Source organism: Arthrobacter sp. BG3, from assembly GCF_056680185.1.
On record NZ_CM155270.1, the window covers coordinates 1,491,839 to 1,718,558 of the forward strand.

Consider the following 226,720-nt stretch of genomic DNA (forward strand, 5'->3'; position numbering starts at 1 on the left):
TGCAACCGATGACGCGCGGATCCTGCTCTGCGGCTCCGGCGCCCGGCGCGGGGGTGCCGTCAGCGCCATCGGCGGGCACAACGCGGCCATGGCAGTGCTGGAGTCCGGCCGGCTTGAATCCGGCCATGCCTCCTAGCGCCGCGCCTGCCGGGGCTGAGCCTAGCGCCGGGGAGGTCCCCGCATGAGTGAGCCCTCGCCCCCTCCGCCGCGTGCCGGCACCACCGCGGACCACTGGAGCCCGCGGCTGGCCCTGCTCGTCGCCGCCACGTTCTTTATGGAGTTCCTGGACGGCACCGTCCTGACCACCGCGATCCCCAGCATCGCGGCGGACTTCTCCGTCCCGTCAGCGGACGTCAACATCACCATGACGGCCTACCTCATGACCGTGGCGATGGGGATCCCGCTCAGCGGCTGGCTGGCCGAACGCCTCGGGGCGCGGCGGGTGTTCTGCCTGGCCATTGCGACGTTCACGGTGGCCTCGCTGCTGTGCGCGCTCAGCCAGGACCTGACCATGCTGACCCTGAGCCGGGTGCTGCAGGGTGCGGGAGGCGCCATGATGGTCCCCGTCGGGACCCTCGTGGTGCTTCGCGGAACAGTGAAGAAGGACCTGCTCCGCGCCACCGCCTACCTGGTGTGGCCCGGCCTGCTGGCACCTGTCCTGGCGCCGCTGGTCGGCGGCGCGCTCACGACGTTCCTGTCCTGGCACTGGATCTTCCTGATCAATCTCCCGCTCGGACTTGCGGCGTTCCTCGCGGCGCTGCGGCTGGTCCCGGGCACCGCGGGTGACCGCGCCCGGCGCCTGGACTGGCTGGGGCTTGCCCTCACCACCCTGGGTGTGGGGTCCGTCGTCGTGGGCCTGGAGCTGGCGGGCGGCCGCGGGTCCGGCGCCCCGGCGGCCCTCAGCATCAGCGCCGGGCTGCTGTTCCTCGTGACGGCGGTCTGGTGGATGCGGCGGGCCCGCTCCCCGCTGTTCGACCTGGACGTCTTCTCCGCCCGGACGTTCCGCGCCACGGCGACCGGTGGGTTCATCTACCGCCTGACCATCAGTGCCGTGCCCTTCCTGCTGCCGCTGATGTTCCAGAACGGCTTCGGCTGGGATCCGCTGCATGCCGGGGTCCTCGTTGCGGCGGTTTTCATTGGCAATATCGGGATCAAACCGGCCACGACCCCGCTCATCCGGCGCTTCGGCTTCAGGCCCGTGCTGGTCTTCGCGTCGCTGGCCTCGGCGGCCACTTTTGCGTTGTGCGCCCTGCTCGACGCCGGCACCCCGGAACCGCTGATCTTCGCACTGCTCGTCGCCAGCGGAGCCTTCCGGTCCATCGGTTTCTCCGCCTACGCCTCGGTGCAGTACGCCGACGTCGTTCCCGCCCAGCTGCCGTCCGCCAACGCCGTTTCCGCGACGCTTGTGCAACTCGCGACGGCGGCCGGGATCGCCATCGGGGCCCTGCTGATCCGGGTCTACGAGGCCGACGGCCCGCTGCTGGGCGGGGCGGGTGCGGCCGGAGGGGATCCGGCCGCGCCGTACCGCGCGGCGTTCCTGGCGATTGCGGTGGTCATGCTGCTGAGCACCCTGGACAGCCTGACGCTGCCCCGCCACGCGGGAGCCGAGGTCAGCCGGCCTGGCCAAGCACCAGCGGCAGCACCGCCCCGGCGCCCGCGAGCCTGAGGGCGCGGCCTGCGACAGTCACGGTCCAGCGGCTGTCGACCAGATCGTCAATCAGCATCACGCTCTGGCCCTGGATCCCGGCCAGGGCTGCCTCCAGTTCCGGACCCACCACCAGGCGTTCCCAGACCCCGGCAAGACGGTACGCGCTGTTGCCGCCCCGCCCGCCGGTCGGTCCGCCGTGCTCGAGCTGGAGCTGGCCCAGGTACGGGATCCGGCCGATATCCGAGATGCCCCGGGCAAGCGAGTCCACCAGGGCCGGCTTGCCGCGGGACGGGACGCTGATGATGGCGGCGGGCCGGCCGGCCCCGCTCCAGCCGGGGGTGCGGGTGTCGCCGGCGCCCCACTCGCGCAGCACCTGGACGCACGCCTGCAGCATGCCCGGGTCCACCGTGCGGTCAGGGGCGCCCGCGGCGAAGGCTTCGCGCAGGGCTCCGCCCCAGCCCAGGTCCGTGAGCCGGGCCAGCGCCCGGCCCGCAGCGACGTTTTCCTCGGGCTTGATCTTGCCCTTCACGGCTACTCCCAGCCGGTCCATGCCGCTGGGCCACTGCAACCGGGGCTCCAGCAGGACACCGGCGCGGCTCAGCGTCTGTCCTGCGGCTTCGGTGGCCGAGGCGGCGATGTCCGCCGGGAACCACTGCCCGGCGCAGTTGTCACAGCGGCCGCAGGCGTGGGCGGTCTCGTCGTCGAGGACCGAGGTGATGTACTCCATCCGGCAGCCTGCGGTGTCCTGGTAGATCACCATGGAGTCCTGTTCGTCCACCCGGGCCTCCGCGATCCGGCTGTAGCGCTCGGCGTCGTAGTTCCAGGGTTGGCCGGTGGACCGCCAGCCTCCGCCGACGCGCTCGACGGCGCCGTCGACGGCCAGGACCTTCAGCAGCAGCTCCAGCGGCGTCCTGCGCAGGTCAACCCGCGCTTCCAGCGCCACCGTGGATACGGCGGTCCCCGCTTCGGCGAGGGCGGTCAGCACCGCGCCGGCCTTCTGCTCCGAGGGCATCGACGCGGTGGCGAAGTACTGCCAGATGTCGCGGTCCTCGGAGCCGGGCAGGAGCAGCACGTCGGCGTTGGCGGCGCCACGGCCGGCACGGCCGACCTGCTGGTAATAGGCCACCGGGGAGGACGGCGCCCCCAGGTGCACCACGAACCCGAGGTCCGGTTTGTCGAAGCCCATGCCCAGCGCCGACGTGGCGACGAGGGCCTTGACCTGGTTGTCCTTAAGGAGCTGCTCGGCGCGTTCGCGGTCCGCGGGGTCGGTGCGTCCGGTGTAGGCCAGCACCTCGTGCCCGGCCTCGGCCAGGAGCCGGGCGGTGTCTTCGGCCGCGGAGACCGTCAGGGTGTAAATGATGCCGCTGCCGGGGAGGTCTTTCAGGTGCGTAAGCAGCCAGCCGAGCCGGTCGCGGGAGTCCGGCAGCCTCAGCACTCCCAGCCGGAGCGATTCGCGCCCCAAGGCCCCGCGGATGGTCAGCACGCCGGCGCCCAGCTGCTCCTCGATGTCGTGGACCACCCGGGAGTTGGCGGTGGCCGTGGTGGCCAGGACCGGAACGGTATCCGGCAGCTGGGTGATCAGGTCCGCGATGCGCCGGTAGTCGGGACGGAAATCGTGGCCCCAGTCCGAGATGCAGTGCGCCTCATCAATGACCAGGAGCCCGGTGCGGCGGATCAGCTCGGGGAGCTGGTTTTCACGGAACGAGGGGTTCGTGAGGCGCTCCGGGGAGACCAGCAGGACATCGACCTCATCCGCTGCGAGCTGTTCGCGGACGGTGTCCCAGTCCAGCTGGTTGGCGGAGTTGATGGCGACCGCCCGGACCCCGGCCCGCGCCGCCGCGGCCACCTGGTCACGCATGAGGGCCAGCAGCGGGGACACGATCAGGGTGGGCCCGGCGCCGCGGCGCCGGAGCAGCAGGGACGAGACGAAGTACACGGCCGACTTCCCCCAGCCGGTCCGCTGCACAACGAGGGCCCGCCGGCCGCCGTCGACGAGGGCCTCAATGGCTTCAAACTGGCCGTCATGGAACTCCGCCGCCGGGTGCCCGACCAGCTCGCGCAGCACTTCCTGGGCCTGTTCCCGCGTCCCGGGAACCCCGGCCGAACCGGCGGACCCGGCCGAACCGGCACCTCCAGCGGGATCGGCGGACACGGAGAGGACTGCAGCGTTCTGGGTATTGGCCATTGCCTCAGTATCCCAGCCCGCTCCGGGAGCCACGAAGCCAGTGGCTCCGCTATGTGGACAATCACAGTTGATCCGCCGGGGGCCCGGCTGCGTGATGACACTGCCGGTGTCCCTCCACAGCACCGTTCGGGCGTCCACGTAAGATAAGACGCGTGACTATGGACCAGACAAAGACTTTTGACCTCTCGGCCTCCTTCAAGGCCTACGACGTGCGCGGCATTGTCGGCGAATCGATCACCGCTGAGATCGTCGAGGCTGTGGGTGCGGCATTCGTCGACGTCCTGCAGCTGGAGGGCAAGACGGTGCTGGTCGGCGGCGACATGCGCCCCTCCTCCCCCGAGTTCAGCAAGGCCTTCGCCGGCGGCGCCGCCCGCCGCGGGGCCAACGTCCAGCTCCTTGACCTGATCTCCACCGATGAGCTGTACTACGCCTGCGGTGCGCTCAACGCGGCCGGTGCCACCTTCACCGCCAGCCACAACCCCGCAGAGTACAACGGCATCAAGATGGCCAAGGCCGGCGCCGAGCCGATCTCCTCCGAATCCGGGCTCAAGGAAATCCAGGCCCGCGCCGAGGAGTACCTCAACTCCGGTTCCATCCCCGCTGCCCCCGTCCGCGGCCTGATCGGCGTCCACGATGTCCTGAAGGGCTACTCCGAGTACCTCCGCAGCCTCGTGGACCTCCGCGGCTCCCGCCCGCTCAAGGTCGTGGTGGATGCCGGCAACGGCATGGCCGGCCTCACGACGCCGGCGGTGCTCGGCGACGCACTGCTGCCCAAGCTCCCCCTGGAGATCATTCCGCTGTACTTCGAGCTCGACGGATCCTTCCCGAACCACCCCGCCAATCCGCTGGAGCCGGAGAACCTGCGTGACCTGCAGGCCGCCGTCGTCGAGCACGGGGCCGACATCGGGCTGGCGTTCGACGGCGACGCCGACCGCTGCTTCGTCATCGACGAGAAGGGCGAGCCCGTCTCGCCGTCTGCGATCACCGGAATGGTGGCCCGCCGCGAGATTGCCCGTGCGCAGGCGCTCGGCGAGGCCAACCCGACCGTCATCCATAACCTGCTGACCTCCCGAGCCGTCCCCGAACTGGTGGAACGCGACGGCGGCCGGGCAGTGCGCACCCGTGTGGGCCACTCCTTCATCAAGGCCGTCATGGCCGCTGAGGGCGCCATCTTCGGCGGCGAACACTCCGCCCACTTCTACTTCCGTGACTTCTGGAACGCTGACACCGGCATGCTGGCCGCCATGCACGTGCTGGCCGCCCTCGGCGAGCAGGACGGCCCGCTCTCGGACCTCGGCCGCGAATACGAGCCGTACATGTCCTCCGGCGAGATCAACTCCGAAATCGAAGACAAGGCCGGCGCCGTGGAACGCGTCCGGCACGATTTCCGCGACGAGGACGTCGAAGTGGATTACCTCGACGGCAGCACGTTCATCGCCACGGACGGCAGCTACTGGTTCAACCTGCGCCCCTCCAACACCGAGCCGTTCCTCCGCCTGAACGTCGAGGCCACGGACAAAGACACCATGGAGCGTGTCCGCGACCGCGTCCTGGCACTGGTCCGGGGCTAGGCCCGTGACGGAACTGCCGGCGGAAACCGCAACAGGGAGCGCAGCCGAGCCCGCCGCCGAGACTGCTGAGGCGGCCTGGCGGGACAGCGTTCCGGAGGCCAGCGCCACCGACCTGGAAAACCTGCTGGGGACCGGCGTCGGCGCGGCCCAGGAGCAGCTTGAGCGCAACGGCGGGTTCCTGCCGTTCGCCCTCGTGGTCGAGAACGACGGCGAGGTGCGGCTGGTTGCCGTCACCCCCGCCGACGCGGCCGAGGGGACGGACGCGGACTTCGACGCAGACTCGATGATCGGCGACCTCACGGAACTCCTGCGGCAGCACCGGGACGAGTTCCGCGCAGCCGCCATCGTGTGTGACATCACGTTGCTGGAGGAAGCCTCGGACGCCATCCACGTCGCCGCAGAACACCGGGACGGATCGCTGTTCGCCGCGGTGCTGCCCTACGCCGCGAATCCCGCAACGCGCGAACTGGAATTCGGCGAGCTTTCCGCCGATACCAACGAGCCCGGCGTCTGGGTGGACTAGACCGCCGGTAAACTGGTGTTATGAAGATCAACGCCTTCGCGGATGTCAGCCTGCGCGCCATGATGGTGCTGGCGGCTGCTCCCGCCGGCGGGCTCCTCACCACCCAGAGCATCGCGGACGCCGTCGCGACACCGTACAACCATGTCAGCAAGGCGATGGCGAAGCTGCGTGAGCTGGGAATGATCGACGTCGAGCGCGGCCGGCACGGCGGCTCCCGGCTCAGCAGCGCCGGCCGGGCTGCCACCGTGGGCCAACTTTTGCGCCAGCTGGACAACCGCATGGACCCTGCCGACTGCATCGCCGCCGACGGGCCCTGTCCGCTGATCAACGAGTGCCGCCTCCGCGGGGCCCTCTCCCGCGCCCGCGAGGCCTTCTACCGCGAACTGGACGACATCGTCGTCGCCTCCCTGCCGACATCCCGGCAGATGGCGCCGGTGTTCCAGGCGATCGGCATGCGCCCCGGCCTCTGAGCCGGACCCCCACGCGCCGTGGCCGCCGTGCCGCCGTGGCCCGCCCGCCACGCCCGGGAACCCGTCGATTTGTGAATGTTTTCTACGCCATGTAGAACTGAGGTACAAATACTTGCATTTCAAATACAGGTATTTCCATCGGTCCGGCTGAAGACCCCCGGGCCACTATCTCAGGAGACAACATGCTCTCGGACAAGTCCTTCCCCGTCATCGAGGCCACCCTCCCGCTGGTCGGTTCCCGGATCGGTGAAATCACCCCCAAGTTTTACGCCCGCCTCTTCGCAGCCCACCCGGAACTGCTGGACGGGCTCTTCAGCCGCTCCAACCAGCGCAACGGCAACCAGCAGCAGGCCCTGGCCGGAAGCATCGCCGCTTTCGCCACCCACCTGGTGAACAACCCCGGCACCCTGCCGGAGACCGTGCTCGCCCGCATCGCCCACCGCCACACGTCCCTCGGCATCACCGAACCGCAGTACCAGGTGGTCTACGAGCACCTCTTCGCCGCCATCGCCGAGGACCTGGCCGAGGTCATCACCCCGGAAATCGCCGAAGCCTGGACTGAGGTCTACTGGCTCATGGCGGACGCCCTGATCAAGCTCGAAAAGGGCCTCTACGCCGCACAGGCCAACAGCGTGATGTGGAGCCCGTGGCGGGTGGCCGCCAAGACCGCTGCCGGCACCGGTTCCATGACCTTCACCCTGGAACCGGCCGACGACACCCCCATCACCCCCGCCCTCGCGGGCCAGTACGTGAGCGTCAAGGTCACCGTCCCGGACGGACTGCGCCAGGTCCGCCAGTACTCGCTCTCCGGCGACGCGGGCACGAGCCGCACCTTCACCACCAAGATGGACGACGGCGGCGAGGTCTCCCCCGTCCTGCACAACAACGTCCAGGTGGGCGACATCCTCGAGATCTCCAACCCCTACGGTGAGATCACCCTCAAGGAAGGCGACGGCCCCGTTATCCTGGCCTCCGCCGGCATCGGCTGCACACCGACCGCGTCCATCCTGCGCTCCCTTGCAGACTCCGGCTCGGACCGCCAGGTCCTGGTCCTGCACGCGGAAAGCGATCTGGACAGCTGGGCGCTGCGCAGCCAGATGACTGACGACGTCGAACGCCTCGACGGCGCCGACCTCCAGCTCTGGCTCGAGCAGCCGGTCGCCGGAACCAAGGAGGGCTTCATGTCACTGCGCGAAGTCGACCTCCCGGCCAACGCCTCGCTCTACCTCTGCGGTCCGCTGCCGTTCATGAAGAGCATCCGCAACGAGGCCATCAACGCCGGCATCCCGGCCACCAAGATCCACTACGAGGTCTTCGGCCCGGACATCTGGCTCGCCAGCTAGTTCCCACCGCCCGCCTGGTGGGCAGATCAGGGCGCATGCAGGCCCGCCATCCGCCCTGAACTGCCCGCGGGGCGCTCCCTGGAGGACTGCGAAGACACCGACGGCGGCCCCGCACCTTTGCAGCAAGGGTGCGGGGCCGCCGTCGTCGTGATGTGTGGTGAGCTGCGCAGCCCCGCACGGAGGTTCAGGTCGCGGACGGCACTCCGGTGATCGCGTGGCCGAAGCGCAGGAGGTTGCCCGGGTCGTAGCTGGACTTTGCGGCCCTCATCCGCTCGTAGACGGCGGGCGACCAGGCCCTCGCCCGGTCAGTTTCATCGCCGGGCTCGCCGTGGAAATTGACCAGCGTGTATCCCGTGGAGTGCGGAGCCATCTCAGCCAGGACCCCGCGGATTGAGGCGGCGACAGCCCCGGCGAACGGTGGCATCTTGAACCCGAGGAGGAACAGCAGGAACGCCGCGTCACGCCCGGACACGGCGTCCGGCAGTGCCCCGGCACGGGCCAGGGCCCCGCCGAGCGGCCGGATCTCGACGAGGAGCAGCGGGCAGTCCGAGCCCTCGCCGGTGAGCTTCAGCAGGTCCGCGGCGGCCTCCTCGCCGAGGTCCTTCAGGAGCGCTCCGCCGGCCGTGAACGGGAGCGGATCCGCCGGGTCCATGTGGATCTGGTCAACGTCGAGGTAGCTCATGGGACCGGCCGTGTCCATCAACGGACTCGAGACGGCCCGCATCGGGGCAAGCAGTGCGTCGCCGTCCTCTCGGGTCCCCAGGAAGGCGAAGCGCAGGTGCACCACGAACTGGCCCCGCAGCGGGGCGGGGACGAAGTCCATTTCCGGGAGCCGGAGCAGGGAGATTGAGGGCGAGGCGTCGTCCGGCAGCGTGGGGAGCCACTCCCGGAAAGCGGCCAGGATGTGGGCCGCATCCGCCCCGGGATACATGATCCCGCCGCCGTAGAACTCTCCCAGTGGAAAGAGGCTGAACTCAAGTTCGGTCACGATCCCGAAGTTGCCCTTGCCCCCGCGCATCAGTGCGAACAGCTCCGCCTCGGCCTCGGCGTCGATCCGGCGCAGCGCGCCGTCGGCGGTCACAACCTCCATGCTGCGGACATGGTCCGCCGCAAACCCATGGGCGCGCCCCAGTACGGGCAGGCCGCCGCCGAGGGTGTAGCCAACGACGCCGACGTCGGTGCTGGAACCGTGCAGTCCGATCAGCCCGAGCGGCACACTGGCCTCGAGGACGCTGCGCCACTTCACCCCCGCGCCGACGCGTGCGGTGCGCTCGACCGGGTCGATCTGCAGTTCCTGCAGGCGGCGCGTGTTGATGAGCAGGCCACCCTCCACCACCGAGTCAGCGCCGTGCCCGGTGGACTGGACCGCCACCGGGAGCCTGCGTGCTGCCGCCCATTTCACCCCGGCTGCGACGTCCTGTGCATTCGCGGCCCCCAGGACGACGTCGGGCCGGTGGATTGTGGCGGCGTTGAAGGCGCGCGTCTCGGCCTCGAATTCGGGGCTGTCCGGCAACGCGACCGGGCCGCTGACAGCCGTGTACAAGGCCTGGATGTCGTCGGTGACAAGCACGGTGGGCTCCTGGGCGCCCGCATGCTGCGGGCAGGTCGGGGGCACGGCGGCGCACGCGTGGAATGACCCCAGCACCTCTCCAGTCGGCGGACGGCCCGGCTGATGAATGCCTTGAGCCTAGGGTCCCCCTCCGGCCGCGGTCTAGGGACCTAAGTCCCGGGGCCGTTTGTCTGCCGGCAGTGCCCCGGCACGGAGTGGCGTGATCCAACGGCGGCGGCCCCGCACCTTGGCAAAGGTGCGGGGCCGCCGTCGTTGTTAGGGCTGAGGACGCTAGTGGTGCGCCATGCGTTCTTTCAGGCCTTCGAGCTCGGAGCGCAGGGCCGACGGGAGCGAATCGCCGAACTTGGCGTACCACTCCTCGATCGAGGCGAGCTCGGCGTCCCACTCCTCGCGGTCCACGCGGACGGCGTCTTCCACGTGGGCGTGCGTCAGGTCCAGGCCGGTAAGGTCCAGCGAATGCCCGGCCGGCACGAAGCCGATGGGGGTCTCGACGGCGTCCGCCTTGCCTTCGATGCGCTCGATGGCCCACTTGAGGACGCGTGCGTTGTCGCCGAAGCCGGGCCAGGCGAAGTCGCCGTCGGCCGTGCGCCGGAACCAGTTGACCAGGAAGATGTGGGGCAGGCGTTCCGGATTGGCCTTGCCGGAGACGCTGATCCAGTGGTTCAGGTAGTCGCCCGCGTCGTAGCCGATGAACGGCAGCATGGCCATCGGGTCGCGCCGCAGCACGCCGACCTGGCCTGCGGCAGCAGCAGTCGTCTCGGAGGAGAGTGTGGAGCCCATGAAGATGCCGTTGGTCCAGCTGCGGGCCTGGGTGACCAGAGGAACGGTGGTCTTGCGGCGGCCGCCGAAGAGGATCGCGGAGAGCTCCACGCCGTCGGGGCTGTAGTACTCCTCGGCCAGCATGTCGACCTGCGAGATCGGGGTGCAGAAGCGGGAGTTCGGGTGGGCGGCGGGCTTGTCCGAATCGGGAGTCCAGGAGTTGCCCTGCCAGTCGGTCAGGTGCGCCGGAACCTCGTCGGTCATGCCCTCCCACCAGACGCCGCCGTCGTCCGTGAGGGCCACATTGGTGAAGATGCTGTGGCCTTTGGCGATGGCGCGCATGGCGTTGGGGTTGGTGCCCCAGCCGGTACCCGGGGCGACGCCGAACAGGCCGGCCTCCGGGTTGGTGGCGCGCAGTTCGCCTTCCTTGCCGATCCGCATCCAGGTGATGTCGTCACCGAGGGTTTCGACCTCCCAGCCCTCGATGGCCGGATCCAGCAGCGCGAGGTTGGTCTTGCCGCAGGCAGACGGGAAGGCGGCGGAGATGTAGTAGTTCCTCTTCTCCGGTGAGGTCAGCTTGAGGATGAGCATGTGCTCCGCCAGCCAGCCCTCGTCCCGGGCCATCACCGAGGCGATGCGCAGGGCGTAGCACTTCTTGCCCAGCAGGGCGTTGCCGCCGTAGCCTGAGCCGAAGGACCAGATGGAGCGCTCTTCGGGGAAGTGCACGATCCACTTGTCCGGGTTGCAGGGCCAGGCGACGTCGGCCTGGCCGGGGGCCAGCGGCGCGCCCAGGGAATGCAGCGCCGGAACGAAGAATGCGTTCGTGGCGGTGATCTTGTCCAGGACCTCGGTGCCGATGGTGGCCATGATGCGCATGGAGGCGACAACGTAGGCGCTGTCCGTGATCTCCACGCCGAACTTGGGATCCTCGGCGTCAAGGTGGCCCATGACGAACGGGATGACGTACATGGTGCGGCCGCGCATGCAGCCGCTGAAGAGGCCGCGCAGCTTCTCCTTCATCTCCGCCGGAGCCATCCAGTTATTGGTGAAGCCTGCATCGCGTTCGTTCTCGGAGCAGATGAAGGTCTGCTCCTCGACGCGGGCCACATCGGCGGGGTCAGAGAATGCCGCGAAGGACTTGGGGAACAGCTTCTCGTTCAGGCGGGTCAGTGTGCCCGCGGCAACGAGCTCGTCCGTGAGCCGGGTGTTCTCTTCCTCGGAGCCGTCAACCCAGTGGATCCGGTCCGGCCGGGTTAGACCAGCTACCTCTTCGACCCATGCCAGCAGGCCGGCATGTGTGGTGGGTGCTTTTTCAAGCAACGGCAGTCGCGCCAGATCTCCCATTACGGTTCCCTTCCTCGGGTTCAGTCGTGTGTCCTAAATGTAGGGCTAGATCACACCGCAAAATTGAGACAAGATGTGGGATGTCCGGGGGCGCAGAAATCAAAAACCCCGGAAATGCAAGGAATCAACGGTACGACAAGGCCCCATTTTGTGACTAAGGTCACGTAGACCGGTCTAGTCGGCTAGATTACACCTGTTTCGATTTGTAACTATGGCCCCCCTCGCGTAAAGTAATTCGAGGTTCGGGGAGCGAGAAGTTCCAGGAGCCGAAGATGCGCCCATAGCTCAGCTGGATAGAGCGTCTGTCTACGGAACAGAAGGTCAGGGGTTCGAATCCCTTTGGGCGCACAGAGAAAAGATCCGCACCGGTCCGCCGGTGCGGATCTTTTTCATTTAACTCCCGGCCCTTGTCTTGCCTCGGCGCCGGTCCTTAGTTCAACGCCCGACGGCGGCGCCCGGCTTCCCGGCGCTACGCCTGACGCGGGGACCGGAAGCGTGCGGCTACGGCGAGATGGCATGGCTGATCCGGAGACGGATGCCGTCGAAGTGGGCGTTGAGCCGTTGGGCCGCGAGAACCCTGTCGCCGGTCGAGACGGCATCGTAGATCCCCCGGTGCATGGCCGCTGCCGCCAGGAGGTCGACCCCTTCCGCTCCGCCCAGCTCGACGTAGAGCCTCCGGTAAACCTGCCAGAAAACGTCCAGCAAACTGAGAAGCAGCTCGTTGTTGAGCGGCTCGAACAGCCGGCGGTGGAACTGGGCGTCCGCTTCGACGAAGGTTTCCCCCGCGCCGGCCAGGGCCTCCATCCGGACGACGGCTTCCTCGATCGCCATCAGGTGCTCCGGGGTCATCAGGTCCATGGCCCCCGCAATCAGCCCGGCCTCCAACGACTGACGGACATCCACGAGCTGCAGGGCCTCCTGCCCGAGGTGACGCAGGGACAACCGGCCGCGGAACGTGAGTCCATCGGTGAGGGCATCGAAATTGCTGGGCGCCACGAACATGCCGAAGCCATGACGGATTTCAATCACGCCCAGGGCCTGGAGCACTTTCAGGGATTCCCGCAGGGTGTTACGGCCAACGCCCAGCACGGCCGACAGCTCATGCTCGGTCGGCAGTGGGTCCCCGGCCTCCAGCTCCCGCTCGAGGATCAGGTCCATGATGTCCGCCTGAAGAGCCCTCAGCCTTGCCTGCGCACTGAACCTCGCGTGCGGCAAGGCCCCGCCCGTACCCACGCCGCCCGCACCAATGCTGTCTGCCGTCATCGCCATGCCCTCCCCCAAGTATGTTCCCCACAGTAGCTGTGGTCCCACGTCCTGCAAAGGGCTCCCGCGAGGCTCACCGGCGCGGCTCCGGGCGTAGGATCTTGCCATGACGGCACAGCTTGTACGGGAATTCGATGTCATCGTGATCGGCGCCGGCGCCGTCGGCGAAAATGTGGCGGACCGCGCGGTGCGCGGCGGGCTGACCGCAGTACTGGTCGAGGCCGAACTGGTGGGCGGCGAGTGCTCCTACTGGGCCTGCATGCCCTCCAAGGCGCTGCTGCGCCCGGGCACCGCCCTCCACGGGGCGCAGGCCGTGCCCGGCGCCGCAGAAGCCGTCACCCGGACCCTGGACGCAGCGGCGGTGCTTAAACGCCGCGACTACTTCACGTCCAACTGGCAGGACGACGGCCAGGCGAAGTGGGTCGCGGACACCGGGATAGAGCTGATCCGCGGCCACGGCTGGATCACGGACATCCGGAAAGTCGAGGTCGCGGGACTGGACGGCAACAGCTACGCGCTCTCGGCGCGGCACGCCGTCGTGGTGGCCACCGGGTCCTCTCCCACGGCACCGCCCATCGACGGACTGGCCGACGTGGAGTACTGGACCACGAGGGAGGCGACCTCCGCGCGGGAGATCCCGGACCGGCTGGCGGTCCTGGGCGGCGGGGTGGCCGGCACCGAACTCGCCCAGGCCTTCGCCCGGCTGGGCGCCACGGTGACCCTGGTGGCGCGCCGCGGCCTGCTGGGTGCCTTCCCGGAGGAGGCGGCGAAGCTGGTCGCCGCCGGGCTGCGTGCGGACGGCGTGGGTCTCCATCTCCACACCGGAACCAAGAGCGTCCGCGAGAATGACGACGGCGCCCTCAGCCTCGAGCTGGAGGGCGGCATTACGGTGACGGCGGACAAACTCCTGGTCACCACCGGCCGGCATCCCGCACTCGAAGGCATCGGGCTGGAGTCCGTCGGCCTCGCTCCAGAGGAGGGGAAGGAACTGCGGCTCAGCACCGACACCACGGGCCTGGTTGCGGGCGGTACCGGGAACGACGTCGACCCGTGGCTGTACGCCGCCGGCGACGCCGCCGGGAATGTCATGCTGACCCACCAGGGCAAGTACGAGGCGCGCGCCACGGGCGATGCCATTGCCGCCCGGGCCAAGGGCGCGCTCAGCGGCGCGGCCGCCCCCTGGAGCCGCTACGCCCGGACCGCCAACGACCACGCCGTTCCCAACGTCGTGTTCACCGACCCGGAACTCGCCAACGTGGGCCGGACCGTGCGGCAGGCGGAACAGGACGGACTCAGGGCGTCCTCCGTGGAACTGCCCATCCAGGTGGCCGGATCCTCCCTGCACGCCGAACGGTACGAGGGCTGGGCCCAGCTCGTGGTCGACGAGGACCGGCAGGTGCTGCTGGGCGCCACTTTCGCCGGTCCCGATGTGGCCGAACTGCTGCACGCGGCCACCATCGCGATCGTCGGCGAAGTGCCGCTGGACCGGCTGTGGCACGCAGTGCCGTCCTACCCCACGATCAGCGAGGTATGGCTCCGGCTGCTGGAGGAGTACGGCCTCTGACCCCCGAGGTGACATTTCGCGCCCATGTTCTTCAGGAACACGGGCGCCAAGACTCACCTCGGCGGGGAGCTCGCGCGGGCGGGGAGTTGGCGCGGGCGGGAGGGGGCCCGCGGCGGGGACAGGACGGGCTGCAGGTCGCTCTCCAGGATCTATTTGAACTGACCGGTCAGTTCAGTTAGCCTTGTCGTAGACATTCATCTGCGAAAGGCCCCCCTTGCTCCGCGTGCAACAGCTCTCCGTGAACGGCAGACGGGACGAGTTGCTGCCGGCCACCTCCCTGCAGGTCCGGCGCGGCGAACTCCTGCTGGTCTCCGACAAACGCCAGACCCAGCGCACCGCCCTGGCCCTGGCCCTGAGCGGGCGCCTCAAGCCCTCCGCCGGCCACTTCGAATGGGACGGCGAAGAGTGGGACGGAAGCGCCCGGATCAAGACCCTGCGGCAGGCGAGCGCCGTGGTGGACTCCCCCGGGGTGAACGAGCCCGAGCAGCACCTCAGCGTCCGCGACCTCGTCACCGAGGACCTGGCCCTGATCCCGCGCCGCTACCGGGGTTCGCTGCTCAGCAAGCCCTGGCTCAAGGTCAACCGCTTCGAGGACATCGCCGGGCTGTGGACCGAGCAGCTTCCGGCCGCCCGGCGGCTCGAACTGCTCACGGCGCTTGCCCTGACCAACCCGCACACGGACCTGCTCGTGGTGGACTCCCCGGACCGCCACGGCGATCCGGACGACTGGCTGCCGAGGCTTCAGGAACTGGCTTACGACGCCGGGCGGCCGCTCGCCGTTCTCGCCACCGTCATGAGCGTCCCGGCCGGCTGGACCGGGCCGACCGCGGCGATCGGCAACGCGGAGTCCGCGGCCCCCGGCGATCCTGCCCCCGAACGACTTCACGCATCCCACACACTCGAAACTGAGGAAATAAAGTGACTGTGCTGCGGCTGGCCCGCTCCGAACTCAAGCGCATGACCGGCGGCCTGCTGCCCAAGCTCACCATTCTGGCGCTGACCATGGTGCCGCTGCTCTATGGCGCCGTGTACCTCTACGCCAACTGGGACCCCTACGGCAAGCTGAACCAGATCGACGCGGCACTCGTCGTCGAGGACACCGGCGCCACGTCCGCCGACGGCACCCGGCTCGAGGCCGGCCGGAAAGTCGCGGAGAGCCTCACGGATGGCCATGTCTTCAACTGGCAGACAGTCTCCGGGACGGAGGAAGCGGACCAGGGCGTGAGCACGGGCAAATACGCCTTCGCCCTGAAGATCCCCACGGATTTCTCGGCGAACCTCGTCTCCCCCGGCAGCTTCGACGCCGCCAACCAGGCCATGCTCAACGTCACCACCAATGACGCGAACAATTACCTGCTGAGCACCATCGTCGACAAACTCACCACCGCCGTGCACACCACGGTGGCCACGGAGGTCGGCGAGGAAACCGCCAACCAGCTCCTCACCGGGTTCGGGACCATCCACTCCCAGATGCTCAAAGCTTCGGACGGCGCCGGCAAACTCGCCGACGGCGTCGCCAGCGTCCACGACGGAACGGTCACCCTCCACCAGGGCACGGGCGATCTCAAGAACGGCGCCGCCGAGCTCTATAACGGCCAGCTCAAGCTCCGGGACGGCGCCAACTCCCTGAGCACCGGGGCAGCCCAGCTCAGCAGCGGCCTGACCCAGCTCAAGGACAAGACCGCCACACTGCCTGCCGATACCCGGGCACTCGCGGACGGCGCCGCGCAGGTGGCGGCAGGGAACGCCGCGCTCAATTCCAAGGTGCAGGGCCTCGCCGGACAGCTGGCCGCCTCCGAACAGGCAGCCGCCCAGGCACAGCGCAGCAGGGTCGTCGCCGCCAACAGCCGGCTCGTCGCGGCCGGCACCCTCACCCCGGCCCAGGCGGAGGCAATCCTGGCCGACTTCGACGCCCACCCGGCCGCGCCGGCATCCACCGGCGCTGCCGCCTCCCTCACGACCGCGGCAGCGCAGATCCAGCAACTGGCGGACGGCTCCGCCGGCGTCAGCTCGGGGGCGGCCAAGCTGGCGGGAGCGACCCCTGCCCTCGCCGGTGCCATTGGCCAGGCGTCCACCGGGGCGGACCAGCTGGCAGGCGGCGCCGCCAGCCTCGCCGCCGGGCAGCAGAGCGCCCTCGACGGCGCCGCGAAACTCTCCGAGGGCGCGCAGAAACTCGACGACGGTGCAGCCCAGCTGGAAAGCGGCGCGGCTACCGCCTCCGACGGCGCCGGAACGCTCGCAGCTGAACTCGCCAAGGGTGCCGGGCAGGTCCCCAACCCCGACGACACCCAGAAGGACCGCCTCGCCAAGGTGATGGCGGACCCGGTGGCCGTCAGCAACATCTCGCAGGCCAAGGCGGGCTCCTACGGCGCAGGCCTGGCACCGTTCTTCCTCACCCTTGCCCTGTGGATCGGCGTCTTTATGCTGATCCAGGCGATGCGGCCCGTTACCCAGCGGGCGCTGGCGTCGAACGCCCCTGCGTGGAAGATCGCCGTCGGCGGCTGGCTTCCGTTCCTGGCCGTCTCGGCCGTCCAGGCGAGCCTGCTCACCCTGGTGGTCGACGTGGGGCTGGGGCTCAATCCCGCCCATCCCTGGCTGATGTGGTTCCTCATGCTGGCCGCCGCCATGGCGTTCAGTGCGATTATCCAGGGCGTCGTCGCGTTGCTGGGATCCCCCGGCAAGCTCGTGGTGCTGATCCTGCTGGTCCTGCAGCTGGTTTCCTCGGGGGGCACCTTCCCCTGGCAGACAACGCCCCAGCCCCTCCACGTGGTGCACCAGCTCCTGCCGATGGGGTACGTGGTCAACGGCATGCGGCACCTGATCTACGGCGCGGACCTTGCCGTCATCCTGCCCACGATGCTGGGGCTGCTTGGCTACACTGTGCTGGGAACGGCCATGTCCACCCTGGCCGTCCGGAAGCACAAATACTGGACCCTGAAGACCCTGAAACCGGAGATCACCGTATGACCAGCCGCACGGACAGCAGCACGGCCTCTCCCGGCGACGCGGACACCCCGGCCGCAGCGGAGAAGCGGCTCCGGCCGGCCCGCACCAACGCGACCAAACAGAGGCTGTTCGAGGCCTCGATGGAACTGATCGGCGAGCGCGGGGTGGCCGGGGTGACGGTCGATGAGATCGCTGCGGCCGCCGGGGTGTCCAAAGGCACGGTCTATTACAACTTCGGCAGCAAGTCGGACCTGATCGCCCAGCTGCTGCGCCACGGGGTGGACATCCTGCTGGCACGGCTGCTGAGCGTCCGGGACGACTCGGCCGACCCGCTCGCGGCGATGGACGAAATGATCGGCCAGGCCATGGATTTCATGGACGAGTACCCCTCCTTTGCCCGGCTCTGGGTCAGCGAGAACTGGCGGACCCCCAGCGAGTGGCAGGACACCTTCACCGAGCTCCGCGGCCTCCTGCTCGCCGTGGTCGGTGCGGCGATCGACGCGGTGGCCGCCGTCTACCCGGTGGATCCGGCCGTGTCGCGGGGCAGCCTGGAGACAGCCATCTTCGGGGCGTGCTTCGTGGTGGGCCTGGACCGGCAGACCTACAACCCGGAGCGGACCCGGGAGCAAAGTGTCACGGCGATTATGGCGTCCATGCGCGGCTACGTCGTGAAGTAGCCCCCGCTCGGGGATGATTATTCACATGGGCCACATGGGTAACAGCGGCAGGATTGCCATCGGAGCGTTCCTTGCCGCGCTGGCGCTGTTGGCGCTGGCCGGCATCACCCTGCATGAAACAGTGTTCCTGTGGTTCCTGGCGGCCGCCGCGGCAGCCTACGTGGCGTGCGTCTCCGAGGTGGTCATCCGACGGCGGCACCGCACCCTGGCCGCCAGCGGGATCGGGAGCATCCTGTTCATCGCTTTCAGCATCGCGTTCCTGCGGCAGTGGGGCCTGGCTTTTAACGCTGATCCGGACGCGTTGTCGGCCCCGGTGGACGCCGAACATCCGGACCTGTATTTCTACCTCGCCGCAGCATCCGGCGCCGCCACGCTGCTGCTGCTGGTTGCCGGCACAGTCCTGCCGGGCCGGGGCAGGCGTCCGCGCGCCGGCCGCGCACTGCAGCCACGTCCGGCGGCCGGCCGGCGCCCAGCACCCCGGGCGGCGGCCACCCGGCGCGCGCCGTCACGGACCGCGGCTCCGCGCCCGGTACCGAGGACCACTACAGGCAGGCCGGCAACGGCCCAGCCGGCCAGGACCCAGCCGGCCAGGTCCCAGCCAGCGCAGTCTCAGTCGGCGCGCGGTTCCGCCCCGCGGGCGGGTTCCTCCGGGCTCAAACGGCCGGCGTCCTCCGGCGGGGCTCCGTCCGCTGCCAAATCCGCGGCGAAGTCCCCGACACGTCCCGACGCTCGTACCTCCACCCGCCGCTGAGCCTGCGGCCGCGGTAGCCGATGCCGAACACCCGGCCGCCGGGCAACCGGCTGCAGGTCCCGCCGCGGGTCCGGCCGCCGAACATCCGGCCGCCGGACGTCCCGACGCCGAAGATTCCAGGGGCGCAGCACGGCCGTCGCCACCCCGGCGAGCAGCAGGAGTCCGCCGGCCACCTCGGCGGGGGTGGGCACCTCACCGAGGACGAGCCACGCCGCAGACATCCCCACCACAGGTACCAGCAGGGTAAACGGCACCACGGCGGAGGACGGGTACAGCCCGAGCAGCCGGTTCCAGATCCCGTAGCCCACCAGTGAACCGAAAACGGCAGTGTAGAGGGCGCTCAACAGGGTCACCGGCTGGACGTCCAGCAGTGCCTGCCCCACCGCCGGCGGCCCGTCGACCAGCAGCGACAGTCCCAGCAGGGGCAGCGGAACCACCGCCCCGGACCACACCACGAGTCCCAGCCCGGACGCAGCCTTCGCCTTACGGGCCACAATGTTGCCGGCGGCCCAGGACAGCGCCGCGGCGAGCACGATCATGAGCGGCAGCACCGGGGCGACCAGGCTGCGGCCGACCGCCACAACAGCGAGACCGGCCACGCCCAGCACAACTCCCGCGAACTGCCGCCGGTCCGGCCGCTCGCCGAGCAAGCCCGCGGCCAGGAGCACCGTCAGCAGCACCTGCGCCTGCAGCACCAGCGACGCCAGGCCTGCGGGCATGCCAAGGGCCATGGCCAGATACAGGAGGCCGAACTGCCCGGCGCTCATCAGGAGCCCGACGCCGATGATCGACTTCCAGCCCACGTCCGGCTTCCGGATGAAGAAGATGCAGGGAACCACTACGAGGGTGAACCGCATCGCCACGAACAAAAGCGGCGGCATCTCCGCCCCGACCGGGTGCAGGCCGAGGTCGATCGCGACGAAGTTGACGCCCCAGAGCACAGCGACGAGCAGGGCAAGGGCGGAGTGGCGGGGGTTCACCCTGCCACTATGCCTGTCCCCGACGTTCCCGGCAGCCAGATACGTCCTGCGCGCCGGAGATTAGTGGAGGGCCAACGATCAGAGGTTGCGGGGATTGTCAGTGCGGGGCTCGTCTCCGCGGACCGGCTCCTGGGGAACCTGGCTGTTGGGAACCTCATTGTTGGGAACCTCATTGTTGGGCTCCCGGCCGCTCGCCGGGTTGGGCGCCTGGTTGGGCGCCTGGTTGGGCGCCTGGTCCGCGGGGGCAGCGTTCCGCGCGCTGCGGTCGCGGCGCAGCTCTTCATGGCCTGCGGTTTCGCCGGGCATCTGCTCCCCGGCGGGGGCCTTACGTTCGGTGGTGACGACGTCGGGGTCCAGTTCGTCCGCCTTCCGCAGCTGGTCCTGCGCGCCGGCACGAACCTGCTCCGCTTCACGCTGGCGATCGCGGGCTTCCTCCCGCAGGCGCTCGGCCTCGACTTCTGCCTGCTTCGCATCAGCCTCGGCCCGGGCAGCCTGCGCCTCGCGCTCCCTCGCACCGATCTCCTCGGTCCGGGCCTGTTCACGCATTTCAACGGCCTTGTTGCGGTTCGCTTCGACCTTGCGCCTCCGGCTGAGCATGATTGCCACGACGACGATCGCGAGCACGACAACGATGCCGACAATGATCCCTATGAGCTGTCCTGAATCCACGATGATTCCGCCTTTTCTCCCGATCGCCAGTAGTCCACGAGTAAACAGCATCAGTAAACCGCAGAATCGCCTGCATGACTATGCATCCAGGACGCGGGCAGCCTGCACCGCCGGGCGCTATTTGGCCCGGGGAACCTTGAAATGCGTGAGCCGGGCGTCCTGGCCGTCCAGTTCGGCCCAGGACTTCTCCGTCTCCATGACAGTCAGCGCGCTCGTGGGGTACCGGTTGGCGGCGTCCATATAGGCATCATGGTTGGAATCGCGGGAGGCGAGGTGCATGGCGAGGTCCTGCACGCCCGGCATGTGCGAGATCACCATCAGGGTGTTCACGGTATCCGGGACGTGGTTGATGACCTTCAGCATCCGCGCCGCCGAGGCGGCGTAGAGCCCGTCCTCAAGTTTCGGCGTCGGAGCTTTGTCGCCGAGTTCGCTGCAGACCCAGGTGCAGGTCTGCCGGGTGCGCAGCGCGCTGGAGCAAAGGATGAAATCGGGGACCACACCGTGCTTCAACAGCCATTTTCCGGCCTGCGGGGCATCGCGGTGGCCGCGCTCTTCAAGCGGGCGGTCGTGATCCGCGACCCCGCCCGGCCAGTCCGACTTGGCATGGCGCATAATCACCAGCCGTTTGATGTGATGCGCGCTCATGGACCAATCCTAGTGCGGCGGCTGATCCAGGGCGCGCATCCCACCAGCGTTTGCTCAGTCGTCAAGGACGAAAGTCACTTCCAGTACAACGTGCCAGCCCGCGATGGCGCCGTCGCTGATTTCAACCTTCTGTTCCTTCACCCACGCCCCGGTGACATTGCGCAGGGTTTTGTTGGCCCGGTCGACGCCCTCCTTGATGGCGGCATCGAACGAGGTCTTGGAGTTCGCGCTCAGGGTAGTAATCCTTGCAACAGACATATCTTCCTCCCAATAGTCGGTTCAACGGTCCGAGACTACGCCGCACCCCCGAAGCGCAACAGGGCCCAACAACGCGACCGAAGGAGGTGTCAAAGGCACGGCGGAGAGCCGCTTCGCTTCCGGAGACAGCAAAAGCGCCCGCCCCAGTTCAGGGACGGACGCTTTGCGTGGGCTGGAACCTAGATCGAGTATTCCGGAGCGGCCCAGACAACAACTTCGGGGTGCTCATAGAAGCGGTAGCCCTGGCCGCGGACCGTACGCACGGTGTTGGCGAGACGGCCCAGCTTGGAGCGCAGGCGGCGGATGTGGACGTCGATGGTGCGCTCGTTGGGCACCTCTTCGGCGTTCCGCCACAGGCCCTCAAGCAGCTCGTCACGGCCCACGGTGCGGGTGCCGTTCTCGACGAGGTAGTTGAGGAGCTCGAACTCCTTGAACGTAAGGTTCAGGGATTCGCCGTCCAGCGCCACCTCGCGGCGGGCAAGGTCAATCAGCACGCCGGCCGGGCGCGGGTCCTGCGGCTGCTGCAGGCGGGCCGTCTCGGAACGCTGACGGGCGCCGACCGTGGGGTCACCCAAGGTGGAACGGACGACGTCGAGCGCGGAGCCCGGGGCGCTGGCCGGGGCGACGGCGACAGCGGCGTAGCTTTCGGCGCCGGAAACCAGGGACTGGGCGTAGGCCCGGATGTCCTGGGCCAGCTTGGCAATGGACGTGCCGGCGGCCGCCGCTGTTTCCTCGTCGATGCCCATGTAGAGCACAAATCCGCGGGCAACGTTGTCGCTCGGGACGGGACGGACGGGGCTGCCGCTGCCCGGCGCAATCACGGGAGTCGGGGCCGTGGCCGGCGCCGGCGGAACAGCGCGGAGCTGTCCGTAGGAGTTCGGGTTGTAGCCCTGCGGCGCATAGCCCGGAGCGGGGAAGCTGTTACCGGATCCGGCGGGGGCGAAGGAGGCGCGGCTGCCGAAACCCTGGCGGATACCGGAGGCCTGGCCGGCCTTGCTGGCGTTACGGACGGAGATGTGGACGTATCCGGATGCAACTGACATGGATTGCTTACCTCAATGTGAATGGCCGTCATCGCGGCTCGAATGCTACTTTTCCCCGCAATGAAAACTGGGGAGGGGCGCCCGACGCTGGGCTGGGGGCGAATGCCTAGAAACCTTTGGGGTGTAAAAGTTAGGCGTGCATTCGACAACAGCGCTTCTCGGTATCAGCGGGTGGGCTGATCCAAAAAACTGCGGCTGCAGGTGCTGTTGAGTTCTTGTTCACAATTGAAGTGTGCAACGTAACAATGAAAACTTGCAAGTAACAATGGACCCTAAAGTCCACGATGTGAGATGAACTGAGGAATTGTAGTGCAGATCACAATTCTGGCGCGGCAACAGAACAACCACTGTTCCGGTCAACCGGGGCAGCATTGAGCACTTAAGTCGAAGAATGTTCGCCCCAAACCACCATATTCCCGAAATTATTCACTGTAACGGGAATCAACAAAACCGTTCGCCTACTTACCTTTGGATGTCCAGCGTTCCACAGAGTGGTCACCCGGTTTTCGGGAAAACATGTCCTCACCAACGGATTTAAGGATGCCCAGCTCGCTAGGCTGGGATTCACAGGTGTCGCACAGGATCCCCTAAGCCGCACCTAACCGTCAGATCGGAGAGTTGTCCCATGGCCACCTCGCACTCCATGACCAACAATCTCCCCCAGCTCACCCACCCGGATGGCTCCCCCATCCGCGCCCTGGTCGTGGACGACGAACCCAGCCTCTCCGAGCTGATGAGCATGGGCCTGCGAATGGCGGGCTGGTCGGTCGCAGTCGCCGCCGACGGCCCCGAAGCAGTGAAGCTTGCCAAGGATTTCCGCCCCGACGTGCTAGTGCTCGACGTGATGCTTCCCGGGTTCGACGGCGTTGAGCTGCTGGGCAGGATCCGCGCCTTCGCTCCGGAGGTGCCGGCGCTGTTCCTGACCGCCAAGGACGCCGTCCAGGACCGGATCACCGGGCTGGCCGCGGGCGGCGACGACTACGTGACCAAACCGTTCAGCATGGAGGAAGTGCTACTGCGGCTGCACCGGCTGGTCCAGCGTTCCGGCGTGGCAGCCATGGATACAGCCGAACTCGTCGTCGGCGATCTCGTACTCAACGTCGACACGCGGGAAGTGCGGCGCGCGGGCGAGGAACTCCACCTCACGGCGACCCAGTTCGAGCTGCTGCGCTACCTCATGGAGAACCCGAAACGGGTTGTCAGCAAAGCCCAGATCCTGGACCGGGTCTGGGACTACGACTTCGGCGGCCAGGCCAACATCGTGGAGCTCTACATCTCCTACCTGCGCAAGAAGGTCGACGCCAACTACCCGCCCATGATCCATACGGTGCGGGGCGCCGGCTACGTCCTGAAGCCGGCGGACTGATCAGTGCCTGAACGCCCCGCCAGCAGCCGTGCCTCCGGGCTCAATTGGCGCAACCCGTCCACCTGGCACCTGCGCACCCGGCTGGTCCTCGTCACCATGGCCCTGCTCGTGGCAATCTGCGGTGCGGTCGGCCTCGTCAGCTATGCCTCGATGGACTCGTTCCTGAGTAAGCAGCTCGACACCCAACTGGTGCAGGCCGCGGCCCGTGCCCGCGAATTTGGCCGCACCGGCGGCCGCGCCGATCCCCTTGACGCGCGGGGCCAGGGGACCGGCACCCTGAACGCGAGGATCGTGGATGATTCGGTCCGCAGCGCCGGCTTCCTCGCCGATGACGCCACCCGCAGGTCCCTCACCGACGACGACGACGAAATTCTCCTTAAGCTGACCCCCCGGAACGGTTCCGTGGACCGGACCCTGTCCGCGGGAGCCTACCGGCTTGTTGCCGCCGAGACCCCGGACGGCGACGTGATTGTGACCGGGCTGCCGCTCGCCGAGAAGCAGAACACCCTTGCCTCCCTGGTCTGGACCATGACGCTGGTCTCCGCCGGCGGACTCGTTGTGATCGGCCTGGCCGGGACGGCACTGATCCGCAGGACCATGAAGCCCCTCGACCAGCTCTCCGAAGTGGCGACGCAGGTCTCCCGCCTCCCGCTCGACGCCGGCGAAGTGGGACTTGCCATGCGGGTGCCGGACTCCGCAGCCCATCCGGGAACCGAGGTCGGCAGCGTCGGGCATGCCCTGAACCTGATGCTGGACAACGTCTCCAACGCGCTCGAAGCCCGGCAGAAGAGTGAGACGAAGGTCCGACAGTTCGTGGCGGATGCCTCCCACGAGCTGCGCACCCCCCTCACTGCCATCCGCGGATACACCGAGCTGATGCGGATGACCGAACACTTCACCCCCGACGGCCAGAGGTCCCTCGCCCGCGTGCAGAGCCAGTCCGAACGGATGACCACCCTGGTGGAGGACCTGCTCCTGCTTGCCCGGCTGGATGAGGGCCAGCCCCTCAAGCTCAGCGAGGTGGACCTCACCCAACTGGCCATCGAGACGGTGAGCGATGAGAAAGTCATCGCCCCGGACCGGGTCTGGCATCTGGAGCTTCCGGAGGAGCCTGTGGTGGTCCGCGGCGACGCGACCCAGCTCCACCAGGTGCTGGCAAACCTGCTCTCCAACGCGCGAAAGCACACCGGACCGGGCACCATGGTGGTGACCGGGGTGAAGCGCGCCCCGGACGGGAGTGCCGTGATGACCGTAACGGACAACGGCCCAGGGATCGCCCCCGGGTTCGTGGACCGCGTCTTTGCGCGTTTCACGCGCGCGGACGCGTCCCGGAAGAATCCGGTGGCCAACACGACGTCGGGACCCGGCCACACGCACCTTCCCCGCCTTCCGGTCCACCCGCCCCGGACGCTTCCGGGGTCCCCGGCGGCCGCTGCCTCCGCCGCCACCATCACCAGCGCGTCCGCCGAGGGAACCAGCGGGTTGGGCTTGTCCATCGTGCAGTCAATTGTTGAGGCCCATGGCGGGACTGTCAGCGTCACGTCGGTCCCGGGACGGACAGAGTTCACCGTGCGGTTGCCGGATGCTCCCCCTGCGGCTGAAGCTCCGGGTGCGGCCAACCCCCCGGGTGCGGCTAAAGGACCTGCTGCGGCTAAGCCTCCGGTTGCGGCCAAAGACCGCCGGCTGCTGAGCACGGCGCAAGACGCCACACCGCTGCCGTGATCCCTGTTACCAAAATGTGACTTAGCCGCCTACGTCCTGTACGGTCTTTAGGGTGCGGCCATCACTAGGGCCGCATGTCCGGATGCACGCCAAACTCTGCCGCCTCCCGGATTCCGCTCGACCAGGCAGAGGCGGGGGACCCAGAGTTCCCGGGCATTTTGCATCTTTGCGCCCTTGGGGTGAAGCCGACACGTGAATTTCCGTGCGGCCGGATGACCTCATCCGAACCCGACAGCTAACTCCGCAGGCGTTGAGAGGCACTCATGACTGAATTCCAGGCACAATCACGCCCTGACGACGCTGCAAAGACAACCCGCTCCACCCTGTCGCGCCACCGCGCTGAACCCGCCAAGCCCGCTTCGGCCCTGGCCCGGTTTGGCAACGGCCTCGGCGCAACCGGGCGCCGCGTGGCCGTCGTTGCCGCCGCGTGTGCGGTCATCGTGGGGGTCGGCGCAGCCGGCCAGGCATCCGAGACCGCCGCCCGCAATGCCAGTGCAGGCAGTTCCACGCAGGCAGCCACCACCGCGGATCCGCTGACGCACCTCGATTTTGAACGCGTCCGGGCCGATAACCAGGCCGTCATCCCCGCCGGTGTCGTCGCGGCCCAGCCAGCCGAGGTGAAGCCCGCCGAAGCACCCGCCCCTGCCCCCGCTCCGGCGCCCGCACCGGCCCCTGCACCCGCACCGGCCCCCGCACCGGCCCCGGCCCCGGCTCCTGCTCCGGCTCCTGCCCCCGTTGCCGTCAATGACCCTGCCGGCGCGCAGGCTTATGCGGCGGGGCAACTGGGCTCCTACGGCTGGGCGCCCGGCGAGATGCAGTGCCTGATGAAGCTCTGGACCAAGGAATCGGACTGGGAGACGACTGCCACCAACCCGAGCAGCGGCGCCTACGGCGTGGTCCAGTCCCTGCCGGCCGAGAAAATGGCCAGCGCGGGCGCGGACTACCGGACCAACTACCGCACCCAGATCAACTGGGGCCTGAAGTACGTCAAGGACCGCTACGGCTCACCGTGCGGCGCCCTGAACTTCCACCTGGCCCACCACTGGTACTAAACAGCCGGCGCGGCCTTCCTGAAGGCCCCCGCGCCTAGCCAGCGGACCGGTTGGGGATGTACTGCACCGCCCACTTATTGCCGTCCGGGTCGGCGAAATAGACAAAATGCCCCCAGTCCTGGACGTCGACGTCGCTGACATCCACGCCGTTGTCCTTGAGCTGCTTGTGGGCCGCCTGGATGTCGCTGACCACAAGCTGCAGGCCGGGGGCGGTGCCCGGCGGGGCATCATTGAGGCCCTCGCCAATGGCGATCGAGCAGCCGGAGCCCGGCGGTGTCAGCTGGACGAAACGGATACCCTCCCTGGGCCGCTCGTCGTAGTCGGCATTGAAGCCCACCTGGTTGACGTAGAAGTCCTTGGCGCGGTCCACGCAGGGCGGCTGGTTTAGCCGGCCACGCCGTAGAGCCGGTCGCCGGCGTCGCCCAGGCCCGGAACGATGTAGGACTTTTCGTTGAGCTTCTCGTCAATCGAGGCGAGCACGATCGTCACGTTGGCGTCGGCCAGCTCTTCCTCCAGCTTGGCCAGGCCTTCCGGGGCGGCGAGCAGGCAGATGCAGGTGACGTCGGAGGCGCCCCGCTTGAAGAGGAACTTGATGGCCTCGCGCAGCGTGCCGCCGGTGGCGAGCATGGGGTCCAGGACGAAGATCTGACGGTCGGTGAGGTCCTCGGGGAGCCGCTCGGCGTACGTGATGATGTCCAGGGTCTCTTCATCGCGGGCCATGCCCAGGAAGCCGACCTCTGCCGTGGGGACGAGCTTGGTCATGCCCTCGAGCATGCCGAGTCCGGCGCGCAGGATGGGAACCACCAGCGGGGTGGGTTTGGTGAAGGCGGTGCCAATGGTGGTGCTGACCGGAGTCTCGATGGTCACCGGTTCGGTGCGTACTTCGCGGGTGGCCTCATACGCCAGGAGCGTGACGAGTTCCTCGGTGAGCTGGCGGAAGACCGGGGACGGGGTGTTCTTGTCCCGCAGAACGGTGAGCTTATGGGCGACCAGCGGGTGGTCCACAACGAGAGTGCGCATGGGTCAAAACTATCACCCGGCGGCCGGGGGCCCGCCCGCGGGGCCGCGGGCCCCGACGTCGTCCGTGTCCCCGTCAGCGCTGCTGCCGGTGGAGCCGTCGCGCAGGTGGGCCGGGTGGTCAAATGTCGGGGCGGGTCCGGCGTGTTCGCGGTGCCGCAGGACATGGAAGAGCCGGTGGGCCAGTATGACGATCCCGACCCAGGCCAGCCCCAGCACCCAGCCGATGATCACATCGGTCATCCAGTGGTGGCCCAGGTACACCCGGCTCATGCCCATTGCGAAGATGAAGATCGCCCCTGCCGCGATCAGGCTGATCCGGGCCATGGTGCGTTTGATCTGCAGGCAGGCGAGGTAGACCACGAGTCCGATCACCACCGTGGTGTTCAGCGTGTGGCCGCTGGGGAAGGAGGGCGAGTTTTCGTAGGGCGGCACGGCGTCGGCGTGGTCCGGCCGGGACCGGCCGATCAGTTTCTTGCCCACGGCCGTCGCGGTGACCGACACGGCGGCAGCGCCCCCGACGAGGATCAGCGGGCGCCAGGTCCGGCCGGCCCAGATGAGCCAGGCCGTGAGGATGCTGCCCAGGATGGGCATCCCAATCCCGCCCCCGATGTTGGTGAACCCCGTCACGAACGCGTCGAGGCCGGGGTTGCGGAGCTCTTCCATCATCCCGAGGGTGGGCTTGTCCAGGTTGGCCAGGCCGGCGTCGTCCACGACGTTGTCGTAGACCTCGGCACTGACGAGCGCCAGAACCAGGACCATCGCGCCGCCGATGAGCATGGTGACCCACAGCGCGGCGTACGGCACCACCCATTTGCCCCAGCGCTGTGTCAGCCAGCTCTCTATCCCGGTGTTCACGGTATCTCCCGAATGTTGGTGCCGGCAGCCGTGCTGCACAGCGTGCTTAGTACCGAAACTATCATTGAGCCATGACTTCCCCTGAGCCGCGCCATGCCGAATGGATGGGCCTTGCCCTCACCGAGGCGCGTGCCGCGCTGGACACGGCCGACGTGCCGATCGGCGCGGTCGTCATCGGTCCCGACGGCACCGTGCTCGGCAGCGGGCGCAACGAGCGGGAGGCCCTTGGGGACCCGACGGCGCACGCGGAGATGGTGGCCATCCGCGCCGCGGCCGCGCGGCTGCAGGAGCCGGGCGGCGGGGGCGGGCGCGCCGGCGACGGCTGGCGCCTGGCGGACTGCACGCTCGTGGTGACGCTGGAGCCCTGCGCCATGTGCGCGGGGGCCGTGGTGCTGGCCCGGATCCCGCGCGTGGTCTTCGGCGCCTGGGACGAGAAGGCCGGGGCCGCCGGCTCCGTGTTCGATGTCCTCCGCGAGCGCCGGCTCAACCACTGGGTGGAGGTGTACGGCGGGGTCCGGGAGCAGGAATGCGCGGCCTTGCTGCGCGACTTTTTTGCCGCGCACCGCGGCGCCTGAACCCTGGCCCACGCGATTCGCTGCGCCCTTCCCCGTGCCTGCCCCCGTACCTGAGGCGGACCGGAAGCGCTAGCTGCCGGCTGCCGGGTCCGCTGCGGCCGCCGCCAGGCCGTCGATCCGTTTTTGCCGGGTGGCCGGTGAGTCGAGGCCGAAGGCGCGGAAGTCGCCCAGGTCCTCGCGGATCCATTCCTCGACTTCGGCAATCCTCCGGGTCACGGCGGGCGTGGCTGCGTGGAACACCCAGGGCACGATCCCCTCCCTGCCGGGATCGTACTGCCACAGCCCGATGATCCGGCCCCGGTCGAAGATGGGATGGTCCGGGAGGTCTGCCTGCAGCGCCAGCGAACCCAGGGCCTTCATGTGCAGGTCCTCCTCGGCCAGCAGGTCGGCGGCGTTGCGCCGCAGCAGCGCGAGCGAGTCCGTTCCGGCGAGCAGTTGGATCTGCTCGCCGGCCGGCTCCTGGAACGCGGCGAGCTGCTCGACGTCGTCGGGCAGCATCCAGAGCGTCTCCCCGCCGGCGGTGGGAACCTCCACGGCGCCGGCTGCGGCCAGCGATGCCTTGCTCTGGGCCACGGTGAAGGCCGTGAACCACTGGGACTGTTTGAAGGTGGCGCCTCCGGTCCAGCCAAGATAACGGCGGACCAGCTCGGCGCGGGCTTCGTCGTCGTCGAGCGGGCTCGGCGGCAGGTCCCACAATTCGTAGGCGTAGCGCTGCTGGTCGAGGCGGCCGTTGGCCGGGACCCGGCGGATCCTGCCCTGGGACTGCAGGATGCCGAGGGCCGTGGGCAGTGTCGTGGTGGCGCCTTTTTTCTTCCCTTCCTCACCGAGGTTCCGCACGGATTCGCCGAGTTCCTCCTTGAGCTGCCGCGGGTCCATCGGGACCGTGGCTTCGGCGAGCGTGTGCAGCACCTGCTCCTCGAGCAGGGTGATTTCGCCGCGGTCCACGCCGAGCCGGCCGACCACCTTGACGGCCGCCTCGGCGGCGTCCCGCCCGAGCTGCAGCGCCCACGCGAAGTCGTCCCGGCCCAGGACGTAGGTGCATCCCCGCGCGGTCGGGAGTTCGAGGATCCGGCGCGCCCCGACGTCGGCGTCCACCTCGGCGCGGCGGATTCCGGCGCGGGCGAAGAGCGTGAGGTAGGGGTTGGCGCCGCCCACGGAGCGCGCCCAGCCCGCCCGGGCGAACACCTGTTCCGCGGTGCAGCCGGCCAGCGAGCCGTCCAGGCCCTGTTGGTGCCAGGCCCAGGCGCGGAGCCGCTCCCGGGTGAGGGTCCGGGCCGGCGGCGCGTTCGCCGTCAGGGGCTGCGTGGTCAGGGGCTCGGGCGTCATGGGGTCATTGTCCACCAGCCGGCGCGGCAGGGGAATCTTCCGCAGCAGCCAATTCCTGCGCATCAGCCGGCTGCTGCGCAGCGGGAAGCCCCGGGTCCAGGGCTGCCAGCACGGTCCGGGCCGTGGCGTCCCAGCCGGGCAGACGCTCCCGGGCGTCAACCGCGGCGGCCCGCCAGCGGGCGCGGACCCAGGGGTCGCTCAGCCAGCGCCGCAGCACCTTCGTCAGGGGTGCCGGGTCCGGGCCAAGGGCGACGGCGGCACCCGGCAGGTCGGCGGTGCGTTCCGTCGCCGACGTTGGTGCGGGGTTCGCTGCAGGGGTTAACGCATCAGGTAAGTCGGGCGCCCGCGCGTGGGCGCCGGCTGCGAGTGCTTCGACGGCGCCGGTGCCGGCCCGGACGACCACGGGCACGCCCCGCGCAATCGATTCCGTGACCACAAGCCCGTATGTCTCGGCCTGCGAGATGAGCAGGCTGAGATTTGCCGCGGCCCATTCCGCCTCGAGTGCGGGCCCCCGCAGTTCCCCCCGGATCCGGATGCGGTCCTGCAGCCCCAGCCGCTTCACCGTGTCCCGGAGGATCGCGGCGTAGCCCGGATCGGCGGTGTCGGAGCCAACCAGGGAGGCGGTCCAAGGTATGTCCGGCAGGGCCGACAGCGCGGCGATCAGCAGGGTCTGGTCCTTGTTCGGCAGCAGGGCGGCCACGGCCAGGAAATGCGGAGGCTCCGACCCGGACGCCAGTGCGGCGCTGTCCGTACCGGGCAGGGCAACCCGGACGCCGTCCAGCCCGTGCCGGGCCCGGATCCCGGCTGCGGCCGAGCCGCTGGTGCAGATCACCCCGGCTGCCGCCCGCAGTGCCCGGCGTTCCAGCCCGGCCTCGTCATGGCCGGCGTCGTCGAGCGGCATGTGCAGCAGGATCCAGGCGGCCCGGCCGGCTGCCGCGGCGGCTGCCAGTTCATCGGGTGCCCCGCACGCGAGGAGCCCGTCGACGAGGGTGACCGTTCGCCCGGCGCGGGCGCCGTTGCCGCCGGCGCCGATGAGGTCGATGCCGGCATCGAGGCCGCCGGGGCCGTCCCGCTCATAGCCGTCGCACAGGAGGGCGGCCAGCCGCTGCCGGTCCGCTGCGCTGCCCACCGGCCAGCCGCCGTCGAGCGGGCAGATGTCCACTTCAACTCCAAGCGCGGCAAGCTCCCGGGCGAGGGCCGCGTTGTAGACGTTGCCGCCCGAGTTGTGGCGCACGTTGCCGGGCACCACGAGGCGGACCCGGAGGCCGTCGTGCCGCACCCTGTTTCCGGCCGGCACCGAACCCCTAGCTGGCCTCAAAGTCGAGCGAGTAGCTGGCCCAGGCGTCGGGGGTTTCGCGCAGGGTGACCTCCAGTCCGGCCAGCTCACGCCCGTCCGCGCCGGGACGGATCTGGGCTGCCACGGCGTCGGCGACGTACTGGGCCAGGGCCTCGGTGGTGCTGAGCCTGCCGGCAAAGTCCGGGTGCTCGTCCAGGTTCTTGTAGTTCAGGCCTTCGAGGATTGCATCCAGCACCTCGCCGGCCTCGCCGATGTCCAGCACGATCGAGTCCTCGTTCAGGCTCCGGCGCCGGAAAGTCACCTCCGTGACGAACGTGGCGCCGTGCATGCCCTGGGCTGGGCCGAAAGCAGGGCGCGGGAGGCTGTGGGCGATCATGAAGTTGCGGCGGACGGTCAGGCTGAACACGGATTTACCTCGTGGCTTCTGTGTGGGTTGATGCGGTGGCGGGGTCTTCACGGTCCGGTACTTTGCCGACCGAGTGGTCACGGACCGAGCCGACACCGGCCGGATATTCAATCACGTGGCAGAGCGCGTCCAGTGCGCCGTCGGAGAGCCGCTGGACGACGTCGGGCAGCTCGGTGAGGGCGGACGATCCGGTGAGGAACGCGTCGAAGCCGGGATCGCTCAGCAGCGAGACGGCGAGCCGGAGCCGGTCGGCGTTGGTGCGGCGGTGGCGGCGGGCGCGGGCCACGACGCCGACCTGGCTGGCGCGGATGGACAGCCGGCGGGCGTGGAAGTCCTCGCCGAGCGGCACGGTGACTCTGCGGTCGGCGTACCAGGACATTTCGATGACGTCGCCGTCGTCGCCCGCGAGCTGCAGTGCGCGCGCCAGGCCTGCCTCCGACGCGGAGCAGTGGATCACGATGTCGCAGTCCCCCAGGGCGTCATCGGGGTGGCTGAACTCGACGCCGAGCGTTTCGGCGAAGGCCCGCTTGGCCGGGTCGACGTCGACCAGCTGCAGCCGTCCGAGCGGGAAGGTGCTCAGCAGCTTGGCCACCATGCCGCCGACGAGGCCGCCGCCGATCACGGCGACGCGGTCGCCGAGGCGGGGCCCGGCCTCCCAGATCCCGTTGATCGCGGTCTCGACGGTGCCGGTCAGGACGGCGCGGCGGGCGGGGACATCATCCGGAACCACGGTGAGTGAATCCACCGGGACGACGTAGCGGTCCTGGTGCGGGTACAGGCAAAAGACCGTCTTCCCCAGCCAGTCCGCCGGGCCGTCCTCGACCACGCCGACGGAGAGGTAGCCGAATTTCACCGGGGACGGGAAGGAGCCCTCCTGGTTCGGGGCGGCCATCTCCTCCGCCACGCATTCGGGCACGCGGGCGTTGTGCACCACCAGTTCGGTGCCTTTGCTGATGCCGGAAAACAGGGTGCGGACCAGCGCTTCGCCGGGGCCAGGGGTGGGCAGGTCCTCGCGCCGGAGCTCCCCCTTCTCGGGGCCGACGGTCCAGTACGCGGTGGCTGTGGTGCGGTGTGCTGGCTGTTTGGCTGCGTTTGTCATCTTGCTGACGAATCTAGTCCCCCGGCCCATTCGCGGGGAAGTATGGCCGGTCCGGGCGCGCCGCCGGTGGGCGGTGGTGGGCGGTCTCTTGGGGAGCCGTTTGCCGGTTCAGGCGGCGGCGCCCGGCGCGTCTTGCGGCCCCGTTTTGTGGATGAGCGCTGTGCTCCGGTAACCTATTCAGGTTGGTGACGTGTCCGAGCGGCCGAAGGTGCAACACTCGAAATGTTGTTTGGTGAAAGCCAACGTGGGTTCAAATCCCACCGTCACCGCCAAGTGGCAAAACCCCTGCTTCCCTAATAAACAAAGGGAAGTGGGGGTTTTGTTTTGCCACGTACGACAACTGGCGACCACCCCGTCGTCGGGGCGGCCGCCAGTTTCAGTGCGCAGCGGGTGTTAGTGCTCCGCTTCTGCAGCAGCCTTCTTGGCGTTCTTCTCGGCGTCCTTCTCGGCGCGCAGAGCCTCCGTATCGTGCTGTTCCTCGGCCTTTTCCTGGTGGATGACCTCCGCGAAGAGCTTCTCCATCTCCTTGGCCACGCCGGCGGCTGAGGCCGGGTTCTGGCCGGTCACCAGGCGCTCGTCAACGACGACCTTCTCCTCAAAGACATCAGCGAAGACGTGGGTGGCGCCCTGTTCCTCAAGCCGGTCTGCCAGGAAGAACGGGATGACCTTGTCCTTCCCTGCCGCAACTTCCTCGTCGTTGGTGAAGGCGGCCACCTTCCGGCCCTCGACGAGGCGGAATCCGTTGTCCAATTCCACGTTCAGCAGGCCGGCCGGTCCGTGGCAGACCGCGCCCACGAGACCGCCGGCGTTGTAGACGCTGGCTACGAGGTTCTGCAAGCCCTTGCTGTCCGGGAAGTCCCACATGGTGCCGTGGCCGCCCACGAGATAGACGGCGTCGTACTGTTCGGGATCAACGACGTCGACGCGGGCCGTGTTGTAGAGACCGGCGCGCGTGGTCTCGTCCTCCGTGAAGGCGACCTGGATGGGATCTTCCGTGTCCACCACATCGCGCGGGGGCTGGCCGCCCTTGATGGACGCAAAGTCGACGAAGTGCCCGGAATCCCTGAAGACCTTCCAGGGATGTGCAGCCTCGGCCACGTTGTAGCCGGTCTTCTCACCGGTATCGCCAATCTCGGAAACGCTGGTCAGAACCATGAGGATTTTCTTCATGAAGTATTCCTTTCGTCTAACTTCCACCCTACGCCAGCCCTATTCGGCCCTTCCGTCCCGGGCATGGCGCCCCTAAGCTTTCAACCCGGGGCAGCTGCCTCTACTCAAACGGGGGAAACAATGCCAGATTCATGGACGTGCGACCACTGCGGTGCCAGGACATTCAACCGAGAGGTGGAATCCACTTCGTTGGGTGATCGGGCGAAGCAATTTATTACAGTCCCGGCCAGGTGCAGCGACCCCCGGTGTCCCAACAGCGATCCTCAACAGCGCGGCTTGGAGTGGTGCAGTCCGGCTTAGGCGTCGGCCCTTCGCCAGGCGCCCGGGCGGAGCCAGGAGAGTCCGGCAAGCTGGCTCCATCGTTTTGAGACCATGGAGCCAGCCTTTGCGGAATCCGACTCGATCGGAACACCGATGTGGTCTCTCCCCAGAAAGATGCCCGGGCCAGATCCCAACGTCAGGCTAAACGGCTTAGCGTTGGCTAGCAATAGGCTGCAATTTGACTTGAAAATCCGGCGTCATTGTGAGCAGTGCGCCTGCAGACTCCCTGTGCGCATTTCAGAGGTTTCCTAGCCGGCGGGATGCACCACATCCTCCAGCGCTGACCTGTCAAAGAAGCGGATTTCTCCGGTTTCCGGAAAGAACACCGGAACCACAGACGTGCTCGGGTCTTTCGAGGTTTCGTAGATTTCCGGCGCACCCCCGTGCCGGCGGGCAATTGTTCCGATCAGGTCCGTACCGCGGACCTTGACGGTCCGGTATTTGTAGCTCATTCGGGCTCCTTTAGTGACGTGGGACACAGCATACTCCCCGCGGCCCAGCCCATCCCGGGCGGGTGGCAACTGCGTCATGGAAGAACGAAGGGCCTGCGCTGGTGCACAATGCGTTCATGACCAATGACGCTCCCCGCCCGGTCTACTTCCTTTCGGACAGTACGGGCATCACTGCAGAAACGCTCGGCAACACCCTGCTGACGCAGTTCCCCGCGAACGAATTTGACCGCATCACGGTCCCCTTCATCACCACCGTCAACCAGGCACGGGCGGTCGTCAAGGTGATCGACAATCTAGCGGCCACCGGCCCGCAGCCGATCGTCTTTTCCACGGCTGTCGGCAGCGACATCCGCCAGACGCTGGGCACCTGCAAGGGCATCATTGTGGACCTCATCGGGACCCACGTCGGGGTGCTGGAGAGCGCCCTGGGGACGCCGGCCAGCGGGGAACCGGGGCGGGCACACGGCCTGGGCAACGCCGCCCGCTACCAGTCCCGGATGGCCGCCGTCGAATACGCGATGGAGCACGACGACGGCCAGAGCCTGCGCGCGCTCGAAAAAGCCCAGGTGATCCTGGTGGCCCCGTCCCGCTGCGGCAAGACGCCCACCACCATGTACCTGGCCCTGCAGCACGGCATCTTCGCCGCCAACTTCCCGCTTGTCGACGAGGACTTTGAACGGGAAGGACTCCCCAAACCGCTGCGGCCGTTCGTTTCGAAGTGTTTCGGCCTCACCACCAATCCCCTGCGCCTGAGCCAGGTCCGCACCGAACGCCGGCGCGGCTCGCCCTACGCGTCGCTGCGGCAGTGCGGCTTCGAACTGCGCAGCGCCGAGCGGCTCTACGTGTCCCACGGGATCCCCTACCTCAACTCCGCCAGCGTCTCCGTGGAGGAAATGGCCGCCACGATCCTGCAACAGATGAACCTCAAGCACTAAGTGCCGCCGTTCACAAGTGTTGCGTGGACCACATCATGTGGAAACACCGGCGCAGACCTGTCACTGTGGACAAGACTCGCGCCCATTAACCGGCGAACGCCCCGCGCGGGGCGGACATACTGCATGCCACCATCTGCGAAGGAGCAGCAAACATGACGACAGACATCCTGTGGTTCTCAGAACTCGGCCTCAAGGATCTGGATCGGGTGGGCGGTAAGAACGCCTCCCTCGGCGAGATGGTGCAGAATTTGACGTCTGCCGGCGTCCAGGTTCCGGACGGCTTCGCCACAACAGCAGACGCCTACCGCGGCTTCCTGGCCGACTCCGGCCTGGACCAGAGAATTGCCGACCGACTGGTCGGGCTGGACACCGATGACGTGACCGCCCTGGCCGCTGCGGGTCAGGAAATCCGCAAGCTGATGCGCGAGACGCCCTTCCTGCCGGACTTCGAGGCGCAGATCCGCGACGCCTACAAGAAGCTGGTCGAAAAGCACGGGGGCTCCGAGGACCTCTCCTGGGCCGTCCGCTCCAGCGCGACCGCGGAAGACCTTCCCGACGCTTCCTTCGCCGGGCAGCAGGAGACCTTCCTGAACGTCCGCGGCATCGAGAACATCCTCGTGGCCATCAAGGATGTCTTCGCGTCCCTCTACAACGACCGCGCCATCGCCTACCGTGTGCACCACAAGTTCGAGCACGCCGAGGTCGCACTCTCTGCGGGCGTCCAGCGCATGGTCCGATCCGACGTCGGCGCCTCCGGCGTGATGTTCACGATGGACACCGAATCCGGGTTCCAGGACGCCGTATTCGTCACTTCCTCCTACGGCCTCGGCGAGGCCGTCGTCCAGGGAGCCGTCAACCCGGACGAGTTCTACGTCTACAAGCCGGCGCTCGAGGCCGGCCGTCCGGCCATCCTCAAGCGCGGACTGGGCGAGAAGGCCCTCCAGATGACGTACACGAGCAACCGCGAAATCGGCCACACCATTGACTTCGTCCCGGTGGAGGCCTCGCTGCGGAACCGCTTCAGCCTCACCGACGACGACGTCGAGCAGCTCGCCCGCCACGCCGTCGCCATCGAAAACCACTACGGACGCCCGATGGACATCGAATGGGGCAAGGACGGGATCGACGGCGGCCTGTACATTCTGCAGGCACGCCCCGAGACCGTGCAGTCCCGCCGGACCTCCGGCAGCCTGAGCCGCTTCCGCCTGAACGGCACCAGCCGCGTGCTCGTCGAGGGCCGCGCGATCGGCCAGCGCATCGGTGCCGGCAACGTCCGCATCCTCACCTCGATTGACCAGATGGCCGCCTTCAAGACCGGCGACGTCCTCGTCGCGGACATGACCGACCCGGACTGGGAACCGATCATGAAGCGCGCCTCCGCGATCGTGACCAACCGCGGCGGACGCACCTGCCACGCGGCGATCATCGCCCGCGAACTGGGGATTCCCGCCGTCGTCGGCACCGGGAGCGCCACGGATGTCCTCTCCGACGGCCTTGAGGTGACCGTGTCCTGCGCCGACGGCGAGACCGGCCTCATCTACGAGGGGCTCATCGACTTCAGCGTCGAGGAAACCGAAATCACCCAGCTGCCCGAGGCCCCGGTCAAGGTCATGATGAACGTCGGCACCCCCGAGCAGGCCTTCACGTTCGCCCAGCTGCCCAACCACGGTGTGGGACTGGCCCGGCTGGAATTCATCATCAACCGCCAGATCGGCATCCACCCCAAGGCGCTGCTGAACCTGGACGACCAGCCGGCTGAGGTCATCGCGGAAATCCGCGAGCGGATCGCCGCGTATGACAGCCCCCGCGACTACTACATCAAGCGCCTGGCCGAAGGAGTGGCGACCATCGCCGCCGCGTTCGCGCCGGAACCGGTGATCGTGCGGATGTCCGACTTCAAGTCCAACGAGTACGCCAACCTCATCGGCGGACCGGCCTACGAGCCGCATGAAGAGAACCCGATGATCGGCTTCCGCGGCGCCTCGCGGTACCTGGAGCCGTCCTTCCGTGACTGCTTCGACCTGGAGTGCGAGGCCCTGTCTTTCGTCCGCAACGAGATGGGCCTGACCAACGTCAAGCTCATGATCCCGTTCGTGCGCACCGTGGACGAGGCCAGCGGCGTCATCGACCTGCTCGCCGAGAACGGCCTGCGCCGCGGCGAAAACGGCCTCGAGGTCATCATGATGTGCGAGCTGCCGTCCAACGCGCTGCTGGCCGACGAGTTCCTGGACTACTTCGACGGATTCTCCATCGGCTCCAACGACATGACCCAGCTGACCCTGGGCCTGGACCGCGACTCCGCGATCGTCGCCGGCAGCTTCGACGAGCGAAACCTCGCCGTCAAGAAGCTCCTGAGCATGGCGATCAAGGCCTGCAAGGCGCGCGGCAAGTACGTGGGCATCTGCGGCCAGGGTCCCAGCGACCACCCGGACTTCGCCGAGTGGCTGGTCAACGAAGGCATCGATTCCGTCTCGCTGAACCCCGACACCGTGGTGGACACCTGGCTCCGGCTTGCCGGCGCGGCGGCCGCCACGGCTGCCGCCGCCGGCGTCGCGGCGGGCTAAGGCTCCTGTGCCGTAGCCGCGGGACAGGTTCGCGCCTGTCCCGCGGCTACCCTGAGTCATGACCGACCAACAGAAGACCTGGCACGAAGAACACACCGCTTCCCTCAGCACCGGCCAGCGCGCCGCCGACATCATGCGGAACGGAATGGGAAGCTGGCCCTTCGTGGGAGGCTTCATCGGTTTCATGTTGATCTGGGCCGCCATCAACACACTGGCCTTGGCGACCAATTCATGGGATCCCTACCCGTACATCCTGCTGAACCTGCTGCTGTCGATGCTGGCCGGGCTGCAGGGCGCCATCCTTCTCATCGCCGCCAAACGGCAGGACGCCATCGCCGCGGCGATGGCGCAGCACGATTACGACACGAATGTGAAGGCGAAGGAAGAGATCGAGCTCCTGATGGCCATCAACAGCCAGCAGCTCGAAATCCTCCAGGAACTCAAAGAGCTGGCAACGTCGAAAGCCTTGAACTAGGGCGGCCGCGTCGCGGCACTGGACTGCTGCACAACACGGGGCCGATGTTGCCGTCGGATGGTCCATTGAGCCGGGTCACCGGCACGCGGTTAGCTAAGTTCCATCAGCGTTCCGCACCAATGACGTTCAGGACACATCGTGACTTTGCAGCAAGATCGGGCCAATGGAGCCCCCGGCCTTTGGACCGACGCACGGACCGTCGGCCACCCCCAGGACACACCTGCCGAGGCCCCGTGCCCGGAGGACTGCCACTTCTGTTCGGGTCCTGAAACCGACTGACGCCAGGCCGCCCGGCGCCGGCTTCCCGCGCCCGGAACGCTTTTCGCAGCCCGGTAGAAATCGCCGGTAGAATCAGGGGAGTCCCCGCAGCCGGAAACGGCCGCGGGCAGCCATGGCCGCCGCTGGTGAAGGGAGTGTTCCGTGCGCACAGCCGCGGGATCACCTTTCCACGCCCTGCGCGCGGCCATGGTGGCAATCACCGCCCTGTCCCTGGCAGTCGGCGCCCACACCCTGGCCGGCGGACAGCTGCCCACCCCCGGCATCCTGCTGGCACTGCTGGCACTGACCGGGCTGGGCTCCACCACCGCGACCCGGCTGAGGCTCAACCTCCCCGCCATGGCGGGGCTGCTGGGCACCGGGCAACTGGTGCTGCACGAGGCCTTCACCGCCTTCAGCGGCCCGGCCACGCCCGGCTCCGCCTCCGGACCGCAGGGCGGACTCGGGCACCACCTCACGGCGGTTCCCCTCCCCGCCAACGTTGACAGCCGCCTCACGGATGCGGGGCTGGACACCCAACTTTCCCTGCTGATGCTGGCTGGCCACACCCTCGCAACGCTCCTCTGCGCCCTGCTCCTCGCCAAGGGCGAGGCGGCCCTGTGGTCCCTCGCGGCCTGGCTACGCCCCCTGTTCCGGCTCCCCGCTCCGGTGACGCCCGACGCCGTCGTGTCGCCGCCAGCCGCCGGCTGGCGCACCGAGTCCGCGCCGCTGCCGTGGCGGAACCTCCGGCGCGATTGCCGCCGCGGGCCGCCCGCCGCCGTCGTCTATTCCTGACTTTTTCCCGGCCGCGGCCGCGCCTGTTTCATCCTTCCCGGAACATCGGCATCCCGGCCGGGCCCCTCACCCATTTGTGCTCCTGCCCGCTGCGCAGCAGCACGCCTGAAAGGCAACCCCTGTGAAGACTTCACCCCTCCCCGTCCTGCGCCGCACCCTCACCGCCACGGCGGTGGCCGGCGGAACCGCTGCGCTGATGCTCGCCGGCATTTCCGGCGCCTCGGCGCACGTCGGCGTCACCCCGGATAAGACCACCGCGAACTCCTACGCCCTGCTGACTTTCGGAATCCCGCACGGCTGCGAGGAGTCCGGGACCACCAAGGTAACCATCACCCTGCCCGCCGAACTCAACGATGCGCAGCCCACGGTCAACCCGAACTGGACAGCCGCAAAGGTCACTCAACAGCTGGCCGAGCCGAAGAAACTCCCCGACGGCACCTCCATCACCAAGCGGACGAGCCAGATCGTCTACACCGCCAAGGCACCGCTGGAACCCGCCCTGAGGGATGCCCTGGTGCTCTCGGTGAAGCTGCCCGACGTTGCGGGCAAGACCCTGTACTTCCCGACGCTGCAGAACTGCGAGGTCGGCCAGACCGACTGGTCGCAGCTCCCCGCCGAAGGCCAGGATCCGCACTCGCTCAAGGCTCCGGCCCCGTCCGTCACGGTCACCGCCGCCGTGGCCGACGCTGCCGCTGACGGGCACAGTGCCCACGCGGCCAGCGCTTCGGACCCGGCAGCTGAGACGGTCCAGGCCGCCGCGGTGAACGACGCCGGCGCCCAGGCGCGCAGCTGGGCCGGACTGGTGGCTGGGGTCGGCGGCCTGGCGCTCGGCGGCCTCGCACTGGCCCGCAACCGGGGCAGCCAGCCGCGGCCGGTCCGCGTGCCGGCACCCGGCTCCGCGCCCAAGGAGTAGCTGACCTCGATTGATGCCCGGAAATCACAATCCGGGCATCAATCGGGCGCCGCCGTCGTGGCGTCGTTGACTCAGGCCGCGCCGGGCATGAAGGTGGTGCCATGACGGCTCAGCGAACCAAGTACAGACTGCTACTCACGACGACGACGGCCGCGGCAGCGCTCCTCCTCGCCGGCTGCGGCGCCAGCACGCCCCAGTCCCAGACGTCCAGCGCCCCGACGTCCTCCCCCGCAAGCTCCGCGAGCCAGCCCGCCGCCTCCGGCGCGGCGACGGCTACGGCCGCCAGCTCCCCGGCCGCCGCTCCGGCGGTGTCCACGCCGGCCGGCCCCGGACTGTGCAAGGCCTCCGGCCTGACGGGCACGATCGATTCCACCGGCGGCGGCGCGGCCGGCAGCGTCTACATGACGCTGATCCTGACGAACTCCGGCGCCGAGCCGTGCCTGTTGAAGGGCTTCCCCGGCGTCTCCCTCACCGCCGATGCCAACGGCGACCCGATCGGCGCCGCGGCGGTCCGCGACGAATCCACCCCGGTTGCCGACGTCCTGCTCGCCCCCGGCCAGGCCGGTGCCGCGACGCTGCGCTACAGCCAGGCAGCCAACCATCCGGACTGCATCATGGCCCCGGCCGCCGGCTTCCGCGTCTACCCTCCCGAGGACACCGCCTCGCTGTTCATCGCCCAGCCCAGGGATGCCTGCAGCGACACCGCCACGCAGCTGCTCACCATTGGTGCATTCCAGGCCAAGTAACACCCGGCAGGCGCCGAGGTGAGACTTCGCGCCCATGCCCATCCGAAACATGGGCGCGAATTGATCCCTCGCGGGGGTGATACCGCTTGGATTAGCGCCCGCCATTTCCTGTCGGCGGCTTAAGGCATGATGGAGGAATGAAGGGGCAGGAGCTCGCCGGCGGGACACTCGGGGCCGACGCCATGGACCGGTTCAGCCGGCCGACCCGGGACTGGTTCCTGGGTGCATTCGCTGCGCCCACCCCGGCCCAGAACGGCGCATGGAACGCGATCTCTTCCGGCGCGCACGCGCTCGTCGTCGCCCCCACCGGATCCGGCAAAACGCTCGCGGCCTTCCTCTGGGCGCTGGACCGGCTGCTCGTCTCCGCCCCCGCCGAACCCGAGGGGCTCCCCGGCCTGGCCGCCGTGAAAGGCGCCCGGCGGAAGGCGCCCAAGCGCAAGACCCGGGTGCTCTATATTTCCCCGCTCAAGGCACTGGGCGTCGACGTCGAACGCAACCTCCGCGCCCCGCTGATCGGGATCACCCAGACTGCCAAACGCCTCGGCCTGCCGGCCCCGTTAATCACCGTGGGTGTCCGCTCCGGTGACACCCCGGCGTCGGACCGCCGCTCGCTGCTAAGCAGCCCGCCGGACATCCTGATCACCACACCCGAATCCCTCTTCCTCATGCTCACGTCCAAGGCGCGGGAGACGCTGAGCGAGGTTGACACCATCATCGTGGACGAGGTCCACGCCGTCGCGGGCACCAAACGCGGCGCCCACCTGGCCGTGTCCCTGGAACGCCTCGACGCCTTGCTCCCGAAACCCGCCCAGCGGATCGGGCTCTCGGCCACCGTCGAGCCGAAGGAACTGGTGGCGCAGTTCCTCGCCGGCTCCGCACCGGTGGAAATTGTCGCCCCGCCCTCGAAGAAAACCTGGGACCTGACGGTCTCTGTCCCGGTGGAGGACATGTCCGACCTGCAGGGCGCCGCCGGCGCGTTCGACTCCGGACCCGCCTCCGGGCTGCAGCCGCAGGCGTCGATCTGGCCGCATGTGGAGGAGAAGATCGTGGACCTGGTGCTGGCCAACCAGTCCACGATTGTGTTCGCCAATTCCCGCCGGCTCGCCGAACGCCTGACCGCCCGGCTCAATGAGATCTATGCCGAACGGCAGCTGATGGCCGAGGGCGGCGGCTGGGGAGAGTTTGGCACCGGGGCCCCGGACTTCGAGCCGGCGGCGACTGCGGGGGCCCCAGCGGGCGGCGCCCGGGCGCTGCCCACCTCCACTGCGACCCCGGCGCACATGATGGCCCAGGCCGGCAGCACCGCCGGCGCCGACCCGGTCCTGGCCCGCGCCCACCACGGCTCGGTCTCCAAGGACCAGCGCGCACTGATTGAGGATGACCTGAAATCCGGACGGCTGCGCTGCGTCGTGGCCACGTCCTCGCTGGAACTCGGCATCGACATGGGCGCCGTGGACCTCGTGGTGCAGGTGGAATCCCCGCCCTCCGTGGCCAGCGGGCTGCAGCGGGTGGGCCGTGCCGGGCACCAGGTCGGCGAGATCTCCCAGGGTGTGCTGTTCCCGAAGCACCGCGCGGATCTGGTGCACACCGCCATCACCGTGGAACGGATGCTCGCCGGCAAAATCGAGCGCCTCTACGTGCCCGCGAACCCGCTGGACATCCTTGCGCAGCAGACCGTTGCGGCCACGGCGCTGGGCGCCATCGATGTGGAGGAATGGTTCTCGACCGTGCGGCGGTCTGCGCCGTTCGCTTCGCTCCCCCGTTCCGCCTTCGAGGCCACCCTGGACCTGCTGGCCGGTCGCTACCCCTCGGACGAGTTCGCCGAACTGCGGCCCCGGATCATCTGGGACCGGAACGCCGGCACCATCGAGGGGCGCCCCGGCGCGCAGCGGCTGGCCGTCACCTCCGGCGGCACCATCCCGGACCGCGGACTGTTTGGCGTCTACATCATCGGCACCGAAACGGAAGGCTCAGGATCCCCGGGCTCCGCCAGCGCCGACGGCAGGGCGGCCAGCCCGGCCGCGGCCGCGGCGAAGGGCGGCCGCCGGGTCGGCGAACTCGACGAGGAAATGGTCTACGAATCCCGGGTCGGCGACGTGTTCGCCCTGGGCGCCACCAGCTGGAAGATCGAGGACATCACCCACGACCGGGTCCTGGTCACCCCCGCCTTCGGCCAGCCGGGCAAGCTCCCGTTCTGGAAGGGCGACTCCCTGGGCCGCCCGGTGGACCTGGGGCGCGCCTTGGGCGCGTTCGTGCGCGAACTCTCCGCGTCCGACGTCGGGCCGGCGATGGACCGCTGCAAAGCGAGCGGCCTGGACGATTTCGCCGCCAACAACCTCGTCCAGTACCTCGCCGAGCAGAAGCTGGCCACCGAGGTGGTCCCCAGCGACACGACCCTGGTGGTGGAGCGCTTCCACGACGAACTCGGCGACTGGCGGGTGGTGCTGCACAGCCCCTTCGGCATGCCGGTGCACGCGCCATGGGCCCTGGCCGTCGGGCAGCGGCTGCATCAGCGCTTTGGGCTGGACGGCTCCGCGATGGCCGCCGACGACGGCATCGTGCTGCGCGTGCCCATGATGGAGGACGAGCCGCCCGGGGCCGAGCTGTTCCTGTTCGACCCGGAGGAACTCGAACAGATCGTGACGGCGGAGGTCGGCGGCAGCGCACTGTTCGCCTCCCGTTTCCGTGAGTGCGCCGCCCGGGCCCTGCTGCTGCCGCGGCAGAACCCCGGCAAACGGCAGCCGCTCTGGCAGCAGCGCCAGCGCTCGGCCCAGCTGCTGGACGTCGCCCGGAAGTACCCCACGTTCCCGATCGTGCTCGAGACCGTCCGCGAATGCCTGCAGGACGTCTACGATCTCCCCGCGCTCAAAGACATCGCCGCATCCATCGAGCGCCGCGAGCTGCGGATTCTGCAGACCACCACCCAGCAGCCCTCGCCCTTCGCCAAGTCGCTGCTCTTTGGCTACGTCGCGCAGTTCCTCTACGAGGGCGATTCCCCGCTGGCCGAGCGCCGGGCCGCCGCGCTGGCGCTGGATTCGACCCTGCTCAACGAGCTCCTGGGCCGGGTCGAGCTGCGCGAACTGCTCGATGCGAAGGTCATTGACGCCACCGAGCGGGAGCTGCAGCGGCTCGCACCGGACCGGAGGGTGCGCGGGCTCGAGGGGGTCGCGGACCTGCTCCGCCTGCTCGGCCCGCTGACCCCGGAGGAAGTAGCCGCCCGGCTGGAATTTGCGGCCGAGACTGCGCCGCCGGCAGGGACTGCCGCGGCCGGGCTCCTCCCGGCTGGGACCGGCCCGGTGCCGAGAGCTGCCGAGGCTTCGGCTGGGCTTGCGGATTTCCCGGCCGCCGAACCGGCGGACCGGAGCGCGGCCCCCGTCGCCGATGCGGCCGCGCATCTGGTGGCCCTCCAGCGTGCCAACCGCGCCATCAAGGTCAACGTCGGCGGAGCCGAGCGTTACGCCGCGGTGGAGGATGCCGCCCGCCTGCGCGATGCCATCGGTGTCCCGTTGCCGATGGGGGTGCCTCTGGCTTTCATCGAGCCGGTCGCCGACCCGCTGGGCGATCTCGTCTCCCGCTATGCCCGCACCCACGGGCCCTTCACCTCCGCCGAGGCGGCCGCACGGCTGGGACTCGGCGTCGCCGTCGTCGGCACCGCGCTGAAGCGGCTCGCCGCGGACGGCCGCGTGGTGGAGGGTGAGTTCCGCCCGCACGCCGCGCCACCGCCGCCACCGGTTCCGGGAGCTGACGACGGCGAAGCCGTCCCGGGTGCCGCGGAAGCGGTCCCCGGTGCGGGTGAGGCGCAGGCCACCGCCGCACGCACAGCCCCATCGCTGGCCGGGGTCAGTGAATGGTGCGATGCAGAAGTCCTGCGCAAGCTCCGCCGCCGCTCACTCGCCGCGCTGCGGGCCGAAGTCGAGCCCGTGGATGCCGCCGCCTACGGCCGCTTCCTGCCGGCCTGGCAGAACGTCCGTGTCCCGGGCAAGCGCGGGCAGTCGGCGCTGCGCGGGCTGGACGGGATCATTACCGCCGTCGACCAGCTGTCCGGGGTGCCCGTTCCGGCCTCCGCCTGGGAACCGCTGGTCCTCGCCAGCAGGGTGTCCGACTACCAGCCGGCCATGCTCGACGAACTCATGGCTGCCGGCGAAGTGCTCTGGTCCGGTGCGGGGGCGCTGCCCGGCAACGACGGCTGGGTCAGCCTGCATCTGGCCGACTCGGCCGAGCTGACCCTCAATCCGGCGATCGACTTCGAGCCCGGTGACGCGCAGCAGCGGCTGCTGGACCACCTGCGCAACAACGGCGGCGGCTACTTCTTCCGGCAACTGACAGAGGTCGCCGGCGGCATGGACTCGGTGCTCAGCGACCAGGACGTCGTCTCAGCGCTCTGGGACCTCGCCTGGGCGGGCCGGATCACGGGCGACACGTTCGCCCCGGTCCGCGCCATGATTGCCGGCGGCCACACTGCGCACCGGCAGGTCGCCCGCGCGCCGCGGGCCCGGGCCCCCAGGCTGAGCCGGCTGGGCCGCGCCCACGGGACCGGTCTGCTCGGATCCCCCGGCCTGACCGGAGGCCGGTACGGCTCCGTCACCGGGACTGCGCCCACTCCCCCGCTGGCCGCCGGCCGCTGGTCCGCCCTCCCCGCCCCCGAGCTGGATGCCACCATCCATGCCCGGGCCACCGCGGAACTCCTGCTGGACCGGTACGGCGTGGTCACCCGCGGTTCGGTCATGGCCGAGAACATCCTGGGCGGCTTCGGCCTGATGTACAAGGTCCTGGCCCGGCTGGAGGAAGCTGGCCGGTGCCGGCGAGGCTACTTCATCGAGCACCTTGGTGCGGCCCAGTTCGCCGTTCCCGCGACGGTGGACCGGCTGCGCTCCTACGCCGAGGACACCCAGCTCCACAAGCCTGAACCGGTGGCCCTGGCCCTCGCCGCGACGGATCCCGCCAACCCCTACGGCGCCGCCCTGCCGTGGCCCGCACTGAACGTCGAAGCGGGAACAGGCCACCGTCCGGGCCGGAAGGCCGGCGCCCTGGTGGTGCTGGTCGACGGATCACTCGTGCTTTACGTGGAACGCGGCGGCAAGACCCTGCTGGCTTTCAGCGAGGACACGGAGGTCCTGGCTGCGGCCGGCGCGGCCCTGGTCGGTGTGGTCACCCGCGGCGCGGTGGACAAACTGATCATGGAAAAGGTCAACGGCCACGGCATCCTCGACACCCCCATCGCTGCCGCCCTGGCCCAGGCCGGGGCCTACTCCACGCCGAAGGGACTGAGGATCCGTGCCTGAAGGCGATTCGGTCTTCCGCGCGGCCGCCCAGCTTCATGCCGCGCTGGCGGGCCAGCAGCTCATCTCCTCCGACTTCCGGGTGCCGCGGTTCGCCACGCTCAAGCTGGCCGGCTGGACGGTGACCGAGGTGGTCCCGCGGGGCAAACACCTGCTGATGCGGCTGGAGGGCCCGGCACGGCCGGGCGACGGCGGCCCGGCGGAACCCGACCGGCTGACGATTCATTCGCACCTCAAGATGGAAGGCACCTGGCAGGTTTACCCGCCGGGTGGCCGCTGGCGGAAGCCGGGCTTCACCGCCCGCTGCGTGCTGCGCACCGCCGCGGCAGACGCCGTCGGGTTCTCGCTGGGGATCCTCGAAGTGGTCCGCACCTCGGAGGAGGACTCCGTCGTCGGGCACCTCGGTCCGGATCTGCTGGGTCCGGACTGGGACCTGGCCGAGGCGGAGCGCCGGATCCGTGCCGCGCCAGAGGTCCCGATCGGCGTCGCCCTGCTGGACCAGCGGAACCTCGCGGGGATCGGCAACATCTACCGCTGCGAGGCCTGCTTCCTCTCCGGGGTGCACCCGGCGGCACCCGTCTCGGCCGTACCTGACGTGGCGGCCCTGATTAACGATGCCAAGGTGCTGCTGGAGGCCAACCTGGGAGCCGGCCGCCGCACCACAGTCCTAAACCCTCGTGGCGTCGCGGTGGGCCGGACCTCGGGGCTGCCCGGCTACTGGGTCTACCGGCGCGAACACCTGCCGTGCCTGAAGTGCGGAACTCCGGTGCGGCGCGGCGTCCTCGCCCGGGCCGCCGGCACCGAAGAGCGGGACATTTACTACTGCCCGGCGTGCCAGCCGGAGCCGGGCACGCCCACCGATGCGGGCACTGGTGCGGGCTCGGGCTTGGGAACTTTCGCGGACTCGGGCACCGTCCCGGCCAAGGCCTCGGGCACGGGCGCGGGCGCGGGCTTCGAGCCGGCGCGGGGCAGCCGTTCAGGGCGCGGCGACGGCTGGATCAACTGACGACACCGGGACGGGCTTCTTCAGCTCCGCGCTGGGCTAGTCACGCCCGGTGTCAAGATCAGATCCACGACACGGCAAAAACCCTGCGTCACGATGATTACCGGAGGATGCCGAATTCCGGCGTCGAAAGGCAACCGATGCGTCGCCTGCAAGTTCCCGCGTCGCTAGGGTGCAGCGGTTCAGGGCGCGGCGACGGCTGGATCAACTGACGACACCGGGACGGGCTTGTTCAGCTCCGGCACGGTGAACCGCGGCAGCAGCAGCTGCACCAGCGGGCCGATCGCGAGTGCGTAGAGCACGGTGCCGAGACCGACGGAACCTCCGAGCAGCCAGCCCGCGCCCAGCACCACGATTTCAATGCCGGTCCGCGACGTCCGGACGGACCAGCCCGTCCGGCGGGCAAGCCCGGTCATCAGCCCGTCCCGGGCACCGGGTCCCAGCCGCGCCCCGATGTAACAGGCGGAGGCGATTCCGTTGAGCAGGATGGCCCCCGCGAGCATGCCGGCCTGCCCGCCGAGATGGGAGAACTCAGGGATCAGTGCCAGCCCGACGTCGGCGAAGACGCCCACCAGCACCGCATTGCACAGCGTGCCGACGCCCGGCCACTGCCGCAGCGGGATCCACAGGAGCAGCACGAGGAAGCTGACGATCACCACGACCGTGCCGATGCTCAGTCCGGTCTTGACCGCGAGCCCCTGGTGGAACACGTCCCACGGGTCCAGGCCAAGACCGGCGCGGATGAACATGGCCAGGGATATGCCGTACATGGCGAGGCCAATAAGGAGCTGAAGGAGCCTGCGGGTCATCATGGTCCCCATCCTTCCGAAAAACTGGCCTTGCATTCCATAGCCAGTTTGAAATACTGGCCCCATGCCCGGATCCCTGAACCCCAGTTCGCTCGCCCGGTTGCTTGGCGAGTGGAACCTTGGTGCCGCCCCCGCGTACCGGGAGCTCGCCGACGTCGTCCGCCTCCTGGTGCTCGACGGCCGCGTCCCTCTTGAGGTCGCGCTGCCCAGCGAACGGGCCCTGGCCGCGACGCTCGGCATCAGCCGGACCACCGTCACCGCCGCCTACTCGCTGCTGCGCGAGCAGGGCTTCCTCAGCAGCGGCCAGGGCAGCCGCGGACGGACGGGCATCCCGCAGGCGAGCTCGCGGGGCGGCAGCGGCGGGGCGGACCTGAGCGGCGCCCCGGGTCTGGCCGTCCCGGACGGGGTCCTCGACCTGGCCTATGCCTCGTTGCCGGCCAGCGGCGAGGTGGTGCACCGGGCGTTCGCGTCCGCCCTGACCGAGCTGCCGGCGCTGCTGCCCGGATTCGGCTATGACGCGCTCGGTGTGACCGCCCTGAGGGAGGCCATCGCAGAGCACTATGCGGCGGCCGGGGTACCCACCACTGCCCGGCAGATTCTTGTGACCTCCGGCGCGCAGCACGCGCTGAACATTGTGCTGCGTACCCTGGCCGGCAGGTCCGACAAGGTCATGGTGGAGCATCCGAGCTATCCGAATGCGATCGACGCCATCCGCGCCGCGGGCTGCCGGCTGGTCCCGGTGGCCATGCCCGCCGCCCGCCCGGACGCCCGGTCCGGTGCGCATCCGGGCTGGGATCTGGAGGCGATCGAGACCGCGCTGATGCAGCAGCGTCCCGTAATGGCCTACGTGGTCCCGGACTTCCACAATCCCACCGGGCGGCTGATGCCGGATTCCCAGCGGCGTCGGCTGGTCCGCGCCGCCGCCGCAGCCGGCACGGTTCTCGTCGTCGACGAGACGCTCCGGGAGCTGAACCTCGACGGCGTCGCGTCCTCGCCACTGGCAGCCTTCAGCCCCGCCGTCGTCTCCATCGGCTCCCTCAGCAAGTCCCACTGGGCCGGACTGCGGACCGGCTGGATCCGCGCCGACGAATCACTGATCCAGCGCTTCGCCGCCGCGCGCACCACCCTGGACCTCGGCGGCCCGGTGGTGGAACAGCTCGCGGCGGCGCACCTGGTCGGCGCACTCAACGAACCGCTGCCGGCGCGGCTGGCCTCCCTGCGGGACAACCGCGACGCACTGCTGGACCTTATCGCCAGGAGATTGCCGGGATGGGAGAGCGAACGGCCTGTCGGCGGCCTCTCCGTATGGTGCCGGCTTCCGGCGCCGATCAGCACCGCACTTGCCGTGGTGGCTCCGGACTTCGGCATCCGGCTCGCGGCCGGGCCCCGCTTCGGCATAGGCGGCGCCTTCGAACACCACCTCCGGGTGCCGTTCACCCTGCCCCCGGAGCAGCTCGAAACCGCGGTTGCGGCGCTGCGTTCTGCCCAGGACAGGCTGGAGGCGTCCCCGCAGCTGCGGCGTAACCTCGGAGCCCCGCCCGCCGCGGCGATCGCCTGATCCGGCGACGCGGACAGTTCCCCGCGAGGCGCGAAACTCCGGGCGCGACCGAATTCCGGCGTCGCCAGCTTCCCCGGGTGTCGCCAGCCATTTTGGGTGTCGGACGGCAGGCTGCGCCTCGCAGTCCAGCGCGCCGGGAGACCGCGGCGCCCATCACCGGACCGGACAACGCCTCCGGCGCGCGGTAAAACCGCGGCGGGCCCATCACCGGACCGGACAACGCCCGCGGCGCGCGGTAAAACCGCGGCGCCCATCACCGGACCGGCCAACGCCCCCGGCGCGCGGGGAGCGGCTATTGCGTTCTCCCATACCGGCTATTGCGTTCTCCCAAACAGCTCGGCTACGCGTACACCTTTTCGAGGAAGCCGGCCCAGGCCTTCGCCGTGGTTTCGGAGTCCCCGCTGCGGGTGAAGTCGTGGACCGTCATGCCGACCGTGGTGCCGAAGGCATTGCGGCCGAAGAACCGGTACAGCATGTCGGCCGTGCGCAGGCCGAGGAAGTTCTCGTTGGCAAAGTCCACCTCACCCGAGAGGCCCCCCACGCCGTCGAGCTCCAGCTCCACGGCACCGCCCGGCGCTGTGCCCTCTACGCCGAGCGCCTTCTTGAGCCTTACAAAGCCGTCGGGCGCCGCCGAGGCCGGAGGGGCCTGGACATCGGTGAAGACGACCGGCCGGCCGTCAAAGTACTTCAGGTACTGGCCGAGCGTGTGCAGGTAGAACTCGGTGTGCTTGCTGGCGCCGTCATACTGCTGGTCCCAGTTTTCGGCGAAGATGCCGCTGTGGACGTAGTGCAGCCGGGCGCGGCCGCCGTCGAGCGGTTCCAGCACGTGCTCCAGCTGGTTGAACCATCCGTCCGGACCCTCCATCCGGGACACCAGGTGGGCCGGATACTCCTCCACGGTCCGCACCGCCGGCCACTCGTTAGTGGGGAACATCCACGCCGCGGTGCCCGCGGTGACCGCCTCCCAGACGCGCTCCGGGGCCGCGGGCAGTTCGGTGTCGACAGTAATTTCGAAATCCCGCTTGTCAGTCATTGTCTTGCTCCTTAGCCGACGGGTTTGTGGGTTGTACTTTAGGTGCTGCCTTGAGCGAAGGGTGAAGCGCGACGACGAGCCGGTGCTTGCGCCCGCGGCCCGCGGTGGCGCCGGGCCCGGGGCCTGCCGGGCCGCCGTCGTGGTACTTGTCCACGAGCCGGGTGACAGCGACGCCGAGTTCTTCGGCGAAGCCGGCCCGGTCCGCGGCGGCGCGGAAGGTAATCTCGCCGTCGATCGCGAAAGTGGCGAGTTTCTGTTGGGCCGCCGCCGCGCCAGCGATCAGCTGCCCCATTTCCTGGACCATCCGGCTGGCGAGCGCCAGCAGCCAGAAGGCCGAAAAGTGGTCCGAGAACTTGTGCGGATCCGGGGCGACCGAGGCCAGTGCTGCCGGGGAAATCAGGTAGGAGGCCGCGCTTGCCCGCAGGATCCGCTCCGTGACATTGCCCTTGCGGCGTTCCGCCACGAGTTCCACCAGCCCGTGCCGTTCCAGGGCCTTGAGGTGGTAGTTCACCTTCTGCCGGGGCAGGCCCACCTTCGCGGCGAGCTGGGTGGCGGACCCGGGCTCGGCCAGTTCCATCAGGATGCGGGTCCGGATGGGGTCCAGCGATGCCTCCGCGGCGGCCGGGTCTTCGATCACTTCGATGTCCAACATGCTTCCAGTGTGGCCACCGACAGATTTAGTTGTCAAGAACTTTTTTATCGTCGGTCAGGGGTCAAACCGCCGAGGTCGCCGGACGCCTGCGGGGTCGCCGAAAGCCAACGGCGACCCCGCACGTTTCCGGCGACCCCGCGGCTGGCCCGAGGCGAAGCCGCACGTTTCCGGCGACCCCGCGGCTGGCCCGAGCTGACCCCGCAGGCTTTCGGCTAACTCGCGGCCGGCCCGAACACGCTGCCGCAGGCTTCCGGCTAACTCGCGGCCGGCCCGAACACGCTGCCGCCCGGAACCCCCGCAGGCTGGCCCGACCCGGGGGCGCCCACCCGCGCGGCCAGCAACCCTCTCAGCGCAAGAAACGGCGCGGCGAACCGGCAAAGTAGAATGGACCGGTGATGCAATCCCCCCTCCCAGTGCGCGACGGCGTCAACGCGACCCGTCTCCGCCTCCCGGACGAGGGCCCGTGGGACACAGCGATGGACTACATGATGCACCGCTGGGGCCACATCGACCCGCAGGGCATCGAGGACCGCTTCGACGCCGGCGAGATCGTGGGCGAGGCCGGGATCCCACTGGACCGGGCCACCCCGCTGCGGAACCACACGTTCATCTGGTACTACCGCACGCTGCCGCCGGAGATCCGGATTCCGGTGGAACTGAACATCCTGCACCAGGACGAGCACCTCCTCGTCGTGGACAAACCGCACTTCCTGCCAACCACGCCTGGCGGCACCTACATCCAGGAGTCCGCGCTGGTCCGGCTCCGGAACCAGCTGGACCTGCCGGACCTCATCCCCATGCACCGGCTGGACCGCATGACCGCCGGAATCCTGCTGCTCTCCACAAACCCCGAGACCCGGGGCAAGTACCAGGTACTGTTCGAGAAGCGCCAGGTCCAGAAGGAATACGAGTGTGTGGCCGCGGCCGAGCCCGCTCCCGGGCACCCCGCCGTGGGTTTCCCCGCGGTGGTCCGGAACCGGATGACCAAGTCCCGCAGCTACCTGCTCGCCGAGGTGATCGACGGCGAGCCCAACGCCGAGACCCGGATCGAGCGGCTGCGGACCTTTGACGGCCCCGACGCCGCGGCCGGCGGCGGTGCCGGGGCAACTCCCCGCGTCGATGCCTCCCGCAACGCGGCCGACGGCGCCGCGCGGCGCCGCGCGCTGTACCGGCTGGAGCCGCACTCGGGCAAGACCCACCAGCTTCGGGTGCACATGGCCTCGCTGGGGCTGGGGATCGTCAATGACGCCTTCTACCCTGACCTGCTGGACAAGGCGCCGGACGATTACTCGAAGCCGCTCCAGCTCCTGGCCCGCGGGATCCGTTTCGTGGACCCCATTTCCGGGGTTCCGGTGGAGTTCCGCAGCGGGCTGGAGCTCAGCGAGGCCCGCTAGGCTCCCACGCCGGCGGGGCCTCCGGACCGCAAGCCGCCAACCCGACTGCCCCCCAGGGGACAGTCTCGCAGCCGGGCCGGCTCGACCCCCCGTCACGGAACGGCGCCCGGCCGGAAGTGCGATACCTTGTGCCCATGGACTTCGGCAACGCGCAAAGCTGGGGGGACGCGATCTATTTCTGGATCATCCCGGTAGTCATGGGCGACGCCATTTTCCCGCCCATCCCCTCCGAAATGGTCGTCATCTCAGGCGGTGCCCTGTCCGCCGTCGGGCGCGCCAACGCCCTCCTTGTGGTGCTTCTCGCCACGGCGGCATCCTGGCTCAGCGACCTCCTGGTGTTCCAGCTCTTCAAACGACGCCTGAGCCATGCCCTGGACCGCTGGCGGTGGGGCCGTACGTTCCACGAGGTCGTGCACACGGCAATCGGGAAGGCCGGCCGGTCCACCACCTACGGAGCGATCATCGGGGTCCGTTTCATCCCCGGCGGCCGCCTGGCGACGACTGCCGCGGCCGGCATCGCCAACGTCTCGACCCGCGGATTCAGCCTCTGCGCCGCACTCGGCGGCTTCCTCTGGGCCGTCTGGTCCGTCGGTTTGGGCTATGTCACCGGCGCCGCCACCGGGCTTCCGTTCTGGGCGAGCTCCCTGATCGGGGGCGCCCTCGGAATCGTGATCGGCGCCGTCGTCGGCCTCGTTGTCACGCGACGGCGCGGCCGCTCCCCTGTTGTGGACGGTCCCGAGGAGGAACTGGACTTCTGAGCCAGCCGGGCCGGAACCTAGACTGGCGCCCAGCGGCCACGGTTGCGGCGGAGCACCATCAGGTGCCCGGTCACCGCAACGCGTTCGACGGCGTCGCGCATCATCGCCGCCGATTCCAGCGCCTGGCTGTTCTCGCCGCTGTAGGAGGTGGGCTCAACGAGGAAGCGCAGGTTCAGCTGCGGAACCCCGCCGGCAAGGTCAAGCTGGTTCGCCTCGACGTGGTGCCGCGTCTCCAGCGCCTCCACGGCCGCAGCCATCACGGCCTCCGGCGGGTTGCCCGGCTTGAGCCCGGTGATCTTCAGTCTGGTCTGGAACGACGGCATGCAACCACCCTATCGGGACGGGCCGGCGGACCCGGGCCCACGTCAGCCGGTATTGCGCAGGCCCGCCGCCACGCCGTTGACGGTGATGAGCATGGCACGCTGGAGGCGTTCGTCGATCTCGGCGTTGGGCATGCTCTCCCCGGCCGCGGCCTCGGAACGAACCCGGCGCAGCAGTTCCACCTGGAGGTAGCTGATCGGGTCGAGGTACTGGTCCCGGATCTCCAGGGAGCGCTTCAAGGTGGGCTGCGCGTCGAGCAGCAGGTCCTCGCCGGTCAGCTTCTGGATTTCGGTGACGGTCAGCTCGTATTCGGCCCTGATGGCACGGAACAGGTGGTGCAGTTCCTCCGGGACCAGTGTGGAGACGTAGTAGCCGGCAATGTCCATGTCCGTCTTCGCCAGCGTCATTTCCACGTTGGAGAGCACGGAGCGGAAGAAGTGCCAGCCGTCCATCATCTCCACCAGCTGGGCCGAGTGGCCGGCTTCCCGGGCGGCTTTGAGCCCGGAACCGACACCGAACCAGCCCGGGACGATCTGCCGCGACTGCGTCCAGCCGAACACCCACGGGATCGCACGCAGTCCCTCGAGCCCCGCGCCGGAATCGGGCCGCTTCGACGGCCGGGAGCCGATATTAAGGGACCCCAGCTGTTCCACCGGGGTGGAGGCCATGAAGTAGGCCGGCAGGTCCGGATCATCGATCAGGGTCCGGTACCGGGCGAAGGCGGCGTCGGAAATGGTCTCCATGACGTGGCCGTAGCGTTCGCGCTGGTCCTCCGAGGTGCGCGGGGTGCGGTGCAGCGCGGAGCCCTGCATGACCGCCGCGAGTGAGAGTTCGAGGTTCTCGCGGGCGAGCTCGGGCAGCGAGTACTTGTCCGAAATGACCTCGCCCTGTTCGGTGAACTTGATTTCGCCTTCGAGCACCCCGTTCGGCTGGGCCATGATGGCGTCGTAGGTCGGGCCGCCGCCGCGCCCCACAGAACCGCCGCGGCCGTGGAACAGGCGTACCCGCACCCCGTGCTTGGCCGCGATGTCCCGGAGTTTTCGCTGGGTCTTGTGGATTTCCCACTGGCTGGTCATGACGCCGGATTCCTTGTTGGAGTCCGAGTAGCCGAGCATAATTTCCTGCACGTCCCCGCGCAGCCGGACCAGCTCGCGGTAGGAGGAATCCGAGAGCAGCTGGTCCACGATTTCGGCCGAGGCCCGCAGCTCCTCCACGGTTTCCAGCAGCGGCGCGAAGCCGATCCTGGCACAGGGGGCCTCGCCGAACAGGTTGACCAGCCCCGCCTCGCGGGCCAGCACCGCCGCGGCCAGGACATCGTCCGCGCCGCGGGTCATCGAAATTATGTACGTCTCGATGACGTCCGGTCCGTAGGTGCGCAGGGCACGCCGGATCTCGCGGAAGACGTCATAGGTGCCGTCGGCGACGCCGTCGAGCTTGATCGGGTGGCCGGACAGCGGGCGGCGCGAGGCGAGCTCCGACCCCAGCACCTCGAGCCGCTCGGAACGGTTGAGTTCCGCGTACCGGAGGCCGGGGCCCCCGAGTCGATCCATCAACTGCCCGACGGCGTCATGGTGGTGGTCGGCGTGTTCCCGGATGTCGAGGGTGGCCAGGTGCAGGCCGAAGGAGGCGATGGCGCGGCGGACCCGGGCCAGGGAACCGTCGGCGGCGAGCGCGGCATGGTGGTTGCGCAGCGACCGCTCCAGCAGGCCCAGCTCCTCGATCAGCTCCGCGGTGGCCGTGTAGTCGCGGCCCGGCTCGTGCGCCGATCCGGCCGAGACCCGCCGGGCGGTGTTCAGCAGCTTGGCCTTGATACAGGTGAGCTTGAGCCGGTAGGGCTCCTGGGCGTTCAGTTCCAGGACCCGGCGGTCCAGGCCCGGCAGGTTCCCGAGGTCGACGTCGATCGAGTCCAGCAGCTCCTGGTCCGCCCCGGCGAGCGCGGTCGAGTTGGACAGGATGGAGATCAGCCCGTCGATCAGGCCAATGCTGATCCGGACGGCGTGCTGGTTCTGGATCTGCAGGATTTCGCGGGTGACGGCCGCGGTGACGTTGGGGTTGCCGTCCCGGTCCCCGCCGATCCAGGAGCCGAAACGGATGGGGGCCTTCTCCGCCGGGAGGGTGACGCCGTGCTCGGCGAGCAGTTCCGAGAGGTCCGAGAGCATCTCCGGCATGGTGTCGCCCAGGATGCCGGTCAGGTAGTAGATGGCGTTCCGGGCCTCGTCCACCGGGGTGGGCCGGACCTGGCGGAGTTCATCCGTCTGCCACATCTGGTCGATCACCTCGGCGAGCTGGCGGTCCTGGCGGCGGCGTGCGGACGTGCCCTCCGCCGTGCTCTGGGCCAGGATGTCGGAGAGCCGGCGGACCTTGTCCAGCACGGAGCGGCGGGAGGCCTCCGTGGGGTGCGCGGTGAAGATGGGACGGACGTCGAGTTCATTGACGACCTCCTGCAGCACCGAGGGACCGGCCTGGGCGGCGATGTCGGTGACGGCCTTGGCCAGCCAGCCGTCCTTTTCCTGCCGGGTGCGCAGCCCGCGGACCCGGTGCACCTGTTCGGCGGCGTTGGCCAGGTGGAAGTAGAAGGCGAAGGCACGGACCAGATCGGTCGCCTGCTCAAGGGGCAGGGAGCCGAGCAGTTCGCGGACCTGGGCGACGACGTCGTGCGAGCTCCACGGCCCGGTGGCATCCGCACCGCCACGGGCGGCCTCCTTGGATTCCTTGGTCAGCAGGCGCACCTGCTCCACCAGGTCCAGGAGTTCGGGCCCCTGCTGGCGGACCAGGGATTCGCCGAGGAGGGTGGACACCCGGCGGACGTCCGCGCGCAGTTCGGAGGCGAGATCGGTGCCGGGATTCGTTGCAGTGTCAGCCATGGAAACTATCTCTCGAGGGGGACTTGGCTCGTACACTGCGCTGGATACTGTGAGCCGGGTTACTTTCTTCCTACAGGATGCTACCCGGAGCCCGGGCGGCAGGGGAATCCGTCTCAGATAGTGTCCGGGCCCTTGACGTGGCACTCCGGGGGTGACCCGGCCCCCGGGTTCCCGGCTGGCCCGCAGGTGGGCGGCCTTACCGGGCGATTTTGAAGTTGAACGCCCCGGTGCCCAGCGCTCCCCAGATCCGCAGCCAGATGGGCATGATCATTTCGGCGCCGCGCGCTGTGGTGATGTCGCCCAGATCGATGATGTCCCGGTGCCCGAGGCCCTTGAGCAGGCCGGTCACGGTTTCCTTGGCGGCCGCGTCGTTTCCGGAAACGAAGACCGAGTGGTCTCCCCCGGCGACACTCAGCGGATCCACCATCACGCTGGCGGTCATCGTGTTGAGGGTCTTGACCACACGGGCTTCCGGGAAGGTCCGCTGGATCTGCTCCCCGAGGCTGTCGGTGTTCACCGGGTCCAACGACGGAGGAAACCCGTGGGAAAAGTCCAGCGGGTTCGCGATGTCCATCAACACCTTGCCGGCCAGGTTGCCTGCTCCCGCAGCGGTCAGCGCCTCGAGTGAGCCCGTGCCGTTGGTGGCGTTGACGACGATGTCCGCACCGGCAGCGGCGTCCGCGAAAGTGGCGACGCCGATCCGGCTGTGCGCCGCGTGCCACACGGCAAAGGGTGGACCGCCCATCGCCCCGGGCCCGGTCCGGGCCAGCGTCACCCTGGGATCGCGCGTTCCGATCACCACGTCATGCCCCAGCTCCGACAGCGCCCCGGCGATCGTGGGGCCAACGGTCCCGGTTCCCAATACTGCAATCCTCACGGTGTCCTCACTTCTCAACGGGCGGGGGTAGACAGGTTCGTCTATGCGTGGTCCTGAAGCTATCAGGCAGACTTGTCTACGGCAAGGACGGAACGGGGCGCCCGGCGTCCGGACATAGACAGACTTGTCTGTGTACCATGGAGCCATGACGCCGCCTGCAGCCACAGCGACCCCGGCCGTGCGCACCCCCGCCGGGCAGGCCAGGGAGAAGATTCTCGCCACGGCCTTCCGGCTGTTCTACGCCCAGGGGCTCCGGGCCGCCGGCATCGATACGATCATCGCCGAATCCGGCGTCGCCAAGGCGACGTTCTACAAGTATTTTCCGGCCAAGGACGACCTGATCCTGGCGTACCTGGAGAAAGTCGACGGCGCCTGGACCGGGCAGCTCCACGCCGCGGCGGAAGCCGCCGGCCCTGACCCCGCGGCCCGGCTCGTGGGGTTGTTTGATGCCCTGTCCAGTGCCTGCCGCCGCGACGGCTACCGTGGCTGCGCGTTCATCAACGCCGCGGCCGAGTCGGCTTCCGGAACCCGTATCCACGAGCGGACGGTGGCGCACAAGGACCACGTCAGGGCCTGGATCCGCAGCCTGGCCGCCCAGGCCGGTGTCCCGGACCCGGACCATCTCGCCCGCAGCCTGACCCTCGTGCTCGACGGCGGCCTGGCCAGCGGCGTGCTCGACGCCGACCCCGCGGCGGCCACCGCCGCCCGGAACACCGCAGCACAGCTGGTGTCCGCAAGCCTCGGGAGGAACCCGTGACCATGCCGCAAGCTGACCCTCAGGCCCAGCTCGCCCGCTGGCATCGCTTCCGGACGAGCCGCAACGCGGCCCTGGCCAGCAAGTACGGCTGGCTGACCCTGACTTCCTTCCAGTGGCTGGACGGCCGGCCGGCCGCGGTCGAACTCTCCCCCGGACTCTGGTCCACGGACGGCACGACGGCGTTCCTCACCGCCGCAGCTTCCGACGGGCTGACCCTCGTGGAGACCGGCGAGCCCGTGGACGGCACCGTCAGCGCGGCGCTGGCCAACGAGGAGTCGCTGCTGTGGGTCCAGTACGGCGGGGCGGACGGCCGGCAGGTTGTCGTGGAACTCGCCATGCGTGCCAACAAGTACGCCGTCCGGACCCGCGATTCGAAGTCGCCCGTGTTCACCGAGTTCGGCGGGGTTCCCACCTTCGACTACCGGCCGGACCTTGTGGTCGAGGCCAGCTTCCACCCGTACCCGGAGCCCGTCGACGTGCCGATCGGCACCGCCAACCCCCTGGTCGACGGAATCCACCGGTCCGTCGGCGAGCTCGTGTTCCGGCTCCCCGGCAAGGACCACGACTTCCACCTGCAGGCCGAGGAGGAAAAGCTCGGCGCCCTGACCGTCACGTTCCATGACGAGACCAACGGAGCAGCAAATCCGGAACTGGCAACAGCCGAGTGGCGCAAGGTCTCCACCGCCCGGCCCCGCGTCGATGCCGAGGGAAACCGGACGGTTACTTTGGATTTCAACCGGGCGATGAATTACCCCAGCGCCTTCACCCCGTACGGCACCTGCCCGATGCCGGTGAAGAACAACAGCCTGGACTACCGGATCGAGGCCGGGGAGAAAGAGCCGGCCCTGTTCTAGACGACCGCGTTCTAGACGATCGCGGACACCCCGGTCACGGCCCGGCCCACAATCAGCGTGTTGATCTCGAACGAGCCCTCATAGGTGTAGATCGCCTCGGCATCGGCGAAAATCTTGGCCATCCGGTAGTCAGTGACGATCCCGTTGCCGCCGAGCAGGGACCGGCCCATCGCCACGGTTTCACGCATCCTGGCGCTGACGTAGGACTTCGCCAGCGCCACCTGCGGCATGTCCGCGGCGCCGCGCTCCTGCAGCTGCGCGATCCGGACCATCATCCCCATGCTGGCCACGGCGTTGCCGAGCATCGTCACCAGCTGCTGCTGGACCAGCTGGAATTTCGCCAGCGGCCGGCCGAACTGCTGGCGTTCGACGGCGTACTGCCGGGCGACGTCGAAGGCGGCCAGCTGCTGGCCAACACCTTGCCAGGCCACCATGATCCGCGAGCCGCGCAGCAGCTCGTTGGTGTCCTCGAAGCTGTTGATCCCGGCGAAGCGGTCCGACTCGGCCACCTGCACGTCCGTGAAGACAATGTCCGCGTTCTGCACGGTGCGCAGCGCGATCTTGTTCTCGATCCGGCTCCGGCTCACGCCCGGAAGGGACGCGTCGACAATGAAGCCGCGGATGCCGCCGCCGGCCTCGTCCCGGGCCCAGACAAGCAGGTAGTCACAGAACGTCCCGTTGCCGATCCAGCGCTTGGCGCCGTTGAGCACCCAGGTGTCCCCGCCGTCGGGCGCCCCGCCGGAAACGCGCCGGGCGACGGTCTCCATCCCGCCGGCCACGTCGGAGCCGTGCTCCGGCTCGGTCAGTGCGAACGCGCCGGTGGTCCGGAGGTTCGCGGCGTCCTCGAGCAGGCGCGCCTTCTGTTCCTCGGAGCCGAAGCCGTAGAGCGATTCGACGAAGAGGTCGTGGTGGACCAGGAAGAAGGTCGCCAGCGAGGTGTCCACCCGGGTCATCTCGGCGATGACCAGCCCGGCGAACAGATGGCTGTAGCCGCGCTGGGCCGGCGCGCTGAGTTCCAGGGCCGCCAGCTTGGGCAGGATGTGTGCGGGGAACTCGGCCTTGTTCCACCATTCGCCGGCGAAGGGTGCCACCTCGCGGGCCAGGAACTCCCGGAGTTCGGCCAGCCTTGCCTGTTCCGCGTCGTTGAGCATCGACTCGAAGTCGAAGAAATCGGCGGCCGGCAGTCCCGCGACGGAGCCGGCCGGCGCCGAGGAAGCGGCGAGCCCGGCACACGTCATTTCGGCCCCATCCGGATGGCGCCGTCGAGGCGGATGGTCTCGCCGTTGAGCATGGCGTTCTCCACGATGTGCGCGGCCAGGTTGGCGTACTCGGCGGGGCGGCCCAGCCGGGACGGATGCGGCACCTGGTGCCCGAGGGAGTCCTGCGCTTCCTGCGGCAGCCCGGCCATCATGGGTGTCTCGAAGATGCCCGGCGCGATGGTGACCACCCGGATCAGCGACCGGGCGAGCTCGCGCGCGATCGGCAGGGTCATCGCGTGCACCGCGCCCTTGGAGGCGGCGTAGGCCGGCTGGCCGATCTGGCCGTCGAAGGCGGCGACGGAGGCGGTGTTGATGATGACGCCGCGCTCCGGGCCGCCCAGCTCGGTCACGGCCGGCCCGGTCGCCGCCATCGCGGCCGCGGCGAGGCGGATGACGTTGAAGGTGCCCACGAGGTTGATCTGGATGACGCGGCTGAAGTTCTCCAGCGGCAGCACGCCGTCGCGGCCCAGGACCTTGCCGGGGGTGGCGATCCCGGCGCAGTTGACCACGATCCGCAGCGGGCCGAGGGCGACGGCGGCGTCGACGGCAGCCTGCACCTCGGCCTCGCTGGTGACGTCGGCGGCGGCGAAGACCGCTTTGTTGGCCGGCTCCGCCGGGTGTCCGGCGCCGGACTCCCCGGCCCCGACCCCGACCCGGCCAGCGTTCAGCTCGGCAGCGAAGGCCTCGCCGGCGGAGCCCGGCAGGTCCACCAGGACCACGGTGGCTCCGGCGTCGAACAGACGGCGCGCCGTGGCAGCACCCAACCCCGAGGCCCCGCCCGTGATCAGCGCAACTGTACCTTTGATGTCCATGCATCCTCCTTGATGTGGAACCGGAACCCGCCACGACACTGTGTGCAGCGTCACGGACTTGTAGGGAACGTTAGTTAGTGAATGTTAACTGGAATACGGGCATTCCGCACCTTTCACCCCACGGCACCGCAACGATCCGGCCCCAAGGCTGCCGCCATTAGGCTGGATCCATGAGCCCAGCAGAGATTTCCGCCGTCCTCGACTGGTCCCTCCGCGCGGACGAAGCGGCACGCTCGGTGACCCGGGTGTTCGGGCAGCGGCTGTTCTTCCTGCCGGGAACCCACATCGCCGCGATCGTGCGCCCCTCGGGCCGGTTCAGGAACCTGGCCCGGCCCTGGCACTACTGGTGGCAGGCGCACTATGTGGACTGCCTGGTGGACACCGGCCGCCGCGAACTCGGAGGCCGGCCCGGGAAACGGTTCGACGGCGCGAACCGTCCCAGCGCCGGCCGGCTCGCCTCCCGGCTGGTCACCGGGATCCGGCTGCGGAACTTCCTCACCATCGTCAACAACTACTACGACGACATGGCCTGGCTGGCGCTCTCGACACTGCGGCTGGAGAACCTCGCCGAGCAAAGCCGGCACACGGCCGGGCGGCGCCGCAACGCCCGGGTCCTTAGGAGCCTCACCCTGCAGTTCGATTCCGCCTCCACGGACGACCTCGGCGGCGGCACGTTCTGGAGCAAGAAACGCGATTTCAAGAACACTCCGGCCACTGCCCCGGTGGCGCTCTACTACGCCCGCACCGGCCAGACGGCCAAGGCCCAGGCCCTGCTGGACTGGCTGGATGCCCGGCTGTTCGACCCGGAACAGGGGATGTACCGGGACGGTCTCCGGATTGGACCCGGCGGCGAGGTGGTCCTGGAAGACGCCATCTACTCCTACAACCAGGGCCCCGTCCTGGGCGCCCTGCTGGAGCTCGGCGGCGGGGCGAACCTGGCCCGCGCAGCCGCGCTTGTGGCGGCCGTGGCACGGAACCTCACCCTCCCTGCCCCGCCGACGGGCGGCAGCGCCTGGGTGCTGCGCTGCGAGGGAAGCGGCGACGGCGGCCTCTTCACCGGGATCCTGGCCCGCTACCTCGCGCTGGCCGCCGTCGACGCGCGGCTGCCGGCCGGGACCCGGGCGACGGCCGCCGCACTGGTGCTCAACACTGCCGGGGCGTTCTGGGAAGGCCGCCGGACCGTGTCCGCCGGAGAGCAGCTTCCCGGCAAGGGCGGCCGGATCATCTTCTCCGCCCGACCCGAACAGCTGGCGGACCACAGCTACCCGGCGGGCGCCGCCGTCGAACTTTCCACCCAGCTGCAGGCCTGGATGGTGCTGGAAGCCGCGGCGGCGGTCACCGGCGGGGCCGGCCCCCGGACGGCCGCCGCGCCATCCACCGAGTCACGCGCCGATAATTAAGTCACGCAATAGTTTCGTAATTGATGTGATCCTCATCACTTAAGGGGCTCTCGGCTTGGTTGCTTAGGTTTGGCTAACCTACAGTTTTTCCTAGTGAGCATGCCCTAACTTCCCCGCTCACAGGGGGGCTAGGGGCCCAAGACCTTCCTTGCAGAAAGCAGCCCCATGAAGATCCGCAACAACGCGCTGGCAGGTATCGCACTTGCCGCCACCGCCGCGCTCGGCCTCACCGCCTGTGGCTCCGGCAACTCGACCTCCCCCGGCGGCAGCGCCGCCGCTGACGGCAAGATCTCCGGAGAGATCACGGTCTACAACGCCCAGCACGAATCACTGACCAAGGAATGGGTGGACGCGTTCACCGCGGAAACCGGCGTCAAGGTCACCCTCCGCCAGGGCTCGGACACCGAGATGTCCAACCAGATCATCCAGGAGGGCCAGGCCTCCCCGGCCGACGTCTTCCTTACCGAAAACTCCCCGGCCATGGCCCAGGTGGAAAACGCCGGACTCTTCGCCGACGTCGACAAGGCCACCATCGACCAGGTGCCCGCCGAATACCGGCCCTCCACCAACAAGTGGACCGGCATCGCAGCCCGCTCCACCGTGCTGGTCTACGACAAGGCCAAGCTCACCGCAGACCAGTTGCCCAAGTCCATGCTGGACCTGGCCAAGCCGGAGTGGAAGGGCAAGTGGGCGGCCTCGCCGTCCGGTGCCGACTTCCAGGCGATCGTCTCGGCCCTGCTGGAACTCAAGGGCGAAGCCGCCACCGAGGAATGGCTCCAGGGCATGAAGGAAAACTCCAAGGCCTACAAGGGCAACAGCACCGCGATGAAGGCAGTGAACGCCGGCGAAATCGACGCCGCCCTGATCTACCACTACTACTACTACGGCGACCAGGCCAAGACCGGCGAGAACTCCAATAACGTCACCCCGTACTACTTCAAGAACCAGGATCCGGGCGCCTTCGTGTCCGTCTCCGGCGGCGGCGTGCTGAAGTCCTCGAAGAACGCGGCGGCGGCCCAGGCCTTCGTCAAGTTCATCACCGGCAAGAAGGGCCAGGAAGTCCTGCAGAAGGGCACCTCCTTCGAGTACGCCATCGCCTCCGGCGTCCCGTCCAACGACAAGCTCGTTCCGCTGCCGGAGCTGCAGGCGCCCACAGTGGACCCGGCCAAGCTCAACTCCGCCAAGGTCACCGAGCTGATGACCAAGGCGGGACTGCTCTAACCACGTGACAACCAAGCTGGCGGCTCCCGAAACATCCGGGAACACGACGACGGCGGGCAGGGGCAAGCGCCCCCGCCCGCCTTTCGGCGTATCTGTAATTGCGGTCCTGGCGGTCCTGATCGCGCTCTTCGCGCTGATTCCGCTGGGCTACGTCATCGTCATGACGGTGACCACCGGCTGGGACACCGCCGTGGAGCTGATCTTCCGGGCGCGTGTCGGCGAGCTGCTGCTGAACACGGTGCTGCTGATGCTGGTCACCGTGCCGCTGTGCCTCATCCTCGGGGTGGGCGGCGCGTGGCTGGTGGAACGCACCCAGCTCAAGGGGCACAAATGGTGGGCCGTGCTGCTCGCGGCCCCGCTCGCCATCCCCGCATTCGTCAACAGCTACGCCTGGGTCTCCGCGGTGCCCTCGCTTGAGGGCCTGTGGTCCGGGGTGCTGATCGCCACGCTGTCCTACTTCCCGCTCGTCTACATCCCGGCCGCCGCCACGCTCAGCCGGCTGGACCCGGCCATCGAACAATCCGCCGCGTCCCTGGGCCTCGGCGCCTGGCGCGCCTTCTTCCGCGTGGTGCTCCCGCAGCTGCGGATCGCGATGACCGGCGGCGCGCTGCTCGTGTCCCTGCACCTGCTGGCCGAATACGGCGCCTTCGCGATGATCCGTTTCGACACCTTCACCACCGCGATCATGGTGCAGTACCAGTCCACCTTCAACGGCACTGCAGGGAACATGCTGGCCAGCGTGCTGGTGTTCCTGTGCCTGATCCTGCTGCTGGCGGAAGTGCGGAGCCGCGGCAGTGCCCGGTACGCCAGGATCGGCTCCGGCGCCCAGGCCCGTGCACTGCGCCTGCCGCTGCACGCCTACCAGCTGCCGGCCCAGCTGTTCCTGATTGCGCTCACCGCGCTGGCCTTCGGGCTGCCGCTGACCTTCGTGCTGCGCTGGATCTATGCCGGCGGACCGGACATCTGGGCAGCGGAGGAGTTCCTGCCGGCCCTGCTGCTGACGCTGACCTACGGCCTCGCCGGCGCCCTGGCCACCACGGTCGTCGCGTTCCCGATGGCGTACCTGGCCGTGCGGCATCCCAGCTGGTTCAGCAAGGCCCTGGAGCTGTCCAACTACATCACGAGCTCCATGCCGGGGATCGTGGTGGGGCTGGCCTTCGTGACGGTCAGCATCAAGGCGGCCCCCGACCTCTACCAGACCTCCGCACTGCTGATCGCGGCCTACGTGCTGTTGTTCCTGCCGCGTGCGCTGGTCAACATCCGCTCCGGCCTGGCCCAGGCGCCGAAGGAACTCGACGAGGCAGCCCAGGCGCTCGGCAAGCCGCCGCTGCTGGCCTTCCTTCGGGTCACACTGCGGCTCACCGCCCCGGCCGCCGCGGGCGGCGCCGCGCTGGTGTTCCTGGCGATCGTGAACGAACTGACGGCAACCCTGCTGCTCTCGCCCAACGGCACCCGCACGCTCGCGACCGAATTCTGGAGCAAGAGCAGCGAGATCGACTACGCCGGCGCCGCTCCGTATGCCCTGCTGATGATCGTGATTTCGGCACCGATGACCTACCTCCTCTTCCAGCAGTCCAAGAAAGCAGCGGGACAGTGACCCAACACAGCCCTTCCCGGCTCCCGGAACCGCGGGTCGCCGCGTCCGTGGCCACCAGCACCAACAGCCACCTGGAGATCGACGCCGTCACCAAGAACTTCGGTTCCCAGGCGGTCCTCAAGGGGGTCAACCTCTCGGTGGCGAAGGGCGGCACGACGGCGATCGTGGGCCCTTCCGGCTCCGGCAAGACCACGCTGCTGCGGCTGATCGCCGGTTTTGAGCATCCGGATACCGGCACCATTTCGCTCGACGGCGCGAAGGTGGCCGGCGACGGCGTCTGGGTCCCGGCGCACAAGCGCCACGTCGGCTACGTGGCGCAGGACGGCGCCCTCTTCCCGCACCTGAGCGTCGGGCAGAACATCTCCTTCGGGCTCGACGCCGGCAAGCTCACCGGCGGCCACCGCGGCGTGAAGGCCCGGGTGGCCGAGCTGCTGGAAATGGTGTCGCTGGACCCTGCCATGGCCAAACGCCGCCCGCACGAACTCTCCGGCGGGCAGCAGCAGCGGGTCGCCCTGGCCCGGGCCCTCGCCCGCGAGCCGGAACTGATGCTCCTGGACGAGCCGTTCTCGGCCCTGGACGCCGGACTGCGGGTGGCCACCCGCCGCGCCGTGGGCAAGGTGCTGCACGACGCCGGCGTCACTACCATCCTGGTCACCCACGACCAGGGCGAGGCGCTGTCCTTCGCGGACCAGGTGGCGGTGATGCGCGGCGGACGGCTGGCGCAGATCGGAAACCCGTTCATCGTCTACACCCGCCCCGCCGACCGTGCCACCGCGGAATTCCTGGGCGACGCCGTCATCCTCGACGCCTGGATGGAAGGCTCCCTCGCCACCTGCTCCCTGGGCGGCATCCCCGTGCGCCGGCCCCCGGCGCAGGGCCGGGTCCAGCTCATGCTGCGCCCGGAGCAGATCCGGATCGCCGAGGACGGCCCGATCCGCGGCGTTGTGGTGGACACCGATTACTTCGGGCCCGAAACCACCGTTCGGCTCAAACTCGCCGTCCCGCCCGTCCTCGCGGAAGGCGCCGTGGCCGATCACCGGTACCCCGGCGGCGGCGAAATCATCACCATCCGGCACTGGAATGCCTCAATCGCCCGCCCCGGCACCGAACTCTGCCTCCGCGTCGTCGGCGAGGCAGTGGCCTTCCCGATGGACGACCTCCCGCCGGCTTAGCTGCCGCCACGGCAGCCCCTCCTGCATCACGGGTATCTCGGCCGTGCCCTGCGGGGCGCGTTGAGTGGGCCCCGCTCCCCGGCATAGGGTGGGGCGCATGACTGTCCAGCCAGCGCTCCACCGCCAGCACTGTTCCGTTGCCGCCCCCACCCAGTTGTGGCTCGACGACGACGGGCGGCTCGCCAGCGGCCCCGGCACGGATGCCCCGGGCTCCCCTGGCGCCGCCGGCTCCCCTGGCGCCGCCGGCGGCGGCTGGTTCACCGGCCTGCTGCACGGGGACACCCGGATGCTGTGCCGGGCCGAGGTGCGGGTGAACGGCCTCGAACCGGAGCCCGCCACGGTCGAGGCGGAGGCCGGCGGCGTGCTGCGCGTGCGCGGCCTGGTCCGCGGCATCCCCGGACCCACGGAGGATCCGGCCGTCGAACTGCTCCAGACCTGGACGGTCACACCCGGCGTTGTCCGGCACTCCCTGCAGCTGGGCACCTCCCTCGAATCGGTCGAGGTGGAAATCGAAATCCAGCTCGCCGCGGACTTCACCGACATGGCCGCCATCCGGCTGAGCCGGTTCCGGGACCCCTCCGAGCCGTTCTCCGCCGACGATTCCACCCTGCGCTGGCGGGACGGAGGACGGACCCTGACCGTCGCCGCCCCCGGCAGCGTCGCCGCCGGACAGCGGCTCCTCTGGCGCGGCACGGCCGGGCGGGGACGCCCCTTCGAGGCGGAATGGCAGGCCGTGCTGGCCGACAGCGAGGATGCTGTGGTCGCGGCCCGGCCGCCCGCAGCGCGGCGGGTCCGGGCCGAGCCGTCCGGCGTCCTGGGCCTGCTGCTGGACAACGCACTCGATGATCTCGCCGGTCTCCGCCTGGCTACCCGGAAGCTGCCCGACGCGCCGTTCCTCGCCGCCGGGGCGCCCTGGTATTTCACCCTGTTCGGCCGCGACTCGCTCTGGGCCGCACGGCTGCTCCTGCCGCTCGACGCCGGCCTCGCCGCCGGAACGCTGCGCTCCCTGGCAGCTTTCCAGGGCACGAAGAACGACCCGGCCGCCGCCGAGGACCCCGGCAAGATCCTGCACGAGCTCCGGTCCAAGGAACTGGTGCTGGAGAGCCAGGGCCTGCGCCTGCCCCCGGTGTACTACGGCGCCGTGGATTCCACCCCGCTCTGGCTGTGCCTGCTGGCCGAGCTCGGCCAGGCCGGACTGGACGACGCCGCCGTCCGCTCGCTCCTGCCCAACGCGGCCCGGGCGGTGGAATGGCTGCTGGCCGCCGCGGGCGCACCCGGCAGCGCCAACAGCGGGTTCCTCAGCTATCAGGACGCCACCGGCCACGGCCTCAGCAACCAGGGCTGGAAGGATTCCCGCGACGCCATGCAGTTCCGCGACGGCCGCCAGGCGGACGGCCCGATCGCGCTCTCCGAGGTGCAGGGCTACGCGTACCAGGCCGCCGTGGACACTGCCGACCTCTTCGACGCCTACGGCGAACCCGGAGGCCAGGCGTTGCGGGACTTCGCCGAGGCGCTGCAGCAGAACTTCCGCGAACGCTTCTGGGTCGAGGACGACGGCGGGCCGTTCCCTGCCATGGCCCTCGACGGGCACGGCGATCCTCTGGACATCCCGGGCTCCAATATGGGACATCTGCTCGGCACCGGAATCCTGGACGCGTCGGAGGCCCGGCTTGTGGCGGACCGGCTGCTGGGCCCCGAGCTGTTCTCCGGCTACGGCGTGCACACGATTTCCCGCCGCGCGGCGGGTTTCTGGCCGTACAGCTACCACTGCGGTTCGGTCTGGAGCCACGACACCGCGATTGCGGTGCGGGGGCTGCTCGCCGAGGGTTTCCTCGCCGAAGCCCGCACCATCGCCGAGGGCCTGCTGGCCGCGTCCGGGTCCTTCGGGCACCGCCTGCCCGAACTGTTCGCCGGCATCACAGCCGGGGAGGCGGGCCACGCGGTGCCATATCCGGCGTCGTGCCATCCGCAGGCCTGGTCCTCAGCGTCTGCCGTGGTCATTGCCCAGGCCATGGGCGTCGGGTTTTAGGCGGGCCGGTCAGGAGGCCGGGGGACGTGGCCTCCCGGGAAACCCCTAGGCGTCAGGGGCCGGCGGACGCTTGGCCTGCGGGTACGGCGTCTCGAACCGGGCCAGCATCTCGACGAATCCCGCGATCTTTTTCTCCCGGGTGGCGGCCTGCTTGACCCCGTTGGTGCGGTAGATCAGGGCATACCGGTTCACCGAGGTCAGGACGTCGAACATCGCCTGCGCGCGGGGCTCGGCCGCGATGGCCGCCGCGAGGTCCCCGGGCAGCTCCGCCGTGGCCGCGCCCGAGTAAGCCGCTTCCCACCGGCCGTCGGCTTTGGCGCTCTCGACGGCGGCCCGGCCGGCGGGAGCCATCCTGCCCGCTGCCTCGAGGCGCCCGATCCGCTCTAAGTTCCGGACGGACCACACACTCTTCGGTCCCCGGCGGGTCATCCGCTGGAAGGAACTTTCCTCGTCGCGGCGCTTACCCTGGCCGTCGATCCAGCCGAAGCACAGCGCTTCCTGCAGGGCGGTCTCGTAGTCCAGTTCCGTGACCGTGCCGCCCTTTTTGTACAGCACCAGCCACACGCCGGGACTCTCCGCGTGGTGCTCTTCCAGCCAGGTGCGCCACTCGGCGGCGTCCTTCACCAGCAGTTCCTGAAGTTCAACGGCCATGGCACTATTGTGCCGCGCACTGCCCACTTGCAGTGCTTTGGTGGCACGATATCCCTGAGAGCTGGAATCCGTCACACCCCGAGGAGTAACGATGCTGCGTGTCCGCCCGATCCACTTCACCTCCCGCATTGACGCATGGGAGCGGCTGCTCACCGACCTGGGCATGATCAAGACCGTTGACGAGCCCACCTGGCGGGAGTTCGACGCCGGCTCCGGCCGCCTTGCCCTCCACATCGCCGAGGTGGGCTCAGCGGAGGACGGCACCAGCTCCTTCGGCGTCGAGGTGGGCGATCTGAAGGAATTCGCCAGGCGGACCAAGGAGGCCGGCGCGGCAGAGGGCGGCACCACTGCGGAGCTCGTCGACGCGGACCATGGCCAGTCCTGCCGCATCACCGCCGCGGACGGGTTCAGTTTCCTGGCCGACCAGGCCGCGCGCGCCACGGACGGCAGCTGGGCCGGGTCAGCGGAAGCGGACCCGGACCTCGCCGTCGTCGCCGTCTGGTTCTCCGAGGACGCGGTGGCCGCGGCGAGAACCCTGCGGGACATCGGTGCCCGGCCCCGCCCGATTCCGGGCAGCAGCGCCGTCGGCAACGCCGACACAAACACCGACGCCGACACCGTCGAATCCGAAGCGTTCACCGCGAAGAACGGCGGGATCCTGATGGTCGGCACGGCCACCGGCGCCGGACGCGCCGGGCTGGGCTTTGAATACGCCGGGGACCTGGGCGCCTTGCGTGAGCGTCTTGGCGAGGCCGGACACGAGGCTGCGGTCATCGAGGAATCAGCCGTCCCCACCCTGCATGTGGCCAACCCGGATGCAGACGGTTTAGCCGCCCACCCGCCCCTCTGGATTTCCGCGGCGCCGGCACACGGGTGAGGGGGACCACGCCCTGACGGCAGTGATGGGGTAGAACTTAACCATGAACGTTCGCACTCCTGACCCGAACCCCGGCTGGCTCTCCGAAGATGATTTGTTCGAGGCGCGCGGCCGTTTGCCCATGGTCTACGTCGAGGCCGTCCCGGTCCGGCTGGATCCGCTCGGGTTTGTGAACGAGGTTGGCACGCTCCTGCAGGCGGACGAGGACGGAAACATGATCCGCTCGCTGGTTTCCGGACGGGTGCTCTACCGGGAGACCATCCGGGCGGCCCTGCTGCGCCACATGGAGAAGGACCTCGGACCGCTGGCGTTTCCCCAGCTGCCCATTAGTCCGGTGCCGTTCACGGTGGCCGAATACTTCCCGGCCCCGTCCCACACCGGTTTCACTGACGACCGCCAGCACGCCGTCGCCCTGGCCTACGTCATCCCGGTCACCGGCGAATGCTCACCCCGCCAGGACGCCTTGGAGCTGACCTGGATGACGCCGCAGGAAGTGATGAGCTCCGATGTCCAGCTGGAGTTCAGCGGCGGCCGCGGCGCCCTGATCCGGCAGGCCCTGGCCTTCGCCGGGGTCGGGAACTGACCCGCGCCGGGACAGCCGGAAAGATGCCCCGGGACGCCCGGGGTTTGCACTGCGTCCCCGACTTCCGCCGCGCGCCTTTGTAGACTGTAGGGCGGACCGCAAAAGAATTTAAGGACTCCAGATGACCCACCCGCCAGCCGCCCCGAACTACATCGAACAGCAGGCTGGAACTCTGCAGAGCGGCGATCGCCTGCTCCTGCCCGATGGCAACCGTTCCGCCGAAATCCAGCGCGTCGACGTCGAAACTGACGATTTCGGCACTCCCGCCATGGTTCTGGCCACCCTCACCGGCGGCGGCGGACTCCGGATCGCAGCCGCCTCCACCGTCCTGATTCTGGCTGCCGGGGCCGAGGCTGAAGACAGCTCGTTCGTTGACGCCGGCGCATCGCCGCAGCCCGTCGAACCTGCCCGGAATGATGGCAACATCCAGGGCGGGGCCGGCGGGCCGGACAGTGCCAAGGAGCCCGGGAACGGTGCGGCAGCCCCCGCCGCCGTCGTCCCCCCGCTGCCGCCCGCGCCGCCTGCGGTGAGCGGCCCCAGCGAAGAGGACCTGGCGCTCATCCCCGCCCTCGAAGGTACGCCCGAGTCCGTGGTGCAGTCGGTTGCGCAGGCCCACCCCAGCTCGACGGGGGTGCTCCTGCTCAGCGAACGGCTGGCCAAGGGCATCAACACGAAGTCCGGCAGTTGCCTTAAGGACCTCAGCGATCTCGCGCAGGAACTGTTCATCATCCTCAAGGACGCCGAAAACGCCCTCGCCGTCGCCGACCTTCTCAACGTGCTTCCTTTCGACGGCAACCGCGGCCGCTGGGCATCGGTTGAGGCCTCCCTCGCCCTGTCCAGCTACATCTGCCGCCAGCTCGGGCAGGAGGAACGGGCGGCCGTCTACGAAAAGTTCCTGCGGACCCCCGACGGCATGGAAACAGACCCATTCAAGGCCCGTATCAACGCCAAGGTCCGCCAGCGTTCGCTGAACGAACCGAACCTGTACGACAAGGAAATCTTCCGCGCGATGGACAACTCGAATCCGGATGCGGAACGCGAGTGGCGGATGCTGCGGCTGGAGGCGCTGCTCTTCCTGCGCGCCCACGGCGGATCGGAGACCATCGGCGCCCCGGAGCTGGACCGCCGGATCGGCAACGAACTCGAGTCCGTCCGATCCTGAGGCGTTTGGCCCCTACCCCCTCGCGGCCGCGCGTTGTAGATTCACCCCATGACGAACAATCTGAGCGTTGTGATCAACTCCGACGCGCAGCAGGTTTGGACAATGCTGCGCGAGCCCGCCAAAGTTGCCCAGTGGCACGGCTGGGAAGCCGACGACCAGGCGGCCGAGATCGACGAGATCTACTTCAGCCCCAAGGTGGTTGAAGGCGCCGACCATACTTCCCTGGTGGTCGATGGCGGGGACGTATTCACCCTGAAACCGGTCCCGACCGGCACGGAAGTCAGTGTCACGCGGGCCGCCGTGGACCACAATTCCGAGTGGGCCGCCTGGGACGAGGACATCACCCAGGGCTGGCTGACGTTCCTCCAGCAGCTCCGTTTCGCCCTCGAACGGCATCCGCACGGCAAGCGCAAGACGTTCTTCTTTTCCGTGCCGGGAAATGAGGGTTCCGCCATCGAACAGCTGGGTCTCAGCGAGATCCCCAAGCCCGGCGAACCGTACTCGCTCACTCTGGCCACGGGCGAGGAACTCTCCGGCAAGGTGTGGTTCCGCAGCAACCACCAGGTGGGCCTGACGGTCCACCACTACGCGGAGCACGGCGACGGCCTGGTGATTGTGGCGGACCAGCCGGTCATCAAGGAGATCAGGCCCCAGGGCGGGTCCCTTGTGATCGTGTCCACCTATGACCTCGGGGCGCACCAGCTGGAGTCCATCCGCAACTACTGGGACAAGTGGCGGGCTGAGAACTACCCCACATCCGATCCGGTGCACTAAGGGTTGGGGGTTGTTAGCTGGCACACTTGAACGGTGCCAGCCAATCCTGAATCACCCGTGTCATCGCTCCTGCCGGCCCAGCAGTCCGAGTTTTCCTTCCGCGTGGGCAAACGCTTGAGTGAGAGCTGCTCACCGACCTCAGCCCAGCGCAGCGGGAACGGCGGGGAGTTCCTGGGCCGCACCGGCACCATCACCACACCGCACGGCGAGATCCAGACGCCGGCGTTCATCGCCGTCGGCACCAAGGCCACGGTCAAGTCGGTGCTCCCGGAGTCTGTCGCCGAGCTGGGCGCGCAGGCCGTGCTGGCCAACGCCTACCACCTGTACCTGCAGCCCGGCGCGGACATCCTCGATGAAGCGGGCGGGCTGGGCGCCTTCATGAACTGGCGCGGCCCCACCTTCACCGACTCCGGCGGGTTCCAGGTGATGAGCCTGGGCTCGGGGTTCAAAAAAGTCATCGACATGAAATCCGTGGACCAGTCCGGACCCGACGACGCCGTCGCCCCCGGCAAGGAACGCCTGGCCCACGTGGACGAGGAAGGCGTGTGGTTCAAGAGCCACCTCAACGGGGACCGGCACCGCTTCAGCCCCGAAATCTCCATGAACGTCCAGCACCAGATCGGCGCGGACATCATGTTCGCCTTCGACGAGCTGACCACCCTGCAGAACTCCCGCGGTTACCAGGAGGAATCCCTGGAACGCACCCGGCGCTGGGCCGAGCGCTGCATCACCGAGCACTTCCGGCTGACGTCCGAGCGCCCGGGCAAGCCGTACCAGGCGCTCTTCGGGGTCATCCAGGGCGCCCAGTACGAGGACCTGCGCCGCAAGGCCTGCCGGGACCTCGGCGCCATGAACTTTGACGGCTTCGGCATCGGCGGCGCCCTGGAGAAGGAGAACCTGGGGACGATCGTGCGCTGGTGCAACGAGGAGCTGCCGGAGAACAAGCCCCGGCACCTGCTCGGCATCTCCGAGCCGGACGACATCTTCACTGCGATCGAGAACGGCGCGGACACCTTCGACTGTGTGTCACCGACCCGGGTGGCGCGGAATTCGGCGTTCTATCACCCCACCGGCCGCTATAACCTCTCCGGTGCCATGTACAAGCGCGACTTCGGCCCGCTGCAGGAGGGCTGCGACTGCTACGCCTGCCTGAACTATTCGCGGGCCTACATCCACCACCTGTTCAAGGCCAAGGAGATGGTCTCGGCAACGCTGATCTCAATCCATAACGAGCGCTTCGTGGTGAAGATGGTCGACGACGCCCGGCTCGCCATCGAGGGCGGCAACTTCTTCGAGTTCAAGGCCGAGACCCTGGGCCGGTACTACTCCTAGGTACCGCCGGGGTCGCCGGGGGCGGCGTCGCTCCGAGTGCGCTCCGGCGTCGCTCGTCGTCGAGGTCGCCGGAAGCATGCGGGGTCGCCGGCTCCGGCGTCGCTCGTCGTCGAGGTCGCCGGAAGCGTGCGGGGTCGCCGGAACTTTCCGGCGACCCCGCAGCGATCCGGCGACTCGGCGTAGAAGTGGGCGACAGTCCGCCGGTTCGTGAGGTGCAGCGACGCCGAGAGGGCCGCGTCAGCATCCCGCGGGACCTTGGCCGCCACCTGGAGGCCCTCGATCCGGCCCAGGGAGACGTCCTCGTGCTCCATGTTGACGAGCATGTTCGGGTCTGCCACGACCATCACCCCGGCACGACGGCCCTGTTCGCGGCCAACGACACCATGGCCCTGGGCGCCCTCGCCGCGGCCAAGGCACGCGACCTCTCCGTCCCGGCAGACCTCTCCGTGATCGGCTACGACAACTCCCAGTTGGCCAAGTCGCGGCACCTGGACATGTCCTCCGTCGACAACCGCAGCGACATCGTCGGCGTCGATGTCGCCGACACCCTGCTGGCACGAAGCCAGGACCCCACCCTTGACCCTGAGCGCCGGCTGATCGAACCCGCCCTGTTGTCCGCGGCACCACGGCCCGGGTTGCCGGCTGACGGAGACCGCGCCGGGGGCCGCTGACGCCCCGCCCAGGGCCACCCGCGGGCGGCCCTGGGCGGACGGACCCTGCACCCGACCGCTGGCGCGGCACCCTACCTCCGCCGCCTCGGCCCTGCCCTTTCGAATTCGCCGGAACGGGCCGGGATCGCCGGGAATTCGGCGACGCCGGGCCGGTCCGGCGACACCGCGTTTTCCACATAGCGACGGCGGAGCCTGCCGCCAGCTCCCGTCGCAGCGGAAGCTGGTGGCATGACGCAGAACCATCCACCGCAGCTGCCGCACAAGGGAAATCTCTGGCGCACTGAACAACTCCTCGACCTCGGTTACGGCCAGCGGACAATCCGCCAGCTCCTGGAAGCGGGTGTCCTCGTCCGGCTCCGGCACGGCTGCTACATTCGCGCCAGCCTCTGGAATGTCCAGTCCCCGCCAGCACGGAGCAGGCAGCTCATCTACGCCCATGCCCACGGAACGCGGACGACGTCGACCGGCAATTTCCTGTACAGCCACACCTCGGCAGCGCGGCTCCGCCAACTCTTTCTCTGGGACGTGGATGACACCATTCACATCCTCCAGAAGGTGCGGCCGTCTAATGAACGCCTTGGCAGGGATGTTCGCTGCCACACCCGTCCCTTCGCAGAACACGAGTCCGCGGTCGTGGCTGGCCTTCGAACGACGTCCCTGGAGCGCACGGTTGCCGACTGCGCCATGATGCTGCGCTACAGGCAGGCTTTGATCCTCGCCGACCATGCACTTCGACTTGGCGCGGACCGAACCGCTCTGCAAGCCATGGCAGATGCCTTGGACGGCAGGCGGGGGATCCGGACATTCCGTCGCGTCCTTGCAACGGCCGATCCACGGTCCGAATCTCCCGGTGAAACCCTGACCCGCGAGCTGATCTGGCGTCTGAAGATCCGGCCGCCCGAGTCCCAGCTTGAGGTTTCGAGCCGGGTAGGGCGCCATCGCATGGACTTCGCGTGGAAGGTGGAAAAGGTCGCCCTCGAATTCGACGGCAAGTCCAAGTACTTCGACTACAGACCCACAGCCGAGGTGCTCTTCGAGGAACGGCGTCGGGAGAAAGCCTTGACGGAGGACGGGTGGCTCTTCGTCCGCGTCGATTGGAAGGACCTGTTCCGCGAGCAGGAGTTCAAGAACCGGCTGCTTCGCGCGTTGGCCGGTCGGCCCAGATCCTGAGCCCCAGGGTCGCTGCCCCGAGTTCGCCGGAAAGCCACGAACTCGCCGGAACGTTACGGCGAACTCGCACCTTTGCAGCGAGTTCGCCGCGGCGCCCGGGTTGGCCGAGGGGCGGCGGGAGGGGGTAGGCGACTTCGGGCGATGGAGGGTGGCCGGGCGGGGGGAGAGCGGGGCCCCGGGTTGGCTGACGGAGACCGCGTCGGCGGCCGTCTACGCCCCGTAGCTCGGTTCGCGCTTCTTGATCCAGCCGATCGCGCCCGCGGTTACCGGCACGAAGAGGAATTCCACGAGGGTCTTGTAGAGGAAGCCCACGACGACGTAGTTCACGAACATTCCGGCGTCGGTGATCCCGATCACGGAGGCCGCGATGCTGCAGAAGATCAGGGTGTCCACGAACTCGCCGGCAACCGAGGAGCCCATGATCCGCGCCCACAAAGACTTCTCCCCCGTGCGCGCCTTCATCTTCACGAGGATCCAGGCGTTGATGGTCTGACCGGCCAGGAATGCCAGCAGCGAGGCGAGCACGATCTGCGGAACCGGGCCCAGCGCGCCTTCCAGGGCAGCCTGTTTGGCGAGGCCGAAGTCGTCGGCAAAGCCTGGCAGGGCAATGATGACCCAGTAGCAAAGGGACGCGAAAACCGAGAGCGCGAAGCTGGTGACAATGGCTTTTCGAGCCACCTTGAAGCCGTAGACCTCGCTGATGACGTCGCCGAGAATGTACGCCAGCGGAAAGAGGAAGAAGCCACCGTCGGTGATGATCGGGCCGATGGCCACGCCCTTGGACGCCCCGATGTTGGAGAGGATCAGCACCACGGCCATAACGGCCAGCAGAATGCCGAAGTGCGGGGAACCGATCGAGGCGAACTTCGGCGGCGCGGCGGCCGGGAATGTCTTGGCGGAAGTCATGGGTGTTCCATTCGTAGTGGTTCGCCTGGTACCCGGATCTCAAGTGAGGTCGCGGGCAGCCTGCTGTATTAGCACTGGATTGCTCCTGGCGGGCTGGCCGCCGGAACCGCCCTCCATTCTCTCACCCGCGGCGGCAGGGACGACGGGTGCCGCTGCCGTCCGGACTGTTCATCCCCGCATCATCCCCGCACTGTCAGCGGTTCGGGCCAGGTGGCAGGATGGGGACATGGAGCAGGAAAGTGCCTGACACCGCCATTTCCACACGTGCCCTCGTCAAGCGGTACCGCGGCATCACCGCCGTCGACGCGCTGGACCTCAACGTCCGCCGGGGAGAGATCTACGGGTTCCTCGGCAGGAACGGTGCGGGCAAAACGACGACCATCCGCATGCTGCTCGGCCTCATCCGTCCGAGCCGCGGGGAGATCACCGTCCTCGGCCGGCGCATCCGGCCCGGCGAGACGACCGTGTCTTCGCGCATCGGCTTCCTCGTCGAGACCGCCACCTCCTACCCCAACCTCACCGTGCGCGAGAACCTCGACATCCAGCGCCGCCTCACCGGTTCCGCGCCGCGAACGGTGGCCGACTCGATCGCGCTGCTGCGCCTCGATCCCTACGCGGACCGGCGCGCCGGCCGGCTTTCGCTCGGGAACAAGCAGCGCCTTGCGCTCGCCCGCGCGTTGCTGCACTCCCCCGACCTCCTCATGCTCGACGAGCCCGCCAATGGGCTCGATCCGGCCGGGATCGTCGAGATCCGCGAACTGCTCCGCTCGCTCGCCGACGAGCGCGGCGTCACCGTCTTCATGTCGAGCCACATCCTCGCCGAGGTCGCCCACCTGGCCGACCGCATCGGCATCGTCCATGACGGCCGCCTCATCGAGGAGTCGTCGCGTGACGAACTCGCCGGTAAAGCCCGGGCCTTCGCGGCCGGCGCCTACACCCCGGAAGAGCGCGAGCAGGCGCTGCTCACGCTGGACCTGGAACGCTACTTCCTCGCGCGCACGGGCGAGGGCCCGAAGAGTGGCGCTGCATGATGTTCGGTCAGGTTCTCGCCACCGAGTTCATGAAGCTCCACCGTTCGAAGGCGCCGTGGGCCACCCTGGCAGTGCTCGCCATGATGCCGCTCGGCATCGCACTTTTCATGTGGATCGTGCGCGAACCGGGGCGGGCGGCCCAGCTGGGGCTTCTGGGCACGAAAGCGAACCTCGCCGGACTTGAGGCGACGTGGCCCGAATACTTCTACATGCTCACGCTCATCTTTGGCATCGGCGGAATGTTGCTGCTGGCGTTCATAGTCGCCTACCTGTTTGGCAGGGAGTACAGCGACGCCACGGCCAAGAACATGCTGGCGCTGCCGGTGGGCCGGCACTGGTTCGCCGTCGCCAAGCTGCTCGTCGCCGCGGCCTGGTGGATGGCGCTCGTGATTATCGTCATCGTCGAGGCCATGGCAGTCGGGCTGGCGCTGGAGCTGCCGGGGTTCTCTGTGGGCCTGGCAGCGGCCGGAATCGTGCACGTGCTGCTGGCCGCGGGGATCTCGTTCCTGCTCGCACCCGTCGTCGCCTGGATCGCTGTGTGGAGCCGGGGCGAGGTGGCCCCCATCGCGTTCTCGCTCGTGATGCTGGCCCTCGGCAACCTGTTCGGCAAGACCGGCTGGGCGGAGTGGTTTCCCTACTCGATCGTCCCGCTGCTGGTCGGCATGGTGGCCGACCCGGTCGACTCGCTGCCGGCGGGCAGCTACGCGGTGCTCGCGGGCACTTTCGCTGTGGGTGTCGCCGCCACGATCCTTCAACTGCGGTTCGCGGACAATGCCCAGTAGCCCCGGGGTGAACGACGACGGCGGGCCGCCGGCTGCGGCGACCGAAGTCCAGCAGCCGGCAACCCGCCGTCGTACGCGCTGTGGTTCCTAGCGCTGTGGTTCTAGCGGCGCAAGGCGTCGACCAGGTCCTTGTCGTCGTCCTTGGGGCCGTCGCCAGGCAGAGCCGGGGAAGCAGCAGACTCCCAGGCGTGTGCCTGTTCGTGGTCCAGGTGCGTGGACTTCTTGTTCTTCAGCGCGAAGATGTAGACCACCAGTGAGATGGCGATGGCCACGGTGACGTAGGTGAAGAACAGGTCCACCCGCTCAGCCTTCTGGAACGCCGCACCGATCAGCGGGACGGTGCCGCCAAAGAGCGAGTTGGCAATCGCATAGCCAAGGCCGACGCCGAGGGCCCGGATGGAGGCCGGGAACAGCTCGGCCTTCACGAGGGCGTTGATCGAGGTGTAGCCGCCGACGATCAGCAGCCCGCCCATCATCAGCAGGAATGCGGTGAACGGATCCTTGGTGCCGGCCAGGGCGGAGAGCAGCGGCCAGGTGAACAGGACACCGGTGATGCCGAACCAAAGCAGCAGCGGCTTGCGGCCGACCTTGTCGGAGATGATGCCGTAGACCGGCTGCAGCAGCATGAAGATGAACAGCGCCCAGAAGTTGATTACCGAGGTGTCGGTCTTGGCGATGCCGGACGTATCGTTCATGAACTTCAGGATGAAGTTGGTGTACGTGTAGAAGGCAACCGTGCCGCCGAGGGTGACGCCGATGCAGATCAGCAGCGGCTTCCAGTACTGGGTGAACAGCAGCTTCATGGTGCCCGGCTGGGCAACGCCTGCCACCGCCGGGACCTTGGCAGCCTCGACCTGCTCCGCAGAGACGGTTTCCTCCATCGAGCGTCGCAGCCACAGGACCACGAGCGCCGCGACGCCGCCGATCGCGAACGGGATACGCCAGCCCCACTCCGTCAGGGTGGACTTGTCCATGGTGTTCTGCAGGATGACGAGGACCAGCAAGGCCAGCATCTGCCCGCCGATCAGCGTCACGTACTGGAAGCTGGAGAAGAAACCGCGGCGCTTGGACGTGGCGGCCTCGGACATGTAGGTGGCGCTGGTGCCGTATTCGCCGCCGACGGAGAAGCCCTGGATCAGCCGCACGAGAACCAGCAGGAGCAGGGCCCACACGCCGATCTGCTGGGTCGTGGGCAGGACAGCGATCGCGAAGGACCCGGCGGACATCATCGTCACGCTCAGGGTCAGCGCTGCCTTGCGTCCCTTGCGGTCGGCGTAGCGGCCGAAGAACCAGGCGCCGACCGGCCGCATCAGGAACGACGTCGAGAAGACGGCCATCGCCTCGAGGCCCGCCTGGAGCTCGTCCTTGGAATTGAAGAAGTGCGACTGGAAATACGCCGCGAAGACTGTGTAGACGTAGAGGTCGTACCACTCCACGAGGTTGCCGGCAGATCCTTTGAGGATGTTGCTTACGGCTTTTCTCGTCTGTGCCGATTCGGACAGTTGGGTGCTCATCAATGAACCTTCCTGGATCCGGCGCCGCAAGAAAGCAACACCGTCCGCCACCGTAGCCCTGGTGATCCGGAACACGCGGGTTTTGTTCATATTGGTCATACGCACAATGCGGGCGGTTTCCGGCGGGTGGCAGGATGGGACCATGACTTCCACCGCCTTTGACCCCGCCGCCCTGGCGGCTTCCGACGCCGCCACTCCCGCCGTCGCCCTGACCATCGCCGGATCCGAAGCGACCGGCGGAGCCGGTGCGCAGGCTGACCTGAAGACCTTCCAGGAACTGGGCGTCTTCGGCATCGCCAACCTGACGTGCATCGTGTCCTTCGATCCGCAGGACAACTGGAACCACCGCTTCGTCCCGATCGACCAGCAGGTCATCGCGGACCAGCTTGAGGCCACGACGGCGGCCTACGGCGCCGCGTCCGGCGCACCGTCCGTGCTGGACACCGTGAAGGTCGGGATGCTGGGCAGCCCGGCCACGATTTCGACGGTCGCCACGGCGCTGGCCGCCGCGGCCTTCACCCACGTGGTGCTCGATCCGGTGCTGATCTGCAAGGGCCAGGAACCGGGACACGCTCTCGACACGGACCAGGCCCTCAAGGCGCAGATCCTGGCGCTGGCCACGTTTGTCACGCCGAACCATTTCGAGGCCGAGTCCCTCTCCGGCCTGGAAATCACCGACCTCGCCTCGCTCAAGGCCGCGGCCGTCCGCATCCACGAACTTAGCGGCGCCGCGGTGCTCGCCAAGGGCGGAGTGAGCCTGTCAGGGCCCGACGCCGTTGACGTCTACTACGACGGCGAGACGCTGGAAGTCCTGTCCGCCCCGAAGGTGGGCGAAGTGGCCGTCTCCGGCGCTGGCTGCTCGCTGGCCGCCGCCGTCACGGCCGAACTGGCCAAGGGCGCAACACCGCTGGAGGCCGCACGCACCGCCAAGGCGTTTGTGACCGCAGGAATCCGGAACCGCGTGGCCTCGGGAGCGCCCTTCGATGCGCTCTGGCAGGGCGGCCCGCGCTAACCCGCTTTCGGCAACCGGAGGACGGCAGAATGGCGCAGCACTTTGACACCGTGGACGGGTACATAGCCTCCCACCCGGCTGAAGTGCAGGAGATCCTTCAGGAAATCCGGCGACGCTGCTATGCCGCGGTCCCTGATTCCGGCGAGATGATCAGCTACGGCATCCCGACGATTACGCTCGGCGGCAAATTCGTCGTGTTCTTCGCCGGCTGGACGCACCACGTGTCGGTGTACCCCGTGCCGTCCGGGGACGCGGACTTCAACGAGTCCATCGCCCCTTACCGCGCGGCCAAAGGGACGTTGAAATTCCCGCTGGGTAAACCGGTGCCTTACGAGCTCATCGGGCAGGCGGCGGCGCTACTGGCGGTTGAGCGCCGGAGCGGAACGGCGTAGCGCTCAAGTCGCCGGAAACTCCCCAGTTCGCGGGAAGTTTACGGCGAACTGGGGAGTTTCCGGCGACTTGGATCCGGTTGCGCCGCTGTGGATCCCGTTCAGCGCCGCGGGATGTTGCGGAGGTTGCTGCGCGCCATGCTGACGGCCTCGCCGGCTCCCCGGTTGAGGACCACCTTGGACATCGCCGTGGCGAACCCCAGGACCTGGGCGCCCTTGATCTTCGGCGGGAGGGAGAGCGCCTTGGGGTCGGTGATCAGTTCAACCAGGGAGGGTCCCGGGTGGGCAAAGGCCTCCCGGTACGCGGCCTCGATGCGGGACGGGTCGGTGACACGGACGGCGTGGAATCCCAGGGCCCGGGCCACCGCGGCATAGTTGGCATCGGGCACGTCGACGCCGAAGTCCTGGAGCCCGTCCACCAGCATTTCCAGCTTGACCATGCCCAGTGTGGAGTTGTTGAACACCACCACGTTGACCGGGAGCCGGTGCGCGGCCACGGTGATCAGCTCCCCCAGCAGCATCGAGAGTCCGCCGTCGCCCGATACGGACACCACCTGGCGCCCGGGGAAGGCCAGCTGGGCGCCGATCGCATGCGGCAGCGCGTTCGCCATCGAGCCGTGCAGATACGAGCCGATCAGCCGTCGGGTACCCAGCGGGTTGATGTACCGGGCGGTCCAGACATTGCACATGCCGGTATCGGCGGTGAAGATCGCGTCCTTCGCCGCAACCTGGTCAAGCAAGGATGCCGCGTACTCGGGGTGGATCGGCTCTTTGGTTTCCACCTTTCGGGTGTAGGCACCGACGGCTTTGTTCATCAGCCGGTCGTGCTTCTTGAGCATCGCGTCGAGGAAACGGCGGCTCTTCTTCGGCTGGAGCAAGGGCATCAGCGCCGCCAGGGTCGGCAGCACGTCACCGTGGACCGCGACGTCGACGTCGGTCCGCCGGCCCAGTTTCTGCGCGGCCCGGTCCACCTGCGCCGTGCGGGTTCCGGGGAGGAACTGGTCGTAGGGGAAATCGGTGCCGAGCAGGATCAGCAGATCCGCGTCCTCGATCCCCTCGGCCGCGGCGCCGTAGCCGAGCAGCCCGGTCATGCCGATGTCGTACGGGTTGTCGTACTGCATGAAGTCCTTGCCGCGGAGCGAATGCCCGATCGGCGCCTTGACGGCTTCCGCCAGGGCAATCACCTCGTCGTGGGCGCCCTGGACACCGGCGCCGGCGAAGATCGCCACTTTGTCCGCCGCGTTGATCGCCTCGGCCAGCGCCCGGACGCTTTCCGGTGCCGGCGTCAGGGTGGCGGGTACGAACGTTGCCGGCAAGGGAGCTTCCGCGGTTGCTTCCAGTCCGGCAATGTCACCGGGAAGGGTGACGACGGCGACGCCCCGGAGGGCGACGGCGTGCTGAATGGCGCTGTGCATGACCCGCGGCGCCTGTTCGGCGGTGCTGACCAGCTCGGAATATACCGAGCATTCGTTGAACAGCCGGTCCGGGTGGGTTTCCTGGAAGAAGCTGCTGCCAATCTGTTTGCTGGGGATGTGCGAGGCGATGGCCAGCACCGGGGCTCCGGAGCGGTTGGCGTCATAGAGCCCGTTGATCAGGTGCAGGTTTCCCGGCCCGCAGGAGCCGGCGCAGACCGCCAGGCGGCCGGTCAGCTGGGCCTCCGCGGCCGCCGCGAACGCGGCCGCCTCTTCATGCCGGACGTGGATCCAATCGATGCCACCCTTTGCGGCGCCGCCCATCTTCCGGACGGCGTCGACAATCGGGTTGAGGCTGTCTCCGACAATCCCGTAGATGCGCTGCACGCCGGCAGCTTGGAGTTGTTCAACGAGCTGGGTGGCGAGTTCCTTGGCCATGAGTGCACACTCCCGGGATCAGGTTGATGGGCTGACAGGGCCAATATAGTCCGGGTACCTTGGAACGCTTCCCGGTGGGCCCGGACCGCGCAGTCCGCCCGGCCGGACTGGCCTGCCGCCCTTACCGGCTGCGCGCCCCCGGATCAGCTCCCGGAGTGCGCCTGCAGGAAGCTGTAGACCTCGGTCTCGTCCACACCGGGGAACGCGCCCGGCGGCATCGCGGCGAGCAGGTGCGAGTGCGCCCGCGCCGACGGCCAGGCGTTGCCGGCCCACTCCGAGGTCAGGGCCGCCGGCGGGCGCCGGCAGCAGCTTTCGTCCGGGCACGTGGACTTGGACCGCTCCGTGGTGTCGCGGCCGCGGAACCATTTCACCTGCGCGTAGGGAACCCCCACGGACAAGGAGAATTCGCCGTTGGCGGAGCGCTCGGTCCGCGCCGTGCACCAGAAGGTCCCGGCCGGGGTGTCGGTGTACTGGTTGTACGCGCTGAACTTGTCGGGCACGTCGAACACCACCCGGGAGGTCCAGTTCTTGCAGGACGGCTGGCCCTCGATGGCGCCGGTGTGGTCCTGCGGGAACGTCACGCCGTCGTTCTCGTAGGCCTTGTAGATGATGCCGCTCTTGTGGGTCTTCTGGAAGTGGGTCCGCAGGTCCAGGTGCTGGGTGGCGAGGTTGGTGAAGCGGTGCGCGGCGGTCTCGTACGACACGGCGAAGGCGTCCCGGATGTCCTCCACCGCGATCTCCCTGGCCTGCTTGGCCTTCTGCAGGAACTCCACGGTGGCCTGTTCCGGCAGCAGGAGCGCGGCGGCAAAGTAGTTCGTGGCCACCCGCTGCATCAGGAAGTCACCGTAGTTGGTGGGGGTCTGATGGCCCAGCACGTAGTGGCCCAGCGCCTGCAGCAGGACTGAACGCGGGTCGTGGTCACTGCGCGCGTTCTGGGTGAGGTAAATCCGGCGGTTCTTAAGGTCGGTCACCGAGCGGGTGGAATGCGGCAGGTCGCCCACGTGGTGGAGACTGAACCCGAGGTGCCCGGCGATGTCCGCGATCACGTGATGGGACAGCGGGCCGCTGGTGTGCCCCACCGAGGCGAGGACCTTCTGCGCCTCGGCCTCGTACTCCGGGAAGTAGTTGTTCCGTTCGCGCATCATGGCGCGCAGCTCCCCGTTCGCACGGCGGGCCTCTTCCGGCGTCGCGACCTGCTCGTTGAGCCGGCGTTCCAGCTCATGCTGCAGCCCCACCATGGACTCCAGCACGTCCATCGGGAGCCGCGAACTGATGCGGATCTTGGGCAGTTTCAGGGACTCGTAGATGGGGCTGCGCTGATAGCGTTCCAGCTCGATCTCCAGGGCGGCGCGGCGGTTGGGCGGTTCCGCGCCGAGCAGCTCGTCGATACTGACGCCGAGGGCCGCGGCGAGCTGCTGGAGCAGCCCGAGTTTGGGTTCGCGCTTGCCGTTCTCGATCAGGCTCAGCTGGCTGGGGGCCGTTCCCACTGTGGCGCTCAGGTCATCGAGCGTGAGTCCGGCGGCCTTGCGGAGGTGGCGGACACGGCGGCCCATGCTGATGACGTCCACCTCCGGGACGGCGGGGGAGGCGACGGAGGCGGGGCGATTCCAACTGGCGGGGTGCATTTCTTGAGAATACGCGAAGAAGTGCATTTCTTTCCACTCAATTGGTCTAGAAAGCTCCTTGAAAGTACAGAAAAGTAGGTCTTACGGAAAAGTTACACCGCACCGGATCCGCCAGTCGCACTGCGAGGAAGCAGTACAGCCGGCCCGGGGCCCCACTAAGGAGACAAAGATGACTGCAGCATTTGAGCCCACCCAGACGCCCGAAGAGCAGGCCGCCGCACTGGAGCTTGAGTGGGCTGCCAACCCGCGCTGGGAAGGTGTCACTCGGGATTACAAAGCCTCCGACGTCGTCCGCCTCCGCGGCCGCGTCTCCGAGGAGCACACCCTGGCCCGCCGCGGCTCGGAGAAGCTGTGGAAGCAGCTCACCGGGGAGCACAAGGAAGGCAAGTACACCAACGCCCTGGGCGCCCTGACCGGCAACCAGGCCGTGCAGCAGGTCAAGGCCGGCCTCCGCGCCATCTACCTCTCCGGCTGGCAGGTCGCCGCGGATGCCAACAACTCCGGCCACACCTACCCGGACCAGTCCCTGTACCCGGCCAACTCGGTGCCCACCGTGGTCCGCCGCATCAACAACGCCCTGCTCCGCGCCGACCAGATCGAGTTCTCCGAAGGCATCCAGACCGTCGAGGACTGGATGGTCCCGATCGTCGCCGACGCCGAGGCCGGCTTCGGCGGCCCGCTCAACGCCTACGAGCTGATGAAGTCCATGATCCAGGCCGGCGCCTCGGGCGTGCACTGGGAAGACCAGCTCGCCTCGGAGAAGAAGTGCGGCCACCTCGGCGGCAAGGTCCTGATCCCCAGCCAGCAGCACGTCCGCACCCTGAACGCCGCCCGCCTGGCCGCCGACGTCGCGGGCACCCCGTCCGTCATCATCGCCCGCACCGATGCCGAGGCAGCCACCCTGATCACCTCCGACGTCGACGACCGCGACAAGGAATTCGTCACCGGCGAGCGCACCGCTGAGGGGTTCTACAAGGTCCGCAACGGGATCGAACCCTGCATCGCCCGTGCCAAGGCCTACGCCCCGTACTCCGACCTCATCTGGATGGAAACGGGTACCCCGGACCTGGAGCTGGCCCGCAAGTTCGCGGAAGCCGTCAAGGCCGACTTCCCGGACCAAATGCTCTCCTACAACTGCTCCCCGTCGTTCAACTGGAAGAAGCACCTCGACGACGCCACGATCGCCAAGTTCCAGCGCGAACTCGGCGCCATGGGCTTCACCTTCCAGTTCATCACCCTGGCCGGCTTCCACGCCCTGAACTACTCGATGTTCGATCTCGCCCACGGCTACGCCCGTGAAGGCATGAGCGCCTACGTCGAGCTGCAGGAGAAGGAATTCGCCTCCGAATCCCGCGGCTACACCGCGACCAAGCACCAGCGCGAAGTCGGCACCGGCTACTTCGACGACATCGCAACCGCGCTCAACCCGAACGCATCCACCCTGGCTCTGGTGGGATCCACCGAAGAAGGCCAGTTCCACTAATCCCCAGCTTTTCCCGCCTGTTGCCCTATCACTTTTGGTCCCCATCGACCTTCTTTGGAGACCAAAAGTGATAGGGCAACGGCGGACATTCAAGGAGCAACTCCCATGAACAGCTTCACTGACAACTTCACCATCAACGGGGTTACGTTGACCGCACAGCCGATTTGCCGGCAGAGCGAGGTCCTGACTCCTGATGCCTTGGCATTTGTCGCCAAGCTGCACAAGGCGACCAAGGGACGGCGGATGGAGCTGTTGCAGGCCCGCCGGGACCGCCGCCAGCAGATCGGCAAGGGCCAGGACCCGCGGTTCCTCCGCGAGACCGAGTCTGTCCGGAATGATCCGTCCTGGCGCGTTGCTCCCCCGGCTCCCGGCCTGGAGGACCGCCGCGTCGAGATCACCGGCCCGGTGGACAAGAAGATGACCATCAACGCGCTGAACTCCGGCGCCAAGGTGTGGCTCGCGGACATGGAGGACTCCTCCACCCCCTCGTGGCGCAACGTCATCCAGGGCCAGCTCAACCTCACCGACGCGCTGGAGCGCCGGATCGACTTCACCTCCCCCGAGGGCAAGGAGTACAAGCTCCGCCCCGCCGGCGATTTGCCCACGATCGTGGTCCGGCCGCGCGGCTGGCACCTGCCGGAAAAGCACATGCTCATTGACGGCACCCCGATTGCCGGCGGCATCGTGGACTTCGGCCTGTACTTCTTCCACAACGCCCGCCGCCTGATCGCCCAGGGCAAGGGCCCGTACTTCTACCTGCCGAAGATCGAAAACCACCTCGAAGCCCGCCTGTGGAACGACATCTTCATCCTCGCCCAGGACCTCCTCGGCATCCCGCAGGGCACCATCCGCGCCACTGTGCTGATCGAAACCATTACGGCCGCCTTCGAAATGGAGGAGATCCTCTACGAACTGCGCGACCACGCCGCGGGCCTGAACGCCGGCCGCTGGGACTACATCTTCTCGCTGATCAAGAACTTCCGCACCCGCGGCCCGCGCTTCGTCCTGCCGGACCGCAGCCAGGTCACCATGACCCAGCCGTTCATGCGCGCCTACACCGAACAGCTGGTCCAGGCCTGCCACAAGCGCGGCGCCATGGCCATCGGCGGGATGGCCGCAGCCGTCCCCAACCGCAAGGACGCGGCAGCCAACGCGATCGCCATCGAGAAGGTCCGCGCGGACAAGACCCGCGAGGCCGCCGACGGCTTCGACGGCTCCTGGGTGGCCCACCCGGACCTGGTTCCGGTCTGCCGCGAGGTGTTCGACGGCGTCCTCGGCGACCGCCCGAACCAGCTGGACCGCCTCCGCGAGGATGTCATCCCGGACGACCGCGCACTGCTCGACATCGCCTCCACCACCGGCACCATCACCGAGCAGGGCATCCGGAACAACATCGAGGTCGGCATCCGCTACATCGAGTCCTGGCTGCGCGGCAATGGCGCCGTCGCCATCCACAACCTGATGGAGGACGCCGCCACCGCGGAGATCTCCCGCTCGCAGCTGTGGCAGTGGATCTTCTCCCGCGCCATCACCGACCACGGCGACGTCGTCACCCGCGAATGGGTCGAGGACATGCTGGACGAGGAGTTCGCCAGGCTGGAACGCTTCGAAGGCGACCGCTTCGCCGATGCGAGGGACATCTTCGAGGAAGTCACCCTCACCCCGTCGTTCCCGGCCTTCCTGACCCTTCCCGCGTACGACCGGTTCCTGCATGAAGCGCGCGACGGCGGCGACGTCCCCAGCGACGACCCCTCCCTCGTCCCCGCCTAAGGCCGGTACAGGAGCACCAAGGAAGGTATAGATTTCCGTCTGCTGGGCTGCCATGCCCTTCGCAACAGGCATCCCCGAGATCCGGGGCGGTGGCCCAGCGACGGAAGACTCCTCAGCAACTCGACAACGGCGTCGAGGTGACAGTTAAGGCCCATGTTCCTCGTGAACATGGGCCTTAGCTGTCACCTCGGCGCGGGGCTGGGCGGGGGTGGGCGGCGGCGGGCGGCGGCGGGCGGCGGCGGGCGGCGGCAGGGCGGTGGCAGGGCGGTGGCGGGCGGGGCTTAGTGCGGCTTGGGGACGTGCCGGAGGGAAAGCGCGGTCCCGAGGATGAACATCGACACTGAGCCGAGCACCATCAGCAGCGGCCCGGTCCACGATCCCGAGACGCCGTGCACGAAGCCCAGCAAGGTGGGGGCCGCCGCACCGAAGGCGTAGCCCGCGCCCTGCACCACGGCGGACATCCTGCCGGCCGAGGCCTGGTCCCGGGCCAGCCGGATGATGGCGATGAAGATCAGCGTGATGCCGCCGCCCTGGGCGACGCCGCCCAACGAGGACCAGAGCCACCACAGCTCCGGCGCCAGCAGCAGGCCCAGCGGAACTGTCAGCCACAACAGCCCCAGGGTGAGTCCGACCGTCGTCGTGCTGGCGAAACGGGCCGCGAGCGGAACACCCAGGCCGCCCACGATGGCGAAAATCTGGAACAGCGAGGACCCGGCGCCGGCCCCCGCGGCCGTCATGCCGAGTTCGTCCGCGAGGATGCTGGGGAGCCAGGCAGTCACGCCGTAATAGGAGAACGCCTGCCCGGCGAAGCCTGCGGTGAGCCCGACGGTGATCCAGCGCGACGCATGCTTGATCCCGGCGCGTGCGGGAGTCGGGGCGGGAACCGGTTCGGGCCGGAACGCCTGCCGGCCAAAGGCGAGCACCCAGGCCAGGAACGCCGCGACGGCGAAGAGCCCGCTGGCGGCCAGGGCCATCCGCCAGCCCAGCAGTTCGGCCAGCGGCGCCGTCACCATGGCGGTGATAAAGGACCCGATGTTCAGGGCCGCGGTGTAGATGCCCATGGCCGTGGCCTGCCGGGCCGGAGCGAAGTCGCGCCGGATGATCAGCGGGACGGCAATGTTGCCGATCGTGATGGCGATGCCGAGAATCACCGTGCCGAGCATCACCAGGGCGCCGTTGCCCGCCGAACGCACCATCACGCCGAGCAGGACACCCAGCAGGGTGAGGGTGATGGCGACTTCCGCGCCGAGCTTGCGCCCGGCGAACGAGGCGAGGGGCGCGGCCAGGGCGAAGCACAGGACCGGGATGCCGGTCAGCAGGCCGAGTTCCACCGGGGAAAAGCCGAGTTCCGCCTGCATCAGGCCCACCACAGGCGCCACCGCCACGAACGGACCGCGCATGTTCAGGGCGATGAGCCCGATCGCGGCCAGCAGGATCCAGCTGCGCGGGACCTTCGCCAAGACGTTGTTGCTCATGGGTGCCGCGGCTCAGTCGGCGCGCAGAAATATGCTTTCATCAGTCCCATTGCTATCACGTGCCTGCCCCGGAGCCGGCGATTATGACACCCGCGGAAATTGCCGGTGTCAGCCCGTGGCCTGCAGGGTTGCCTCGATGGCGGCGGGCGAGAGCACATACTGCGTGACCATCTCGCTGGCGCCCAGGATGGCGGACTGGTCCCCCGCCATCGACAGGCCGATCCGCAGATGGGTGGTGGCCAGCGGCAGCGAGCGCCGGTAGACCACCTCGCGGACCCCCGCCATGAGGTGTTCGCCGGCCTGGCCGAGGCTGCCGCCGATCACGATGACGGACGGATTGAGCAGGTTCACCACGGTGGCCAGCACGTCCCCCAGGTCCCGGCCGGCCTGGCGCAGGGCCTGGATCGCCTGCAGGTTTCCCTCGGCCACAAGCCGCAGCACGTCGCCGCCGTTGTCCGCCTTCAGGCCCTCGAGAGTGAGGGCCTGTGCGACGGCGGGGCCGGAGGCGAGCGCCTCAAGGCAGCCGTAGTTGCCGCAGCGGCAGAGCACGTTGTCGCCGCGCGGCACCCGGACGTGGCCGAGGTCGCCCGCGGTCCCGTTGGCGCCCCGCTGGAGCTGTCCGCTGCTGATGATCCCGGCGCCGATGCCGGTGGCCACCTTGATGAAGAGGAAGTTGTCGTGTTCCGGCCAGTAGGCACTCTGCTCGCCAAGGGCCATGATGTTGACGTCGTTGTCCACCAGCACGGGGACCGGCAGCGAGCGCTGGACGTGCCGGACGACGTCGAACCCGTCCCACCCGGGCATGATCGGAGGCTTCACCGGCATGCCGGTGGCGTGTTCCACCGGACCGGGCAGGCCGATGCCGATGCCGGCGAGGACGTCCTTGCCGCGCCCGGCCTGGTTGAGCAGCTGGGTCCCTTCCGAAACCACCCGGTCCAGCACCGTCACGGGGCCCTCGGCGACGTCCTGGGTCAGCCGCCGCTCCGCCAGCACGGTTCCGCTCAGGTCCGTGACGGCGATGATCAGGTGGGTGGCTCCCACGTCGACTGCCAGCACAACGCGGGCGGCGGGGTTGAAGGCAAAGCGCGACGGCGGCCTGCCGCCGCTGGAGCTGGCCTCGCCCGCCGGCCCGACCAGTCCGGAGTGAATCAGCGCATCGATGCGGGAGGCGACGGTGGAACGGGCCAGGCCGGTGGTGAGGGCCAGCTCGGCACGGGTCCGGGCCTTGCCGTCGCGCAACAGCTGGAACAGGTCCCCGGCACGGGACAGACTGCCGGCGACCTCGGGGGCGAGGGGTTCGGTGCCGGGGATCGTACTCATGAGTAAGTGATAGCACGAAGTTCTTATGCATGTCACGCTACAAAAGCTCGCAACACACTTAGCAACTTTTGCTTGACGATCGACAAAAGTGGCCCTAGCTTAGGGTGTGAGGCAGATCACTGGACACTGTGGCCTCAGGAGGATGCAGCAGTTCAGCGAATACAAAGGGGTATCGAAGTTGTCGAGCCAGCCACAAGCAGCACCGTCGCCCCTGGGCGTCGGGATCCTGGGGTCCGGACCCGTGACGCAGGCTATCCACTTGCCCTCCCTGGCACGGCTCCGGAGCATCCTCGAAGTCCGCCACGTGATGGACGTGGACCCCGTGGTCGCGGAATCCGTGGCCGCCCGGGTGGGGGCCCGGTTCAGCACCACTGTGGAGGAACTGCTGGCCGACCCCGCCGTCGACATCGTCGCCATCTGCAGCCCGCACCAGTTCCATGCCGCGCAGGTGATTGCAGCCTGCCGGGCCGGCAAGAAGGCGGTCCTGTGCGAGAAACCCTTCGCGATGAACGGGGAAGAAGCCGCAGCCATCTCCGCGGTATCCGCCGAAACCGGAGTGCCCATCATCGTCGGCGCCATGCACACCTTCGACCCGGGCTGGCTGGCCGCCGAATCGGCTTGGGCGGACCTGCCCGGGCAAGTCCACACCGTACGGTCATCGATTGTCCTGCCGCCCAACCCGCGGTTCGAGGACTTCGCCACCGAAATCGTGGGACGCATTCCCGCCCCGTCCCACGGACCCATGGACGGCGCAGCTCTCCGGGCCATAATCACCGGCGGCGTGATGGGACTGGCAATCCACGATCTGCCCCTCGTCCGCCGTTTCGCGCCGGACTTCGCTTCCGTTGAAGTCCTGCACGCAGAGACCGTCAGCCCCTACGGCTACCTGATTTCCCTCCGCGCCGGAACAGTGGCCATTGAACTCCGCGCCGCGATGAACAGCACCTGGGAACCGGCCTGGACCTTCGAGGCGATCGGCGACGACGCCAGCCTCAGCATCGATTTCACCCCGTCCTATGTACACGCCGGATCCGCCACCGCGCGGATCCGGCGGGCCGGCACGACGACGGTCCTCGGCCCGTTCGGCCACAACGGCTATGAGGGCGAATGGCGCCGGCTCGCCGACATCGCCCGCGGCACCGCGCCCGCGCCCGGCGCGGACACCCTGCTCCACGACTTGGAGTTTGCGCTCGCCATTGCCGGCGCCGCCGCCGACCGCTCCGCCAACACGGCACCCGCACCCGCACCCGCACCCGCACCCGCACCCGCACCCGAGGAGTCCATGGCATGAGCACCGTACTCTCCGTCCATGCCGGTCCCGATGCCGAGGCCGCCGGCGCCGTCGTTGCTTCCCTTCCCGTCTCCTTTGCCCCGGCCACTGCCCCGGCAACAGCCGCCCCGGATGTCACCGCCGTTGCCGGCCACGCCGGCTGGACCGGTCGGGCCGCCGAGGCGATCCGGGCCGGATCCCGCGGGGTCGTGGTCTCGGGGCCGGCGGCCGAGGACCCCGCGACCCTGGCGGAAACGGCGGCCGCGAGCGGCGCCGTCGTCGTTCTGGACCAGCGCTGGGCGGGAAATCCGGCCATCGCCGCCTCCCACGACGCCGCCCGGGCGGTGATCGCGGCCGCTGTGGCGGACTGCGTCCTGCTGGACTCTGTTGCCTACGGCGCACCGGGCGATGACCCCCTGGCGCTGCTGGCCGACCATCTGGCTGCGCTGCTGCAGTCCGGCGTCGAATCTGACGGGCTCAGAGTGATCCAGCGCAGTTGCCACGGCTACACCCTGGTCGGGAAACTGGCCAATGGCGCTCCCCTAGCTCTGCAGGGGATCACCACCGCGTCCGTCCCGGCCACGGCGACCATCTCCTTCCTCACCTCCACCGGGCGGGCGGACATCACCTTGCCCGATCCCGCCGCGGCGTGGCCCGCGGAGATCCGCTCGGTGACCGCGGAGGGGGCCACAACCCTTCCCACGATCTACGAATCCGCCCACCGGCACAGCTGGCGGCGGATCCGCCAGCTGCTCCAGGCGGGCGGACCGGCCACCGACCTGCAGCAGTTTGCCGGCCTCACGTCCCTCATCGCCCGACTCAACGACTAGCCAGCTCCACCCGCAGCACCAGCACCAGATTCCGCATCAACTCAATGTCGAGATGGACCGGCAAGCATCAGCCGGATCCTGAAAGGAAGTAATCGTGACCATTAAGTCCTCCGCAACATCCACCGCATTCTCCCGCCGAGGGTTCCTGGGTTTCGCCGCCGCCGCAGGCGCCGCTCCGCTGCTCGCTGCCTGCGGCGGCGGCTCCGCCTCCCAAAGCTCGGCGACCGGCGTCGTCAAGTTCTGGGACATGCCGTGGGCAACTCCCGCCTACAACGAGGCCGCCAAGAACATCGCGGAGGGCTACGCGCCGGCCTCGGGGAACCTCAAGGCCAGCTACCAGACCATCCAGTGGAACAACTTCTACCAGACCTTCTCCTCGGCCATCGCGTCCAAGACCGGGCCCGCGGTTTCCACCGGCGGCGGGTTCCAGGCCTTCCAGTTTGAGCAGCAGGGGCAGATCGCCTACGCCGACAAGGTCATTGACAAGCTCAAGGAGAACGGCCAGTTCGCCGATTTCCTGCCCGGCGTCCTGGAGCCTTTCAAGACCGACAAGGGCTACGTCGCGGTTCCGTGGCAGCTGGACATGCGCGTGTTCTGGTACCGCAAGTCGCTCTTTGACCAGGCCGGCGTCGGCCTCCCCACCGACTGGCCGTCCCTCCTGGAAGCCGGCAAGGCACTGAAGAAGATCGGCGCCTTCGGCTTCACCACCGGCGCGGGCGCAGGCAACAACTACGGCAACCACTCCATGATCATGATGATGGTCAACAACGGCGGCGGCGTCTTCACCAAGGACGGCGAGCTGGACCTGATGAACGACCGCAACGTCGAAGCCATGGAATTCATTCTGGAACTTGTCTCCAACGGGATCGTCGATCCCGCGGCGGTCAGCTACACCACCGACAACATGTCGGCGCAATGGAAGGACAAGAAAGCCGGGTTTGGCCTGTTCCAGGTCAACGTTCCAAAGCGCGTCGGCGACACTTCCGGCGACCTGCTGGTCGCGGACCCCATCACCGGCCCGCACGGCGACAAGGCCACCATCGTCTTCCCAAACAACATCATGATGTACAAGAACACTCCGTCGCAGGAAGCGTCCGAGGCGTTCCTGGTGTACTACCTGGGCCAGCTCAAGGAACTGTGGCGTCAGAAGCTGATGTCTGCCCTGCCGGTCTTCAAGTCGATCACGGAAATCCCCGAGTTTGCCGATGATCCCAACAACGTCAAGATCGTCAAGGACTGGCAGCCCATCGCCAAGACCTTCGCGTCCCAGGGCAACACCCTCAACGCCACTCGCGGCCCTTGACGGCGGCCAGGCCCTGAACCAGTTCACCCAGACCATCCTGACCGGCCAGTCTGACGCCAAGTCCGCCCTGCAGACCTTCGAGGCCAGCCTTAAATCCGTCATTAAGAAGTAAACGGTCCTTCCCATGGCACTGACTACAGCCGAACCCGGCCTCAGCCGGGCCCGCCGGGGCGTCGCCCCCGGCGGGCCCGGAGGCACCGCAAACCGCAAGAGCAAGCTCAGCGCGCAGACCAGCCGGACATTCTTCTGGCTCCTGCTGCCGTCAGTCATCCTGCTCGTCCTTATTCACGGCTACCCCCTCATCCACGCCGGTGTGCAGGCCACGCACGACGGCTCCCTGATCGAGACCGGCAACTTCGTTGGCGGGGAGAACTTCGCCACCGTCCTGTCCTCACCGGCGTTCTGGAAAGCGGCACAGTTCACCCTGCTCTTCACCATCGTCGGCGTGTTCGGGTCGTGGCTTGTCGGCCTGGGCCTGGCCCTGCTGCTCCGGACGAAGATCCCCGCGGGCGGCACCTTCAAGGTCCTGCTGCTCCTGCCCTGGGTCGTACCCATCGTGGTCTCCTCCACCGCGTGGAACTGGCTGGTCGCCACCCCGGACAGCCTGGTCCCGTCCCTGTTCCGGAACCTCGGCCTGGGCACGCCGCTGTTCCTCGCCGATCCCCACCTCGCGGCCATCACCGTGATGGTGTTCAAAGTCTGGGTCAGCTTCCCGTTCATGATGATGATGATCTCCGCCGCCCTGGCCTCGGTGGACACCACGGTCTACGAGGCGGCCAGCATGGACGGCGCCACCCCCTGGCAGCAGTTCAGCCAGATCACCCTCCCGCTGATCGCCCGCTCCACCTACATCAGCTGGATCCTCATGACCATCTTCTGTGTCAACGACTTCCCCACCATCTACCTGCTCACCGGCGGCGGCCCGGTCAGCGCCACTACGTCCCTGGTAGTCCTGGCCTATCGCACCGTCTTCCAGGATTTCGCCACCGGCCCCGGCGTGGCCATCGCCTTCCTCATGACCATGACCCTGGTGGTCATCTCCGTCCTCCTGTACCGCCAGATCCGAAAGTCGAGCGTCGAATAATGAGCGCAGCAGTCCACGCCCATCCCGAGTCCGGCCCCGTCCTCGGCGTCGCCGGCCCAGCCAAGAACCGCCGCGTCCTGTCCGAAGCCGGCCACCGCGGCCAATGGTGGAGGTTCGCTGCGATCCTGGCCATCACCGCGGTGGTTCTCGTCCCCATCATGGTCACCGTGGCGCTCGCCTTCACGCCGGGGCCCACGAGCACCGCCACGGGTCCGACCTTCGAGAACCTCGCCAAGGTGTTCTCCGGCACCCTCGCTGCCACCTGGCTGCAGAACAGCCTCATCACCACCCTCGCCACTGTCACGGTCTCCGTGGCCGTCGCCGCCCCCGCGGGGTACGTCCTCTCCCGCGGCCGCAGCAAGGCGGTCTCCGGCTACTCCCTGCTGCTGTTCGTCATGCAGTCCCTGCCCATCATCACGTCGGTGGTCCCGCTGTTCATCCTCTTCGCCGGCATGGGCCTGGTGGACAACCTGATGGGCATCACCATCATCTACGTTGGCTCCACGATGACCGTGGCCACCTGGATGATGGCCGCCTACTTCGACTCCATCCCCATCAGCCTCGAAGAGGCCTCCTGGATCGACGGCTGCTCCGTGTTCGGATCCTTCACCAAAGTGGTCCTGCGCAACAGCCTGCCCGGCATCCTCTCCACAGCGATCTTCGCCTTCCTGCTGGCCTGGAACGACTACCTCGTGGCCATCGTCTTCCTCCGCTCCAACGAGGTCTTCACCCTCCCCATGGGCGTCCAGTCCTTCTTCCAGCAGAACCAAACAGACTGGACCTCGGTGATGGCCCTGGCCGTGATCATGATGCTCCCGCCGGTGATCGTCTTCGCAACCCTGAACAAGTACTTCAGCGTCGGCGGTATCGGCGGATCCCTCGCCGGCCGCTAGGCCCTCAGCCCCCGACGGCGGCCGGCTGGCAGCCAGGCGGCCCACCCACTTGAGAACAAACCGACTCCCGCAAAGGAACGCCATGTCTTACTCACTCCAGCTGTACACCCTCCGCAACGCCATCCAGGAAGACCTGCCAGGCACCATCAAGAAGGTGGCCGACATCGGCTTCACCCAGGTGGAGCCCTACAACTTCGTGGCCACGGCCAAGGAACTGGGCGCGGCACTCAAGGAGAATGGCCTCACCGCACCGTCCGGCCACGCTCCCCTGCTCAGCCAGGACCAGGACCAAATCTTCGCCGCGGCCAAGGAACTCGGCATCACCACGGTGATCGACCCCTACCTCCCGGCCGAGCACTGGCAGTCCGCCGGGGATATCCAGGCCACCGCCGCCAAGCTCAATGCCGCCGCCAAGAAGGGCGCCGAGTACGGCATCCGGGTCGGGTACCACAACCACGCCTGGGAGCTCGAGTCCACCATCGAGGACCAGACCGCGCTCGAGTACTTCGCCGGCTTGCTGGACCCTGAGCTGGTCCTCGAAGTGGACACCTACTGGGTTGCCGTGGGCGGCCAGGACCCCGTCGACATCCTGACCAAGCTCGGCGACCGGGTTAAGTTCATCCACATCAAGGACGGCCCGCTCAACAGGGACACCAAGGCCCAGCAGCCCGCGGGCCAGGGCAAGATCGCCGTCTGGGACGTCATCGGCGCCGCCAGGTCCCTGGAAGTCGGCGTCGTGGAGTTCGACGACTACTCCGGCGACATCTTCGAGGGCATCGCCGAGAGCCTGGCGTACCTGAACGCTGAAGCCAGCGAAGGCGCACACGCATGAGCGGCGCAGCTTCGCGCCGCGGCCCCGTGGGGGTCGCCGTCATCGGCGCCGGCAACATCAGCAAGCAGTACTTGGACAATCTGACGGTCTTCCCCGACCTGAAGGTCCACGTCATCGCCGACCTCTTCGAGGATGCCGCCGCCGCACGCGCCAAGGAGTACGGCATCGCGGAATCAGGCGGGGTGGACGCGGCACTGAACCATCCCGACGTCGAAATCATCGTCAACCTGACCATCCCCGCTGCCCATGTGGAGGTGGCCACGGCCGCCGTCAACGCGGGCAAACACGTCTGGACCGAAAAGCCGTTCTCCCTGGACCGCGACTCCGGGCTCGGGCTGCTCAAGGCGGCAGACGCCGCCGGAATCCGGCTGGGCTGCGCCCCCGACACGTTCCTTGGCGCGGGGCTCCAGACCGCGCGGCGGCTGATTGAACGCGGCGACATCGGCACCCCGCTGACAGCGATGACCACGTTCCAGACCCCCGGTCCGGAATCCTGGCACCCCAACCCTGCCTTCCTTTTCCAGTACGGCGCCGGACCCCTGTTCGACATGGGACCGTACTACCTCACCGCCCTGGTGCAGACCTTCGGATCCATCCGCAAGGTGGCCGCCGTCGGCTCCAAGTCCAAGGAAGTCCGGGTTATTGGTTCCGGGCCGAAAGCCGGCGAGGAATTCACGGTTGAGGTTCCCACCCACGTCAGCGCGATGGCTCAGTTCGAGAACGGCCAGTCCTCGCACAGCGTGTTCAGCTTCGAATCCCCCCGGCAGCGGATGGGATTTATCGAGATCACCGGCACCGAAGCCACCATCTCCCTGCCGGATCCCAACCACTTCGACGGCGAGGTGCGTCTCTGGCGGGCCGGCGACGAAGAGTGGACGGTCATCCCGGCCACCGGCCCGAGCCAGGGCCGCGGCATGGGCGTGCTGGACATGGCACGCTCCATCCGGGCCGGGGTTCCGCACCGCGCCACCGGCAACCTCGCTTACCACGTCCTGGACACCATGGTCTCAGTCTCGGAGTCGATGGAATCCGGAACCTTCATCGACGTCGAAAGCTCCGCCCCCGCCTCCGCAGCCCTCCCCGAGGACTGGGACCCCACCGCTTCCACCCTCTAGGAACCCGTCATGACTTCCCAAGAATCCACGGACACCCCTGCCCCGCCCGGGCCTCCAGCCGGCACCGGAGCGCCGCTGGGCGTGGCCATGATCGGCTACGCATTCATGGGCAAGGCCCACTCGAACGCCTGGCGCAATGTATCCAGCTACTTCGACGTGCCGGTCTTCGAACAGCGCGTCCTGGTCGGACGGGACGCGGCCGGCGTCGCCGAGGCCGCCGACAAGTACGGCTGGGCGGAGTCCTCCACGGATTGGCGCTCGGTGATCAACCGCGACGACATCCAGATCGTGGATATCTGCGCCCCGGGCTTTATGCACGCGGAGATCGCCGTCGCGGCCCTCGCCGCCGGCAAGCACGTGCTGGTGGAGAAGCCGCTGGCCAACACCCTGGCGGAAGCCGAGTCGATGACCGCTGCGGCGAAATCGGCCCGCCGCCAGGGTGTCCAGTCCATGGTCGGGTTCAATTACCGGCGCATCCCCGCCCTTGCACTGGCCCGGGAACTGATCAGCGAGGGACGGCTGGGTGCGATCCGGCATGTCCGGGCGGCGTATCTGCAGGACTGGCTTGTGGACCCGGAGTCGCCCATGACGTGGCGGCTGCACAAGGAAACCGCCGGGTCCGGGGCGCTGGGGGACATTGCCTCCCACGCCATCGATCAGGTGCTGTTCCTGCTCGGGGACCAGGTCACGGAGGTCTCGGGCCGGCTGCACACCTTCACCTCGCACCGCCCCGGCAGTGCCGGGCTGGAGCAGGTGACGGTCGACGACGCCGCCTGGGCCACGCTCTCGCTCGCCTCCGGGGCTGTCGCCTCGGTGGACGTCTCCCGGGTGGCCACCGGCCGGAAGAACTCACTCAAGCTGGAGATCTACGGGGAGAAGGGGTCCATCCTGTTCGACCTCGAAAACCTGAACGAACTGGGCTTCCTGGACGCCACCGTCCCGGTCCGGGAACAGGGCTTCCGGCGCATCCTGGTCAATGAGCCGGAGCACCCCTACGCCGCCGCCTGGTGGCCGCAGGGGCACGTGATCGGCTGGGAGCACACGTTTACACACGAAATCCGTGACTTCCTCGTCGCGATCGGCACCGGGAGCCCGCCCTCGCCGTCTTTCGAGGACGGCCTGACGGTCCAGCGCATCCTCGCCGCCATCGAGGAAAGCGCGGCGGCCAAGAGCTCCATCATCCAGTTGGCCGGCGTCCCCGCCGCCGAGACTGCTTCCCCCGCACCGACCGCCTTCCCCGAAGGAGCCTGACATGGCCCGCCCGTACACCCTGTTCACCGGCCAGTGGGCCGACCTGCCCTTCGAGGAAGTCGCCAAACTTGCCTCCGGCTGGGGCTACGACGGCCTGGAAATCGCCGTCTCCGGGGACCACCTGGACGCCTGGCGCTGGGACGAACCCGGCTACGTCGAGTCCAAGCTCGCCGTGCTGGAGAAATACAACCTCAAGGTCTGGGCCATCTCCAACCACCTCAAAGGCCAGGCCGTCTGCGATGACCCGATCGACTTCCGGCACGAGGCCATCGTGGGGGCCAAGGTCTGGGGCGACGGCGACCCCGAAGGCGTCCGGCAGCGCGCCGCGGAGGAAATGCAGCACACCGCACGGCTCGCCTGCGCGCTGGGTGTGGACACCGTGGTCGGCTTCACCGGCTCCTCCATCTGGCAGTACGTCGCAATGTTCCCGCCCGTCCCGGAAAAAGTCATCGAGGCCGGCTACCAGGACTTCGCCGACCGCTGGAACCCCATCCTGGACGTCTTCGACGAATGCGGCGTCCGCTTCGCCCACGAGGTCCACCCCTCGGAGATCGCCTACGACTACTGGACCACCGTGCGGACCCTCGAGGCGATCGGCCACCGCGAAGCGTTCGGGCTGAACTGGGACCCCTCCCACTTCATGTGGCAGGGCATCGACCCGGTCTCGTTCATCTGGGACTTCAAGGACCGGATCTACCACGTGGACTGCAAGGACACCAAGCTGCGCCCCACCGGCCGGAACACCGTGATGGGCTCGCACCTGCCCTGGGGCGACCCGCGCCGGGGCTGGGACTTCGTCTCCGCCGGCCGCGGCGACGTGCCCTGGGAATCGTCCTTCCGCGCCCTCACCGCGATCGGCTACACCGGGCCCATTTCCATCGAATGGGAGGACGCCGGCATGGACCGCCTCCACGGCGCCCCCGAAGCACTCGCCGCGCTGAAGAAGTACGACTTCCCGGCGTCGAACACCTCCTTCGACGCCGCGTTCAAGCAGTAAGGATCAGCCGTGGCCGACATCACCGGAACAGCCGGGCGCCCGCTCGCGGACGACGCGGGCGCAACGCCCGACACCGCCGGTCTCCAGTCACCGGACTACGACGCCCATTTCGGCGGAGCCCGCTGGGGCGGCGGGGCCCGGTGCCGGTGGCGGAACATCCGGATCAAGGACCTCCCCACCGGGTCCCTGGAGGTCGCCCCGTGAGTCGGACACTTCAGCCTGGCCAGCGCTGCGAGGTGTGGATCGCGTCCGTTACGGGTGAGCGCGAACTCGTGTTCAGTACCGAGGACGTGCTCTTTGAGGCGCCGAACTGGACTCTCGACGGCGCGGCACTCATCCTGAACGGCGCCGGGACGTTGTGGCGCTTCGACGTCAGGTGCCGGACCATCAGCCAGGTGCCCCTCACCGGGATCCCGGAACTGAACAACGACCACGTCCTTGCGCCGGACGGCACCGGCATCTACCTTTCCGCCAATGACGGCCACATCTACCGTGCGGCGCTCGACGGCGGTGCGGCCACTCGCATTTCGGCTGACGACGGGTACTTCCATTTCCTCCACGGAGTGAGCCCGGACGGGCAGGACCTGGCCTACGTCGGGATCGAGGCCGGCGATTTCACCCAGCCCGGCCGGCTCACGAGCATCCCGGCCAGCGGTGGCGACACCACCCGGTTGAACGTGGCCGGTCACTGCGACGGACCCGAATACTCCCCGGACGGCGAATGGCTCTACTTCAACACGGAAGCCTTCACCGTCCAACCCGGCCATGCACAACTCGCACGGCTGAACATGTCCAACGGCAGCGCCCCGGACGCACAAGCGGAGCGGCTGCTGGAGAGCGGGACCGTCGATTGGTTCCCCCACCTGTCCCCTGACGGTCGGTTGGCCAGCTACATCCGGTTCCCCACCGGGACCGTAGGCCACCCCGCCGACTTGCCGGTCGACGTCGTGCTTGTCTCTACCGGCGACTGGGCCACACCCCTGCACATCTGGCCTCTCTTCGGAGGCCAGGGCACACTCAACGTCAACAGCTGGTCCCCTGATTCCACCCGGTTCGCGTACGTCGCCTACCCGCTCGACAGTTCCTCCCCACGATAAAGGACTAATGACGTGACCAACCTCAGCAATGGAACCTCCGACGGACAATTCCGCTGGGGAATCCTCGGCACCGGTTTCATCGCAGGGCTGCAAACGCAGGACCTGATCGACAACGGATTCGCCGTGCAGGCCGTCGGTTCCCGCACGCTGGAACCGAGCAGAGTTTTCAGCCAAAAGTTCAGCATTCCCACCGCCCATGACAGCTACGAAGCACTGGTCACGGATCCGAGCGTCGACGTCGTTTACGTCGCAACGCCGCACACCTTCCACCATGCCCACGCACTGCTCGCCTTGAACGCCGGGAAACACGTGCTGGTCGAGAAGCCGTTCACCATCAACGCCCGCGAAGCCCGGGAAATCGTCGAACTGGCCGAATCCAAAGGACTTGTTGCACTCGAGGCCATGTGGAGCCGGTTCCTGCCCCACATGCTCCGGCTCCGCGAGATCATCCATGACGGCACGCTCGGCGAGATCCGTAAGATCACCGCCAGCCACAACCAAAACCTTCCCAGGGACCCGGCCCACCGGCTGAACGACCCTGCCTTGGGCGGTGGAGCGCTCCTGGACCTCGGCGTCTACCCTGTCTCCTTCGCTTTTGATGTCTTTGGCGCTCCGGAGAACATCCGGGCCAGCGCATCCATGACGGCAACAGGGGTGGACCGCCAGACGGCAGCGATCTTCGAATACCCGCAAGGACAGCAGGCCATTGTGGACTGTGCGCTGGATGCCGCCGGAGCCAACCGCGCAGTCGTCATCGGGACGGAATGCTGGATCGACGTCGAACCCACCTGGTACAATCCCACGCCCTTCACCCGATTCGACACGCACGGAAACGTCCTGGAGAGGTTCGACGAGCCGGTGAAGGGCAGGGGCATGCAATTCCAGGCAGCCGAGATGGAACGCCTCATCACAGCGGGAGTCACCGCCGGCACGGTGCTGCCGCCGAGCGAGAGCGTGGCCGTCATGGCCGCCATGGACGAGATCCGCCGTCAGATCGGCCTCAGCTATGCGGCAGACGCCACGCCGGTGGCGCCGTCAGGGGGCTAGGGTTTTAGCTATGACGCACCAGATCCGGACAGCATCCGCGGACGACGCCGGGAGGCTGGCCGCGCTGGCGGCCGTCACCTTCCCTCTCGCGTGTCCGCCGGGCTCCCGGCCGGAGGATATCGCGGCGCACGTCGCGAACACCCTCAGCGTGGCCAACTTCCGCAGCTACCTCGCCGACCCGGCCGTCACCATCCTCGTGATCGACGCCGGCGGCGAGCTTCGCGGCTACAGCCTCCTGGCCGCCCGGCCCGCCCGGGACCCGGACGTGGCAGCGGCCCTGACCCTCCTGCCCTCCACCGAGCTCAGCAAATGCTACGTCCACCCGGACCACCACGGGCTCGGCGCCGCCGCCGAACTGATGCACGCCAGCATCGGCGCAGCCGCAGCGGCCGGAGCCCGGGGGATCTGGCTCGGGGTGAACGACCAGAACGCCCGGGCCATCCGCTTTTACGAAAAATCCGGCTTCCGCAAGGTCGGCACCAAGTCCTTCAGGCTCGGCAGCGCTGTGGAACACGACTTCGTCATGGAGCGCCCGGCCACACCGTGACCAAGCCGACAGGCCGCCGGGGAATGGAGCCGGCACCTGCAGGGTTGTGGCGATCATGAAGATTGAAATCTGGTCCGACGTGGCCTGCCCCTGGTGCTACATCGGCAAACGCCGCTTTGAAACGGCCCTCGCGGCCTTTCCGCACCGGGATTCCGTGGAGGTCCAGTGGCGCAGCTACCAGCTGGATCCGTCGCTGCCGGAGCACTATGACGGCACCGAACTGGACTATTTGAGCACCCGCAAGGGCATGGCCCCGGCTCAGGTCGCCGGAATGTTCGCGCACGTGGCCGAGCAGGCCAGCGGCGAGGGACTCAACTACCGGTTCGACGACGTCGTGGTCGCCAACAGCTTCACCGCCCACCGGCTGATCCACCTCGCCGCCACCCACGGGCAGCAGGATGCCGCCAAGGAACGCCTGCTCAGCGACCACTTCGAGCGGGGCAAGGACATCGGCAGCCGGGAGTACCTGACGTCGCTGGGGCTGGGCCTCGGGATCGGCGCCGCCGAGCTGGATGAACTGTTCACCACGGACAAATACGCCGACGACGTCCGGCAGGACTTCGAGGAGGGCCGCGCCCTGGGCATCACCGGCGTCCCATTCTTCGTCATTGACCGCAAGTTCGGGCTCTCCGGCGCCCAGCCCGCCGAGACGTTCGCCGCGGCCCTCGAGCAGGCATGGCAGGACGGCCGGCCGCTTGAGATGGTCAGCTCGGCCCCCGGCGGAGACGGCAACGGAACCGCAGAGGCTTGCGGCCCGGCTGGCTGCTCCGCCTGAGCGTCCGCCTTCCCCATCGGCCCGGGATTCCCGCCGGCGAGTGGCAAAACCGGGTTTTGCTGACAGATCGCGCTAAAGTGTCCGTATGCCTAGGATTTCGGCCGCGAGCAACGCCGCCCAACGAGCCGAGACCCAGCACCGCATCCTGACTGCGTTCGGCGAACTCCTATTCACCCATGGGCTGCCCGGGCTGACGATGACGGACGTGGCACGGCACGCCCGGATCGGCCGGACCGCTGTCTACAACTACTATGCGGACATCGAAGAGCTGCTGATCGCCTACGCACTGGATGAGACCGAGCGTTTCCTGGTTGACCTGAGGGAATCCCTGGACTCGCTGGAGAACCCGGTGGACCGGCTGGCGCTGTACGTCCGCGCCCAGGTCGAGGACCTCAGCCGGCGGCACCTGCCGCCAGGCCCCGCGATGGGCGCCGTGCTTTCCCCGGCGTCGTTCGCGAAGCTGGCGGACCATGTCGGGGAGCTGAGCGTTCTGCTGCAGGGCATCCTGCGGGACGGCATCGCCGAGGGCTACCTGCCCGGCACCGACATCACCCAGCTGGCGCAGCTCATCCACGGCACCCTGTCCTCAAGTGCCGCCCGCGGTGACGGCGGCCAGGACCCCGAGGCAGAGGCCCGGCTGGCCCGCACCGTGCGGTTTGTCCAGCTCGGCGCCGGAGCGCGGTTCGACAACAATGGGCACCCGCTCCGCCTTAACCCCTGAACACCTGTGAGGCGGCGGACCCGGATGACGGGTCAGTTGCCCGGTGTGGGGGGCACTGCCGGCGTCACGGGCCACTGCGTTTCGTCCACGATCCGCCGGTCCTCGCGCGGGCAGCTGAGCTGGCCGGGCGTCTGGTCGACCAGTTCCGGTTTGGCCAGGTCCTTGAAGTCTCCGGTGAGGATGACATCCACGCTCGGGTCCGTCCGGGAGTCCTGGAAATAGTCCGAGCCGGGCACGTTGCGCTGCACACTGAACGCCGCGGACTGGCCTGCCGCGCCGGAGACGACCAGCGCCACCCCGCGGTAGCTCGACGTCGTGTTGGCTACGGCCCCGACGATGAACTTGCGGGCCGCGAACTCGTCTGCCACGGATCGGGCCAGGCCCGGGCGGGACGTGGAATTGAACACGTTGAGGTTGATCGTTTCCGGCGGCGTGTAGTCGTAACGCGCCTCCGGGCAGACGGACGCGGCAGCCTGGCTGCGCTCCGCCGTCGGGATTTTAATCTGGCCGTTCATGATCGCCAGCGCCACCACGATCGCCGCGGCAATCAGCCCGACGAGCAGCACCAGGACGACGCCGTGCAGGATGCGGCGCCGCAGCCTGCCGGGGTTGTCCTGCAGTTCGTCATCCTCCACGAACGTGGCGCGCAAGTCAGAGCCGGTGATGACGTGGTGCCCGTGCAGGACGGTGACGTCCTTCGGCGCTCTAGCCATTGATCACCAGGACGCGCGCATGGATCGCAGTGCGCTGGTGCAGCGCCGTCCGGACAGCGCGGTGCAGGCCGTCCTCCAGGTACAGGACGCCGCGGTACTCCACGACGTGCGGAAACAGATCGCCGAAGAACGTCGAGTCCTCTGCCAGCAGCGCTTCAAGGTCGAGCGTGCGTTTGGTGGTCACCAGATCGTCCAGCCGGACCGGGCGCGGCGGCAGCGTCGCCCAGTCCTTGGGCGTGCTGTAACCATGGTCGGGGTACGGGCGTCCCTCGCCCACGGCTTTGAATATCACCATGCAAGCGTAAGGAACTTGGACGGCCAAAGGAATCCACGACGCCCGAAGCCGGGAGGTTGTAGCCAAACGGTAACCATTTGTCATGCCGCCCGCCGCCGCCTGTCACAATTCACGCCATGCCGCCAACCCCGGTCCACAACACATGCAAAGACGCGTGCCGGCTGGGAGAATAGGCGCATGACAACTCCCGAGACCCCAGCCTCCCTCTCGCCGTTGGCGCCTCCGCTGGCACTGCTGCTCGACGTCGACGGTCCCGTGGCGAGTCCCGTCACACGCACGGTGCAGCCGGCCATCATCGCGGACCTGCTGGCGCTGGCCGCGGCGGGGATCCCCGTCATTTTCAACACCGGCCGTTCGGCGGCCTTCATCCGTGAACAGGTCATGGAGCCGATGATTGCCGCCGGGATGCCGGCCGACCTCCTCATCCACGCCGTCTGCGAGAAGGGCGCCGTCTGGTTCAGTTACACCTCCACTGGCCCCGGTGCAGTCCACGTCGACCACGAACTGGCCATCCCGCGCGCCTTCGGCGACGACGTCCGGCGGCTCGTGGCCGAGGACTACTCCAGCCACATGTTCTTCGACGAAACCAAACTGGCGATGGTCTCCGTGGAGCAGCACATCGCGGTCGAGAACTCCGGTTACCGGGCTGAGCAGGAACTCTTCGACGCCGATGCCATGGGCCTGATGGCCCGGCACGGTCTCGGGGTGGTGCGCCTGGACCACCACGCACCCGACTCCGATGACCGCGTCGACTACCGGGTGGACCCGACCATCATCTCCACCGATATCGAATCTGTCCGGCTCGGCAAGGACCTCGGCGCAAGCCGGGCCGTGGAGCTGCTGGCGGCCCAGGGCATCACCCCGCAGGCCTGGCGGACGGTGGGCGACTCCCGCACGGACTACGCTATGGCCGACTGGCTGCACCACAACGACCACCCGGTCAAGCACGTCGACGTCCGGCCTGCCGACGGCGTCCCGGTGAAACCGTACGAGGTACTCACCGCGGCGGATCTGGGGCTGGGCGAGGACGTCATCCACGACGATGCCGGGGCGGCTTTCCTGCACAGCTGGCGCGCGGCCCTCCTGGGCTGAACCAGCGGACCGAACCACCCCCGGCACGGTTCCGGGGTGGACGTGGGGCTCTTGGGGCCCGCACTGGCGGCGTTTCAGCCGCGGATTTTGGGGTCGATTTTGGGGCGGACGTTATCATGCAAGTAGGGACACATTCACGCAAACAATCACGGAGAATCGAAATTACAGACGCATTGGTCCAGGACGAGATCTACTACGGCAGCCAGGCATCGGTAGATGCCCACGATGAGGTCACCTCCGCGGCCGCCGTGGCGAGATTCCGGACCCGGCAGGACGTTGTGCGCCGGCGCGGCCGGTACGGGCTCATCAATGAGAACCGCACGCCGTACCAGGCCATGGTCGAGGATTTGATGTTCATCCGCTCGGTCCTTGACGGCGCCGGGCTTGACTACCTCCTGGTCCGCGGCAACAACCACAGGCCGGTCATCGCCGTGGACTGGAAGGACCGCAAGGATCTCCGCGACGCCCTCGTGGAGGCCTGCCACGATGAGCCGTTCTACTCGATGAGCGTCGACGCCAAGAAGAAGTCCTCGGTGCTGGTCGCCGACGGGGAGCTCTCTCCCAACCGGCAGTCCCGGATCTTCCGGCTGTACCGTCCCCGGGTCGAACCTGAGGGCGGCTTCGAGTTCGGAGCCTCGGCCGGCGTGCAGCTGGAACTGTGGAGTTTCGAAGGTGACCAGCTGATCCTCCCGATCGAGAACTCACTGACCCGCCGGACCCTGCTGGCCCAGGACGCCGTCCGCGGCACGGTGGAGCGGTACGGCCACACCTGGCCCACGATCGAGAACATGTTCGCCGACCACGCCAGTGACATCAGCTTCGACATCGACCTCGTGTTCTCCTGGGTGGATGGCAGCTCCCCCGAGTACATCGCCGCGCGGCGTGCCCGGATGGCCGGCGTCGTGGTCGGCGAAGGCGACGACCACGAAGCCCGGTTCCGCCAGATCGATGAGCTCAAGTACGCGCTCCGCTCGGTCTACATGTTCGCGCCCTGGATCCGCCGCATCTTCATCGCCACGGACTCCCCCATGCCCTCCTGGCTGGCGGATCATCCGGGCGTGACGATCGTCCGCAGCGAGGAGTTCTTCGCGGACCCCTCCGTCCTGCCCACCCACAACTCGCAAGCCGTGGAGTGCCAGCTCCACCACATTGAAGGCCTGTCCGAGCACTTCCTGTACTCGAATGACGACATGTTCTTCGGCCGCGCCGTCGGTCCGGACATGTTCTTCACCCCTGGCGGCATCACGAAGTTCATCGAGGCGGAAACCCGGATCGGGCTTGGGGACAACGACGCCGAGCGCAGCGGGTTCGAGAATGCAGCCCGGGTGAACCGGAAGCTGCTCTGGGACCGCTTTGGCCGGATCACCACCCGGCACCTGGAACACACGGCTGCCCCGCTGCGGCGCAGCGTCGTGGCCCAGATGGAACAGGAGTTCCCGGCGGAATTCGCCAAGACTGCGGCCAGCACGTTCCGCGCGGCCGACAACATCTCGGTGACCAACTCGTTCTACCACTACTACGCGCTGCTCACCGGCCGGGCCGTCACCCAGACCGCGGCAAAGGTGCGCTACGTGGACACCACGGCCAGGGCCGGGCTGAACTATCTGCCCAAGCTGCTCGCCAAGCGGAACATGGACTTCTTCTGCCTCAACGACGGAAGTTTCCCTGAGGTCCCGGCCGAGGAACGGGCCGAACTCGTGACGGACTTCCTGGAGAAGTACTACCCGATCAAGGCTCCGTGGGAGAAATAGGTCCCCGAGGTCCGGGCGCAACCACGTGCCGGCCGCGCCCGCTGTCCCCGTAACCGGAGCGGCGCTAGTTGCTGGCGGTCAGGCTTCGGCTGCCGGGAGTCCGGGCGGGCTCCTCGGGCTTGGCCTTGCCCGGGATGCGAATCCCGGCCGCCGCAATCCGCCGCTGGGCTTCCGCAGCCGAGACGAGCTCGCCCACCGGCGGGGTGTCTCCGAGCAGGACCACAGAGTGCACGATTGTGTGCTCGTAGACGTGCACAAGGTTGAACGCCTGCCCGCCGTCGCGTCCGCGGGTTCCACCCACCGGGACGTTGAGGTCCTGGGTGTAGCAGGTGGCCGACGCCACGGAGACGGGGATTCCGGCGAAGGTCGCCGTCGTCGAATAGTGCAGGTGGCCGCCCAGAATGGCCCGGACGTCCGAGTTCCGCAGGACCCCGGCCAAGGCCGTCTGGTCCCGGAGCTCCACCAGGACGGCGAGATCCAGCACGGATGGCACCGGAGGATGGTGCAGTGCCAGGATGGTTCCGTCCGGTGCCGGGGTGGAAAGTTCGGCCGCCAGCCACTCCAACTGGTCAGGGCTCAGCTCACCGTGGTGAAAGCCGGGCACGGAAGTGTCAAGGGTGATGATCCGCAGCCCGTTGATGAAATAGCTGTGGTCCACCGGGGCGTCGTCAGCCGGCTGGTCCAGCAGGCCGGTGCGGAAGTTGGCGCGGTTGTCGTGGTTGCCCATTGCCCAGATGACCTTCGCGCCCATGGCTTTGCACGCGGGTTCGACGATGGCCCGCAACTTGGCGTAGGCCTCGGGTTCGCCCCGGTCAGCGAGGTCGCCGGTGAAAATCACGGCTTCGGGGCGCGCTCCGGAAGCGCGTACTTCGTCAAAGAGTTGCTGGAGCAGAGCGTCGCTATCGACTACACCAAGCAACGGAGCGGAACCTCCCAACAGGTGGGGGTCACTCAGATGGAGTAGAAAATGACGTGGCCGGGGGTGCTCGGCCTCGATGAGCTCCATTGCTACCTTCCTGGTTGGGTGGAGGCGATTGCCTCCAACGTCCCTCTCAGTAAGGTCTATCCAACCAGACATTCGGCCAACAATGCGCAAACTCCAGTAGGCATGTTCGAAAAATGGGAACAACGCGTAATCCGGCGGACACATACCTGCCCTGGTATGTGTCCGCCGGATCGGCCTTACTCAGGTACCTGAGGTCTAGCTCAAGTAGCCGTTCGGGTTCAGCACGTACTTAGTGGCGGCGCCCGCATCGAATTCCGCGTAGCCCTTGGGCGCTTCCTCCAGCGTGATGGCCTTCGCGTTGACGTTCTTCGCGATGTGGACCTTGTCGTGCAGGATCGCCATCATAAGCCCGCGGTTGTACTTCATCACGGGGCACTGCCCGGTGGTGAAGCTCAGCGATTTGGCCCAACCGGTCCCGAGGCTGAGCGAGAGCGCGCCCTTCTTGGCAGCCTCGTCGATGCCGCCCGGATCGCCGGTGACGTAGAGACCCGGGATGCCCAGCGCGCCGCCGGCTGTCGTCAGTTCCATCAGCGAGTTGAGCACGGTCGCCGGAGCTTCTTTGGCGTCGTGGCCGTGGCCCTTCGCTTCGAAGCCGACGGCGTCGACGCCGCAGTCGACTTCGGGCACGCCGAGGAGCTGCTCGATCTGCTCCGCGGGCCCGCCCTGGGACAGGTCAACGGTTTCGCAACCGAAGCTGCGTGCCTGCTTCAACCGGTCCGCGTTCATGTCCCCGACAATCACCACCGCGGCGCCCAGCAACTGGGCACTCGTGGCCGCCGCGAGGCCGACCGGCCCGGCACCGGCGATGTAGACCGTGGAACCGACACCGACGCCCGCACTGACGGCTCCGTGGAAGCCTGTCGGGAAAATGTCCGAGAGCATGGCCAGATCCAGGATCTTTTCGAGCGCCTGGTCCTTGTCCGGGAACTTCAGCAGGTTCCAGTCCGCGTACGGGACGAGGACATAGTTGGCCTGTCCGCCGACCCAGCCGCCCATGTCCACGTAACCGTAGGCGGCGCCCGGACGGGCGGGGTTGACGTTCAGGCAGATACCGGTCTTGCGCTCCTTGCAGTTCCGGCAGCGTCCACAGGCGATGTTGAAGGGGACGGAACAGATGTCGCCCACTTTGATGAACTCGACGTCCGGGCCGACCTCCACGACCTCGCCGGTGATTTCGTGGCCGAGCACCAGATCCGCGGGGGCTGTGGTGCGGCCGCGGACCATGTGCTGGTCCGAGCCGCAAATGTTCGTGGCAACGGTTTTGAGGATCACGCCGTGGCGCACCGAACGGCCCACGTTTGCGGGGTTGACCCCCGGGCCGTCCTTGAGTTCGAAGCTGGGGTAGTCAATGTCGATCAGTTCGACCTTGCCCGGCCCCTTGTAGGCAACGGCTTTGTTTCCTGTCATCACTTTCCTCCTGGTTTCACGGACCCCCAATATGAGTGTCCAGTTGTGATTCACGAAGCGTGCTGAGGCACCTTCCCACCGGGCCTGTGTAGGCGGCACTGCCGACACTCACGCGCGCGACTGCGGCGTGGTTGTGCCCGGTTTGATGGGAAGGTTTGGCCAGTCTAAGCGGCAAGCATGCTTAGGGATAGGGGCCGTTGTCCCCTTGTGCCCCGGGAGCCGGCTCTCAGCTAAGGGCGGACTGGACAGCTTCAATAATCTCCGGTGAATCCGGCTCCACCGTGGGGGCAAAACGGGCCACCACGTCGCCGTCGCGGTTCACCAGGAACTTCTCGAAATTCCACTTCACCAGTCCCGGCAGAATACTGTTCTTGAATTTGGTGAGCTCGGCGTAGAGCGGGTGCTGCTTCCTGCCGCGGACGTCGGCCTTGGCCGTGAGCGGGAAGGTCACGCCGAAGTTGCGTTCGCAGAATTCGGCAATCTCGGAGTCGGTGGCGGGCTCCTGGCCAGCGAACTGGTTGCATGGGACGCCGAGCACCTGGAAGCCCTGCGCGCTGAACTTGTTGTGAAGTGCCTCGAGTCCTGCGTACTGCGGTGTGAAGCCGCACTGCGAAGCCACATTCACCACCAGCACCACCTCCCCTTTGAAACGGCCAAAGTCGGTGTCCGTGCCGTCGATGAGGGTGAGCGGAATACTGTGCAGAGCGGTCATCGAAGGGTTCCTCGCAAGTCGGTAATGAAGATCGTGTCCGGAACGGCGTCCCGGAATTGGTCACGACAGTCATTCGATACCAACGCGCGAGGGTATGGGTTGGTGCCTGCTACGGGGTGGGAGTCAGTGACGGGTCCGTGGTCGCCGGCGGTTCAATAGACGCCGTGGGCGCCGGCGCGGCAGGTTCTGAAGTGGGCTGCGGAGCCGGATCCACGACTGGTGGCGGCGCGGGCGCAGGCTCCACGACCGGAGGCGGTTCCACGACCGGCGGCGCCGGCACAGGGTCCGCGACCGACGGGGCCGGCGCGGGGTCCACGACAGGCGGCGGGGCCGGCTCGGGGTCCACGACAGGCGGCGGGGCCGGCTCAACGACCGGCGGCGGGGCCGGAGAGGGGTCCACCGTGGGGTCGGGCGCGGGCGGCGGCGTGGTGGGTTCCGGCGTCGGCGAATCTGCAGGCGGCGGCACCGGGGTCCCGGGGTCCGATGGAGGAGGGGGGTCGCTGGGGGCGGGCGTTCCGCCCGGAGTCTGGGAGCCCCCCGCTGTGGCGGTCGCGTCTGTCCCGCTCGGCGGCTGGCTGGACTCAAGCGTCGGGGTATCGGACCTGGTCCTGGTCGGCGACAGTGCGTCCCAGATCGACGGAGTCGGCGAGGGCGCCGCGGACGAGGAATAGGGTGTTCCCGGCAGGGTTGCAATCTGCGTTTCCTGAGCGCCGCCGGTGACTATGTGCATCCCCTTATCGGACACCGGAATCGCCCAGCCAAGGGTTGCGTTGGAGGGGCTGCCGGCGTCGGGCGCATAACTGGTCATTTCGATGGTGCCCAGCTGGTCCGTCTGGCTGATCGGAAGAAGGGTCCAGTCGTGCGGGTTCTTGTGGGTGCCGTTCAGGATGGTCTCAAAATGAAGATGGCAGCCGGTGGACGATCCGGTCGTCCCCACCCGGGCAATGACCTCGCCGACCCGCACCGAGTCGCCCTTCTTGACGGCGATTGCCTCAAGGTGGTTGTAGGTGGTGATGAGTCCGTTGCCGTGGTCGATTTCCACACGGTTTCCGCCGCCCCACGGGTGCCAGCCGACTGCCCGGACGACTCCGGCGTCGGCAGCATAGACCCGGGTGCCGCAGGCCGCGGCATAGTCCTGGCCCCAGTGGAATTCGCCGGCCGACCCGGAGATGGGGCTGGTCCGCAGCCCGAAGGGAGAGGTCTCCTGGATGAATTCGAGGGGTGCCATGAGGAAGCCTTCTGCCGGCCGCTTCAGCCCGGCTGATGCTACATTCAGCTCCCCGGGGACGCCGTCCTTTGAGGTCGTCTCGACCGGCGACCGGCTGTAGGCGACTAGGGCCAAGGCGTCCGCAGTGAATGCCGCCGTCGAGGGGGCATCGGCACCTGGCAAGGCGCGGGAGTCCGCAGTGCCCGGATTCAAGCTGCCCGGCCCGACACTTCCGGAAGCCAGTGCCGGGGAAGGCAAAACTGCTGCGCCGCTGCCCGACAGGCCCTGGGCCCCAAAGGTCAGGACCGCCAGCGAGAGGCAAAAGCCGCCCGACAAACAGCGCACCGCGATGACTCGCGCTCTGATGGCCTTCTCACTCGATGAGTTTCCCCAGTGTTTTCCCACGATGTGACTCCCGCATTCTGTCAGACAGCCCCCAATATCGCGGACTGACGTTCTCATGGGACCACAATCGGATGGCCGTGGGAACGGTAAAAACTACCCCCTTTCTAACTCAAGTGGTGGCCCAGTAGTCCTAAGTATTGGCCCAAGTATCGGGGCCCAGCAGCCGTGGGCGAGAATGGGGTATGCGCAACCTCCTCACGGAATGGCGGGCCGAACTCAAACAGATCTGCAGGAACCCGTGGGTCCGTGCCGAACTGGGTGCCGCGGCTGGCCGACGGCGACGATCCTGGCCACCGGCGACGATCCTGGCCACCACCCGCCGGGTTCGGCCGTCTGGGCCTGCCCCGGTGACATGCCGACGACCGTGCTGGAGCCAAGACGACCGTCACGGATATCGCAAAAACTACTGTTGTTTCGCGCCAGCCCGTCTACCGTTACCTCGAAGGTCAGCGTGAATCGGTTGATGCGTAGCTCGGGATTAGCTCAGACACCTATTTCGTCCACAGGAGAACAAACGCGGTGATCAAAGTTTTCGGACCCATAAAGACACTGCTCGTTGGGACCTTCAGCAACGGAGCGACGCGCACGCCGCAGTGGCAGCTCGATCTCGCCGAAGGGGACGACGCAGGCTTTTTCCCAGCCAATTCAGCAGTCTGGGCTGTTCACGGGGGAATGCCAACCATCGTTGCAGGTATTCGAGCGCTGCTGATGCAGGCTCTCCACCCGGCCGCATTGGCAGGAGTGCAGGATCATTCAAATTACCGAGATGATCCGCTCGCACGACTAGCCAATACGATCCGCTGGATCTTCACGGTTTCCTACGGTTCAACCGCCGCGGCCCGCTCAGCCTCCGACTGGGTGCTGCGGCTCCACGAACCAGTGCGGGGGGACTACGTGGACGGGCACGGCGTCGTCCGAAGCTATGCGGCGAATGATCCGGAACTGCTCCGCTGGGTGCATATCGCCTTCACCGACGCCTTCCTTTCGGCACACAAGATCTGGGGGAAGCCGATCCCGGGCGGCCCCGATGCCTACGTACGTGAGTGGGCTCGGGCCGGGGAGCTAATGGGGGTTCAGTCCCCGCCGCTCAGCGAGGAGGCCATGCGCCGGCAGCTGGACCACCGGTACGACGCCGGAGAGCTGCGATCCGACGAAAGGGTCGCCGAGACGGTGGCGTTCATCCGCAATGCGCCGCTCCACCCAGCACTGAGGCCGGGGTACCGGGTGCTGTTCGCGGCGGCGGTGGCGAGTCTCGAACCCAAATACCGTGAGCTGTTGGGCCTCCGCACCGCCCGGGTTGGCCCTGTCCCGCTGCCGGTGCGGCTGGCCACGAAGGTGACACTCGGCGTCGTCCACCTTGCCCTGGGCCGGGTGGGCCCCAGCCAGCAGGCGGCACGGGACCGGCTCCGCAGGCTCGGCTATGAGGCCTGAGGGCTGAGGATCGGGCGGGGCCCGGACGGGCGCGGGGATTGCCCGGAACGCAAAAAGGCCCCGGTCCGAGGACCGGGGCCAAACGCGGAGAATGGGGGATTTGAACCCCCGAGGGCGTTAACCCAACACGCGTTCCAGGCGTGCGCCATAGGCCGCTAGGCGAATTCTCCAGTAGCTTCTGAATCAAAAGCAGATACTAGACTACCTGAACTTCCCGGCATCGCCCAATTGGCCCTCCGGCCCCGCCCCACGGGGCATGCGCCACCCCGGCCGCGGCCAGTGGACATAGGCCCATCGTGTCCACTCCGTCGCGCGAAAAATGGGCATGTCCCGCGGGATTTCCCGGGCCCACGGTGCGCGATTCGGGGCACACTCAAACGTCGGGTAAACTTGCTGACGGCCCCTCATGTGGCGTCATCCTGTTGAACTCCCCCAGGACCGGAAGGTAGCAAGGGTAAATGGGCTCTGGCGGGTGCATGAGGGGTCTTTTATGTCTGTGCCGATTGGTAGGGTTTATCTGTGACTGTTACTACCGCTCTTTACCGTCGATACCGCCCTGATTCGTTCGCCGACGTTATCGGGCAGGAACACGTCACCGAGCCGCTGATGACGGCGCTGCGCAAGAACCGCGTCAACCACGCATACCTTTTCTCCGGCCCCCGCGGCTGCGGAAAAACCACTTCCGCCCGCATCCTGGCCCGCTGCCTGAACTGCGCCGCAGGCCCCACAGACACCCCCTGCGGCACATGCCCCAGCTGCGTCGAACTCGCCCGCGGCGGTTCCGGCTCCCTCGACGTGATCGAGATTGACGCCGCCAGCCACGGCGGCGTGGACGACGCCCGCGACCTGCGCGAACGGGCCACCTACGCCCCGGTCCGGGACCGCTACAAGATCTTCATCATCGACGAAGCCCACATGGTCACGTCTGCCGGCTTCAACGCGCTGCTCAAGATCGTCGAAGAGCCGCCGGAACACATCAAATTCATCTTTGCCACCACGGAGCCGGACAAGGTCATCGGCACCATCCGCTCCCGCACGCACCACTACCCGTTCCGGCTCGTCCCGCCGGAGCCGCTCATGGCGTATCTCGAACTGCTTTGCACCCAGGAAAACGTCCCCGTGGCGCCCGGTGTGCTCTCGCTCGTCATCCGCGCCGGAGGTGGGTCGGTGCGGGACTCGCTGTCGGTGCTGGACCAGCTCATGGCCGGCGCCGGGCCGGCGGGCCTGGATTACGAACTGGCCGTCGCACTGCTGGGCTACACCCATGCTTCCCTGCTCGACGACGTCGTGGAGGCCGTGGCTGCGTCCGACGCCGCCACGGTGTTCCGCGCGGTGGACCGCGTCATCCAGACCGGGCATGACCCGCGCCGCTTCGTGGAGGACCTGCTGGAGCGCTTCCGCGACCTCATCATCGTCCAGGCCATGCCGGAGAGCGCCCAGTCAATCCTCCGCGGCATGCCCTCGGACCAGATCGCGCGCCTGCAGAACCAGGCCCACAACCTGGGCGCCGCCGAGCTGTCCCGGGCAGCGGACGTCACCAACACCGCGCTGACCGAGATGACCGGCGCCACCTCGCCGCGGCTGCACCTGGAACTGCTGTGCGCCCGCATCCTGCTGCCTTCCTCCGAGCAGACCGAGCGCGGCATTGCCGCCCGGATCGACCGGGTGGAGCGCCGCCTGAACTACGCCGGGAACGACGTCGGGACTCCCGCCACTGCGCCGGCTGTTCCGACACCGGCGGTCCCCCCCGCTCCCGAGCCGGCGGCCCCCGCGCCGTTGACTCCGGCTCCCGCAGTCGCAGCTCCCGTTGCTGCACCTGGGACGGCATCCCCCGCGGCTGCTGTGGCGGCCGGGCGCGACACCGAACCGGGCAGGGAAACGCTCACCGCGCCACGTGTCAGCACCGGCGACTGGCCGGTCGGCGAACCCGCCACGGCCAACGGCGCTTCCGGGAAAACCCCGGAACCCCGCGCTGCCGTACCGGCCCGGCCGGCACCTGACGTCGCCGCGCCGCCTGCCCCGGTCCCTTCCGGCCCGGCGCCGTCCGCGCCGGACCAGAACCAGCCGGCCGAGGCCGCTCCGGTCCAGAACCAGCCGGCCCCGGCACCTCCTTCTTCTGCCGCACCCGCGGCGGCGCGGGCCGCCGGATCAGGTCCCGACGTCGAGGTCCTCCGCCGGGCCTGGCCGGAGATCCTGCAGACGCTGAGCAAAATCAAGCGGAGCACCTGGGCCCTGGTCGAACCGAATGCCCAGGTGGGCCACTTCGAAGACCATGTCCTGACACTCGCGTTCACCACCTCCGGGCTGGCTGGAGCTTTCGGCCGGGCGGATCACTCCGAAAACCTGCGCCAGGCGATCCACAAGACCATCGGCATCGAATGCCAGATCAACGCCGTGGCCAACGGAAGCAACAGCGCAGCGAGCTCTGAGCCAAACCCAAAAGCACCCGTTAGCCGGGACGTCCCGGCCACGTCCACCGACGCCGACTGGGGCCTGCCCCCGGCCGCCGCCGCACCCCAGGCCGGCCCGGCACCAACAAAACCAGCTCACACGGAACCCGCCCCGGCCGCTCCGGGTGGGGCCATCTCCCCCGTCACGCCGGCAGCAACGGCCCCCGCCTCCGTCACGCCGGCCCCTGCGGCACCGACACCAGTTCCAGTTCCCATCGCTCCCGCACCGGCGCAGGCAGCCGCTGCCCCCGAAGCCGTGCATGCCCCGGCACCGGCAGCCGCAAGCGAACGGGACAGCTCGTCCCCGGAACCTGCCGGGTCTTACGCCTACCCGGACGATGACTGGGGTCCGCCGCGCGACGAGGACGCTCCGCCGCTGGACGAGGAACCGCCCATGGACTGGGACCCCTCCGCACCCGCCGTGGCACGGGCAGCCCAGCCGCCCGCCGCGCCCGCGGCAACGCGCAAGAAAGCTTCCGCTCCGGCGCGGTCCGGCGCCGCATCCCGCACGTCACCGGCCCACGCTTCCGCCCCCGAGGCGCCCGAGACCGCCGACGACCCCTGGGCCCGGGCCGTCGAGCAGTCCCCCGGGATCTGGGCGGTCGGCGCGGACTCCAACGTCGGAAGCTACCCTCCGAACGGGTCGGCGGCTGCCGAGCCCGCGCCTGAGCCGGAACCTCCGCACTATGAACCTGCGGCGGCCCAGGTCCCGCAGTACGCCGCCGCAGTGTCGGCTTCCGCTGCGTATGAACCGGTCACCTCCTCGACGAATAGCTGGGGAGACCCCGCGGAACTGGTGGCGGTAGGCGCCCGATCCGTCCCAGCCTCAGCCGACGCCGCGCCAGTGGCCGTGCCCGCCACACCGGCAAACGCGGTGCCCGCGGCCCCTCCGGCCGCACCGGCACAGGCCCTGCCGGCGGCCCCGCCAGCACCTGCAGCATCGCCGGCGGCGGACCCCGCACCGTCTGTTGCGCCCAACCCGGCGGGCCGCCAAAGCCTCTACCAGCGGCTGTCCAACAGCCCGGAGGCCGAAGCCGGACGGGCCAAGGCTCCCGCCCGGGCAGCGGCCGCCACCACCTATGTCCAGGACATCCCCAGCGCAGATGACGAAACGATCGAGGAATCCGGTGTCTTCGGACGGGCCGCCGTCGAACGCATCCTGGGCGGAAAGCTGGTCGAAGAGCGGTCCCTGGACGGAAGCCCGCTGCCGCCGCGCTTCTAGCCTCCCCGCCGGGCCCTCCGTCCGGCACCACCCCAAACGAACGAGGACATTGTGTACGAAGGTGCAGTTCAAGAGCTGATTGACGAGCTCGGACGCCTTCCCGGAGTAGGGCCCAAGTCCGCCCAGCGGCTGGCCTTCCATATCCTTGAGGCCGACCCGCAGGACATGAAACGACTCGTGGACGCCATCACCACCGTCAAGGAACGGGTCAAGTTCTGCACGGTCTGCGGCAACGTCACCGAGCAGGAACTATGCAACATCTGCCGCGATCCCCGCCGGGACCCCTCGATCATCTGCGTCGTCGAGGAATCCAAGGACGTCCTCGCCGTCGAACGCACCCGCTCCTTCCGCGGCCGGTACCACGTGCTGGGCGGGGCGATTAACCCCATTGCCGGCATCGGCCCCGAGCAGCTCCGGATCCGCGAACTCCTCACCAGGCTCAACGACGGCGCCATCCAGGAAATCATCCTCGCCACGGACCCCAATCTGGAGGGCGAAGCCACGGCGACCTACCTCGCGCGCATGCTCAAGTCGATTGGCATCGCCGTGACGCGGCTTGCATCAGGACTGCCCGTGGGAGGCGATCTCGAGTACGCCGACGAGGTCACCCTCGGCCGGGCTTTCGAAGGCCGCCGCAACGCCCTGAGCTAGTGGCCTGCGCCTGAGCGACGCCGGTCCTGCCGCCGTCGTGCTCCGGTCCTCCGGGAGGACATGCCCAGCTCCTGCGCCCGGGGATGGACATAGTGCCATCATGTCCACTTCTGGACCGCGGCGGAGGGCATGCCCGGACCGGGCCGGAGCGCATGTCCACTCCTGGACCGCGGCGGAGCGCATGCCCACTCCTGGACCGCGGCGGAGGGCATGTCCGGCGGGACGCGGGCCGGATTGTCTGGCATTCGGTCACAATTCAGCAACCGGGGGCCCGCGGCGATAAACTGGGGGGAGAAGTTACGCCGTCGCGCCGTTTGGTTGCCTGGCCCAGAACCCCGATGATGCAGTGAGGGTGCGCGCATGAGTTTGCCCACTACCGAAGTCCATCCCGGACCGCAGCCGCAGGAGCGGCCCGTCTCTGCCGTTGCCACGAAGCACCTTGTGGTGAAGAAGTTCGGCGGCTCCTCCGTGGCGGACGCCGAGGGCATCAAACGCGTGGCCCGGCGGATCGTGGATGCCCAGAACGCCGGCGATGAAGTGGTTGTGGTGGTCTCCGCCATGGGCGACACCACCGATGAACTGCTCGATCTCGCGGCCCAGGTGACCGACTCGGCCCCGGCCCGTGAGATGGACATGCTCCTTTCCGCCGGCGAACGCATCTCAATGGCCCTGCTGGCCATGGCCATCAACAAGTTCGGCGCCTCCGCCCAGTCCTTCACCGGCTCCCAGGCCGGCATGATCACCGACGGCATCCACGGCAAGGCCCGGATCATCGACGTCGACCCGCACCGGATCCGCACGGCCCTGGACAAGGGGCACATCGCGATCGTCGCGGGCTTCCAGGGCATGAGCCGCACCACCAACGAAATCACCACACTGGGCCGCGGCGGCTCGGACACGACGGCGGTGGCCCTGGCCGCCGCCCTCGACGCCGACGTGTGCGAAATTTTCACGGACGTCGACGGGATCTACACCGCCGATCCGCGGGTCGTCCCGACCGCCCGAAAAATCGACCGGATCTCCAGCGAGGAAATGCTCGAACTCGCCGCGTCCGGCGCCAAGATCTTGCACCTGCGCTGCGTCGAATACGCGCGCCGGTTTGGCGTGCCCCTGCACGTCCGTTCCTCATTCAGCCAGAACGAAGGCACCTGGGTCCTCCCCAGTGCCGACGACAAGATCACAACCCAAGAGGGAGTTGCCTTGGAGCAGCCAATCATCTCCGGTGTTGCACACGACCGTTCCGAGGCCAAGGTCACGGTTGTCGGGGTTCCGGATATCCCCGGCAAAGCAGCGGCGATCTTCCAGGTCATCGCCGATTCCCACTCGAACATCGACATGATCGTCCAGAACGTTTCCACCCACGGGACCGGCCGGACTGACATCTCCTTCACGCTGCCGATCGTCGAGGGCGCCGACGCCCTCGCCGCCCTGCACGCCGCGCAGGACCGGATCGGTTTCGAAACCATCGAATACAACGAGAAGATCGGCAAGCTGTCCCTGATCGGCGCCGGCATGCGTTCCCACCCGGGCGTCTCGGCGCGGTTCTTCGCCGCCCTCTCCGAAGCCGGGATCAACATCAACATGATCTCCACCTCGGAGATCCGGATTTCCGTCGTGACCCACGCGGACCTGCTCGACGACGCCGTGCGCGCCATCCACAAGGCTTTCGACCTGGACAGCGAGGACGAGGCAACGGTGTACGGCGGCACCGGCCGCTGAGCCGCGCCGAGGATCAGCACCGAGGATTAGCCCCCGGGATTAAAAGGGAAAGGGAGCGGCGTCTGCCGCTCCCTTTCCCTTGCCCCCTCAGGGCGTTGGTCAGACTTCCTCTTTCGGGAGGTCTTCCTTTCGGACAGCGTAGTGACGTCCCTGCGCATCGGTTTCCACTTCGAAACCGGCGAGTTCCAGTGAAGAGGCCTGCTCAAAGTCGTCATTTTTGTGCACAACCGGCGCGGTGTAATCCCCCCGCGAGGCAGGGCCGAAAAGGAAGCGTGCCCATGACGTCGGATGCAGGCGCTGCCTGAGTGCCATCTTCCGCAGTGCAATTGCCACAATTCCCACCCCCTCTCCAGTGTCCGGGCCTCGGGGAAAGCCGTGGCATGTGCTGGTGCCAGTGAGCCCATTTTACGCCCGGCGTCGGGAAAAGGCATGGGGCCGCCGGCCCGGGAACTTGCCGGAATACGGCCCGGGAGCCCGCCCGGATGTGTGCGGGAGCCCCGGAGGGAGCCGCAGCCGGAGCCGGATTTACCGCAGCGATTTGTCCTCGGGGTTGCGCGGCACAACGTAGGTGCTGCCGTCGGGGCGGTGGATGGTCTCCCACTGCTGGGTTTCGGCTTCGCGCTGGGCCAGCAGCTGCCGGTTCTGCTCCGTCATCTCGTGTCCAAGGGAGCTGCGGTTGGCCGGCCCGAAAATCATCCTGAGCCTGCCCGTCGCGCGCATGAACTTCTGGGAGGCGTTGTCGGTGCTTTCCTTGGCCATCACTATCCACTCCTAATGAACGAAACGATGTCCCCAGTGTACGCTAATAATTAGTGCACTAACTATCAACGGAGGCCCCCGTGACAGACGTAACCGACGACATCCAGGATGACCTCCTGCTGGAACACCAGCTCTGCTTCGCCCTGACGGTGGCCTCCCGGAGTGTTGTCGGCGCGTACAAACCGGTCCTGGACAAGCTCGGACTGACCCACCCCCAGTACCTGGTGATGCTCTGCCTCTGGGAGTCCAGCCCCCGCTCCCTGCGCGACATCAGCGAGGCCCTCGCCCAGGAGCCGGCAACCATCTCACCGCTGCTGCGCCGGCTGGAGGGCGCCGGGTTCATCACCCGCCAGCGCGTGCCGGGAGACGAACGGACCCTTGCCGTGGGCCTGACACCGCTGGGCGCCGCGCTGCGCCAGCAGGCCACCGCCGTGCCTGGAACGATGATGGAGCTGCTGGGCCTCAGCCGCGAAGAGGTCGGCCGGCTGCACGCCTCCATGACGGCCCTGATTGCGGCCACAAAGACCGCTTCCAAGGACGCGCCCCGGCGGTAGACTGGGCAAAACACAGGAGGACAGCTGATGCGCAAGCAACTGACTCACGCGGCGCTGGTTCTGATGGCGGTGGCCGGATTGGCGGCCTGCTCGCCGGGATCTGCCCCGTCGCCCACGGCTTCCGCACCGTCGAGCACGGCAAGCCCGACGGGCACCGTCTCCCCGGACACCGAAACGAAGACCCCGGCACCCTCCCCGTCTGCCGCACCGGTGACCTCCGGCCCCGGACAGGGCAACGCCGAACTGGCCATCATGGTCAAACCGTCCGAGACCGGAACCCCGGCGAACTTCACTCTCGTGTGCGTGGACGGCGTCCCGGCCGCCGAGAGCCAGCACCCCAACGCCGCCGCCGGCTGCGCCGCCCTGAAGAACAACGCGGCGCTCCTCAGCCCCGGCCCGCGCCCCACGGACCAGGCCTGCACCCAGCAGTACGGCGGCCCCCAGCAGGCCACGGTCACCGGCGTCGTGGACGGCCACGCTGTCGACGCGGCCTTCAGCCTGCGCGACGGCTGCGAGATCGCCGCCTGGAACGCCGCCAAGGACGTCCTGGGCTCCACCGGCGGAGCTGTCTAAGCTGCAGCACCTGCCCCAGGAAGACTGGCTGCCGCGCCAGGCCGATCACCAGGCGCGCGTCCGGCGCTACGCGGACCCGTACCTCGCCCGGCGGTCCGCCGGCCAGAAGCACCCGGTCGAGGACTTCCTCTTCACCTACTACACCCAGAAACCGGGCCAGCTGCTGCGCTGGCACCCGGGCGCCGGCGTCGTGCTCTCCGGTCCCGCCGCAGCGGACCGTACCGGCTGGAAGTACTACCGCACGCCCGACGACGTCGAACTCGCCTTGGCGGGCCTCCCGCCGGGCACACCGGCCGTCACGGTCGACACCGCGGCCTTCGTCCGGGACCGCCGGGACGCGCTGCAGTTCGCCGGCATCATCCTGGCCGGAACGGCGGCGCGGCCGGCCCAGTTCGGCTGCTTCGGACTACACGAATGGGCCATGGTCTACCGGCAGGACAAATTCGATCTCCGGCACGAGTACCTCCAGTTGCGGCTCGGCTCCGGACGGACTGACGAGGTGGTCCAGGAGAACCGGATCCGCTGCTCGCACTTCGACGCCTTCCGTTTTTACACTCCTGACGCTGTGACGCTCAACAGCCTGCAGCCAAGCCGGGAGAACCAGCGGACGATGGAACAACCCGGCTGCCTGCACGCCAACATGGACCTGTACAAGTGGGCCTACAAGCTTGCCCCGCTGCTGCCGAGTGAGCTGGTGATGGATTGCTTCGAACTCTCGTGGCGGATCAGGGCCATGGACATGCAGGCGTCCCCCTATGACTTGAGCGAGTGGGGGTATCCCGCCATCCCGATCGAAACGCCCGAGGGCAAGGCCGAGTACGTTGAATACCAGCGGTCTTTTGCCGCCGAATCGCAGGAACTGCGGCAGCGGCTGCTGCGGGAGCTCACGCCCCTGCTCGCGTCGACGGGTTCCGGCCCTGGCCCTGCCACCGAACGCACGGAAGGACCGCAATGACATCCACTGACCACCCTCACAGCCGGCACGAAATCGATCTCACCGTCCGGCTGACCGAGGCCCCGGGTGCACCCGAATACGTGTTTCAGCTGGCGGCAAACGGCGGCACCCTGGCCGGGGGGTGCACGCTCCCGGATTCCGCCGCGGCCCTCGCGGCCGTCACGGAGCATGGGGAGGCCGTTTTCTTCCCCAAGCCCGGTCCGCCAAAAATGTGCACCCAGCAGTACGGCGGCCCGCAGGTCGCCGTGGTGACGGGCTGGTTTCTGGGCCGGGAGGTCAACAGCCGGTTCAGCCGCACCGACGGCTGCGAGATCGCCCGCTGGCGCGCGATGGCGCCGCTGCTGGGCGGCGTCGCGGGTTCCACGGGCGCCATCTGACCCGGCACCGCGGCCACCGGCTCCTCATTCCCCAGCTTCCCGGAGGGGCAACTTAAAAGGCAATGGCCGGCGGTGGAGACCGCCGGCCATTGCCTTTTAAGGGTTGTAACTTTGCCTGCTAGGGGTTGGAGCAGCGCCTAGATGGCGTTGTCGGGGCGCTCCAGCTCCTGGCTCTGGACCTTAGACTGCCCGGTTGAGCCTTCCGCCGTCGGCGCGACCGAGGCGGTGCCGTCAGCGTTCACGAGGACACTGACGAAGGTCGGCTCGCTGGCACCGGCAAAGGTGATCCGTCCGATGTAGGAGCCGGGCTTGAGACCGGTCCAGTTCAGCGTGACCTTGCCCGTTTCACCGTTCGGCAGAACCAGCGGGTTCGGCGTGAGCGTCGCATTGTTCTCGTTCGCGCCAAGGATCGCGGCATCGACACTTGCCTTGCGGGCCGTGCCGTCCGGACTGGAGTACAGGTTCGCGTAGATCGTGTACTCGCCCGCGGCCGGGTTTGCGATCGACAGCGACTCACTGGAGGACGATGTCGCCACCTGCTCGACGCCCGTGGGGGTGACGACCCACATGTCGAAGTCCGAGTCCGGGTCAGAGGAGAAGACCGAGAACTTGGCCAGCGGAGCGCCAGCCGGAACCGTGACCGTCTTGACGAAGGTCGAGGCATCGGCTTGGCCCGTGAACGGCCCCGGGATCAGCTCCACGGCAGTGGAATCCGCCTTGGACAGGCCGTCCAGGGTCATGCTGATCGGCTTGTCGGTGCCGGAGACAACGCTGATGTCACCCGAGCCGGTGCCGGAAGCGGCACTGAAGAAGACATCCTTCGCGGCCACGGCGGACTGCGGACGGACTGCGATCGGCGAGGTGACGGTCTTGCCGGCACCCTCCCAGCTCAACGAACCCATGGCGAACTGGCCGAGGGCAGCGTTCTTGTTCTCAAAGGTCACCTTGAAGGTCTTCTTTTCGCCGGCCGCCTTGAAGTTCAGGGCAGCAGGAGCCACGTTGACCGCAATTCCGGGCACATTGGCTTTGACCTTGTAGACGCCGGGGGTCAGCGCCGTGACCGTTCGGGTGACCTCGATCTTGCCGGTGAGGTTGCCCAGCGAGAAGGACGCGACGTTCATGTCCCGCGGCAGGGTGCTGGACGGCAGGCCCAGATTGACACCGGTGCCCTGGATGAACTTCCTGTAGTCCTGCAGATTCGCGTCATAGACCAGTCCCGGATCCACCATCCGTGCCGGATCGACCTGGCCGGCGCCGGTAGCAAGGACGTCGGTGTTCTTGGAACCGTCGGCGTTCACTACATTGCCTGCCGTGGTCATCATGGCGGACTTGACCATTGCCGGGGACCACTTCGGGTTCTTGCCCAGGAGCAGCGCCCCGAAACCGGCAACATGGGGCGATGCCATCGAGGTGCCGGACATAAAGCCGAACTTGGCACCGCCGGAACCGATCGGCGACACACCGGCCAGGACTGCAACACCCGGAGCGGCGACGTCAGGCTTCAGCAGATCCGAAGCGGTGGCCAGCAGCGGCCCCCGGGAGGAGAAGCCGGCAATCTGCGGCTGCGCTTCCAGCGGCAGCCCCGTGGTGTCCTTGTTGACCAGGGAAACCTTGATATCCGGGGTGGCCGTAACCTTGGCCTTGATCGCCTCGGTGGCCGGCGGGTTCACGTGGACGGTCGGGACAGCGTGCTGGTCGGTGTCCAGCGAGGAGGTGGTCAGGTTCACCAGGATCATGCCGGCGCCGCCCCCACGGGCAACCTCGGCACTCTTGGCGACACGGTCAAATACGCCGCGGTCACAGACGACGACCTTGCTGGCGACCTTGGCGGGGTCCAGTGTGCCTGGGCCGCAAAGCGCCGCGTTCCGGTCACCGGCGGTGAGGGCCGCGTTGGCAGCCAGCACAACGCCGGCATCCTTGACCTCCTTGTTCATGATGCTGGCGCCGCGGAACTTGGCGCCGTCGGCGAATTCAACCGTGCCCTGGAGCTCCTGGGAGAAGCTGCTGGCCGCAACGGTGGTGACCCACGGTGCGCCGTGGTTGACGGTGCTGGCCGTGGGGCCGGAGTTGCCGGCGGAGGCGGCGACGAAGATGCCGGCCGAGGCTGCGTTCAGGAACGCAATCGAGACAGGGTCGATAACGGACGTCGCAGAACCGGAGATCGAGTAGTTCAGAACGTCCACCCCGTCCTTGATGGCCCGGTCGACGGCGGCAACGGACGAGGAGCTGTAGCAGCCGCCCGTGTTGGGATCGGTGTCTTCCCAGCAGACCTTGTAAACGGAGAGCTTCGCGGCCGGCGCTACGCCGCTGGTCAGCCCGAAGCTGCGCCCGTCGACGAACGTCTCGACGTTGGCATTGCCCGCCGCGGTGCTCGCGGTGTGGGTGCCGTGACTGGCGACATCGACCGGGGAGAGCACTTCCTCCGGAGCGCGGTCGGCCGGGGGGACGTAACGCAGGAAGTCCTCGGCGAAGTAGTGCGCGCTCAGGACCTTGGAGTTGCAGGCAGAGCCGTCGAAGCTCGCGCCTGTTCCAGTGCCCTTCTGGCACTCCCCGGTGAAGAGGCCGCCGTCGGACTTGAGCATCGCAATCTTGCCGTCCGCGGTCCGGTACGGCACACCGACGACAGGCTGGCCGACGAGGGGCTTGACCTCTTCCCCGGCGAAGAACGCGCTGTCCGGGGTGTAGCCGGTGTCGATCACACCGACGACGACGCCCTTGCCGGCTCCATCCTGGCCGCCGAACTTCGTGTTCCAGGTGCCGTTGGCTCCGCTGAGCTTCAGGAAGTCGGTGCTGGAATAGTCCGGAGCGTTTTCCGTGTCAGGGGCAACCGCCAGCACACCGGGATCCTTGGCCAGCTTGATGGCCTGGTCCGCAGTGAGGTTCGCGCTGAAGCCGTTCAGGGCCGCCGTGAACTGCCGGTTGATCTGGACGTTCTGCTGGCCTGCTACCTCGGCCTGCTTCTTTTCGAGGTGCGACTCGTACTGCTGCACCTCGGCCCGATTGGCGTCCAGCTTCTTGCCCGATTCCGGCTTGGTTGCCGCCAGGCCGGGCGTGCCGCCCTCGTACGTGGCCGCAGGATCCTCGGTCAGGACAACGATGTAGCGGCCGTCCTTGTAGCTGTTCGGATCCAGATTCTTCTGCGCCACTCCCGCGACGGCGGAGCCCGCAGCAGGGGCTGCGGTGGCCGGCTGGAGCGCGACTGTTGACAAGAGCAGCGGCAAGCCCAGGGTCAGTGCCACGGCCCTCCGGAGTCCCCCGCTTCGAAGGAAGCTCTTTCCTGGTGAATTCACGTGTATTGAACCTTTCATAAGGAACGGCCCCGACCTTGCTGCCGGGTCAAAGACTGGCAGGACATAAAAAGCTGAGACTCTCACGGCCCCGACGGATACCAGCCGATTCATACAGTACAGACTGAGAGCCAGTTATGACATAGAACACAAAGCGGAAATCAAAATTTGTCAATCAATTCGACAGCACTCTATGGACCGGCGGCGCCGGAGGGGCGCGGACGGCCCTGTCGGGTCGGTCGATCTGGGGGCGAACGGCCCCTGCCCGCTACTGGCGGGGGGTCCTGACAACTTCGCTGATCCAGGCCCGGGTCTTCGCATCGAGGGGCCCGGCCACGTTGCTTTCCCTGGCCTTCCGGTCCGCCATGACCTTCTGCAGGACCATGCGCCCGAGGCCGGCGAAAACGGCAGCAGCAACAACGGGCAAAAGCACGGATTTCGATTTCTCAGCCATACGCACATGCTACTGACGGGGCACCACAGTGACCATAGCGTCGTCGCAGGTCACAGGGGTGACAGGTTCTGTCACGGAGGCGCTGTCCCGGCGTCCCGCCCCCGCGCCCGGGCCCGCACCGTTCACACTCCCAGCCCGAATGCGGCCGGACGCACCGCGGCCGGTAGAATGGGCGTGCAAGCTCGCGGAGCGCCCCTTACGTTGTCCTCACCACACAGCGGACCGGCGTGAGACGGCACCACTCCGCTGCGCCCTTACCCAATGCTCACGCACAGGAGTTGCCGGATGCCCCGGATCGTTGTCGACGTCATGCCCAAGCCCGAGATTCTCGACCCGCAGGGGAAGGCCATCGTGGGTGCACTCCCCCGACTGGGCTTCACCGCCTTTAGCGCTGTCCGCCAGGGCAAACGCTTTGAACTGACCGTCGACGGCGAGGTGACCGAAGAGATCCTGGCCCAGGCCCGGAACGCCGCAGAGACCCTGCTGTCCAACCCGGTCATCGAGGACGTCGTCAACGTCGAGGTCGTCGAGGCCTGAGATGACTGAACTCCCCCTGATCGGCGAAGCCATCGCCGTCGCCGCAGACTCTGCTGGTGCTCGCAGGCTCGCTGGTGCAAAGATCGGCGTCATCACGTTCCCCGGAACCCTGGACGACCGCGACGCCGCCCGCGCGGTGCGCCTGGCCGGCGCCACACCGGTTGAACTGTGGCACGCCGACACCGCCCTCGGCGACGTTGACGCCGTCGTGATTCCCGGCGGTTTCTCCTACGGTGACTACCTCCGTGCGGGAGCTATCGCCCGGTTCGCGCCGCTGATGTCCAAGATCATCGATGCCGCCCGTTCGGATGCCAGGCTGCCCGTTCTGGGCATCTGCAACGGCTTCCAGATCCTCACCGAATCGCACCTGCTGCCCGGCTCGATGATCAAGAACGACCACCTGAAGTTCATGTGCCGCGACCAGATCCTGCGCGTGGAGAACAACACCACCGCCTGGACCCGCGACTACGCCGCCGGCCAGGAAATCACGGTGCCGCTGAAAAACCAGGACGGCCAGTACATCGCGGACGAGAAGACCCTCGATGCCCTGGAGGCGGAGGGCCGCGTGGTGTTCCGCTACGTCGGTTTCAACCCGAACGGCTCCCGCCGCGACATCGCCGGCATCTCCAACCCTGCAGGCAACGTCGTTGGCCTCATGCCGCATCCGGAGCACGCAGTGGAAGCCGGGTTCGGCCCCGAAACCGGCTCCGGCACCGAGGGCCTTGGCTTCTTCACCTCTGTACTGAACAAAATCGTGGGAGACAACAAATGACGGAGACGCCGACTGGCCAGACGGCCGGCACCGCCACCGAGACCAAGAAGTTCAATATCGACACCGTCGAGAACGCGGCCAAGACCCCGGACGTCGACCTCCCCTGGGCCGAACTGGGCCTGAAGCAGAACGAGTTCGATGAGGTCGTCAAGGTCCTGGGCCGCCGCCCGACCGGCGCGGAACTCGCCATGTACTCCGTGATGTGGAGCGAGCACTGCTCCTACAAGTCCTCGAAGAACCACCTGCGCCAGTTCGGCGACAAGGTGACCGACGAGATGAAAAAGGACATGCTCGTGGGCATCGGCGAAAACGCCGGCGTCACCAACCTGGGCGACGGCTGGGCCGTGACGTTCAAGATCGAGTCGCACAACTCGCCGTCGTTCGTGGAGCCCTACCAGGGTGCCGCAACCGGCATCGGCGGGATTGTCCGCGACATCATCTCGATGGGCGCCCGCCCGGTGGCCGTGATGGATCCGCTGCGTTTCGGCGCCATCGACCACCCGGACACGGCCCGCGTCATGCACGGCGCCGTGGCCGGCATCGGCGGCTACGGGAACTCCCTGGGCCTGCCGAACATCGGCGGCGAAATGGTCTTCGACTCGGTCTACCAGGGCAACCCGCTGGTCAACGCCCTTGCCGTCGGCGTGATGCGCCACGAGGACATCCGCCTCGCCAACGCCTCCGGCAAGGGCAACAAAGTCGTGCTCTTCGGCGCCCGCACCGGCGGCGACGGCATCGGCGGCGCGTCCGTGCTGGCCTCGGAGTCCTTCGACGACACCAAACCGTCCAAGCGCCCCGCCGTCCAGGTGGGCGACCCCTTCGCCGAGAAGATCCTGATCGAGTGCTGCCTCGAGCTGTTCAAGGGCTCCCTCGTCGAGGGCATCCAGGACCTCGGCGCCGCGGGCATCTCCTGTGCCACGTCCGAGCTCGCCTCCAACGGCGACGGCGGCATGGAAGTCGAGCTGACCTCCGTCCTGCTCCGCGACCCCACCCTGACCCCGGGCGAAATCCTGATGTCCGAGTCGCAGGAACGCATGATGGCCGTCGTCACCCCGGAAAACGTCGCCGCGTTTGAAGCGGTCATGGACAAGTGGGCTGTGGAGTACTCCTGGCTGGGTGAGGTGACCGATACCGGCCGCCTGATCATCACGTGGGAAGGCGAGGTCATCGTCGACGTCGACCCGCGCACCGTCGCCCACGACGGCCCGGTCTACGACCGCCCGTACGCCCGCCCCGAATGGCAGGACGCCGTCCAGGCCGATGCCTTCACCGGGTCCGTGCAGGACGCCGGCCGCCCGTCCGCCCCCGCGGACCTGGCCGCCGCCATCACCGAGCTCGTCGCCTCACCGAACATGTGCGACAAGTCCTGGATCACCAACCAGTACGACCGCTACGTCGGCGGCAACACCGCCCTGGCGTTCCCGGACGACGCCGGCGTGGTCCGGGTGGACGAGGAGACCGGGCTGGGCGTGGCCCTCGCCACCGACGCCAACGGCCGCTACACGTTCCTCGACCCGTACCACGGCGCGCAGCTGGCACTGGCCGAGGCCTACCGCAACGTCGCCACCTCCGGTGCCGTGCCGATGGCCGTCAGCGACTGCCTGAACTTCGGCTCCCCCGAGGACCCCGACGTCATGTGGCAGCTGGCCGAGGCCATCCGCGGCCTGTCCGACGCCTGCATGGTGCTGGGCGTCCCGGTCACCGGCGGCAACGTCTCGCTCTACAACCAGACCGGCAGCGTCCCCATCCACCCCTCCCCCGTGGTGGCCGTGCTGGGCAAGTTCGACGACGTCGCCCGCCGCACGCCGTCGGGCTGGAAGGAAGACGGCCAGGCCATCTACCTGCTCGGCACGACGGCAGCGGAACTGGACGGTTCGGAATGGTCCAACATGCGCGGGCACCTCGGCGGGTTGCCGCCCAAGGTTGACCTCGCCGCCGAACGCGCCCTGGGCGAGATCCTGATCAACGCCTCCCGGGACGGCATGGTCGACTCCGCGCATGACCTCTCCGAAGGCGGCCTCGCGGCGGCCCTCGTGGAGTCCTCGCTGCGCTACGGCGTGGGCGCCCGGATCGCACTCCAGGATGTCCTGGACCGCGACGGCGTGGACCTGTTCACCGCGCTGTTCTCCGAGACGCAGGGCCGCGCCATTGTGGCCGTGCCCCGGTCCGAGGAGATCCGCTTCACGGACATGTGCACCGCCCGCGGCTTCCCGCACCTGCGGATCGGCGTCGTGGACGCGGAGGGCGGCACGCTGGAGATCACCGGCGTCGAGACCATGAACCTCGACGCGCTCCGCGAAGCCCACGAGGCCACCCTGCCGAAGTACTTCGGCTAGCCCGCCCCCACCAAGCAACGCGGGGTCACTTCGCGCCCATAAATCCCTCCGGGATGGGCGCGATGTGACCCCGCGTTGTCTTTTCAGTCGTCGCTGCGGAGTTCTCGCTGGCGGGCGCTGAGCAGTTCCAGTTCGGGGCGCGCGGCCATGAAGCGGTCGACGGCGGCCAGCACCTCGATCAGGTGCGCCCGGTCCGCCGCGACCAGCCCGACGCCGATCTCGGTGCGGCGGTGTTGATCCTGGTAGCCTGCCTCGGTCACGGAAACGTCGAAGCGGCGCTTGAGCTCTGCAAGCACCGGACGCAGCACGGAGCGTTTCTCCTTCAGGCTGTGGACGTCGCCGAGGAGCACATCGAACTCAATCCAGCCGATCCACATGGCGCTCATCCCTTCTACGCGACGGTGAGTTCGCCCATCCGGTCCCAGCCGTCGCCGTCGAGCTGTCGGCTGATGATCCGGGGGGTCTCCAGCAGCGCCTGCGGCATGTCCGCCATGGCCTGCTTGAAGTGTGCACTGTTGACATGGTCTCCGGCCGCGTCGTCCTGGAACGCCTCGACGAGGACGAACTCGTTGGGATCCTCCACGCCGCGGGACCAGTCGAACCAGAGGTTGCCCGGTTCCTTCCGGGTGGCCTGGGTGAAGTCCTCCACGAGGCCGAGCCAACGCTCCGACCAGTCGGGCTTGACCTTGAATTTTACGACAATGAAGATCACGGGAGTGTGCCTTTCGTGGTGGCGGGATGGTCTTCCATTCTTGCAACAGGACAACGCGGGGTCACATCCGGCCCATTCCCGGGGCCGTTACGGGCCGTAAGTGACCCCGCGTTGGAGTTGTGGGGCGGGGTCAGCAGGCCTGGATGGCTTCCCGGGCCAGTTCCTGCTGCCGCGGGGTGCCGACGCGTTCGGCCCACTGCTCCGCGAGCTGGAACTCCACCATCGCCTCCGTGCAGCGGCCGGCATCATGCAGCGTCCAGCCCAGGTTGTTGTGCAGTGCCACCAGCCACCGTTTGGTCCGTGCATCATGCACCGTGGAGGCGTACTCCAGGGCGCTGCGGGTCCAGGTTTCGGCTTGGGCGGAGTCGGCCAGCGCGAGCATGTGCAGGGCGTCCACGGCCAGGAATTCCTCGCCCAGGTGGTCCGCGAGCTCGGCGGCCTGTTCAAAGAGCGGCACGGCCATCTCCGCGTGGCCACTGGAATTCAGCACCCGACCGCGTTCCAGCAGCACCCGGACCGCCACGGTGGGCTCGTCGCCGTCGACCGCGTCCAGCAGCGCGTCGGCCTCCTCATACCGGCCCTGCAGGCCGATGGCCCGGCCCAGCTGGGTGGTGAGCTCCGCCCGCTCGTCGGCGTCGTAGGACGGATCGTTGGACGCTTCGCGGAACCGGGCCTCCGAAAGCGCGGGGTCATCGAAGTCCCATAGTCGGTCAAGGGTCTGTTGATCCAGCATTTCTGCCTGCTCTCAGTTCACCGCTGCGGCCAGTTCCTGTGCACTCTTAATGTAGCGGGAAGTGATGTGTTGCCGCGCCCGCCGCGTCAGGGCGCCGCCCGCGGCGTAGAACCAGTTGGACGGCGCGCCGAAGGCAGTGATGCGGATGGTGACCCGGCCGTCGGCGTCGATGAAAACCTCGAAGGCCTCCTCGCCGCGGACCGGGTGCCCGGGGAGGGTCCCGTAGCCGAAACCCGCGGATTGCGGGGCCCCGCCTGGCACCGGGCGGCGGACCCAGACGACCTCGCAGGGTGCATTGATACGGAACGGCCCGACGCCGAAGCCGCTCACCACGCGCGCGCCGGGGACCACGACGTCGGATTCCGCACGGACCGTCAGCCCGGCCCGCCGCTGCAGCTGCCAGGTCAGCATCCCCTGCGCCACCCGCCGGTACGCGGCCATGCCCTCGCCCACATAGGCGTGGGTGACCTGGCAATCGGCGTCCCCCGGCGGCGGGCCGTGCTCGGTGGAACCGATCCCGTTGTAGTTCAGCTCGCCGGCCGCGATCCGGGCGGTCACGGCCGGCCGCCGTCGGCCAGCCGCGCCCAGCCCAGCTGCTCCTGCTGGCGGCGGTTCAGCGACGCCACCACGAGGTCGTAGGAGTCCTCCACCATGTCGCGCACCATCGAATCGGGCAGCGACCCGTCCAGGCGCACCCCGTTCCAGTGTTTCTTGTTCAAATGCCATGCTCCGGTGATCTCGGGGTGAGCGGCGCGCAGTTGCTCGGCCAGTGCGGGCTCGCATTTCAGGCTGACCGAGAAGTCGGCCTCCTCCATGGCGGAGAGGGCGAACACCTTGGCTGCGCGGCCGGTTCCGCCGGACACCGCGGCCCGCACCTTGAAGACGGACGTCGCCGGCCCGAACGGAAAGTCTTCGAAGGCGCCGGGAAAGCCGAGGCAGAGATCCCGGAGTGCGGCTACATCCATGGTCCGAGCCTACTTTCATCCGCCGGCTTTCGCAGGGACTGCACCGTGGACGGCTCAGGCGACGCCGAGGAAATCCTCGAGCAGCACGACTTCAAGGCCGGCGGCCAGCTGGGCGGCGCGGAAGGCGGCCAGGTCGGCGGCGAACTCGGGCCGGAAGTGCATCAGCACGATGTCCCCAGGGCGCAACGCGCTGCCGTACTGGTAGTCCATTTTGCCGGCGTTCGCCTTGGCCTCCCACGTGATGATCGCCTGCAGCCCCGCCGCCGCGACTGCCTGCCGCATGGCGGTGGAGTAGGCGCCTCCGGGCGGACGAAACAGTGTGGGGCTGCGGCCGAACTGCTGCCGGGCATAATTCTGCATGCCGTTGATTTCCGCGAGCTGCTGCTGGTATCCCATTTGACTGACCATGTTGACGTTGTGGCTGACCGTGTGGTTTTCCACCAGGCTCCCCTGGGCGGCGAACTGCTTGAAGAAGCCCGGGTCCGCCTGGACGAAGTTGCGGGTGAGGAAGATGGACGCGGGATAGTCATAGTCGGCCATGAGCCGCGCCATCTCCGGGGTCCTCGTGAGGCCGTCGTCAATGGTCAGGAACACGACAGGGTGTTTCGTGTCAATCCTGGTGAGGACGGGCGCGAGTCCGTGCTGTACCGGCGGCAGCTTGAAATCGGGAATGAAGCCATGCCGGATGCTTTTGCTGCCCGGACGCCGCAGTGCCGCGGGCGCCGCCGGCCCCGGGGCGTTGGAAAGTCCGGCGCTCAGCGCCGCGGGCAGCGGCCCCCCGGAACGCGAGGCGGGCGTGGCGTCTGCAGAAGCCGTTGTGGATTCCGGGGCGGAACAGGCGCCCAAGGTTGCCACAAGGCAGGCCCCGAGGAGTCCCAACGCCGCCCGGCGCCCCGGGTGGGCAGGCAACGCGGGCTGGTGCTCTTCACACATGGGTGGTCCTGGGCTCGAACGAGGTTTGTCGGCAGAAGACTAGCAGGGGAAAATGTCCGCCTTCTGCCGCTTATCCACACGCGTGGTCAGAGGCCGAAGCGCCTGGCGTCCTGCGCCGGGCAGGCGTTCATGATGACGTCGAGGCCGGCCGCTTTCGCCCGGGCCGCCGCGGCCTCATCGATCACGCCCAACTGCATCCAGACAGCCTTCGCACCAACGGCGATTGCCTGATCCACCACGGCCCCCACCTTCTGGGAGTTCACAAAGCAGTCGACGACGTCGATCGGCTGCTTCCCGGCCGGGATAGCAGCCAGCGTGGTGTAGCCGGTCTCACCGTGCACGGGGTCGCCGGGCAGATTCACCGGGATGATCTCCATCCCGAGCCGGTCCCGGATGAACAGTGACGTGTCATAGGCGGCACGCCATTGGTTCGTGGACAAGCCGACAATGGCCCACCGCCCCTTGGTGCGCATGAGCCGTTCGAGGACTGCCGGATCGTTGACGTGGGCCATGTGCACAGCCTAGCCGTCCCGACCGGTTTGGAGACGACGGCCACGCGCACCCGCGGCAGCCGCCGCGGACCGGACCTCCCGGCTCCCGATTTCGAACAATTGACCGGCGCCCGGCCCGCCAGCGGCTCCAAGCCGAATATTACGCAGCAAAACCGCTGCATTTGGGAAAAAGCACCGATTCCGATTTAGTGGGAAGCGACCATCCCGAGCGGCCGAGAGACCTGGATCGATGAAGCCGCAGCAACCCTGGTCGCCGTCGTCCGCCCTGGATGCCGGCGATAGCAAGGTATTGAGCCAAGGGAACCACCGGACTGACCACCCGGTTCAGAGGCTCATTCCGTAGGGTGCTACTGCCAGGACCGATGGAGTGACCTATGACTGCTGTCCTGACCTCCTCCGCGCCTGAGACGTCCCTGGACGCCCACGCCGGAGCCACCACCCGCACACCGGCGCTGCCGGTTGCCTTCCGCTCCCTGCGCCGCACCTTCGGCACCGGCGCAGCTGCCCACACCGTCCTGCGCGACGTTGACTTCGAGATCCGCGCCGGGGAAGTCCTGGCCATCCTCGGCACCTCCGGCTGCGGCAAGTCCACACTGCTCCGCGCCACCGCCGGACTCGACTCCCCCACCGCGGGCAGCGTCGACATCGACGGCACACCGGTCCAGGGGATTGACTCGCGCTGTGCCTTCGCCTTCCAGGAGCCGCGCCTCCTGCCGTGGCACACCCTGCAGGCCAACATCGCGATCGGCCTGCCCACCGGCATCAGCGCCAGGGACGGCAAGGCCAAGGTGGCCCGGCTCCTCGACCTCGTGGGCCTCACGGACTTCGCCAAGCACCGCCCCCGCGAAATTTCCGGAGGCATGGCCCAGCGGGCCTCGCTGGCCCGGGCCCTCGCCCGCAACCCCGGCGTCCTGCTCCTGGATGAGCCGTTCGGCGCGCTCGACGCGCTGACCCGCATCAAGATGCAGGACCTGCTGCTGGACATCCACCGCGCCGAGCCCACCACGGTGCTGCTGGTGACGCACGACGTCGACGAGGCCCTCCAGCTTGCCGACCGCATCATCATCCTCGGCAAGGAACCCAACGCCGGTGAAGACCCGGCGCCCGGCGCGACGATCGTCCGCACCGTCGACGTGCCCGGCAGCCGCCCCCGGGACCGCGGGTCCGTGGAACTCGCCCGAATGCGGGCCTCGCTCCTGGAGACCCTGGGCGTCGACGGCCACTAGCCGCCACCCGGGTTCCCCCGATATTCCCGGCCGGGAACGCGCAGCCGCTGCTGCGCGCGCCGGCCTGCTCCACCCTTTCCACACCCGTTCGCCTTGCTCCCGATGTCCCAGAGGATCCCCATGTCATTCGCCACCAAAGCCACCCGCCGGTCCGTTATCGGCGCCGCCGCTGTCTCCGCTGCCCTCGTCCTCACGGGCTGCGTCGCAGGAGAAGGTTCCGGCGGGCCCGCCAAAGCGAACACCGCCGTCGAGAGCGGCACGCTGAACATCGACTTCGCCACCTACAACCCGCTGAGCCTGGTCATCAAGAAGAAGGGCTGGCTCGAGGCCTCGCTCAAGGACCAGGGCGTCACCGTGAACTGGGTGCAGTCCGCCGGCTCCAACAAGGCCAACGAGGCGCTGCGCTCCGGCGCGGTCGACGTCGGCTCCACGGCCGGATCAGCTGCGCTGCTCGCCCGCGCCAACGGCTCGCCGATCAAAACGATCGACATCTACTCACAGCCGGAGTGGGCGGCCCTCGTCGCCAAAGCCTCCTCGGGCATCACCACCGTGGCCGACCTCAAGGGAAAGTCCGTGGCCGCAACCAAAGGCACCGACCCCTACTTCTTCCTGTTGCAGTCCCTCTCCGAAGCCGGGATCTCCGCCAAGGACGTCACGGTGCAGAACCTGCAGCACGCGGACGGCCGGGCCGCATTGGAAAACGGGTCGGTGGATGCCTGGTCCGGGCTCGACCCGATCATGGCAGGCGCAGAGCAGAAGGGCGCCAAGCTCTTCTACCGGAACCTTTCCTTCAACACCTACGGGTTCCTGAACGCCACGGAATCCTTCCTGCAGAACAAGCCGAAGCAGGCGCAGGCCGTCGTCAACGCCTACGAGAAGGCACGTGCCTGGGCCGCGGCGAACCCGGACGAGACGGCACAGATCCTTGCCGACGCCGCCGGCCTGGAGCTCGCCGTCGCGAAGACCGTAGTGCTGGAGCGCAGCAACCTCAACGTGGACCCGGCGCCGGGCGAGGCCCAGCGCAAGGTTCTGGCGAAGATCGGCCCCACGTTCGTGGAGACCGGCGACGTCGCCAGCCAGAAGCAGATCGACGACGCCGTCGCCTCCATTCTTGATGACTCGCTGGTGAAGAAGGCGGACGCGTCCGCCATCAAGGATTCCTGATGACACAGCTCAGGAATCCAGCCCTCACCGGCACTAATGTTGCGGACGGGCGCGCTGCAGCCGTCCCCGCAACTCCAGCAGACGCCGCCCGGCCGGGCCCGCCCCCCACGGGTGCGGGCGGCCCCCCGGCGAACGGATGGTCCCCCGCCGGGATCCTGGCCAACGGCTGGGCGCGTCTGCTCCTTGGATTGACCATTCCCGCTGCGGTTCTTGCCGCCTGGCAGCTGTCCACGGCCGCCGGGGTGTTCAGCGTGGTCCAGCTTCCGCCGCCGGCCATGGTGCTGGACGCAGCCGCGGACCTGCTCCAGCGCGGCCAGCTTGGCCAGCACATCGCGATCTCCACCCAGCGTGTGCTGATCGGCTTCGCCGCCGGCGCCGCCCTGGGCCTGGTGTTCGGGTCCCTGGTGGGGCTGTCCAAATTCGCGGATGCCCTGCTCGCGCCGACCATCGGCGCCCTCCGAGCCGTCCCGTCGCTGGCCTGGGTGCCGCTGCTCATTCTCTGGATGAAGATCGGCGAGGATTCCAAGATCACCCTGATCCTGATCGGCGCCTTCTTCCCCGTGTTCACCACCGTCTCCCTGGCGCTGCGCCATGTGGACCGGAACCTGGTGGAGGCGGCGCGCGCGTTCGGGCTCAAGGGCGTGAAACTGCTGACCACGGTGCAGCTCCCGGCCGTGGTGCCGGCGGTCTTCTCCGGGCTCCGTCTGGCGCTGGCCCAGGCCTGGCTGTTCCTCGTGGCCGCGGAACTCATCGCTTCCTCGATGGGGCTCGGCTTCCTGCTCACGGACTCGCAGAACAACGGCCGCACGGACCGGCTCCTGCTGGCGATCGTGCTGCTCGCGGTCATCGGCAAAATCACCGACGCCCTGCTGGGCCTCGCAGAGAAATGGGCGGTGAAACGATGGGCATAACAACACAGACAGCCCCGGCCAGTCCCCCGGCCACCGACCAGGAGCGCCTCTCCTTCTGGGAGGAAGCTGCGCTCCGGCTCGACTGGGAGGACGCGCCCGGGCAGGACAACCCCTGGCACACCACCCACCGCCGCGTCCCGGCCGACGCCGACGCCGGGCTCGGCCCGGACATCACCTGGTTCGAGGGCGGCAGGCTCAACGTCGCCTACAACTGCGTCGACCGCCATGTGGCGGCGGGCCGCGGGGACAGGGTGGCCCTGCACTTCGAGGGCGAACCGGGTGACCGCCGCACCCTCACCTACGGGGACCTGCAGCGCGAGGTTTCCAAGGCCGCCAACGCACTGCTGGACCTCGGCATCACCAAGGGCGACCGGGTGGTCATCTACCTCCCGGTCATCCCGGAAACCGTGATCATCACCCTGGCCGTGGCCCGGATCGGCGCGATCCACTCGCTCGTGTTCGGCGGCTTCTCCGCCGAGGCACTCAAGTTCCGGGTGGAGGACACCCGCGCCAGACTGCTCGTCACCACCGACGGCCAGTTCCGCCGCGGCGTCGCCGTGCCGGTCAAGGACAACGCGGACGCCGCCGTCGCCGGGGACAACGCGATTGAGCATGTCCTGGTGGTGAACCGCACCACCGCACCGGAATTCCTGGACACCGTCCCGATGACCGCGGGCCGCGACGTCTGGTGGCATGACACCGTCGGGCGGGCCTCCGCGCACCACACGCCGGAAGCTTTCGACGCCGAGACCCCGCTGTTCATCATGTACACCTCCGGCACCACCGGGAAGCCCAAGGGCCTGGTCCACACCTCCGGCGGCTACCTCACACAGGCGTCCTGGAGCTTCGAGCACCTCTTCAGCAACCCGGACCCGGCCCTCCGGGACCAGGATGTGCACTGGTGCACGGCCGACCTCGCCTGGGTCACCGCCCACACCTACGAGCTGTACGGCCCGCTCTCCAACGGAGCCACCCAGGTGATCTTCGAGGGCACCCCCAACACCCCGCACCCGGGCCGGCACTTCGAAATCATCGAACGCTACGGCGTCACCCAGTACTACACCGCGCCCACCCTGGTCCGCTCCCTGATGGGCTGGTTCCCGGACGGCGTCCCGGCCAGCTACGACCTCTCCTCCATCCGGCTGCTGGGCACCGTCGGCGAGGCCGTCAACCCCGAGGCCTGGCGCTGGCTCCGCGAAAACGTCGGAGCCGGCACAGCCCCCGTGGTGGACACCTGGTGGCAGTCCGAAACCGGCGCCACGATCCTCTCCCCCGCCCCCACCGACACGGAGTTCAAGCCCGGCTGCGCGGCCCGGCCGCTGCCCGGGGTCAGCACCCGGATCGTGGACGACGCCGGCAACACCGTGCCGCCGGGCGTCCAGGGCTTCATCGTGGTCGACGCCCCCGGCCCGGCCATCGCCCGCACCGTATGGGGCAACCCGCAGCGCTACTTCGATTCGTACTGGCGCAAGTACGCCGAGCAGGGCTGGTTCCTCGCCGGTGACGGCGCCAAGTACGACGCCGACGGCGACATCTGGATCCTCGGGCGGGTGGATGACACCCTCAATGTCTCCGGACACCTGCTCTCCACGATCGAGATCGAGTCGGCCCTCGTCTCGCACCCGGACGTCGTGGAAGCCGGCGTCTGCCCTGTCGCGGACCCCAAGACAGGCCACGCCATCGTCGCGTTCGTCGTGCTTCGGGAATCGGCGGCTGCCGAGGACATCGTGTCCGAGTTGAAGGCACACGTCGCGAAGGAGATCGGGCCGATCGCCAAGCCGCGCGACGTCGTCGTCGTTCCTGATGTACCGAAGACACGCAGCGGCAAGATCATGCGCCGGCTGCTGACCCAGCTGTTCGAAGGAACCACCCTCGGCGACACGAGCTCGCTCCAGAACGAGCCGTCCATCGCCGGCATCCAGTCCGTCCTGCGGGAACGCAGTGACAACCGAAATACCCAGAAGTAAGGACCTCCCATGACTGACATCAGCAACGTCGCCCGTCTTTCCGAACCGCTCAAGTTCGCCTACTGGGTTCCCAACGTCTCCGGCGGCCTGGTGGTCTCCACCATCGAACAGCGCACCGGCTGGGACTTTGAGTACAACAAGAAACTGGCCCGGATCGCGGAGAACTCCGGATTCGAATACGCCCTGACCCAGACCCGCTATGCCGCGTCCTACGGCGCGGACAAACAGCACGAGGCCACCTCGTTCAGCCTGGCGCTGCTGGCCGCCACCGAGCGGCTCAAAGTGATCTCCGCCGTGCATCCGGGCATGTGGCACCCCGGCGTGCTGGCGAAGTACATCATCACCGCCGACCACATCTCCAACGGCCGCGCCGCCGTCAACATCGTCTCCGGCTGGCTCAAGGACGAGTTCACCAACTTCGGCCTCGAATGGCTCGAACACGACGAGCGCTACGTCCGCACCGAGGAATTCATCAGGGTCCTCCGCGGGCTGTGGACCGAGCAGGACTACAGCCAGTCCGGCAAGTACTACAACATCAACAACTTCACCCTCAACCCTGCCCCTGTGGACGTGCCGGGCCGGGCGCACCCGGAGATCTTCTTCGGCGGGAACTCCACGGCGGCACAGGCCACGGCCGGCCGGGTCGCGGACTGGTACTTCTCCAACGGCAAAGACCTCGAAGGCTTCAAGGAGAACATCGCCGGCGTCGTTGCCGCTGCCGGCGCAACGGGCCGCGGCACCGGGGCTGCGCTCCCCTCCGCTTTATCCTCTCCGAGGTTTGGCCTGAACGGCTTCGTGATCGCCCGCGATTCCGAGAAGGAAGCCCGCGACACCCTCCGCGAGATCGTGGCGAAGGCGCACAAGCCCGCCGTCGAGGGTTTCCGCGCGGCTGTCCAGGAAGCCGGGCCGTCCACGAAGGACGGCAAGGGCATGTGGGCCGACTCCAGCTTCGAGGATCTGGTGCAGTACAACGACGGCTTCAAGACCCAGCTGATCGGCACCCCGGAGCAGATCGCGGAGAGGATCGTGGAATACAAGAAGATCGGCGTGAACCTGTTCCTCACCGGCTACCTGCACTTCCAGGAGGAAGTCGCGGCGTTCGGTGCGGACATCCTGCCGATCGTCCGCGAACTGGAAGCGGACCTCGCACGCAGGAACGGCACGGAACTGGACCTGTCCGGCGCCGCGGCGGTTTCGGCCAGCTCAACCACCGGGCTGGTGAACGCGTAATGGCTGACCGCAAATTCGGATTCCGCACCCGCGCCCTGCACGCCGGAGGCACCCCCGATGCCGAGCACGGCGCCCGCGCCGTGCCGATCTACCAGACCACGTCCTTCGTGTTCAAGGACACCCAGGACGCCGCCAACCTCTTCGCGCTGCAGAAGTACGGCAACATCTACTCCCGGATCGGCAACCCCACGGTCGCCGCGTTCGAGGAACGCATTGCCTCCCTCGAGGGCGGCATCGGCGCTGTGGCCACCTCCTCGGGCATGGCCGCGGAGTTCATCACCTTCGCTGCACTCACCCAGTCCGGCGACCACATCGTCGCGGCCTCCCAGCTCTACGGCGGGACCGTCACGCAGCTGGACGTCACGCTGCGCCGCTTCGGGGTGGACACCACCTTCGTTCCCGGCACCGACCCGGCCGACTACGCCGCCGCGGTCCGGGAGAACACCAAAGCGATTTTCGTTGAGGTGGTGGCCAACCCGTCCTCGGAAGTCCAGGACCTTGAGGGCCTGGCCAAGGTAGCGCACGACGCCGGCATCCCCCTCGTCGTCGACGCCACCTTGAGCACCCCGTACCTCGTGCGGCCGATCGAGCACGGGGCCGACATCGTGATCCATTCGGCCACCAAGTTCCTCGGCGGGCACGGCACCACCCTCGGCGGCGTCATTGTCGAAAGCGGCCGCTTCGACTGGGGCAACGGCAAGTTCCCCACCATGACCGAACCGGTGGCCTCCTACGGCAACGTCTCCTGGTGGGGGAACTTCGGTGAATACGGCTTCCTGACCAAGCTCCGCTGCGAGCAGCTGCGCGACATCGGGCCTGCACTCTCGCCGATGTCCGCCTTCCAGCTGCTGCAGGGCGTCGAGACCCTGCCGCAGCGCCTGGACGAACACCTCAAGAACGCCCAGGCCGTGGCGGAATGGCTCGAGGCGGACGAGCGCGTGGCGTACGTGAACTTCTCCGGGCTGCCCTCGCACCCGCACTTCGAACGGGCCAGGAAGTACCTGCCGCTGGGGCCGGGCTCGGTGTTCTCCTTCGGTGTGAAGGGAGGCCGCGCCGCCGGGCAGAAGTTCATCGAGTCCCTGCAGCTGGCCTCGCACCTGGCCAACGTCGGCGACTCACGGACCCTCGTGATCCACCCCGGCTCCACGACCCACCAGCAGCTCAGCCCCGAACAGCTCGAGTCCGCCGGTATCCCCGAGGACCTGATCCGGATCTCGATCGGGCTGGAGGACATCGAGGACATCCTCTGGGACCTGGACCAGGCGCTGGACATGGCGTCGGAGGACGGTGCCTCGGATGCGTCCGCCCGCGGCTTAGCGTTCCCGGCTTCCCCCGGACTCGCAAGCTCCTCCGGGGACCCCGAGCCGGTCTCTTCACCGCCTCGTTCCTCGGCGGCGCGATGCGCCGCTTCCGCGGACACATCAGAGGCCGACAGCAGCACGATCGGAGCATTGTCATGAGCAGCGAAGAGACCCGGACCTGGGCCGGGCCGTCCGCTCCGGAGCGGCTGAACCTGCTAAGGCAGGCGAAATCAATCGCGATTGTTGGTGCCTCGGACAAGCCGTCCCGGGCGAGCTACTTTGTGGCGACGTACCTGCAGTCCTCCACGCGCTACAAGGTGTATTTCGTGAACCCTGTGGTGAAGGAGATCCTGGGCCAGCCGACCTACGCCTCACTGGCGGAGCTGCCGGAAAGCCCGGACATCGTGGACGTGTTCCGCAAGCACGACGACCTGCCGGGTGTCCTGGAAGAAGCCATCGCGGCCGGCGCCAAGACGCTGTGGCTGCAGTTGGGCTCCTGGCACGAGGATGTCGCGAAGGAAGCGGAAGCTGCCGGACTCGACGTCGTGATGGATCGCTGCGTGAAGATTGAGCATGCCCGCTTCCACGGCGGCCTGCACCTGGCCGGCTTCGACACAGGGGTCATTTCCTCCAAGCGGCAGGTCCTGGCCTAGCGCCTCTGCCGGGTCCGGACGCCCGTCTCCCGCAGCTCAGGGCGCCGAATTCGCGGGAAACGCCCGGACTCGCCGTTTTGTTTCGGCGAGTTCGGGCGTTTCCCGCGACGTCGACTTCCGCGGGCTGGCCGGACTAGGGCTGGCAGGACTAGGGCTGGCCGGACTAGGGCTGGCCGGGGAGTGCCGGGAGCACGCCGGGAAGAGCCGGCTCCGTGGGAAGACCCTTGCCCCCGCTCGGGATGGGGAGTGCGGGGGTCCCCGGTGTGACCGGGCGGTGGGGCGGCGTCGGAAGGAATCCGGTATGGCCCACAGCAGGCGGACTGGCAGGGGTGCCGGGCTTCGCTGGAACCGCAGCAGAGGCTCCGGGAGCCCCCGGAGTTTCAGCTGGCGGCGGAGTGGCGGCGCCCGTTGCGTTCGACGTAGGCGCGGGGGCTGCCGGGACGTCCGCCGGTGACGGGCGGGCAGGCCGCGGGGCCGTATCGGGCATCTTGTCGGCGGTCTGGAAGATGGTGCCCACAGAATGGCTGAACGTCTCGCCGAAGTTCCCGCTGGAGGCGGCCACGGCGCCCGCCCCAAGAGTCATTGCACCCAGCACGGCGCCACCGACGATTGCGAGCCTGCGCTTCCGGCCGCGGTGCTCGGCCAGGCTCGTGACGCCAGCCGGAAGAGTTTCGTCGACGGAATCCGGCGCGGAGGCGGCGGAACCATAGCTGCCGGCGGCCAGCAGCGCCGCGAGATCGGCGCGGGGCGCGGGGGCCTCGTCAGGGACCAGCGCGCGGAGCTCTTCGAGTGAGCTGCGGAGCTCGGCGGCTGCTTCGAGGCCGGAATCACGGAGCATCGCCTGGATGCCGCCATCCTGCTGGGGTTCGCGGGTTCCGGTCATGATGCTGCGTGGTCCTTTTCGGTGACGAGTTCGCGCAGGGCACTGAGCCCGCGTCGTTGAAGCTGTTTGATGGCGCCCGGCGACTTGTCCATGATGCCGGCCACCTGTTCGATGGATAGGTCCGCGACGATCCGCAGGACCAGTACTGCCCGCTGCTCCTCATTGAGCCGGGAAAGGGAATCTGTCACGCCGCCCAGCGAGCCGAGGACCTCGTCCTCGGCGGAAGGGGCGTACCGGGTGTCATCACGGGGGTCGTATTCGGCCAGGTAAGGCGTGCGTTCTGCCCGGCGGTGATGGTCGACCAGCCGCGCGTGGGCGACGGAGAAAATGAAGGTCCGCAAACCGTTGTGGCCGCCGGTGACCTTGGCCAGTTTCGGCAGGACATCGACGAAGACGTCCTGGGTGAGCGCTTCGGCGTCGTCCACTCCGCGGGCCCGGAAGTAGCCGAGGACGGCGGGTGAAATGACCGTGTAGACAGCGTTGAATCCTGACGGCTCGCCAGCGAATGCTGCTGACAATTCGTCATCGCTTAGCTGTTCTGCCAAGAGGCTGTCCTTCCGGTTACTGCTGGGGTGCGGCCTGGGCAAGTCTAGCGGCCGCACCCCCGGGTGCCTCCGAGGAGGCGTGTACTGCCTACTTGTTGATCTCAGGCTTCTCGTCCGACGGCAGGGCCGGGACGGCGGGGACGGCCGGGGTAGCCGGAACGGCGGGGACATCCTTGGCGCCGGGGACAGCGGGGACGGCAGGAACGGCGACGGTCACGCCGGCGTGCGCCTTGGCCTCGGCTGCGCCCTTGGCATTGGCGGCACCGTCGACGGAAGCGCCATCCTTGTCAGCTTCGAGGGAGCCCTCTGCGGATCCTTCGGTGCCCTCAACGCTGACGTCGCCCTCGGCGGAGTCGTCAACGGACGGGGATGCCGGGACGGCGGGGACGGCCGGCTGGGAGGGAAGGTCGGGCGTCGCCGGGACCGCAGGGGTTGCCGGGACGGCGGGCGTAGCGGGGCTCACTTCAGCCTGCTGGGTGTTCGAAACCTGGGCCGCGTTGGCCAGGCCGATGCCGGAGAACCCTCCGACGGCGAGAATAGCGGCGCCGACAGCAATCTTGGTGGTCTTGCTAACACTCTTCATAAGAAACGTACATCCTTTGGTTTTGGGTGAAAGCCGGCTGCGGCCCGATGGAGGCTGGCAGCAGCCCGCGCGTTCAGTGAAAGGCCGGCCGGCGCAGCTTGGGGGCATGCGCCGGCCTGCACTTACAGTGGAAGACCGGCCGGAAACCTGGTGGGGGGTCCATGCTCCGGCGGCGCTTACAAAGGAGTAATCGCTGGGGTGCCCCGAAAGGTTACGCACCGATCGGAAGTTTCTTTTTCCTCGGGACGAGCAACGGCGGCGGGCCACCCTTCCAGGTGACCCGCCGCCGTCGGGCGCCGCGATGAATGCGTCAGTCAGTATCAGTCATTGATCAGATCGTTGATCACGATCGTCTGGTCGCGGTCCGGGCCGACACCGATCGCGGAGAACCGCGTGCCGGAGAGCTTCTCGAGTGCCAGCACGTAGTTCTTGGCGTTCTCCGGGAGGTCTTCCAGGGTGCGGGCACCGGTGATGTCCTCAGTCCAGCCTTCGAAGTACTCGAAGATCGGCTTGGCGTGGTGGAACTCGGTCTGCGTCATCGGCATTTCGTCGTGCCGGACGCCATCAACGTCGTAGGCCACGCAGACCGGGATCTGCTCGATGCCCGTGAGCACGTCCAGCTTGGTGACGAAGTAGTCGGTGAAGCCGTTGACGCGGGAGGCGTGGCGCGCCAGCACGGCGTCGTACCAGCCGCAGCGGCGCGGCCGGCCGGTGTTGACGCCGAACTCCCCGCCGGTCTTCTGCAGGTACATGCCCATCTCATCGAACAGTTCCGTGGGGAACGGTCCTGCGCCTACACGGGTGGTGTAGGCCTTGATGATGCCGATGGAGCGCGAGATCCGGGTGGGGCCGATGCCCGAGCCCACGGAGGCGCCGCCGGCGGTCGGGTTCGAGGAGGTCACGAAGGGGTAGGTGCCGTGGTCAACGTCGAGGAACGTGGCCTGGCCGCCCTCCATGAGGACCACCTTGCCCTCGTCCAGGGCGGTGTTCAGGACAAAAGTGCTGTCGATGACCAGCGGGCGGAGGCGCTCGGCGAAGGACAGGAAGTACTCCACGATCTCGTCCACCTCGATGTCCCGGCGGTTGTAGACCTTCACCAGCAGTTCGTTCTTCTGGCGCAGCGAGCCTTCGACCTTCTGGCGCAGGATGGAGGCGTCAAAGACGTCCTGGACCCGGATGCCGAGGCGGGCCACCTTGTCCATGTAGGCCGGGCCGATCCCGCGGCCGGTGGTGCCGATGGCGCGGCTGCCGAGGAACCGCTCGGTGACCTTGTCCAGGACCTGGTGGTAGGGCGCCACGAGGTGGGCGTTGGCGGAGACCCGCAGCTTGGAGGTGTCGGCGCCGCGGGCTTCCAGGCCGTCGATCTCCTGGAACAGCGCCTCGAGGTTCACCACGCAGCCGTTGCCGATAATCGGAACCGCGTTGGGGCTCAGGATGCCGGCCGGAAGGAGCTTGAGCTCATACTTCTCACCGCCTACGACGACGGTGTGCCCGGCATTGTTGCCGCCGTTGGGCTTGACGACGTAGTCGACTCGGCCACCAAGCAGGTCAGTGGCCTTACCTTTGCCTTCGTCGCCCCATTGGGCTCCGACGATCACGATTGCTGGCATGGGATCCTCCCCCATTCGTTCGGGCCAAAGTCCGTGTGATTCACCAGGGTGGTCACCGGAGCTCAGCGCCGTTCATGAGAACGCCCCGGATCTACCGCTGTGCTCTTACCATCAACGCCAGAGTCCGGGGCTCTTACCACCCAAGTTTAGCCGATCGCGGTGGCGTCGACTCATTTGACCATCCAATGGACTTCCCGCCGGCTGCGCGGGGACCTGGCGGGGGCGGCTGGGCCGGGAGGAGGCGGGGCGGCTGGGCCGGGACCCGGTGTCCAGCACGCGGAACTTCGCCGGATGGGCTTGCGCGGGGGCGCCCGGTCGAATTAGGTGGGAGGTGACCATCCCGAGCGGCCGAGGGACCTGGACCGTTGACGCCGCAGCAACCCTGCCCGTACGCAGCACTGTGACGGCCAAGGTGCTACCGCCAGGACCGATGGAAAGGAAGCGCCCCCATGCAGCAGAACACCGACCATATCCGCGCCACCCATGCAGGCTCATTGCCCCGCACCCCCGAGCTCATCGCGGCGAACGAGGCCAAGGAAACAGAAGGCATCACCCCCGAGTTCCTGGACCTGCTGGAAACGTCCGTGGTGGACATCGTCCGGCGCCAGAAAGACCTCGGCATTGATATCCCCAACGACGGCGAATATGGGCACACGATGTCCAGCTCGGTGGACTATGGCGCCTGGTGGAACTACTCCTTCAGCCGGCTCGGCGGCCTCGAGCCGACGGATGTGGACCGCTGGGCTGACGCTGCAGTGCACCGCTCCACACCCGGCAACATCGTGCTGACCTCCTTCCCGGACCGGCGCGACCGGCAGAAGTTCAACGAGGCCTACAACGACCCGTCCTCCGGAATCCTGGCGCACCGCAAAAGTGTCACCCAGCCGAAAATCGCCGGCCCGCTGAGCTACACCGGGCAGGACCTTGTGGGCTCGGACATCGCCAACCTCAGGACCGGCCTGGCCGCCGCCGGCCTGGCCGAGGGCTTCGTCGCCTCGCTGTCCCCGGGCTCCTGCGCCCGCGTCGCCAACGAGTACTACAAGACGGATGAGGAACTCCTCTACGCCTGCGCCGACGCCATGCGGGAGGAGTACAAGGCCATCATCGACGCCGGGCTCACGGTCCAGCTGGACGATCCGTCGCTGGCCGAAAGCTGGGACCAGATCAACCCGGAACCGAGCCTGGCCGACTATCTCAAATTCATCCAGCTCAGGGTTGAGGCGACCAACTGGGCGCTCCGCGACCTGCCGCAGGACCAGATCCGGCTGCACGTCTGCTGGGGTTCCTGGCACGGCCCGCACACCACGGACATCCCGTTCGCGGACATTGTCGGTTCCGTCCTGCAGATCAATGCGGGCGGCTACTCCTTCGAGGCCGCCAACGTCCGCCACGAGCATGAATGGCGCGTCTGGGAGGACACCAAGCTCCCCGACGGAAAAGTCATCATCCCCGGCGTCGTTTCCCACGCCACCAACGTCGTCGAGCACCCGGACCTGGTGGCTGACCGGATCGTACGCTTCGCCGAACTGGTGGGCCGGGAAAATGTGATTGCATCCACAGATTGCGGTCTGGGCGGCCGGGTGCACCCCCAAATTGCCTTTGCCAAGCTGGAATCCTTGGGAGAGGGCGCCCGCCGCGCCACCGCGCGGCTCTGGTAGCGGCCGCTCCGCGGGAACGGCATTTCGCGGGGCTTGATAGACTAGTAAGGATCGACCAGGAATCGGTCCACACCACATTTTCAAACCACACCGTACTTAACGTGCCCCGGTGCTCGGCGTGCCCACGTACGGTCTGGCAGCTTCACCAAAACCCGCAGGAGACTCAGCAATATATGACAGCCTTGGCCACTGAAAATTCCCGCGAACAGCTTCTGAGCCGCCGCTACGAACCTAGCGTCGCGGCCGTCAACGAGCTGTGCGACACGCTGCAGGCAACCAAAGCTGGCATGAATGTCCCGTATGTAGACCCGATGCACGACGTTGACGAGTGCCGCATCATCAGCCTCTTCTCCAACATCGGAACCGAGGACGAGTCAGGTTTCATCACCGCCGGCGACGAAGAAGCCGCCACCCGCCTGCTCGGCGTCCAGTGGAAGCTGGGCCTGCGCCCGGAGTTCGTGATGCCGTGGAACGTGCACCCCTGGTACGTCCCGGGCGAGCCGAACGGCAAGTTCACGCCGGACCAGATTTCCGCCGGCCTGAAGCCGCTGCTGAAGTTTCTCGCCGTCGTGCCCCGCGCCTCAGTGATCGTGGCCCACGGAACCGAAGCCAACCGCCTCGCTAACCTGCTCCTCAAGACCGAGGTGCCGATGATCTGGCGCCGCGGCCTCAAGACCTACAAGGTCCGCTCGCTCAGCGGCCGCGCCTTCGCCGGCACCCCTGCCCGCCAGGAGCAGTACCTCGAAGAAATGGGCACCGTCTACGCGGACGCCATGGCGCGCACCGGTCTGGCCAAGACCAGCTAGTCCGCACCCACCCGCGTCGACGACGGCGGGCGCCCACCTTCCGGTGGACGCCCGCCGTCGCACTTTAACCAGCAACGCGGGGTCACTTACGGTCCATCCCAGGGTGTGGAATGGACCGTAAGTGACCCCGCGTTGTGGTTGGTTAGCGGTTCTCGGCTTCGATGGCTGCCTTGGCGGCGGGATCGGAGTCCTTGAGGAACTTCTCGATCCGCTCCGGTTCCTCGGCCTCGCTGATGGCCGCGGAGGCGCGGCCCAGTGAATACAGGGCGCGCAGGAAGCCGCGGTTGGGTTCGTGCTCCCACGGGATGGGCCCGAAGCCGCGCCAGCCGTTGCGGCGCAGCGAGTCCAGGCCGCGGTGGTAGCCGACGCGGGAGTAGGCGTAGGAGTCGATGGTCCGGCCCTCTTTCCACGCTTCCTCGGCCAGCACGGCCCAGAGCAGCGAGGAGGTCGGGTTCTTTTCCACTAGGTCCAGGGCTTCCTGGCCCGCGTCCAGTGCTGCGTAGACCTCGGTCTCGGCAGGCAGGAGCGTGGGCTCAGGGCCCATCAGGTTCTTGCGGAACTCGTCCGACATCCTTAGAACGTCTTGCCGGTGGAGCCGAGCTGCTGGGCAGCCTCGACGACGCGGGCCGCGAGGCCGGCTTCGGCGGAGGCGCCCCAGACGCGGGGATCGTAGAGCTTCTTGTTGCCGACTTCGCCGTCGACCTTCAGCACGCCGTCGTAGTTGCGGAACATGTGGTCCACCACCGGGCGGGTGTAGGCGTACTGGGTGTCAGTGTCGATGTTCATCTTGATCACGCCGTAGGAGACCGCGTCGGCGATCTCCTTTTCGGACGAGCCGGAGCCGCCGTGGAAGACCAGGTCGAACGGGTTGGCCTTGCCGATCTTGGCGCCGACCTGCTCCTGGATGTCCTTGAGGATCTCCGGGCGGAGCTTGACGCCGCCGGGCTTGTAGACGCCGTGCACGTTGCCGAAGGTCAGCGCCGTGATGTAGCGGCCGTTCTCGCCGGAGCCGAGGGCTTCGATGGTGGCCAGGGCGTCCTCGACGGTCGTGTACAGCTTCTCGTTGATGGCGTTCTCGACGCCGTCTTCCTCGCCGCCGACGGTGCCGATCTCGACCTCGAGGATCATCCGGGCGGCAGCGGTGCGCTCCAGCAGTTCCCGGGCGATCCGCAGGTTCTCCGGCAGGGTCTCGGCGGAACCGTCCCACATGTGGGAGTTGAAGAGCGGGTTGCGGCCGGCCTTGACCTCGGCCTCGGAGGCTGCCAGCAGCGGCAGGACGAAGCCCTCGAGCTTGTCCTTCGGGCAGTGGTCCGTGTGCAGGGCGACGTTGACGCCGTAGTTCTTGGCGACTTCGCGGGCGAACGCGGCGAAGCCGAGAGAGCCGGCAACCATGTCCTTGGTGGAGGCGCCGGACCAGTAGGCGGCGCCGCCGGTGGAGACCTGGACGATGCCGTCGGATTCGGCTTCGGCGAAGCCGCGCAGGGCTGCGTTAAGGGTCTGGGAGGAGGTGACGTTCACGGCGGGGAACGCGAAGCCGCCCGTCTTAGCGCGGTCGATCATCTCGGAGTAGATCTCTGGGGTTGCAATGGGCATGCTGACTCCTAAAGTGAGTTTCGTCTGCGGGCTGGGCTCACCCTGGAGTGAACCTCGTCGGCTAGGAACCATCCTAGCCATTACTGCGCCGGGGGCAGTGTTTCCGGTCACTCGCGCCTGTAATATCCGGCTTCGCCCGGGTTCCCGGCAGGTTCCGCCGCGGTTCCCGGCGGGATCGCGCAGGCAAGGCCGCGGACGCGCTAACCCGGGAGCTGGCTGAAGACGTGCCGGCGGATCCAGGCGTGCATCGCGATGGCCGCGGCCGAGGCGGCGTTGATCGACCGGGTGGAGCCGAACTGCTCGATCGACAAGGTGTCCACCGCCGCTTCGTGGACCTCGGGGGACAGCCCCGGGCCCTCCTGGCCGAACACCAGCACGCAGTCCCTGGGCAGTTCGTAGGTCTCCAGCGGCACGGAGTCCGGGAAGATGTCGATCCCGATGATCGCGAGTCCCTCCCCCTGCGCCCAGGCCACGAAGTCCGCGACGGTGGGGTGGTGGCGGATGTGCTGGTAGCGGTCGGTGACCATGGCCCCGCGGCGGTTCCACCGGCGTCGTCCGATGATGTGGACTTCCTTGGCGAGGAACGCGTTGGCGGTGCGCACGACGGTGCCGATGTTCATGTCGTGCTGCCAGTTTTCAATCGCGATGTGGAAGTTGTGGCGCCTGGAGTCGAGGTCCGCCACGATCGCCTCGTGCTTCCAGTACCGGTATTTGTCGACCACGTTGCGCCGGTCGCCGTCCGCCAGGAGGTCCGGATCCCAGTGCTCCCCCTGCGGCAGTTCGCCTTCCCAGGGCCCGACGCCGACCTCCGCCTTGGGCTCCGCATCGGCCTCCGTCCCGGCAGCTGCCCCGGCCGCCGTCCCCACCTCTTTTGCGGTCAGGCTGCCGGAAAGGGTTTCGCTGGGTATCTCGGGTTCAGTCACGCCTCAACATTAGACTGGGACTGGCATCGGCACATTATCGGCGGAGGACAGCATGGCGGAGCAGCAGGAAGACCACAGGGACAACGCGGACCAAGTGCGTTCAACAAAATCCGTGTACCGCAGCGGCCAGGAGATTGAGTGCTGGCTGACTGACATGGATGGTGTCCTGGTCCACGAAAACCAGCCCATCCCGGGCGCCGCTGAACTCATCCAGCGCTGGGTGGACACCTCCAAGCGCTTCCTCGTCCTGACCAACAACTCCATCTTCACGCCGCGGGACCTCGCCGCACGGCTGAAGAGCTCGGGCCTGGAAATTCCCGAGGAGAATATCTGGACCTCGGCCCTGGCCACCGCGCAGTTCCTCAAGGACCAGGTCCGCGGCTCGGATTCGGGCAACCGCGCCTACACGATCGGCGAGGCGGGCCTCACGACGGCGCTGCACGAGGCCGGCTTTATCCTCACCGACCAGGATCCGGACTTTGTGGTGCTCGGCGAGACCCGGACCTACTCCTTTGAAGCGATCACCATGGCCATCCGGCTGATCCTGGGCGGCGCGAGGTTCATCGCGACCAACCCGGACGCCACCGGGCCCTCGAAGGACGGGCCGATGCCTGCCACCGGCGCCATCGCGGCGCTCATCACGAAGGCGACCGGGCGGGAGCCCTACATTGTGGGCAAGCCGAACCCGATGATGTTCCGCTCGGCCATGAACCAGATCGACGCGCATTCGGAAACCACCGCCATGATCGGTGACCGGATGGACACCGACATCATCGCCGGCATGGAAGCGGGGCTGCACACGGTGCTGGTGCTCAGCGGCATCACCCATAAGGACGACATCGCCGCGTACCCGTTCCGGCCCAACCAGATCCTGAACTCCGTAGCGGACCTGAAGAACCAGATCTAGGACCGCGCATCAGATGGCGGTTTTTTTGCCTCCGCCGGAGGGCAGCGGGAAGAGTTCGTCCTCGAGTTCCTCGATGATCGGCCGGTAGACGAAGGGACTCCAGCCCGGGCTGGCGTGTGCCGGCCGGGCGCCGTCGGTCCGCAGGGAGTCCGAGGCCATGTTGTCCTTGAAGGTCAGCGACCAGGAGTCCCGGGCGCTCTCGTAGTCCACGGTCCGGTCGCGGGGGTTGCCGATGAAGGCCATCCGGGTCCCGCCCAGCTTTCCCGCGAAACGGGTGGCGTCGAAGTGGTAGATGTAGGCGGACTCGGACTGGATCAGCACGCTGGAGGGGGCGATCGGCGAGAGCTGTTCCATCGTCTGGTCCAGGACCTGACCCCAGCTGCGCTCGTCCTTGTTCAGCATCCGCTCGCCCAGTTCGTAGCCGCCGCGCAGCACCGAGGGGAACCGGAAGCCGCTCTCGTACAGGAACACCACCCCTTCAAACCAGCTTTGGTCCAGCACGTCGTGCTTGCTGTAGGGGCTGGAATCCAGCAGGATGAAGGCCACCTCAATGCCGTGGAGCTCCCGGAGCCGGGCGGCGGCCTGGGTTGCCACCATTCCGCCGAAGCTGTGGCCATAGAAGTAGAACTTGGTGAGCTGGTGGGCCCGCGCGTGCTCCACGATGGCGATCACGATCTGGTCGATGTCGATGCCCACGTTGGAGTATCCGACGGCGGCGAGCTGGCCGCGCTTGTTCAGCGCCCCTCGCAGCGCGTTCAGGATCCACTGGGCCTCCTCCCAGCTCGTCTTGTAGCCGGGAAAGAGGAACCAGCTGGCGTTGGGGAAGTACTTCTCGGCCGTCTGGTCCGGCACCGTGAGGATCTTGTGGACGCGTCGTTCGGCCTGCACTCGCCGGGTGAACAGCATGTCGGCCGCCAGCACCGAGGCGGCACCGGCGCCGGCCAGGAAACCCCGCCGGGAGAATCTCTTCAGTTCCGCGGCATGGCGAAGCACCCGGGCGTCGGCCTTGCGGGCCCCGCCCGCGTCCTCAACTTCCGGCTCATGCGGCACATCTCTACCGTAGCCACGGAGGAACACGGATAAGAAACGACGCCGGATAACAGCTCGGCCACAGCCTGGCGGCCGGGCGTGGGCCTACACCGGTTCCGGTTCCCGGTCCGCTTCGGGGCGGCTGATGGTGCGGACGTTTGCGCGCTTGATGCTGCTGTCGCCGGCTGCGGGGCGGCTGATTTCCAGGTCGCGCGGGACTGTATTGATGCCGACCTGGCGGCGGCTGATTTCCAGGCCGATTTCGTCATAGGTCGCGAGGAGCTGGGAGCGGGCCATGTCCGCCGGGTTGTCCAGCAGCCCGAAGACGGAGTCACTGGCGGCCAGCAGTTCGTCGTCGGAGTAAACGTTCAGCGGCCGCGTTCCTAAGGCGTCAATGGATGCGGTGAACTCCGCCGACAGATCCAGGGACGGCAGCGCGGCGGCGATGTTTTCCACGAACGGGTTCAGTTCCAGGGAGACGCCGGCCGAGCTGGGCAGGGCGCCGGCCGTTTCGACGAGTGCCGCGGCGCCCTCGATGGCGTTGAGGTCGTTGCGGAGGCCTGCGAGAGCGGCGGATTCCACGAAGATCGCGCGGCCGAGATTCACCCGGATGTGCGAGGTGATGCCCAGCCGGCGGACGCGGGAGACCAGCTGCATCAGGGCCGGGCGGGAGAGCTGCGTCAGGCTTCCCCGAAGGTCGATCCGGACGACATCCGAGGCGATGTCCAGCTTAACTTGAGCGTTCAACGAGTTGTCCATAGGTACTCCAAAAAAGGGTGTCTATGGCCGACGGCTCAACCTCATTCAGGTTATAGGCCGCCGAAGGTGCACACAAGTCATATGGCGCTACCGGTTCAGCCCGCTGCTCTCCGGCCGGGTTCCTCGAAATGGGTGCGGGTCGCGGTGCCGCCCACGGACTGGACCAGGGACGCGGCGATGTCACGCAGCTTGACGTTGCCGTTGCTGGACGCGTCGGTGAGGATCCTGACCGCTGTCTCCTGGTCACAGCGGTTCTGCGCCATGACAATCCCGATCGCCATGTCGATCACGGTGCGGGATTCGAGGGTGGCGCGGAGGTTGGTGGCACTGTCGGTGTGCAGGGAGAAGCGCACGGCCAGGCGCAGCGCCTGGGAGATCTCCCGGGTGTAGCCGCGCGCCCGGGCGGCAACATCGCCGTCGAACTTGTGCGGCATGTCCGAATACAGGTTCAGTGCCGCCTGGGCCTCGCCCTGCAGATGGAACGGCACGGAGAGGACCGAGCGGAGGCCGTGCGAAGCGACGGCACTGGCGTAGTCCGGCCCCCAGCGGTCCTCATCAAAAAGGTCCGGGACGTAGACTTCGCGTTCCTCCTGCGCCGCCGTCAGGCACGGTCCCTGCGAGAGCCGGTACTGGATCTCATCCACCTCGCGGGCGGAGTCGCTGCTCCAGCCGATGGTCGCGGCCTTGCGGTCCCGCAGCAGCGTGATGCCGCACAGGGCGTCGTCGCCGGCCCCCGCCACCTGGTGGGCGGAAAACCGCGCGAGTTCATTGAGGAAGTCCTCGAAATCGGCGCTGTCCAGGATCAGGTTCTGGATCTGGTCAACGGTGCTGAGGGGTTCGAGGATCTCTTCGGGCAGGAGCATGGCGCGTGGTCTCCGGGGGTCTGGTGGCTACTAGAAAATGATAATTCACGCCCAATCCACCGTCCACACGCGTCCGCTGGGGGACGAACGGCCTAGCTGAGGCCGAGTTCGTCCTTGCCGAAGGCGAAGAGGTAGGGAACCCCGGCCTCAGCCTCGATCTTTTCCTTGGCGCCGGTGTCGCGGTCCACAATCACCGCGACGGCGACGACGTTGCCGCCGGCCCTGCGGACGCCTTCGACGGCGGTCAGCGCGGAGCCGCCGGTCGTGGATGTGTCTTCAAGCACCAGCACCTTGCGGCCCTCGACGGAGGGGCCTTCCACCTGGCGGCCCATGCCGTAGGACTTCTGCGCCTTGCGGACCACGAAGGCGTCCACGGGGCGTCCGGCGTCGACGGCGCTGTGCATCACCGCGGTGCCCACCGGGTCGGCGCCCATGGTCAGGCCGCCGGCGCACTCAAAGTCGATCCCGGCGTCGTCCAGCAGCGAGAGCATGACCTGTCCGACGAGTTTGGACGCCTCATGGTGCAGCGTGATCCGGCGCAGGTCGATGTAGTAGTCGGCCTCGGCGCCGCTGGAGAGGATGACCTTGCCGCGGACGACGGCCAGCTCCTTGATCAGTTCAAGCAGGCGGGCACGGGCGGCAGCGGCGTCAGCTGCAGGGGCACTGTTGGCAGTCATGGGACCCAGTTTAGTGGCTGGGAGGTAACGGATCCCCCGCCGGCCGCTTAGATGTCGGGCCGCCTGCCGGAGACCGCCGGGACGTACCCGTCGGGCCTTTGTCCTCTAGGCACCCCAGCCGGGCGGGAGTCCGATGGAACCATGACGGCAGGAACGGAACCATCGACCCGCTGGCCCACCATCCCCAAGGACGTCGGCAGCTTCCGGGTCCGGCCGAACCTGGTGGACTATGACGCGGCGTGTGCGGGCTTTTCCTGGGACGAAGCCCGCCACGGGCTGTCCGGGCTGCCCGGGGGCCGCGGCGTCAACATCGCCTATGAGGCGGTGGACCGGCACGCCGCCGGGGGGCACGCCGGCCACGAGGCGCTGCGGTTCATCCGGGCCGACGGCAGCAGCCACTCGTTGACTTTCGCCGAACTGGCAGAACAAACCAACCGCTTCGCCGGGGTGCTCCGCAGCCTCGGCATCGGCCGCGGCGAGCGGGTCTTCTCGCTCACCGGCCGCGGCCCGGCGCTCTACATCGCGGTGCTCGGCACCCTCAAGAACGCGAGCGTGTTCTGCCCGCTCTTCTCGGCCTTCGGCCCCGAGCCCGTGCGGCAGCGGCTGCAGCTGGGTTCCGGCCGCGCCCTGGTCACTACCCGGGCCCTCTACCGCAGGAAGATCGCACAGCTCCGCGGCTCGCTCCCGGAGCTCCAGCACGTCCTGCTGACCGACGCCGACGGCCACCCGGACCCGGGGACACTGGACCTCGCCGCTCTGATGCGCGCCGCACCGGCGGAGGCCGAAATCGCCGCGACGCAGGCGGAGGACATGGCCCTGCTGCACTTCACGTCCGGCACCACCGGAACCCCGAAGGGCGCCATCCACGTGCACGACGCCGTCACGGCCCACCACGCGACCGGCACCTCCGCCCTGGACCTGCACCCGGACGACATCTACTGGTGCACGGCCGACCCCGGCTGGGTCACCGGAACCTCCTATGGCGTGATCGCGCCGTTGACCCACGGGGTCACGACGATCGTGGACGAGGAGGAGATGGACGCGGACCGCTGGTACCGGATCCTGGCCGAACAGCACGTCACGGTCTGGTACACCGCCCCGACAGCGCTGCGGATGCTGATGAAGGCCGGGGCGGACCGCGCCCAGGGCCACGACCTCTCCGCCCTGCGGTTCGTCGCCAGCGTCGGCGAGCCGCTCAACCCGGAGGTCGTCGTCTGGGGCCAGCAGGCATTCGGCCAGCCCGTGCATGACAACTGGTGGCAGACCGAAACCGGCGGCATCATGATCTCCAACTACGCGGCCACCGAGATCCGCCCCGGCTCGATGGGCCGGCCGCTCCCCGGTGTCCAGGCGGGCATCGTGGCCCGTGACGCCCAGGACAAGCCGATCGTCCGCGACGGCGAGGCGGTCCTGGTGACGGAGCCGGACGCAGTCGGCGAGCTGGCCCTGCGGCCGGGCTGGCCCTCCATGTTCCGCGGCTACCTGCATGAGGAGGAGCGCTACCGGCGTTGCTTCGTGGGCGGCTGGTACCTCACCGGCGACCTGGCCAGGCGCGACGCCGACGGGTACTACTGGTTCGTCGGCCGCGGCGACGACGTCATCAAGTCCTCGGGGCACCTGATCGGCCCGTTCGAAGTGGAGAGCTCCCTGATGGAACACGAGGCCGTGGCCGAAGCCGGGGTGATCGGGGTCCCGGACCCGGTGGCCGGCGAGGTGGTCAAGGCCTTCGTGGAACTGCGTCCGGGCTGGGAGCCCTCCGAGGAGCTGCAGCTGGAAATCATCGGATTCGCCCGCAAGCGGCTCGGCCCGGCGGTGGCGCCCCGGCTGCTGGACTTCACCACGGCCCTGCCCCGGACACGCAGCGGCAAGATCCTGCGGCGGCTGCTCAAGGCCCGCGAGCTCGGCCTGCCGGAGGGCGACACCTCCACGATCGAGACGCCTCCGGGGGCGGCGGAACCTGGGCCGCCGGAACCGGGGGCTTCCCTTCCAGGGGCCCCGGAAGCGGCCGGACAGCGGCCGGAGGTGCAGCCATGACCGGGCCGCTCGACCCGCCGGCCCGGACCCTGGACCCGGCCCACGGCCGCCACCTGCTGCTGCAGATGCTGCGCGTCCGGCGGCTGGAGGAAAAGTGCGTCGAGCTGTACAGCGCCGCCAAAATCCGCGGCTTCCTGCATGTCTACATCGGGGAGGAAGCGGTGGCGGCCGGCGTCCTGGAAACCCTCGCCCCGGAGGACGCCGTCCTGGCCACCTACCGGGAACACGGCCACGCCCTGCTCCGCGGGGTTCCCGCCGGGGCGATCCTGGCCGAGATGTATGGCCACGTCGAGGGCTGCTGCCGGGGCCGGGGCGGCTCCATGCACCTGTTCGACGCCGCCACCCGCTTCTACGGGGGCAACGCGATCGTCGCCGGCGGCCTGCCGCTCGCCGTCGGCATGGCGCTTGCGGACAAGATGTCCGGGCGCGCCCGCGTCACCGTGTGCTTCTTCGGCGAGGGCGCCGTCGCGGAGGGTGAATTCCACGAGAGCCTCAATCTCGCCGCGCTCTGGCAGCTGCCCGTGCTGTTCTGCTGCGAAAACAACCTTTACGCCATGGGGACCGCGCTGGGCCGCTCGGAATCCCAGACGGACATCGCGCTCAAGGCCGCGGGTTACGAGATCGCGGCGTGGGCCGTGGACGGCATGGACGTCGTCGCCGTCGAGGACGCCGCCCGCCATGCCGTCGAGGCAGTCCGTGCCGGCGGCGGACCGCATTTCCTGGAGTTGCGCACCTACCGTTTCCGGGCCCACTCGATGTTCGACCCGGAACGGTACCGTGACAAAGCCGAGGTTGCCCGCTGGCTGGAGCGTGACCCCATCAACCTGCTGCGCGCCGCGATGGAGGCCGCCGGCCAGCTCACCGCCCAGCAGTGGGAACAACTGCAGTCCGACGCCGACGCCGAGGTAGCCGCCGCCGTCGACTTCGCCGAGGCCGGGACGCCCGAACCACTGGAGGACCTCACCCGTTTCGTCTACAGCGAGCGCGCCGGGGACAACAGAGCAGGCGCTGAGAGCGGGCGGAGCGGGCCATGAAATCCAGCTACCGCGAGGCGCTCCGTGCCGGGATCCGCGACGCCATGCTCCGCGACGAACGGGTCTTCCTGATGGGCGAGGACGTGGGCTCCTACGGCGGGTCCTTCGCTGTGAGCCTGGGGCTGCTGGAGGAGTTCGGCCCGGAACGCATCCGCGACACTCCACTTTCGGAGTCCGGTTTCGTGGGGGCCGGAATCGGTGCGGCCCTGGCCGGAATGCGCCCCATCGTGGAGATCATGACCGTCAATTTCAGCCTGCTGGCCCTTGACCAGATCGTAAACAACGCGGCGAGCCTGCTGCACATGTCCGGCGGACAATTCAACGTCCCGATCGTGATCCGGATGACCACGGGCGCCGGGCGCCAGCTCGGCGCCCAGCACTCGCACAGCCTGGAGGGGTGGTTCGCCCACATCCCCGGCCTGCGCATCCTCGCCCCCGCCACGCTGGCCGACGCCCGCGGCATGCTGTGGACCGCGCTGGAGGACCCGGATCCGGTGCTGATCTTCGAACACGGCTCGCTCTACAACGTGACCGGGGAGCTCGACGACGATGCCGGCCCGGTGGACATTGACACCGCCGCGATCCGGCGGACCGGCACCGACATCACCCTGATCACCTACGGCGGAACGCTTCCCGCCGTGCTCGACGCCGCCGAGCAGCTCGCGGCCGAGGGCATCGACGCCGAGGTGCTGGACCTGCGCACCCTCCGCCCACTCGACGAGGCCGCCATCCTCGCCTCCGTCCGCAGGACCCACCGCGCCGTCGTCGTGGACGAAGGGTGGCGCAGCGGAAGCATCTCCGCGGAAATCAGCGCCCGGATCACCGAGAACGCGTTCTATGACCTGGATGCCCCGGTGGGCCGGGTCTGCAGCGCCGAAGTGCCGATCCCCTACGCGAAGCACCTGGAGCTTGCGGCGCTGCCGTCGGTGGACCGGATCGTTGCGGCGGCCAGGCAGGCGGTCAGCGACGGTGGGTGACTTCCTGATGCCCTCCCTCGGGGCGGACATGGAACATGGAAAGATCGTCGAGTGGCTGGTCAAGCCCGGCGACTACGTCCGCCGCGGCGACCTCGTGGCGGTGGTGGATACGGACAAGACCGTCATGGACGTGGAGTCCTTCCAGGAGGGGGTAGTCGCCGAACTGCTAGTGGACCTCGGCGAAACGGTGCCGATCGGAACCCCGCTGGCCCGGATCACCCAGACCCCTGCCGAGGTCGGCGCTCCCCGCCATGAGGCACCCGCAGCCCCGCTCCCCAAGGCCGCCGCTTTGGGGGCCGCCACAGCGGGGGCCACCGCGGGGACCACCGCGGGGACCACCGCGGGGACCACCGCCAAGGAGGCCCCGCCAATCGCCCCTCCGGTGCGGCACCTGGCACACCGGCTGGGCGTCGATACCGCCAGGATCCACGGCACCGGCAAGGGCGGCGCCATCACACGGGCGGATGTGGAGCATGCCGTTGCCGCCACCCCGTCCGCGGGGCGGGTGCGCTCCTCCCCCCGGGCGCGGAGGCTCGCCGCCGAGCTCGGCCTCGATCTTTCCGTTGTCAGCGGCACCGGACCGGAGGGCGCTGTCACCGTGGCGGACGTGCAGCACGCCGCGGCCGCACGTCCCCCGGAAGCTGCGGTGCCCGGCGGCGGCGTCCCGGCGGAAACAGCCGCTCCGGCAGTGCCGGCCGCGGGGACGACCGCGGAACCGTCGACCCGGTGGGAAGCACCGGCTCCCCCGGGGGAAGAAACGGCTCCGGCGGAACTAACGGCAGCTCCGGCAGCTCCGGCAGCGGGGAAGACCGCGGAAGCAAGGGAGCGCGTCACCAGCCTGCGCCGCGCCATCGGCACCCTGATGTCACGCTCGAAAAAGACCATCCCGCACTACTACCTCAGCACCACTTTGGACCTGCGTGCCGCCGTCGACTGGATGCAGTCCGTCAACGCGCAGCGGCCAGTGGCCTCCCGGCTGGTGCCTTCCGCCCTCCTGCTCAAGGCCGCGGCGCTTGCGGCCAAGGAAGTGCCGGAGGTCAACGGTTTTTACGACGACGACGGCGGCTTCCGGCCCAGCGCGTCGGTGCACCTCGGCGTCGCCGTCGCCCTGCGCCAGGGCGGCCTCGTGGCCCCCGCCATCCATGACGCGGACACCCTGGCCGTGGACGTGCTGATGGAGCAGCTCCGTGACCTCGTCAGCCGTGCCCGGGCCGGGCGGCTGCAGCGCGCCGAAATGGCGGATCCCACCATCACGGTGACCAATCTCGGGGACCTGGGCGTGGAGAGCGTCTTTGGTGTCATCTATCCCCCGCAGGTCGCGATGGTCGGCTTCGGCCGGGTGACGGAACAGCCGTGGGCGCAGCACGGGATGCTGGGCGTGCGGCCGGCCGTGACCGCGACCCTCTCCGCAGACCACCGGGTCAGCGACGGACTGCGCGGCGGCCGCTACCTGACCCGGATCGACGAGCTGCTGCAAAAGCCGGACGAACTGTGAACCGGGCGGGATCGTGACGGGAACGTGAAACGGGAGGAACCATGAACGAACAGGATGCCCGGGCGGCCGTGCAGGCTGCGATCGGGAAGGTGGCACCGGACGTGGACCTGGCCGAGGTGGACGAGGACGCCCGGCTGCGGCAGGACCTCGAACTCGATTCGCTGGATTTCCTCCGGCTGGTCGAAACCATCGACGCGGCCACCGGCGTCGACATCCCGGAGCGGGACTACCCCGCGGTGTCCACGGTGAAAGGGCTGATCGGCTACCTGGCAGCCCACGGCTGAGCCCCGGGGCGCCCAGGGCGCCCGACGGTGAACGAGCGGCGCCGCGACTGTGCCCGGCTAGCCGGCGGCGCGCGGGTGCGCCCGGCCTAGCCGGCGGCGCGCGGGTGCGCCCGGCCTAGCCGGCGGCGCGCGGGTGCGCCCGGCCTATGAGTGCTGCTGGGCCCGCCGCGCGAAGGCGGGCGCGTGCTCCGGCCGCGGCCCGAAGGCGATGAAGCGCGGCATCACCCTGCCGATGGCCGGGATGCGCCGGCCCAGGAACAGCAGGACTGCGGGCGCCCCGGACCGTTGCCCGGTCATGATCGGCCCGAACACCAGGCGGTGCAGGATCCCTTGCACCGCCTGGACGATCGCTGTGGGCCGCTGCCGCCGCCGCTGGACCTTGGCCAGCTCGGTGCGTGGCACCCGTCCGCGGAGAAGAGCCGGAGCCAGGATATCCGCGGCGGCCACGGCGTCCTGGATGGCGAGGTTGATACCGACCCCGCCCGCCGGGGACATGGCATGCGCGGCGTCGCCGATGCAGAGCAACCCGTTGATGTGCCATTGGCGGAGCCGGTCCAGCCGCACGTCGAGCCAATGCAGCTCCTCCAGCGAAGCGATGGCGTCTACCCGGTCGGCGAGGTCCGGGCGGAGCGCCGCGATCCGGCGTCGGAAGCCCTCGACGCCCTCGGACTGGATCCGGGCGTCCGTGCCCTTCGGTGCGAGGTACCCCATCTGGTAATAGTCTGTGCGGTTGAGCGCCACCAGGGCCTCACCCCGGCCGAACGCGGGAACGATTCCCGCCACGGCGCCCGACTCGGAGGCGTGGCGCGGCAGGCGGAACCACCAGACATCGAACGGCACCGGGTAATCCTTCGGGGGCAGCCCGGCCGCGGCGCGCAGGGTGGAATGCCGTCCGTCCGTCGCAACCACCAGATCCGCCCGGAGCTCGCCGTCGGCGCCCGCCGCGGTCCGGTAGCGGACGCCTGTCACCCGGCCGCCGTTGCGGACCAGCGCCGTGGCCTTGTGATTCATCCGCAGGGTAAATGACGGTTCGGTCGCGGCGGCGTCGGCCAGGAAATTTAGGAAGTCCCATTGCGGCATCATGGCAACGTAGTTGTAGGGCGGCGGGAGCGTATCAAAGTTGCCCACCGTCACCGGCGGCCCACCCGGAACCGGGAAGGCGACGTTGCTCAGCCGGCTCTGCGGCAGCCGACGGAATTCCTCACCGAGGCCCAGTTCATCGATCAGCCTGATGGTCGAGGCGTGGACCGTGTCGCCGCGGAAGTCCCGGAAAAAGTCCGCGTGCTTCTCCAGCACTGTCACGTCCACCCCGGCCCGGGCCAGCAGCAGTCCCAGCATCATTCCGGCCGGCCCGCCGCCGACCACCACGCATCCGGTCTTCTCCATGGCCATACGCTACGCCTGCCCGGGGTGCCGCGGGAGGGGATTTCGCGGCGGATTCGCGCGTCCGCGGCGGCTTCTGCTCGGGCGGCGCATCAACACGCGCGGCCCACTTCAGGCCCTCGCGGCGCTTCAACGCACGCGCGGCGCCAAATATCCGGCGCGCCGGTATTCGCGCAGCGCGAGGCATTCTTGCGCCGCGCGGGCCGAGATCCGCAGCGTCAGACCGTGGGACACAGTTGAGCCCGGTTGACACTGCTGACTAGGCTGTGAAGCATGCGCGAACTCCAGGCGAAAATCATTGAAGAAATGGGCGTGCAGCCCCGGATCGACCCCGCCGGGGAGGTACGCAAACGCGTCACGTTCCTTAAGGACTACCTCAAGGCGACCCACACCAAGGGCTTCGTCCTGGGGATTTCCGGCGGGCTGGACTCCTCCCTCGCGGGTCGGCTTGCCCAGCTTGCCGTCGAAGAGCTGGCAGCCGAAGGTGTGGACGCAAACTTCGTCGCCGTCCGCCTGCCCTACGGCGTGCAGCACGACGAGGACGACGCCCAGGCCGCCCTGGACTTCATCCGGGCCAAGACCGAGTGGACGTTCAACATCTCCGCCGCAGTGGACGGCTTCGAGGACGAATTCGAGAAGACCGTCGGCAACGGGATCTCCGACTTCCACAAGGGCAACACCAAGGCCCGCACCCGCATGATCGCGCAGTACGCCCTCGCCGGCGAGCACAACTACCTCGTCATCGGAACGGACCACGGCGCGGAATCAGTCACCGGATTCTTCACCAAGTACGGCGACGGCGGCGCCGACATTCTGCCGCTGTTCGGACTGGACAAGCGCCAGAACCGTGCCCTGCTCGCCGAACTCGGCGCCCCGGCCCGGATCTGGGAAAAAGTCCCCACAGCCGACCTCCTCGACGGCCAGCCCGGCCGCACCGACGAGGACGAACTGGGCCTGAGCTACGACACGATCGATGACTACCTCGAAGGCCACGACATCCCCGTGGCCGCAGCCGAGCTGATCGAACAGAAATACCTCCGCACCCGGCACAAGCGCACCGTCCCGGTCACCATCTTCGACACCTGGTGGAAGTAGCCGGCGCCAGGATGCCCGCCGCCCGGGGGCACTTTGAGCGCTGGTTGGACCGTTCCGCACCAAAGCCCGGCGTGTCCGTACCAAAGTGCCCCGCGGCGGCGGCAGCAGCCGGTGAACCACGACGCCGGAACTCGCCCCGCGCGGCAGCCCGCAGCACCTTGGGCCCCGGCACCAACTGAACGGCACCAGATAGACGGCGCCTGCGAAGCGACGCCCGCTACACGGCCCCCGCCGTCCCCTGCAGCAGGGCGGAGATCCGGTGGGCTTCCTCCATCAGGAGGCGGCCCAGCAACTCCTGCCGTTCTCCCTTGAAGCGCGGCTCAATTCCCGTCAGCGACAACGCCCACGCGGGGCGGCCGCGCTGGTCAAAGACCGCCGCACCCATCCCCCAACTGCCCTCCAGCACCAGCCCGGGATTGACCGAGTAGCCGGCCTGGCGCGTCTTCGCCAGGTTCTCCCGGACCAGGGCCTCGGTGTGCGCGGCCGCGAAATCGCGCGCATGCGCAGCCCACCCGGCGAGCAGCTCCTCCTGCTCCGCCTCGGGCAGGAACGCCATGATGGCGGTGCCGGCGGATGCAACCCCGAGCGGGAAGCGGACCCCCTCGTGCAGCACGAAGGACCGCACCGGGAAGCTGCCCTCCTCCCGGAGCAGGCACACCGTCTCGGCGCCGCGGCGGATGGAGAAGAAGGCACTTTCGCCGGTCTCTTCGGCGAGCCGGCGGAGACTGGGCCGGGCGATGTCCTCGAGCGGAAAGCGGGCTGAGGCCACCGAGCCCATCAGCAGGATCTCCGGGCCCAGCACCCAGTTGCTGCTCTGCGGGTCCTGGTCCAGCAGGCCCTCCGAGGCCAGCGAGGAAAGCAGCCGGTGCACTGTGGGGCGGGTGAGCCCGGACTCCCTGACGAGTTCCACCAGAGGAGAACCTTCCGGCTTCCGTCCGACAATGCGCAGCAGGGACGCGACGCGGCTGACAACCTGCGCTCCCTGGACCGGTGTTGAAGTCATATATCCCTCGACTTTGCGTTAGATCCACCCAAACCATCCACATTGTGGACATGCACAAGCGTACCGTCCACACTGTAAAAACGGCACCCTTGGGGCCGGAATCATCCATTGACAGCCGCCATTTCGGCACCGTAGGCTCCAACAGCAGAGGAACAGTCCACAAAGTGGATTGCGTCAAGAGCTCAATGAGGAGATCCGATGTCGAAGTTGAAATCCGGAGCGGCCGCCGCGCTGCAGGACGTCCTGCGGGACGGCATGACGCTCGCCGTCGGAGGCTTTGGCCTCAGCGGCATCCCGGCTGACCTGATCGAGGCGGTGCGCGATTCCGGCGTCAAAGACCTCACCGTGGTGTCCAACAACATGGGCGTGGACGGCAAGGGCCTTGGCATCCTGATCGAAGCCGGACAGGTCCGCAAGGTCATCGCCTCCTATGTGGGCGAGAACAAGCTCTTCGCCGAGCAGTACCTGGCCGGCAAACTGGAGGTGGAGTTCACCCCGCAGGGCACCCTCGCCGAGCGCCTCCGCGCCGGCGGCGCCGGCATCCCGGCGTTCTACACCAAGACCGGCGTCGGGACCCTTGTCGCCGAAGGCAAGCCGCTGGCCGAGTTCGACGGCGAGACTTTCGTCCAGGAACGGGCCATCAAGGCCGACGTCGCCCTGGTGCACGCGCACACCGCCGATACCGACGGCAACCTGATCTACCGTTACACCGCCCAGAACTTCAACCCCGTCGTGGCAACGGCCGGCGCAGTGACGGTGGCCGAAGCCGAAGTGATCGTGGAGCCCGGCCAGCTGGACCCGCACCACATCGTCACCCCCGGCGTCTTCGTCCAGCGCCTCGTGCAGGCCAGCGCAAGGGTCAAGGACATCGAGCAGCGGACGGTCCGCCCCCGCGCCGAAGCCGCAGCCGCGGAAACCGCACCCGTTCCGGCCTGAGCGCCGCCCCTACTTTCTTCAGGAGACACATCATGGCTTGGACCCGGAATGAAATGGCCGCCATCGCGGCCGAAGAACTCAACGACGGCGACTACGTCAACCTTGGCATCGGCATCCCCACGCTGGTCGCCAACAACCTGCGCGACGGCGTCCGCGTCGTCCTGCAGAGCGAGAACGGCCTGCTCGGCATGGGGCCGTTCCCCTACGAGGGCGAGGAGGACGCCGACCTCATCAACGCCGGCAAGCAGACCGTCACGGTCCTCCCCGGCGGCAGCATCTTCGACTCCGCCGCCTCCTTCGGCATGATCCGCGGCGGGCACGTCAAGGTCGCCATCCTGGGCGCCATGCAGGTGTCCGGGAACGGCGACCTCGCCAACTGGACCATCCCCGGCAAAATGGTCAAGGGCATGGGCGGCGCCATGGACCTCGTCGCCGGCACCCCGCGCGTCGTGGTGCTCACCGAACACAACGCCAAGGACGGCACCGCCAAGATCGTCACGGAATGCACCCTGCCGCTGACCGGGCTGAGCTGTGTTGACCGCATCATCAGCGACCTCGCGGTGTTTGACCTGGTGAAGGTGGACCAAAAAACAGGGGGCGCCCGGCAGCTCACGCTGACCCGCCTTGCCCCCGGCGTCACCGTGGAGGAACTCCGCAGGAAAACCGAAGCCCGCTTCGACGTCGCCCCGACCCTCAACACCACCCCCACCCTTGAAGGAGCCACGGCATGAGCCTGCGCGAACAGTTCGGCAAAGACGTCCTGCTGACCGGCTGGGGCCACAGCCGCTTCGGCAAACTCACGGACGAGACCCTGGAATCCCTTATCGTCCAGGTCGCCACGGAAGCGATCGGCAACGCCGGGATCGAGCCGGGCCAGATTGACGAAATCTACCTCGGCCAGTTCAACTCCGGCATGATGCCGCTGGCGTTCCCGTCCTCGCTGGCCCTGCAGGTCTCGGAGCAACTGGCCAACGTCCCGTCCACCCGGGTCGAGAACGCCTGCGCCTCCGGGTCCGCCGCGTTCCAGCAGGGCACCAAGTCGCTGCTGGCCGGAACCGCGAGGACCGTACTCGTGATCGGCGCCGAAAAGATGACCCAGGCCGGGGCCGACGTCGTCGGGGCCGCCCTGCTCGGCGCGGACTACGACATGGCCGGCAAGGCCTCCAGCACCGGCTTCACAGGGCTTTTTGCGGAGGTGGCCAAGCACTACGAGAAGCGCTACGGACCGGTTTCGGACGTGCTGGGCACCATCGCCGCGAAGAACCACCGCAACGGCGTCGACAACCCCTACGCCCAGCTCCGCAAGGACCTCGGCGAGGAGTTCTGCCGGACCGTCTCGGACAAGAACCCGATGGTCGCGGACCCGCTGCGCCGCACCGACTGCTCGCCCGTGTCCGACGGCGCCGCCGCCGTCGTGCTGAGCCTCGCCCCGACCGGCGGGGCCACCGCGCCCGTCCGGCTCGCCGGTTTCGGCCAGGCCAACGACTTCTTCCCCGCCGCGCGCCGGGACCCCACCGCCTTCACCGCGACGCGCGCCTCCTGGCAGCGCGCGCTGGGGATGGCCGGCGTCGGGCTCGATGAGCTGGACTTCGCAGAGGTGCACGACTGCTTCACCATCGCCGAGCTGCTGATGTACGAGGCCATGGGGCTGACCGAACCGGGCCAGGGCGCCCGCGCTGTCGAGGAAGGCTGGGTCTTCAAGGACGGCAAGCTGCCCATCAACGTCTCCGGCGGCCTCAAGGCCAAGGGCCACCCCGTGGGCGCCACCGGCGTCTCGCAGCACGTCATCGCCGCGATGCAGCTCACCGGCACCGCCGGCGGCATGCAACTGGCCAACCCGCGCCGGGCTGCGGTGCAGAACATGGGCGGCGTCGGGATCGCCAACTACGTCAGCGTCCTCGAAGCCGTCTAGAAGAACCACAGGAACCAACGCGGGGTCAGATACCGCCCATGCCGGGGGGCTTAATGGGCCGTATCTGACCCCGCGTTGGCAGTGGGGGCGGGGCGGGGGTGTGGGGCTCAGGCGTAGTCGTTGTAGAAGCCACGGCCGCTTTTAACGCCCAGCCAGCCGTTCGCGATGTATTCCTCCAGCATCGGTGCCGATTTGTTTTCCACCCCGGCCAGTTCGCAGTAGTGGTTCTCAAGGTCCAGGACCACGTCCAGTCCCACCTCGTCCATGAAACGGAAGGGAGTGGTTTCGGATTTGAAGACGTCGGCGAACAAGGCGTCCACGTCGCGCGGTTCGGCCACGCCCTCGGCCACGACCAGGAGCGATTCGCGCTTGATCGCTGCCCAGATCCGGTTGAAGATGAAGCCGGTGCTCTGCTTGCGCACCCGGTGCGGGACCAGCGCGTACTTCGGCAGCTCGGCCATGAGCAGCTCGATGAGCTGCGGGTCGGTCTGGCCGCTGGACATCAGCTCTACCGAACGCACGTCCGGCGGCATGTAGAAGTGCATGTTCAGGACACGCTCCGGGCTGTTCACTCCGCCAATGAATTCCGAGGAGGCGAACGACGAAGAGTTGCTGGCCAGCACGGCGTCCGGGGCCGCCAGCTGGTCAAGGTCAGCGAAAATTGCCTGCTTGAGGCCAAGCTTTTCGGGGACCGCCTCGACCACGAGCCACGAATCCCGGAGGGCGTCGACGAGATTGTCGCTCGCCGCAAGACGGACCGCCGGGTTACCGCCGAGCTCTTCCACGGCGCGGTGGCGCTGCGTGGCGATGTACTCGATCGCGGCTTTGGCCACCGTGATGTCCGTGTCGTAGACGCGCACTTCGGCGCCTTGGAGTGAAAGCATCAAGGCGATGCGCCGGCCCAGGGTTCCGCCGCCGATGACGGTAATGGGCCGTTCCGCGATGTTGGCGGGGAGCGTGTAGGTCATGTCAATTCCTTTCAGGAGGCTGCCGGCGATGCGGCGGCCGGGTTGATGGGTGTCATGCTGGTGCCCCTGGCGATCAATACAAGGGCAGGAACGGCGGCAAGCACAAGGGCCAAACCGTAGATCAGGGTGGTGATCGGAAGCGGAGGACTAAACTCGGTCCCAGCCCAGCCTGCAACCCGAGGAGCCTCCATGCGCGCCACCATCATCCACGCCCCCGGTGACATCCGGGTCGAGGACCGCGACTACCCCACCGTCCAGTTGCCCACCGACGTCGTCGTCAAAGTCACCGCCTCGTGCGTCTGCGGGTCGGACCTGTGGCCCTACCGCGGTGTGCGGCCCATCCACAAACCCACCGCGATTGGTCACGAGTTCATCGGCACCGTGGAGAGTGTCGGCTCCGGGATCACCAGCCTGGCGGTCGGAGACCTGGTGATCGCGCCGTTCGTGATCAGCTGCGGCGCCTGCCCCCAGTGCCTCAACGGCGTCACTGTGGCCTGCGAGCACCTGGCCGGCTGGGGCGGCAAGGACGACACGGGCCACGCCGTCGACGGCGGCCAGGGCCAGGCGGTCCGCGTCCCGCTCGCCGACTCCACCCTCGTCAAGGTTCCCGGGATCACGGAACCGGACGAAGCCCTCCTGAAGAGCCTGCTCACACTCTCCGACGTCATGGCGACCGGCCACCACGCGGCCCTCGCCGCGAAGGCCGGCCCGGGCCGGACCGTCGTGGTGGTGGGCGACGGCGCCGTCGGGCTCTGCGGGGTGCTGGCCGCCAGGCGGCTCGGTGCGGAACGGATCATCGCGATGTCCCGCCACGCCGACCGGCAGGCGATCGCCCGCGAGTTCGGGGCCACCGACATCGTGGAGGAGCGCGGGGACGACGGCGTCGCCAAGGTCCGCGAACTCCTCGGCGGAGTGCTCGCCGATTCCGTCCTCGAGTGTGTCGGGACCAAGGAGTCGATGGAACAGGCGCTGCACAGCACCCGTCCGGGCGGGGCGCTGGGCTTTGTCGGCGTCCCCACCGGCGGCGGCGAGGTCCCGCTGCGCTACCTCTTCGACACGAACATTTCCATTGGCGGCGGCATGGCCCCGGCACGGACCTACATCCCGGAACTGCTGGCGGACGTCCTCGCCGGCACGATCAATCCGGGCCGCGTCTTCGACGTTGTGATGCCGCTGGAGGAAGCCGCGGAGGCCTACCGCGCAATGGATGAACGGCGCGCCATCAAGGTCCTGCTGACCCCCTAGGAGGGCGTCCGACGGCGGCGCCGCGGGCGGGTGCCCGGGCCGCGGGCCGCCTCGTCCCCGGGCGCCGGGCCGCCTCGTCCCCGGGCGCCGGGCCGCCTCGTTCCCGGCCTCCCGCGCGGGCTCGTGCGCGTGCCCGCTTCCGGGCTCTTGTACTGCACATGCGCTGGGTCTAGCGTGAAGCGCATCAGCATCAGCATCCGCCGCCGTCGAGGAGTCGTCATGGCAAGGTTTGTGCAGATTATCGAATTCCAGACCTCCCGCATCGAGGAAATTGAAGCCCTGGGCCGGCCCTCCCGGACCGAAGGATCCACGGCGCCCACCTTCCGCCGGATCCTTGCCACCGCGGACCGCGACCGCCCCGGAACGTATCTCACCCTGGTCGAATTCGATTCCTACGATTCGGCCATGGAGAACTCCGTGCGGCCCGAGACCTCCGATTTCGCCGCGCAGATGGCGGCCCTCTGCGACGGGCCGCCGGTGTTCCGCAACCTGGACGTGATGTGGGAGGACAACGGCAGTCCAGCGGACCTTCCGTAGGAGCGGGCCGTGGATTCCGTCCCTGACACCCCGCCGGCGCACCATTCCGCCGTTGAACCTCTCGTCCTGGACCTCGGCGGGGCCGGAGCGGCTCCGTTGCGGCTCGTGGGGGGAAAGGCCCTGAACCTTGGCAAACTCGTGGCGGCCGGGCTGCCGGTCCCCTCAGGGTTTTGCCTGACCACTGTCGCCTATGAACTGGCGGCTCCGCCTGGGCTTGATGCCCTCGCGGCCGAGCTCGACGCGATTGGATCCGGGACCGGGAAAGGGACGGAAAAAGACAGGTCGGCCCTCGGCATTGCTGCCGGGCGGGCCCGGGCGTTGATCGGGGAATCTCCGATCCCGTCCGCGGTGGATGCCGCCGTCCGAACCGCCTACGGGGCCATGGGCGGCGCTCTGCCGGTGGCGGTCCGTTCCTCGGCCACGGCGGAGGACCTGCCCTTCGCCAGTTTCGCCGGCCAGCAGGACTCCTACCTCGACGTCGTCGGCGCCGACGCCGTGGTGGAGGCGGTCCGGCGCTGCTGGGCGTCCCTCTGGAGCGACCGGGCGGTGGCGTACCGGTCCGCCAACGGGATCAGCAACCGCGACGTCGGGCTCGCCGTCGTCGTCCAGGCCATGGCCGACGCCGCCACCGCAGGGGTGCTGTTCACGGCCAACCCCGTCACCGGGACCCGGACGGAGACGGTCATCAACGCGGGCCCGGGCTCGGGCCAGGCCGTCGTTTCGGGAGCCGTCAACCCGGACCAGTTCGTGCTGGAGACAGCATCAGGTCGGGTCACGTCGCGGACCCCGGGAGGCAAGGAACCCGGAAAGGCCCCTGGCCTGGACCTTGGCCTGGGCGATGCCCAGCTGCAGGAACTCACCGCGCTGGGAGACAGCGTCCAGCGCCTGCTAGGGGCGCCGCAGGATATCGAATGGGCGATCGACACCGGCGGCAAGCTTTGGCTGACGCAGTCGCGCCCGATCACCACGCTGTATCCGCTGCCGGAGCCCGCGCCTGAAGACGCCGCAGCCGGCGCCGCGGCCCCGACCCGGGTGTACCTCTGCGGCACCCTGTTCCAGGGGCTGACCCGGCCCATCACCCCGATGGGCCTGGCCGTCCTCGAGGTGATGCGGAACAGCAAGGGGCCCTGGCGGTACGTCAATCCCGGCTTGCGGATGTACGTGGACCTGACGGCGGTGGCCCGCAACAAGTACGGCCGCGCCTACCTGCTGCGGGTGCTCCCCCTGGCGGACGGCAGGTCCGGTGCCGTGATGCCGGCATTGCTTGAGGACCCCAGGTTCAGCCTCATCGAGCACTCCTTCCGGGAGTCCCTCCGCAAAGCCGCTGCCCGGCGCAGGCTCCCGCAACCGCCCCGGCGCACTGGCGACACGGAACAAACGGACATCGTCGTCCTCATGCTGCGGCTCATTCCCGCCATGCTCCGTCCCGCATTCCGTCCCGCCGCCGAGCTGCGCCGGGCGAAGAAGTACGGGAAACAGCTCGAAGCCGGGCTCTCGCTCGCCGAACCCGCCAGCGCGGTCCAGCGGCTCGATTACACCCGGGCGATCCTGGACCGGACGATCGGCGGCCTGATCCAGGCCACCCTGCCCGGGCCGTCCCTTGGCTACGTCATGCTGGCCGTGGCCCGCAGGCTGCTCCGCGGCATCGCGGCGCCCCGGGAGCTGGAGGCTGTCCTGCGCGGCCTCCCCCACAACATCACGACTGAAATGGACCTGGAACTCTGGCGGCTTGCCGTGTCCATCGGGGACGACCCGGTGTCGCAGGGGGAGTTCCTGACGAAGCCTCCCGAGGAGTTGTCCGCCGCCTATCTGGCCGGAAAACTGCCGCCGCAGGCCCAGGTCGGGGTGCGCGGCTTCCTCGCCCGCTACGGCCACCGCGCCGTCGCGGAAATAGACCTCGGCATGCCCCGCTGGTCCGAGAAGCCCGACCACATCCTCGGCATGATCTCCAACTACCTCCGCGTCGAGGATCCGGAGCAGGCCCCAGACCGGCAGTTTGCCCGCGCAGCCGAGCACGCGGAGGACAGGATCCGCAGCCTGGTGGACCGGACACGGGCCCGGAGCCCCAGGCGCGCCCGGGCGCTGGAACTCAGCCTGCGCCGCGTGCGGCAACTGGCGGGAATGCGCGAGCTGCCCAAGTTCTACATTGTGCTGGTGCTCGCCGAAATGCACCGGCAACTGCTGCGGATCGGCGCGGACATGGCCTCGGCCGGCACCATCGCCGCCGCCGGCGACGTGTTCTTCCTCGACTTCGACGAACTCCGGGTCGGCCTGCGCGGGGCGGATCTGCACGGCATCGTCGCGGACCGACGCCGGCTGTACGACGTTGAACTGCGACGGCGGCGCATCCCCCGGCTGCTGCTGTCCGACGGCACCGACGTCGAAGCCGCGATGATGGCGAAACAGCCCGTCTCCGGCGCCCTTGCCGGAACACCTGCCTCGGCCGGGACCGCCACCGGACGGGTCAGAGTGATCATGGACCCGGTGGGCGCCCATCTGGAACCCGGCGACATCCTGGTGGCCCCCTCGACGGACCCCGGCTGGACCCCGCTGTTCCTGACCGCCGGGGCCCTGGTCATGGAAATGGGCGGGGTGATATCCCACGGGGCCGTGGTGGCCCGCGAGTACGGCATCCCCGCCGTCGTCGGCGTCCCGGACGCCACGACACGGCTGCGGACCGGGCAGACGGTCACGGTGGACGGCGCGGCCGGCACCATCCGCGAGGAGCCGTAATCCCGTGACGCCGTAGTCCCCGCAAACCGTGCCGCAGCAGGCGCGTCGATCGAGGCAGGGCAGGCTGGCCTCACAGCTGTAGCACAGTTGTGCCAGATAGAATGGGACCATGACCACACCGGCCCACCAGCCAACGCACCATCCGTCGCCGTTTCAGCTGACCCGGCGCCAGCCGCAGCCGTCCGGCGGCACGTTCGCACCGGCCCGCAAGGCGAGGAACGTCCTGCGGCGGGTTCCGGTGTGGACCTGGCGGCTGCTGATGCACTCGGTGAAGGCCAGTGAGAACGCCCGCTTCAACGTCGACCCGATTACCGGCGTCGAATACTTCCGTGACATCGATTTCGTCGGCGACGGCATCAGGGGGCACCGCCTCGACGTCATTACGCCGTCCCGTCCCGGCGGCACCGCGGCGCCCGGCGCCGCAGCGGCCGGCGACGCAGCCGGCGACACCGTGCCGGGCGGATTGCCGGTCTACGTGTACTTCCACGGCGGCGGCTGGACGTCCGGGGACAAAGCCTCGCTGACCAAATACTGCGCGAGCCAGGCCGAAGGCGGCATGGTGGTGGTCAACGTGAACTACCGGAAGGCACCGCGGTTCCAGATGGCCCACGTCCTGGCGGACGCCAACGCCGCTCTGGCCTGGGTCCGGCAGAACATCGCCGGCTATGGCGGCGACGGATCGCGGATCGTGCTCGGCGGCGACTCCGCCGGCGGCCAGATCGCGGCCCTCCTGACCGCGGCCAGCTTCCGGCCTGAACTGGCGCGGCACCATGGCCTGACACCGGCTGTGCCTGCCTCCGATTTCAAGGGCCTGGTCCAGCACTGCAGCGTGGTGGACTTCTCCGTTTTCTTCGAAAAGGGCTTCGTGCTGAGCCTGAACTTCATCCGCATGCTGCTGCCCGCCCTCCGTTCCGGCGGCCGGAGCCGCGGCCTTGGCGGGGCCAGGTTGGAGGCGCTCCGCAAGGGTGCGGGCTTCCTCTCCCCGATCGAATGGCTGGATGCCCGCTTCCCGCCGGTCTTTGTAACCACCTCGGAACGGGACTTCTTCTACGCCGCCAACCTGAACTTCATCGCCCGGTTGCGCGAACATTCCGTCCCCGTGGACAGCCTCATCTACGACTGGGAAAGTTCCAACACCGAACACACCTGGCAGCAGGACTTCCGCTACCCGGAATCGCAGGAAGTGTACCGCCGGCTGCACGCTTTCGTGCGCAAAGTGGCCTAGGCGCCGGCGGCCCAAGCGCCGCCACTCCTGCCGGATCCGCCCCACGCGCAGCCGCACCGGGCTATGTTTAGTCCATGGTGTCTGCTGGCAGCAACGCACAGAACAGTCCGGAACCTGAGGGGTTCGGATCGGCGCTGGTTGATGAAGCCGCCCGCCGCGATGCCGCCCTGGGCGACGTGGACTGGGCCGCCCTCCCCGCCGGCGCTGTCCGTGGCAGCTTCGACGCCCCCAGCGGAACACTCGCCACCGTTTCCATGGGCACGCCGGGAAACCCGCGGGTGCTCCTGGTCCCCGGGGCCACCGGATCCAAGGAAGATTTTGTCCTGATGCTTCCCGAGCTCGCCGCTGCCGGGTACTACGTCCTGAGCTACGACATCGCCGGCCAGTACGAGTCGGCTGCGGCGGGCCCCGAAAACCTGGTGCCCCCGCGCGCCCACTACGACTACGACCTGTTCACCAACGACCTGCTCGCCATGCTCGACGCCGAAGAAGGTCCCGCACACGTCGTCGGGTATTCCTTTGCCGCGATCGTCGCCCAGCTGGCCTTCTCCCGGCGTCCGGAAAAGTTCCGGAGCCTGACGCTGCTCAGCTGCCCGCCCGAGCCCGGCCAGAGCTTCAGCGGCGTGCAGCGCATCGGCCGGTTCAGCGGCTGGGCCAGCCCACGGGTCGGCGCGGCACTGATGATCTGGGGCATCCGGGTCAACGTCGTGCACGTGCCGCCCAACCGGATACGGTTTGTGAAATACCGGTTCCGGTTCACCCGCCGGAGCTCCGTGAGCGACATCTTCGGGCTGATGCAGCACGCGCCCGATCTGCGGGCGGCACTGGCCGCGGCGTCGCTGCCGAAGTTCGTCGCCGTCGGCGAACACGACCTGTGGCCGCTGGCGCTCCACCGCTGCTTCGCGCAGTCGATCGGCGCGCGCATCGCGGTCTACCGCGGCGGACACAGCCCGAGTGAGACCTCGCCGCACCAGATGAGCCGGGACCTGATCGCGCTCTACGGAGCCGTCTGACGCGGGTGGTCACGTTCCCACTGGCGCCGGCGGCGGCGCCGCCGGAACGGGCCCTCCTCCTTGAACTCGATGGCAAAGGTGGTCCACGCCATCGCCAGCCGGCTCCCGACAGAGTGCCAGTCCGCCAGCGGCCGCGCTGAGACCTGCACCCGCAGCGAGGGATCCGCGATCACCGTCACTTCGGGCGGGATCTGGTAGGAAATGTCCAGATCATCGTGGACCGGCGGTAGGCCGCGATGGACGGAGCCGCGGATGCGCTCCCACACGTCCGAACGCAGGGCGAAATTCGAGCCAAACAGCGGAGGATGCCCCAGCAGCCAGCCGATGGCCCAGAAATACCCTGGAATGTAGACGCTCGTGCCCACCCACCGGGCAAACCGGGTTTCCCCATAGAAATCGCCGGGACCGGACACTGCGGACAGCGGACCTGCCTTCTCGAGGATGGCTGCAACGCGTTCGAGCCAGTCGGTGGGCGGAACCGAGTCCGTGTCCAGCCGGGCGAGCAGCTCGAAGCGTGCCTGATCGAAGCCAAACGCCGTGGACGCAGCGATGCCCGGGAGTTCGACGGCGATCCGCCGCACGCCCGCGGCGGCGCATACCTCCGCGGTGCTGTCCGTGCTGGCGTTGTCAATAACGACGATTTCATCAGCCGGACGGGTCTGCCGGGCAAGGGCGGCGAGGCAGCCCGCGAGCATGTCAGCGTCGTTCCGGGTAGGGATAACGACCGAGATTGTTGTCATGTTGCCCCGACTATAGTCCGGGGACGGGACGAAATGCCCCCGTTGGCCTCTTGCACCGCGGCCCCCGGCCCCGTAGGTTGGGCAACAGCGGACGAATGTCTCCGCAGCCGTTGGCCTCCGGGCCGCCGGAGATCAGCAGCATTTCAGAAGGATATGGCATGGCTACAGGCACAGTTAAATGGTTCAACGCCGAAAAGGGTTTTGGCTTCATTGCCCCGGATGACGGGTCAGCCGACGTTTTCGCCCACTACTCGGCAATCGCCAGCAGCGGCTACCGCTCGCTGGACGAGAACCAGAAGGTCGAGTTCGACGTCACCCAGGGCCCGAAGGGCCCGCAGGCCGAGAACATCCGCCCGCTCTAAGTACTCCGGATAGCAGCACCGGCCAGCCGGCCGCCATGCTTTCCCTAAGACCACAGACGCCCCGCTCGAGGTTTTTCCTCGGGAGGGGCGTTTGTTGTTGGGGCTGCCATTTGCCTTGCGCCGCCGTCAGCCGACGTGCACCCAGGGCCGTTTGGTGACGTCCGGTTCGGCTTCGCGCAGTACCTCGCGGGTCACGGGAGCGATCTCGCCCTCGCCGAAAGCCAGGAACCGCAGGAGGTTGCTGACCGGATTCCCCTCGGTCCAGCGGAAATAGATGTGCGGCATCAGGCCGGTCACGTCGCGGATGTGCAGCAGGACCGAGGCGATCGTGTTCGGAACCACTGGTCCATGGACTTCCAGGATCCGGTAGCCGTGCCGGGTGATCCCGCGGACGGCGAGCTCCGTCTCGAAGTCGGAGGAGTCGTCCACGATCACCTCAAGGAAAAGGGCGCGGTAGTCCAGCGGCAAGTGGCTGACTTCCGTGGCGGACTCCAGTTTCTGCCGGTAGGCCTCTGCGCTCATCCGGAGCGGCTCATGGGCGATGATCCGGATGGGCCCCTCCAGCTCATCGGACATGAATTCCAGCGCCGCACGGTCCAGGTGGACGTGGGTGGCGTGCAGCTCAAACGAGCGCCGGACCCGCGACAGCAGCGAAATCACGATGATCCCCAAAATGAAGACCGAAGCGATCCGGATGCCTTCGGGCCGTTCGATGACGTTCGCCACGGTGGTGTAGATGAACACGACGGCGATGACGCCGAAGCCGAGCGTGCGTTTGCGCTGACGCTGACGTCGGGCCGAGAGCGTCACGGCCACCGCCGCCGACGTCATCAGCACCAGCACACCGGTGGCGTAGGCACCGCCCTGCGCGTCGACGTCGGCGTTGAAGAGCCAGGTGATCAGGAAGCCGACCAGGGTGAAGACGAGCACCAGCGGCCGGACGGCCCGTGCCCAGCCGGGGGCCATGCCGTAGCGGGGCAGGTAGCGGGGCACCAGGTTCAGCAGCCCGGCCATGGCGGAGGCCCCGGCGAACCAGAGGATCGCGATGGTGCTGATGTCATAGACGGTGCCGAACCCCACTCCGAGGTGTTCGTGGGCCAGGAACGCCAGCGCCCGCCCGTTCGCCTGGCCGCCAGGCTGGAATTCCTGCTCCGGGATGAGCACCACAGTCGTGAAGCTGCTGACGATCAGGAAGCTGCTCATAATTACGGCAGCGGTGGTCAGGAGCCTGCGGGCGCCCGCGATGCGGCCGGCCGGATTGTCCTCGGTGTCGCTGTCGTGCCCCCGGATCTGCGGCATGACGGCCACCCCCGTCTCGAACCCGGACAGGCCCAGTGCCAGCTTGGGGAAGACGAGCAGGGCAAAGCCGACAGCCAGCAGCGGGTTTCCGTGCGAGGTGGAGATCGCCTGCCACCAGTTGTCCACGGCCAGGGGGTGGGTGAAGACTTCAAAGACCGAAGCGGCCAACACCACCAGGTTCAGTCCCAGATAGACGGCGACGAGGACGACGGCGACACCGATGGCCTCCTTGAAACCGCGGAGGAAAACGGCACCCAGCAGCGCCAGGAGGATGAGCGTGATCAACACGTTTTGTCCCTGCAGCCAGCCCGGGGCTATCGGATTCTGGATCAGGTGCGCCGTGGCGTCCGCAGCCGAAAGTGTCATGGTGATCATGAAGTCCGTTGCGGCGAAGCCCAGCAGGACCAGGACGAACAGCTTCCCGCCCCAACGCGGCATGAGCCGCTCGAGCATCGCGATGGAGCCCTCGCCCCGGTGGCTCTCGCCGGCCACGCGCCGGTAGACGGGCAGTGCGCCGAACAGCGTGATGAGAATGAGCACGAGGGTCGCCAGCGGCGAGATCACGCCCGCGGCGAGCGCGGCGATCGCCGGCTGGTAGCCCAGCGTGGAGAAATAGTCGACGCCGGTCAGGCACATCACCTGCCACCAGGAGTGTTTTTTCTCGTGGGCCGTGGGCATTCCGCCCGGGCCCTGGTGGCTGCCCTTGCTGTCCTGCAGCCCGAACAACAGCCAGTTCCCCATCGTCGCCTTGGCCCGTGGCCGCGGAGCCGACGGGTCTGCCGGCGGCCTGCTCAGCGTGGTCATGTCTTCCTTCCCTCACGGCGCGGCCTGCTGGTGCGGGCGCCGCACGGTTCCCAGTTGTGAAGCTAGCAGCGGCCGGCCGCGGCCTCCCAGCCCCGGCGGGGATCTTGACGAATCCCTGACGCGGCGCGGCCCTCCGCGAAACGGACGTGAATGCAAGAATGGCTCCATGGCACGTGGAACGCTGCGCATTTTTCTGGGGTCTGCGCCCGGTGTCGGCAAGACCTACACGATGCTCCGGGAAGGACACCGGCTGCGCGATGGCGGCGAGGACGTCGTCGTCGCGTTCGCCCGGGACCGCGGCCGCCGCGACACACGTGCCCTGCTGGCAGGGCTCGAGCTCATCCCGGCCGCGCGCGTCCCTTACCGGGAGCTCCATCTCGAAGAGCTGGATCTGGACGCAGTGATCCGCCGCGGGCCCGCCACTGCATTGGTGGATGAGTATGCCCACACCAATCCGCCGGGCAGCCGGAACGCCCACCGGTGGCAGGACGTTGACGAACTGCTGGATGCCGGCATCAACGTTCTTTCCACCCTGGACGTCCAGAATCTTGCTTCCCTCAGCGACGTCGTCAGCACCATCACCGAGGACCGGCCGGCGGAGACCGTGCCTGATGAGATCGTCCGGCGGGCCGGCCAGATCCAGCTGGTGGACATCTCCCCGGAGCTCCTGCGGCAGCGCCTGGCGGACGGCAAGATCGTCGCCGCTGACAGGATCGATGCTGCGCTCGCAGGCTACTACCGTCCGGGCAACCTGGCGGCCCTGCGCGAGCTGGCCCTGCTGTGGCTGGCGGACCGGGTCGATGAGGGGCTCGCAAGCTATCGGGCGGGAAAAGGGATCGAAACCAGCTGGCCCGCCCGGGAACGGGTTGTCGTCGGGTTGCCCGGCGGCCCGGAGGGCGAGATCCTGATCCGCCGCGGGGCACGCATCCTCAACCGGGTCAACAGCGGCGACCTCCTGGCGGTGCACGTGCGTGCAGCGGACAAGGTGGCCGCAGAATCGCCGCAGGTGCTGGAGTCGCAGCGCCGCCTGGTCCAGGACCTGGGCGGCAGTTACCACGTTGTGGCCGGCGACGATCCGGCCGCCGCGCTGTTGGACTTCGCCCGGAGCGTCAACGCCACCCAGGTCGTCATCGGAATGCCACGGCGCGGCGGCGTGTCCGCACTGCTGGCAGGCCTCCGTGGCAGGCGCACCGGGGCCAGAGTGGTCCGCGGAGCCGGCGCCATCGATGTCCACATCGTGTCCCGGCCGGCTGAGCGCACAGGCCCGGGGGTGCCACGGCGGCGGGACCTGGGCCGTGTCCGCGTGACGACCGGGTTTGTGATGGCCGTCTGCCTTCCTGCCCTGCTGGAGCTTCTGCTGGCGGTGATCCCGGAAAGGAGCCTGGCCACCACCGTCCTGGTCCAGCTCACCGGATCCGTTGCCGTGGCCCTGGTCGGTGGACTGTGGCCCGCGATGCTCGCGGCGCTCTGGAGCAGCCTGCTGGTGAACTACTTCTCCACTGCGCCGGTGGGCAACCTGACCATCAGCGATGCGGAGAACGCGCTGGCCCTCCTGGTGTTTGTCGGCGTGTCCGCCGCAGTCGCCACCGTGGTGGACCTCTCCGCGCGGCGTTCCAAGGAAGCGGCTCTCGCAAGTGCGGAGGCAGCCACCCTCGCGGACCTCTCGCGCGGGGCTGCTGGTTCGGAGGACACCCTTGTCGGTTTGCTGGAACAAGCGCTGGAAGTCTTCCAGGTCCGGGGCGCGGCCCTTTTGAGCCGGGCTGACGACGACGGCGGCTTGGCGGGTGACGGCGCTGGGGCCGCGGGCCATCCGGGCGGGGGCTGGCAGCTGATCGCCAGTGCCGGCGACGTTCCGGCCCTCGGTGACGGCGCCGGGGGCGGGGGCGGTCCCGGCAGGGCGGACATCCCGGGTGACAACGTCGAATGGATCGACGCCGCCACCTGCCTGGTCCTGACCGGCCGGGTGCTGCCGGCCAGCGACAGGCGGCTGCTCGGGGCCTTTGGTGTCCATTTGATGGCCCAGCTGGAACGTCAGCAACTGCAGGCCAGCCGGTCCGAGGTCCTGAAACTCGCTGAAGGCAACACGATGCGGACTTCGATCCTCCGCGCCGTCTCCCACGATCTCCGCACTCCGCTGGCCGGAATCAAGCTCGCGGTCGGAGCCCTTCGGCAGGAGGGCGTCCGCTACACCCGGGAAGAGGAGCAGGAGTTGCTGGCGACCATCGAGGACTGCTCGGACCGGCTGGAGGTGCTGGTGGGAAACTTGCTGGACATGTCCCGGATCACGTCCGATTCGATCAAGCCGCTGTTGCGCGCGGTGCGCTGGTACGAGGTCATTCCCGGCGGACTGCACGGGATCGCTCCGGGCCGGGTGCGCGTTGAGCTCCCTGCCAACATGGCAGAGGTCGAGGCGGACGAGGGCATGCTCGAGCGTGTCATCGCGAACATCGTGGAGAACGCCGTCAAGTACGCCCCCGGATCCGACATTGTGATTACCGGCTCCGCGGGCGGTCTCGGGGCTGTCAGCGTGAATGGCCTCCCGGCCGGGGAGCTGCGCATCATCGACCACGGAACGGGGGTCCCGGCGAATCGGGTCGTGGACATGTTCCGCCCCTTCCAGCGCCTGGATGATGCCACGCAAGCAACCGGGGTGGGCCTCGGCCTCGCTGTCGCCAAGGGATTCACCGAGGCGATGGGCGGCAGGCTGACAGCCGAGGCGACGCCGGGCGGCGGACTCACCATGGTGATCAGCCTCCCGCTCTCCGCCGGCGCACCGTTCCAGGCGGAGCCGGTCCAGGCCCCGCTGCAGCCGCAGTCGGCCGTCGTCGGGCGCCACCATGCACCACCGATCCTTTCCTCCGGGACGGACGCGGTATGACCTCCGTCCTGGTGGTCGACGACGACGGTTACCTGCTCCGGGCGCTGCGGATCACGCTGCAGGCCCACGGCTACGACGTTGCCACGGCGGCTGACGGGCGCTCGGCGCTGCTCGCCGCCCAGCAGCACCCGCCGGGCCTCGTGATCCTGGACCTGGGGCTCCCCGACATGGACGGGGCCGCCGTGATCCGGAAGCTCCGGGTCTGGAGCCGTGTTCCCGTTCTCGTGTTGTCCGCACGCCACGGTTCACAGGACAAGGTGGATGCCCTCGACGCCGGGGCCGACGACTATCTCACCAAGCCGTTCGGGCTGGAGGAACTCCTTGCCCGGCTGCGCGCCCTGCTGCGCCGCAGCGCGGACACCGACCAGCCGGCGGCCATCATGACGGATGCCTTCACCGTGGATCTCGGAAAACACCGTGTCACCCGCGACGGCCAGGACATCCGGCTCACACCAACTGAATGGAAAATGCTGGAGGTGCTGGTCCGGAATCCGGAGAAGCTCGTCACCCAGCAGCAGCTCCTGTCCGAGGTGTGGGGTCCGGCATACGCGAAGGAGACCAACTACCTCCGCGTGTACATGGCGCAGCTCCGCCGCAAGCTGGAACCGGAGGCGGCCACTCCGCGGCACCTGATCACCGAGGCCGGCATCGGCTACCGTTTCCAGCCCTGAGAGGGTCCCGCAGCACCCGCGGGACCCCTAAGCCGGTTAAACGAAAGCCGACTTGCCGGTCACGGCCCTGGCCACGATCAGCGAGTTGATCTCGTAGCTGCCCTCGTAGGTGTAGAGGATTTCGGCGTCGCCGAAGAGCTTGCCCATCTCGTAGTCGGTGCTGATCCCGTTGCCGCCCATCAGCGAGCGCCCCATCGCCACCGATGCCCGCGCCAGCCGGGTGGTGGTGGATTTGGCCATCGCGGCCTGGACCATCTCCAGCTTGCCGTCTTCCTGGATCCGGGCCAGCTGCGCCATCAGCGACAGGGAGGCCGACGCGTTGCCCAGAATCTCCGCCAGCTGCTGCTGGATCAGCTGGAAGCGCGCCAGTTCCTTGCCGAACTGCTTCCGCTCCAGCGAGTAGGACCGCGCGACGTCGAACGCGGCCAGCTGGATGCCGGCCGCCTGCCAGCCCACCCACGCGCGCGAATCGCGCAGCAGTTCGTTGGCCTTGGAGAAGTCCGTGGCGCCGGGGAGCAAGTTGGTCTCCGGAATGCGGACCTCGTCGAGCACGATGTCGGCGTTCTGCATGATCCGCAGCCCGATCTTGTTCGCGATCTTTGTGGCGGTGTAGCCGGGGCGGTCCGTCTCCACGATGAAGCCTTTGATCTGCTGGTCCGCGACATCACGCGCCCAGACCAGGGCAAAGTCCGCAATGGTGCCGGCGCCGATCCAGCGCTTGGCGCCGTTGATGACCCATTCGCCGTCCTCGAGCCGGGCCGTGGTGGCCAGCCCGCCGGCGATGTCCGAGCCGTGGTCCGGTTCGGTCAGGGCGAAGGCGCCGATCTGGGTGAAGGCGGTGAGCCCCGGCAGCCAGCGCTCCCTCTGTTCGTCGGAGCCGAGCTGGTCGATCATGCCGACGATCAGCTCGTTGTGGATCCCCACGAGCGCGGAAAGGGACACATCGGCGCGTGCCACCTCGACATACATCAGGCCCTTGAACAGCTTGGAGGTACCGTCCGTCTGCAGGCCGCCCAGTCCGTACTTGCCGAGCTCGGCGAGCAGCCCGAAGGGGAACTCCTCACGGTTCCAGTAGTCGATCGAGGCCGCCCGGATCCGGGACTGGAGGAAGTCCCGGATCTCCTGGTAGCGGGACTGTTCCTCCGGTGGCAGGAGATCCACGATGTACATCAGGTCCGCATCCGGAAAAGGCGGCGCCGCCACGCCCTCCAGCGCCGTCCCGTCCTCGGTGACGCTCAGTCCGCTGGCACGTCCTTGTGGCTGCACGGGCATGTATCCCTTCGTAGTGATCCGGTCATGAACCGGGTCGGCTCTTCCAAACCCTTGGATGTCCTAGTATATTGCACAGTGATGGGGATCACTAGGCAACGGGTGGTCTCCGGGCAACGGCGCCGGGCTTAGAGCGGCTGCGCCACCAGACTTCGAAAGGTGCACCATGACAGTCACTGAGGAATTCCGCGCAGCACGGGACCGCCTGCTTGATCTCCGCAAGGACTACGAGGCGGCGCGCAGCGAATTCCAGTGGCCACGCTTTGAACACTTCAACTTCGCCCTGGACTGGTTCGACCAGATCGCGGCGGACCCGGCCAAGGCGGACAACCCGGCCCTCGTAATTGTCGAGCAGGACGGCTCCGCCACCCGGCGCAGCTTCGCGGACCTGTCCCGGCGCTCCGACCAGGTGGCCAACTGGCTGCGCGGCCAGGGCGTGCGGCGCGGCGACCGGATGATCATCATGCTCGGAAACCAGGTGGAACTCTGGGAACTGATGCTCGCCGGGATCAAACTGGGCATCGTCATGATCCCCACCACCACTCTGATGGGACCCGATGACCTCAGGGACCGGGTGGAGCGCGGCGGCGCGAACTGGGCCGCCGTCGGCAGCGCCAACATCGGCAAGTTCGCTGAGGTCCCCGGCGCCTACACCCTGATCGAGGTCGGCGACGGGGCCGAAAATACGGCCGCCCTGCAGTACGCCGGGTCGGCGGGCGCGGCGGAAGGATTCATCCCGGACGCGCCGACCCTGGCCGACGAGACGCTGCTGCTGTACTTCACCTCGGGCACCACCTCCAAGGCCAAGCTTGTGGAGCACACGCACACCTCCTACCCGGTGGGCCATCTGTCCACCATGTTCTGGATCGGGATGGAACCCGGCGATGTGCACCTGAATGTGGCTTCGCCCGGCTGGGCCAAGCACGCCTGGTCGAACGTCTTCACGCCATGGATCGCCGAAGCCTGCGTCTTTATCTACAACTACGAGCGCTTCGACGCCAAGGCGCTTATGGCGCAGATGGACCGCGAGTCCGTGACGAGCTTCTGCGCCCCTCCCACGGTCTGGCGCATGCTCATCCAGGCCGACCTGACCCTGCTCAAGAACCCGCCCACCAAGGTGGTCTCCGCCGGAGAACCGCTCAACGCCGAGGTCATCGACCAGGTCCAGCGCGCCTGGGGGCAGACCATCCGCGACGGCTTCGGCCAGACCGAATCCACCGTGCAGATCGCGAACACTCCCGGCCAGCCGATCAAGATCGGGGCCATGGGCAAACCGCTGCCCGGGTACGACGTCGTCCTCGTGGACCCCGCCACCGGCGCGGAAGGCGACGACGGCGAGCTCTGCCTGCGCCTTGACCCCCGCCCCGTCGGGCTGATGAAGGCGTATTACGGCGACCCCGAAAAGACGGCGGACGCGTTCCGTGACGGCTACTACCACACCGGCGACATGGCCAGCCGGGACGAGCGCGGCATCATCACCTACGTGGGCCGCGGCGACGACGTCTTCAAGTCCTCGGATTACCGGCTGTCCCCGTTCGAGCTGGAGAGCGTGCTGATCGAGCACCCGGCGGTGGCCGAGGCCGCCGTCGTCCCCTCCCCCGACCCGCTCAAGCTCTCGGTGCCCAAGGCGTTTGTGGTGCTGGCGGCCGGGCACGAACCGGGCCCGGAACTCGCCGAAGACATCCTGCGCTACTGCCATGACCACCTGGCACCGTTCAAGCGGATCCGCCGGCTGGAATTCGCCGAACTGCCCAAGACCATCTCGGGCAAGATCCGGCGCGTGGAGCTGCGGCACAGCGAGGAACTGCGCCACGGCGGGGGGACGGTCCCGGCCGGGCTCGGCACGGAGTACTCCGAAGCCGACTTCCCCGGGCTGAAAAGCGCGGCCGAAAAGCTACGCTGAACCTTATGAGATTCAGGTCGAGAAACTGGGGGTGCCGTGGCAACGCCGCTGCCGCGTGATCCGATCGCCGACGCCCGGCTGAACTGGGAACGGCACGGCTGGTCCGACGTCGCGGCGCCGATGGCTGCCATCACCGCGATCATGCGGACCCAGCAGATCCTGCTTGCCCGGATCGAGGGGGTCCTGAAGCCGTTCGGGCTGACGTTTGCCCGCTACGAACTGCTCGCCCTGCTCAGCTTCGCCCGCAGCGGCGCCCTGCCCATGAACAAGGCCAGCGCGCTGCTGCAGGTCCATCCCACCTCCGTGACGAACGCCGTCGACCGGCTGCAGCAGGCGGGACTGGTCCTCCGCTCGCCGCATCCGACGGACGGGCGCACCACCCTGATTGAACTCACCCCGGAGGGGCGGACGCTGGCAAAACGGGCGACGGCGGCACTGAATTCGGAGGTGTTCGCCCAGTCCGGCTTCGCGGAGCATGACGTCGACCAGCTGATCGGCATCCTGGGCACCTTCCGCCGAAACGCCGGCGACTTCAGCGAGTGACCCCCGGGCTCAAATGCCTGACCAAGACTGACGCCCGTCACAAAGCGGTGGCTGGGTTCCGCGGCACCAGGAGACGACTCATGCAGCCGAACGCCTATTCCCGCCCCGACGACCGGGAGCTGCTCCGTGCCTCGCTGCGGCTGCTCTCCGGACGGTTCCGGCCGGCCGTGCTATTCGCCGGGCTGGCCAGCGGTGAGCTGCTGCAGCTGACGGACTTCCTGGGCACCGCCACGTCCAGCCTGCACCAGGTCGTCGTCGTCCCCGGCGCGGGTCTCGGCGGCCGGGTCTTTGCGCAGCGGCGGCCGTACCTCGTGGAGGACTACATCGCCTCCGAGGGAATCACCCATGAATACGACGTGGCCGTCAGGCGGGAGCGGCTGACCTCGATGGCGGCCGTCCCCGTGGTGGTCCGGGGACAGTCGCGGGCGGTGCTGTACATCGCGAGCCGGGACAGCATGCCGCTGGGGGAAAATGCTGTGTGCGAGGGGATGGAGGCGGCCGCCGAGATCGCCGAGGAGCTGCGCGTCCGGGACGAGGTGGACCGGCGGGTCTCGATTATCGACACGGCCCGGGCCGCACCCGCCCAGGCCCTGGACCGCAGCTGGCTGGAGCACGTCCGGGAAGCCCACGCCGAGCTGCGCTCCCTGGCCGGCACGGTTTCCGACCCGCACCTGGCCCGGCAGCTGGACATCATCGGCAGCCACCTGGCCCCGCCGCCGGCCGACGGCGTCCATCCCACGGCCCGGCTGGCCCGGCGGGAACTTGATGTCCTGGCGCAGGTGGCACTGGGCTGTTCCTATCAGGAAACCGCGGAGCGCCTCGGCCTGAAAGCGGTGACCGTCAAGAGCTACCTGCAGAACGCCATGGTCAAGCTGTCTGCACACAACCGGCTCGAGGCCGTGTCCGCGGCACGCCGGCTGGGGTTTATCCCCTAAGCGGGGCCGCCGGTTTTGGAAACCAGGCCGCCGGGGTTTAACCCGAAGAGCGGGGCTTCCGGTGTTTCACCGGAAGCCCCGCTCCCCCCCAACAGCGGAACCGCTCGGATCCCTAGTGCCGGGCGACGGGCTCGATGGCTCCGGCGCCGTCGGCGTGCTCCGGGGCGGTGTGGTGCTTTCCGCTTTCCAGCGCCCGTTTCTCGTGGTTGGGCAGCGCCAGTGTGCAGAGGACGCTGAAGACGCCGATTCCGGCGAGCAGGACCCCGACGGACCAGGCCCCGGACGTGCCGGCAAGCTGGGCCGCCACGAGGGGGACAATGCCTCCGCCGACGACGCCGGCCAGGTTGTAGCCCATGCCGGCGCCGGTGTAGCGGTACCGGGTCTCAAAGAGCTCCGGAAGCAGGGCGCCGGCGGGGCCGTAGGCGATGGCGAAGATCACCAGGGTGACGGTGAGCCCGACACCGAAGGCGAAGACGGTGTTCGCGCTGAGAATCGGGAAGAGCGCGAGTGACCACGGCACGGCCAGGATGCCGGAGGTGGCGATGACCTTCTTGCGGCCGAAGCGGTCCGAGAGGATGCCGGAGGCCAGGGTGGCGGCGGCGACGAAGAGGGAGGAGACAATGCCGGTGCTCAGAACGTCCACCCGGCTCAGTTGCATGCCGGTGGGACTCGTGGCATAGCTGGTGAGGTAGGCGGTGCCGACGTAGAAGAACGCGAAGAGGAGCGTCAGGGAGCCGCCGGCGAGCAGGATTTCGCGCGGCTGGCGTTTGATTGATTCGAGGATGGGCAGCTTGGTGCTGGTCTCGGTGACCTTGGCGGCGTTCTTGAATACCGGGGTTTCCTCGATGCTCAGCCGCACCCACAGGCCCACGAGGACGAGCACTGCGCTGAGAATGAACGGCACCCGCCAGCCAATGGTGATGAAGGCCTCGGACTTGTCCCCGAGCGTCAGGTTCGTGATGAGGAACGTGCCGCTGGCCAGTGCGAACGCAACCGACGGGCCCAGTTGCGGGAAGGAGCCGAACAGCCCGCGTTTGCCCTTGGGAGCGTATTCGGCCACGAGGAGGGTGGCGCCGGCCCATTCGCCGCCGACGGCGAGGCCCTGCACGAAGCGGAGCACCACCAGCAGGATGGGGGCGGCCACGCCGATGGTGCTGGCGTCCGGTATGAAGCCGATCAGCACGGTGGCGATGCCCATCATGAGCAGGGTGGTGATGAGGGTTTTCTTCCGGCCGATCCGGTCGCCGAAGTGCCCGAAGACGATGGCGCCGACGGGACGGGCGAAGAAGGCGACCGCGAAGGTGCCGAAGGAGGCGATGGTGCCGGCCGCGGCGCCGAGCGCCGGGAAAAAGACGACCGGGAAGACCAGTGCGGCGGCGGTGCCATAGATGAAGAAGTCGTAGAACTCGATAGTGGTTCCGGCGGCGCTGGCGAAGGCAACCTTGCGCAGGGTCTTGCGGCTGGGCGGCGCTTGCAGCCCTGCCGGCGAGGTCGGTGAAACTGAGGTCATGGCAATCTCCTTTGATGTCAGCCCCAATGCCAGGCTGTGTGACTCAGCTCACCGTAGCCAAAAGCGTGGACATCCAACTACCTCCCAAAAGAGGTAGCCGCGAAAAGAGAGGACCGGCCCGCCGGACTGGGGTGCTGAACCGCGCGCACGAACTCGTGACACTCATCGTGATGGCCCTGGTCATCGGCCTGTTCGGAATCGGCACGGCCCGATCGCCTGGCGCTGCGGACACGGCCCCGCGACGCGCCAAAGCCCTGCCGCTGCCGGAATTCGGCAGCGTCAGGGCTTTGGCGCGTCGCCGGGCGGTTTGCCCGTCACAGAAGGGTTGGTGCGCCCCAGGATGGTAGGCCCGCCCCTGCTTAGCGGTGCGTGAAGTCCGGCTGGCGCTTCTCGGTGAAGGCTGCCATGCCTTCCTTCTGGTCCTCAGTGGCGAACAGCGAGTGGAACACACGCCGTTCGAAGAGCACACCCTGGGCCAGCCCGGTCTCAAACGCGGCGTTGACAGCTTCCTTGGCCACCATCGCCACCGGCTTGGACTTGGAGGCAATCACCTCGGCGGCTTTGAGCGCCTCTTCCACCACGTCCGCGGCCGGCACCACACGGGACACCAGGCCGGCGCGTTCGGCTTCCTCGGCCTCCATGAACCGCCCGGTCAGGATCATGTCCATGGCCTTGGCCTTGCCCACCGCGCGGGTCAGGCGCTGCGAGCCGCCCATGCCGGGCAGCACGCCCAGGTTGATTTCCGGCTGGCCGAACTTGGCGTTGTCGCCGGCGATGATGAAATCGCACATCATCGCGAGCTCGCAGCCTCCGCCCAGCGCGAACCCGGACACGGCCGCGACCACCGGGATGCGCAGCCGGGTGAAGTCCTCCCAGCCGCGGAACCAGTCCGCGGCGTACATGTCCATGTAGCCCTTGGACTGCATTTCCTTGATGTCCGCGCCGGCGGCGAAGGCCTTGGCGGAGCCGGTCAGCACGACTGCCCCCACCTCGGGGTCGGCATCCATGGCCGACACTGCGGCCACGATTTCGTCCATGGTGGCCTTGTTGAGGGCGTTCAGCGCCTTGGGCCGGTTGAGCGTCACGAGCCCCACCCGTCCCCGGCGCTCCACCAGAATGTTTGTGTACTGCTCCGTCATGCGTGTCCCCTCAGCTGCTGTTCAGAAATGTCCGCTGCCCTGCTTGTCAGGACCCGGGCCCGGCTAGTGTGCGGATTTGTCCCGGATGTCGGTGATGATGCCGGAGAAATCCCGGCCCGCGCCGCCTTCCGCGGCAAAGCTATCGTAGATTTCGGAAGCGAGCGGCCCCAGCCTGGCGGCAACGCCGGTGCTTGAGAGCGCGTTGAGCGCCAGCTTGAGGTCCTTCGCCATCAGGGCGCCCGCAAAGCCGGGCTGGTAGTCGCGGTTGGCCGGGCTGGTGGGAACCGGCCCCGGCACGGGGCAGTTGGTGGTCAGCGCCCAGCACTGGCCCGAGGCCGCGGACGCGACGTCGAACAGCGCCTGGTGTGTGAGGCCCAGCTTCTCGCCCAGCACAAAGGCTTCGCTGACCGCAATCATCGAGATGCCGAGGATCATGTTGTTGCAGATCTTCGCGGCCTGTCCTGCACCGTGCTCCCCGCAGTGGACTACGCGCTTGCCCATCACCTCGAGCATCGGCTTGACCGCCTCGAAATCCGCCGGCAGCGCCCCCACCATGAAGGTCAGGGTGCCCGCTTCGGCCCCCACGACGCCGCCGGACACCGGCGCGTCGACGGCCCGGTGGCCGGCCGCGACGGCGAGTTCGGCGGCCTCGCGGGCCTCATCGACGTTGATCGTGGAGCAGTCCAGGAAAAGGGTGCCGGGGGCTGCGGTGGCGAGCAGGCCCGGCTGGCCGGGAGTGCCGCGGTAGGCGTCCAGCAGGTGTTTGCCGCTGGGGAGCATGGTCAGCACCACGGCGGCACCTGCCACGGCCTCGACGGCGGTGTCCGCGGTGGCGATGCCGTGTGCCCGGGCAGTTTCCAGTGCGGCCGGCACGACGTCGAAGCCGGTCACGGTATAGCCGGCTTTGACCAGGTTGATGGCCATCGGCCCGCCCATGTGGCCGAGGCCAAGGAAGGCGACGGTGCCGCCCGGCGCCCCGGGCCGGCCCGGTTCAGACGATCGTTCAGCCGGCGATGGTTCAGACATTGTCGCGCTCCTTCGAAAGCATCAGTTCACGGTCGCCCAGCGGCGCAAAATAGGATTCGACGTCGTCGCGGCTGACCTGCGCCAGCGTGGCGGGCTGCCAGTGCGGGTCGCGGTCCTTGTCCACCACCTGGGCGCGGATGCCCTCGCGGAAGTCGGGCCCGGCGAGGAACCGCAGCCCCACCCGGTATTCCTGTTCCAGGGCTTCCTCGAGGCTCAGGCCCCTGACCCGGCGCAGGGATTCCAGCGCCACCTTCACGGCGGTCGGCGACTTGGCTTCGATGGTGTCGGCGACGTCGGAGGCTTCGCCGCCCACGGTGCGCAGCCGGCGCACGATTTCCTCGGCGTCCTCGCTTGAGTAGCAGGCATCGATCCATTCCTGCTGCGCCGCGAGGACGGAGGGCGGGGCATCCCCGGCAAAGCGGGCGACGGCGGCGTCCGCCGGTTCGTTCTCCAGCGCCTCGGCAAGTTCCGCCAGCTTCTCGGACGGAACGAAGTGGTCCGCGAGGCCCAGGAACAGTGCGTCGGCACCGCTCAGGTGCGCGCCGGTGAGGGCTGCATGGGTGCCGGTCTCCCCCGGTGAGCGGGAGAGCAGCAGTGTTCCGCCTACGTCGGGCACAAAACCGATGGTGGTCTCCGGCATGCCCATCCGGGTGCGTTCGGTGACGATCCGGACTGAGCCGTGCGCGGAAATCCCCACCCCGCCGCCGAGGACCAGTCCGTCCATGAACGCCACGTACGGCTTGGGGTAGCCCGAGATCAGGGAGTTCAGCCTGTATTCCTCGGCCCAGAAGTCGGCCGTCGCGTCGCCGCCGTCGAGCATGTCGCGGTAGATGGCCACGATGTCGCCGCCGGCGCACAGGCCCCGGTCACCGGCGCCGCGGACCAGCACCGCAGCCACGGCGTCGTCGTCCGCCCAGAGCGTGAGCTGCTCCAGCATGGCCGATGCCATGCCCGCGGTGAGCGCATTGACGGCTTTGGGCCGGTTGAGCGTGACCACGCCCAGCCGGCCGCGGCGTTCGAACAGCACCTCCGCGGACTCCTCGGAGTGCTTCCCCGCCATCAGCTGCCTTCCGGCATGACGAAGCTGGCACCGGTGCGGATCCCGGAAGGCCAGCGGGTGGTGACCGTCTTGGTCTTGGTGTAGAAGCGGAACGCGTCCGCGCCGTGCTGGTTGAGGTCGCCGAAGCCGGAGGCCTTCCAGCCGCCGAAGGTGTAGTAGGCGATCGGCACCGGGATGGGGACGTTGATGCCCACCATGCCCACCTGGACCCGGCTGGCGAAGTCGCGGGCGGAGTCGCCGTCGCGGGTGTAGATGGCCACGCCGTTGCCGAACTCGTGTTCGCTGCACAGGCGCAGGGCCTCGTCGTAGTCCTCCGCGCGGAGCACACTCAGCACCGGGCCGAAAATCTCTTCCTTGTAGATCGTCATGTCCTTGGTGACGTTGTCGAAGAGCGTGGGGCCGACCCAGAAGCCGCCCTCGTAACCTTCGACCTTGAGTCCGCGGCCGTCGGCCAGCAGGGTGGCGCCCTCGTCGACGCCGGCCTGGATGTAGCCTTCGATCCGTTCCTTGGCGGAGGCCGCCACGACCGGGCCGAAGTCCGAGTCCTTGGCGAGGCTGTGGCCGACTTTGAGGTCAGCGATCCGCTCCTGAAGTTTCGCGACGAGCGCGTCGCCGGTGGCTTTGCCGACGGGTACTGCCACCGAGATCGCCATGCAACGCTCTCCGGCGGAGCCGAAACCGGCGCCCATCAGGGCATCGGCCGCCATGTCCAGATCCGCATCCGGCATGATCACCATGTGGTTCTTGGCGCCGCCGAAGCACTGGGCGCGCTTGCCGTTGGCGGCGGCGGTGGCGTAGATGTACTGGGCGATCGGCGTGGAGCCGACAAAGCCGATGGCCTGGACCCTGGGGTCCTCCAGCAGCGCATCCACCGCTTCCTTGTCGCCGTTGACGACGTTGAAGACGCCCGCCGGCAGGCCGGCCTCGGTGAACAGCTCGGCGAGGCGCAGCGGCACCGAGGGGTCCCGTTCGGACGGCTTAAGGATGAAGGAGTTGCCCGCGGCGAGGGCCGGGCCGGACTTCCAGAGCGGGATCATCGCCGGGAAGTTGAAGGGGGTGATGCCGGCGACGACGCCGAGGGGCTGGCGCAGGGAGTGGACGTCGATGCCGGTCCCGGCGTTGTCCGAGAATTCGCCCTTGAGCAGGTGCGGGGCGCCGGCGGCGAACTCCACGACCTCGATGCCGCGCTGGATGTCACCTTTCGCGTCCAGGAAAGTCTTCCCGTGCTCCGAGGACAGCAGGGTGGCGAGTTCGTCCAGGTTCTGGTTGACCAGGTCGACGAACTTGAGCAGGATCCGGCCGCGGCGCTGCGGGTTCATGGCCGCCCATTCGAACTGGCCCTTTTCCGCGTTGGAGACCACATTGCGGACTTCCTCGGTGCTGGCGAGCGGCACCCTGGCCTGGACCTCGCCGGTGCACGGATCGTAGACATCGCTGAAACGCCCCGAGGTGCCTTCAACATGCTGTCCGTCAATGTAATGGGATAGTTCGCGAACCATGATGGAATGCTCCTTTGCACCGTGTGATTGCCGTAGTGACGGCCGGGCCGCCTGTGACCCACGTCATCTTCCTCTCTGAATATACTCGGACTTCCTACTAAATTCCAGAGGGCGTGCCCGGCGGGCAGCTTCGTCCGGCAGCCAAGTTCGGTAAGTTAGGGATTGTGAAGATTGCTACCTGGAATGTGAATTCGCTCCGCGCCCGTGCCGACCGCGTTGAAGCCTGGCTTCAGCGCACCGACTGTGATGTCCTGGCCATCCAGGAAACCAAGTGCAAGGACGACAACTTCCCCTGGGAGCTGTTCGAGAACCTGGGCTACGAAGTGGCGCACTTCGGCCTGAGCCAGTGGAACGGCGTGGCGATCGCCTCCCGGGTGGGGCTTGCCGACGTCGAGCGCACCTTCCTGGACCAGCCCGTCTTCGGCAAGAACGGCAAGGACGCCGTGCAGGAAGCCCGCGCCATCGGCGCCACCTGCGGCGGGATCAGGGTATGGAGCCTCTATGTCCCGAACGGGCGGGCCCTCGACGATGAGCATATGCCGTACAAGCTCAGCTGGCTGGACACCCTCCGGTCCCACGCCGAAGGCTGGATCCGGGAGGACACCCAGGCGCAGATCGCACTGATGGGCGACTTCAACATTGCCCCGCAGGACGACGACGTCTGGGACATCGACTACTTCCGCTCCGAGGGCCTCACCCATGTCAGCGAGCCGGAGCGGGCAGCGTTCCACGCCTTTGAAGAGGCCGGCTTCCTGGATGTGGTCAGGCCGCATACCCCCGGACCCGGCGTCTACACCTACTGGGACTACACCCAGCTGCGTTTCCCGAAGAAGGAGGGCATGCGGATCGACTTTGTCCTCGCCTCCCCCGCCCTGGCGGCCCGGGTCACCGGCGCCGCGATCGACCGCGAGGAACGCAAGGGCAAGGGCGCTTCGGACCACGCCCCCGTGATCGTGGAGCTGAGCGACTGATGAGCGCCCGCCAGGGAAGCGGCGTGGCCCCATGACCGGCAACCTCTACCGCGGACAGGCCGGCTTGCCGTTCTCCTCGGCGCTGCGGGTTTACGAACCCCTGAAGGCGTTCCCGGCAGAGCAGCAGGAGGCCCTGCGCGCGGCTGCCGCCCGGAGCGTCTCCCGCGCCGCCGTCGAAAACGCCGAACTGCTCGCCTCCCTCGGCCGTATCACCCGCCCGGGCGGGGACCCGTTTCCCACCGGGGCGACGGACCTGGTCCGTGTCCTTGCCCCCCGCACGGACAACACTCCCCCGGCAGCGCCTGCTGCCGGCGGCGGTGCGAAGACTCCCGCCGCCGGGGAGCCGGACAGCCTGCTGTACTGCCCCAGCCAGCTGGTGCTCCGCGCCGGGCTGGCCGCCAACGCCCTGATGGAGGGCATCCATGGGCCGCTGGCGCAGCTACTGATCCCGGAGGAACAGCGCGACAGGCACCAGGAGCGCATCAATGAAGTGCAGGCGCAGGCGGGGCTCGGGCGGGTCCACACCAGGGCCTCCACCTGGGGCATCCCCTTCAGCTGGTTCTGCCTCTTCAAGGAGTCCGACCCCACGGACGTGGTGGAATCAGACGGGCACATTGTCACCGTGCGCATCCGCGCGACGATCGGCGAAGCCCTGGAGCGGGTCCGCTACGCGGTGGCCCACCTGGCCCTCGCCGCGCCGGATCTGGACATGCTCGAGGACCTGACCCAGCTCACGGAATGGCTGGAGCTCTTCCACCCGGAGTCGGTGGTGGAACTGGACTATGGCGCAGTGGCGGACAAGGTCTACCCGGACGACTCACCCATGGATGTGCGTCTGGGCATCGAGTGCCTGGCCGAGGGGGACATGACCGGGGCTGCCGCCGCCTACCGGCGTCTGGCGTCCCGCTGGATCCCGATCCGGCAGCTGGCCCGCGCTTCCTGACTGCGGGTCTTTCCGCGGCGGCGCCGTCGTGGTCCGGACGATCAGCTGGTGCGGGGCGACCGTGGAGCGCACCGCCCCGGCGATCCCGCCAAGCTCGTCCAGCAGCATCTTGGTGCCCAGTTCGGCCTGCTCGTCCGGTCGCTGCCTGACGGTGGTGAGACCCATGGCCTCCGCAAAGTCGTGGTCATCGATCCCGATCACGGACAGATCCTCCGGGACGCGCACGCCGGCCCGGTGGGCCTCGAAGATGATCCCCATGGCCATCTCGTCCGAGGCGCAGAAGATCGCTGTGGGCTTCGGTCCGGGCCGGTCCCAGAGCCGGCGGAAGGCATCCTGGCCGCTGCGGACGGTGAAGTCCCCCCATTCGTCCCATTCCTCCCGGACGTTCAGGCCGGCCTCCGCCATCACGTCCTGGAAGGCTTTGATCCGGACCCGCGGCACGTCGAAGTTGATGTCGGTTTCGTCGTCGCCGTGGAGCAAGGCGATCTCGGTGTGGCCGAGACTGATCAGGTGCCGCACGGCCGTTGCGGCGGCGGCGTAATCGTCGATTCCGATGTAGGGGCATTCCTCGACGTGCCCGCCGACGACGATCATCGGGATGTCGATTTTTTGGAGGTGTTCGATCTCCTCGTGCGTCAGTGCCATACAGAGCACCAGCAGCGCGTCGATCTGCTTGTAGACCATGGTCTTGCTGAAGAGCCGTTCGCGGTTGCTGCCGTGGCCGCCGAGGTTGAACAGCGAGAGGTTGTACTGCCGGGCATGCAGTTCCCGGTCCGCGCCCTCGATGGCCTTGGAGAAAAACCAGCGGCTGACGAACGGTGCCAGAACACCGATGGTCATGGTGCGTCCGGTGGCCAGGCCGGACGCCGAGGAGGAGGCAACGTAGCCCAGGTCCGCGGCGATGCCCAGGATCTTCTCCCGGGTGGCCGGCGAAACCCTGGGCAGGCCGCGGACGGCCCGGGACACGGTGGCCGTTGACACTCCGGCGGCGGCGGCCACATCCTCGATGCTGACGCCCGAGTGGCCGCCGCGCTGCGCCCTGTCTGTTGTCTTAGCCACCGTGTTCCCTTGTCGACTGGCCGCGGAGGCGGCTCGCGGCCCCCGCAGCACTGGATTAGTCTGCCTCCCCCGCGGCAAAACCTGCCCGCCCAGGCAACGCGGGGTCACTTACCGCCCATAAATGCCCACGGGATGGGCGCGATGTGACCCCGCGTTCAGTTGCGCCGGGTTGCCGTTCTTTGGGGAAGGCGGCGGCGCAGCCGGATCATGCCGTACAGCGCCGCGAGGATGGCCAGCAGGCCCAGGGCCCAGCCCAGCGCCGGCTGGGCCGTGACCTCCATCCAGACGGTGACCACCAGCAGCACAACCGCCCAGAAACCCAGGAAGCCGATGATGATGTCGAAATCCTCCCCGGAGCGGACGCGGCGGTGTTCGCTCCGCACCAGTCCGTGGTTGGGCTTCTTGTTCATTGCCAACCCGTCACTTCACAGCGCCGGCCGTGAGGCCCGCGACGATCTTGCGCTGGAAGACCAGTACCAGGACCACCAGCGGAATCGTGACGATCGTTCCGGCGGCCATGATGGCCGTGTAGGGGACCTGGTTCGGCTGGGCACCGGCGAAGCTGGCGATCGCAACGGTCACCGGCTGGGTCTTGTCGCTGGAGAGCTGGCTGGCGATCAGGAATTCATTCCAGGAGGAGATGAACGCCAGGATCGCCGTCGTGAAGATGGCCGGTGCGGCCAACGGCATGATCACCCGCCGGAACGCCTGTCCCTGGGTGCAGCCGTCCACGCGCGCCGCTTCCTCGAGCTCCCACGGCATTTCCCGGAAGAACGAGGTCATGGTGTAGACCGTCAGCGGGAGGACGAAGGAGATGTTCGGAATGATCAGGGCCTGATACGTGCCCATCCAGCCGATGGTGGTGAACAGCTGGAACAGCGGCGTGATGAGGGCGACACCGGGGAACATGGAGGCCCCCAGAATGAAGCCCAGCACCAGGTACTTGAACCGGAAGTTCAAGCGCGCCAGCGCGTAGGCGGCAAACACGCCGATCAGCAGCGAAACGATCGTGACGACGGCACCGATGAACAAGCTGTTGAGCAGAGCCTGGCCGAAGTGGTTGCCGAAGGACGTGTCGAACGCCGTCCTGAAGTTGTCCAGGGTCACATGGGTCGGCAGCACCGAGGTGTCGTAGGTATAGCCGACGTCGCGGAACGCCGTCACCACCATCCAGTAAGCCGGAGCCAGGCACCAGATAAGGATCACGACGGCGCTGATGTAGGTCCGGCCGCTCGCCCACTTTTCGCGGTTCTGCGCCACCTTGCGGCCACGGTCCTGCTTGGCCCGGAGTTCGGTCGCGGCGGTCATTTCTTCCCCTTAGCTGCGCCGGTTTGCTGCTCCACGACGTTCGCCCCGAGGAAGCGCACGAAGATGAAGGCCACAAGAAAAATGATGATGAACGTAATGGTGGACAAGGCAGCGGCAGCGTTGAACCCTTGCCTGATCTGGTTGATCACAAGGATCGAGAGGGTGGTGGTGTTGTTGGCCCCGCCGGTGAGGATGTACGGCAGGTCGAACATCCGGAGCGCATCCAGGGTGCGGAAGAGGATGGCCACCATCAGCGCCGGCTTCACCAGCGGCAGGGTGATCATCCGGAACCGCTGCCAGGCGGAAGCGCCGTCGACCTTTGCCGCCTCGTACACCTCGGCGGGAATCATCTGCAGCCCTGCGAGAATCAACAGCGCCATGAACGGTGTCGTCTTCCAGACATCCGCGATGATCACTGCCCACCGGGCCGGCCATTCGCTGCCGGTCCATAGGATCGTGGTATTGAAGAGTTTGTTGCCGATGCCTTCGAAAGCGAAGATGAACAGCCACAGCTTGGCCGTGACGGCGGTGGGGATGGCCCACGGAACCAGGACGGCTGCGCGGACCAGGCTGCGGCCCTTGAAGGCGCGCGCCATGATCATTGCCATCCAGAAGCCAAGGGCCGTTTCCAAGGTGACGGTGACGATGGTGAAGAAGAAAGTCGTCCCGGTGGCGGACCAGAACTGCGCGCCGAGCGTCCCGGGCGGGCAGGCCACCGTTCCGCCGTCCGGCGCGGCGCACTGCTGGAAAATCCAGTTAGCGTAATTCGAGAAACCAGCCGCACCGCCCGCAACGAAGAGCCCCGTCTCGGGGTCAAGGCCGGCGTCCTTTTGGAACGACATTATGACGGCGCTGATGATCGGGTAGACGATCACGATACCCAGCGCGATGATGGTCGGCGCCAGGAGCCACGCCGCCCACCGACCCTGGCTCGCTATGACATTGTCCTCCCCGACGCCCTTGGGTGCCTGGCGGACCGGAGCCCCGCCCGACGCCGGTTCCTTGACCGGCGTCGGGCCCAATTCAGTTGCCATGATGAACCTACTGTCCCGCGCTAGCGGACTCGATGGACTTCTGCATGTCGGACAATGCCGCGTCGACAGTCTTCTCACCCTTGATGGCTGAGTAGGCATTCTCCTGGATGGCCTTGGTGACGGCCGGGTAGAACGGCGTGACAGGGCGCGGCACGGCGTTCTCGATCGAGGTCTTCAGCACCGGCAGGTACGGCAGCTTGGCGACCAGTTCGGCGTCGCCGTACAGCGAGCCGAGGACCGGTGCGAGCGAACCCTGGGTGGCGAAGAATTTCTGCGTCTCTTCGGTGGTAAGGAATTTCAGGAAGTCCAGCGCGGTGGCCTTGTTCTTGGAGTAGACGCTGACCGCGGCGCTGTGGCCGCCGAGGGACGAGGCGCCCGGACCGGACTTGCCCGGAAGGGCGGCCATGCCCAGGACATCCTTGACCTTGGAGGAGCCTTCGGTGGTGGCCAGGTTGTAGACGTAGGGCCAGTTGCGCAGGAACAGCAGCTTGCCGTCCTGGAACGCCTGGCGGCTCTCCTCCTCCTGGAAGGTGATGGCTTCCTTCGGGATCTGGCCGCCGGCGTAGGCCTTGGCCAGGTTTTCGAGGCCCGCCTTTGCCTCAGGCGTGTTCAGGCTGGGCTTGCCGTCCTTGTCGAGCACGGAGCCGCCGGCGGAGTTGATCGCCTCGGAGGCGTTGACCGTCAGCCCCTCGTACTTCTTGAACTGGCCGGAATAGCAGCCCATGTTGTTGGCCGTGGCGATGGAGCACATGCTCATCATCTCGTCCCAGGTCTTCGGGGGTGTGGGGACCAGGTCCTTGCGGTAGTACAGGATGCCGCCGTCGGAAGATTCCGGCGCCGCGTACAGCGTGCCCTTGTAGGACGCGGCATCGACGGTCGGCTTCAACATCTTCGAGGTGTCAAGCGCCATCTTGTCCTTGAGCGGCTGCAGCCAGCCCTTGGCGGCGAATTCGGCGGTCCAGACGACGTCGACACTCGCGACGTCGTAGTTGGCGTTCTTGGCTTGGAAGTTCTGCACAAGGTCATCGTGCTGCTGGTCGGCGTTGTCCGTCTGTTCCTTGAACGTGACCTGCTCGTTGGGGTGGGCGGCGTTCCACTTGTCGATCAGCGGGCGGACCACGTTGCTGTTGTCCTTGCCCTGGACGTAGGTGATGGGGCCGCGCCCGTCCAGGCCGTTCGCGGCGTCGCCGCCGCCGCTGCCGCCGGCAGCAGAGCCGCCGCCCCCGCCGCCGCCACAGGCGGAGAGGGTGATGGCGAGAACGCCTGCTGTGGCTACGGGAAGTAGGAACTTCGATTTCTTCATTCTGGGGGGTCTCCTCGCTGAGTACCGGACAAAAAACGGCGTGCGTTCATGTGGTGCCCATCACAATAATCATCATGAGGTGAGGAATGCAAGCGTTTACACAGAAGCTTTACGGAAAGGAGACCCTTGTGCGGCGCACAGTTTTATGTGCCGATCGGCGCCATTCCAACGGAACCGGCCCGCGGGGCGGCTCCGGCGGGCCGCGCAAACATCGTGCAAAAACTTATTGCCGGAAGCTCACCCGCCGGGTCAGCGGACCCGCTCGGCCCGCCCGAACCTCGACCGGGCGCCGGCGCCGATGTGGATGAGCACGGGGGTGCGTTTGCCGATCGCGACGTCGAGCGCCTCCACGAGGGCGGACACCTCGGCCGCAAGCCGGTGCGGGGCCACGCCCTGGCGTGGCTCGATTCGGATTTTCAGGGCCGGCTCGCCGCGGAACTCGTAGGTGGCGACGCTGACGCCGGCGAGGTCGTGACGGTCCGCCAGGGCGGCGCGGAGCGCCTGCTCGGCCACGCCGCTTCCGATCCTGACGTACCCGGGCACCTCGCCCGGGTCCTCTTCGGAGACGAGGAGGTTGGCCCTGCCTTTGCCCTGCTGGGCGGCCCAGGCCACCATCACGCCAATTACCAGGAGCAGTGCCAGGACCAGAACAAGCCACAGCCAGCTTTCCTGGCGCCCCGGGAACCGGGTGCGTTCGAACAGGTCACGCCAGATACTCCAGACCCCGGCGGCCCAGTCCTGCCACCACCGTCCCACGGCGGGTACGCTCGCGAGCAGGATGAGCAGGACTCCGATGGCGAGGAGCTTGAGGCCCAGGATGCCGAGCAGGATCCGGTTGAGGATGCGGGGGGTTCCGTTCACGCGCCAACCACCCCTGCCGAGGAGACACTGACTCGAACGTCCGGCAGGGGGGACGGGTTCATGTCCCGGAGTTCATCCAGCACGGCCGCGCGGACGGCATCCGGGCTCAGCGGCACGCCGGAGGTCGGCCGGACATTGACCTGCACCTGCCGTCGGGACACTGTCACCATCACCTGTTCCTGATTCAAATTGGCCGCCACCCGCGCCCGGCGTGCCAGTGCCGAGGCGATAACCTCGTCGTCCACGACGACGGCGGCGCGGCGGTCCCGCAGCAGGTGGCGGGCCCGGCGTCCGGGCAGTACGGCGTTCAGGAAGAAAAACAGCCCGGCCATCACCAGCACCGCACCGAGGACACCGAGCAATAGCGGCGGAACCCCGTCCGGGAGCGCCACCAGCTGCTCCGCCGCTGTCTGCGGATCGACGAGCCAGGGCGGCTGTCCGACCGCCCGGACAGCGGTTTCCAGGAGGGCATAGCCGCACAGCGCGATCACGAGGACGGCGGCGATGATCGAGGCCACAGCCCTCGAGGAGTGGGTTTCGCGCTTGAGGATCACTGCCATGCCCGCGGCGCCGTTCGCCTCGGGGGCGGGACCGGCCGCCGAAGGTGCGGCGCCGGGAGCAGGCGGCCCGTAGCTCCCGTGGCCGGAATCGTGATCAGTGTCCTGGCTCACTGGACACGGCCTCCTTCACTCACGCTGGCGCCGCTGATCCGGATGTCCACCCGGCTCAGCTGGGCGCCGCTCAGCTCGGTCACGCGGTCCAGGATGTTCGCTTTGGCAGCCACGGCCCGGTCCCAGATGGAACCGCCGAAGGCCGCGACCCGTCCGGCGTCCCGCAGCACTGCCGTGAGCGAAGGCACGGTGATGGGTGCGACAAGGGACAGGGCCAACAGGCCGTCGTCGTCCGACCACTCGGCCCGGACCTCGTGCGGTGTGAGGCCGAGGGATTCCGCCGCGGCGGCCCGCGCCACGCTGGTGAGCGCCTGGGTGCTGATTCTGGTGTGTCCTGCCATGGCGGCGGCGTGGACAGCGCCAGCGGTGCCGCTCATGAGGAGGAACGCCGGCCTGTGAGGGCGTCAAGCACGCTGCGCAGGTCCAGTTTCCCTTCCGCGGCGCGGCCCAGCAGGGCTCCGATCCCCATGAACAGCAGGGCGCCCAGGAAACCCCAGACGCCGAACTGGAAGGCCATGAACGCCACGAAGGCACCCGCTGCGACTCCCACAACCGTCAGATTCACTGGATTGCCTCCCTAGCGGTCCGGGACTCGGCCGGGGCTCCGGGCTTCGGCGGGCCGGGCACGTAGACGTCGGTGATTTCGATGTTGACTTCGATGACCTGCAGCCCGACAAGCTCTTCGACCGCCGAATACACGGCAGCCCGGATCTGGTCCGCCAGGGCGTGAAGGGGCGTGCCGTAGAGCGCCACGAGGTCGATATCGACGGCCACCTGGGTTTCGCCGACCTCGGCGCGGACACCGGCGGCGTGGTCCGTGCTGCCGACGGCGTCACGGAAGGCGCCGAGGGCGCGGGACGGGCCTGTCCCCAGGGAGTAGACGCCGGGAACTGACCGGGCCGCGATGCCCGCGACCTTCGCGACGGCGGCTTCCGAAATGACGGTCCGGCCAGCGCCGGGCATTGGCGCGTTGACGGGCAGTTCGGGCACCACAGCCGGAACGGGTTGAGAATTCTGGTATTCCACGAGGCACTCCCCCTTCTCTTTGTGACCACCCTAGTACCTGCCAACGACAAGGCGCCCGTCCGGGTGCCACTGCGTGCAGGGGCGGCGAGCCGGCCGCCGTCGGCCCGGCGCCGCCGTCGGCCCGGCGATTAACCTGGGGTTAAAGAAGAAAAGCACCAGTTCCAAAGAACTGATGCTTCCCAGTGGTGGCTCCGACCGGCGTCGATCCGGTGACCTTTCGATTTTCAGTCGAACGCTCTACCAACTGAGCTACAGAGCCTAGGTGACACGTCACCTTGAGAGCCGGAATTTCTTCTGGCAATCAGAGCGACCCTGACGGGACTTGAACCCGCGACCTCCGCCGTGACAGGGCGGCGCGCTAACCAACTGCGCTACAGGGCCTTGCTATTTTCTTGCTTCTCTGCAGTATCGCTACCGCAATTTTTCAAGGCCTTTAGCCTACCAGACTTTCACATCCGGTTTGACCAGTTCCTTGCGTACCCCCAACGGGATTCGAACCCGTGCCGCCGCCGTGAAAGGGCGGTGTCCTAGGCCGCTAGACGATGGGGGCCAGGACGCCATTCGATTAAACCCACTGAATAAAAGACAAAAATTAAGGGCCGAAGCCTTTCGTTTTTGTCCTTTCGGGTTGCTCCGAACTGGACTATAAAACTATAAGGGCAGACCCCGGATTATCCAAAATCCCCGCGGCGGCTGCCGCGGGAAGCGCTCAGCTCCGCCGGGTATGGTCCTGCTGCGCCCGTTCGACCTCGGCAGCCGCCGCCAGGTCCCCCTTGGCCCGCAACCCGGCGATGACGCCGTCGACGTCGGCGGCCGGCCGGTTCTGGCTCAGCTTTCGTTTCGCTTCAACCCGCGTGATGAGAAGTTCGACGCCGACAATCGCCCGGAGCTGGCCGGCGATGTAGCGGGCGGGCGCATCGTCCACGGTCCAGGGCCGTTCCGACGCCGCTTCATGCACCGTGGTCAGCCGCCGGACCAGGCCCTCCAGCCAGGCCGGATCCTCATGGATGACGAGCCGGCCGTAGACATGCGCCGTGGTGTAGTTCCACGTTGGCACCACCCGGCCGTGTTCGGCTTTGGACGGGTACCAGGTCGGGGAAATGTAGGCATCGGACCGCTGGATGATGACCAGGGACTCGCCCGACGCCGGCAGCCGCCACTGGTCGTTGTTGCGGGCAACATGTCCCAGCAGCGCCCCGTGCTCGCCTGCCTCGGGGTCATAGATGAACGGCAGCAGCGTCGCGAGCAGTCCGTGTTCCGTGGCGGTCACCAGGTTGGCCGCGCCGGGGTTGGAGAGCAGCTCCGTGACGGCGTCTTCGCCGGCGGCGAAATGCGAGGGGACGTACATGGGCGTTTCCTTCGTGAAGATGTTGTGAAGTACCGTGCGGGACGGCTGATCAGCTCAGGCTACGAGCATGACAGCCAGGGTGACCATGACCAAGGCGATGCCGCCGTCGAGCACGCGCCAGCTGCCCGGCCGGGCGAACACCGGCGCGAGGTACCGGGCTCCGGCGCCGAGCGCGGCGAACCACGCGATACTGCCCAGGCCTGCGCCGGCGGCAAACCACCAGCGGCCGTCCGGCCCGTGGGTGCCGGCCAGGGACCCCAGCAGCAGGACGGTGTCCAGGTAGACGTGGGGGTTCAGCCAGGTCAGCGCGAGGCAGGTACCCAGCGCGGCCGCCCAGGTTCCCGTCTTCCCGGCCGCCGGCCGGGCCGCCTGCGTTCCGCGGATCGCCCGCAGGGCCGCCATCCCGCCGTAGGCCAGGAGGAAGGCGGCCCCGGCCCAGCGCACCACCTCGAGAACACCGGGCGCCCGCTCAATAAGGACGCCCACCCCGGCGACCCCCAGGCCAATCAGCACGAGGTCGGACAGGGCGCAGACGGCAACCACCAGCAGGACGTGCGCGCGCTGGATGCCCTGGCGGAGCACGAAGGCGTTCTGGGCACCGATGGCGACGATGAGGGACAGCCCGCTTGCGAGGCCTGATACGAGGGAGAGGATCACAGGTTTCACGCTAGAGGGAGCCGGTTCATGAAACCAGTTAATATTTCTGGGCCAACATAAGATCGGCTAATGATAGACATCCACCAGGCGCGGACCCTCGCCGCCATCGTGGCGCACGGCAGCTTCGAGGCCGCCGCCGGCCACCTCTCGGTCACGGCTTCGGCGGTGAGCCAGCGCGTCCGCGCCCTTGAGGTCGCGGTCGGCCGGCCCGTGCTGAAGCGGACCCGCCCTGTCGAACTCACCCCGTCCGGCCACGCGGTGGTGCGCTTTGCCCGGCAGCTGGACATGCTCTCCGCCGATCTGGCCGAAGAACTCCAGCCGGGCGCGCAGCCCTCCAGCGTCCGGCTGACCCTGGTCATCAACAGTGATTCCCTGCACACCTGGGCACTTCCCGGCCTGGCCGCCGTGGCCGGAAAGGTCCAGCTGGAAATTCTGCGCGAGGACCAGGACTACTCGCTGGAGCTCCTCCGCAGCGGCGCCGCAGCGGCGGCCATCACCACCACGGCCAAGGCCGCCCCGGGCTGTTCCTCCCGGCGGCTGGGTGTCATGCGCTACCTGCCGGTCTGCACTCCGGACTTCGCCGCCGTGTGGTTCCCCGACGGTGCGGTGACGGAAACACTCGCCGTGGCTCCGGTCATCGTCTTCGACCACAAGGACGAGCTGCAGGACCGGTATCTGCGGTCCGTGAGCCGCAGGGCACTCCAGCCGCCACGGCACTATGTCCCCGCCGCCCACGAGTTCGGCGAAGCCATCCGTTGGGGGATGGGCTGGGGGCTGCTCCCCGAAATTGAGGTCTCGGAGGAGCTGAGGCGCCAGACGCTGGTCTCCCTGGACCCCGGGGCGCACGTGGATGTGCCGCTCCACTGGCAGCAATGGCGGCACGGATCCGCAGCCCTCGACGAGGTCGCAGCGGCCATCCAGGCCGCTGCCCACCCGCTCAGGTGAGTGCGGCGGGGCCGGCGCAGCGGCCTTGGCAGGAACTCGACTAGACGTGGCCGATTTCCGCCAGTCCCCGGGACCCCGCACGGACTAGATTGGCAACATGGCCAGAACCGCCCCCACAGGCTCCCCCCGACCGGACCGCACGCACCACGACAGCATGCACCCGGACGGCATCCACGAAGTGCCGCCGCCCGCTCCGTCACCCCAGCCCGCAAAGCACCCCCTGCAGCCGGGCCAGATCAGCAGGCTCGGCATCGCCGCAGTGGTTGTCACCGTGGTGCTGTGGGCTTCCGCCTTTGTGGGCATCCGGGCCGTCGGACCCAGTTTCTCCCCCGGCGCCCTGACGCTCGGCCGGCTGGCGATTGCCGCCGTCGTGCTGGGCCTGGTGGTGCTGCCGCAACTCAGGGGCAATCTTCCCCGGGGCCGTGAATGGTGGCCCATCCTGGCCTACGGCGTGATGTGGTTTGGCGGCTACAACGTCGCACTGAACGCCGCCGAACACCTCCTCGACGCCGGTACGGCCGCCTTGCTGATCAACGTCAACCCGATCCTGGTCGCCATCATGGCCGGGGTGATCCTCAAGGAGGGCTTCCCGCGCTGGCTGATCATCGGCAGCCTCGTCGCGTTCGGCGGGGTCGCGGTGATCGCGCTGGGTTCCGGCCAGCGGTCGACGGCGGACGTCGCCGGTGTGCTGCTCTGCCTGCTTGCGGCCGCCCTCGCCGCGGTCAGCGTCATCGTGCAGAAGCCGGTGCTGCGGAAATTTCCCGCGGCGCACGCCACCTGGTTCGGAATCATGGTCGGCGCGCTCTGCTGCCTGCCCTTCAGCGGCCAGCTAGTCAGCGAACTGCAGGTGGCCCCGCTGCCTGCCACCCTGGGGCTGGTCTACCTGGGCGTTTTCCCCACCGCGATCGCCTTCACCACCTGGGCCTATGCGCTGTCGCTGATCGACGCCGGCCGGCTGGCCGCCACCACCTATCTGGTGCCCGGCACCACGATCCTGATCTCGTGGCTGGTCCTCGGGGAGATCCCCACCGTCTGGGGCCTGGCGGGCGGCGCCATCTGCCTCGTGGGCGTCGGGCTGACCCGGCGCCGGTCCCGCTGATTCGGCGCTAGAGTTTCAGCTATGCCCGCCTCCCTCCCGCCCGGCCTGCCGATCGTTCCGGACGGCCCCAACGGTCCGGGCAGCCCGGACATGCCGGACGACGGCGGCGCCGGCTCCGGCCACGACCACCCGCCGTTCCCGATGTCCGAAAACGATTTCGAAGCGGCAGTGAACGACGCCCTGGACCGGATCCCGCCGGAGCTCGCCAAGACCATGAGCAACGTGGCCATCTTCATCGACGACGACTACACGCCGCAGCCCGGCGAGGACCCGGACACCGTTCTGCTGGGCCTCTACGAGGGCGTGCCGCTGACCGAGCGGGACTCGTGGTGGGACGCCGGACGCTGCCGGACCGCATCACCATCTACCGACAGCCGATCCTGGACATCTGTGAATCCCGCGAGGACGTGATCGAGGAAGTGACGATCACCGTGGTCCATGAGATCGCGCACCACTTCGGCATCAGCGACGACCGCTTGCACGAGCTCGGCTGGGGCTAGCCTTGTAGGCATGGGACACGACCACAGCCATTCACACGGCATTTCGGCCACCGGCACTGCCAAGCACCGGAAGCGCCTGATCGCGGTACTGGCCATCACCCTCGCCGTCGTGCTGATCCAGATCATCGGGGCGCTGGTTTCCGGATCCCTGGCGCTGCTGGCCGACGCCGGCCACATGCTTTCCGACGCGGCCGGAGTCTTCATCGCCCTGCTGGCCGCCTGGATCGCCACCCGGCCGGCGAGCGACCAGCGCACCTACGGCTACCAGCGCGCCGAAGTGCTGGCTGCCCTGGCCAACGCCCTGGTGCTGATCGTCATCTCTGTGGTCATCTTCACCGAGGCCATCCGCCGAATGGGCTCCGCCCCCGAGGTCCAGACCGATGTGATGCTCTACGCCGCCGTCCTCGGCGCCATCGCCAACCTCGCGTCCCTGCTGATCCTGCGCGGCGGCCAAAAGGAGAGCCTCAACGTCCGCGGCGCCTACCTGGAAGTCCTGGGCGACCTGCTCGGCTCCTTCGCCGTGATCGCCGCCGCACTGGTCATCATGGTCACCGGCTACCAGACGGCGGACACCATCGCCTCGATCGTGATTGCGCTGATGATCCTGCCGCGGGCCTGGCACCTGCTCCGCGATGTGGTGGATGTGCTGCTCGAGGCGACCCCCAAGGGGGTGGAAGTGCAGCTGATCCGCGAGCACATCCTCGCTGTGGCGGGGGTGGTGTCGGTGCATGACATCCACATCTGGACCATCACCTCCGGCGTGCCCGTTTTTTCCGCCCACGTGGTGGTGGAGGACGCGGCCCTGGGTGCCCGCGGCGCCGACCAGATCCTGGACAAGCTCGTCAGCTGCCTCGGCTCGCACTTCGACACCGAGCACTGCACCTTCCAGCTGGAACCGCTCTCCCACGCGGAGCATGAATCGCACCAGCACGCCTGAGCCGGACCGGGCGGCGGCCGGGACCGACACGCCCCACCGGAATGTGACCAAATGACATAGTTGTTGTTTATGTTATTGATGTGACCAGTGTTGCCAAAGTGGCAATTGGCACGTAGCCTCGACCGTGCTGGGGATCAGCCGCGCGTTTCCACGCGCCGGAATCCGCATTCTCCTGCTCCAGCCCGACATTGCAGCGAGGTTTGCCCATGACTTGGACCGGATCCGGCCGAAAGACGGCCGCGCTGTGCGCCGCCGTCGTCTTCCTGGGAGCACTGGCCCAGCCCGCGCACGCAGACCCGCTCCCCATGGTCTTTCAGGTCCCCGCTTCACCCGAAATTCCCTCGCCGGAGGATATTGCCGCGGCCAAGACCAGTGAAGGCGCGACGGCGGAGCAGGTCACCGCGATCGACCGCCTCCTGGCGGACGCTTCCACGGCCCAGGAAGCCAGCCTCGCTGCCTCTTTGCAGGCCAACAATTCCTACGGCGAATCCCTCGTCGAGCTCCAGACCCGGCGCGACACCGCCGCGGTTGCCGCCGCCAAGGCTTCGGCAGCCGGGGCCCAGGAGCAGAAGATGCGCAAGCAGATCGGCCAACTCGCCGGCGATCTCTACCGCAACGGCGGGCTGAATCCCGCCCTGAGCAGCTTTGTCAGCGGCAACGGCAACCCCCTGGAACAGGCCGCCACCCTCGAAGCGGTGACGGCCGGGCGCTCCCGAGCCTTCCAGGCGGCGGAAACCGCCGCAGTCGCCGCCGAATCGCTGACCGCTGCCGCCGATGACGCCAACCGGGCCGCCGACGAGGCCGCGCGGACGGCGGAGACGCGCAAGCTCGACGCCGAGCGTGCCAATGACGCCCAGCGGAAGGCGGTGTCCGAGGCCAGCGCGCAGCGGACTGTGCTGGTGGACCAGCTCGCGAACCTCAGGAACACCACCGTCGCTCTGGAATCGGCCCGCGTGGACGCCCTGGACCGTCAGCGCCAGCAGGACCGGCTCGCCGCCGTCACGGCGGCTGCCGCCCAGGGTCCCGGCCGGGTTTCCGCCCAGGGTCCCGGCCAGGTTTCCGGCCAGGGCGCTGACCCGCAGCCCAGCCCCGGGAACGCCGCTCCGGGCAACCCCGCTCCGGCGGACCAGAGTCCGCAGGCACCCGCCGCACCGGCCGCACCGGCCGCCGTCCCGCCGCCCGCACCCGTTGCCCCGGCTCCAGAGCCTGCCGCCCCTGCTGCGACGGCGGCCCCGCCGGCGCCCGTTCCTGCACCCGCTCCTGCGCCCGTTCCGGCGCCCGCACCTGCCCCGGCACCGTCGCCGGGCGGCTCGAACCAGACGGCGATCTCGGTGGCTCTCGGCAAGGTTGGCGCGCCCTATTTCTACCAGTACGGCGGGACGGGGGCGTGGGGATTCGACTGCTCCGGACTGGTCCAGAACGCGTTCGCCGCGGCCGGTAAGTACCTGCCCCGCACCGCGTCCCAGCAGTTTGCTCAGGCCCCCGTGCATGTCCCGCTCTCCCAGGCGCAGCCGGGCGACCTGCTGGTCTGGGGCTCCGCACCGGATTTCTACCATGTGGCGATTTACCTCGGCGGCGGACGCGTGGTCCAGGCGCTGAATCCCGACGCCGGGATCACCGTGACCGACGTTGCCGCCATGTCCGGAATGCAGCTTTACCCGGTGGTCGCCCGGTACTGAGCGCCGTTAGGAGAGCACGTCCTTCGTGATGAACCTGCCGTAAGCGAGCGCACCGAAGACTGCGACGTAGCCGCCCTGCAGCAGCAGGTTCGTGAGGAAGGAATCCCACGCGATGGGCTGGCGGAGCAGGTCCGCGAAGTCCAGCCAGTAGTGGCTGAACAGCCACGGATGCAGCCAGTCCAGCTGGGGCAGCGCGTCGAGGACCTGCGAGACCACCGAGAGCACCACCGTGGACGCCATCGCACCGACGGGGACGTCCGTGAGGGTGGACATAAAGAGCCCGATCGCCGACAGGCCCGTCAGCGAGACGGCAAGGTAGGCCGCTATCAGCAGCAGCCGCAGCAATGCCTCGGCCGCGTCGATCGAGTCACCGGAGAGCAGTGTGACCGGGCCAACCGGGAAGAGTGCTGCTCCGATCGCCGCCCCGACGAGTGCCACCACGAGCGGCGCTGTGATGGCGAAGGCCACCGCCCCGGCGTATTTCACCAGCAGCAGCCGGACCCGGCCTGCCGGCGCCACCAGCAGGTAGCGCAGTGTTCCCAGCCCGGCCTCGCCGGCCACGGTATCCCCTGCGACCACCCCCACGGTCAGCGGCAGGAACAGCGGAACGGACACGACCAGGGCGGTGACGCCGACGAACAAGCCGTTCTGGGTAATCCGGTCCAGGAACGCCGGACCCCGTCCCGCCGGCACCGCGGAGGACAGCCGGACCGCCACGGCGATCAGGATCGGGATGGCTGCCAAAGCACACAGCATGGCCCAGGTCCTGCGGCGGCGGAAGAGCACCCCAAGTTCGGATGCGAACAGGCCCCGCCCCCACCGGCGCTGCCGGGTGGGCGCCGTGGCGGGGCTGCCGCCGGAGCCGGAGGCACTGCTGGCAATGTTCCCCTTCCGCGGGCCGGACTTGTCACTGGACAACTTTTCACTGGACAACGTCGAAGCCCTCCCCCGTCAGCGCCACAAAGCGCTCTTCCAGGCTGACCTGTTCCGTCGCGAACCCGCGGACCCGGACACCGGCGGCCACCAGGGCCGCCACGACCGCCTCCGGCGCGACGGCCCCGGGGCCCGCCGCCGCCGTCGCGGGAAGCGGGGCGTAGAGCACCTCGCCGGCGCCGCTGGAATCCGTACTGCCGGGCGCCGCGGAGGTGGCCACGCGGTCCACGGCCGCGCTCAGGCCCAGCCGGGCCAGGACCTCGGCCGCATTCCCGGCGTCCGGGGTCAGCACCCTGATCCGGGCCTGCCCTGCCTGCCGCAGCTCCGCCAGAGTCCCCTGTGCCACCAGCCGGCCCGCGCTCATGATGGCCGCGTGCGTGCAGATTTGTTCCACTTCAGCCAGCAGGTGGCTGGAGACGAACACTGTGGCGCCGTCGGCCGCGAGCGAGCGCACCAGGCTGCGGACCTCCCGGGTGCCCTGCGGATCGAGGCCGTTGGTCGGCTCGTCCAGGACCAGGAGTTCACGCGGCGCCAGCAGGGCGTTGGCGATGCCCAGCCGCTGTTTCATGCCCAGCGAATAGGCCCTGACCTTCTTGTCCGCGGCATGCGTCAGCCCCACCCGCTCCAGCGCCGAGTGGACCCGGGCAGCACGGGTGGCGGCGGGAACGTGGGGGTCCGCGGCGTCGAGCCGGTGCAGGTTGGCCGCGCCAGAGAGGAAAGGGTAGAAGGCCGGTCCCTCAACCAGGGCACCCACGCGGGGCAGCACCTCGCGCAGCTGCCCCGGCATGTCCTGGCCGAGGAGCCGGACGGATCCGGACGTGGCCGCGGCGAGTCCGAGCATCAGCCGGATCGTGGTGGTCTTGCCCGAGCCGTTGGGGCCCAGGAAGCCGAAAACCGAGCCTTTCGGCACGGCCAGGTCGACGCCGTCGACGGCCAGCTGGTGCCCGAAGCGCTTGCTGAGACCGGAGGTCTCGATGCTTAGTTCCGTCGCCGGCCCGACGGCGGTCACGCGGCGGTCACCGGGTGGTTCACCGCTGCGCGGCGGCGGACTGCAGCCGCTCCAACGGCACGGAACCGGCGAGGACACGCCCGTCGTCGAGGATCAGCACGTTCACCAGCGATGTGGACACGAGCTTGCCGCCCGGGACGGCCACCGCGGCCTGTTCCAGCAGCGCGGCGGCGCCGGGCCGGGTTCCGTGCGGGTCGGCGGTGCCAGGCTGCTGCGGGTTGGCGGCCGCCGGGTCCGGCGCTCCGGTTTGAGGCGGGGTCTGGTTCGGGAGCGTGATGGCCCCCGCCGGGAATTCGAGGACGGACTCCCAGCCTGTTCCGATCACGGTGGGCCGCTTCGCGGCGTTCGCTGTGCGGGCGTCCGGCGGCACAGCAGCGGCATCGGCCTTGTGGTCCGCCAGCGGAATTTCCTTCACGGTGGCACCGGGCGGCGGAGTGAAGTTGAAGAGGGAGGCATCCGGGGCCTCAAGCTTGAGGCTGGTAAACGCGACGCTGAAGGCCGGCGCGGACTGGCCCCGGGCCTTAACTTCGACGCCGAGCGGCAGTCCGCTTTCGCCGTCGACCGCGATGGCGACGGACGCCAGGAGGGTGAGGTCCGACTTCGGGGTGAGCACGAGGTTGTAGGCTGCCCGTCCGGCCACCCGGGTATCCGGTCCCACGGTTACCTCGGTGCCCGGGTCGAGTTTGGCGAGCAGCTTGTCGGCCAGCTCCGCGGGGGTCTGCGTTCCGGGACGGGACGCGTGGCGGCCGGCGGCATCGGCAGGCAGCTGGGCGTGGGCAGCCGTGTTGTCCTTGGAGTTGTAGAACCAGAGGTCGTTGCCGTTCGTGACGGCGTCCCGTTCCGCCATCTTGTCCATGACCTGTACGCGGGCCTTTCCTGGACCGTCAAGGTAGACGCGGGCGGCGTGGGGTCCGGTGAGCAGCTCCAGCCAGGCGGTCTCCGGGGACCCCGCACCGGACGCGGACGTCGGAAGGTCCGGCAGGCCGATCTCGGAGCTCTGTTCCAGCGTCCCGGACAGTGATTTTTCCCCGTGCTGGGCGACCATCAGCAGCACCTGCTGCGGAGTCTTCTCCGGCAGCGGGTCTCCGGCGCTCGCGGGAAGGGACCCGGACAGCACACCGGCCGCGATCACGGCGGGCACCGCCACAGCAGGGATCCAACGCAGCCATTTGCGCGTCATGGCAACCGCGCTCCAACCTTGCAGCTCATGATTCAACAGTACGCCCGGGATTGGCCCGTTTCACCCCCGCCGGCGGATTGGTCCTTCTCGGAGTCCGGGCGTGCGGCCGCCGTGGTCGTGGCCCGGTTTCAAGGCTCGGTTTTCAAGGCTCGGTTTTCAAGGCTCGGTGAAAACGTTCAGCGTCAGCTCGACCGCCCCGAGCAGGAGCGCGAGGACCGAAGTCCCGAGTCCGGCAACGAGCAACAACCCCGGGTGGGCGAGTCCCACGACGACCCGCCTGAGACGTGGCCTGCCGCGTAGGAACTTCCTGGGCAGCCCGCCCGGCGCCGGGTCCTGCCTCCAGCCGCGGAGCCGCCGGAGGAACCATGCGCAGCGAACGATGAAGGCCAACCAGAGCACGGACACCACAAGGGGAACCGCGGCCAGCAGGAGATTGAACCCGAGGGCCGTGACCTCCCGCTCGGAAGCGCCGACAAGGGACTGGATGGTGGTGGAGATCGAGGCGCTCATGACCACCGAGACACCCCACACGAGAAACGCCGCAGTAAGGGCGAGGAAGCGGACGAAGAAGTGCCCCAGCACGGAGTCCTTCCGCGGCTTGAGATACCGGCGCGGCGTGCCCCGCAGCAGGGCGATGGTCGCCAGCAGGGTGGGCAGGGCCGCCATACCGACCATTACGTACCAGGACCAGCGGGCGAAGTCGAGGAAGTCGTCCGCGACGATCAGGACCGCCCAGAATCCCGTCCAGGCCCAGCCGGCCGTGAGGGGCCGGCGGACCAGCCAGCCGGGCAGCCAGGGGTCGTCGACGGCGGGCTGCGCCGGGCTGGGCGCCTCCTGCCGGTGTTCCGGCACGGTTTCCTGCCGGTGTTCCGGCACGGTTTCGTCTCGCACCGGCGGAGGGGGCCCTGCGCATCGCTCATGTCCACCCTGTCGCTAAGGCCCCGCCGGCGGGGCGCCCGGCACCACGGTGCCGGCGGCGCCGTCGACCGTGATGCTGTGCCCGGTGACGATCAGCGAGGTGGCGTCCGGAACCCCGACCACTGCCGGGATCCCGTACTCACGGGCCACGACGGCGCCATGCGAGTTGGGTCCGCCCATTTCCATCACCAGGCCGCCGGCAGTAAGGAATAACGGCGTCCAGCCCGGATCGGTCGACGGTGCCACGAGGATCTCGCCGGGCTCCAGCTGCGCACCCTGCGGCTCCAGGATGACGCGGGCCGCGGCGGTCACCGTGCCGGCCGACGCCGGGGTGCCCGTCAGAACCCCCGCGGCTGCGGGATCGGTCCCGGCATGCAGAGCTTCCGGTTCCGTCCCGTCCGAGAGCAGCACCCGCGGGATGTGCCGGCGGCCCAGTTCCTGGGCATAAGCGTCCCGGCGCTGCGCCACAACGTCGTGCAGCGGCTTCCCGGCGAGGCCGTCGCGGGCCTCGACCAGATCGAGGAAGAAGACGTCATCCGCTTCGGCGATGCGGCCGGAGCGGGCCAGTTCCGTCCCAATGGCCTGGAGCTGCCCGCGCACCGCGGCCAGGGCCTCGACGATGTGGTACTTCGGCAGTTCCCGCAACCCGGCGAACATCCGGGTGCGCTTCAGTGCCGCCCGCACCAGCGCAGCCCGCAGCCTGCTCCGCTTCTCCGCGGCTGCGGCAAGCCGCTCCATCTGCGCGCCGGCGTCGCGTGCCGCCCTGCTGAACTGCCGGTCCGGGGCCTGCCCGGTGTCCTCCAGCCGCAGGTAGTTGGCCAGGACTCCGAGGATATGGGCCGGGTCGTCGGACCAGCGGGGCATGCCCACATCGATTTCCGCCACGGCCCGGTGCCCGTAGCGGCTGAGGAACCCGGCCAGCCCCGACTGCACGGCGGCGGGCAGCTCACGGGCCCGGTAGCGGCGGACCAGCTCCGGGACCCCTGTTTCATCGAACACAGCGCCGTCGAACACCGCGGCGGATCCGGCGTCGGCCCGGATGTCGGAGGCGAGCCGCCAGAGGGCCAGATCCATTTCGGTGGTCACGTTGTTGGGCAGCCCCCGCAGGACCGGCTGCAGGGCCCCCGGGCCGCCGTCGGGCCCCAGCAGCCTGCCGGCGGCTGCCAGCAGGGCCAAGCCCAGGGCGGGCAGCGGCAGGATGTTGGGCACCACGGGGAAAAGTTCCTGCCCCAGGATGCGCTCCACGTGGTCCAGCCGCTGCACCGGCGTCGACCCTGCCGGCACCACGAGGGCGGCCCGGAACCGTTGGCCGAACCGTTCCGCCCGGCGCAGCGCGGCCTCGGGACGGAACAGGGCGCGCAGCAGCGACTCCGGGACCCTGGCCCGGGCTGCCACGGGGGCGACATGCCGCAGCAGCCGCCACGGGGACCGGCTGGTGACGGAAAAGCGGGGGTCCGCGAACAGCCGGCGCAACACTGCCGCCGAGCGGGCCTCCATGACGTCGAACACCCGGGGCACGATCGCCCGTCCAACGGCGCTGCGCAGCACCGGGGTGAGGTCGAAAAACAGCCGCTGACCCGCCTGGACATAGGGTGCCGGCCCCTCGCGAGGCTCAGGAACGTCGAAATGCGCCGCGCGCGCCACGGACGAGGCAATCAGCCGGAACGCTGCCAGTCCCATCGGGGTCAGCGGGCGGGTCAGGCCCTGGGCCAGGCTGAAGCACAGGTAGACGCATGTCCCGTCCCGGATCCGCTGCCGCTCCGGCAACGGGTACAGTGTGGTTATGGGCCGCGACTGCGTCAGCCACGCCTCCGCGCCGCCGTCGACGGCCCATTCGAGGTCCTGCGGCGCGCCGAAGTGCACCTCGGCGCGGCGGCCAAGGAGCTCCAGCGCGGCAAGCTGGGCGTCGTCCAGGCAGGGCTGCGACCCGGCCACGGACAGCTCGATCCGTTCGGTTCCCCCGCCGGACAGCGGCCGGATCGCCATGCCCTTGCTCCCGATCCTGCGCTCGAGGACCGTTTGCGTGCCGCTGTCGACGACGAAGTGGTCCGGGTTGACCGCACCGGAAACCACCGATTCGCCGAGCCCGGGGCTGGCATCGATGACCGCCTCATGCCGCCTGCCGGTCACCGGATTCGCGGTGAACAGGACCCCGGCCACGGCTGCGTCCACCATCCGCTGGACCACCACGGCAAGAGCCACCGTCGACGGGCTGATCCCGTGGCCGGCACGGTAGCTCACGGCGCGGTCCGTCCAGAGCGACGCCCAGCACTGCCGGACGGCGGCCAGGAGCGCGTCAAAGCCCACGACGTTCAGGAAGGTGTCCTGCTGGCCCGCGAAACTGGCGAACGGCAGGTCCTCGGCGGTCGCGGACGAGCGCACCGCCACGGGCACATCCGGTCCCAGTGCCGTGTAGGCGCTCCGGACGGCCTCGGCGATGTCAGCGGGAACCGCCGCGGCAAGTACGCGACCGCGGGCCTCGGCGGCCTGGCGGGCGAAGCCCGGAAGGTCATCCGGGGCGGTCGAGGCCAGGCCGGCATGGACGGTGTCGAGTCCGGCGGGCGAGGTGGCACGCCGGTAGGCGTGCGTAGTCAGGCAGAAACCGGCCGGAACCGGCAGCCCGGCCCGCAGCAGTTCACCGAGGTTGGCCGCTTTGCCGCCGACGTCGGGAAGCAGCTCCGCGCCGACCAGCTCCAGGCCGAGCACCAGGGCGTGCCGCGGTTCCTGGGGCGGTTCCTGCTGCGGTTCCTGCTGCGCTTCCAGCCGCGTTTCGTGCTGCGGCACAGCGGGGCCGGGGGGCTGCTCCACCTGACGGTCCTCCCTTCCGCGCTCGACCGGCTCGCTCGATCTGGTGTGGGACTCCCCGGCTACGAATCCCCGAGGATGGGCCCGAAGTTCACCCGGTCCGCCAGCCGGGGATCGTCCCGGTCCGGAACCACCATGACGGGGCCCTTGGCGTGATGCAGGATGCCGTCCGAGGTGGAACCAAGCAGCATCCCGGCGAAGCCGCCGCGGCCGCGGGTGCCGACGACCACCAGTTCCACGTGCCGGCTCGCCTCGACGAGGATGTCTACGGGCGATCCATCCACGAGCTGGTTCTCCACCGTGAGGTGCGGAAAGTGGCTACGGATCCAGGCGGTGCCGGCGTCGAGCTGGACCCTGATGTCGGCGAAGAGCGCCTCGCGGTCCATCGGTGCCGGGACCCAGGCCAGCGAGCCGTTGTACTGCGGGACTGCGCACACCACCCGCAGCCGCGCCGAGAGCCGTTCGGCCTGGGCTGCCGCCTCCAATACCGCCACGCGGGCCTGTTCAGAGCCATCGACCCCTACCACCACAACGTTTTCGACCGGGACGTGCCCGGATTTCGCCCGCTCCGCGAGAACGTGCCTGTCGTCGGTGGTTTCGCCCAGCCGGTCCGCGCAGATCAGGGGCACGGTGACCGTGGGACATTTGGAGTGCGCGGGCAGGGCACTGCTGACGGAGCCGAGCAGCCGGCCGACGAAGCCGCCCCGGCCGCGGGTGCCGAAGACCAGCAGCTCTGCGGTTTCGGACATTTCCAGCAGGACGCCGGAGGCGTCGCCGTTTTCGACGGAGGCGTCGACGTCAATGTTGTACCCCGCGACCTTGTTCACGGCCTGCTGCAGGATGGCCTCCGCGCCTTCCCGGATCACCGAATCGTCGACCGTCGCGTAGCCCCCGTCGAGCCCCGAGGCAGCGAAGATCGGCACGGAATAGGCGGTCACAATGTGCAGCGGACGACGGCGGCGCTCGGCCTCGCGGGCCGCCCACACCAGGGCGCACTTGCTGTGGTCGGACCCGTCGACGCCGACGACGATCCCCCGGGGAGCTGCGGAGCCGCCGGGGGCATCCCCTGCCGGATCCGGATGAACCTGTTCTCGGCCCATGGGGTCCGCCTCCTTGCGATTCTTGCCTGATGTTGCGGCTATTCTGCCAGACGTGTCCCCGTGCAGCGTCCACTGGCGACGCACACCGGATTCTGCGGGCAAGAACCCCTGGTTTTCCTCACTATTCTCGGTTTGCCGGGAACAATCAAGCGGGCAGCAGCACCGCCCGAATAACAAACGTCGCCCAGGATTTACCCAGTGTTTACACGTCGTCCGGTGACCCCGGATGACGGCAAATGAGGTCCTCCGCGCCGCCGGGAAAGCGCGGAAATCCAAGGTCGAGCCAATGTTTCAGCTGCTCTATCCAAGGCGGGGAATGTTAGGTAGTCTTCGAGGCGTTGCTGAACCGAGACTCGTGTTTCAGAAACGCCCCGCCGGCTGGTGGTGCGTTGAGGGCGCGGGGACGGATCGGGCAACGCGTCCGGGGCACCGTCCCGGCACCTGGAACCATTCGAGGAGGGACCCTGCAGTGTCGAGCATGCCTATATCCGGGGGCATCGAGCGGACCGCCGCCGTCGTCATCGGCACCGGTCTGTCCGGGCTGGCGGTCGCCAGCGAGCTGCAGCGGCGCGGCGTGGACTCCATCATCGTGGACGGCCTCGATCTGCTCGGTGCCGGGCATCCGGCCAACACCTCCTCCCTGCAACGCTGCGACGCGGCCGACGCCGGCAGCCTGCGGGAGCGCAACGAGATCCTACGGCACCTGCGCAACTACGCCGCCAGCCACAAGCTGGATGTCCGCAACAACATCCGGGCCCTGGAGCTGGACCACCTCGACGCCGGCGTCAGCGGGCCCACCCAGCAGTGGGCCGTCCGCACCCCGGGCGGCTTGCTCCTGGCGGACCATCTCGTCCTGACCCGCTGCGCCCACAGCCAGCTGCGCCGGATGCTCTCCGAGCTCGGGATGGCCGCGGGCCAGAACCTGATGACGGGCATGCACGCCCTCGGAATGTACCTCGTGGGCGTGGGCGAACTCATCACGCCGACGCCCAAGGAAGTGCTGCGCCAGGCCAAAGTGGTGGGACAGGCGATCTCCGCCAAGGTCTACCCCGACGGCCTTCCCGCCACGCTCCCCGGGGGCTACGCCCTCGCCGCACCGGCCTAACCGGCCCCGCTGCGTCCCGGACCGCCGTCGCAAGGTTCCCAAACCGCCGTCGCGCGGTCACCAACCACAACGCGGGGTCAGATACGGTCCATCAAGCGGCGCCGGATGGGCCGCGTCTGACCCCGCGTTGCTTACGGTTAGCTGTCGGTGCGGTCGCCCGGGCCAGGCTTGAGCCGGCTCTTGGCCATCAGGCCCAGGACCACCAGGATGCCGATCGCCGTTCCGACGAAGATCACAATGCTCCATGGGAAGGGTTCCGCTGAGCTGGCCGGCTTTGACGGCTCCGGCGTGATGCCCGGCTGGGCGGTTCCCATCGTGGGGACTGCGGCAGCCGCCGTCGAGCCCGTGGCCGCGGCGGTGGCGGTGAACGTGAAGTTGCCTTCGATGGGGTGCCCGTCCGAGCTGGCGACGCGCCAGGTGACAGTGTAGAGCCCGGCCGGGGCGCCGGGCTTGAGCTTCTGCGCGGCGACGTTGTCCACGATCTCCACGGCGCCATCAGCCCAGTTGGTGCCCGCGGCGTCGCTCACCACGATCTGTGAGCCCAGCGCCAGCGGGTTCCTGTTGAACGTGACCGAGACTTTTTCGGGCGGCGTGGCCACCGTCGCGCCGGAGGCCGGGCTGGTGGACTCGGCGACGTCGTGGGCCGACGCTGGAGCAACGGTCCCCAGCAGGGCGGCGGCGAGGATCGAGGCACCCAGCAGGGCGCGCAGAAACTGTCGGATGAGGCGCATGGAACTGCTCCTAGTGTTGGCTTCCTTACAGACTAGGTGAAATCGGCCGGACGCCGGGTGCCCGCCTAATAGGATTCAAGTAACCATCCACATCCCCGGAGGATTAATGCTTAAGCAGGGCTCTGCACTCGACCGGTACTTCAAAATATCCGAGCGGGGGTCGAACTTCTCCCGCGAGATCCGCGGAGGCTTCGCCACCTTCTTCGCCATGAGCTACATCGTGGTGTTGAATCCCCTGATCCTCTCGGGCCCCGATTCCTCCGGTGACACCCTCGGCTTCCCCGCCGTCGCCGCCGTGACCGCCCTTGTGGCTGGCATCCTGACCATCCTGATGGGTGCCTGGGCCAAGCATCCCTTCGCGCTGGCCACGGGCCTCGGCGTCAACGCCTTCGTCGCCGTGACGGTGGCCACCAACCCCGGCCTGACCTGGCCCGACATGATGGGCCTGGTCGTGCTCTCGGGTGTCACCATGCTGATCCTGGTGCTCACCGGTTTCCGGACAGCTGTGTTCAAGGCGGTCCCGGAGGGGCTGAAAACCGCGATCGTGGTCGGCATCGGCCTGTTCATCGCCCTGATCGGCCTGGTCAACGCGGGCTTCGTGCGCCGCATCCCGGATGTCGCCGGCACCACCGTTCCGGTCGGTCTGGGCTTCGACGGCAAGCTTCTGGGCTGGCCCACCCTGGTGTTCGTCTTCGGCCTGATCCTGACCATCGCCCTCGTGGTCCGCAAGGTCAAAGGCGCGATCCTGATCGGCATCGTTGCCTCGACCATCCTGTCCGTGATCCTGGAATTCACCCTGCACATCGGCCCCAGCTTCGACGGCAAGACCCACAACCCGGCCGGCTGGTCCCTCGTGGCCCCGAAGTTCTCCGAATGGGCGGCCCCGGACCTGTCGCTGATCGGCAAGGCCAACCCGTTTGGCGCGTTTGAGCACCTCGGATTTGTCGCCGCGACCCTGCTGGCGTTCGTGATCCTGCTGAGCATCTTCTTCGACGCCATGGGCACCATGGTGGGCCTGGCCATCGAGGCCGGGACGATCGACAAGGACGGCAACATCCCCAACGTGGACCGCGTGCTGCAGGTGGACGCGCTCGGCGCAATCATCGGCGGCGGCGCCTCGGTCTCCTCGAACCAGATCTACGTCGAATCCGGCGCCGGCATCGGCGAAGGCGCCCGGACCGGACTGGCCTCAATCGTCACCGGCCTGCTGTTCCTGGTGGCCATGTTCTTCACCCCGCTGATCAACCTTGTGCCGTTCGAGGCAGTGGCCCCCGCACTCGTCGTCGTCGGCTTCATGATGGTCTCCCAGGTTGGCAAGATCGACTGGAAGGACCTGGGCATCGCGATCCCGGCCTTCCTGACCTTCACCCTGATGCCGTTCACCTACTCGATCGCCAACGGCCTGGGTGCCGGCTTCATCATGTTCGTCCTGATCCGCACGTTCCAGGGCCGCGCCCGCGAGGTGCACCCGCTGATGTGGGCTGTGGCCGCGGCGTTCCTGCTGTTCTTCGCGATCGGCCCGATCGAGGCAGCGCTGGGCATCCACTAGCCACCACCCCCTGCCCCTCCCGCATCCTTCCGCCGAGGTGAGACTTGGCGCCCATGTTTGTCCGGCAAAACATCGGCGCGAAGTCTCACCTCGGCGGCGTTTTGGGGTGTTTCAGGGCGGATTCCGGGATTTCGGACAGTTCGACGGCGGCGCTGCTGGTTTTCCGGCCCGGGCTGCGGTGAGCTAGGGGCATGGTTTCTCCCGCACCCGTCGTTGATGTCCCGCCGCAGCCCTGGACCGGACGGTTCGACGGCGACGGCGCCGAGCACCTCCGCTGGTGGCAGGCCGTCACGCCGTACGCACCGCGCCGCGCCCGCCCTGCGTCTGTGACCCGCCCTCCGTCTGCGGCGGGGCCTGCTTCCGCACGCCCCGCGGTCATCCTCGGCTTCGGCAGCGATGCCGGGGTGCGCCGCAACAAGGGCCGCACCGGCGCCGCCGCGGCGCCCGCCGCGATCCGCGCAGCCCTCGGCCCGCTCGCTTTCCACCTCGCCCGGGACGTGCACGACGCCGGCGACGTCACCGTGGCCGGCGATGCGCTGGAGGCCGGGCAGGCGCGTGCCGGGCTCGCGATCACCAGCCTGCTCGATGCCGGGCAGCTCCCCGTGGTGCTGGGCGGCGGGCACGAGACCGCATTCGCGAGCTACCTGGGTGTGGCCGGCTCGGCGGCGGTCCGCGAGGGCCTGCGTGTGGGCGTGCTGAACCTGGACGCCCACTTCGACCTCCGCGACGAGGCAGTGCCCAGTTCCGGCACCCCGTTCCTGCAGATGGCCCGCGCTGAAGCCGCCGCGGGCCGCGAACTGAACTACGCCGTCGTCGGGATCTCCGAACCCAACAACACCAGGGCGCTTTTCCGCACGGCCGAGGACCTCGGCGTCGACTACCTCCTCGACGAGGACTGCTCGGCGGAGGCGGCGCGCACTTTCGTGGCAGCGTTCCTGGCGCAGGTGGACGCCCTGTACCTGACCATCGACCTGGACGTGCTGCCGGCCTCGGTGGCTCCGGGGGTAAGCGCACCGGCCGCGTACGGCGTGCCGATGGCGGTGATCAGCGCGGTCTGCCGCCAGGTGGCTGCGAGCGGGAAACTCCTGCACCTCGACGTCGCGGAGCTGAACCCGGAGTTCGACCTCGACCACCGCACCGCGAAGGTGGCGGCACGGCTGATCAGCACGCTGCTGGGGTAGCCCGCGTCAGCGCTGGACTCCCGGCGGGGGCCCGGACGCGAGGGCCTGGTGGAGCAGCGCCCGCGCGGACCAGCGCATCGACGCCATGGCCTGCTCCCGCGAGAGTCCGCCGATATCGGTCAGCCAGACGAGGGCTTCGATCCCGGTCGCGCTGCGCACGGCCAGGGCCAGGGCACGGATCTCGGGCGCGGAGAACCTGTCCCGGAGGGGAGTGAGGGCTTCCTCGATCCAGGCGATCGCCCGGCCCTGGCGCAGCGGGAGTGCCGGCTCCGCCGGGTCCGGGTCCAGGGAGAGCCGCAGCATCGTGCGCTGCTGGGCTTCGGTGTTGACGATCAGCTGAGTGAATTCCCGGACGACGGCGTCCAGCCGCGCCTCCGGGTCCTCCGGCGCGTCGGCCGGCAGCAGCGACTTCCTGGCAGTTTCCGGGTGGGCTGCCGCGAGGAGCTCCCGCTGCCCCGGGAAGTAGCGGTAGGCGGTGCTCCGCGCGACGCCGGCCGCTGCGGCCGTGCTGTCCACCGTCGGGGTCTCCCCCGCCGCGACCGCATCCCGGGCGGCCGCCACCAGTGCCTCGAGGGTGCGGCGCTTCTGGCCGGTGCGGCCGGCAGCCTGATAGGGGGTTGACATGGACCTTATGGTACATCAGTCTTGTTATGGGACAAGTGTCCCATAAGCAATCGAAGAGGCGATCCCATGGAAACGGTCAGCAGCCCTGCAGCCATCATCCGCGCGGAAGGACAGGGCGAGAACCGCTGGTTCTTCGGCGGCGGCGTCCACACCTGGAAGGCGAGGGCGGCCGAGACCGGCGGCGCTTTCCTGTTGTTTGAGGACCAGATGGACGGCGGCAAGATGACGCCGCTGCACACGCACCCCGATTCGGACGAGTCCATGTACATCCTCGAGGGCGAAATCATCATGCACATGGATGGTGTCGAACACCGGATCGGAGCCGGGGGCCTGGCCGTGGCGCCGCGGGGCGTTCCGCACGCCTTTATGGTGGTTTCCGATTCCGCGCGGATGCTCTGCCTGCACACCCCCGGCTGCTGCGAGGCCTTCTACTGGGACGCGAGCACACCACTCGCCGACGGCGATCCCGCCGGGGCCGGCCCCGTGGACTTCGGCAAGGTGCAGGAGTCCGCGCGCCGGAACGGCGGAATCGAACTGCTGGGGCCGCCGCCGTTTGCTCCGCGCTGACAAAGCGGTGCCGCCAACTGGCACCGGAACGCAGAAAGTCCCCGCCGGCCTGGGCAGGGACTTTCTGGTGGGACCGGTGCGGCTAACTGCGCCGCACCTGCACGCCGTCGGATTTCAGGAAGAGCTCGGTCTCGGACGGTGCCGTCGGCACCAGCCACAGGACATTGCCGCTCAACGAGACTTCTTCGACTTCGCCGGCCGCCAAAACCTGCGCATGCTTGAGGATTTCGACCGGATCGCCGGCCTTCAGGCTCCGCCAGTCGGAAACCGTGGTGGTGGACGCCAGGCGTCCGGACATAACCGTCCCGCGTGCTTTCATGAACTTTTACCCCTTTGTATATGTTCTTTGTCACAACTTCATTGGTGTGACGTTCCATTTCTACTACAGTTGCCGGGCCTCCGCTGGCCATGTTGCCGACTATTTCCCGGGCGCCGGAAATTGTTCAGCAAAATTGCATTTTGTTTTCCCTCAGGCCAGAATTCCGACGGCGGATTCGGCCGCCGCCCGGATTGTTCCGGCGGCGACAAGGGCGTCCGCCGCTTCCAGTTCCGGTGAGAGGAACCGGTCCGTGCCCGGACCGTCGACGACGTCGCGCAGGGCGGCGATCACGGCGGTGCCGGCGGGCCCGGGGGTCAGCTCGCCGCCGGAGAGCTGGGTGCGGATGTCCAGCGCCCGCGCCGAGGTCACGAGTTCGATCGCCAGGACGCGTCGCATGTTTTCCACCGCGCGGCGGAGCTTGCGGGCCGCGTGCCAGCCCATCGACACATGGTCCTCCTGCATCGCGGAGCTCGGGATCGAGTCCACCGACGCCGGGACAGCCAGCCGCTTGTTGTCCGAGACCAGCCCGGCCTGGGTGTACTGGGCGATCATCAGGCCGGAGTCGACGCCCGGGTCCGCGGCCAGGAAGGCCGGCAGCCCGTGCGAGCGGGCCGGATCCAGCATGCGGTCGGTCCGGCGCTCGGCGATGGAGCTCAGGTCCGCGACGGCGATCGCCAGGAAGTCCAGCACGTAGGCGACCGGGGCGCCGTGGAAGTTGCCGTTGGAGCTGACCCGGCCATCCGGCAGGACCACCGGGTTGTCGATCGCGGCGGCCAGCTCGCGGGCGGCGACCGTCGCGGCGTGGTCCACGGTGTCGCGGACGGCGCCGGCCACCTGGGGGGCGCAGCGCAGCGAGTACGCATCCTGGACCTTGGTGTCGTTGATCCGGTGCGAGGCCACGATCGGGGAATTGGACAGGACGCGGAGCATGTTGTCCGCGGAGGCGGCCTGGCCCGGGTGCGGGCGGAGCGCCGCGTGCAGCTCGGGCAGGAACACCTGGTCGGTGCCGAGCAGTGCCTCGACGCTCAGCGCGGCGGTGATGTCCGCCGTCGTGAGCAGCTGGCGGATGTCCGCAACGGCCATCAGCAGCATGCCCAGCATGCCCTCGGTGCCGTTGACGAGGGCCAGGCCTTCCTTTTCGGCCAGGGTGACGGGTTCGATCCCGTGCGCGGCGAGGAGTTCGGCGACGGGGCGTCCGCCCTTGGCGCCGTAAAGCTCACCATCGGGCCCTGTTGCTTCGCCTTCGCCCATCAGGACGAGGGCGCAGTGCGAGAGGGGTGCGAGGTCGCCGGAGCAGCCCAGCGAGCCGAATTCGCGGACCACCGGGGTGATGCCGGCGTTCAGCACGTCCACCAAGGTCTGCAGCACGACCGGACGGACGCCGGTGCGGCCGGAGGCGAGGGTCTTGGCGCGCAGGAACATGATGCCGCGGACCACTTCGCGTTCCACGGCCGGGCCCATGCCGGCGGCGTGGCTGCGGATCAGGGACTTCTGCAGCTGGGTGCGCAGCTCTTCGGGGATGTGCCGGTTGGCCAGCGCCCCGAAGCCGGTGGAAATGCCGTAGGCCGGGACCTCGCTGTGGGCGAGGGCGTCGATGTGGGCCCGGACCTTGGCGACGGCGTCGAGGGCTTCCTGTGAAATGGTCACCCGGGCGTCGTGGCGGGCGACGGCGACGACGTCCTCGGGGGTGACGCCGC

Annotated in this window: 205 protein-coding genes, 6 tRNA genes, 1 other RNA gene, 6 pseudogenes and 2 riboswitches (2 of these 220 cut by a window edge); of the genes and pseudogenes, 119 read left to right on the forward strand and 99 right to left on the reverse strand. The window is 68.2% G+C overall.

What is annotated here, in order from left to right:
• Positions 1-136, forward strand: the end of a protein-coding gene (locus tag AC1MFL_RS06500; protein WP_479814141.1) for a phytoene desaturase family protein. The gene continues 1,505 nt to the left of window position 1, outside the view; only the last 136 of its 1,641 coding nucleotides appear in the window; its start codon lies beyond the left edge, outside the window; the stop codon is at positions 134-136.
• 45 nt (positions 137-181) lie between these two features.
• Positions 182-1,666, forward strand: a complete 1,485-nt coding sequence (locus tag AC1MFL_RS06505; RefSeq protein WP_479814143.1) for an MFS transporter — start codon at positions 182-184, stop codon at positions 1,664-1,666.
• On the opposite strand, the gene AC1MFL_RS06510 is transcribed toward AC1MFL_RS06505, so the two are convergent.
• Positions 1,611-3,833 (reverse strand): RecQ family ATP-dependent DNA helicase, encoded by a 2,223-nt coding sequence (locus AC1MFL_RS06510; protein ID WP_479814145.1) that lies wholly within the window; start codon positions 3,831-3,833, stop codon positions 1,611-1,613. The two genes, AC1MFL_RS06505 and AC1MFL_RS06510, sit on opposite strands and share 56 nt — an antisense overlap.
• Before the next feature lie 152 nt (positions 3,834-3,985).
• Here AC1MFL_RS06510 and AC1MFL_RS06515 point away from each other — a divergent pair, with 152 nt between their 5' ends.
• The 4 genes from AC1MFL_RS06515 to AC1MFL_RS06530 all read left to right on the forward strand — a co-directional run bounded on the left by AC1MFL_RS06515 (position 3,986) and on the right by AC1MFL_RS06530 (position 7,740).
• The gene (locus AC1MFL_RS06515) at positions 3,986-5,404 is read left to right on the forward strand and encodes a phosphomannomutase/phosphoglucomutase (protein WP_479814147.1); all 1,419 of its coding nucleotides are present in this window, start codon (positions 3,986-3,988) and stop codon (positions 5,402-5,404) included.
• A 13-nt stretch (positions 5,405-5,417) separates the two neighbouring features.
• The gene (locus AC1MFL_RS06520) at positions 5,418-5,927 is read left to right on the forward strand and encodes a hypothetical protein (RefSeq protein ID WP_479815355.1); all 510 of its coding nucleotides are present in this window, start codon (positions 5,418-5,420) and stop codon (positions 5,925-5,927) included.
• Between the two features lie 20 nt (positions 5,928-5,947).
• Positions 5,948-6,397: an RrF2 family transcriptional regulator gene (locus AC1MFL_RS06525; protein WP_479814149.1), complete on the forward strand. Its 450-nt coding sequence runs from the start codon at positions 5,948-5,950 to the stop codon at positions 6,395-6,397.
• 182 nt (positions 6,398-6,579) lie between these two features.
• On the forward strand, positions 6,580-7,740 hold the full coding sequence (locus tag AC1MFL_RS06530) for a globin domain-containing protein (protein WP_479814151.1): 1,161 nt from the start codon (positions 6,580-6,582) through the stop codon (positions 7,738-7,740).
• A gap of 184 nt (positions 7,741-7,924) precedes the next feature.
• On the opposite strand, the gene AC1MFL_RS06535 is transcribed toward AC1MFL_RS06530, so the two are convergent.
• Together AC1MFL_RS06535 and AC1MFL_RS06540 are read right to left on the reverse strand one after the other, a co-directional pair.
• The gene (locus tag AC1MFL_RS06535) at positions 7,925-9,310 is read right to left on the reverse strand and encodes an FAD-binding oxidoreductase (protein WP_479814153.1); all 1,386 of its coding nucleotides are present in this window, start codon (positions 9,308-9,310) and stop codon (positions 7,925-7,927) included.
• A 270-nt stretch (positions 9,311-9,580) separates the two neighbouring features.
• Complete coding sequence (locus AC1MFL_RS06540) at positions 9,581-11,413, reverse strand: phosphoenolpyruvate carboxykinase (GTP) (protein ID WP_479814155.1); 1,833 nt, start codon at positions 11,411-11,413, stop codon at positions 9,581-9,583.
• Positions 11,414-11,687: 274 nt separating this feature from the next.
• Here AC1MFL_RS06540 and AC1MFL_RS06545 point away from each other — a divergent pair.
• Positions 11,688-11,761 (forward strand) — tRNA-Arg (locus AC1MFL_RS06545).
• A 153-nt stretch (positions 11,762-11,914) separates the two neighbouring features.
• Here the strand turns inward: AC1MFL_RS06545 and AC1MFL_RS06550 are convergent.
• Positions 11,915-12,676: a FadR/GntR family transcriptional regulator gene (locus tag AC1MFL_RS06550; RefSeq protein WP_479814157.1), complete on the reverse strand. Its 762-nt coding sequence runs from the start codon at positions 12,674-12,676 to the stop codon at positions 11,915-11,917.
• 106 nt (positions 12,677-12,782) lie between these two features.
• Here AC1MFL_RS06550 and AC1MFL_RS06555 point away from each other — a divergent pair, with 106 nt between their 5' ends.
• The 5 genes from AC1MFL_RS06555 to AC1MFL_RS06575 all read left to right on the forward strand — a co-directional run bounded on the left by AC1MFL_RS06555 (position 12,783) and on the right by AC1MFL_RS06575 (position 18,614).
• On the forward strand, positions 12,783-14,240 hold the full coding sequence (locus AC1MFL_RS06555; RefSeq protein WP_479814159.1) for a dihydrolipoyl dehydrogenase family protein: 1,458 nt from the start codon (positions 12,783-12,785) through the stop codon (positions 14,238-14,240).
• A gap of 214 nt (positions 14,241-14,454) precedes the next feature.
• A complete protein-coding gene (locus tag AC1MFL_RS06560) occupies positions 14,455-15,162 on the forward strand; it encodes an ABC transporter ATP-binding protein (RefSeq protein WP_479814161.1) in 708 nt (235 codons plus the stop codon).
• Positions 15,159-17,207, forward strand: coding sequence for a YhgE/Pip family protein (locus AC1MFL_RS06565; RefSeq protein WP_479814163.1), 2,049 nt, complete (start codon positions 15,159-15,161; stop codon positions 17,205-17,207). Before AC1MFL_RS06560 ends, AC1MFL_RS06565 begins: the two co-directional genes overlap by 4 nt.
• Positions 17,204-17,863, forward strand: a complete 660-nt coding sequence (locus AC1MFL_RS06570) for a TetR/AcrR family transcriptional regulator (RefSeq protein WP_479814165.1) — start codon at positions 17,204-17,206, stop codon at positions 17,861-17,863. Before AC1MFL_RS06565 ends, AC1MFL_RS06570 begins: the two co-directional genes overlap by 4 nt.
• Before the next feature lie 25 nt (positions 17,864-17,888).
• Positions 17,889-18,614: a hypothetical protein gene (locus AC1MFL_RS06575; protein ID WP_479814167.1), complete on the forward strand. Its 726-nt coding sequence runs from the start codon at positions 17,889-17,891 to the stop codon at positions 18,612-18,614.
• A gap of 80 nt (positions 18,615-18,694) precedes the next feature.
• On the opposite strand, the pseudogene AC1MFL_RS06580 reads toward AC1MFL_RS06575, so the two are convergent.
• The 5 genes and pseudogenes from AC1MFL_RS06580 to AC1MFL_RS06600 form a co-directional block, all read right to left on the reverse strand.
• Positions 18,695-19,594, reverse strand: a pseudogene (locus AC1MFL_RS06580) (EamA family transporter); the annotation flags it as partial.
• A 78-nt stretch (positions 19,595-19,672) separates the two neighbouring features.
• Entirely contained in the window at positions 19,673-20,263 is a 591-nt protein-coding gene (locus AC1MFL_RS06585) for a hypothetical protein (RefSeq protein WP_479814169.1), read from the reverse strand.
• 117 nt (positions 20,264-20,380) lie between these two features.
• The gene (locus tag AC1MFL_RS06590; protein WP_479814171.1) at positions 20,381-20,908 is read right to left on the reverse strand and encodes a SixA phosphatase family protein; all 528 of its coding nucleotides are present in this window, start codon (positions 20,906-20,908) and stop codon (positions 20,381-20,383) included.
• A 54-nt stretch (positions 20,909-20,962) separates the two neighbouring features.
• A complete protein-coding gene (locus AC1MFL_RS06595; protein WP_479814173.1) occupies positions 20,963-21,166 on the reverse strand; it encodes a dodecin family protein in 204 nt (67 codons plus the stop codon).
• 179 nt (positions 21,167-21,345) lie between these two features.
• Positions 21,346-22,209, reverse strand: a complete 864-nt coding sequence (locus AC1MFL_RS06600; protein ID WP_479814175.1) for a winged helix-turn-helix domain-containing protein — start codon at positions 22,207-22,209, stop codon at positions 21,346-21,348.
• A gap of 625 nt (positions 22,210-22,834) precedes the next feature.
• Between AC1MFL_RS06600 and AC1MFL_RS06605 the strand changes: the two genes are divergently transcribed.
• The 3 genes from AC1MFL_RS06605 to AC1MFL_RS06615 all read left to right on the forward strand — a co-directional run bounded on the left by AC1MFL_RS06605 (position 22,835) and on the right by AC1MFL_RS06615 (position 26,349).
• Positions 22,835-23,575: a response regulator transcription factor gene (locus AC1MFL_RS06605; protein ID WP_479814177.1), complete on the forward strand. Its 741-nt coding sequence runs from the start codon at positions 22,835-22,837 to the stop codon at positions 23,573-23,575.
• 3 nt (positions 23,576-23,578) lie between these two features.
• On the forward strand, positions 23,579-25,297 hold the full coding sequence (locus AC1MFL_RS06610; protein WP_479814178.1) for an ATP-binding protein: 1,719 nt from the start codon (positions 23,579-23,581) through the stop codon (positions 25,295-25,297).
• A 104-nt stretch (positions 25,298-25,401) separates the two neighbouring features.
• Positions 25,402-25,559: riboswitch (cyclic di-AMP (ydaO/yuaA leader) on the forward strand.
• A 1-nt stretch (position 25,560) separates the two neighbouring features.
• Positions 25,561-26,349: an aggregation-promoting factor C-terminal-like domain-containing protein gene (locus AC1MFL_RS06615; RefSeq protein WP_479814180.1), complete on the forward strand. Its 789-nt coding sequence runs from the start codon at positions 25,561-25,563 to the stop codon at positions 26,347-26,349.
• 34 nt (positions 26,350-26,383) lie between these two features.
• On the opposite strand, the gene AC1MFL_RS06620 is transcribed toward AC1MFL_RS06615, so the two are convergent.
• The 3 genes from AC1MFL_RS06620 to AC1MFL_RS06630 are packed head-to-tail and all read right to left on the reverse strand — an operon-like array spanning position 26,384 to position 28,224.
• Positions 26,384-26,719, reverse strand: coding sequence for a VOC family protein (locus AC1MFL_RS06620; protein ID WP_479814181.1), 336 nt, complete (start codon positions 26,717-26,719; stop codon positions 26,384-26,386).
• Between the two features lie 14 nt (positions 26,720-26,733).
• On the reverse strand, positions 26,734-27,369 hold the full coding sequence (gene upp, locus AC1MFL_RS06625; RefSeq protein ID WP_024366205.1) for a uracil phosphoribosyltransferase: 636 nt from the start codon (positions 27,367-27,369) through the stop codon (positions 26,734-26,736).
• 12 nt (positions 27,370-27,381) lie between these two features.
• Positions 27,382-28,224, reverse strand: a complete 843-nt coding sequence (locus tag AC1MFL_RS06630; protein ID WP_479814183.1) for a phosphatase PAP2 family protein — start codon at positions 28,222-28,224, stop codon at positions 27,382-27,384.
• A gap of 71 nt (positions 28,225-28,295) precedes the next feature.
• Here AC1MFL_RS06630 and AC1MFL_RS06635 point away from each other — a divergent pair, with 71 nt between their 5' ends.
• A complete protein-coding gene (locus tag AC1MFL_RS06635) occupies positions 28,296-28,799 on the forward strand; it encodes a nucleoside deaminase (RefSeq protein ID WP_479814185.1) in 504 nt (167 codons plus the stop codon).
• A 69-nt stretch (positions 28,800-28,868) separates the two neighbouring features.
• Here the strand turns inward: AC1MFL_RS06635 and AC1MFL_RS06640 are convergent, their stop codons facing one another.
• Genes AC1MFL_RS06640 through AC1MFL_RS06655 form a run of 4 tightly spaced genes read right to left on the reverse strand, consistent with a single transcriptional unit; the run spans position 28,869 to position 32,927 of the window.
• Positions 28,869-30,125 carry a DNA glycosylase AlkZ-like family protein gene (locus tag AC1MFL_RS06640; protein WP_479814187.1) on the reverse strand — a complete coding sequence of 419 codons (1,257 nt, stop codon included), beginning with the start codon at positions 30,123-30,125 and terminating at the stop codon, positions 28,869-28,871.
• Between the two features lie 4 nt (positions 30,126-30,129).
• Positions 30,130-31,422, reverse strand: a complete 1,293-nt coding sequence (locus AC1MFL_RS06645; RefSeq protein ID WP_479814189.1) for a glycosyltransferase — start codon at positions 31,420-31,422, stop codon at positions 30,130-30,132.
• 7 nt (positions 31,423-31,429) lie between these two features.
• Complete coding sequence (locus AC1MFL_RS06650) at positions 31,430-31,828, reverse strand: 6-pyruvoyl trahydropterin synthase family protein (RefSeq protein ID WP_479814192.1); 399 nt, start codon at positions 31,826-31,828, stop codon at positions 31,430-31,432.
• A gap of 4 nt (positions 31,829-31,832) precedes the next feature.
• A complete protein-coding gene (locus AC1MFL_RS06655) occupies positions 31,833-32,927 on the reverse strand; it encodes a zinc-dependent alcohol dehydrogenase (RefSeq protein ID WP_479814194.1) in 1,095 nt (364 codons plus the stop codon).
• Positions 32,928-33,111: 184 nt separating this feature from the next.
• Between AC1MFL_RS06655 and AC1MFL_RS06660 the strand changes: the two genes are divergently transcribed.
• Positions 33,112-33,199 (forward strand) — tRNA-Ser (locus AC1MFL_RS06660).
• A 121-nt stretch (positions 33,200-33,320) separates the two neighbouring features.
• Here the strand turns inward: AC1MFL_RS06660 and AC1MFL_RS06665 are convergent.
• Together AC1MFL_RS06665 and AC1MFL_RS06670 are read right to left on the reverse strand one after the other, a co-directional pair.
• Positions 33,321-34,097 carry a type 1 glutamine amidotransferase domain-containing protein gene (locus tag AC1MFL_RS06665; RefSeq protein ID WP_479814196.1) on the reverse strand — a complete coding sequence of 259 codons (777 nt, stop codon included), beginning with the start codon at positions 34,095-34,097 and terminating at the stop codon, positions 33,321-33,323.
• Between the two features lie 569 nt (positions 34,098-34,666).
• Positions 34,667-34,870 (reverse strand): hypothetical protein, encoded by a 204-nt coding sequence (locus AC1MFL_RS06670; protein ID WP_479814198.1) that lies wholly within the window; start codon positions 34,868-34,870, stop codon positions 34,667-34,669.
• 116 nt (positions 34,871-34,986) lie between these two features.
• On the opposite strand from AC1MFL_RS06670, the gene AC1MFL_RS06675 reads away from it, so the two are divergent.
• The 8 genes and pseudogenes from AC1MFL_RS06675 to AC1MFL_RS06710 form a co-directional block, all read left to right on the forward strand.
• Positions 34,987-35,805 (forward strand): pyruvate, water dikinase regulatory protein, encoded by an 819-nt coding sequence (locus tag AC1MFL_RS06675; RefSeq protein ID WP_479814200.1) that lies wholly within the window; start codon positions 34,987-34,989, stop codon positions 35,803-35,805.
• Positions 35,806-35,957: 152 nt separating this feature from the next.
• A complete protein-coding gene (ppsA, locus tag AC1MFL_RS06680) occupies positions 35,958-38,369 on the forward strand; it encodes a phosphoenolpyruvate synthase (RefSeq protein ID WP_479814202.1) in 2,412 nt (803 codons plus the stop codon).
• Between the two features lie 58 nt (positions 38,370-38,427).
• Entirely contained in the window at positions 38,428-38,844 is a 417-nt protein-coding gene (locus AC1MFL_RS06685; RefSeq protein ID WP_479814204.1) for a DUF1003 domain-containing protein, read from the forward strand.
• Between the two features lie 420 nt (positions 38,845-39,264).
• Positions 39,265-39,894, forward strand: coding sequence for a hypothetical protein (locus AC1MFL_RS06690; protein WP_479814206.1), 630 nt, complete (start codon positions 39,265-39,267; stop codon positions 39,892-39,894).
• A gap of 196 nt (positions 39,895-40,090) precedes the next feature.
• Positions 40,091-40,807 carry a YcnI family copper-binding membrane protein gene (locus AC1MFL_RS06695; RefSeq protein WP_479815357.1) on the forward strand — a complete coding sequence of 239 codons (717 nt, stop codon included), beginning with the start codon at positions 40,091-40,093 and terminating at the stop codon, positions 40,805-40,807.
• Positions 40,808-40,908: 101 nt separating this feature from the next.
• Positions 40,909-41,553, forward strand: coding sequence for a DUF4232 domain-containing protein (locus tag AC1MFL_RS06700; RefSeq protein WP_479814208.1), 645 nt, complete (start codon positions 40,909-40,911; stop codon positions 41,551-41,553).
• Between the two features lie 137 nt (positions 41,554-41,690).
• Positions 41,691-46,835, forward strand: a complete 5,145-nt coding sequence (locus AC1MFL_RS06705) for an Lhr family helicase (RefSeq protein ID WP_479814210.1) — start codon at positions 41,691-41,693, stop codon at positions 46,833-46,835.
• Positions 46,828-47,679 (forward strand): annotated as a pseudogene (locus tag AC1MFL_RS06710) (DNA-formamidopyrimidine glycosylase family protein); the annotation flags it as partial. The gene AC1MFL_RS06705 and the pseudogene AC1MFL_RS06710, both read left to right, overlap by 8 nt.
• A 338-nt stretch (positions 47,680-48,017) precedes the next feature.
• Here AC1MFL_RS06710 and yczE read toward each other — a convergent pair.
• The gene (gene yczE / locus AC1MFL_RS06715) at positions 48,018-48,647 is read right to left on the reverse strand and encodes a membrane protein YczE (RefSeq protein WP_479814212.1); all 630 of its coding nucleotides are present in this window, start codon (positions 48,645-48,647) and stop codon (positions 48,018-48,020) included.
• Positions 48,648-48,708: 61 nt separating this feature from the next.
• Here yczE and yczR point away from each other — a divergent pair, with 61 nt between their 5' ends.
• Positions 48,709-50,202, forward strand: a complete 1,494-nt coding sequence (yczR, locus tag AC1MFL_RS06720) for a MocR-like transcription factor YczR (RefSeq protein WP_479814214.1) — start codon at positions 48,709-48,711, stop codon at positions 50,200-50,202.
• Positions 50,203-50,542: 340 nt separating this feature from the next.
• Here yczR and AC1MFL_RS06725 read toward each other — a convergent pair whose 3' ends face one another.
• Together AC1MFL_RS06725 and AC1MFL_RS06730 are read right to left on the reverse strand one after the other, a co-directional pair.
• On the reverse strand, positions 50,543-51,235 hold the full coding sequence (locus AC1MFL_RS06725) for an SRPBCC family protein (protein WP_479814216.1): 693 nt from the start codon (positions 51,233-51,235) through the stop codon (positions 50,543-50,545).
• Positions 51,228-51,887 carry a helix-turn-helix domain-containing protein gene (locus AC1MFL_RS06730; protein ID WP_479814218.1) on the reverse strand — a complete coding sequence of 220 codons (660 nt, stop codon included), beginning with the start codon at positions 51,885-51,887 and terminating at the stop codon, positions 51,228-51,230. Before AC1MFL_RS06730 ends, AC1MFL_RS06725 begins: the two co-directional genes overlap by 8 nt.
• A gap of 395 nt (positions 51,888-52,282) precedes the next feature.
• Between AC1MFL_RS06730 and AC1MFL_RS06735 the strand changes: the two genes are divergently transcribed.
• On the forward strand, positions 52,283-53,281 hold the full coding sequence (locus AC1MFL_RS06735; RefSeq protein WP_479815358.1) for an RluA family pseudouridine synthase: 999 nt from the start codon (positions 52,283-52,285) through the stop codon (positions 53,279-53,281).
• Between the two features lie 134 nt (positions 53,282-53,415).
• Positions 53,416-54,039: a DedA family protein gene (locus tag AC1MFL_RS06740; protein WP_479814220.1), complete on the forward strand. Its 624-nt coding sequence runs from the start codon at positions 53,416-53,418 to the stop codon at positions 54,037-54,039.
• Between the two features lie 17 nt (positions 54,040-54,056).
• On the opposite strand, the gene AC1MFL_RS06745 is transcribed toward AC1MFL_RS06740, so the two are convergent.
• The 3 genes from AC1MFL_RS06745 to AC1MFL_RS06755 all read right to left on the reverse strand — a co-directional run bounded on the left by AC1MFL_RS06745 (position 54,057) and on the right by AC1MFL_RS06755 (position 58,101).
• Positions 54,057-54,362, reverse strand: a complete 306-nt coding sequence (locus AC1MFL_RS06745; RefSeq protein ID WP_479814222.1) for a hypothetical protein — start codon at positions 54,360-54,362, stop codon at positions 54,057-54,059.
• A gap of 42 nt (positions 54,363-54,404) precedes the next feature.
• Complete coding sequence (gene ppc, locus AC1MFL_RS06750; protein ID WP_479814224.1) at positions 54,405-57,224, reverse strand: phosphoenolpyruvate carboxylase; 2,820 nt, start codon at positions 57,222-57,224, stop codon at positions 54,405-54,407.
• A 196-nt stretch (positions 57,225-57,420) separates the two neighbouring features.
• Positions 57,421-58,101 (reverse strand): NADPH-dependent F420 reductase, encoded by a 681-nt coding sequence (locus AC1MFL_RS06755; RefSeq protein ID WP_479814226.1) that lies wholly within the window; start codon positions 58,099-58,101, stop codon positions 57,421-57,423.
• A 145-nt stretch (positions 58,102-58,246) separates the two neighbouring features.
• Between AC1MFL_RS06755 and AC1MFL_RS06760 the strand changes: the two genes are divergently transcribed.
• Positions 58,247-58,858 (forward strand): TetR/AcrR family transcriptional regulator, encoded by a 612-nt coding sequence (locus AC1MFL_RS06760; protein WP_479814228.1) that lies wholly within the window; start codon positions 58,247-58,249, stop codon positions 58,856-58,858.
• Between the two features lie 2 nt (positions 58,859-58,860).
• Entirely contained in the window at positions 58,861-59,712 is an 852-nt protein-coding gene (locus tag AC1MFL_RS06765) for a DUF1684 domain-containing protein (protein ID WP_479815360.1), read from the forward strand.
• 11 nt (positions 59,713-59,723) lie between these two features.
• Here the strand turns inward: AC1MFL_RS06765 and AC1MFL_RS06770 are convergent, their stop codons facing one another.
• Complete coding sequence (locus AC1MFL_RS06770; RefSeq protein WP_479814230.1) at positions 59,724-60,950, reverse strand: acyl-CoA dehydrogenase family protein; 1,227 nt, start codon at positions 60,948-60,950, stop codon at positions 59,724-59,726.
• Positions 60,947-61,783: an SDR family NAD(P)-dependent oxidoreductase gene (locus AC1MFL_RS06775; RefSeq protein WP_479814232.1), complete on the reverse strand. Its 837-nt coding sequence runs from the start codon at positions 61,781-61,783 to the stop codon at positions 60,947-60,949. Before AC1MFL_RS06775 ends, AC1MFL_RS06770 begins: the two co-directional genes overlap by 4 nt.
• A 170-nt stretch (positions 61,784-61,953) precedes the next feature.
• On the opposite strand from AC1MFL_RS06775, the gene AC1MFL_RS06780 reads away from it, so the two are divergent.
• The 5 genes from AC1MFL_RS06780 to AC1MFL_RS06800 all read left to right on the forward strand — a co-directional run bounded on the left by AC1MFL_RS06780 (position 61,954) and on the right by AC1MFL_RS06800 (position 69,202).
• On the forward strand, positions 61,954-63,183 hold the full coding sequence (locus AC1MFL_RS06780) for a glycoside hydrolase family 76 protein (RefSeq protein WP_479814234.1): 1,230 nt from the start codon (positions 61,954-61,956) through the stop codon (positions 63,181-63,183).
• A 165-nt stretch (positions 63,184-63,348) separates the two neighbouring features.
• A complete protein-coding gene (locus AC1MFL_RS06785) occupies positions 63,349-64,404 on the forward strand; it encodes an iron ABC transporter substrate-binding protein (protein WP_479814236.1) in 1,056 nt (351 codons plus the stop codon).
• Positions 64,405-64,408: 4 nt separating this feature from the next.
• Entirely contained in the window at positions 64,409-66,001 is a 1,593-nt protein-coding gene (locus AC1MFL_RS06790) for an ABC transporter permease (RefSeq protein ID WP_479814238.1), read from the forward strand.
• On the forward strand, positions 65,998-67,173 hold the full coding sequence (locus AC1MFL_RS06795; RefSeq protein WP_479814240.1) for an ABC transporter ATP-binding protein: 1,176 nt from the start codon (positions 65,998-66,000) through the stop codon (positions 67,171-67,173). Before AC1MFL_RS06790 ends, AC1MFL_RS06795 begins: the two co-directional genes overlap by 4 nt.
• A 97-nt stretch (positions 67,174-67,270) precedes the next feature.
• Positions 67,271-69,202, forward strand: a complete 1,932-nt coding sequence (locus tag AC1MFL_RS06800; RefSeq protein ID WP_479814242.1) for a glycogen debranching N-terminal domain-containing protein — start codon at positions 67,271-67,273, stop codon at positions 69,200-69,202.
• Positions 69,203-69,247: 45 nt separating this feature from the next.
• Here the strand turns inward: AC1MFL_RS06800 and AC1MFL_RS06805 are convergent, their stop codons facing one another.
• Positions 69,248-69,853, reverse strand: coding sequence for a YdeI/OmpD-associated family protein (locus AC1MFL_RS06805; RefSeq protein ID WP_479814244.1), 606 nt, complete (start codon positions 69,851-69,853; stop codon positions 69,248-69,250).
• A 91-nt stretch (positions 69,854-69,944) separates the two neighbouring features.
• Here AC1MFL_RS06805 and AC1MFL_RS06810 point away from each other — a divergent pair, with 91 nt between their 5' ends.
• The 5 genes from AC1MFL_RS06810 (at position 69,945) to tgt (ending at position 74,581) form a co-directional block, all read left to right on the forward strand.
• A complete protein-coding gene (locus AC1MFL_RS06810; RefSeq protein WP_479814246.1) occupies positions 69,945-70,730 on the forward strand; it encodes a VOC family protein in 786 nt (261 codons plus the stop codon).
• A 43-nt stretch (positions 70,731-70,773) separates the two neighbouring features.
• Positions 70,774-71,313, forward strand: coding sequence for an NUDIX hydrolase family protein (locus AC1MFL_RS06815; protein WP_479814248.1), 540 nt, complete (start codon positions 70,774-70,776; stop codon positions 71,311-71,313).
• A 121-nt stretch (positions 71,314-71,434) separates the two neighbouring features.
• The gene (locus AC1MFL_RS06820) at positions 71,435-72,475 is read left to right on the forward strand and encodes a DUF6707 family protein (protein WP_479814250.1); all 1,041 of its coding nucleotides are present in this window, start codon (positions 71,435-71,437) and stop codon (positions 72,473-72,475) included.
• A gap of 48 nt (positions 72,476-72,523) precedes the next feature.
• Positions 72,524-73,249 (forward strand): SRPBCC family protein, encoded by a 726-nt coding sequence (locus tag AC1MFL_RS06825; RefSeq protein WP_479814252.1) that lies wholly within the window; start codon positions 72,524-72,526, stop codon positions 73,247-73,249.
• Positions 73,250-73,282: 33 nt separating this feature from the next.
• Positions 73,283-74,581 (forward strand): tRNA guanosine(34) transglycosylase Tgt, encoded by a 1,299-nt coding sequence (gene tgt, locus AC1MFL_RS06830; protein WP_479814254.1) that lies wholly within the window; start codon positions 73,283-73,285, stop codon positions 74,579-74,581.
• A 206-nt stretch (positions 74,582-74,787) separates the two neighbouring features.
• Here tgt and AC1MFL_RS06835 read toward each other — a convergent pair.
• A pseudogene (locus AC1MFL_RS06835) lies at positions 74,788-74,913 on the reverse strand (sugar phosphate isomerase/epimerase); the annotation flags it as partial.
• 51 nt (positions 74,914-74,964) lie between these two features.
• Here AC1MFL_RS06835 and AC1MFL_RS06840 point away from each other — a divergent pair.
• The gene (locus tag AC1MFL_RS06840; RefSeq protein WP_479815362.1) at positions 74,965-75,252 is read left to right on the forward strand and encodes a substrate-binding domain-containing protein; all 288 of its coding nucleotides are present in this window, start codon (positions 74,965-74,967) and stop codon (positions 75,250-75,252) included.
• 228 nt (positions 75,253-75,480) lie between these two features.
• On the forward strand, positions 75,481-76,422 hold the full coding sequence (locus tag AC1MFL_RS06845) for a type IV toxin-antitoxin system AbiEi family antitoxin domain-containing protein (protein WP_479814256.1): 942 nt from the start codon (positions 75,481-75,483) through the stop codon (positions 76,420-76,422).
• Between the two features lie 210 nt (positions 76,423-76,632).
• Here the strand turns inward: AC1MFL_RS06845 and AC1MFL_RS06850 are convergent, their stop codons facing one another.
• Positions 76,633-77,328 carry a queuosine precursor transporter gene (locus AC1MFL_RS06850; RefSeq protein WP_479814258.1) on the reverse strand — a complete coding sequence of 232 codons (696 nt, stop codon included), beginning with the start codon at positions 77,326-77,328 and terminating at the stop codon, positions 76,633-76,635.
• Between the two features lie 239 nt (positions 77,329-77,567).
• On the opposite strand from AC1MFL_RS06850, the gene AC1MFL_RS06855 reads away from it, so the two are divergent.
• Positions 77,568-78,359, forward strand: coding sequence for an ABC transporter ATP-binding protein (locus AC1MFL_RS06855; RefSeq protein ID WP_479814260.1), 792 nt, complete (start codon positions 77,568-77,570; stop codon positions 78,357-78,359).
• Entirely contained in the window at positions 78,356-79,141 is a 786-nt protein-coding gene (locus AC1MFL_RS06860; RefSeq protein WP_479814262.1) for an ABC transporter permease, read from the forward strand. Before AC1MFL_RS06855 ends, AC1MFL_RS06860 begins: the two co-directional genes overlap by 4 nt.
• Positions 79,142-79,242: 101 nt before the next feature.
• Here AC1MFL_RS06860 and AC1MFL_RS06865 read toward each other — a convergent pair whose 3' ends face one another.
• Entirely contained in the window at positions 79,243-80,655 is a 1,413-nt protein-coding gene (locus AC1MFL_RS06865) for an MFS transporter (RefSeq protein ID WP_479814264.1), read from the reverse strand.
• A 142-nt stretch (positions 80,656-80,797) separates the two neighbouring features.
• Here AC1MFL_RS06865 and AC1MFL_RS06870 point away from each other — a divergent pair, with 142 nt between their 5' ends.
• Both AC1MFL_RS06870 and AC1MFL_RS06875 read left to right on the forward strand, forming a co-directional pair.
• Positions 80,798-81,667, forward strand: coding sequence for a hydroxymethylpyrimidine/phosphomethylpyrimidine kinase (locus tag AC1MFL_RS06870; protein ID WP_479814266.1), 870 nt, complete (start codon positions 80,798-80,800; stop codon positions 81,665-81,667).
• Positions 81,668-81,696: 29 nt separating this feature from the next.
• On the forward strand, positions 81,697-82,059 hold the full coding sequence (locus AC1MFL_RS06875; protein ID WP_479814268.1) for an iron chaperone: 363 nt from the start codon (positions 81,697-81,699) through the stop codon (positions 82,057-82,059).
• 98 nt (positions 82,060-82,157) lie between these two features.
• Here AC1MFL_RS06875 and AC1MFL_RS06880 read toward each other — a convergent pair whose 3' ends face one another.
• Positions 82,158-83,906 carry a pyruvate dehydrogenase gene (locus AC1MFL_RS06880; RefSeq protein ID WP_479814270.1) on the reverse strand — a complete coding sequence of 583 codons (1,749 nt, stop codon included), beginning with the start codon at positions 83,904-83,906 and terminating at the stop codon, positions 82,158-82,160.
• 143 nt (positions 83,907-84,049) lie between these two features.
• Complete coding sequence (locus tag AC1MFL_RS06885; RefSeq protein ID WP_479814272.1) at positions 84,050-85,558, reverse strand: helix-turn-helix domain-containing protein; 1,509 nt, start codon at positions 85,556-85,558, stop codon at positions 84,050-84,052.
• Positions 85,559-85,700: 142 nt separating this feature from the next.
• On the opposite strand from AC1MFL_RS06885, the gene aceA reads away from it, so the two are divergent.
• Positions 85,701-87,014: an isocitrate lyase gene (gene aceA / locus AC1MFL_RS06890; protein WP_479814273.1), complete on the forward strand. Its 1,314-nt coding sequence runs from the start codon at positions 85,701-85,703 to the stop codon at positions 87,012-87,014.
• A 105-nt stretch (positions 87,015-87,119) separates the two neighbouring features.
• Positions 87,120-88,784, forward strand: coding sequence for a malate synthase A (gene aceB, locus AC1MFL_RS06895; RefSeq protein WP_479814275.1), 1,665 nt, complete (start codon positions 87,120-87,122; stop codon positions 88,782-88,784).
• A gap of 281 nt (positions 88,785-89,065) precedes the next feature.
• Here the strand turns inward: aceB and AC1MFL_RS06900 are convergent, their stop codons facing one another.
• Complete coding sequence (locus tag AC1MFL_RS06900) at positions 89,066-90,259, reverse strand: MFS transporter (RefSeq protein WP_479814277.1); 1,194 nt, start codon at positions 90,257-90,259, stop codon at positions 89,066-89,068.
• A gap of 108 nt (positions 90,260-90,367) precedes the next feature.
• Positions 90,368-91,579, reverse strand: a complete 1,212-nt coding sequence (locus AC1MFL_RS06905; protein ID WP_479814279.1) for an ROK family protein — start codon at positions 91,577-91,579, stop codon at positions 90,368-90,370.
• Between the two features lie 178 nt (positions 91,580-91,757).
• Here AC1MFL_RS06905 and AC1MFL_RS06910 point away from each other — a divergent pair, with 178 nt between their 5' ends.
• The 15 genes from AC1MFL_RS06910 (at position 91,758) to AC1MFL_RS06980 (ending at position 105,341) form a co-directional block, all read left to right on the forward strand.
• On the forward strand, positions 91,758-92,870 hold the full coding sequence (locus AC1MFL_RS06910; protein ID WP_479814281.1) for a Gfo/Idh/MocA family protein: 1,113 nt from the start codon (positions 91,758-91,760) through the stop codon (positions 92,868-92,870).
• Complete coding sequence (locus tag AC1MFL_RS06915) at positions 92,867-93,679, forward strand: hypothetical protein (protein ID WP_479814283.1); 813 nt, start codon at positions 92,867-92,869, stop codon at positions 93,677-93,679. Before AC1MFL_RS06910 ends, AC1MFL_RS06915 begins: the two co-directional genes overlap by 4 nt.
• A gap of 94 nt (positions 93,680-93,773) precedes the next feature.
• Positions 93,774-94,982 (forward strand): ABC transporter substrate-binding protein, encoded by a 1,209-nt coding sequence (locus tag AC1MFL_RS06920; protein ID WP_479814285.1) that lies wholly within the window; start codon positions 93,774-93,776, stop codon positions 94,980-94,982.
• Positions 94,983-95,106: 124 nt separating this feature from the next.
• A complete protein-coding gene (locus AC1MFL_RS06925) occupies positions 95,107-96,066 on the forward strand; it encodes a carbohydrate ABC transporter permease (protein ID WP_226759743.1) in 960 nt (319 codons plus the stop codon).
• The gene (locus tag AC1MFL_RS06930; RefSeq protein WP_479814287.1) at positions 96,066-96,959 is read left to right on the forward strand and encodes a carbohydrate ABC transporter permease; all 894 of its coding nucleotides are present in this window, start codon (positions 96,066-96,068) and stop codon (positions 96,957-96,959) included. Before AC1MFL_RS06925 ends, AC1MFL_RS06930 begins: the two co-directional genes overlap by 1 nt.
• Before the next feature lie 82 nt (positions 96,960-97,041).
• A complete protein-coding gene (locus AC1MFL_RS06935) occupies positions 97,042-97,791 on the forward strand; it encodes a sugar phosphate isomerase/epimerase family protein (protein ID WP_479814289.1) in 750 nt (249 codons plus the stop codon).
• Positions 97,788-98,906 (forward strand): Gfo/Idh/MocA family protein, encoded by a 1,119-nt coding sequence (locus AC1MFL_RS06940; protein WP_479814290.1) that lies wholly within the window; start codon positions 97,788-97,790, stop codon positions 98,904-98,906. Before AC1MFL_RS06935 ends, AC1MFL_RS06940 begins: the two co-directional genes overlap by 4 nt.
• A gap of 9 nt (positions 98,907-98,915) precedes the next feature.
• Positions 98,916-100,157, forward strand: coding sequence for a Gfo/Idh/MocA family protein (locus tag AC1MFL_RS06945; protein WP_479814292.1), 1,242 nt, complete (start codon positions 98,916-98,918; stop codon positions 100,155-100,157).
• A gap of 1 nt (position 100,158) precedes the next feature.
• Positions 100,159-101,154 carry a sugar phosphate isomerase/epimerase family protein gene (locus AC1MFL_RS06950; RefSeq protein ID WP_479814294.1) on the forward strand — a complete coding sequence of 332 codons (996 nt, stop codon included), beginning with the start codon at positions 100,159-100,161 and terminating at the stop codon, positions 101,152-101,154.
• 9 nt (positions 101,155-101,163) lie between these two features.
• Positions 101,164-101,358, forward strand: a complete 195-nt coding sequence (locus AC1MFL_RS06955) for a hypothetical protein (protein WP_479814296.1) — start codon at positions 101,164-101,166, stop codon at positions 101,356-101,358.
• Complete coding sequence (locus AC1MFL_RS06960) at positions 101,355-102,251, forward strand: TolB family protein (protein WP_479814298.1); 897 nt, start codon at positions 101,355-101,357, stop codon at positions 102,249-102,251. The genes AC1MFL_RS06955 and AC1MFL_RS06960 overlap by 4 nt, the downstream gene beginning before the upstream one ends.
• 12 nt (positions 102,252-102,263) lie before the next feature.
• Positions 102,264-103,298, forward strand: coding sequence for a Gfo/Idh/MocA family protein (locus AC1MFL_RS06965; protein ID WP_479814300.1), 1,035 nt, complete (start codon positions 102,264-102,266; stop codon positions 103,296-103,298).
• A gap of 10 nt (positions 103,299-103,308) precedes the next feature.
• Positions 103,309-103,845, forward strand: coding sequence for an N-acetyltransferase family protein (locus tag AC1MFL_RS06970; protein ID WP_479814302.1), 537 nt, complete (start codon positions 103,309-103,311; stop codon positions 103,843-103,845).
• Between the two features lie 55 nt (positions 103,846-103,900).
• The gene (locus AC1MFL_RS06975; protein WP_479814304.1) at positions 103,901-104,620 is read left to right on the forward strand and encodes a DsbA family oxidoreductase; all 720 of its coding nucleotides are present in this window, start codon (positions 103,901-103,903) and stop codon (positions 104,618-104,620) included.
• A gap of 85 nt (positions 104,621-104,705) precedes the next feature.
• Positions 104,706-105,341, forward strand: a complete 636-nt coding sequence (locus tag AC1MFL_RS06980; protein WP_479814306.1) for a TetR/AcrR family transcriptional regulator — start codon at positions 104,706-104,708, stop codon at positions 105,339-105,341.
• 32 nt (positions 105,342-105,373) lie between these two features.
• On the opposite strand, the gene AC1MFL_RS06985 is transcribed toward AC1MFL_RS06980, so the two are convergent.
• Both AC1MFL_RS06985 and AC1MFL_RS06990 read right to left on the reverse strand, forming a co-directional pair.
• Positions 105,374-106,054 carry a LytR C-terminal domain-containing protein gene (locus AC1MFL_RS06985; RefSeq protein WP_479814308.1) on the reverse strand — a complete coding sequence of 227 codons (681 nt, stop codon included), beginning with the start codon at positions 106,052-106,054 and terminating at the stop codon, positions 105,374-105,376.
• Complete coding sequence (locus AC1MFL_RS06990) at positions 106,047-106,346, reverse strand: type II toxin-antitoxin system VapB family antitoxin (RefSeq protein ID WP_226759363.1); 300 nt, start codon at positions 106,344-106,346, stop codon at positions 106,047-106,049. The genes AC1MFL_RS06985 and AC1MFL_RS06990 overlap by 8 nt, the downstream gene beginning before the upstream one ends.
• Positions 106,347-106,526: 180 nt before the next feature.
• On the opposite strand from AC1MFL_RS06990, the gene AC1MFL_RS06995 reads away from it, so the two are divergent.
• Together AC1MFL_RS06995 and AC1MFL_RS07000 are read left to right on the forward strand one after the other, a co-directional pair.
• The gene (locus AC1MFL_RS06995; RefSeq protein WP_479814310.1) at positions 106,527-107,441 is read left to right on the forward strand and encodes a hypothetical protein; all 915 of its coding nucleotides are present in this window, start codon (positions 106,527-106,529) and stop codon (positions 107,439-107,441) included.
• Between the two features lie 116 nt (positions 107,442-107,557).
• Positions 107,558-109,192, forward strand: coding sequence for a stealth family protein (locus AC1MFL_RS07000; RefSeq protein ID WP_479814312.1), 1,635 nt, complete (start codon positions 107,558-107,560; stop codon positions 109,190-109,192).
• 64 nt (positions 109,193-109,256) lie between these two features.
• Here the strand turns inward: AC1MFL_RS07000 and AC1MFL_RS07005 are convergent, their stop codons facing one another.
• The 4 genes from AC1MFL_RS07005 to AC1MFL_RS07020 all read right to left on the reverse strand — a co-directional run bounded on the left by AC1MFL_RS07005 (position 109,257) and on the right by AC1MFL_RS07020 (position 113,545).
• Positions 109,257-110,198 carry a phosphodiesterase gene (locus AC1MFL_RS07005; RefSeq protein WP_479814314.1) on the reverse strand — a complete coding sequence of 314 codons (942 nt, stop codon included), beginning with the start codon at positions 110,196-110,198 and terminating at the stop codon, positions 109,257-109,259.
• Positions 110,199-110,393: 195 nt separating this feature from the next.
• Positions 110,394-111,605 (reverse strand): formaldehyde dehydrogenase, glutathione-independent, encoded by a 1,212-nt coding sequence (gene fdhA / locus AC1MFL_RS07010; RefSeq protein WP_479814317.1) that lies wholly within the window; start codon positions 111,603-111,605, stop codon positions 110,394-110,396.
• Between the two features lie 226 nt (positions 111,606-111,831).
• A complete protein-coding gene (locus tag AC1MFL_RS07015; RefSeq protein WP_479814319.1) occupies positions 111,832-112,317 on the reverse strand; it encodes a glutathione peroxidase in 486 nt (161 codons plus the stop codon).
• A gap of 109 nt (positions 112,318-112,426) precedes the next feature.
• Positions 112,427-113,545: a M23 family metallopeptidase gene (locus tag AC1MFL_RS07020; protein WP_479814321.1), complete on the reverse strand. Its 1,119-nt coding sequence runs from the start codon at positions 113,543-113,545 to the stop codon at positions 112,427-112,429.
• A 765-nt stretch (positions 113,546-114,310) separates the two neighbouring features.
• On the opposite strand from AC1MFL_RS07020, the pseudogene AC1MFL_RS07025 reads away from it, so the two are divergent.
• Positions 114,311-114,400, forward strand: a pseudogene (locus AC1MFL_RS07025) (hypothetical protein); the annotation flags it as partial.
• Positions 114,401-114,478: 78 nt separating this feature from the next.
• Complete coding sequence (locus tag AC1MFL_RS07030; protein ID WP_479815364.1) at positions 114,479-115,360, forward strand: oxygenase MpaB family protein; 882 nt, start codon at positions 114,479-114,481, stop codon at positions 115,358-115,360.
• Positions 115,361-115,445: 85 nt separating this feature from the next.
• On the opposite strand, the gene AC1MFL_RS07035 is transcribed toward AC1MFL_RS07030, so the two are convergent.
• Positions 115,446-115,530 (reverse strand) — tRNA-Ser (locus tag AC1MFL_RS07035).
• A 225-nt stretch (positions 115,531-115,755) separates the two neighbouring features.
• On the opposite strand from AC1MFL_RS07035, the gene ffs reads away from it, so the two are divergent.
• The 4 genes from ffs (at position 115,756) to AC1MFL_RS07055 (ending at position 121,402) form a co-directional block, all read left to right on the forward strand.
• Positions 115,756-115,852: signal recognition particle sRNA small type (ffs, locus tag AC1MFL_RS07040), an RNA gene on the forward strand.
• A gap of 27 nt (positions 115,853-115,879) precedes the next feature.
• Entirely contained in the window at positions 115,880-119,032 is a 3,153-nt protein-coding gene (locus AC1MFL_RS07045; RefSeq protein ID WP_479814323.1) for a DNA polymerase III subunit gamma and tau, read from the forward strand.
• 51 nt (positions 119,033-119,083) lie between these two features.
• Positions 119,084-119,683 carry a recombination mediator RecR gene (recR, locus tag AC1MFL_RS07050; protein WP_226758922.1) on the forward strand — a complete coding sequence of 200 codons (600 nt, stop codon included), beginning with the start codon at positions 119,084-119,086 and terminating at the stop codon, positions 119,681-119,683.
• Positions 119,684-120,043: 360 nt separating this feature from the next.
• Positions 120,044-121,402 carry an aspartate kinase gene (locus AC1MFL_RS07055; protein WP_479814324.1) on the forward strand — a complete coding sequence of 453 codons (1,359 nt, stop codon included), beginning with the start codon at positions 120,044-120,046 and terminating at the stop codon, positions 121,400-121,402.
• A gap of 99 nt (positions 121,403-121,501) precedes the next feature.
• Here the strand turns inward: AC1MFL_RS07055 and AC1MFL_RS07060 are convergent, their stop codons facing one another.
• Together AC1MFL_RS07060 and AC1MFL_RS07065 are read right to left on the reverse strand one after the other, a co-directional pair.
• Positions 121,502-121,714, reverse strand: coding sequence for a hypothetical protein (locus AC1MFL_RS07060; RefSeq protein ID WP_479815366.1), 213 nt, complete (start codon positions 121,712-121,714; stop codon positions 121,502-121,504).
• A gap of 213 nt (positions 121,715-121,927) precedes the next feature.
• Entirely contained in the window at positions 121,928-122,161 is a 234-nt protein-coding gene (locus tag AC1MFL_RS07065; protein ID WP_479814326.1) for a hypothetical protein, read from the reverse strand.
• Positions 122,162-122,241: 80 nt separating this feature from the next.
• On the opposite strand from AC1MFL_RS07065, the gene AC1MFL_RS07070 reads away from it, so the two are divergent.
• The 4 genes from AC1MFL_RS07070 to AC1MFL_RS07085 are packed head-to-tail and all read left to right on the forward strand — an operon-like array spanning position 122,242 to position 124,620.
• Positions 122,242-122,715 carry a MarR family winged helix-turn-helix transcriptional regulator gene (locus AC1MFL_RS07070; RefSeq protein ID WP_479814328.1) on the forward strand — a complete coding sequence of 158 codons (474 nt, stop codon included), beginning with the start codon at positions 122,242-122,244 and terminating at the stop codon, positions 122,713-122,715.
• A gap of 27 nt (positions 122,716-122,742) precedes the next feature.
• Positions 122,743-123,288: a serine protease inhibitor gene (locus tag AC1MFL_RS07075; RefSeq protein WP_479814330.1), complete on the forward strand. Its 546-nt coding sequence runs from the start codon at positions 122,743-122,745 to the stop codon at positions 123,286-123,288.
• A complete protein-coding gene (locus tag AC1MFL_RS07080; protein ID WP_479815368.1) occupies positions 123,281-124,243 on the forward strand; it encodes a 3-methyladenine DNA glycosylase in 963 nt (320 codons plus the stop codon). The genes AC1MFL_RS07075 and AC1MFL_RS07080 overlap by 8 nt, the downstream gene beginning before the upstream one ends.
• Positions 124,240-124,620, forward strand: coding sequence for a serine protease inhibitor (locus tag AC1MFL_RS07085; RefSeq protein WP_479814332.1), 381 nt, complete (start codon positions 124,240-124,242; stop codon positions 124,618-124,620). The genes AC1MFL_RS07080 and AC1MFL_RS07085 overlap by 4 nt, the downstream gene beginning before the upstream one ends.
• 137 nt (positions 124,621-124,757) lie before the next feature.
• Here the strand turns inward: AC1MFL_RS07085 and AC1MFL_RS07090 are convergent, their stop codons facing one another.
• Both AC1MFL_RS07090 and AC1MFL_RS07095 read right to left on the reverse strand, forming a co-directional pair.
• Positions 124,758-127,910, reverse strand: coding sequence for a S8 family serine peptidase (locus tag AC1MFL_RS07090; protein WP_479814333.1), 3,153 nt, complete (start codon positions 127,908-127,910; stop codon positions 124,758-124,760).
• 265 nt (positions 127,911-128,175) lie between these two features.
• The gene (locus tag AC1MFL_RS07095; RefSeq protein ID WP_226759529.1) at positions 128,176-128,361 is read right to left on the reverse strand and encodes a hypothetical protein; all 186 of its coding nucleotides are present in this window, start codon (positions 128,359-128,361) and stop codon (positions 128,176-128,178) included.
• Positions 128,362-128,646: 285 nt separating this feature from the next.
• Here AC1MFL_RS07095 and purS point away from each other — a divergent pair, with 285 nt between their 5' ends.
• Genes purS through purL form a run of 3 tightly spaced genes read left to right on the forward strand, consistent with a single transcriptional unit; the run spans position 128,647 to position 132,006 of the window.
• Positions 128,647-128,898 carry a phosphoribosylformylglycinamidine synthase subunit PurS gene (gene purS, locus AC1MFL_RS07100; protein ID WP_056427643.1) on the forward strand — a complete coding sequence of 84 codons (252 nt, stop codon included), beginning with the start codon at positions 128,647-128,649 and terminating at the stop codon, positions 128,896-128,898.
• 1 nt (position 128,899) lies between these two features.
• Positions 128,900-129,670 (forward strand): phosphoribosylformylglycinamidine synthase subunit PurQ, encoded by a 771-nt coding sequence (purQ, locus tag AC1MFL_RS07105; protein ID WP_479814334.1) that lies wholly within the window; start codon positions 128,900-128,902, stop codon positions 129,668-129,670.
• Positions 129,667-132,006: a phosphoribosylformylglycinamidine synthase subunit PurL gene (gene purL / locus AC1MFL_RS07110; protein ID WP_479814336.1), complete on the forward strand. Its 2,340-nt coding sequence runs from the start codon at positions 129,667-129,669 to the stop codon at positions 132,004-132,006. The genes purQ and purL overlap by 4 nt, the downstream gene beginning before the upstream one ends.
• An 83-nt stretch (positions 132,007-132,089) precedes the next feature.
• On the opposite strand, the gene AC1MFL_RS07115 is transcribed toward purL, so the two are convergent.
• The 7 genes from AC1MFL_RS07115 to AC1MFL_RS07145 all read right to left on the reverse strand — a co-directional run bounded on the left by AC1MFL_RS07115 (position 132,090) and on the right by AC1MFL_RS07145 (position 135,861).
• On the reverse strand, positions 132,090-132,383 hold the full coding sequence (locus AC1MFL_RS07115; protein ID WP_479815370.1) for a DUF503 domain-containing protein: 294 nt from the start codon (positions 132,381-132,383) through the stop codon (positions 132,090-132,092).
• A 14-nt stretch (positions 132,384-132,397) separates the two neighbouring features.
• Positions 132,398-132,718 carry a putative quinol monooxygenase gene (locus AC1MFL_RS07120; protein WP_479814338.1) on the reverse strand — a complete coding sequence of 107 codons (321 nt, stop codon included), beginning with the start codon at positions 132,716-132,718 and terminating at the stop codon, positions 132,398-132,400.
• A 130-nt stretch (positions 132,719-132,848) separates the two neighbouring features.
• A complete protein-coding gene (locus AC1MFL_RS07125; protein WP_479814340.1) occupies positions 132,849-133,451 on the reverse strand; it encodes a hypothetical protein in 603 nt (200 codons plus the stop codon).
• Positions 133,452-133,463: 12 nt separating this feature from the next.
• Positions 133,464-134,009, reverse strand: coding sequence for a DUF1990 family protein (locus AC1MFL_RS07130; protein WP_479814342.1), 546 nt, complete (start codon positions 134,007-134,009; stop codon positions 133,464-133,466).
• Positions 134,006-134,416: an MmcQ/YjbR family DNA-binding protein gene (locus AC1MFL_RS07135; protein WP_479814344.1), complete on the reverse strand. Its 411-nt coding sequence runs from the start codon at positions 134,414-134,416 to the stop codon at positions 134,006-134,008. The genes AC1MFL_RS07130 and AC1MFL_RS07135 overlap by 4 nt, the downstream gene beginning before the upstream one ends.
• Positions 134,417-134,470: 54 nt before the next feature.
• Positions 134,471-135,349: a polysaccharide deacetylase family protein gene (locus tag AC1MFL_RS07140; protein WP_479814346.1), complete on the reverse strand. Its 879-nt coding sequence runs from the start codon at positions 135,347-135,349 to the stop codon at positions 134,471-134,473.
• 86 nt (positions 135,350-135,435) lie between these two features.
• On the reverse strand, positions 135,436-135,861 hold the full coding sequence (locus AC1MFL_RS07145) for a CoA-binding protein (protein ID WP_479814348.1): 426 nt from the start codon (positions 135,859-135,861) through the stop codon (positions 135,436-135,438).
• Between the two features lie 374 nt (positions 135,862-136,235).
• Here AC1MFL_RS07145 and AC1MFL_RS07150 point away from each other — a divergent pair, with 374 nt between their 5' ends.
• The 7 genes from AC1MFL_RS07150 to AC1MFL_RS07180 all read left to right on the forward strand — a co-directional run bounded on the left by AC1MFL_RS07150 (position 136,236) and on the right by AC1MFL_RS07180 (position 144,313).
• Complete coding sequence (locus tag AC1MFL_RS07150; RefSeq protein ID WP_479814349.1) at positions 136,236-137,087, forward strand: ABC transporter ATP-binding protein; 852 nt, start codon at positions 136,236-136,238, stop codon at positions 137,085-137,087.
• Positions 137,088-137,207: 120 nt separating this feature from the next.
• Positions 137,208-138,251, forward strand: a complete 1,044-nt coding sequence (locus AC1MFL_RS07155; RefSeq protein ID WP_479814351.1) for an aliphatic sulfonate ABC transporter substrate-binding protein — start codon at positions 137,208-137,210, stop codon at positions 138,249-138,251.
• Positions 138,251-139,162 (forward strand): ABC transporter permease, encoded by a 912-nt coding sequence (locus tag AC1MFL_RS07160; RefSeq protein WP_479814353.1) that lies wholly within the window; start codon positions 138,251-138,253, stop codon positions 139,160-139,162. Before AC1MFL_RS07155 ends, AC1MFL_RS07160 begins: the two co-directional genes overlap by 1 nt.
• Positions 139,153-141,129, forward strand: a complete 1,977-nt coding sequence (gene acs / locus AC1MFL_RS07165; RefSeq protein WP_479814355.1) for an acetate--CoA ligase — start codon at positions 139,153-139,155, stop codon at positions 141,127-141,129. The genes AC1MFL_RS07160 and acs overlap by 10 nt, the downstream gene beginning before the upstream one ends.
• Positions 141,130-141,138: 9 nt before the next feature.
• Positions 141,139-142,359, forward strand: coding sequence for a dimethylsulfone monooxygenase SfnG (gene sfnG, locus AC1MFL_RS07170; protein WP_479814357.1), 1,221 nt, complete (start codon positions 141,139-141,141; stop codon positions 142,357-142,359).
• The gene (locus AC1MFL_RS07175) at positions 142,359-143,819 is read left to right on the forward strand and encodes an O-acetylhomoserine aminocarboxypropyltransferase/cysteine synthase family protein (RefSeq protein WP_479814359.1); all 1,461 of its coding nucleotides are present in this window, start codon (positions 142,359-142,361) and stop codon (positions 143,817-143,819) included. Before sfnG ends, AC1MFL_RS07175 begins: the two co-directional genes overlap by 1 nt.
• Positions 143,816-144,313 (forward strand): CoA-binding protein, encoded by a 498-nt coding sequence (locus AC1MFL_RS07180; protein ID WP_479814360.1) that lies wholly within the window; start codon positions 143,816-143,818, stop codon positions 144,311-144,313. Before AC1MFL_RS07175 ends, AC1MFL_RS07180 begins: the two co-directional genes overlap by 4 nt.
• A gap of 163 nt (positions 144,314-144,476) precedes the next feature.
• Here the strand turns inward: AC1MFL_RS07180 and AC1MFL_RS07185 are convergent, their stop codons facing one another.
• The 4 genes from AC1MFL_RS07185 to AC1MFL_RS07200 form a co-directional block, all read right to left on the reverse strand.
• On the reverse strand, positions 144,477-145,196 hold the full coding sequence (locus AC1MFL_RS07185; protein WP_479814361.1) for a hypothetical protein: 720 nt from the start codon (positions 145,194-145,196) through the stop codon (positions 144,477-144,479).
• Positions 145,193-145,741 carry an RNA polymerase sigma factor gene (locus AC1MFL_RS07190; RefSeq protein ID WP_479814363.1) on the reverse strand — a complete coding sequence of 183 codons (549 nt, stop codon included), beginning with the start codon at positions 145,739-145,741 and terminating at the stop codon, positions 145,193-145,195. The genes AC1MFL_RS07185 and AC1MFL_RS07190 overlap by 4 nt, the downstream gene beginning before the upstream one ends.
• Positions 145,742-145,829: 88 nt before the next feature.
• Positions 145,830-146,324 (reverse strand): hypothetical protein, encoded by a 495-nt coding sequence (locus AC1MFL_RS07195; RefSeq protein WP_479814365.1) that lies wholly within the window; start codon positions 146,322-146,324, stop codon positions 145,830-145,832.
• Positions 146,325-146,644: 320 nt separating this feature from the next.
• Complete coding sequence (locus tag AC1MFL_RS07200; protein ID WP_301230385.1) at positions 146,645-147,934, reverse strand: adenylosuccinate synthase; 1,290 nt, start codon at positions 147,932-147,934, stop codon at positions 146,645-146,647.
• 332 nt (positions 147,935-148,266) lie between these two features.
• Positions 148,267-148,371, forward strand: a riboswitch (SAM riboswitch).
• 12 nt (positions 148,372-148,383) lie between these two features.
• On the opposite strand from AC1MFL_RS07200, the gene AC1MFL_RS07205 reads away from it, so the two are divergent.
• Together AC1MFL_RS07205 and AC1MFL_RS07210 are read left to right on the forward strand one after the other, a co-directional pair.
• Positions 148,384-149,592, forward strand: a complete 1,209-nt coding sequence (locus tag AC1MFL_RS07205) for a cobalamin-independent methionine synthase II family protein (protein WP_479814367.1) — start codon at positions 148,384-148,386, stop codon at positions 149,590-149,592.
• 173 nt (positions 149,593-149,765) lie between these two features.
• The gene (locus AC1MFL_RS07210) at positions 149,766-150,398 is read left to right on the forward strand and encodes a uracil-DNA glycosylase family protein (RefSeq protein ID WP_301230383.1); all 633 of its coding nucleotides are present in this window, start codon (positions 149,766-149,768) and stop codon (positions 150,396-150,398) included.
• Between the two features lie 142 nt (positions 150,399-150,540).
• Here the strand turns inward: AC1MFL_RS07210 and AC1MFL_RS07215 are convergent, their stop codons facing one another.
• The 3 genes from AC1MFL_RS07215 to AC1MFL_RS07225 all read right to left on the reverse strand — a co-directional run bounded on the left by AC1MFL_RS07215 (position 150,541) and on the right by AC1MFL_RS07225 (position 152,857).
• Positions 150,541-150,969 carry a DUF3151 domain-containing protein gene (locus AC1MFL_RS07215; protein WP_479814369.1) on the reverse strand — a complete coding sequence of 143 codons (429 nt, stop codon included), beginning with the start codon at positions 150,967-150,969 and terminating at the stop codon, positions 150,541-150,543.
• A gap of 2 nt (positions 150,970-150,971) precedes the next feature.
• Entirely contained in the window at positions 150,972-151,991 is a 1,020-nt protein-coding gene (fbaA, locus tag AC1MFL_RS07220) for a class II fructose-bisphosphate aldolase (protein WP_479814370.1), read from the reverse strand.
• Between the two features lie 200 nt (positions 151,992-152,191).
• Positions 152,192-152,857, reverse strand: coding sequence for a TrmH family RNA methyltransferase (locus AC1MFL_RS07225; protein WP_479815372.1), 666 nt, complete (start codon positions 152,855-152,857; stop codon positions 152,192-152,194).
• A 109-nt stretch (positions 152,858-152,966) separates the two neighbouring features.
• Here AC1MFL_RS07225 and AC1MFL_RS07230 point away from each other — a divergent pair, with 109 nt between their 5' ends.
• Positions 152,967-153,821 (forward strand): HAD-IIA family hydrolase, encoded by an 855-nt coding sequence (locus AC1MFL_RS07230; RefSeq protein WP_479814371.1) that lies wholly within the window; start codon positions 152,967-152,969, stop codon positions 153,819-153,821.
• 9 nt (positions 153,822-153,830) lie between these two features.
• On the opposite strand, the gene AC1MFL_RS07235 is transcribed toward AC1MFL_RS07230, so the two are convergent.
• From AC1MFL_RS07235 to pyrE, 4 genes are all read right to left on the reverse strand, one after another.
• Complete coding sequence (locus AC1MFL_RS07235; protein ID WP_479814372.1) at positions 153,831-154,871, reverse strand: thioesterase domain-containing protein; 1,041 nt, start codon at positions 154,869-154,871, stop codon at positions 153,831-153,833.
• Positions 154,872-154,955: 84 nt separating this feature from the next.
• Positions 154,956-155,597 (reverse strand): hypothetical protein, encoded by a 642-nt coding sequence (locus AC1MFL_RS07240; protein ID WP_479814373.1) that lies wholly within the window; start codon positions 155,595-155,597, stop codon positions 154,956-154,958.
• 107 nt (positions 155,598-155,704) lie between these two features.
• Positions 155,705-156,472: a GAF and ANTAR domain-containing protein gene (locus AC1MFL_RS07245; RefSeq protein ID WP_479814374.1), complete on the reverse strand. Its 768-nt coding sequence runs from the start codon at positions 156,470-156,472 to the stop codon at positions 155,705-155,707.
• A 92-nt stretch (positions 156,473-156,564) separates the two neighbouring features.
• Positions 156,565-157,149: an orotate phosphoribosyltransferase gene (pyrE, locus tag AC1MFL_RS07250; protein WP_479814375.1), complete on the reverse strand. Its 585-nt coding sequence runs from the start codon at positions 157,147-157,149 to the stop codon at positions 156,565-156,567.
• 141 nt (positions 157,150-157,290) lie between these two features.
• On the opposite strand from pyrE, the gene acsA reads away from it, so the two are divergent.
• The 5 genes from acsA to AC1MFL_RS07275 are packed head-to-tail and all read left to right on the forward strand — an operon-like array spanning position 157,291 to position 162,973.
• The gene (acsA, locus tag AC1MFL_RS07255; RefSeq protein ID WP_479814376.1) at positions 157,291-159,183 is read left to right on the forward strand and encodes an acetate--CoA ligase; all 1,893 of its coding nucleotides are present in this window, start codon (positions 157,291-157,293) and stop codon (positions 159,181-159,183) included.
• The gene (gene pdhA / locus AC1MFL_RS07260) at positions 159,180-160,217 is read left to right on the forward strand and encodes a pyruvate dehydrogenase (acetyl-transferring) E1 component subunit alpha (RefSeq protein ID WP_479814378.1); all 1,038 of its coding nucleotides are present in this window, start codon (positions 159,180-159,182) and stop codon (positions 160,215-160,217) included. Before acsA ends, pdhA begins: the two co-directional genes overlap by 4 nt.
• Positions 160,214-161,194: an alpha-ketoacid dehydrogenase subunit beta gene (locus AC1MFL_RS07265; protein WP_479814380.1), complete on the forward strand. Its 981-nt coding sequence runs from the start codon at positions 160,214-160,216 to the stop codon at positions 161,192-161,194. The genes pdhA and AC1MFL_RS07265 overlap by 4 nt, the downstream gene beginning before the upstream one ends.
• On the forward strand, positions 161,187-162,689 hold the full coding sequence (locus tag AC1MFL_RS07270) for a dihydrolipoamide acetyltransferase family protein (protein WP_479814381.1): 1,503 nt from the start codon (positions 161,187-161,189) through the stop codon (positions 162,687-162,689). The genes AC1MFL_RS07265 and AC1MFL_RS07270 overlap by 8 nt, the downstream gene beginning before the upstream one ends.
• 41 nt (positions 162,690-162,730) lie before the next feature.
• On the forward strand, positions 162,731-162,973 hold the full coding sequence (locus AC1MFL_RS07275) for an acyl carrier protein (protein WP_479814383.1): 243 nt from the start codon (positions 162,731-162,733) through the stop codon (positions 162,971-162,973).
• Between the two features lie 144 nt (positions 162,974-163,117).
• On the opposite strand, the gene AC1MFL_RS07280 is transcribed toward AC1MFL_RS07275, so the two are convergent.
• Complete coding sequence (locus AC1MFL_RS07280; protein WP_479814385.1) at positions 163,118-164,359, reverse strand: FAD-dependent oxidoreductase; 1,242 nt, start codon at positions 164,357-164,359, stop codon at positions 163,118-163,120.
• A gap of 270 nt (positions 164,360-164,629) precedes the next feature.
• Here AC1MFL_RS07280 and nadE point away from each other — a divergent pair, with 270 nt between their 5' ends.
• Entirely contained in the window at positions 164,630-165,451 is an 822-nt protein-coding gene (gene nadE, locus AC1MFL_RS07285; protein WP_479814387.1) for an ammonia-dependent NAD(+) synthetase, read from the forward strand.
• A gap of 217 nt (positions 165,452-165,668) precedes the next feature.
• Here nadE and AC1MFL_RS07290 read toward each other — a convergent pair whose 3' ends face one another.
• Positions 165,669-166,454, reverse strand: a complete 786-nt coding sequence (locus AC1MFL_RS07290) for an IclR family transcriptional regulator (protein ID WP_479814389.1) — start codon at positions 166,452-166,454, stop codon at positions 165,669-165,671.
• 198 nt (positions 166,455-166,652) lie between these two features.
• On the opposite strand from AC1MFL_RS07290, the gene AC1MFL_RS07295 reads away from it, so the two are divergent.
• Genes AC1MFL_RS07295 through AC1MFL_RS07305 form a run of 3 tightly spaced genes read left to right on the forward strand, consistent with a single transcriptional unit; the run spans position 166,653 to position 169,302 of the window.
• Entirely contained in the window at positions 166,653-167,390 is a 738-nt protein-coding gene (locus AC1MFL_RS07295; RefSeq protein ID WP_479814391.1) for a CoA transferase subunit A, read from the forward strand.
• Between the two features lie 32 nt (positions 167,391-167,422).
• Positions 167,423-168,121 (forward strand): CoA transferase subunit B, encoded by a 699-nt coding sequence (locus tag AC1MFL_RS07300; RefSeq protein WP_479814393.1) that lies wholly within the window; start codon positions 167,423-167,425, stop codon positions 168,119-168,121.
• On the forward strand, positions 168,118-169,302 hold the full coding sequence (locus AC1MFL_RS07305) for an acetyl-CoA acetyltransferase (RefSeq protein ID WP_479814395.1): 1,185 nt from the start codon (positions 168,118-168,120) through the stop codon (positions 169,300-169,302). Before AC1MFL_RS07300 ends, AC1MFL_RS07305 begins: the two co-directional genes overlap by 4 nt.
• Positions 169,303-169,409: 107 nt before the next feature.
• Here the strand turns inward: AC1MFL_RS07305 and AC1MFL_RS07310 are convergent, their stop codons facing one another.
• Positions 169,410-170,270, reverse strand: coding sequence for a 3-hydroxyacyl-CoA dehydrogenase family protein (locus AC1MFL_RS07310; protein ID WP_479814397.1), 861 nt, complete (start codon positions 170,268-170,270; stop codon positions 169,410-169,412).
• A gap of 189 nt (positions 170,271-170,459) precedes the next feature.
• On the opposite strand from AC1MFL_RS07310, the gene AC1MFL_RS07315 reads away from it, so the two are divergent.
• The 5 genes from AC1MFL_RS07315 (at position 170,460) to AC1MFL_RS07335 (ending at position 177,023) form a co-directional block, all read left to right on the forward strand.
• On the forward strand, positions 170,460-171,515 hold the full coding sequence (locus tag AC1MFL_RS07315; protein WP_479814399.1) for a zinc-dependent alcohol dehydrogenase family protein: 1,056 nt from the start codon (positions 170,460-170,462) through the stop codon (positions 171,513-171,515).
• A 219-nt stretch (positions 171,516-171,734) separates the two neighbouring features.
• Positions 171,735-172,052: a hypothetical protein gene (locus tag AC1MFL_RS07320; protein ID WP_479814401.1), complete on the forward strand. Its 318-nt coding sequence runs from the start codon at positions 171,735-171,737 to the stop codon at positions 172,050-172,052.
• Between the two features lie 9 nt (positions 172,053-172,061).
• Positions 172,062-174,785 carry a PEP/pyruvate-binding domain-containing protein gene (locus AC1MFL_RS07325; RefSeq protein WP_479814402.1) on the forward strand — a complete coding sequence of 908 codons (2,724 nt, stop codon included), beginning with the start codon at positions 172,062-172,064 and terminating at the stop codon, positions 174,783-174,785.
• 109 nt (positions 174,786-174,894) lie between these two features.
• A complete protein-coding gene (locus AC1MFL_RS07330) occupies positions 174,895-176,010 on the forward strand; it encodes an alpha/beta hydrolase (RefSeq protein ID WP_479814404.1) in 1,116 nt (371 codons plus the stop codon).
• 74 nt (positions 176,011-176,084) lie between these two features.
• Entirely contained in the window at positions 176,085-177,023 is a 939-nt protein-coding gene (locus AC1MFL_RS07335; protein WP_479814406.1) for an alpha/beta fold hydrolase, read from the forward strand.
• Here the strand turns inward: AC1MFL_RS07335 and AC1MFL_RS07340 are convergent.
• A complete protein-coding gene (locus tag AC1MFL_RS07340; RefSeq protein ID WP_479814408.1) occupies positions 177,008-177,763 on the reverse strand; it encodes a glycosyltransferase family 2 protein in 756 nt (251 codons plus the stop codon). The genes AC1MFL_RS07335 and AC1MFL_RS07340 overlap by 16 nt on opposite strands.
• Before the next feature lie 158 nt (positions 177,764-177,921).
• Here AC1MFL_RS07340 and AC1MFL_RS07345 point away from each other — a divergent pair, with 158 nt between their 5' ends.
• Positions 177,922-178,125 carry a cold-shock protein gene (locus AC1MFL_RS07345; protein WP_013599688.1) on the forward strand — a complete coding sequence of 68 codons (204 nt, stop codon included), beginning with the start codon at positions 177,922-177,924 and terminating at the stop codon, positions 178,123-178,125.
• A 126-nt stretch (positions 178,126-178,251) separates the two neighbouring features.
• Here AC1MFL_RS07345 and AC1MFL_RS07350 read toward each other — a convergent pair whose 3' ends face one another.
• Entirely contained in the window at positions 178,252-180,228 is a 1,977-nt protein-coding gene (locus tag AC1MFL_RS07350; protein WP_479814410.1) for an APC family permease, read from the reverse strand.
• A gap of 166 nt (positions 180,229-180,394) precedes the next feature.
• Between AC1MFL_RS07350 and AC1MFL_RS07355 the strand changes: the two genes are divergently transcribed.
• Together AC1MFL_RS07355 and AC1MFL_RS07360 are read left to right on the forward strand one after the other, a co-directional pair.
• Positions 180,395-183,106 carry an ATP-binding protein gene (locus AC1MFL_RS07355; RefSeq protein WP_479814411.1) on the forward strand — a complete coding sequence of 904 codons (2,712 nt, stop codon included), beginning with the start codon at positions 180,395-180,397 and terminating at the stop codon, positions 183,104-183,106.
• A complete protein-coding gene (locus tag AC1MFL_RS07360; RefSeq protein WP_479814413.1) occupies positions 183,103-183,777 on the forward strand; it encodes a response regulator in 675 nt (224 codons plus the stop codon). Before AC1MFL_RS07355 ends, AC1MFL_RS07360 begins: the two co-directional genes overlap by 4 nt.
• A gap of 36 nt (positions 183,778-183,813) precedes the next feature.
• Here AC1MFL_RS07360 and AC1MFL_RS07365 read toward each other — a convergent pair whose 3' ends face one another.
• Positions 183,814-184,947 (reverse strand): acyl-CoA dehydrogenase family protein, encoded by a 1,134-nt coding sequence (locus tag AC1MFL_RS07365; RefSeq protein WP_479815374.1) that lies wholly within the window; start codon positions 184,945-184,947, stop codon positions 183,814-183,816.
• 265 nt (positions 184,948-185,212) lie between these two features.
• On the opposite strand from AC1MFL_RS07365, the gene AC1MFL_RS07370 reads away from it, so the two are divergent.
• The 3 genes from AC1MFL_RS07370 to AC1MFL_RS07380 all read left to right on the forward strand — a co-directional run bounded on the left by AC1MFL_RS07370 (position 185,213) and on the right by AC1MFL_RS07380 (position 188,427).
• Positions 185,213-186,949, forward strand: coding sequence for an AMP-binding protein (locus AC1MFL_RS07370; RefSeq protein ID WP_479814415.1), 1,737 nt, complete (start codon positions 185,213-185,215; stop codon positions 186,947-186,949).
• A 36-nt stretch (positions 186,950-186,985) separates the two neighbouring features.
• Entirely contained in the window at positions 186,986-187,492 is a 507-nt protein-coding gene (locus tag AC1MFL_RS07375; RefSeq protein ID WP_226759470.1) for a MarR family winged helix-turn-helix transcriptional regulator, read from the forward strand.
• A gap of 80 nt (positions 187,493-187,572) precedes the next feature.
• Complete coding sequence (locus tag AC1MFL_RS07380; protein ID WP_479814417.1) at positions 187,573-188,427, forward strand: LuxR C-terminal-related transcriptional regulator; 855 nt, start codon at positions 187,573-187,575, stop codon at positions 188,425-188,427.
• Between the two features lie 112 nt (positions 188,428-188,539).
• On the opposite strand, the gene AC1MFL_RS07385 is transcribed toward AC1MFL_RS07380, so the two are convergent.
• From AC1MFL_RS07385 to AC1MFL_RS07405, 5 genes are all read right to left on the reverse strand, one after another.
• Positions 188,540-189,937: an MFS transporter gene (locus AC1MFL_RS07385; RefSeq protein ID WP_479814419.1), complete on the reverse strand. Its 1,398-nt coding sequence runs from the start codon at positions 189,935-189,937 to the stop codon at positions 188,540-188,542.
• A 359-nt stretch (positions 189,938-190,296) separates the two neighbouring features.
• Entirely contained in the window at positions 190,297-191,076 is a 780-nt protein-coding gene (locus tag AC1MFL_RS07390; protein ID WP_301225201.1) for an enoyl-CoA hydratase, read from the reverse strand.
• Between the two features lie 63 nt (positions 191,077-191,139).
• Positions 191,140-192,102, reverse strand: a complete 963-nt coding sequence (gene mmsB / locus AC1MFL_RS07395) for a 3-hydroxyisobutyrate dehydrogenase (RefSeq protein WP_479814421.1) — start codon at positions 192,100-192,102, stop codon at positions 191,140-191,142.
• The gene (locus tag AC1MFL_RS07400) at positions 192,095-193,162 is read right to left on the reverse strand and encodes an enoyl-CoA hydratase/isomerase family protein (RefSeq protein ID WP_479814423.1); all 1,068 of its coding nucleotides are present in this window, start codon (positions 193,160-193,162) and stop codon (positions 192,095-192,097) included. Before AC1MFL_RS07400 ends, mmsB begins: the two co-directional genes overlap by 8 nt.
• On the reverse strand, positions 193,162-194,661 hold the full coding sequence (locus AC1MFL_RS07405; RefSeq protein ID WP_479814425.1) for a CoA-acylating methylmalonate-semialdehyde dehydrogenase: 1,500 nt from the start codon (positions 194,659-194,661) through the stop codon (positions 193,162-193,164). Before AC1MFL_RS07405 ends, AC1MFL_RS07400 begins: the two co-directional genes overlap by 1 nt.
• A 164-nt stretch (positions 194,662-194,825) precedes the next feature.
• Here AC1MFL_RS07405 and AC1MFL_RS07410 point away from each other — a divergent pair, with 164 nt between their 5' ends.
• Both AC1MFL_RS07410 and AC1MFL_RS07415 read left to right on the forward strand, forming a co-directional pair.
• Positions 194,826-195,632: an exodeoxyribonuclease III gene (locus AC1MFL_RS07410; protein ID WP_479814427.1), complete on the forward strand. Its 807-nt coding sequence runs from the start codon at positions 194,826-194,828 to the stop codon at positions 195,630-195,632.
• A gap of 31 nt (positions 195,633-195,663) precedes the next feature.
• A complete protein-coding gene (locus AC1MFL_RS07415; RefSeq protein WP_479814429.1) occupies positions 195,664-196,575 on the forward strand; it encodes a DUF8083 family protein in 912 nt (303 codons plus the stop codon).
• 12 nt (positions 196,576-196,587) lie between these two features.
• Here AC1MFL_RS07415 and AC1MFL_RS07420 read toward each other — a convergent pair.
• From AC1MFL_RS07420 to AC1MFL_RS07490, 15 genes and pseudogenes are all read right to left on the reverse strand, one after another.
• Positions 196,588-197,634 (reverse strand): annotated as a pseudogene (locus AC1MFL_RS07420) (LacI family DNA-binding transcriptional regulator); the annotation flags it as partial.
• A gap of 155 nt (positions 197,635-197,789) precedes the next feature.
• The gene (locus AC1MFL_RS07425) at positions 197,790-198,044 is read right to left on the reverse strand and encodes a hypothetical protein (RefSeq protein ID WP_479814431.1); all 255 of its coding nucleotides are present in this window, start codon (positions 198,042-198,044) and stop codon (positions 197,790-197,792) included.
• Between the two features lie 10 nt (positions 198,045-198,054).
• Positions 198,055-198,942: a carbohydrate ABC transporter permease gene (locus tag AC1MFL_RS07430; RefSeq protein ID WP_479814433.1), complete on the reverse strand. Its 888-nt coding sequence runs from the start codon at positions 198,940-198,942 to the stop codon at positions 198,055-198,057.
• Positions 198,939-199,976: a carbohydrate ABC transporter permease gene (locus tag AC1MFL_RS07435; RefSeq protein WP_479814435.1), complete on the reverse strand. Its 1,038-nt coding sequence runs from the start codon at positions 199,974-199,976 to the stop codon at positions 198,939-198,941. The genes AC1MFL_RS07430 and AC1MFL_RS07435 overlap by 4 nt, the downstream gene beginning before the upstream one ends.
• A gap of 7 nt (positions 199,977-199,983) precedes the next feature.
• Positions 199,984-201,279 carry an ABC transporter substrate-binding protein gene (locus tag AC1MFL_RS07440; RefSeq protein ID WP_479814437.1) on the reverse strand — a complete coding sequence of 432 codons (1,296 nt, stop codon included), beginning with the start codon at positions 201,277-201,279 and terminating at the stop codon, positions 199,984-199,986.
• Between the two features lie 249 nt (positions 201,280-201,528).
• The gene (locus AC1MFL_RS07445; protein ID WP_479814439.1) at positions 201,529-202,140 is read right to left on the reverse strand and encodes a hypothetical protein; all 612 of its coding nucleotides are present in this window, start codon (positions 202,138-202,140) and stop codon (positions 201,529-201,531) included.
• The gene (locus AC1MFL_RS07450) at positions 202,137-202,700 is read right to left on the reverse strand and encodes a DUF6286 domain-containing protein (RefSeq protein ID WP_479815375.1); all 564 of its coding nucleotides are present in this window, start codon (positions 202,698-202,700) and stop codon (positions 202,137-202,139) included. The genes AC1MFL_RS07445 and AC1MFL_RS07450 overlap by 4 nt, the downstream gene beginning before the upstream one ends.
• Positions 202,701-202,807: 107 nt before the next feature.
• Entirely contained in the window at positions 202,808-203,188 is a 381-nt protein-coding gene (locus AC1MFL_RS07455) for a hypothetical protein (RefSeq protein WP_479814440.1), read from the reverse strand.
• Entirely contained in the window at positions 203,185-203,376 is a 192-nt protein-coding gene (locus tag AC1MFL_RS07460; protein ID WP_479814442.1) for a hypothetical protein, read from the reverse strand. Before AC1MFL_RS07460 ends, AC1MFL_RS07455 begins: the two co-directional genes overlap by 4 nt.
• Positions 203,373-203,837, reverse strand: coding sequence for an Asp23/Gls24 family envelope stress response protein (locus tag AC1MFL_RS07465; protein WP_479814443.1), 465 nt, complete (start codon positions 203,835-203,837; stop codon positions 203,373-203,375). Before AC1MFL_RS07465 ends, AC1MFL_RS07460 begins: the two co-directional genes overlap by 4 nt.
• A 183-nt stretch (positions 203,838-204,020) precedes the next feature.
• Positions 204,021-204,096, reverse strand: a tRNA-Phe gene (locus AC1MFL_RS07470).
• Positions 204,097-204,144: 48 nt separating this feature from the next.
• Positions 204,145-204,218, reverse strand: a tRNA-Asp gene (locus AC1MFL_RS07475).
• 96 nt (positions 204,219-204,314) lie between these two features.
• Positions 204,315-204,387 (reverse strand) — tRNA-Glu (locus tag AC1MFL_RS07480).
• A gap of 159 nt (positions 204,388-204,546) precedes the next feature.
• Positions 204,547-205,185: an FMN-binding negative transcriptional regulator gene (locus AC1MFL_RS07485; protein WP_479814445.1), complete on the reverse strand. Its 639-nt coding sequence runs from the start codon at positions 205,183-205,185 to the stop codon at positions 204,547-204,549.
• A 54-nt stretch (positions 205,186-205,239) separates the two neighbouring features.
• Entirely contained in the window at positions 205,240-205,842 is a 603-nt protein-coding gene (locus tag AC1MFL_RS07490) for a LysE/ArgO family amino acid transporter (RefSeq protein WP_479814447.1), read from the reverse strand.
• A 69-nt stretch (positions 205,843-205,911) separates the two neighbouring features.
• Between AC1MFL_RS07490 and AC1MFL_RS07495 the strand changes: the two genes are divergently transcribed.
• The 5 genes and pseudogenes from AC1MFL_RS07495 (at position 205,912) to AC1MFL_RS07515 (ending at position 211,002) form a co-directional block, all read left to right on the forward strand.
• Positions 205,912-206,787 carry an ArgP/LysG family DNA-binding transcriptional regulator gene (locus AC1MFL_RS07495; RefSeq protein ID WP_479814449.1) on the forward strand — a complete coding sequence of 292 codons (876 nt, stop codon included), beginning with the start codon at positions 205,912-205,914 and terminating at the stop codon, positions 206,785-206,787.
• A gap of 97 nt (positions 206,788-206,884) precedes the next feature.
• Positions 206,885-207,886, forward strand: a complete 1,002-nt coding sequence (locus tag AC1MFL_RS07500) for a DMT family transporter (RefSeq protein ID WP_479814451.1) — start codon at positions 206,885-206,887, stop codon at positions 207,884-207,886.
• Positions 207,887-208,099: 213 nt separating this feature from the next.
• Positions 208,100-208,386, forward strand: a pseudogene (locus tag AC1MFL_RS07505) (metallopeptidase family protein).
• 10 nt (positions 208,387-208,396) lie between these two features.
• On the forward strand, positions 208,397-209,323 hold the full coding sequence (locus AC1MFL_RS07510; RefSeq protein WP_479814453.1) for a cation diffusion facilitator family transporter: 927 nt from the start codon (positions 208,397-208,399) through the stop codon (positions 209,321-209,323).
• 206 nt (positions 209,324-209,529) lie between these two features.
• Positions 209,530-211,002 carry a C40 family peptidase gene (locus AC1MFL_RS07515; RefSeq protein WP_479814454.1) on the forward strand — a complete coding sequence of 491 codons (1,473 nt, stop codon included), beginning with the start codon at positions 209,530-209,532 and terminating at the stop codon, positions 211,000-211,002.
• Positions 211,003-211,008: 6 nt separating this feature from the next.
• Here the strand turns inward: AC1MFL_RS07515 and AC1MFL_RS07520 are convergent, their stop codons facing one another.
• From AC1MFL_RS07520 to AC1MFL_RS07545, 6 genes are all read right to left on the reverse strand, one after another.
• On the reverse strand, positions 211,009-211,809 hold the full coding sequence (locus AC1MFL_RS07520) for an ABC transporter permease (protein ID WP_479815376.1): 801 nt from the start codon (positions 211,807-211,809) through the stop codon (positions 211,009-211,011).
• 115 nt (positions 211,810-211,924) lie between these two features.
• Positions 211,925-212,944, reverse strand: coding sequence for an ABC transporter ATP-binding protein (locus tag AC1MFL_RS07525; RefSeq protein ID WP_479814456.1), 1,020 nt, complete (start codon positions 212,942-212,944; stop codon positions 211,925-211,927).
• 19 nt (positions 212,945-212,963) lie between these two features.
• On the reverse strand, positions 212,964-214,124 hold the full coding sequence (locus tag AC1MFL_RS07530) for a LolA family protein (protein WP_479814458.1): 1,161 nt from the start codon (positions 214,122-214,124) through the stop codon (positions 212,964-212,966).
• Between the two features lie 156 nt (positions 214,125-214,280).
• Positions 214,281-215,015: a hypothetical protein gene (locus AC1MFL_RS07535; protein ID WP_479814460.1), complete on the reverse strand. Its 735-nt coding sequence runs from the start codon at positions 215,013-215,015 to the stop codon at positions 214,281-214,283.
• 42 nt (positions 215,016-215,057) lie between these two features.
• Positions 215,058-217,805 carry a PEP/pyruvate-binding domain-containing protein gene (locus AC1MFL_RS07540; RefSeq protein WP_479815378.1) on the reverse strand — a complete coding sequence of 916 codons (2,748 nt, stop codon included), beginning with the start codon at positions 217,803-217,805 and terminating at the stop codon, positions 215,058-215,060.
• Between the two features lie 104 nt (positions 217,806-217,909).
• Complete coding sequence (locus AC1MFL_RS07545) at positions 217,910-218,947, reverse strand: universal stress protein (RefSeq protein ID WP_479814462.1); 1,038 nt, start codon at positions 218,945-218,947, stop codon at positions 217,910-217,912.
• 478 nt (positions 218,948-219,425) lie between these two features.
• Between AC1MFL_RS07545 and AC1MFL_RS07550 the strand changes: the two genes are divergently transcribed.
• The gene (locus AC1MFL_RS07550) at positions 219,426-220,052 is read left to right on the forward strand and encodes an FAD-binding protein (protein ID WP_479814464.1); all 627 of its coding nucleotides are present in this window, start codon (positions 219,426-219,428) and stop codon (positions 220,050-220,052) included.
• A gap of 137 nt (positions 220,053-220,189) precedes the next feature.
• Here AC1MFL_RS07550 and AC1MFL_RS07555 read toward each other — a convergent pair whose 3' ends face one another.
• Positions 220,190-220,783: a copper resistance CopC family protein gene (locus tag AC1MFL_RS07555; RefSeq protein ID WP_479814466.1), complete on the reverse strand. Its 594-nt coding sequence runs from the start codon at positions 220,781-220,783 to the stop codon at positions 220,190-220,192.
• Positions 220,784-220,889: 106 nt separating this feature from the next.
• Here AC1MFL_RS07555 and AC1MFL_RS07560 point away from each other — a divergent pair, with 106 nt between their 5' ends.
• Complete coding sequence (locus tag AC1MFL_RS07560; RefSeq protein ID WP_479814468.1) at positions 220,890-222,332, forward strand: NCS2 family permease; 1,443 nt, start codon at positions 220,890-220,892, stop codon at positions 222,330-222,332.
• 191 nt (positions 222,333-222,523) lie between these two features.
• The gene (hutG, locus tag AC1MFL_RS07565; protein ID WP_479814469.1) at positions 222,524-223,513 is read left to right on the forward strand and encodes a formimidoylglutamase; all 990 of its coding nucleotides are present in this window, start codon (positions 222,524-222,526) and stop codon (positions 223,511-223,513) included.
• A gap of 6 nt (positions 223,514-223,519) precedes the next feature.
• Here hutG and AC1MFL_RS07570 read toward each other — a convergent pair whose 3' ends face one another.
• Positions 223,520-224,137, reverse strand: coding sequence for a TetR/AcrR family transcriptional regulator (locus AC1MFL_RS07570; protein WP_479814471.1), 618 nt, complete (start codon positions 224,135-224,137; stop codon positions 223,520-223,522).
• Positions 224,138-224,203: 66 nt separating this feature from the next.
• Here AC1MFL_RS07570 and AC1MFL_RS07575 point away from each other — a divergent pair, with 66 nt between their 5' ends.
• Entirely contained in the window at positions 224,204-224,704 is a 501-nt protein-coding gene (locus AC1MFL_RS07575; RefSeq protein WP_479814473.1) for a cupin domain-containing protein, read from the forward strand.
• A gap of 82 nt (positions 224,705-224,786) precedes the next feature.
• Here the strand turns inward: AC1MFL_RS07575 and AC1MFL_RS07580 are convergent, their stop codons facing one another.
• Together AC1MFL_RS07580 and hutH are read right to left on the reverse strand one after the other, a co-directional pair.
• A complete protein-coding gene (locus AC1MFL_RS07580; protein ID WP_479814475.1) occupies positions 224,787-225,023 on the reverse strand; it encodes a hypothetical protein in 237 nt (78 codons plus the stop codon).
• A 150-nt stretch (positions 225,024-225,173) separates the two neighbouring features.
• Positions 225,174-226,720, reverse strand: the 3' portion of a protein-coding gene (gene hutH / locus AC1MFL_RS07585) for a histidine ammonia-lyase (protein ID WP_479814477.1). Its footprint extends 46 nt past the window's final position; the window shows 1,547 of its 1,593 coding nt (coding positions 47-1,593); the start codon falls outside the window, past its right edge; its stop codon occupies positions 225,174-225,176.

Coding starts and splice junctions, on each gene's coding strand:
- aceA (WP_479814273.1), top strand. CDS start 85,701: ATGACTGCAGCATTTGAGCCCACCCAGACGCCCGAAGAGCAGGCCGCC.
- AC1MFL_RS07115 (WP_479815370.1), bottom strand. CDS start 132,383: ATGTGGATCGGCTGGATTGAGTTCGATGTGCTCCTCGGCGACGTCCAC.
- AC1MFL_RS07180 (WP_479814360.1), top strand. CDS start 143,816: ATGAGCAGCGAAGAGACCCGGACCTGGGCCGGGCCGTCCGCTCCGGAG.
- AC1MFL_RS07185 (WP_479814361.1), bottom strand. CDS start 145,196: ATGACCGGAACCCGCGAACCCCAGCAGGATGGCGGCATCCAGGCGATG.
- AC1MFL_RS06970 (WP_479814302.1), top strand. CDS start 103,309: ATGACGCACCAGATCCGGACAGCATCCGCGGACGACGCCGGGAGGCTG.
- AC1MFL_RS06705 (WP_479814210.1), top strand. CDS start 41,691: ATGAAGGGGCAGGAGCTCGCCGGCGGGACACTCGGGGCCGACGCCATG.
- AC1MFL_RS07510 (WP_479814453.1), top strand. CDS start 208,397: ATGGGACACGACCACAGCCATTCACACGGCATTTCGGCCACCGGCACT.
- AC1MFL_RS07360 (WP_479814413.1), top strand. CDS start 183,103: ATGACCTCCGTCCTGGTGGTCGACGACGACGGTTACCTGCTCCGGGCG.
- AC1MFL_RS06780 (WP_479814234.1), top strand. CDS start 61,954: ATGAGCCCAGCAGAGATTTCCGCCGTCCTCGACTGGTCCCTCCGCGCG.
- AC1MFL_RS07085 (WP_479814332.1), top strand. CDS start 124,240: ATGACATCCACTGACCACCCTCACAGCCGGCACGAAATCGATCTCACC.
- AC1MFL_RS07310 (WP_479814397.1), bottom strand. CDS start 170,270: ATGACCTACACGCTCCCCGCCAACATCGCGGAACGGCCCATTACCGTC.
- AC1MFL_RS06885 (WP_479814272.1), bottom strand. CDS start 85,558: ATGCACTTCTTCGCGTATTCTCAAGAAATGCACCCCGCCAGTTGGAAT.
- AC1MFL_RS07000 (WP_479814312.1), top strand. CDS start 107,558: ATGCAAGTAGGGACACATTCACGCAAACAATCACGGAGAATCGAAATT.
- acs (WP_479814355.1), top strand. CDS start 139,153: ATGGGCATAACAACACAGACAGCCCCGGCCAGTCCCCCGGCCACCGAC.
- AC1MFL_RS07290 (WP_479814389.1), bottom strand. CDS start 166,454: ATGACTTCAACACCGGTCCAGGGAGCGCAGGTTGTCAGCCGCGTCGCG.
- AC1MFL_RS06800 (WP_479814242.1), top strand. CDS start 67,271: ATGACTGTCCAGCCAGCGCTCCACCGCCAGCACTGTTCCGTTGCCGCC.
- AC1MFL_RS07230 (WP_479814371.1), top strand. CDS start 152,967: ATGGCGGAGCAGCAGGAAGACCACAGGGACAACGCGGACCAAGTGCGT.
- AC1MFL_RS06815 (WP_479814248.1), top strand. CDS start 70,774: ATGAACGTTCGCACTCCTGACCCGAACCCCGGCTGGCTCTCCGAAGAT.
- AC1MFL_RS07095 (WP_226759529.1), bottom strand. CDS start 128,361: ATGGCTGAGAAATCGAAATCCGTGCTTTTGCCCGTTGTTGCTGCTGCC.
- AC1MFL_RS06825 (WP_479814252.1), top strand. CDS start 72,524: ATGACGAACAATCTGAGCGTTGTGATCAACTCCGACGCGCAGCAGGTT.
- AC1MFL_RS06505 (WP_479814143.1), top strand. CDS start 182: ATGAGTGAGCCCTCGCCCCCTCCGCCGCGTGCCGGCACCACCGCGGAC.
- AC1MFL_RS07385 (WP_479814419.1), bottom strand. CDS start 189,937: ATGACCTCAGTTTCACCGACCTCGCCGGCAGGGCTGCAAGCGCCGCCC.
- yczR (WP_479814214.1), top strand. CDS start 48,709: ATGCCCGGATCCCTGAACCCCAGTTCGCTCGCCCGGTTGCTTGGCGAG.
- AC1MFL_RS07370 (WP_479814415.1), top strand. CDS start 185,213: ATGACAGTCACTGAGGAATTCCGCGCAGCACGGGACCGCCTGCTTGAT.
- purS (WP_056427643.1), top strand. CDS start 128,647: ATGCCCCGGATCGTTGTCGACGTCATGCCCAAGCCCGAGATTCTCGAC.
- AC1MFL_RS07315 (WP_479814399.1), top strand. CDS start 170,460: ATGCGCGCCACCATCATCCACGCCCCCGGTGACATCCGGGTCGAGGAC.
- aceB (WP_479814275.1), top strand. CDS start 87,120: ATGAACAGCTTCACTGACAACTTCACCATCAACGGGGTTACGTTGACC.
- AC1MFL_RS06935 (WP_479814289.1), top strand. CDS start 97,042: ATGTCTTACTCACTCCAGCTGTACACCCTCCGCAACGCCATCCAGGAA.
- AC1MFL_RS07495 (WP_479814449.1), top strand. CDS start 205,912: ATGATAGACATCCACCAGGCGCGGACCCTCGCCGCCATCGTGGCGCAC.
- pyrE (WP_479814375.1), bottom strand. CDS start 157,149: ATGACTGCCAACAGTGCCCCTGCAGCTGACGCCGCTGCCGCCCGTGCC.
- AC1MFL_RS06775 (WP_479814232.1), bottom strand. CDS start 61,783: ATGGACATCAAAGGTACAGTTGCGCTGATCACGGGCGGGGCCTCGGGG.
- AC1MFL_RS07275 (WP_479814383.1), top strand. CDS start 162,731: ATGAACGAACAGGATGCCCGGGCGGCCGTGCAGGCTGCGATCGGGAAG.
- AC1MFL_RS07335 (WP_479814406.1), top strand. CDS start 176,085: ATGGTGTCTGCTGGCAGCAACGCACAGAACAGTCCGGAACCTGAGGGG.
- AC1MFL_RS07400 (WP_479814423.1), bottom strand. CDS start 193,162: ATGGCGGGGAAGCACTCCGAGGAGTCCGCGGAGGTGCTGTTCGAACGC.
- AC1MFL_RS07365 (WP_479815374.1), bottom strand. CDS start 184,947: ATGTACATCGTGGATCTCCTGCCACCGGAGGAACAGTCCCGCTACCAG.
- AC1MFL_RS07485 (WP_479814445.1), bottom strand. CDS start 205,185: ATGTACGTCCCCTCGCATTTCGCCGCCGGCGAAGACGCCGTCACGGAG.
- purL (WP_479814336.1), top strand. CDS start 129,667: ATGACGGAGACGCCGACTGGCCAGACGGCCGGCACCGCCACCGAGACC.
- AC1MFL_RS06850 (WP_479814258.1), bottom strand. CDS start 77,328: ATGACTTCCGCCAAGACATTCCCGGCCGCCGCGCCGCCGAAGTTCGCC.
- AC1MFL_RS07020 (WP_479814321.1), bottom strand. CDS start 113,545: ATGGCACCCCTCGAATTCATCCAGGAGACCTCTCCCTTCGGGCTGCGG.
- AC1MFL_RS06950 (WP_479814294.1), top strand. CDS start 100,159: ATGGCCCGCCCGTACACCCTGTTCACCGGCCAGTGGGCCGACCTGCCC.
- AC1MFL_RS06805 (WP_479814244.1), bottom strand. CDS start 69,853: ATGGCCGTTGAACTTCAGGAACTGCTGGTGAAGGACGCCGCCGAGTGG.
- AC1MFL_RS06810 (WP_479814246.1), top strand. CDS start 69,945: ATGCTGCGTGTCCGCCCGATCCACTTCACCTCCCGCATTGACGCATGG.
- AC1MFL_RS07320 (WP_479814401.1), top strand. CDS start 171,735: ATGGCAAGGTTTGTGCAGATTATCGAATTCCAGACCTCCCGCATCGAG.
- AC1MFL_RS06995 (WP_479814310.1), top strand. CDS start 106,527: ATGACAACTCCCGAGACCCCAGCCTCCCTCTCGCCGTTGGCGCCTCCG.
- AC1MFL_RS07555 (WP_479814466.1), bottom strand. CDS start 220,783: ATGCGCCTCATCCGACAGTTTCTGCGCGCCCTGCTGGGTGCCTCGATC.
- AC1MFL_RS06530 (WP_479814151.1), top strand. CDS start 6,580: ATGCTCTCGGACAAGTCCTTCCCCGTCATCGAGGCCACCCTCCCGCTG.
- AC1MFL_RS06985 (WP_479814308.1), bottom strand. CDS start 106,054: ATGGCTAGAGCGCCGAAGGACGTCACCGTCCTGCACGGGCACCACGTC.
- AC1MFL_RS06820 (WP_479814250.1), top strand. CDS start 71,435: ATGACCCACCCGCCAGCCGCCCCGAACTACATCGAACAGCAGGCTGGA.
- AC1MFL_RS06945 (WP_479814292.1), top strand. CDS start 98,916: ATGACTTCCCAAGAATCCACGGACACCCCTGCCCCGCCCGGGCCTCCA.
- AC1MFL_RS06900 (WP_479814277.1), bottom strand. CDS start 90,259: ATGAGCAACAACGTCTTGGCGAAGGTCCCGCGCAGCTGGATCCTGCTG.
- AC1MFL_RS06940 (WP_479814290.1), top strand. CDS start 97,788: ATGAGCGGCGCAGCTTCGCGCCGCGGCCCCGTGGGGGTCGCCGTCATC.
- AC1MFL_RS06980 (WP_479814306.1), top strand. CDS start 104,706: ATGCCTAGGATTTCGGCCGCGAGCAACGCCGCCCAACGAGCCGAGACC.
- hutG (WP_479814469.1), top strand. CDS start 222,524: ATGGTTTCTCCCGCACCCGTCGTTGATGTCCCGCCGCAGCCCTGGACC.
- AC1MFL_RS07435 (WP_479814435.1), bottom strand. CDS start 199,976: ATGGCAACTGAATTGGGCCCGACGCCGGTCAAGGAACCGGCGTCGGGC.
- AC1MFL_RS07200 (WP_301230385.1), bottom strand. CDS start 147,934: ATGCCAGCAATCGTGATCGTCGGAGCCCAATGGGGCGACGAAGGCAAA.
- AC1MFL_RS07515 (WP_479814454.1), top strand. CDS start 209,530: ATGACTTGGACCGGATCCGGCCGAAAGACGGCCGCGCTGTGCGCCGCC.
- AC1MFL_RS07125 (WP_479814340.1), bottom strand. CDS start 133,451: ATGCTGGATCAACAGACCCTTGACCGACTATGGGACTTCGATGACCCC.
- AC1MFL_RS07150 (WP_479814349.1), top strand. CDS start 136,236: ATGACTGCTGTCCTGACCTCCTCCGCGCCTGAGACGTCCCTGGACGCC.
- AC1MFL_RS06725 (WP_479814216.1), bottom strand. CDS start 51,235: ATGACTGACAAGCGGGATTTCGAAATTACTGTCGACACCGAACTGCCC.
- AC1MFL_RS07005 (WP_479814314.1), bottom strand. CDS start 110,198: ATGGAGCTCATCGAGGCCGAGCACCCCCGGCCACGTCATTTTCTACTC.
- mmsB (WP_479814421.1), bottom strand. CDS start 192,102: ATGTCTGAACCATCGCCGGCTGAACGATCGTCTGAACCGGGCCGGCCC.
- AC1MFL_RS07075 (WP_479814330.1), top strand. CDS start 122,743: ATGCGCAAGCAACTGACTCACGCGGCGCTGGTTCTGATGGCGGTGGCC.
- pdhA (WP_479814378.1), top strand. CDS start 159,180: ATGACCGGGCCGCTCGACCCGCCGGCCCGGACCCTGGACCCGGCCCAC.
- AC1MFL_RS06740 (WP_479814220.1), top strand. CDS start 53,416: ATGGACTTCGGCAACGCGCAAAGCTGGGGGGACGCGATCTATTTCTGG.
- AC1MFL_RS07570 (WP_479814471.1), bottom strand. CDS start 224,137: ATGTCAACCCCCTATCAGGCTGCCGGCCGCACCGGCCAGAAGCGCCGC.
- AC1MFL_RS07055 (WP_479814324.1), top strand. CDS start 120,044: ATGAGTTTGCCCACTACCGAAGTCCATCCCGGACCGCAGCCGCAGGAG.
- AC1MFL_RS07545 (WP_479814462.1), bottom strand. CDS start 218,947: ATGGGCCGAGAACAGGTTCATCCGGATCCGGCAGGGGATGCCCCCGGC.
- AC1MFL_RS07390 (WP_301225201.1), bottom strand. CDS start 191,076: ATGACGGAGCAGTACACAAACATTCTGGTGGAGCGCCGGGGACGGGTG.
- AC1MFL_RS07380 (WP_479814417.1), top strand. CDS start 187,573: ATGCAGCCGAACGCCTATTCCCGCCCCGACGACCGGGAGCTGCTCCGT.
- AC1MFL_RS07060 (WP_479815366.1), bottom strand. CDS start 121,714: ATGGCACTCAGGCAGCGCCTGCATCCGACGTCATGGGCACGCTTCCTT.
- AC1MFL_RS07340 (WP_479814408.1), bottom strand. CDS start 177,763: ATGACAACAATCTCGGTCGTTATCCCTACCCGGAACGACGCTGACATG.
- fdhA (WP_479814317.1), bottom strand. CDS start 111,605: ATGACAGGAAACAAAGCCGTTGCCTACAAGGGGCCGGGCAAGGTCGAA.
- AC1MFL_RS06865 (WP_479814264.1), bottom strand. CDS start 80,655: ATGAGCACCCAACTGTCCGAATCGGCACAGACGAGAAAAGCCGTAAGC.
- AC1MFL_RS06555 (WP_479814159.1), top strand. CDS start 12,783: ATGACGGCACAGCTTGTACGGGAATTCGATGTCATCGTGATCGGCGCC.
- AC1MFL_RS07450 (WP_479815375.1), bottom strand. CDS start 202,700: ATGGCAGTGATCCTCAAGCGCGAAACCCACTCCTCGAGGGCTGTGGCC.
- AC1MFL_RS07580 (WP_479814475.1), bottom strand. CDS start 225,023: ATGAAAGCACGCGGGACGGTTATGTCCGGACGCCTGGCGTCCACCACC.
- AC1MFL_RS06675 (WP_479814200.1), top strand. CDS start 34,987: ATGACCAATGACGCTCCCCGCCCGGTCTACTTCCTTTCGGACAGTACG.
- AC1MFL_RS07305 (WP_479814395.1), top strand. CDS start 168,118: ATGAGCCTGCGCGAACAGTTCGGCAAAGACGTCCTGCTGACCGGCTGG.
- AC1MFL_RS06600 (WP_479814175.1), bottom strand. CDS start 22,209: ATGTCAGTTGCATCCGGATACGTCCACATCTCCGTCCGTAACGCCAGC.
- AC1MFL_RS06770 (WP_479814230.1), bottom strand. CDS start 60,950: ATGACGTGTGCCGGGCTCGCCGCTTCCTCGGCGCCGGCCGGCTCCGTC.
- AC1MFL_RS07350 (WP_479814410.1), bottom strand. CDS start 180,228: ATGACCACGCTGAGCAGGCCGCCGGCAGACCCGTCGGCTCCGCGGCCA.
- AC1MFL_RS07065 (WP_479814326.1), bottom strand. CDS start 122,161: ATGGCCAAGGAAAGCACCGACAACGCCTCCCAGAAGTTCATGCGCGCG.
- ppc (WP_479814224.1), bottom strand. CDS start 57,224: ATGGCTGACACTGCAACGAATCCCGGCACCGATCTCGCCTCCGAACTG.
- ppsA (WP_479814202.1), top strand. CDS start 35,958: ATGACGACAGACATCCTGTGGTTCTCAGAACTCGGCCTCAAGGATCTG.
- AC1MFL_RS06695 (WP_479815357.1), top strand. CDS start 40,091: ATGCTCGCCGGCATTTCCGGCGCCTCGGCGCACGTCGGCGTCACCCCG.
- AC1MFL_RS07300 (WP_479814393.1), top strand. CDS start 167,423: ATGGCTTGGACCCGGAATGAAATGGCCGCCATCGCGGCCGAAGAACTC.
- AC1MFL_RS07145 (WP_479814348.1), bottom strand. CDS start 135,861: ATGGCCCACGTCAACGATCCGGCAGTCCTCGAACGGCTCATGCGCACC.
- AC1MFL_RS07500 (WP_479814451.1), top strand. CDS start 206,885: ATGGCCAGAACCGCCCCCACAGGCTCCCCCCGACCGGACCGCACGCAC.
- AC1MFL_RS06875 (WP_479814268.1), top strand. CDS start 81,697: ATGGCGCAGCACTTTGACACCGTGGACGGGTACATAGCCTCCCACCCG.
- AC1MFL_RS07550 (WP_479814464.1), top strand. CDS start 219,426: ATGCCTATATCCGGGGGCATCGAGCGGACCGCCGCCGTCGTCATCGGC.
- AC1MFL_RS06870 (WP_479814266.1), top strand. CDS start 80,798: ATGACTTCCACCGCCTTTGACCCCGCCGCCCTGGCGGCTTCCGACGCC.
- AC1MFL_RS06595 (WP_479814173.1), bottom strand. CDS start 21,166: ATGTCTGTTGCAAGGATTACTACCCTGAGCGCGAACTCCAAGACCTCG.
- AC1MFL_RS06745 (WP_479814222.1), bottom strand. CDS start 54,362: ATGCCGTCGTTCCAGACCAGACTGAAGATCACCGGGCTCAAGCCGGGC.
- AC1MFL_RS06510 (WP_479814145.1), bottom strand. CDS start 3,833: ATGGCCAATACCCAGAACGCTGCAGTCCTCTCCGTGTCCGCCGATCCC.
- nadE (WP_479814387.1), top strand. CDS start 164,630: ATGCGCGAACTCCAGGCGAAAATCATTGAAGAAATGGGCGTGCAGCCC.
- AC1MFL_RS07160 (WP_479814353.1), top strand. CDS start 138,251: ATGACACAGCTCAGGAATCCAGCCCTCACCGGCACTAATGTTGCGGAC.
- AC1MFL_RS06525 (WP_479814149.1), top strand. CDS start 5,948: ATGAAGATCAACGCCTTCGCGGATGTCAGCCTGCGCGCCATGATGGTG.
- AC1MFL_RS06540 (WP_479814155.1), bottom strand. CDS start 11,413: ATGGGAGATCTGGCGCGACTGCCGTTGCTTGAAAAAGCACCCACCACA.
- AC1MFL_RS06550 (WP_479814157.1), bottom strand. CDS start 12,676: ATGACGGCAGACAGCATTGGTGCGGGCGGCGTGGGTACGGGCGGGGCC.
- yczE (WP_479814212.1), bottom strand. CDS start 48,647: ATGATGACCCGCAGGCTCCTTCAGCTCCTTATTGGCCTCGCCATGTAC.
- AC1MFL_RS06915 (WP_479814283.1), top strand. CDS start 92,867: ATGAGCACCGTACTCTCCGTCCATGCCGGTCCCGATGCCGAGGCCGCC.
- AC1MFL_RS06785 (WP_479814236.1), top strand. CDS start 63,349: ATGAAGATCCGCAACAACGCGCTGGCAGGTATCGCACTTGCCGCCACC.
- AC1MFL_RS06700 (WP_479814208.1), top strand. CDS start 40,909: ATGACGGCTCAGCGAACCAAGTACAGACTGCTACTCACGACGACGACG.
- AC1MFL_RS06975 (WP_479814304.1), top strand. CDS start 103,901: ATGAAGATTGAAATCTGGTCCGACGTGGCCTGCCCCTGGTGCTACATC.
- sfnG (WP_479814357.1), top strand. CDS start 141,139: ATGACTGACATCAGCAACGTCGCCCGTCTTTCCGAACCGCTCAAGTTC.
- AC1MFL_RS07135 (WP_479814344.1), bottom strand. CDS start 134,416: ATGGATGTAGCCGCACTCCGGGATCTCTGCCTCGGCTTTCCCGGCGCC.
- AC1MFL_RS07530 (WP_479814458.1), bottom strand. CDS start 214,124: ATGACGCGCAAATGGCTGCGTTGGATCCCTGCTGTGGCGGTGCCCGCC.
- AC1MFL_RS06860 (WP_479814262.1), top strand. CDS start 78,356: ATGATGTTCGGTCAGGTTCTCGCCACCGAGTTCATGAAGCTCCACCGT.
- AC1MFL_RS06685 (WP_479814204.1), top strand. CDS start 38,428: ATGACCGACCAACAGAAGACCTGGCACGAAGAACACACCGCTTCCCTC.
- AC1MFL_RS07575 (WP_479814473.1), top strand. CDS start 224,204: ATGGAAACGGTCAGCAGCCCTGCAGCCATCATCCGCGCGGAAGGACAG.
- AC1MFL_RS07355 (WP_479814411.1), top strand. CDS start 180,395: ATGGCACGTGGAACGCTGCGCATTTTTCTGGGGTCTGCGCCCGGTGTC.
- AC1MFL_RS07175 (WP_479814359.1), top strand. CDS start 142,359: ATGGCTGACCGCAAATTCGGATTCCGCACCCGCGCCCTGCACGCCGGA.
- AC1MFL_RS07265 (WP_479814380.1), top strand. CDS start 160,214: ATGAAATCCAGCTACCGCGAGGCGCTCCGTGCCGGGATCCGCGACGCC.
- AC1MFL_RS07295 (WP_479814391.1), top strand. CDS start 166,653: ATGTCGAAGTTGAAATCCGGAGCGGCCGCCGCGCTGCAGGACGTCCTG.
- fbaA (WP_479814370.1), bottom strand. CDS start 151,991: ATGCCCATTGCAACCCCAGAGATCTACTCCGAGATGATCGACCGCGCT.
- AC1MFL_RS06640 (WP_479814187.1), bottom strand. CDS start 30,125: ATGACGCCCGAGCCCCTGACCACGCAGCCCCTGACGGCGAACGCGCCG.
- AC1MFL_RS06840 (WP_479815362.1), top strand. CDS start 74,965: ATGGCCCTGGGCGCCCTCGCCGCGGCCAAGGCACGCGACCTCTCCGTC.
- AC1MFL_RS06575 (WP_479814167.1), top strand. CDS start 17,889: ATGGGCCACATGGGTAACAGCGGCAGGATTGCCATCGGAGCGTTCCTT.
- AC1MFL_RS06905 (WP_479814279.1), bottom strand. CDS start 91,579: ATGAGTACGATCCCCGGCACCGAACCCCTCGCCCCCGAGGTCGCCGGC.
- upp (WP_024366205.1), bottom strand. CDS start 27,369: ATGCGCACTCTCGTTGTGGACCACCCGCTGGTCGCCCATAAGCTCACC.
- purQ (WP_479814334.1), top strand. CDS start 128,900: ATGACTGAACTCCCCCTGATCGGCGAAGCCATCGCCGTCGCCGCAGAC.
- AC1MFL_RS07345 (WP_013599688.1), top strand. CDS start 177,922: ATGGCTACAGGCACAGTTAAATGGTTCAACGCCGAAAAGGGTTTTGGC.
- AC1MFL_RS06655 (WP_479814194.1), bottom strand. CDS start 32,927: ATGACAAACGCAGCCAAACAGCCAGCACACCGCACCACAGCCACCGCG.
- AC1MFL_RS06665 (WP_479814196.1), bottom strand. CDS start 34,097: ATGAAGAAAATCCTCATGGTTCTGACCAGCGTTTCCGAGATTGGCGAT.
- AC1MFL_RS07140 (WP_479814346.1), bottom strand. CDS start 135,349: ATGTGTGAAGAGCACCAGCCCGCGTTGCCTGCCCACCCGGGGCGCCGG.
- AC1MFL_RS07405 (WP_479814425.1), bottom strand. CDS start 194,661: ATGGTTCGCGAACTATCCCATTACATTGACGGACAGCATGTTGAAGGC.
- AC1MFL_RS06845 (WP_479814256.1), top strand. CDS start 75,481: ATGACGCAGAACCATCCACCGCAGCTGCCGCACAAGGGAAATCTCTGG.
- AC1MFL_RS07440 (WP_479814437.1), bottom strand. CDS start 201,279: ATGAAGAAATCGAAGTTCCTACTTCCCGTAGCCACAGCAGGCGTTCTC.
- AC1MFL_RS07330 (WP_479814404.1), top strand. CDS start 174,895: ATGACCACACCGGCCCACCAGCCAACGCACCATCCGTCGCCGTTTCAG.
- AC1MFL_RS06930 (WP_479814287.1), top strand. CDS start 96,066: ATGAGCGCAGCAGTCCACGCCCATCCCGAGTCCGGCCCCGTCCTCGGC.
- AC1MFL_RS06670 (WP_479814198.1), bottom strand. CDS start 34,870: ATGAGCTACAAATACCGGACCGTCAAGGTCCGCGGTACGGACCTGATC.
- AC1MFL_RS06925 (WP_226759743.1), top strand. CDS start 95,107: ATGGCACTGACTACAGCCGAACCCGGCCTCAGCCGGGCCCGCCGGGGC.
- AC1MFL_RS06570 (WP_479814165.1), top strand. CDS start 17,204: ATGACCAGCCGCACGGACAGCAGCACGGCCTCTCCCGGCGACGCGGAC.
- AC1MFL_RS06765 (WP_479815360.1), top strand. CDS start 58,861: ATGCCGCAAGCTGACCCTCAGGCCCAGCTCGCCCGCTGGCATCGCTTC.
- AC1MFL_RS07215 (WP_479814369.1), bottom strand. CDS start 150,969: ATGTCGGACGAGTTCCGCAAGAACCTGATGGGCCCTGAGCCCACGCTC.
- AC1MFL_RS07455 (WP_479814440.1), bottom strand. CDS start 203,188: ATGAGCGGCACCGCTGGCGCTGTCCACGCCGCCGCCATGGCAGGACAC.
- AC1MFL_RS06735 (WP_479815358.1), top strand. CDS start 52,283: ATGCAATCCCCCCTCCCAGTGCGCGACGGCGTCAACGCGACCCGTCTC.
- AC1MFL_RS06605 (WP_479814177.1), top strand. CDS start 22,835: ATGGCCACCTCGCACTCCATGACCAACAATCTCCCCCAGCTCACCCAC.
- AC1MFL_RS06760 (WP_479814228.1), top strand. CDS start 58,247: ATGACGCCGCCTGCAGCCACAGCGACCCCGGCCGTGCGCACCCCCGCC.
- AC1MFL_RS06880 (WP_479814270.1), bottom strand. CDS start 83,906: ATGGCCAAGGAACTCGCCACCCAGCTCGTTGAACAACTCCAAGCTGCC.
- AC1MFL_RS07245 (WP_479814374.1), bottom strand. CDS start 156,472: ATGCTCCTGCCCGAAGAGATCCTCGAACCCCTCAGCACCGTTGACCAG.
- AC1MFL_RS07560 (WP_479814468.1), top strand. CDS start 220,890: ATGCTTAAGCAGGGCTCTGCACTCGACCGGTACTTCAAAATATCCGAG.
- AC1MFL_RS07015 (WP_479814319.1), bottom strand. CDS start 112,317: ATGACCGCTCTGCACAGTATTCCGCTCACCCTCATCGACGGCACGGAC.
- AC1MFL_RS06615 (WP_479814180.1), top strand. CDS start 25,561: ATGACTGAATTCCAGGCACAATCACGCCCTGACGACGCTGCAAAGACA.
- AC1MFL_RS06590 (WP_479814171.1), bottom strand. CDS start 20,908: ATGAGCGCGCATCACATCAAACGGCTGGTGATTATGCGCCATGCCAAG.
- AC1MFL_RS07155 (WP_479814351.1), top strand. CDS start 137,208: ATGTCATTCGCCACCAAAGCCACCCGCCGGTCCGTTATCGGCGCCGCC.
- AC1MFL_RS07205 (WP_479814367.1), top strand. CDS start 148,384: ATGCAGCAGAACACCGACCATATCCGCGCCACCCATGCAGGCTCATTG.
- AC1MFL_RS06730 (WP_479814218.1), bottom strand. CDS start 51,887: ATGTTGGACATCGAAGTGATCGAAGACCCGGCCGCCGCGGAGGCATCG.
- AC1MFL_RS07415 (WP_479814429.1), top strand. CDS start 195,664: ATGACCGGCAACCTCTACCGCGGACAGGCCGGCTTGCCGTTCTCCTCG.
- AC1MFL_RS07210 (WP_301230383.1), top strand. CDS start 149,766: ATGACAGCCTTGGCCACTGAAAATTCCCGCGAACAGCTTCTGAGCCGC.
- AC1MFL_RS07425 (WP_479814431.1), bottom strand. CDS start 198,044: ATGAACAAGAAGCCCAACCACGGACTGGTGCGGAGCGAACACCGCCGC.
- AC1MFL_RS06635 (WP_479814185.1), top strand. CDS start 28,296: ATGACTTCCCCTGAGCCGCGCCATGCCGAATGGATGGGCCTTGCCCTC.
- AC1MFL_RS07195 (WP_479814365.1), bottom strand. CDS start 146,324: ATGAAGAGTGTTAGCAAGACCACCAAGATTGCTGTCGGCGCCGCTATT.
- acsA (WP_479814376.1), top strand. CDS start 157,291: ATGACGGCAGGAACGGAACCATCGACCCGCTGGCCCACCATCCCCAAG.
- AC1MFL_RS07280 (WP_479814385.1), bottom strand. CDS start 164,359: ATGGAGAAGACCGGATGCGTGGTGGTCGGCGGCGGGCCGGCCGGAATG.
- AC1MFL_RS07430 (WP_479814433.1), bottom strand. CDS start 198,942: ATGACCGCCGCGACCGAACTCCGGGCCAAGCAGGACCGTGGCCGCAAG.